This window comes from Pseudonocardia ailaonensis, from assembly GCF_039531635.1.
Lineage (GTDB): Bacteria > Actinomycetota > Actinomycetes > Mycobacteriales > Pseudonocardiaceae > Pseudonocardia > Pseudonocardia ailaonensis.
In genome coordinates this window covers 389,061-596,928 of record NZ_BAAAQK010000005.1, presented here as the reverse complement: position 1 = coordinate 596,928, position 207,868 = coordinate 389,061, and the positions used below count along the sequence as shown (strand labels likewise).

Annotated in this window: 210 protein-coding genes and 1 tRNA gene (1 of these 211 running past the window's edge); 90 read left to right on the top strand and 121 right to left on the bottom strand. The window is 73.7% G+C overall.

What is annotated here, in order from left to right; all coding sequences use genetic code 11:
- Positions 1 to 23 precede the first annotated feature (23 nt).
- The 6 genes from ABD324_RS11565 to ABD324_RS11540 all read left to right on the top strand — a co-directional run bounded on the left by ABD324_RS11565 (position 24) and on the right by ABD324_RS11540 (position 6,408).
- Positions 24 to 1,094, top strand: coding sequence for a sensor histidine kinase (locus ABD324_RS11565; RefSeq protein ID WP_344415410.1), 1,071 nt, complete (start codon positions 24 to 26; stop codon positions 1,092 to 1,094).
- Positions 1,091 to 1,855 (top strand): LytR/AlgR family response regulator transcription factor, encoded by a 765-nt coding sequence (locus ABD324_RS11560; protein ID WP_344415407.1) that lies wholly within the window; start codon positions 1,091 to 1,093, stop codon positions 1,853 to 1,855. Before ABD324_RS11565 ends, ABD324_RS11560 begins: the two co-directional genes overlap by 4 nt.
- A 190-nt stretch (positions 1,856 to 2,045) precedes the next feature.
- Positions 2,046 to 2,537 carry a hypothetical protein gene (locus ABD324_RS11555; RefSeq protein WP_344415405.1) on the top strand — a complete coding sequence of 164 codons (492 nt, stop codon included), beginning with the start codon at positions 2,046 to 2,048 and terminating at the stop codon, positions 2,535 to 2,537.
- Positions 2,534 to 4,201, top strand: a complete 1,668-nt coding sequence (locus tag ABD324_RS11550; RefSeq protein ID WP_344415403.1) for a sodium/solute symporter — start codon at positions 2,534 to 2,536, stop codon at positions 4,199 to 4,201. The genes ABD324_RS11555 and ABD324_RS11550 overlap by 4 nt, the downstream gene beginning before the upstream one ends.
- 201 nt (positions 4,202 to 4,402) lie before the next feature.
- Positions 4,403 to 4,762 carry a DUF485 domain-containing protein gene (locus tag ABD324_RS11545; RefSeq protein WP_344415401.1) on the top strand — a complete coding sequence of 120 codons (360 nt, stop codon included), beginning with the start codon at positions 4,403 to 4,405 and terminating at the stop codon, positions 4,760 to 4,762.
- Complete coding sequence (locus ABD324_RS11540) at positions 4,759 to 6,408, top strand: solute symporter family protein (protein ID WP_425565809.1); 1,650 nt, start codon at positions 4,759 to 4,761, stop codon at positions 6,406 to 6,408. Before ABD324_RS11545 ends, ABD324_RS11540 begins: the two co-directional genes overlap by 4 nt.
- Positions 6,409 to 6,473: 65 nt before the next feature.
- On the opposite strand, the gene ABD324_RS11535 is transcribed toward ABD324_RS11540, so the two are convergent.
- The 3 genes from ABD324_RS11535 to ABD324_RS11525 all read right to left on the bottom strand — a co-directional run bounded on the left by ABD324_RS11535 (position 6,474) and on the right by ABD324_RS11525 (position 14,762).
- Positions 6,474 to 9,791, bottom strand: coding sequence for an ATP-dependent helicase (locus ABD324_RS11535; RefSeq protein ID WP_344415399.1), 3,318 nt, complete (start codon positions 9,789 to 9,791; stop codon positions 6,474 to 6,476).
- 10 nt (positions 9,792 to 9,801) lie between these two features.
- Positions 9,802 to 10,746, bottom strand: a complete 945-nt coding sequence (locus tag ABD324_RS11530) for a glycoside hydrolase family 16 protein (protein ID WP_344415396.1) — start codon at positions 10,744 to 10,746, stop codon at positions 9,802 to 9,804.
- A 200-nt stretch (positions 10,747 to 10,946) separates the two neighbouring features.
- Positions 10,947 to 14,762, bottom strand: a complete 3,816-nt coding sequence (locus ABD324_RS11525; protein WP_344415394.1) for an ATP-dependent helicase — start codon at positions 14,760 to 14,762, stop codon at positions 10,947 to 10,949.
- A 515-nt stretch (positions 14,763 to 15,277) separates the two neighbouring features.
- Here ABD324_RS11525 and ABD324_RS11520 point away from each other — a divergent pair.
- Positions 15,278 to 16,048, top strand: coding sequence for an alpha/beta fold hydrolase (locus ABD324_RS11520; protein ID WP_344415392.1), 771 nt, complete (start codon positions 15,278 to 15,280; stop codon positions 16,046 to 16,048).
- Between the two features lie 27 nt (positions 16,049 to 16,075).
- Positions 16,076 to 16,357: an MGMT family protein gene (locus tag ABD324_RS11515; RefSeq protein ID WP_344415390.1), complete on the top strand. Its 282-nt coding sequence runs from the start codon at positions 16,076 to 16,078 to the stop codon at positions 16,355 to 16,357.
- Positions 16,358 to 16,460: 103 nt separating this feature from the next.
- Here the strand turns inward: ABD324_RS11515 and ABD324_RS11510 are convergent, their stop codons facing one another.
- From ABD324_RS11510 to ABD324_RS11470, 9 genes are all read right to left on the bottom strand, one after another.
- On the bottom strand, positions 16,461 to 17,351 hold the full coding sequence (locus ABD324_RS11510) for a sirohydrochlorin chelatase (protein WP_344415388.1): 891 nt from the start codon (positions 17,349 to 17,351) through the stop codon (positions 16,461 to 16,463).
- A gap of 157 nt (positions 17,352 to 17,508) precedes the next feature.
- Positions 17,509 to 18,687 (bottom strand): uroporphyrinogen-III synthase, encoded by a 1,179-nt coding sequence (locus ABD324_RS11505; protein WP_344415386.1) that lies wholly within the window; start codon positions 18,685 to 18,687, stop codon positions 17,509 to 17,511.
- Between the two features lie 47 nt (positions 18,688 to 18,734).
- Complete coding sequence (gene nirD / locus ABD324_RS11500; protein ID WP_344415384.1) at positions 18,735 to 19,082, bottom strand: nitrite reductase small subunit NirD; 348 nt, start codon at positions 19,080 to 19,082, stop codon at positions 18,735 to 18,737.
- Positions 19,079 to 21,622 carry a nitrite reductase large subunit NirB gene (gene nirB / locus ABD324_RS11495; RefSeq protein WP_344415382.1) on the bottom strand — a complete coding sequence of 848 codons (2,544 nt, stop codon included), beginning with the start codon at positions 21,620 to 21,622 and terminating at the stop codon, positions 19,079 to 19,081. Before nirB ends, nirD begins: the two co-directional genes overlap by 4 nt.
- 10 nt (positions 21,623 to 21,632) lie before the next feature.
- A complete protein-coding gene (locus ABD324_RS11490; protein ID WP_344416361.1) occupies positions 21,633 to 22,961 on the bottom strand; it encodes a nitrate/nitrite transporter in 1,329 nt (442 codons plus the stop codon).
- 352 nt (positions 22,962 to 23,313) lie between these two features.
- A complete protein-coding gene (locus ABD324_RS11485) occupies positions 23,314 to 24,132 on the bottom strand; it encodes a TIGR02569 family protein (protein WP_344415380.1) in 819 nt (272 codons plus the stop codon).
- A 331-nt stretch (positions 24,133 to 24,463) separates the two neighbouring features.
- Positions 24,464 to 26,689 carry a hypothetical protein gene (locus ABD324_RS11480; protein ID WP_344415378.1) on the bottom strand — a complete coding sequence of 742 codons (2,226 nt, stop codon included), beginning with the start codon at positions 26,687 to 26,689 and terminating at the stop codon, positions 24,464 to 24,466.
- A gap of 257 nt (positions 26,690 to 26,946) precedes the next feature.
- The gene (gene moeZ / locus ABD324_RS11475; protein WP_344415376.1) at positions 26,947 to 28,119 is read right to left on the bottom strand and encodes an adenylyltransferase/sulfurtransferase MoeZ; all 1,173 of its coding nucleotides are present in this window, start codon (positions 28,117 to 28,119) and stop codon (positions 26,947 to 26,949) included.
- 30 nt (positions 28,120 to 28,149) lie between these two features.
- A complete protein-coding gene (locus ABD324_RS11470) occupies positions 28,150 to 29,169 on the bottom strand; it encodes an alpha/beta fold hydrolase (protein ID WP_344415374.1) in 1,020 nt (339 codons plus the stop codon).
- 119 nt (positions 29,170 to 29,288) lie between these two features.
- Here ABD324_RS11470 and ABD324_RS11465 point away from each other — a divergent pair, with 119 nt between their 5' ends.
- The 3 genes from ABD324_RS11465 (at position 29,289) to ABD324_RS11455 (ending at position 33,265) form a co-directional block, all read left to right on the top strand.
- Positions 29,289 to 30,191, top strand: a complete 903-nt coding sequence (locus tag ABD324_RS11465; RefSeq protein ID WP_344415372.1) for a hypothetical protein — start codon at positions 29,289 to 29,291, stop codon at positions 30,189 to 30,191.
- Complete coding sequence (locus tag ABD324_RS11460; protein WP_344415370.1) at positions 30,188 to 32,563, top strand: heavy metal translocating P-type ATPase; 2,376 nt, start codon at positions 30,188 to 30,190, stop codon at positions 32,561 to 32,563. The genes ABD324_RS11465 and ABD324_RS11460 overlap by 4 nt, the downstream gene beginning before the upstream one ends.
- Before the next feature lie 72 nt (positions 32,564 to 32,635).
- Entirely contained in the window at positions 32,636 to 33,265 is a 630-nt protein-coding gene (locus ABD324_RS11455; RefSeq protein WP_344415368.1) for a TetR/AcrR family transcriptional regulator, read from the top strand.
- Positions 33,266 to 33,382: 117 nt separating this feature from the next.
- Here the strand turns inward: ABD324_RS11455 and ABD324_RS11450 are convergent, their stop codons facing one another.
- From ABD324_RS11450 to ABD324_RS11440, 3 genes are read right to left on the bottom strand one after another with little or no spacing between them, the layout of a single operon-like run.
- Complete coding sequence (locus ABD324_RS11450) at positions 33,383 to 34,252, bottom strand: alpha/beta fold hydrolase (RefSeq protein WP_344415366.1); 870 nt, start codon at positions 34,250 to 34,252, stop codon at positions 33,383 to 33,385.
- Positions 34,249 to 35,139 carry an AurF N-oxygenase family protein gene (locus tag ABD324_RS11445; RefSeq protein WP_344415364.1) on the bottom strand — a complete coding sequence of 297 codons (891 nt, stop codon included), beginning with the start codon at positions 35,137 to 35,139 and terminating at the stop codon, positions 34,249 to 34,251. Before ABD324_RS11445 ends, ABD324_RS11450 begins: the two co-directional genes overlap by 4 nt.
- A complete protein-coding gene (locus tag ABD324_RS11440) occupies positions 35,136 to 35,972 on the bottom strand; it encodes an SDR family NAD(P)-dependent oxidoreductase (protein WP_344415362.1) in 837 nt (278 codons plus the stop codon). Before ABD324_RS11440 ends, ABD324_RS11445 begins: the two co-directional genes overlap by 4 nt.
- Positions 35,973 to 36,035: 63 nt before the next feature.
- Between ABD324_RS11440 and ABD324_RS11435 the strand changes: the two genes are divergently transcribed.
- Positions 36,036 to 36,713, top strand: a complete 678-nt coding sequence (locus ABD324_RS11435) for a TetR family transcriptional regulator (protein WP_344415360.1) — start codon at positions 36,036 to 36,038, stop codon at positions 36,711 to 36,713.
- Positions 36,706 to 36,987, top strand: a complete 282-nt coding sequence (locus ABD324_RS11430) for a DUF4873 domain-containing protein (RefSeq protein WP_344415358.1) — start codon at positions 36,706 to 36,708, stop codon at positions 36,985 to 36,987. The genes ABD324_RS11435 and ABD324_RS11430 overlap by 8 nt, the downstream gene beginning before the upstream one ends.
- Here the strand turns inward: ABD324_RS11430 and ABD324_RS11425 are convergent.
- Positions 36,927 to 40,151, bottom strand: a complete 3,225-nt coding sequence (locus ABD324_RS11425) for an ATP-binding protein (RefSeq protein WP_344415355.1) — start codon at positions 40,149 to 40,151, stop codon at positions 36,927 to 36,929. The genes ABD324_RS11430 and ABD324_RS11425 overlap by 61 nt on opposite strands.
- A gap of 117 nt (positions 40,152 to 40,268) precedes the next feature.
- On the opposite strand from ABD324_RS11425, the gene ABD324_RS11420 reads away from it, so the two are divergent.
- Positions 40,269 to 40,631: a cupin domain-containing protein gene (locus ABD324_RS11420; RefSeq protein WP_344415353.1), complete on the top strand. Its 363-nt coding sequence runs from the start codon at positions 40,269 to 40,271 to the stop codon at positions 40,629 to 40,631.
- Positions 40,628 to 40,963, top strand: a complete 336-nt coding sequence (locus tag ABD324_RS11415) for a nuclear transport factor 2 family protein (RefSeq protein ID WP_344415351.1) — start codon at positions 40,628 to 40,630, stop codon at positions 40,961 to 40,963. The genes ABD324_RS11420 and ABD324_RS11415 overlap by 4 nt, the downstream gene beginning before the upstream one ends.
- A gap of 77 nt (positions 40,964 to 41,040) precedes the next feature.
- Here the strand turns inward: ABD324_RS11415 and ABD324_RS11410 are convergent, their stop codons facing one another.
- Together ABD324_RS11410 and ABD324_RS11405 are read right to left on the bottom strand one after the other, a co-directional pair.
- A complete protein-coding gene (locus ABD324_RS11410) occupies positions 41,041 to 41,265 on the bottom strand; it encodes a DUF3107 domain-containing protein (protein ID WP_344415349.1) in 225 nt (74 codons plus the stop codon).
- 104 nt (positions 41,266 to 41,369) lie between these two features.
- Positions 41,370 to 42,044: a ferritin-like fold-containing protein gene (locus ABD324_RS11405; protein ID WP_344415347.1), complete on the bottom strand. Its 675-nt coding sequence runs from the start codon at positions 42,042 to 42,044 to the stop codon at positions 41,370 to 41,372.
- 304 nt (positions 42,045 to 42,348) lie between these two features.
- Between ABD324_RS11405 and ABD324_RS11400 the strand changes: the two genes are divergently transcribed.
- Both ABD324_RS11400 and ABD324_RS11395 read left to right on the top strand, forming a co-directional pair.
- Complete coding sequence (locus ABD324_RS11400) at positions 42,349 to 44,097, top strand: DEAD/DEAH box helicase (RefSeq protein ID WP_425565804.1); 1,749 nt, start codon at positions 42,349 to 42,351, stop codon at positions 44,095 to 44,097.
- A 183-nt stretch (positions 44,098 to 44,280) separates the two neighbouring features.
- On the top strand, positions 44,281 to 45,519 hold the full coding sequence (locus tag ABD324_RS11395) for an Rv3212 family protein (protein ID WP_344415345.1): 1,239 nt from the start codon (positions 44,281 to 44,283) through the stop codon (positions 45,517 to 45,519).
- A 26-nt stretch (positions 45,520 to 45,545) separates the two neighbouring features.
- Here the strand turns inward: ABD324_RS11395 and ABD324_RS11390 are convergent, their stop codons facing one another.
- The 5 genes from ABD324_RS11390 to ABD324_RS11370 form a co-directional block, all read right to left on the bottom strand.
- Complete coding sequence (locus ABD324_RS11390; RefSeq protein WP_344415343.1) at positions 45,546 to 45,845, bottom strand: hypothetical protein; 300 nt, start codon at positions 45,843 to 45,845, stop codon at positions 45,546 to 45,548.
- A 123-nt stretch (positions 45,846 to 45,968) separates the two neighbouring features.
- Positions 45,969 to 46,820, bottom strand: a complete 852-nt coding sequence (locus ABD324_RS11385; RefSeq protein WP_344415341.1) for a RecB family exonuclease — start codon at positions 46,818 to 46,820, stop codon at positions 45,969 to 45,971.
- Positions 46,821 to 46,848: 28 nt separating this feature from the next.
- Positions 46,849 to 47,730, bottom strand: coding sequence for a PHP domain-containing protein (locus tag ABD324_RS11380; protein WP_344415339.1), 882 nt, complete (start codon positions 47,728 to 47,730; stop codon positions 46,849 to 46,851).
- A gap of 46 nt (positions 47,731 to 47,776) precedes the next feature.
- On the bottom strand, positions 47,777 to 48,340 hold the full coding sequence (locus ABD324_RS11375) for a PH domain-containing protein (RefSeq protein ID WP_344415337.1): 564 nt from the start codon (positions 48,338 to 48,340) through the stop codon (positions 47,777 to 47,779).
- Positions 48,340 to 48,504, bottom strand: a complete 165-nt coding sequence (locus tag ABD324_RS11370) for a hypothetical protein (protein WP_344415335.1) — start codon at positions 48,502 to 48,504, stop codon at positions 48,340 to 48,342. The genes ABD324_RS11375 and ABD324_RS11370 overlap by 1 nt, the downstream gene beginning before the upstream one ends.
- A 112-nt stretch (positions 48,505 to 48,616) precedes the next feature.
- Here ABD324_RS11370 and ABD324_RS11365 point away from each other — a divergent pair, with 112 nt between their 5' ends.
- A complete protein-coding gene (locus tag ABD324_RS11365; protein WP_344415333.1) occupies positions 48,617 to 49,021 on the top strand; it encodes an NUDIX domain-containing protein in 405 nt (134 codons plus the stop codon).
- Between the two features lie 72 nt (positions 49,022 to 49,093).
- Here the strand turns inward: ABD324_RS11365 and ABD324_RS11360 are convergent, their stop codons facing one another.
- Positions 49,094 to 49,597 (bottom strand): MaoC family dehydratase, encoded by a 504-nt coding sequence (locus tag ABD324_RS11360; RefSeq protein ID WP_344416356.1) that lies wholly within the window; start codon positions 49,595 to 49,597, stop codon positions 49,094 to 49,096.
- A 326-nt stretch (positions 49,598 to 49,923) separates the two neighbouring features.
- Here ABD324_RS11360 and corA point away from each other — a divergent pair, with 326 nt between their 5' ends.
- Both corA and ABD324_RS11350 read left to right on the top strand, forming a co-directional pair.
- Entirely contained in the window at positions 49,924 to 50,946 is a 1,023-nt protein-coding gene (corA, locus tag ABD324_RS11355) for a magnesium/cobalt transporter CorA (protein ID WP_344416354.1), read from the top strand.
- 99 nt (positions 50,947 to 51,045) lie between these two features.
- The gene (locus ABD324_RS11350; RefSeq protein ID WP_344415331.1) at positions 51,046 to 52,038 is read left to right on the top strand and encodes a DUF5914 domain-containing protein; all 993 of its coding nucleotides are present in this window, start codon (positions 51,046 to 51,048) and stop codon (positions 52,036 to 52,038) included.
- 1 nt (position 52,039) lies between these two features.
- Here ABD324_RS11350 and ABD324_RS11345 read toward each other — a convergent pair whose 3' ends face one another.
- Positions 52,040 to 53,353 (bottom strand): class I SAM-dependent methyltransferase, encoded by a 1,314-nt coding sequence (locus tag ABD324_RS11345; protein ID WP_344415329.1) that lies wholly within the window; start codon positions 53,351 to 53,353, stop codon positions 52,040 to 52,042.
- A 69-nt stretch (positions 53,354 to 53,422) separates the two neighbouring features.
- Here ABD324_RS11345 and ABD324_RS11340 point away from each other — a divergent pair, with 69 nt between their 5' ends.
- From ABD324_RS11340 to ABD324_RS11325, 4 genes are all read left to right on the top strand, one after another.
- Positions 53,423 to 54,070 (top strand): metallophosphoesterase family protein, encoded by a 648-nt coding sequence (locus tag ABD324_RS11340; protein ID WP_425565802.1) that lies wholly within the window; start codon positions 53,423 to 53,425, stop codon positions 54,068 to 54,070.
- Positions 54,070 to 54,906, top strand: a complete 837-nt coding sequence (locus tag ABD324_RS11335; protein WP_344415327.1) for a ParB N-terminal domain-containing protein — start codon at positions 54,070 to 54,072, stop codon at positions 54,904 to 54,906. Before ABD324_RS11340 ends, ABD324_RS11335 begins: the two co-directional genes overlap by 1 nt.
- A gap of 125 nt (positions 54,907 to 55,031) precedes the next feature.
- Positions 55,032 to 55,619 carry a PadR family transcriptional regulator gene (locus tag ABD324_RS11330; protein ID WP_344415325.1) on the top strand — a complete coding sequence of 196 codons (588 nt, stop codon included), beginning with the start codon at positions 55,032 to 55,034 and terminating at the stop codon, positions 55,617 to 55,619.
- A 125-nt stretch (positions 55,620 to 55,744) separates the two neighbouring features.
- Entirely contained in the window at positions 55,745 to 56,161 is a 417-nt protein-coding gene (locus ABD324_RS11325; protein ID WP_344415323.1) for an SgcJ/EcaC family oxidoreductase, read from the top strand.
- Between the two features lie 78 nt (positions 56,162 to 56,239).
- Here ABD324_RS11325 and ABD324_RS11320 read toward each other — a convergent pair whose 3' ends face one another.
- The 8 genes from ABD324_RS11320 to ABD324_RS11285 all read right to left on the bottom strand — a co-directional run bounded on the left by ABD324_RS11320 (position 56,240) and on the right by ABD324_RS11285 (position 64,838).
- On the bottom strand, positions 56,240 to 57,439 hold the full coding sequence (locus tag ABD324_RS11320) for an ABC transporter ATP-binding protein (protein ID WP_344415321.1): 1,200 nt from the start codon (positions 57,437 to 57,439) through the stop codon (positions 56,240 to 56,242).
- Positions 57,440 to 57,452: 13 nt separating this feature from the next.
- Positions 57,453 to 58,280, bottom strand: coding sequence for a carbohydrate ABC transporter permease (locus ABD324_RS11315; RefSeq protein ID WP_344416350.1), 828 nt, complete (start codon positions 58,278 to 58,280; stop codon positions 57,453 to 57,455).
- Between the two features lie 62 nt (positions 58,281 to 58,342).
- The gene (locus tag ABD324_RS11310) at positions 58,343 to 59,287 is read right to left on the bottom strand and encodes a carbohydrate ABC transporter permease (protein ID WP_344415319.1); all 945 of its coding nucleotides are present in this window, start codon (positions 59,285 to 59,287) and stop codon (positions 58,343 to 58,345) included.
- On the bottom strand, positions 59,284 to 60,585 hold the full coding sequence (locus ABD324_RS11305; protein ID WP_344415317.1) for an ABC transporter substrate-binding protein: 1,302 nt from the start codon (positions 60,583 to 60,585) through the stop codon (positions 59,284 to 59,286). The genes ABD324_RS11310 and ABD324_RS11305 overlap by 4 nt, the downstream gene beginning before the upstream one ends.
- 330 nt (positions 60,586 to 60,915) lie before the next feature.
- Positions 60,916 to 61,434 carry a YflT domain-containing protein gene (locus ABD324_RS11300; protein WP_344415315.1) on the bottom strand — a complete coding sequence of 173 codons (519 nt, stop codon included), beginning with the start codon at positions 61,432 to 61,434 and terminating at the stop codon, positions 60,916 to 60,918.
- A 226-nt stretch (positions 61,435 to 61,660) separates the two neighbouring features.
- Positions 61,661 to 62,854, bottom strand: coding sequence for an acyl-CoA dehydrogenase family protein (locus tag ABD324_RS11295; RefSeq protein WP_344415313.1), 1,194 nt, complete (start codon positions 62,852 to 62,854; stop codon positions 61,661 to 61,663).
- 23 nt (positions 62,855 to 62,877) lie between these two features.
- On the bottom strand, positions 62,878 to 63,837 hold the full coding sequence (locus ABD324_RS11290) for an HpcH/HpaI aldolase/citrate lyase family protein (protein ID WP_344415311.1): 960 nt from the start codon (positions 63,835 to 63,837) through the stop codon (positions 62,878 to 62,880).
- A 131-nt stretch (positions 63,838 to 63,968) separates the two neighbouring features.
- The gene (locus ABD324_RS11285) at positions 63,969 to 64,838 is read right to left on the bottom strand and encodes a PhzF family phenazine biosynthesis protein (RefSeq protein WP_344415309.1); all 870 of its coding nucleotides are present in this window, start codon (positions 64,836 to 64,838) and stop codon (positions 63,969 to 63,971) included.
- A gap of 143 nt (positions 64,839 to 64,981) precedes the next feature.
- Between ABD324_RS11285 and ABD324_RS11280 the strand changes: the two genes are divergently transcribed.
- Genes ABD324_RS11280 through ABD324_RS11270 form a run of 3 tightly spaced genes read left to right on the top strand, consistent with a single transcriptional unit; the run spans position 64,982 to position 67,182 of the window.
- Positions 64,982 to 65,320 carry a hypothetical protein gene (locus ABD324_RS11280; protein ID WP_344415307.1) on the top strand — a complete coding sequence of 113 codons (339 nt, stop codon included), beginning with the start codon at positions 64,982 to 64,984 and terminating at the stop codon, positions 65,318 to 65,320.
- A 37-nt stretch (positions 65,321 to 65,357) separates the two neighbouring features.
- Complete coding sequence (locus ABD324_RS11275; RefSeq protein ID WP_344415305.1) at positions 65,358 to 66,692, top strand: magnesium transporter MgtE N-terminal domain-containing protein; 1,335 nt, start codon at positions 65,358 to 65,360, stop codon at positions 66,690 to 66,692.
- Complete coding sequence (locus ABD324_RS11270; RefSeq protein ID WP_344415303.1) at positions 66,685 to 67,182, top strand: DUF1003 domain-containing protein; 498 nt, start codon at positions 66,685 to 66,687, stop codon at positions 67,180 to 67,182. Before ABD324_RS11275 ends, ABD324_RS11270 begins: the two co-directional genes overlap by 8 nt.
- A gap of 60 nt (positions 67,183 to 67,242) precedes the next feature.
- Here the strand turns inward: ABD324_RS11270 and ABD324_RS11265 are convergent, their stop codons facing one another.
- Positions 67,243 to 67,656 carry a MarR family winged helix-turn-helix transcriptional regulator gene (locus ABD324_RS11265; RefSeq protein ID WP_344416348.1) on the bottom strand — a complete coding sequence of 138 codons (414 nt, stop codon included), beginning with the start codon at positions 67,654 to 67,656 and terminating at the stop codon, positions 67,243 to 67,245.
- Between the two features lie 197 nt (positions 67,657 to 67,853).
- On the opposite strand from ABD324_RS11265, the gene ABD324_RS11260 reads away from it, so the two are divergent.
- A complete protein-coding gene (locus tag ABD324_RS11260; protein ID WP_425565801.1) occupies positions 67,854 to 69,008 on the top strand; it encodes an Mrp/NBP35 family ATP-binding protein in 1,155 nt (384 codons plus the stop codon).
- A 91-nt stretch (positions 69,009 to 69,099) separates the two neighbouring features.
- Here ABD324_RS11260 and ABD324_RS11255 read toward each other — a convergent pair whose 3' ends face one another.
- The 6 genes from ABD324_RS11255 to ABD324_RS11230 all read right to left on the bottom strand — a co-directional run bounded on the left by ABD324_RS11255 (position 69,100) and on the right by ABD324_RS11230 (position 74,202).
- On the bottom strand, positions 69,100 to 70,347 hold the full coding sequence (locus ABD324_RS11255) for an aspartate aminotransferase family protein (protein WP_344415301.1): 1,248 nt from the start codon (positions 70,345 to 70,347) through the stop codon (positions 69,100 to 69,102).
- Positions 70,348 to 70,418: 71 nt separating this feature from the next.
- Positions 70,419 to 71,345, bottom strand: coding sequence for an AEC family transporter (locus ABD324_RS11250; protein WP_344415299.1), 927 nt, complete (start codon positions 71,343 to 71,345; stop codon positions 70,419 to 70,421).
- A gap of 66 nt (positions 71,346 to 71,411) precedes the next feature.
- On the bottom strand, positions 71,412 to 72,128 hold the full coding sequence (locus ABD324_RS11245; RefSeq protein ID WP_344415297.1) for a GntR family transcriptional regulator: 717 nt from the start codon (positions 72,126 to 72,128) through the stop codon (positions 71,412 to 71,414).
- On the bottom strand, positions 72,125 to 72,850 hold the full coding sequence (locus tag ABD324_RS11240; RefSeq protein ID WP_344415295.1) for a maleate cis-trans isomerase family protein: 726 nt from the start codon (positions 72,848 to 72,850) through the stop codon (positions 72,125 to 72,127). The genes ABD324_RS11245 and ABD324_RS11240 overlap by 4 nt, the downstream gene beginning before the upstream one ends.
- Entirely contained in the window at positions 72,847 to 73,662 is an 816-nt protein-coding gene (locus tag ABD324_RS11235) for a maleate cis-trans isomerase family protein (protein WP_344415293.1), read from the bottom strand. Before ABD324_RS11235 ends, ABD324_RS11240 begins: the two co-directional genes overlap by 4 nt.
- A gap of 45 nt (positions 73,663 to 73,707) precedes the next feature.
- On the bottom strand, positions 73,708 to 74,202 hold the full coding sequence (locus ABD324_RS11230) for a DUF3830 family protein (RefSeq protein ID WP_344415291.1): 495 nt from the start codon (positions 74,200 to 74,202) through the stop codon (positions 73,708 to 73,710).
- 97 nt (positions 74,203 to 74,299) lie between these two features.
- On the opposite strand from ABD324_RS11230, the gene ABD324_RS11225 reads away from it, so the two are divergent.
- Positions 74,300 to 75,259 carry a D-2-hydroxyacid dehydrogenase gene (locus ABD324_RS11225; protein WP_344415289.1) on the top strand — a complete coding sequence of 320 codons (960 nt, stop codon included), beginning with the start codon at positions 74,300 to 74,302 and terminating at the stop codon, positions 75,257 to 75,259.
- Entirely contained in the window at positions 75,256 to 76,650 is a 1,395-nt protein-coding gene (locus ABD324_RS11220; RefSeq protein WP_344415287.1) for an amidase, read from the top strand. Before ABD324_RS11225 ends, ABD324_RS11220 begins: the two co-directional genes overlap by 4 nt.
- 88 nt (positions 76,651 to 76,738) lie before the next feature.
- Here the strand turns inward: ABD324_RS11220 and tatB are convergent, their stop codons facing one another.
- From tatB to sigE, 4 genes are all read right to left on the bottom strand, one after another.
- Positions 76,739 to 77,170: a Sec-independent protein translocase protein TatB gene (gene tatB / locus ABD324_RS11215; protein ID WP_344415285.1), complete on the bottom strand. Its 432-nt coding sequence runs from the start codon at positions 77,168 to 77,170 to the stop codon at positions 76,739 to 76,741.
- 20 nt (positions 77,171 to 77,190) lie between these two features.
- Positions 77,191 to 78,783 carry a S1C family serine protease gene (locus tag ABD324_RS11210; RefSeq protein WP_344415283.1) on the bottom strand — a complete coding sequence of 531 codons (1,593 nt, stop codon included), beginning with the start codon at positions 78,781 to 78,783 and terminating at the stop codon, positions 77,191 to 77,193.
- Positions 78,784 to 78,973: 190 nt separating this feature from the next.
- A complete protein-coding gene (locus ABD324_RS11205; RefSeq protein ID WP_344415281.1) occupies positions 78,974 to 79,726 on the bottom strand; it encodes an anti-sigma factor family protein in 753 nt (250 codons plus the stop codon).
- Positions 79,701 to 80,321: an RNA polymerase sigma factor SigE gene (sigE, locus tag ABD324_RS11200; RefSeq protein ID WP_344415279.1), complete on the bottom strand. Its 621-nt coding sequence runs from the start codon at positions 80,319 to 80,321 to the stop codon at positions 79,701 to 79,703. Before sigE ends, ABD324_RS11205 begins: the two co-directional genes overlap by 26 nt.
- Positions 80,322 to 80,522: 201 nt before the next feature.
- Between sigE and ABD324_RS11195 the strand changes: the two genes are divergently transcribed.
- Positions 80,523 to 81,002 (top strand): O-methyltransferase, encoded by a 480-nt coding sequence (locus tag ABD324_RS11195; RefSeq protein WP_344415278.1) that lies wholly within the window; start codon positions 80,523 to 80,525, stop codon positions 81,000 to 81,002.
- 23 nt (positions 81,003 to 81,025) lie between these two features.
- Here the strand turns inward: ABD324_RS11195 and glgC are convergent, their stop codons facing one another.
- Complete coding sequence (gene glgC / locus ABD324_RS11190; RefSeq protein WP_344415276.1) at positions 81,026 to 82,270, bottom strand: glucose-1-phosphate adenylyltransferase; 1,245 nt, start codon at positions 82,268 to 82,270, stop codon at positions 81,026 to 81,028.
- A gap of 183 nt (positions 82,271 to 82,453) precedes the next feature.
- On the opposite strand from glgC, the gene glgA reads away from it, so the two are divergent.
- Positions 82,454 to 83,602, top strand: coding sequence for a glycogen synthase (gene glgA / locus ABD324_RS11185; RefSeq protein WP_344415274.1), 1,149 nt, complete (start codon positions 82,454 to 82,456; stop codon positions 83,600 to 83,602).
- A 114-nt stretch (positions 83,603 to 83,716) separates the two neighbouring features.
- Here the strand turns inward: glgA and ABD324_RS11180 are convergent, their stop codons facing one another.
- A complete protein-coding gene (locus ABD324_RS11180; protein WP_344415272.1) occupies positions 83,717 to 84,268 on the bottom strand; it encodes a CGNR zinc finger domain-containing protein in 552 nt (183 codons plus the stop codon).
- 101 nt (positions 84,269 to 84,369) lie between these two features.
- Between ABD324_RS11180 and ABD324_RS11175 the strand changes: the two genes are divergently transcribed.
- Positions 84,370 to 84,552, top strand: coding sequence for a hypothetical protein (locus ABD324_RS11175; RefSeq protein ID WP_344415270.1), 183 nt, complete (start codon positions 84,370 to 84,372; stop codon positions 84,550 to 84,552).
- A 74-nt stretch (positions 84,553 to 84,626) separates the two neighbouring features.
- On the opposite strand, the gene ABD324_RS11170 is transcribed toward ABD324_RS11175, so the two are convergent.
- The 11 genes from ABD324_RS11170 to ABD324_RS11120 form a co-directional block, all read right to left on the bottom strand.
- Positions 84,627 to 84,794 carry a DUF3117 domain-containing protein gene (locus ABD324_RS11170; RefSeq protein ID WP_344415268.1) on the bottom strand — a complete coding sequence of 56 codons (168 nt, stop codon included), beginning with the start codon at positions 84,792 to 84,794 and terminating at the stop codon, positions 84,627 to 84,629.
- 182 nt (positions 84,795 to 84,976) lie between these two features.
- Positions 84,977 to 85,561: a DNA-3-methyladenine glycosylase I gene (locus ABD324_RS11165; RefSeq protein WP_344415266.1), complete on the bottom strand. Its 585-nt coding sequence runs from the start codon at positions 85,559 to 85,561 to the stop codon at positions 84,977 to 84,979.
- A 39-nt stretch (positions 85,562 to 85,600) separates the two neighbouring features.
- Positions 85,601 to 86,059 carry an SRPBCC family protein gene (locus ABD324_RS11160; RefSeq protein WP_344415264.1) on the bottom strand — a complete coding sequence of 153 codons (459 nt, stop codon included), beginning with the start codon at positions 86,057 to 86,059 and terminating at the stop codon, positions 85,601 to 85,603.
- Positions 86,056 to 86,382 carry a DivIVA domain-containing protein gene (locus ABD324_RS11155; protein WP_344415262.1) on the bottom strand — a complete coding sequence of 109 codons (327 nt, stop codon included), beginning with the start codon at positions 86,380 to 86,382 and terminating at the stop codon, positions 86,056 to 86,058. The genes ABD324_RS11160 and ABD324_RS11155 overlap by 4 nt, the downstream gene beginning before the upstream one ends.
- Before the next feature lie 57 nt (positions 86,383 to 86,439).
- A complete protein-coding gene (locus ABD324_RS11150; RefSeq protein ID WP_344416343.1) occupies positions 86,440 to 87,396 on the bottom strand; it encodes a glucosyl-3-phosphoglycerate synthase in 957 nt (318 codons plus the stop codon).
- Positions 87,397 to 87,577: 181 nt separating this feature from the next.
- A complete protein-coding gene (folP, locus tag ABD324_RS11145; protein WP_344416341.1) occupies positions 87,578 to 88,390 on the bottom strand; it encodes a dihydropteroate synthase in 813 nt (270 codons plus the stop codon).
- 47 nt (positions 88,391 to 88,437) lie between these two features.
- The gene (locus ABD324_RS11140) at positions 88,438 to 88,989 is read right to left on the bottom strand and encodes an LOG family protein (RefSeq protein WP_344415260.1); all 552 of its coding nucleotides are present in this window, start codon (positions 88,987 to 88,989) and stop codon (positions 88,438 to 88,440) included.
- On the bottom strand, positions 88,989 to 89,750 hold the full coding sequence (locus ABD324_RS11135; protein WP_344415257.1) for an LOG family protein: 762 nt from the start codon (positions 89,748 to 89,750) through the stop codon (positions 88,989 to 88,991). Before ABD324_RS11135 ends, ABD324_RS11140 begins: the two co-directional genes overlap by 1 nt.
- A 25-nt stretch (positions 89,751 to 89,775) precedes the next feature.
- Positions 89,776 to 90,825 (bottom strand): succinyl-diaminopimelate desuccinylase, encoded by a 1,050-nt coding sequence (gene dapE, locus ABD324_RS11130; protein ID WP_344415255.1) that lies wholly within the window; start codon positions 90,823 to 90,825, stop codon positions 89,776 to 89,778.
- A 4-nt stretch (positions 90,826 to 90,829) separates the two neighbouring features.
- Positions 90,830 to 91,240 (bottom strand): SRPBCC family protein, encoded by a 411-nt coding sequence (locus ABD324_RS11125; protein ID WP_344415253.1) that lies wholly within the window; start codon positions 91,238 to 91,240, stop codon positions 90,830 to 90,832.
- Entirely contained in the window at positions 91,237 to 91,560 is a 324-nt protein-coding gene (locus ABD324_RS11120) for an ArsR/SmtB family transcription factor (RefSeq protein ID WP_344415251.1), read from the bottom strand. Before ABD324_RS11120 ends, ABD324_RS11125 begins: the two co-directional genes overlap by 4 nt.
- A 103-nt stretch (positions 91,561 to 91,663) precedes the next feature.
- On the opposite strand from ABD324_RS11120, the gene dapD reads away from it, so the two are divergent.
- Both dapD and ABD324_RS11110 read left to right on the top strand, forming a co-directional pair.
- Positions 91,664 to 92,599: a 2,3,4,5-tetrahydropyridine-2,6-dicarboxylate N-succinyltransferase gene (gene dapD / locus ABD324_RS11115; protein WP_344415248.1), complete on the top strand. Its 936-nt coding sequence runs from the start codon at positions 91,664 to 91,666 to the stop codon at positions 92,597 to 92,599.
- A gap of 36 nt (positions 92,600 to 92,635) precedes the next feature.
- Positions 92,636 to 93,580: a CHAD domain-containing protein gene (locus ABD324_RS11110; RefSeq protein ID WP_344415246.1), complete on the top strand. Its 945-nt coding sequence runs from the start codon at positions 92,636 to 92,638 to the stop codon at positions 93,578 to 93,580.
- Here ABD324_RS11110 and dapC read toward each other — a convergent pair whose 3' ends face one another.
- Positions 93,581 to 94,663 (bottom strand): succinyldiaminopimelate transaminase, encoded by a 1,083-nt coding sequence (gene dapC / locus ABD324_RS11105; RefSeq protein ID WP_344415244.1) that lies wholly within the window; start codon positions 94,661 to 94,663, stop codon positions 93,581 to 93,583.
- Positions 94,664 to 94,676: 13 nt separating this feature from the next.
- The gene (gene fdxA / locus ABD324_RS11100; protein WP_344415242.1) at positions 94,677 to 95,003 is read right to left on the bottom strand and encodes a ferredoxin; all 327 of its coding nucleotides are present in this window, start codon (positions 95,001 to 95,003) and stop codon (positions 94,677 to 94,679) included.
- Between the two features lie 104 nt (positions 95,004 to 95,107).
- Here fdxA and ABD324_RS11095 point away from each other — a divergent pair, with 104 nt between their 5' ends.
- Complete coding sequence (locus ABD324_RS11095; RefSeq protein ID WP_344415239.1) at positions 95,108 to 96,091, top strand: GNAT family N-acetyltransferase; 984 nt, start codon at positions 95,108 to 95,110, stop codon at positions 96,089 to 96,091.
- 24 nt (positions 96,092 to 96,115) lie between these two features.
- Here ABD324_RS11095 and ABD324_RS11090 read toward each other — a convergent pair whose 3' ends face one another.
- From ABD324_RS11090 to typA, 11 genes are all read right to left on the bottom strand, one after another.
- Positions 96,116 to 97,153 (bottom strand): LacI family DNA-binding transcriptional regulator, encoded by a 1,038-nt coding sequence (locus ABD324_RS11090; RefSeq protein WP_344415236.1) that lies wholly within the window; start codon positions 97,151 to 97,153, stop codon positions 96,116 to 96,118.
- An 83-nt stretch (positions 97,154 to 97,236) separates the two neighbouring features.
- Complete coding sequence (locus tag ABD324_RS11085; RefSeq protein ID WP_344415234.1) at positions 97,237 to 98,031, bottom strand: hypothetical protein; 795 nt, start codon at positions 98,029 to 98,031, stop codon at positions 97,237 to 97,239.
- 155 nt (positions 98,032 to 98,186) lie between these two features.
- Entirely contained in the window at positions 98,187 to 98,591 is a 405-nt protein-coding gene (locus tag ABD324_RS11080; protein WP_344415232.1) for a hypothetical protein, read from the bottom strand.
- Entirely contained in the window at positions 98,588 to 99,430 is an 843-nt protein-coding gene (mshB, locus tag ABD324_RS11075; RefSeq protein ID WP_425565843.1) for an N-acetyl-1-D-myo-inositol-2-amino-2-deoxy-alpha-D-glucopyranoside deacetylase, read from the bottom strand. The genes ABD324_RS11080 and mshB overlap by 4 nt, the downstream gene beginning before the upstream one ends.
- A gap of 75 nt (positions 99,431 to 99,505) precedes the next feature.
- A complete protein-coding gene (locus tag ABD324_RS11070; RefSeq protein WP_344415228.1) occupies positions 99,506 to 100,534 on the bottom strand; it encodes an ABC transporter ATP-binding protein in 1,029 nt (342 codons plus the stop codon).
- On the bottom strand, positions 100,531 to 101,574 hold the full coding sequence (locus ABD324_RS11065; protein ID WP_344416338.1) for an ABC transporter ATP-binding protein: 1,044 nt from the start codon (positions 101,572 to 101,574) through the stop codon (positions 100,531 to 100,533). Before ABD324_RS11065 ends, ABD324_RS11070 begins: the two co-directional genes overlap by 4 nt.
- A 74-nt stretch (positions 101,575 to 101,648) precedes the next feature.
- Positions 101,649 to 102,569 (bottom strand): ABC transporter permease, encoded by a 921-nt coding sequence (locus tag ABD324_RS11060; RefSeq protein ID WP_344415225.1) that lies wholly within the window; start codon positions 102,567 to 102,569, stop codon positions 101,649 to 101,651.
- Positions 102,562 to 103,542 carry an ABC transporter permease gene (locus ABD324_RS11055; RefSeq protein ID WP_344415222.1) on the bottom strand — a complete coding sequence of 327 codons (981 nt, stop codon included), beginning with the start codon at positions 103,540 to 103,542 and terminating at the stop codon, positions 102,562 to 102,564. Before ABD324_RS11055 ends, ABD324_RS11060 begins: the two co-directional genes overlap by 8 nt.
- A gap of 137 nt (positions 103,543 to 103,679) precedes the next feature.
- Entirely contained in the window at positions 103,680 to 105,416 is a 1,737-nt protein-coding gene (locus ABD324_RS11050; protein WP_344415220.1) for an ABC transporter family substrate-binding protein, read from the bottom strand.
- Positions 105,417 to 105,658: 242 nt separating this feature from the next.
- Positions 105,659 to 107,494, bottom strand: a complete 1,836-nt coding sequence (locus tag ABD324_RS11045) for an ABC transporter family substrate-binding protein (RefSeq protein WP_344415217.1) — start codon at positions 107,492 to 107,494, stop codon at positions 105,659 to 105,661.
- Positions 107,495 to 107,588: 94 nt separating this feature from the next.
- A complete protein-coding gene (gene typA, locus ABD324_RS11040; RefSeq protein WP_344415215.1) occupies positions 107,589 to 109,535 on the bottom strand; it encodes a translational GTPase TypA in 1,947 nt (648 codons plus the stop codon).
- A gap of 72 nt (positions 109,536 to 109,607) precedes the next feature.
- On the opposite strand from typA, the gene ABD324_RS11035 reads away from it, so the two are divergent.
- Positions 109,608 to 109,748 (top strand): hypothetical protein, encoded by a 141-nt coding sequence (locus ABD324_RS11035; RefSeq protein WP_344416400.1) that lies wholly within the window; start codon positions 109,608 to 109,610, stop codon positions 109,746 to 109,748.
- Positions 109,749 to 110,000: 252 nt separating this feature from the next.
- Here the strand turns inward: ABD324_RS11035 and ABD324_RS11030 are convergent, their stop codons facing one another.
- The 4 genes from ABD324_RS11030 to ABD324_RS11015 all read right to left on the bottom strand — a co-directional run bounded on the left by ABD324_RS11030 (position 110,001) and on the right by ABD324_RS11015 (position 114,102).
- Entirely contained in the window at positions 110,001 to 110,993 is a 993-nt protein-coding gene (locus ABD324_RS11030) for a hypothetical protein (protein WP_344415213.1), read from the bottom strand.
- 61 nt (positions 110,994 to 111,054) lie between these two features.
- Positions 111,055 to 111,900, bottom strand: coding sequence for an NUDIX domain-containing protein (locus ABD324_RS11025; RefSeq protein WP_344415211.1), 846 nt, complete (start codon positions 111,898 to 111,900; stop codon positions 111,055 to 111,057).
- A 127-nt stretch (positions 111,901 to 112,027) separates the two neighbouring features.
- Positions 112,028 to 113,335: a sensor histidine kinase gene (locus ABD324_RS11020; RefSeq protein ID WP_344415209.1), complete on the bottom strand. Its 1,308-nt coding sequence runs from the start codon at positions 113,333 to 113,335 to the stop codon at positions 112,028 to 112,030.
- An 83-nt stretch (positions 113,336 to 113,418) separates the two neighbouring features.
- Positions 113,419 to 114,102, bottom strand: coding sequence for a response regulator transcription factor (locus ABD324_RS11015; protein WP_344415207.1), 684 nt, complete (start codon positions 114,100 to 114,102; stop codon positions 113,419 to 113,421).
- A gap of 75 nt (positions 114,103 to 114,177) precedes the next feature.
- On the opposite strand from ABD324_RS11015, the gene ABD324_RS11010 reads away from it, so the two are divergent.
- From ABD324_RS11010 to ABD324_RS10985, 6 genes are all read left to right on the top strand, one after another.
- Positions 114,178 to 115,215 carry a LolA family protein gene (locus ABD324_RS11010; RefSeq protein WP_344415205.1) on the top strand — a complete coding sequence of 346 codons (1,038 nt, stop codon included), beginning with the start codon at positions 114,178 to 114,180 and terminating at the stop codon, positions 115,213 to 115,215.
- A complete protein-coding gene (locus ABD324_RS11005) occupies positions 115,212 to 116,186 on the top strand; it encodes an ABC transporter ATP-binding protein (RefSeq protein ID WP_344415202.1) in 975 nt (324 codons plus the stop codon). The genes ABD324_RS11010 and ABD324_RS11005 overlap by 4 nt, the downstream gene beginning before the upstream one ends.
- A 49-nt stretch (positions 116,187 to 116,235) precedes the next feature.
- Entirely contained in the window at positions 116,236 to 117,066 is an 831-nt protein-coding gene (locus ABD324_RS11000; protein ID WP_344415199.1) for an ABC transporter permease, read from the top strand.
- A gap of 137 nt (positions 117,067 to 117,203) precedes the next feature.
- Positions 117,204 to 117,494: a 4a-hydroxytetrahydrobiopterin dehydratase gene (locus tag ABD324_RS10995; RefSeq protein ID WP_344415197.1), complete on the top strand. Its 291-nt coding sequence runs from the start codon at positions 117,204 to 117,206 to the stop codon at positions 117,492 to 117,494.
- 73 nt (positions 117,495 to 117,567) lie between these two features.
- A complete protein-coding gene (locus tag ABD324_RS10990) occupies positions 117,568 to 118,041 on the top strand; it encodes a TspO/MBR family protein (RefSeq protein WP_344415195.1) in 474 nt (157 codons plus the stop codon).
- A gap of 153 nt (positions 118,042 to 118,194) precedes the next feature.
- Entirely contained in the window at positions 118,195 to 119,256 is a 1,062-nt protein-coding gene (locus tag ABD324_RS10985) for a 3-deoxy-7-phosphoheptulonate synthase (RefSeq protein ID WP_344415193.1), read from the top strand.
- Between the two features lie 196 nt (positions 119,257 to 119,452).
- Here the strand turns inward: ABD324_RS10985 and ABD324_RS10980 are convergent, their stop codons facing one another.
- Positions 119,453 to 120,016, bottom strand: a complete 564-nt coding sequence (locus ABD324_RS10980; protein WP_344415191.1) for a DUF4234 domain-containing protein — start codon at positions 120,014 to 120,016, stop codon at positions 119,453 to 119,455.
- A gap of 209 nt (positions 120,017 to 120,225) precedes the next feature.
- Between ABD324_RS10980 and ABD324_RS10975 the strand changes: the two genes are divergently transcribed.
- The gene (locus ABD324_RS10975) at positions 120,226 to 120,954 is read left to right on the top strand and encodes a hypothetical protein (RefSeq protein WP_344415189.1); all 729 of its coding nucleotides are present in this window, start codon (positions 120,226 to 120,228) and stop codon (positions 120,952 to 120,954) included.
- Here the strand turns inward: ABD324_RS10975 and ABD324_RS10970 are convergent.
- Complete coding sequence (locus ABD324_RS10970; protein WP_344415187.1) at positions 120,919 to 121,539, bottom strand: TetR/AcrR family transcriptional regulator; 621 nt, start codon at positions 121,537 to 121,539, stop codon at positions 120,919 to 120,921. The genes ABD324_RS10975 and ABD324_RS10970 overlap by 36 nt on opposite strands.
- Before the next feature lie 85 nt (positions 121,540 to 121,624).
- On the opposite strand from ABD324_RS10970, the gene ABD324_RS10965 reads away from it, so the two are divergent.
- The 3 genes from ABD324_RS10965 to ABD324_RS10955 all read left to right on the top strand — a co-directional run bounded on the left by ABD324_RS10965 (position 121,625) and on the right by ABD324_RS10955 (position 126,003).
- Positions 121,625 to 122,512 (top strand): SDR family oxidoreductase, encoded by an 888-nt coding sequence (locus ABD324_RS10965; RefSeq protein WP_344415185.1) that lies wholly within the window; start codon positions 121,625 to 121,627, stop codon positions 122,510 to 122,512.
- Positions 122,513 to 122,662: 150 nt separating this feature from the next.
- Complete coding sequence (locus ABD324_RS10960) at positions 122,663 to 124,888, top strand: UvrD-helicase domain-containing protein (RefSeq protein WP_344415183.1); 2,226 nt, start codon at positions 122,663 to 122,665, stop codon at positions 124,886 to 124,888.
- Between the two features lie 95 nt (positions 124,889 to 124,983).
- Positions 124,984 to 126,003 (top strand): LLM class flavin-dependent oxidoreductase, encoded by a 1,020-nt coding sequence (locus tag ABD324_RS10955; RefSeq protein ID WP_344415181.1) that lies wholly within the window; start codon positions 124,984 to 124,986, stop codon positions 126,001 to 126,003.
- Positions 126,004 to 126,353: 350 nt separating this feature from the next.
- On the opposite strand, the gene ychF is transcribed toward ABD324_RS10955, so the two are convergent.
- Both ychF and ABD324_RS10945 read right to left on the bottom strand, forming a co-directional pair.
- A complete protein-coding gene (gene ychF, locus ABD324_RS10950) occupies positions 126,354 to 127,427 on the bottom strand; it encodes a redox-regulated ATPase YchF (protein ID WP_344415179.1) in 1,074 nt (357 codons plus the stop codon).
- A 164-nt stretch (positions 127,428 to 127,591) separates the two neighbouring features.
- Entirely contained in the window at positions 127,592 to 128,215 is a 624-nt protein-coding gene (locus ABD324_RS10945; RefSeq protein WP_344415177.1) for a sigma-70 family RNA polymerase sigma factor, read from the bottom strand.
- 352 nt (positions 128,216 to 128,567) lie between these two features.
- Between ABD324_RS10945 and ABD324_RS10940 the strand changes: the two genes are divergently transcribed.
- The 5 genes from ABD324_RS10940 to ABD324_RS10920 all read left to right on the top strand — a co-directional run bounded on the left by ABD324_RS10940 (position 128,568) and on the right by ABD324_RS10920 (position 133,756).
- Positions 128,568 to 130,046, top strand: a complete 1,479-nt coding sequence (locus tag ABD324_RS10940) for a DNA-3-methyladenine glycosylase 2 family protein (protein ID WP_344415175.1) — start codon at positions 128,568 to 128,570, stop codon at positions 130,044 to 130,046.
- Positions 130,043 to 130,534 carry a methylated-DNA--[protein]-cysteine S-methyltransferase gene (locus ABD324_RS10935; protein ID WP_344415173.1) on the top strand — a complete coding sequence of 164 codons (492 nt, stop codon included), beginning with the start codon at positions 130,043 to 130,045 and terminating at the stop codon, positions 130,532 to 130,534. The genes ABD324_RS10940 and ABD324_RS10935 overlap by 4 nt, the downstream gene beginning before the upstream one ends.
- 74 nt (positions 130,535 to 130,608) lie before the next feature.
- A complete protein-coding gene (locus tag ABD324_RS10930; RefSeq protein ID WP_344415171.1) occupies positions 130,609 to 131,556 on the top strand; it encodes a ketopantoate reductase family protein in 948 nt (315 codons plus the stop codon).
- Positions 131,557 to 131,603: 47 nt separating this feature from the next.
- Positions 131,604 to 133,169, top strand: coding sequence for a DNA recombination protein RmuC (locus ABD324_RS10925; protein ID WP_344415169.1), 1,566 nt, complete (start codon positions 131,604 to 131,606; stop codon positions 133,167 to 133,169).
- Positions 133,166 to 133,756, top strand: a complete 591-nt coding sequence (locus ABD324_RS10920) for a DUF6542 domain-containing protein (RefSeq protein WP_344415167.1) — start codon at positions 133,166 to 133,168, stop codon at positions 133,754 to 133,756. Before ABD324_RS10925 ends, ABD324_RS10920 begins: the two co-directional genes overlap by 4 nt.
- Here the strand turns inward: ABD324_RS10920 and ABD324_RS10915 are convergent.
- A complete protein-coding gene (locus ABD324_RS10915; RefSeq protein ID WP_344415165.1) occupies positions 133,686 to 134,654 on the bottom strand; it encodes a 4-hydroxy-3-methylbut-2-enyl diphosphate reductase in 969 nt (322 codons plus the stop codon). The two genes, ABD324_RS10920 and ABD324_RS10915, sit on opposite strands and share 71 nt — an antisense overlap.
- 101 nt (positions 134,655 to 134,755) lie before the next feature.
- Here ABD324_RS10915 and ABD324_RS10910 point away from each other — a divergent pair, with 101 nt between their 5' ends.
- Genes ABD324_RS10910 through ABD324_RS10900 form a run of 3 tightly spaced genes read left to right on the top strand, consistent with a single transcriptional unit; the run spans position 134,756 to position 136,800 of the window.
- A complete protein-coding gene (locus ABD324_RS10910) occupies positions 134,756 to 135,358 on the top strand; it encodes a lipid droplet-associated protein (RefSeq protein WP_344415163.1) in 603 nt (200 codons plus the stop codon).
- Between the two features lie 7 nt (positions 135,359 to 135,365).
- Entirely contained in the window at positions 135,366 to 136,598 is a 1,233-nt protein-coding gene (gene xseA, locus ABD324_RS10905; protein ID WP_344415161.1) for an exodeoxyribonuclease VII large subunit, read from the top strand.
- On the top strand, positions 136,591 to 136,800 hold the full coding sequence (locus ABD324_RS10900) for an exodeoxyribonuclease VII small subunit (RefSeq protein ID WP_344415159.1): 210 nt from the start codon (positions 136,591 to 136,593) through the stop codon (positions 136,798 to 136,800). The genes xseA and ABD324_RS10900 overlap by 8 nt, the downstream gene beginning before the upstream one ends.
- A 30-nt stretch (positions 136,801 to 136,830) precedes the next feature.
- Here ABD324_RS10900 and ABD324_RS10895 read toward each other — a convergent pair whose 3' ends face one another.
- Positions 136,831 to 137,556 (bottom strand): DUF4245 domain-containing protein, encoded by a 726-nt coding sequence (locus tag ABD324_RS10895; protein ID WP_344415157.1) that lies wholly within the window; start codon positions 137,554 to 137,556, stop codon positions 136,831 to 136,833.
- Positions 137,557 to 137,701: 145 nt separating this feature from the next.
- Between ABD324_RS10895 and glpX the strand changes: the two genes are divergently transcribed.
- Together glpX and ABD324_RS10885 are read left to right on the top strand one after the other, a co-directional pair.
- On the top strand, positions 137,702 to 138,754 hold the full coding sequence (glpX, locus tag ABD324_RS10890; RefSeq protein ID WP_344415155.1) for a class II fructose-bisphosphatase: 1,053 nt from the start codon (positions 137,702 to 137,704) through the stop codon (positions 138,752 to 138,754).
- Positions 138,755 to 138,914: 160 nt separating this feature from the next.
- On the top strand, positions 138,915 to 139,496 hold the full coding sequence (locus ABD324_RS10885) for a L,D-transpeptidase (protein WP_344415153.1): 582 nt from the start codon (positions 138,915 to 138,917) through the stop codon (positions 139,494 to 139,496).
- A 208-nt stretch (positions 139,497 to 139,704) separates the two neighbouring features.
- On the opposite strand, the gene ABD324_RS10880 is transcribed toward ABD324_RS10885, so the two are convergent.
- Positions 139,705 to 140,322, bottom strand: coding sequence for a helix-turn-helix transcriptional regulator (locus ABD324_RS10880; protein WP_344415151.1), 618 nt, complete (start codon positions 140,320 to 140,322; stop codon positions 139,705 to 139,707).
- A gap of 173 nt (positions 140,323 to 140,495) precedes the next feature.
- On the opposite strand from ABD324_RS10880, the gene ABD324_RS10875 reads away from it, so the two are divergent.
- Positions 140,496 to 141,902 carry a class II fumarate hydratase gene (locus ABD324_RS10875; RefSeq protein ID WP_344415148.1) on the top strand — a complete coding sequence of 469 codons (1,407 nt, stop codon included), beginning with the start codon at positions 140,496 to 140,498 and terminating at the stop codon, positions 141,900 to 141,902.
- A gap of 4 nt (positions 141,903 to 141,906) precedes the next feature.
- Here the strand turns inward: ABD324_RS10875 and ABD324_RS10870 are convergent, their stop codons facing one another.
- From ABD324_RS10870 to ABD324_RS10860, 3 genes are all read right to left on the bottom strand, one after another.
- Complete coding sequence (locus tag ABD324_RS10870) at positions 141,907 to 142,653, bottom strand: helix-turn-helix transcriptional regulator (RefSeq protein WP_344415146.1); 747 nt, start codon at positions 142,651 to 142,653, stop codon at positions 141,907 to 141,909.
- Positions 142,654 to 142,789: 136 nt separating this feature from the next.
- Positions 142,790 to 143,740: a helix-turn-helix transcriptional regulator gene (locus tag ABD324_RS10865; protein WP_344415144.1), complete on the bottom strand. Its 951-nt coding sequence runs from the start codon at positions 143,738 to 143,740 to the stop codon at positions 142,790 to 142,792.
- Positions 143,741 to 143,756: 16 nt separating this feature from the next.
- Complete coding sequence (locus tag ABD324_RS10860; protein ID WP_344415142.1) at positions 143,757 to 144,290, bottom strand: hypothetical protein; 534 nt, start codon at positions 144,288 to 144,290, stop codon at positions 143,757 to 143,759.
- 108 nt (positions 144,291 to 144,398) lie between these two features.
- Here ABD324_RS10860 and ABD324_RS10855 point away from each other — a divergent pair, with 108 nt between their 5' ends.
- Together ABD324_RS10855 and ABD324_RS10850 are read left to right on the top strand one after the other, a co-directional pair.
- Positions 144,399 to 145,496, top strand: a complete 1,098-nt coding sequence (locus ABD324_RS10855; protein WP_344415140.1) for a sensor histidine kinase — start codon at positions 144,399 to 144,401, stop codon at positions 145,494 to 145,496.
- The gene (locus ABD324_RS10850) at positions 145,493 to 146,137 is read left to right on the top strand and encodes a response regulator (RefSeq protein WP_344415138.1); all 645 of its coding nucleotides are present in this window, start codon (positions 145,493 to 145,495) and stop codon (positions 146,135 to 146,137) included. The genes ABD324_RS10855 and ABD324_RS10850 overlap by 4 nt, the downstream gene beginning before the upstream one ends.
- On the opposite strand, the gene ABD324_RS10845 is transcribed toward ABD324_RS10850, so the two are convergent.
- Positions 146,124 to 147,089 carry an NADPH:quinone oxidoreductase family protein gene (locus ABD324_RS10845; protein WP_344415136.1) on the bottom strand — a complete coding sequence of 322 codons (966 nt, stop codon included), beginning with the start codon at positions 147,087 to 147,089 and terminating at the stop codon, positions 146,124 to 146,126. The two genes, ABD324_RS10850 and ABD324_RS10845, sit on opposite strands and share 14 nt — an antisense overlap.
- Positions 147,090 to 147,307: 218 nt before the next feature.
- Between ABD324_RS10845 and ABD324_RS10840 the strand changes: the two genes are divergently transcribed.
- The 3 genes from ABD324_RS10840 to ABD324_RS10830 all read left to right on the top strand — a co-directional run bounded on the left by ABD324_RS10840 (position 147,308) and on the right by ABD324_RS10830 (position 150,923).
- Positions 147,308 to 147,814, top strand: coding sequence for a DinB family protein (locus ABD324_RS10840; RefSeq protein WP_344415134.1), 507 nt, complete (start codon positions 147,308 to 147,310; stop codon positions 147,812 to 147,814).
- A 46-nt stretch (positions 147,815 to 147,860) separates the two neighbouring features.
- Positions 147,861 to 149,381: an ATP-dependent DNA ligase gene (locus ABD324_RS10835; protein WP_344415132.1), complete on the top strand. Its 1,521-nt coding sequence runs from the start codon at positions 147,861 to 147,863 to the stop codon at positions 149,379 to 149,381.
- Positions 149,382 to 149,483: 102 nt separating this feature from the next.
- Complete coding sequence (locus ABD324_RS10830) at positions 149,484 to 150,923, top strand: GuaB1 family IMP dehydrogenase-related protein (protein ID WP_344415130.1); 1,440 nt, start codon at positions 149,484 to 149,486, stop codon at positions 150,921 to 150,923.
- A gap of 159 nt (positions 150,924 to 151,082) precedes the next feature.
- Here ABD324_RS10830 and ABD324_RS10825 read toward each other — a convergent pair whose 3' ends face one another.
- The 3 genes from ABD324_RS10825 to ABD324_RS10815 all read right to left on the bottom strand — a co-directional run bounded on the left by ABD324_RS10825 (position 151,083) and on the right by ABD324_RS10815 (position 155,151).
- The gene (locus ABD324_RS10825) at positions 151,083 to 152,045 is read right to left on the bottom strand and encodes a hypothetical protein (protein ID WP_344415128.1); all 963 of its coding nucleotides are present in this window, start codon (positions 152,043 to 152,045) and stop codon (positions 151,083 to 151,085) included.
- Between the two features lie 236 nt (positions 152,046 to 152,281).
- Entirely contained in the window at positions 152,282 to 153,625 is a 1,344-nt protein-coding gene (phoH2, locus tag ABD324_RS10820; protein ID WP_344415126.1) for an RNA 5'-3' helicase PhoH2, read from the bottom strand.
- A 263-nt stretch (positions 153,626 to 153,888) separates the two neighbouring features.
- Positions 153,889 to 155,151, bottom strand: coding sequence for a DUF885 domain-containing protein (locus tag ABD324_RS10815; RefSeq protein WP_344415124.1), 1,263 nt, complete (start codon positions 155,149 to 155,151; stop codon positions 153,889 to 153,891).
- Between the two features lie 312 nt (positions 155,152 to 155,463).
- Here ABD324_RS10815 and ABD324_RS10810 point away from each other — a divergent pair, with 312 nt between their 5' ends.
- From ABD324_RS10810 to ABD324_RS10800, 3 genes are all read left to right on the top strand, one after another.
- Complete coding sequence (locus ABD324_RS10810) at positions 155,464 to 155,823, top strand: hypothetical protein (protein WP_344415122.1); 360 nt, start codon at positions 155,464 to 155,466, stop codon at positions 155,821 to 155,823.
- A 282-nt stretch (positions 155,824 to 156,105) separates the two neighbouring features.
- Positions 156,106 to 156,441, top strand: coding sequence for a hypothetical protein (locus ABD324_RS10805; RefSeq protein WP_344415120.1), 336 nt, complete (start codon positions 156,106 to 156,108; stop codon positions 156,439 to 156,441).
- A 458-nt stretch (positions 156,442 to 156,899) separates the two neighbouring features.
- Entirely contained in the window at positions 156,900 to 157,235 is a 336-nt protein-coding gene (locus tag ABD324_RS10800; RefSeq protein WP_344415118.1) for a hypothetical protein, read from the top strand.
- Between the two features lie 91 nt (positions 157,236 to 157,326).
- Here the strand turns inward: ABD324_RS10800 and ABD324_RS10795 are convergent, their stop codons facing one another.
- On the bottom strand, positions 157,327 to 158,094 hold the full coding sequence (locus tag ABD324_RS10795) for an isoprenyl transferase (protein ID WP_344415116.1): 768 nt from the start codon (positions 158,092 to 158,094) through the stop codon (positions 157,327 to 157,329).
- 166 nt (positions 158,095 to 158,260) lie between these two features.
- Here ABD324_RS10795 and trhA point away from each other — a divergent pair, with 166 nt between their 5' ends.
- Positions 158,261 to 158,890, top strand: a complete 630-nt coding sequence (gene trhA, locus ABD324_RS10790) for a PAQR family membrane homeostasis protein TrhA (protein WP_344416335.1) — start codon at positions 158,261 to 158,263, stop codon at positions 158,888 to 158,890.
- A gap of 7 nt (positions 158,891 to 158,897) precedes the next feature.
- Here the strand turns inward: trhA and ABD324_RS10785 are convergent, their stop codons facing one another.
- The 3 genes from ABD324_RS10785 to mca form a co-directional block, all read right to left on the bottom strand.
- Positions 158,898 to 159,500 (bottom strand): hypothetical protein, encoded by a 603-nt coding sequence (locus tag ABD324_RS10785; RefSeq protein WP_425565800.1) that lies wholly within the window; start codon positions 159,498 to 159,500, stop codon positions 158,898 to 158,900.
- A 118-nt stretch (positions 159,501 to 159,618) separates the two neighbouring features.
- Positions 159,619 to 159,885 carry a hypothetical protein gene (locus ABD324_RS10780; protein ID WP_344415114.1) on the bottom strand — a complete coding sequence of 89 codons (267 nt, stop codon included), beginning with the start codon at positions 159,883 to 159,885 and terminating at the stop codon, positions 159,619 to 159,621.
- A gap of 32 nt (positions 159,886 to 159,917) precedes the next feature.
- Positions 159,918 to 160,838 carry a mycothiol conjugate amidase Mca gene (mca, locus tag ABD324_RS10775; RefSeq protein ID WP_344415111.1) on the bottom strand — a complete coding sequence of 307 codons (921 nt, stop codon included), beginning with the start codon at positions 160,836 to 160,838 and terminating at the stop codon, positions 159,918 to 159,920.
- 392 nt (positions 160,839 to 161,230) lie between these two features.
- On the opposite strand from mca, the gene greA reads away from it, so the two are divergent.
- Positions 161,231 to 161,719, top strand: a complete 489-nt coding sequence (gene greA / locus ABD324_RS10770) for a transcription elongation factor GreA (protein ID WP_344415109.1) — start codon at positions 161,231 to 161,233, stop codon at positions 161,717 to 161,719.
- On the opposite strand, the gene ilvA is transcribed toward greA, so the two are convergent.
- Complete coding sequence (gene ilvA, locus ABD324_RS10765) at positions 161,709 to 162,974, bottom strand: threonine ammonia-lyase (protein WP_344415107.1); 1,266 nt, start codon at positions 162,972 to 162,974, stop codon at positions 161,709 to 161,711. The genes greA and ilvA overlap by 11 nt on opposite strands.
- 88 nt (positions 162,975 to 163,062) lie before the next feature.
- Here ilvA and ABD324_RS10760 point away from each other — a divergent pair, with 88 nt between their 5' ends.
- Positions 163,063 to 163,308: a hypothetical protein gene (locus ABD324_RS10760; protein WP_344415105.1), complete on the top strand. Its 246-nt coding sequence runs from the start codon at positions 163,063 to 163,065 to the stop codon at positions 163,306 to 163,308.
- Here ABD324_RS10760 and ABD324_RS10755 read toward each other — a convergent pair whose 3' ends face one another.
- From ABD324_RS10755 to ABD324_RS10745, 3 genes are all read right to left on the bottom strand, one after another.
- Complete coding sequence (locus tag ABD324_RS10755; protein ID WP_344415103.1) at positions 163,309 to 164,448, bottom strand: cystathionine gamma-synthase; 1,140 nt, start codon at positions 164,446 to 164,448, stop codon at positions 163,309 to 163,311.
- Positions 164,449 to 164,463: 15 nt separating this feature from the next.
- Positions 164,464 to 165,825, bottom strand: a complete 1,362-nt coding sequence (locus ABD324_RS10750; RefSeq protein WP_344415101.1) for a cystathionine beta-synthase — start codon at positions 165,823 to 165,825, stop codon at positions 164,464 to 164,466.
- 68 nt (positions 165,826 to 165,893) lie between these two features.
- Positions 165,894 to 167,498: an nSTAND1 domain-containing NTPase gene (locus tag ABD324_RS10745; RefSeq protein WP_344415099.1), complete on the bottom strand. Its 1,605-nt coding sequence runs from the start codon at positions 167,496 to 167,498 to the stop codon at positions 165,894 to 165,896.
- A gap of 345 nt (positions 167,499 to 167,843) precedes the next feature.
- Between ABD324_RS10745 and shbA the strand changes: the two genes are divergently transcribed.
- A complete protein-coding gene (gene shbA, locus ABD324_RS10740) occupies positions 167,844 to 168,533 on the top strand; it encodes an RNA polymerase sigma factor ShbA (protein WP_344415097.1) in 690 nt (229 codons plus the stop codon).
- Here the strand turns inward: shbA and ABD324_RS10735 are convergent.
- The 3 genes from ABD324_RS10735 to ABD324_RS10725 all read right to left on the bottom strand — a co-directional run bounded on the left by ABD324_RS10735 (position 168,530) and on the right by ABD324_RS10725 (position 170,386).
- Positions 168,530 to 168,985: a pyridoxamine 5'-phosphate oxidase family protein gene (locus tag ABD324_RS10735; protein ID WP_344415095.1), complete on the bottom strand. Its 456-nt coding sequence runs from the start codon at positions 168,983 to 168,985 to the stop codon at positions 168,530 to 168,532. The two genes, shbA and ABD324_RS10735, sit on opposite strands and share 4 nt — an antisense overlap.
- 35 nt (positions 168,986 to 169,020) lie before the next feature.
- Positions 169,021 to 169,836 carry a Bax inhibitor-1/YccA family protein gene (locus ABD324_RS10730; RefSeq protein ID WP_344415093.1) on the bottom strand — a complete coding sequence of 272 codons (816 nt, stop codon included), beginning with the start codon at positions 169,834 to 169,836 and terminating at the stop codon, positions 169,021 to 169,023.
- Between the two features lie 97 nt (positions 169,837 to 169,933).
- On the bottom strand, positions 169,934 to 170,386 hold the full coding sequence (locus tag ABD324_RS10725; RefSeq protein ID WP_344415091.1) for a hypothetical protein: 453 nt from the start codon (positions 170,384 to 170,386) through the stop codon (positions 169,934 to 169,936).
- A gap of 77 nt (positions 170,387 to 170,463) precedes the next feature.
- Here ABD324_RS10725 and ABD324_RS10720 point away from each other — a divergent pair, with 77 nt between their 5' ends.
- The gene (locus tag ABD324_RS10720) at positions 170,464 to 170,925 is read left to right on the top strand and encodes an NUDIX hydrolase (protein ID WP_344415089.1); all 462 of its coding nucleotides are present in this window, start codon (positions 170,464 to 170,466) and stop codon (positions 170,923 to 170,925) included.
- Between the two features lie 124 nt (positions 170,926 to 171,049).
- Positions 171,050 to 171,271 carry a hypothetical protein gene (locus tag ABD324_RS10715; protein ID WP_344415087.1) on the top strand — a complete coding sequence of 74 codons (222 nt, stop codon included), beginning with the start codon at positions 171,050 to 171,052 and terminating at the stop codon, positions 171,269 to 171,271.
- Between the two features lie 179 nt (positions 171,272 to 171,450).
- Here the strand turns inward: ABD324_RS10715 and ABD324_RS10710 are convergent, their stop codons facing one another.
- Complete coding sequence (locus ABD324_RS10710; protein ID WP_344415086.1) at positions 171,451 to 172,149, bottom strand: DUF899 domain-containing protein; 699 nt, start codon at positions 172,147 to 172,149, stop codon at positions 171,451 to 171,453.
- A gap of 115 nt (positions 172,150 to 172,264) precedes the next feature.
- On the opposite strand from ABD324_RS10710, the gene ABD324_RS10705 reads away from it, so the two are divergent.
- Entirely contained in the window at positions 172,265 to 173,935 is a 1,671-nt protein-coding gene (locus ABD324_RS10705; RefSeq protein WP_344415085.1) for an FAD-binding dehydrogenase, read from the top strand.
- Between the two features lie 225 nt (positions 173,936 to 174,160).
- Here ABD324_RS10705 and ABD324_RS10700 read toward each other — a convergent pair whose 3' ends face one another.
- Positions 174,161 to 174,574, bottom strand: a complete 414-nt coding sequence (locus tag ABD324_RS10700) for an ATP-binding protein (RefSeq protein ID WP_344415084.1) — start codon at positions 174,572 to 174,574, stop codon at positions 174,161 to 174,163.
- A 78-nt stretch (positions 174,575 to 174,652) separates the two neighbouring features.
- Here ABD324_RS10700 and ABD324_RS10695 point away from each other — a divergent pair, with 78 nt between their 5' ends.
- The 3 genes from ABD324_RS10695 to ABD324_RS10685 are packed head-to-tail and all read left to right on the top strand — an operon-like array spanning position 174,653 to position 175,969.
- Complete coding sequence (locus ABD324_RS10695) at positions 174,653 to 175,153, top strand: GNAT family N-acetyltransferase (protein WP_344415082.1); 501 nt, start codon at positions 174,653 to 174,655, stop codon at positions 175,151 to 175,153.
- Between the two features lie 23 nt (positions 175,154 to 175,176).
- Entirely contained in the window at positions 175,177 to 175,737 is a 561-nt protein-coding gene (locus ABD324_RS10690; protein ID WP_344415080.1) for an arsinothricin resistance N-acetyltransferase ArsN1 family B, read from the top strand.
- Positions 175,738 to 175,747: 10 nt separating this feature from the next.
- The gene (locus ABD324_RS10685; protein WP_344415078.1) at positions 175,748 to 175,969 is read left to right on the top strand and encodes a hypothetical protein; all 222 of its coding nucleotides are present in this window, start codon (positions 175,748 to 175,750) and stop codon (positions 175,967 to 175,969) included.
- Between the two features lie 40 nt (positions 175,970 to 176,009).
- On the opposite strand, the gene ABD324_RS10680 is transcribed toward ABD324_RS10685, so the two are convergent.
- Both ABD324_RS10680 and ABD324_RS10675 read right to left on the bottom strand, forming a co-directional pair.
- Positions 176,010 to 176,432, bottom strand: a complete 423-nt coding sequence (locus tag ABD324_RS10680; RefSeq protein WP_344415076.1) for a hypothetical protein — start codon at positions 176,430 to 176,432, stop codon at positions 176,010 to 176,012.
- A gap of 58 nt (positions 176,433 to 176,490) precedes the next feature.
- Positions 176,491 to 177,261 (bottom strand): methylenetetrahydrofolate reductase, encoded by a 771-nt coding sequence (locus tag ABD324_RS10675; RefSeq protein WP_344415074.1) that lies wholly within the window; start codon positions 177,259 to 177,261, stop codon positions 176,491 to 176,493.
- A gap of 191 nt (positions 177,262 to 177,452) precedes the next feature.
- Here ABD324_RS10675 and ABD324_RS10670 point away from each other — a divergent pair, with 191 nt between their 5' ends.
- From ABD324_RS10670 to ABD324_RS10650, 5 genes are all read left to right on the top strand, one after another.
- On the top strand, positions 177,453 to 178,232 hold the full coding sequence (locus ABD324_RS10670; protein ID WP_344415072.1) for a dienelactone hydrolase family protein: 780 nt from the start codon (positions 177,453 to 177,455) through the stop codon (positions 178,230 to 178,232).
- Positions 178,233 to 178,317: 85 nt separating this feature from the next.
- Positions 178,318 to 179,403, top strand: coding sequence for an HNH endonuclease (locus ABD324_RS10665; RefSeq protein ID WP_344415070.1), 1,086 nt, complete (start codon positions 178,318 to 178,320; stop codon positions 179,401 to 179,403).
- Between the two features lie 40 nt (positions 179,404 to 179,443).
- Positions 179,444 to 179,857: a cupin domain-containing protein gene (locus tag ABD324_RS10660; RefSeq protein ID WP_344415068.1), complete on the top strand. Its 414-nt coding sequence runs from the start codon at positions 179,444 to 179,446 to the stop codon at positions 179,855 to 179,857.
- 34 nt (positions 179,858 to 179,891) lie between these two features.
- Entirely contained in the window at positions 179,892 to 180,245 is a 354-nt protein-coding gene (locus ABD324_RS10655; protein ID WP_344415066.1) for a VOC family protein, read from the top strand.
- Between the two features lie 306 nt (positions 180,246 to 180,551).
- Complete coding sequence (locus ABD324_RS10650; RefSeq protein WP_344415064.1) at positions 180,552 to 181,133, top strand: dihydrofolate reductase family protein; 582 nt, start codon at positions 180,552 to 180,554, stop codon at positions 181,131 to 181,133.
- A 42-nt stretch (positions 181,134 to 181,175) separates the two neighbouring features.
- Here ABD324_RS10650 and ABD324_RS10645 read toward each other — a convergent pair.
- Positions 181,176 to 181,249 (bottom strand) — tRNA-Leu (locus ABD324_RS10645).
- A gap of 107 nt (positions 181,250 to 181,356) precedes the next feature.
- Here ABD324_RS10645 and ABD324_RS10640 point away from each other — a divergent pair.
- Both ABD324_RS10640 and ABD324_RS10635 read left to right on the top strand, forming a co-directional pair.
- On the top strand, positions 181,357 to 181,698 hold the full coding sequence (locus ABD324_RS10640; RefSeq protein WP_344416330.1) for a YciI family protein: 342 nt from the start codon (positions 181,357 to 181,359) through the stop codon (positions 181,696 to 181,698).
- Positions 181,695 to 182,873, top strand: coding sequence for an RNA polymerase sigma factor (locus ABD324_RS10635; RefSeq protein WP_344415062.1), 1,179 nt, complete (start codon positions 181,695 to 181,697; stop codon positions 182,871 to 182,873). Before ABD324_RS10640 ends, ABD324_RS10635 begins: the two co-directional genes overlap by 4 nt.
- Before the next feature lie 96 nt (positions 182,874 to 182,969).
- On the opposite strand, the gene ABD324_RS10630 is transcribed toward ABD324_RS10635, so the two are convergent.
- Genes ABD324_RS10630 through ABD324_RS10615 form a run of 4 tightly spaced genes read right to left on the bottom strand, consistent with a single transcriptional unit; the run spans position 182,970 to position 186,365 of the window.
- On the bottom strand, positions 182,970 to 184,325 hold the full coding sequence (locus ABD324_RS10630; protein ID WP_344415060.1) for an NAD(P)/FAD-dependent oxidoreductase: 1,356 nt from the start codon (positions 184,323 to 184,325) through the stop codon (positions 182,970 to 182,972).
- Between the two features lie 48 nt (positions 184,326 to 184,373).
- Positions 184,374 to 185,087 (bottom strand): uracil-DNA glycosylase, encoded by a 714-nt coding sequence (locus ABD324_RS10625; protein WP_344416328.1) that lies wholly within the window; start codon positions 185,085 to 185,087, stop codon positions 184,374 to 184,376.
- On the bottom strand, positions 185,084 to 186,028 hold the full coding sequence (locus ABD324_RS10620) for a Ppx/GppA phosphatase family protein (RefSeq protein WP_344415058.1): 945 nt from the start codon (positions 186,026 to 186,028) through the stop codon (positions 185,084 to 185,086). Before ABD324_RS10620 ends, ABD324_RS10625 begins: the two co-directional genes overlap by 4 nt.
- Positions 186,029 to 186,038: 10 nt before the next feature.
- The gene (locus tag ABD324_RS10615) at positions 186,039 to 186,365 is read right to left on the bottom strand and encodes a cupin domain-containing protein (RefSeq protein ID WP_344415056.1); all 327 of its coding nucleotides are present in this window, start codon (positions 186,363 to 186,365) and stop codon (positions 186,039 to 186,041) included.
- 30 nt (positions 186,366 to 186,395) lie between these two features.
- Here ABD324_RS10615 and ABD324_RS10610 point away from each other — a divergent pair, with 30 nt between their 5' ends.
- A complete protein-coding gene (locus ABD324_RS10610; RefSeq protein ID WP_344415054.1) occupies positions 186,396 to 187,976 on the top strand; it encodes an acyl-CoA dehydrogenase family protein in 1,581 nt (526 codons plus the stop codon).
- Between the two features lie 48 nt (positions 187,977 to 188,024).
- Here the strand turns inward: ABD324_RS10610 and ABD324_RS10605 are convergent, their stop codons facing one another.
- Genes ABD324_RS10605 through eno form a run of 3 tightly spaced genes read right to left on the bottom strand, consistent with a single transcriptional unit; the run spans position 188,025 to position 190,318 of the window.
- On the bottom strand, positions 188,025 to 188,504 hold the full coding sequence (locus ABD324_RS10605; RefSeq protein ID WP_344415052.1) for a DUF501 domain-containing protein: 480 nt from the start codon (positions 188,502 to 188,504) through the stop codon (positions 188,025 to 188,027).
- The gene (locus ABD324_RS10600; protein ID WP_344415050.1) at positions 188,501 to 189,010 is read right to left on the bottom strand and encodes an FtsB family cell division protein; all 510 of its coding nucleotides are present in this window, start codon (positions 189,008 to 189,010) and stop codon (positions 188,501 to 188,503) included. The genes ABD324_RS10605 and ABD324_RS10600 overlap by 4 nt, the downstream gene beginning before the upstream one ends.
- A gap of 18 nt (positions 189,011 to 189,028) precedes the next feature.
- Positions 189,029 to 190,318 carry a phosphopyruvate hydratase gene (gene eno, locus ABD324_RS10595; protein WP_344415048.1) on the bottom strand — a complete coding sequence of 430 codons (1,290 nt, stop codon included), beginning with the start codon at positions 190,316 to 190,318 and terminating at the stop codon, positions 189,029 to 189,031.
- 186 nt (positions 190,319 to 190,504) lie between these two features.
- Between eno and ABD324_RS10590 the strand changes: the two genes are divergently transcribed.
- A complete protein-coding gene (locus tag ABD324_RS10590) occupies positions 190,505 to 190,912 on the top strand; it encodes a tetratricopeptide repeat protein (protein WP_344415046.1) in 408 nt (135 codons plus the stop codon).
- Between the two features lie 11 nt (positions 190,913 to 190,923).
- Here ABD324_RS10590 and efeB (ABD324_RS10585) read toward each other — a convergent pair whose 3' ends face one another.
- From efeB (ABD324_RS10585) to efeU (ABD324_RS10575), 3 genes are read right to left on the bottom strand one after another with little or no spacing between them, the layout of a single operon-like run.
- Positions 190,924 to 192,129, bottom strand: a complete 1,206-nt coding sequence (efeB, locus tag ABD324_RS10585; RefSeq protein ID WP_344415043.1) for an iron uptake transporter deferrochelatase/peroxidase subunit — start codon at positions 192,127 to 192,129, stop codon at positions 190,924 to 190,926.
- Between the two features lie 6 nt (positions 192,130 to 192,135).
- Positions 192,136 to 193,266, bottom strand: coding sequence for an iron uptake system protein EfeO (efeO, locus tag ABD324_RS10580; protein ID WP_344415041.1), 1,131 nt, complete (start codon positions 193,264 to 193,266; stop codon positions 192,136 to 192,138).
- Entirely contained in the window at positions 193,263 to 194,114 is an 852-nt protein-coding gene (gene efeU / locus ABD324_RS10575) for an iron uptake transporter permease EfeU (RefSeq protein ID WP_344415039.1), read from the bottom strand. Before efeU (ABD324_RS10575) ends, efeO (ABD324_RS10580) begins: the two co-directional genes overlap by 4 nt.
- Positions 194,115 to 194,489: 375 nt before the next feature.
- Here efeU (ABD324_RS10575) and efeU (ABD324_RS10570) point away from each other — a divergent pair, with 375 nt between their 5' ends.
- The 3 genes from efeU (ABD324_RS10570) (at position 194,490) to efeB (ABD324_RS10560) (ending at position 197,743) form a co-directional block, all read left to right on the top strand.
- The gene (gene efeU / locus ABD324_RS10570) at positions 194,490 to 195,323 is read left to right on the top strand and encodes an iron uptake transporter permease EfeU (RefSeq protein WP_344415037.1); all 834 of its coding nucleotides are present in this window, start codon (positions 194,490 to 194,492) and stop codon (positions 195,321 to 195,323) included.
- Positions 195,324 to 195,326: 3 nt separating this feature from the next.
- A complete protein-coding gene (gene efeO / locus ABD324_RS10565; RefSeq protein WP_344415035.1) occupies positions 195,327 to 196,475 on the top strand; it encodes an iron uptake system protein EfeO in 1,149 nt (382 codons plus the stop codon).
- Between the two features lie 80 nt (positions 196,476 to 196,555).
- Complete coding sequence (gene efeB, locus ABD324_RS10560) at positions 196,556 to 197,743, top strand: iron uptake transporter deferrochelatase/peroxidase subunit (RefSeq protein WP_344416326.1); 1,188 nt, start codon at positions 196,556 to 196,558, stop codon at positions 197,741 to 197,743.
- Between the two features lie 68 nt (positions 197,744 to 197,811).
- Here efeB (ABD324_RS10560) and ABD324_RS10555 read toward each other — a convergent pair whose 3' ends face one another.
- The 3 genes from ABD324_RS10555 to ABD324_RS10545 form a co-directional block, all read right to left on the bottom strand.
- Positions 197,812 to 198,510: a lysozyme family protein gene (locus ABD324_RS10555; RefSeq protein WP_344415034.1), complete on the bottom strand. Its 699-nt coding sequence runs from the start codon at positions 198,508 to 198,510 to the stop codon at positions 197,812 to 197,814.
- A gap of 101 nt (positions 198,511 to 198,611) precedes the next feature.
- Positions 198,612 to 199,523, bottom strand: coding sequence for a nucleoside triphosphate pyrophosphohydrolase (locus ABD324_RS10550; protein WP_344416323.1), 912 nt, complete (start codon positions 199,521 to 199,523; stop codon positions 198,612 to 198,614).
- Between the two features lie 22 nt (positions 199,524 to 199,545).
- On the bottom strand, positions 199,546 to 200,457 hold the full coding sequence (locus tag ABD324_RS10545) for a SurA N-terminal domain-containing protein (RefSeq protein WP_344415032.1): 912 nt from the start codon (positions 200,455 to 200,457) through the stop codon (positions 199,546 to 199,548).
- Positions 200,458 to 200,613: 156 nt separating this feature from the next.
- Between ABD324_RS10545 and ABD324_RS10540 the strand changes: the two genes are divergently transcribed.
- Positions 200,614 to 201,654: an HPP family protein gene (locus tag ABD324_RS10540; protein WP_344415030.1), complete on the top strand. Its 1,041-nt coding sequence runs from the start codon at positions 200,614 to 200,616 to the stop codon at positions 201,652 to 201,654.
- Between the two features lie 134 nt (positions 201,655 to 201,788).
- Positions 201,789 to 202,511, top strand: coding sequence for a VOC family protein (locus ABD324_RS10535; RefSeq protein WP_344415028.1), 723 nt, complete (start codon positions 201,789 to 201,791; stop codon positions 202,509 to 202,511).
- 3 nt (positions 202,512 to 202,514) lie between these two features.
- Here the strand turns inward: ABD324_RS10535 and ABD324_RS10530 are convergent, their stop codons facing one another.
- The 4 genes from ABD324_RS10530 to mfd all read right to left on the bottom strand — a co-directional run.
- A complete protein-coding gene (locus ABD324_RS10530) occupies positions 202,515 to 203,162 on the bottom strand; it encodes a response regulator (protein WP_344415026.1) in 648 nt (215 codons plus the stop codon).
- Positions 203,150 to 204,253 (bottom strand): hypothetical protein, encoded by a 1,104-nt coding sequence (locus ABD324_RS10525; protein WP_344415024.1) that lies wholly within the window; start codon positions 204,251 to 204,253, stop codon positions 203,150 to 203,152. Before ABD324_RS10525 ends, ABD324_RS10530 begins: the two co-directional genes overlap by 13 nt.
- On the bottom strand, positions 204,250 to 205,359 hold the full coding sequence (locus ABD324_RS10520; protein ID WP_344415022.1) for a sensor histidine kinase: 1,110 nt from the start codon (positions 205,357 to 205,359) through the stop codon (positions 204,250 to 204,252). The genes ABD324_RS10525 and ABD324_RS10520 overlap by 4 nt, the downstream gene beginning before the upstream one ends.
- A gap of 62 nt (positions 205,360 to 205,421) precedes the next feature.
- Positions 205,422 to 207,868, bottom strand: partial view of a transcription-repair coupling factor gene (gene mfd, locus ABD324_RS10515; RefSeq protein ID WP_344415020.1) — the 3' portion only. Its footprint extends 1,111 nt past the window's final position; only the last 2,447 of its 3,558 coding nucleotides appear in the window; the start codon falls outside the window, past its right edge — the gene reads right to left on this strand; the stop codon is at positions 205,422 to 205,424.

The following is a 207,868-nucleotide window of genomic DNA, read 5'->3' as shown; positions in this document are numbered from 1 at the left end:
CCCGGAATGCCTACGATGCCCGGATGACCGCCACCGACGCCGGCCGACGGCGGCTCTTCCGGCGGTCGGGCGCGGATCCCACCGAGGTGCTCGCGGCGGGTGCCGCGATCGCCGCGGACCTGCGCGGAGGGCTCGGGGCGGCCGCCGACCTCGGGCCCGATCCGGTCGCGCGCGCGGCCCGGCGGCTGCGCTCGCTGCTGGGCGCCCGGGCCGTCGGGCTCGCCCAGCTGCACGGCGAGCCTGCGTGGGCGGGGCGGCCCGGCAGTGCCGCCGACCTCGTGGAGCAGGTGCGCAAGGACGGGCACCGGGCGACTGCGAAGGAGGCGGTCGCGCTGCCGCTCGTGGTGCGCGGCGAGCCCGCCGGGGTGCTCGTGGTGGTCGGCGAGGTCGGGCGCGGAGCCGCGCGCCGGGCGGCGGACTGGGTCGTGGAAGCGTTGGAGCGCAGCAGGTTGGAGGCCTCGGCGGCTGCCGCGGCGGAGGCCGAGCTGAAGGCACTGCGCGCGGAGATCTCGCCGCACTTCGTATACAACGCGCTCACCACGATCGGCTCCTACGTCGACAGCGACCCGGAGCGCACCCGCGACCTGATCCTGGACTTCGCCGAGTACATCCGGCACTCGGTGGCCCGTCGCGGCGAGTACACGACCCTCGCCGGCGAGTTCCGCGCCGTCGAGGCCTATCTCGCGCTCGCGCGGGCCGTGCTGGGCGACCGGCTGCGGGTGCAGGTGCGGATCGCGCCCGAGGTGCTGCCCGTCGCGCTGCCCTTCCTCGCCCTGCAGCCGCTGGTGGAGAACGCGGTTCAGCACGGCGTCGAACGGCGGGGCGAGGGCGGGTCGGTGCAGGTCAGCGGCGAGGCACAGGGGTCGGACTGCGTGATCGCGATCGAGGACGACGGACCGGGCATGGATCCCGAGCACGCCCGCGCGGTGCTCGCCGGGGCCGGCACGGGCGGGCTCGCGCTGGTGAACGTCGACCGTCGGCTGCGCGCGGTCTACGGCCCCCAGTACGGCCTGGTGATCGAGACCGCGCTCGGTTCCGGCACGCGCGTCGTGATGCGGGTTCCGCGGTTCCATCCCGGGGTGGTGGCCTCGTGACCAGGCTGCGAGTGCTGGCGGTGGACGACGTGGCGCCGGCGCTGGCCGAGCTGACCCGGCTGCTGCGGGCGTCGCCGTGCGTGGCCGAGGCGGTGCCCGCGGGGGACGCGCTGACGGCGCTGAAGACGTTGCAGTCCGGCACGTTCGACGCGGTGTTCCTCGACATCTCCATGCCGGGCATGGACGGGCTGGAGCTGGCGAAGCTGCTCGCGCGGATGGCCGACCCGCCGGAGGTCGTGTTCGTGACGGCGTTCGAGGAGCACGCCGTGTCGGCCTACGGCGTGGGAGCGCTCGACTATCTCCTGAAACCCGTTGCGGCGGAACGGCTCAACGCCACGCTGACCCGGGTGCTGCGGGTCGCCGGGCGAGAGCCGGTCGCGCCTCCGCCCGCCGCGGTCGACGAGCTCGCCGCCGTCTCCGTGGAGCTGGGCGGGCGGACGCGGTACGTGCGGCGGGCGGACGTCCGGTACGCGGAGGCGCAGGGCGACTACGTCCGCCTGCACACCCGGGGCGGCTCGCACCTGGTGCGGATGCCGATCTCACGGCTCGAGGAGCACTGGGGCGGGGTGGGCTACGTGCGGGTGCACCGCAGCTTCCTGCTCGCGGTCTCCGCGGTGCAGGAGCTGCGCTCGGACTCCACGGGCGGACTGCTCGCGCACACGGACGCAGGCGACGTCCCGGTGAGCCGGAGGCACGCTCGCGAGCTGCGAGACCGCCTCCTCGAAGCGGCGACGCGGGGCGACTTCGGAGCGGGCCGGTGAGCGCCGTGTGCGGAGGGCGGCGCGGGGTGGGTGGGCGGCCGGGCCCACCGACGCGTGGGGTCCACCACCCAGCGGCGCTTGGGGTCCCCGAGCGGCAGCGCGGGTTCGGCAGGCAGCCGGGCCCACCGCCGCGTGGGGTCCCCGAGCACCACTCAGCGACGCGTGGGGTCCCCGAGCGGCGGTGGGGGGCGTGAGCCGGGCCCGGCGGGTGGCGGTGACCAGCCCCCAGACCCGCGTGGCGCTCGCGCGCCGCGGGGCGGCGGGGGCGGTGCGGTCGCTCACCGCCGAGGAGCTGGCGACCGCAGCGCGGGTGCGGCGGCGGCAGCTGCAGATCGCGGCGGGGACCCTGGTCGGGGCGGCGGTTCTGCTGGTCGGGCTCCCCGCGCTCCTCGACGCGTGGACCGGGCTTCGGGGCGTGCGGCTCGTCGATCTCCCGATCGCCTGGCTCGCGGTCGCGGTGCTGCCCTATCCCGCGCTGGCCCTGCTGGCGTGGCGGCAGCTCCGCCGGGCCGAGGGCGCCGAGCGACCGGGTACCGACGCGGCGGCCGAACCCCTCGCACCGCCCACCTCCGAGTCCACCACCGAACGCACTGCCGAACGCAATGCCGACTCGGCTGCCGACTCCGCTGCCGAGCCTCCCGCCGCCCCCGATCGCTCGGACTCGCCGGCGCCCCGCCCGTGACCCCCTACGCCCTCCTCCCCGTCCTGCTGGTCGTGGGTGCGACCCTGCTGATCGGCGCCCGCGGGGTCGCGGCGCTGCGGTCCACATCGGACTTCCTCGTCGCCTCCCGCCGGGTCTCCCCCACGCTCAACGCGGCCGCGGTGTCCGGCGAGTACCTGTCCGCGGCGTCGTTCCTGGGGATCGCCGGGCTCGTCGTCAAGAACGGGGTGGGGGCGCTCTGGTACCCGGTCGGGTTCACCGCGGGCTACCTGCTGATGCTCGTGCTGGTCGCCGCGCCCATGCGCCGCACCGGCGCCCTCACCGTCCCGGACTTCGCCGAGGCCCGGCTCGGCTCGCCGGGGCTGCGGAAGTTCAGCGCCGTCGTCGTGCTCGTGATCGCCGGGCTGTACCTCGTCCCCCAGTTCACCGCCGCCGGCCAGGTGCTCACGCTGGTCGCGGGCACCCCGCACTGGGTCGGCATCGTGCTCGCGGGGGCGGCCGTCAGCATCACGCTGGCCCTGGGCGGCATGCGCGCGGCGACCTACGTGCAGGCGTTCCAGTTCGTCCTCAAGCTGGTGCTGTTCATCGTCCCGGCGCTCTGGCTGCTGATCGCGGTCGGGCCCGCGACCCGCGCCGAGGCCCTGCACCCCGCCGAGTACTCGACCTTCCCGCGCACCACCGAGGTCACCTTCCGGCTCGACACCCGACTGCAGGTCCGCGAGCCGCTCACCGTGATCGCCGACGGCCGGCCGCTGTGCCTCGGCCCCGGCGAGCACGTCGCGCCCGGCGACGCCACCTGGGTCTTCCCCGAGGGCGCGGCCGTACCGGAGATCGCGGGGGCGGCCCTGCCGGGCAGCGCGACCTGGCAGCACCCCCTGCTCGACGGCGGCAACGGCCATCCCCTGCTCGCCACGTTCTCCCTGCTCGTGGCCACCGCGCTGGGCACGATGGGGCTGCCGCACGTGATCGTCCGGTTCCACACCAGCCCGGACGGGCGGGCGGCCCGCCGGACCGCGGCGATCACCGTGGCGCTGCTCGGCTCGTTCTACGTCTTCACCGTGGTCTACGGCCTCCTCGGCGGGGTGCTGGTACCGGAGCTCTACCTGTCCGGCGCCACGGACACCGCGGTCGTCGCCCTGCCCGGCCGGGTCGACGGCGGCAGCGTCGGGGCCCTCTTCACCGCTCTGCTGACGGCGGGGGCGTTCGCCGCGTTCCTGGCCACGTCGCTCGGGCTGCTGCTGGCCCTGGCCGGTGCGCTCGCCCACGACCTCCTGCCGGGCTCGCTGCGGCGGCTGCGGCTGACCGCGCTGCTGGCGGCCGGGGTGATCGTGCTGCTCGCGCTGCCGGCCGTGCGGATCGACGTCGGAGCCGTGGTGACCTCGGCGTTCGCCGTCGCCGCGTCGACGTTCTGCCCGCTGCTGGTGCTCGGGATCTGGTGGAAGGGGCTCACGCCGCGCGGGGCGTTCGCCGGTATGGCGGTGGGGCTGGTGGCCTCGGCCGGGGTGATGGCGTCGGGGCTGGTGCTGCGGCCGCCGCCGGGCCTGGGGGCCCTGCTGCTGGGGCAGCCGGCGCTGTTCTCGGTGCCGCTGGCCTTCCTGACGATGGTGCTGGTGTCGCTGCGGGACCGGCCGCCGGCGGGCGCGGAGGCGACGATGCTGCGGCTGCACCTGGACGAGACGGCCTGACCGTTCGTCGCAGATCCCGACCGTTCGTCGGCCGTTGGTCGTCCCTGCCCGGAGTGTGTCGTGGGTTACTTCCCCGTCGCTCCCGGTGCCCGTTTCCTGTCGGCACACACGACTGCGAGGAGGCACCGTGAGCGAGCTCGCGAGCGAACCATGGGCACAGCGTGGGGGCGAAGCCCCGACCGAGCGAAGCGAGGTCGCGGGATGAGTACCGAGTCACCGCCGCCCGGCGACGTCACCACGGACCATCCCGACTGGGAAACGGTCCAGCGCAGCCCGGAGTTCCAGGCGTTGCGAACCCGGTTGCGCCGCTTCGTCTTCCCGCTCACCGGCGCGTTCCTGGTGTGGTACCTGCTCTACGTCGTCCTCGCCAGCTACGCGCCCGGCTTCATGGCGATCAAGATCGGCGGGAGCAACATCACCGTCGGCCTGATCTTCGGACTGCTGCAGTTCGTCTCCACGTTCGCGATCACCACCTGGTACGTGAAGTTCGCGGACAGGAAGTTCGACCCGCACGCCGAGGCCATCCGCCGCGAGATCGAGACGGGAGAGATCGAGCGATGATCCTCGCCCAGGCCACGGGGGTGGAGGGCTCGAGCCCCATCCTCAACATCAGCATCTTCGCGATCTTCGTGATCATCACGCTCGCGATCGTGATCCGGGTGAGCCGCAAGGCCAGCAGCGGCGCCAAGGACTTCTACACCGCGGGCGGCGGCTTCTCCGGCCCGCAGAACGGCATCGCGATCTCCGGCGACTACCTGTCGGCGGCGAGCTTCCTCGGCATCGCGGGCGCCATCGCGCTCTACGGCTACGACGGCTTCCTCTACTCGATCGGCTTCCTGGTCGCGTGGCTGGTCGCGCTGCTGCTCGTCGCGGAGCTGTTGCGCAACACGGGCAAGTACACGATGGGCGACGTCCTGGCCTTCCGGATGCGCCAGCGTCCGGTCCGCGCCGCGGCGGCCACCTCGACGCTCGCCGTCAGCTTCTTCTACCTGCTCGCGCAGATGGCCGGCGCCGGCGGGCTGGTGGCGCTGCTGCTGGACATCAAGTCGAAGACCGGGCAGTCGATCGTCATCGCCGTCGTGGGCGCGCTGATGATCGCGTACGTGCTGATCGGCGGCATGCGCGGCACCACCTGGGTGCAGATCATCAAGGCGGTGCTGCTGATCGTCGGCGCCGGCGTGATGACGCTGTGGGTGCTCTCGCTGGTCGGGTTCAACCTGTCCGGCCTGATGGGCGACGCCGTGTCGCACGTCGGGTCCGTCGGGGAGAAGCTGCTCAGCCCCGGCGCGCAGTACGGCAAGAACGGCACCACGCGGCTCGACTTCATCTCCCTCGGCCTCGCGCTGGTGCTCGGGACGGCGGGCCTGCCGCACATCCTGATGCGCTTCTACACGGTGCCGACGGCGAAGGAGGCGCGCCGCTCGGTGGTCTGGGCGATCTGGCTGATCGGCATCTTCTACCTGTTCACGCTGGTCCTGGGCTACGGCGCGGGCGCGCTCGTCGGTCCCGACACGATCAAGAAGGCCCCCGGCGGCGCCAACTCCGCGGCCCCGCTGCTGGCCTACGAGCTGGGTGGCACGGTGCTGCTCGGGCTGATCGCGGCCGTCGCGTTCGCCACGATCCTCGCGGTCGTCGCGGGCCTGACGATCACGGCGTCGGCGTCGTTCGCACACGACATCTACGTCAACGTGATCAAGCGCGGCCAGGTGCAGGACGAGAAGAACACCGAGGTCAAGGTGGCCCGGCGGACCGCCGTGGTGATCGGGATCGTCGCCATCCTCGGCGGCATCCTGGCCAACGGGCAGAACATCGCGTTCCTCGTGGCGCTCGCCTTCGCCGTCGCCGCCTCCGCGAACCTGCCGACGATCCTCTACTCGCTCTTCTGGAAGCGCTTCACCACCCAGGGTGCACTGTGGAGCATCTACGGCGGCCTGGCGATCACGCTGGTGCTCATCGTGTTCTCGCCCGTCGTCTCGGGCAAGCCGGTCGACGCAGCGACGGGCAAGAGCCCGTCGATGCTGCAGGGCGTGGACTTCCACTGGTTCCCGCTCGACAACCCGGGCCTGGTCAGCATCCCGGCCAGCTTCCTCCTCGGCTTCCTCGGCACGGTCCTGAGCAAGGACAAGGCCGACAAGAAGAAGTACGCCGAGATGGAGGTCCGCTCCTTGACCGGCGCCGGAGCGGAGAAGTCGGTGCTCGACCACTAGTGCGTCATGGAGCCACAACTGTCGTTTCCGGGGTCGGATTCGACAGTTGTGGCTCCATAACGCGGTCAGGGGGGCGGGAGGGTGCGGAGGAGGTCGGCCAGTTCGGCCACCGACTGGAGGTCGGCGGGGCGCAGCGTCTCGCCCTCGCGCACGTAGTGGAACGCGGCGCGGACCTTCTCCGGGGGTACGCCGGCCAGGGCGGCCCAGGCCAGGCGGTACACGGCCAGCTGGACGCCGACGGCGTGGCGGCGGGACTCCTCGGGCACCGCGCCCGTCTTCCAGTCGACGACGGTGTAGCCGCCGTCCGGGTCGAGGAACACGGCGTCCATGCGGCCGCGGACCGCGACGCCCGCCAGCACCGTCTCGAACGACACCTCGGCCTCGACCGGCACCCGGTCCGCCCACGCCGAGGCCAGGAACGCCTCCTGCAGCTCGACCAGGGCGGCGTCGGACTGTTCGGTGGCGCCCTCGTCCGCCGCGCCGGGGAGCTCGTCGACGTCGAGCAGGCGCTCTGCGCCGAACCGCTGCTCGAGCCAGGCGTGGAACGCGGTGCCGCGACGGGTGTGGGGGTTGGGCGGCAACGGGAGCGGGCGGCGCAGGCCGGAGGCGAAGGCGTCGGAGTCCGCCGCCAGCTCGACCAGCTGGGACACCGAGACCTGCCCGGGCAGGGCGACACTCGGCCGGGCCATTCCCGCCGCACGCTCGGCGAGCAGGACGTCGACGTCCGCCGCCCAGCCCTCGGGATCGGGTTCCTCGAGAGGTTCGTGCTCGATGTCGAAGCTGAGCTGGTCCGTCTCCTTCTCGCGGCGGCGCTCCGCGCGGCGGTTGCGCTCCAGGGCGCGCACCGCCTCCCGGACCAGGTCGGCGCCCTCGTGCACCACCCCGGAGCGGGCGCCGAGCGCGTCCGGCGGCCACTCGGCGGTGACCTGCTCGGCGAGCACGGGGTTCTCGGCGCCCTCCTCCGGCGGATCCGCCCACACCTCGGGTTCGGCGATCGCGCGTAGCTCGTCGAGGAACACCGACGGCCCCCGCGGCTTCGAACCCGTTGCGCCCCAGTGGTGTCCGGAGCAGAACAGCACGCGCTCGGAGCGGGTGAGCGCGACGTAGAACAGCCGCCGCTCCTCGGTCCGGCGGCGCTCCTCGAGCCCCTCGTCGTGCTCGGCGAGCGCCTCCTCCACCTGCTTGCGGTCCGGCCCGGGCGGGATCACGAGGCCGGGCAGGTCGTCCGCGTCCCCTCGCAGAGGGACGGGCAGCTCGGCGACGCCGGTGAGCCAGCTCCCGGACATCCGCCGGCCGGGGAACACCTGCGCGACCAGGTGCGGGACGGCCACGACCTCCCACTCGAGGCCCTTCGCGGCGTGCACGGTGAGGATCTGCACGCGGTCCGGCGCGACCTCGACCTCGCCGGGGCTGAACCCGTCCTCCGCCTTCTCGGCGGTCTCGAGGTAGTCCAGCAGGGCGGGCAGGCTCGAGACCTGGGCGCCGGCGGCGAAGTCCGCGACGACCTCGGCGAAGGCGTCGAGATGGGCGCGGCCGGCGGGGCCGGGACGGGCGGCGGTCTCGACGTCGAGCAGCAGGACGCGTTCGACGTCCGCCACCAGGTCCGTGAGCGGCGCGGACGCGCGCGACCGCAGCCAGGACAGCTCGCGCGCGAGCCGGCGGATCCGCTCGTAGCCGGCGGCCGAATAACGTTCCGGCACACCGGGATCGTCCAGCGCGTCGACGAGGCCGGCCTGCTCGGCCTGCTCCCCGGGCAGCGCTCCGAGCGCGAGCTCGTCGGCGCGCAGCGGCCCGCGGCGGGAGGGCAGGGGCGGCACCAGCTCGCGGGCCCGCGCCCACAGCGCGGCCAGGTCGCCGACGCCGAGCCGCCATCGCGCGCCCGTCAGCAGACGGACGGCGGCGGGGCCGGCGAGCGGGTCCGCCACGATCCGCAGGGCGCTGACCAGGTCGCGGACCTCTGGGGTGTCGAGCAGCCCGCCCAGCCCGACGACCTCGACGGGCAGTCCGCGCACGCGCAGGGCGGCGGCGAGCGCGTCCATGTCGCCGCGGCGGCGGACCAGCACCGCGGACGTCGGCGGCGGCTCACCCTCGGCGACCCGCGCGTGCCAGATCGCCGCCATCCCGTCGGCGACCCAGGTGACCTCGTGGAGGACGTCGGGGTGCAGCGCCACCCGGACGTCGCCGGTCGCCGCGGTCGGCCCCGGGCGGAGCTCCCCGACCGTCACCGAGTCGGGCGCGGTACGCAGCGGCTCGGACACCGCGTTGGCCAGGTCGAGGACCTCGGCGGGATTGCGGAAGCTCGTGAGCAGGCCGTACTCGAGCGCGGGATCGCCGGTGGGGCGGGGGAAATCCGTGCGGAAACGGGTGAGGTTGCCGGCGCTGGCGCCGCGCCAGCCGTAGATCGACTGGCACGGGTCGCCGACCGCGGTGACGCTCAGCGGATCGCCGTGGAGCGGCTCGCCCGGGATCCGGCCGAACAGCGAACGCAGCAGCACCCGCTGGGCGTGCCCGGTGTCCTGGTACTCGTCGAGCAGCACCGCGCGGTACTGCGCGCGCTCGATCCGCCCGACCTCGGGCCGCGCCTCGGCGACCCGCGCCGCGATGGCCAGCTGGTCGGAGAAGTCCATGGCCCGCTCGGCCGCCTTGCGCCGCGCGTACTCCTCCACCAGCGGCAGCAGCTCGGTCCGCAGCCGCTGCGCGGCCATCTTCGCGCGGTAGGCCTGCGAGGGATCGGCCCGCTGCCGCTTCGCCGGTGGCGCGTTCTCCATGATCGCGAGCAGCTCGGAGGTGAAGCGGCGCAACCGCTCCGGCTCGACGAGGTGCTCCCCCAGCTCGCCGGCCAGCGCGAGCAGGTACCCGGTCACGGTGGCCGGGACCCGGTCGACCTCCAGGTCCGCGGCCCAGGAGGAGACCACCCGGTGCGCGAGCTGCCAGGCCGCCGTCTGCCCCAGGAGCCGGGACGCGGGCTCGGCCGGCAACCGCAGGGCGTGCTCGGACACCAGCCGGCCCGCGTAGGCGTGATAGGTCGCCACCGTCGGCTCGCCCGCCATCAGCGCGGCGCGGCGGCCGCCCGCGGGATCCAGCTCGTCGAGCAGCGGGGAGCCGGCGAGGCGTCGCAGCCGCGAGCGCACCCGGGTGCCGAGCTGCTGCGCCGCCTTGCGGGTGAAGGTGAGACCGAGGACCTGCTCGGGCAGGACCTGGCCGGTCGCGACGAGCCAGACGACGCGGGCCGCCATCGTCTCCGTCTTGCCCGCGCCCGCACCGGCCACGACCAGGGCGGACTCCGGCGGCGCGGCGATCACCGCGGCCTGTTCCGGGGTGGGCGGCGGGAGGCCCAGGGCGCGCGCCAGCACCGCGGGGGCGAGCAGGGTCGTCGTGGTCATCCCGCTCTGTCTACCCCGCCGCTGCGGCCCCGGGATACGTCGACACCCGCATGTAGTCGACCTGCAGCGTCGTCTCCGCCGGGGTGCTGTCGCCCGGCGCCGGGAGCCAGCCCGCGGACGGGCCCTGGTCGAGCTGGATCGTGGCGTGCATCGGCACCGTCGGGATCAGGTCCTTGTCGGTGGTCTCGAAGACCTTCTTGCCGTCGATGTAGCTGGTCATGCGGTCCGGCAGCCACTCGAACGCGAACGTGTGCCACTGCGAGAAGTCCCCGGGGGTCGCCGTGCCGAACGTCTTGTTGGCCGCACCGCCGTAATGGATGATCGTGTGCGCCTCCGTCCGGTCGGCGGTGGGCACCTCCATGATGTCCAGCTCGCCGTCGTCCGGCCACTTGTCCGAGTCCGGCCAGAGCAGGATCGCCGAGCCGAAACCGGAGCCCTTGTCCGTCCGGGCCCGGAACTCCCAGCGCCCGTAGAGCTGGCCCTTCGTCATGCCGAGCCCGCCGGACGTGCCGCCGTCATCCGGGCGGGCGGTGATCGTGAGCAGCCCGCCCGCCTGGGTCACCGCGTCCGGCGTGCGCCTGCCGTTGCCGAACGCGCCGACCGAGTCGTAGACGTTCCACCGGCTGCGGTCGACCGCGGCGCCGGAGAACTCCTCCGCGGCGGCGGGCGTCCAGGCCACCGCGGGTCCCGCCTGGTGGGCGGCCTGGTGGGCCGCCTGCGGCGTCGCTCGGGTGGCGGTGGCGGCCGGCTTCCTCGACGTGGTCGGGGTGGGCGGGGCGGTGCTGGTCGGCGTGGGAGTCGGGGCCGCGGTCGTCGTCGGCAGGGCGAGAACCGCACCCTGCGAGTCCGGCGTCGTCGCCAGCTCCGGCCCGGTGGCCGATCCGCACGCGCTCAGCAGCACGGCGAGCACACCGGCCGCGGCGACGCCCGTGGCACGGGCACGGAAGCGGGACAACGCGGATCCTCCTCGGGTGCACCTGCGGCACGAGACGACGGTCGGGGCAACGCGCCGCGGACGCGGGGAGCGACGGCACAGGGAAAACGCCTGGAACCTACCCCCTCACGCCGGTGACCAGGTAAAGGCGCGGCCGAGTGGACAGCCGCGCGCGCCGCGCGGTCGCCGGAAGGGCCGAACGACCCACTGGGCCGTCCGGCTCAGTCCTCGACCACCGACCGACCGGACTCGACGGCGGGGCAACTCGTCCGGACGGGGCACCGCTCGCAGTCCGCACTGACCCGTGCGGCGTAGGCCGGACCGGCGGTCTCGCCCGCCGCCGTCCGGACCACGTTCTTCCACTCCTCGGCCTCCGCCGGATCCAGCGGGGGCTGCGAGGGTTCCTTCGGCGACCCCTTCGCCGAACGGTCCGCCACGAACACCAGCCGCGCGCCGCCGGGCTGCGCACCCGCCCCGACCAGGTCCGCGAAGGCTCCGAGGGACGCGGCGAGCTGGTACACCGCGAGCTGGGCGTGCCCAGCGGCGGCCGCGGCGCTCACCGCCGTGCGCCCGGTCTTGACGTCGACGACCACGGGCCGGCCCTCGTCGTCGACCTCCAGGCGGTCCACCCGGCCACGCAGCCGTACGGTCGGGCGCGGCTCGCCGACCTCGACGGCATCCGGGTCGTCCCCCTCGATGTCGAGCTGGACGGGATGCTCGACGGCGACGAGCGTGAGCCCCTGCGCGCGGCTCTCGCGGAGCCACTGGTCGAAGCCGGCGAGCATGCCGCGGACCCGTTCGAGCTCGCGGCGGCCGTACCAGGGGGCTCCTGCGTCGAGGCGGGCCCAGGCGGTGCGCAGCGCGGCGTCGAGCTCCGAGGGATCCGCCCCCGCGGCACCGGCCTGGACCAGGGCGTGGACCAGGGACCCGGTGACCGCCGAGAGCGCCCCGGCCTCGGCGCCGCCATGACGCTCGAGGACCCAGCGCAGGGGGCAGGCGACGATCCGTTCCACATCGGACGGCGAGACCGGGACGATCTCGCCAGGTGCCCGCAGCGGCTCGTCCGAGGAGGGCTCGGCGAGGCCGTGCCAGTCGTCCGGATGGGCGCCCGGGACGCCCTCGGCGGCGAGCCGGGCGAGCTGCAGGGCGGCCCGGCGGCGGCGCGCCGCACGCTCCGCGCTGCCCCGGTCCGGCTCGGTGACGGCGCGGCGCAGCTCCCCCACGAGCTCGGCGAGGACGAGCGCGCGACCCGGGCGGAAGGTCGGGCGGCCCTCGGTGGCGTCGGCGGGGAGGGGATCGAGCTCGTCGAGGAAGCGGGAGGGCTGCTCGTCCTCGGCGTGCACGGCGCTGACCAGCAACGCCCGCCGCGCCCGAGTGCACGCGACGTAGAACAGGCGGCGCTCCTCGGCCAGCAGCGGCGCGGTGCGGGAGACCCCGGCGTCCGGCTCGGCGATGCCGGCGACGACGTCGACCAGCTTCTCGTTGCCGAGCAGGCTGCCGCGCAGGCGGAGGTCCGGCCAGCTGCCCTCCTGCACGCCGGGGACGGCCACGACCTCCCACTCCCGGCCGCGGGCGGCGTGCGCGGTGAGCAGCGCGACCGACTCCTCGCCGGGGGCGGTGGGGGGCCGGTCGTCGCCGGGGAGGTGCTGGTCGCCGAGGTAGTCCGCGAAGCCGGCGACGTCCGCGCCGGGCAGCCGGTCCGTGTAGCGGGCGGCCGCGTCGAACAGGGCGAGGACGGCGTCGAGGTCGCGGTCCGCGGCGGCGCCGACCGGTCCTCCGCGGGCGCTCGCGGCGGCCCAGCGACGGGAGAGGCCGCTGCGCAGCCAGACCCGCCACAGCACCTCCTCCACGCTCTGTCCCTCGGCCGCGGCCTTCGCCGCCACGCCGAGCAGCGCGGAGACGTCCCGCAGCGGGGCGGTGTCGCCGGGAGGCAGCGCGGACAGCGGATCGGGCCGCCCCGCCGCCGCGGCCCGCAGGGCCTCGACCAGCAGGGGATCGCTGCCCGCCCGCTCGGCATCCTCGGCCGAGAGGTCCGGTGGCTCGCCCGCAGTTCGGGTGGTGCCCCCGGGCGCCTGGTCGGTGTGCCTCGGGCTCTCGTGGTCGAGGGGTCGGGGGGGCTCGGCTGAGCCGGACTCAGCGTCGCTGCGGGTCGGGCGCTCGGCGGCCGAGCCACGGGCGGGCCCTGCGGTGCCCGGCTCGGGATCGGCGTGGACCGGGCCTCCGCCGTCCCGGGGCGCGGGGGCGGGCCCCGGCGGGTCGAGGGGCGAGGGCGCCGCGCCGGGGCCAGAACCCTGGTCGGGGTGCGGCTCGTTCGTCGCCGGCCGTGCCCCGCCGTCGTCCGCGGGTCGGCGCGGATCGGAAGCCGGGACGCGGACAGCCGCGTGCTCATCGATCGTCCGTACGTCCGGTGCGGAGTCGCCTACGCCCGGCGGCTCCGCCCCGAGATCGCGGCGGCGGTCCGGCTGTCCGGCCGCATGGAGGCGGAGCAGGCCCCGGCGCAGGCGCCGCATCCGCATCGGGTCTCCCGCGCCCAGGGCCGAGGTGAGCAGAGCGGTGGCCGCATCGGCGTCGATCGACCCGGGGCGGGTCGCGGCCCGCAGGACCAACAGCAACGGGAGCACCGCGGGCTGGCGGGCCAGCGGGAGCTCCTCGGGCGGCGCCGCGATCGGGACGCCCGCCGCGACCAGGGCGCGGCGCAGGGCGGGCAGGGTGCGGCGCGCCGATCGCGAGAGCACCGCCATCTCCGACCAGGGGATGCCGTCCACCAGGTGGGCACGGCGCAACCGGTCGGCGATCCAGGCGGCTTCCGCGGCGGCCGAGGCGAACGTCCGGACCAGGACCTCCCCGCCGTCCGGCACCTCGCCGACCGGGACGGCCGGTGTGGGTGGGGCGATGCGCAGCCGTCCCTCCCCCGCGCCCGCGAGCCGGCTCGCGAGCCGCGCGCCCGCCGCCCGGACCGCGTCCCGCTGGCGGTGGTCGACCGTCAGCACCACGGTCGGGGCCTCGATGGCCCGCAGGCCGTCCGGATCGGCGCCGCGGAAGCTGAGGACGGCCTGGTCGGGATCGCCCGCGAGCAACGCGCTCGACGCGGTGCGGGCGAGCACCCGGACCAGCTCGAGCTGCTGGGGATCGAGGTCCTGCGCATCGTCGACGTAGAGGTACCGGACGCGCTGCCGCTCGTCCGCCAGCAGCTCGGGATCGAAGGCCAGCGCGTCGAGGGCCGCGGCGACCAGCTCCGCGGAGTCGACCGCCGGGGCGGTGGCCTGCGGCGCCGCCCGGCCCGCCGCGCCCCGGAGCAGGATGACCTGCTCATACGTGCGGAAGAACCGGCCCGCCGCCTGCCACTCGCCGACGCCGTGGCGCTCGCCGAGCTCCTGCAGGTCGTCCGGCCCCAGGCCGCGCTCCTCCGCACGCAGCAGCAGCTCGCGCAGCTCCCCCGCGAACGCCGGCACCGCCAGCGCGGGGCGCAGCCGATCGGGCCAGCCGGAGCCGGGGACGCTGCCGTTCCAGTTCGCGAGCTCGCCGGCCAGCAGATCGCGGACCACGGCGTCCTGCTCCGCCCCCGCGAGCAGCCGGGGCGGTGGATCACCGGCGCGGGCCGCGGCCAGCCGCATGATCCCGAACGCGTACGAGTGCACGGTGCGGACGAGCATCTCCCGCGAGGTGCGCGCGGCGAGGCCCGGCGCGCTGGGATCGTCCGGGTGGATCAGGCGGACGAGCCGTTCCCGCAGGTCCGCGGCGGCGCGGCGGCTCCCGACGAGCAGCAGGATCCGTCCCGGGTCGATGCCCGCGCGGACCCGGCGCGCGATGCTCCCCAGCAGGACCGTGGTCTTCCCCGTGCCGGGCCCGCCGATGACCCGGAGCTTCCCGGACGAGTGTTCGACGGCTCGCCGCGCGGCGACGTCCCACTCGGGTTCGACGACCTCGGGGGCGGGAACGCGGACGAGGAGCGGGCCCTCGGCCGTCTGTGCGCGACCGCCGCCGACGGGCATGCCGTCGGCCGCGGCGCGGCGGGCGGGATCGGCGGGAGGGGGCATGCCGGAGATTCGACCACGCCCCACCGACAGTTCTCGCGGCGACCGCACCCGGCCGCCCGATCCTCGACCCGCCGGACCGCGACGCCCGAGCAGACGGTCGGGCCGAGCCGCCGGTGCCGGTCGGCGGTGCCAGGTCGGCAGTGCCAGGTCGGCAGTGCCAGGTCGGCAGTGCCAGGTCGGCAGTGCCAGACCACCGGGGCCGGACCACCGGGGCCGCCTCCCGGTGCTGGGCTGCCGGGTGCCGGGCCACCGGGTGCCGGGCCGGCAGTGCCGGGTCGCGGTGTCGGGCCGCCGGTGCCGGGCTGCCGGGTGCCGGCTCCCGGTGCTGGGCCGCCGGTGCTGGACCACCGGTGTCGGACCGCGGCGACGTCGTGGATGTGTGTTTCGGTCTACCGGCTCCGCTCGATGGCGGGCTCCGCCCGACGGGCCGACTCGCGGGCGTGGGGGTGGACAACTCGGGCTTCGCAGGTGGTCGGGGGCGGTCTGCTCGGGGCGGGACTGGCACGATCGGGGGCATGGTGTCACCGCTCCACGTCCATCACGCCGGTAGTCCCGACGGGGCGCCGGTGCTCGCGCTGCACGGGGTCACCGGGCACGGGCTGCGGTTCCGGCCGCTCACCGAGGCGCTGCCGCACCGGCGGTGGCTCGGGGTGGACCTGCGGGGGCACGGGCGCTCGCCGTGGGTGCCGCCGTGGAACCTGGAGCAGCATGTCGCCGATGCCCTCGGGGTGCTCGACGATCTCGGGCTCGACCGGGTCGACGTGGTCGGACACTCCTTCGGCGGGGCGATCGCCGTGCACCTGGCGCGCGCGGCGCCGGAGCGGGTGCGGCGGCTGGTGCTGCTGGACCCGGCGCTCGGGCTCGACGCGCAGGACATGCTGGAGACCGCCGAGGAGACCCGGGAGGACGAGTCGTTCCCGGACCGGGAGAGCGCCCGGGTGGCGAAGGCCGAGGGCTGGGCCGCGGTGCCCGCCGAGCTGGTCGAGGCCGAGGTCGAGGCGCACCTCGAACAGCGCGACGGGGCGTGGCGCTGGCGGTACTCGCGGGCGTCGATCGTGGCGGCGTGGGGCGAGATGGCGCGGCCCGCCGCCGTCCCGCCCGCCGGGCTGCGGACGGTGATCGTGCCCGCGACCAAGGCGGACTTCGTGACCGAGGCGTGGCTCGCCGACTGCCGCGCGGTGCTGGGCGACGAGCTCACCGTGGTGCCGATCGACGCGGGCCACATGCTCTACCTGGAGCAGCCCGCCGAGGCCGCCGCGATCGTCGAGCGGTTCCTGGACGCCTGATGGACCCCGTCTGATGGGCCCCGCCTGATGGATGAGGAGAGCCACGAACGGATCCGCGCGGTCGTCGCGTCGATCCCGCCCGGCCACACCAGCACCTACGGCCAGGTCGCCGCCGACGCCGGGCTCCCGGGGCGCGCCCGCCTCGTCGGCAAGATCCTCTCCGAGGACGGCCACGACCTCCCCTGGCACCGGGTCCTACGGGCCAACGGCACCGCCGCCCCGCACATCGCGCAGGAGCAGGCCGCGCGCCTGCGGGAGGAGGGCGTCTTCCTCGTCGACGGCCGGCTCCCCCGAGGCCAACGCCCCTGACCCGATGATCGCCGAGAGTGCGGATTCTCGGCCGCCCATGGCCGAACATCGGCACTCTCGGCGATCATGCGGCCGCGATCATGGTCGGGCAACGGCGGGCGGGTCAGGCCGCGGCGGGGACCGCGCGCACGGCTGCGCGGTAGCGCTGCAGCACCGCGGCGACGACATGGGGGTGGGCGCCGAGGGGGGCGCCCACGACGTCTGCTCCGGACTCGGTGATCCGGGTGTGGAAGACGCCGGGGGCGAGGAGCCAGGGCACCACCGAGATCCGGCGGGCGCCCTCGTGGCGGAGGGCGTCGACGAGGGTGTCGATGCGGGGGCCTGCGGTCGCGGCGAAGCCGACGCGGACCGGGCGGCCGAGGGCCTGGCCGAGCATCCGGCCGGCGGCGCGTACCTCCGCGAGGGCGGCCGGGTCCGAGGAGCCCGCGGCCGCGAGGACGACCATGTCGCCGATCCGGTGCCCGGCGTCGGCGAGGCGGGCGAGTGCGGCTCGGACCAGCAGGGGGTCCGGGCCCAGCGCGGACGTCACCACGAAGCCCGCGCGGTCCCGCCTCGACGAGGCCGGAAGGTCGCGCACGAGCGCCGGCGGAGCGGAGCGCTCCTGCCGCGCCGGCGACGCCGGGACGTCGCGCACGACCGCCGGCAGGCCGGTGCGCTCCTGCAGCGCCGGCGACGCGGGAAGGTCGCGCGCGCCTGCCGGGCCGGCGGCTCCGACCAGGGCAGGGCGGCCCGCCGGGCTCCCGATCGCCGCGGCGAGCTGGGCGGGGAGGTCGGTGCGGACGTGGTAGCCCGAGGCGAGGAAGGCCGGGAGCACCACCGCGGCGTCCAGACCCGCGACCGCGTCGGCGACCGAGGGGCGGCGGACGTCGACGTACCCGACCCGGACCTCGACGCCCGGGAGTGCGGCGCCCGCCTGCTCGGCGATCGTGCGGATCACGGCGTCCGCCGCGTCGGAGCGGCTGCCGTGCGCGATCAGGACCAGCGGGACCGTCATCGCTCGGCTCCGCGCGGACCGGTCGAGCCCAGCGGGCCCGGGGCTGGCAGGTTCGGGGCGACCGGGCCGTACGCACCCGGGGCGGCCGGGCGGTACACACCCGGAGGGGGCAACGCCGGGACAGCCGGGATCGGGGCGCGACGAGTGCGGACGACCCTCACCGCTCCTCCCCCGACACGCAGTGCCCGCCCAGCGGCTGGGGGCCCGGGGTGGGGTCCAGGGCGAGGCGGTAGCCCCGCTTCACGACGGTCTGGATGATCTTCGGGGCGCCCAGGGCCGCGCGGAGGCGGGTCATCGCCGTCTCCACCGCGTGTTCGTCGTCCCCGCCGCCCGGCAGGGCGCGCAGGAGCTCGGCGCGGGAGACGACCCGGCCGGCCCGCCGCGCCAGGACCCGCAGCATCGCCATGCCGGCGGGCGGGATCGCGTGGAGCTCGCCGTCGACCAGGACCGCGTGTCCGCGCAGCTCCAGCCAGTGCCCCGCGACCGGGAGCCGGCGGGCGCGAGTGGGCGCCTCCGCCTCCAGGGTGCGGACCATCGCGCCGAGCCGGGAACGGGCGGGTTGCAGGGTCTCGATGTCGACCGACTCGAGCGGCGCCGCCGTCACCGGGCCCACGCAGACCGCCAGGACCGGACCGCGCAGGGCCGCGATCAGCTCCTCCCGGAGCCCCCGGGCGGCTGCCCGGGCGAGCAGGCTCGCGGCGGCCGGGGCGCTGGTGAAGGTGAGGATGTCGATGCCGCCGACCAGCACGGCGTCCGTCAGGCGGTCCATCGGTCCGAGGTCGGCGGGCGGCACCCACCGGTAGACCGGCACCTGGACGACCTCGGCGCCGGCCATCTCCAGCGCGTCGACCACGTCCGGCAGGGGTTCGCCGTGCAGCTGCACCGCGATCCGCCGGCCGTCGACGCCCTGGTCGAGCAGGTGGTCGAGCACCTCGGCCGAGGACTCCGAGGGCGGCGACCAGACCTCCGTCAGCCCGGACGCGCGGATCTGACCCCGGGCCTTCGGGCCCCGGGCCAGCAGCTCGCCCTTGCCCAGGGCCGCGAGCAGCGCCTCGCCCAGCCCCCACCCGTCGGCCGCCTCGACCCAGCCGCGGAAGCCGATTCCGGTGGTGGCGACGGTGATGTCCGGCGGGCGCGCGATGACGTCCCGGGTGCGGGCCTCGAGCTCCGCGTCGTCCGCCAGGGGGATGATGCGCAGCGCGGGGCCGTGCTGCACGCAGGCACCGCGCCGTTCCAACATGGTGCCGAGCTCCTCGGCCCGGCGGGCCGCCGTGACGCCGACGGTGAAGCCGGCCAGCGGGGGAACCGGCGCCTCTGTGGTGGTGGGGGCGCTCATCAGGGCATTCTCCGCCATGTCGGGGGACATCCGGACGGCGAGAACCGTCACGTTAACCCGATCTGTACACGTCCGTCGCAGATCCGGACCGCGTAGACCGGGACCGAGGCGCCCTCGACGTCGAGGCACCGGCCGTCGGCCAGGCCGAACGCCTCCTTGTAGACGGGCGACGCGACGACCGGCACGCCGCCGCGATCCCCGACGATCCCGCGGGACAGCACGGCCGCCCCGGAGCGCGGGTCGACGTTGCCGATCGCGTACAGCGTGTCGTCGAAGGTCCGGAAGATGGCCACCTGGACCTCGCCGAACAGCGCGGCCACCCCGCGTTCGGGCTGGATCCGGTCCAGCGCGCAGACGTCCGTCCAGCGCAGCGTGCGCACCAACTCGGCGGTCACGACGCCACCACCCCGTGCCGGGTCACCGTCGGGAGCCCGATCAGCACCGGGTCCCCGGCCCGCGGCATCGGCACCGGCTGCCCCCGTTCGGTGACGAAGGCGACCGTCGGATCGGGTGCCTCCGGCGCGTTGACGAAGGACACGAACCGCTCCAGCTTCCGCGGGTCCTCGAGCACGCCGCGCCACTCGTCCGCATAGGTGCCGACGTGGCGGGCCATGGCCTCGTCGAGGTCGGCGCAGATCCCGAGGGAGTCGTCGACCACGACGGCGCGCAGGTGGTCGAGCCCGCCCTCGAGCGACTCCAGCCACGGCGCGGTGCGCTGCAGCCGGTCCGCGGTGCGGATGTAGAACATGAGGTAGCGGTCGATCGTGCGGATCAGGGTCTCCTGGTCGACGTCCTGCACGAGCAGCTGCGCGTGCTTCGGCGTCGCGCCGCCGTTGCCGCCGACGTAGAGGTTCCAGCCGTTCTCGGTGGCGATGATGCCGAAGTCCTTGGAGCGGGCCTCGGCGCACTCGCGCGCGCATCCCGAGACACCGGACTTGAGCTTGTGCGGGCTGCGCAGCCCGCGGTAGCGCAGCTCCAGCAGCACGGCCATGCCGACGGAGTCCTGCACGCCGTAGCGGCACCACGTCGACCCGACGCACGACTTCACCGTGCGCAGCGACTTCCCGTAGGCGTGCCCGGACTCGAACCCGGCGTCGACCAGGCGCCGCCAGATCGCCGGCAGCTGCTCGACGCGGGCGCCGAACAGGTCGATCCGCTGGCCGCCGGTGATCTTCGTGTAGAGCCCGAAGTCCCGGGCGACCTCGCCGATCACGATCAGCCCCTCCGGCGTGATCTCGCCGCCGGGGATCCGCGGCACGACCGAGTAGGTGCCGTTGCGCTGCATGTTCGCGAGGAAGTGGTCGTTGGTGTCCTGCAGGGTGGCCTGCTCGCCCTCGTGGACGTGCCCGTTCCCGAGCGACGCCAGGATCGAGGCGATCGCGGGCTTGCAGAGGTCGCAGCCGCGGCCCGTCCCGTGCGAGGAGACGACCTCGGTGAAGGTCCGCATCCCGGTCGCGGCGATGATCTCGAACAGCTCGGCGCGCGAGTACGCGAAGTGCTCGCAGATCGCCTTCGAGACCTCGACACCCTCGTCGACCAGCAGCTTCTTCAGCAGCGGGACGCAGGAGCCGCAGCTCGTCCCGGCCCTGGTGCAGGCCTTGAGATCGGCGACCGTGCAGGCGCCGTCGTGGATCGCGCCCTTGAGCGCGCCCTGGGTCACGGCGTTGCAGGAGCAGATCTGGGCGGTGTCCGGGAGCTCCAGCTCGACGCCGCCGGGCGCGATCATCGCCACCGGATCGGCCGGCAGCGGGGACCCGACGAGCGGGCGCAGCGTGGCGTAGCGCGACGCGTCGCCGACCAGCACGCCGCCGAGCAGGGTGCGCGCGTCGTCGGAGACCACCAGCTTGGAGTAGGTGCCCGCGACCGGGTCGTTGACCACGACCTCGAGCGCGCCCTCGGTGACCGCGTGCGCGTCCCCGAAGCTGGCGACGTCCACTCCCAGCAGCTTGAGCTGCGTGGACATGTCCAGCTCCTCGGGCGTCATCCGGCCCTGGCCGCCGAGCAGCCGGTCCGCGACGACCTCGGCCATCGCGTACCCGGGAGCGACCAGCCCGTAGGTCCGGCCCTCCAGCGCGGCGACCTCGCCGATGGCCCAGACGTGCTCGTCGGAGGTCCGGCAGGTCGCGTCGACCCACACGCCGCCGCGTTCGCCGAGCTTCAGCCCCGACTCCCGGGCCAGCGTGTCGGCCGGGCGGATGCCGGCGGAGAAGACGACCAGGTCGGCGTCGAGCTCCACGTCGTCGGACAGGGTCGCGACCAGGCGGTCCCGCTCCTCCCGGATCGCCGACACCGCGACGCCGGTCCGCACGGCGATGTCCTGGCCCGTGACCAGGGACTTCAGCAGGGCGCCACCGCCCTCGTCGATCTGGACGGGCATCAGCCGCGGCGCGATCTCCACGACCTGCGGCGACAGCCCGAGCAGCCGCATCGCCCGCGCGGCCTCCAGCCCGAGCAGACCACCGCCGACCACGACCGCGGACCGGCGCCCCGGACCCGGCTTCGCGATGGCGGCCGCGGCGGCCCCGGTGATCGCGTCGAGATCGTCGAGGGTGCGGTAGACGAAGCAGTTCGGCAGGTCCCGGCCGGGGACCGGCGGCACGAAGGGCACCGAGCCCGTCGCGAGCACCAGGGCGTCGTAGGTGAGCTCGGCACCCGACGCGGTGACCACCCGCCGGGCGTCCCGGTCGACGCGCGCGACCGGGTCGCCGAGGCGCAGGTCCACGCCCGTCAGCACGGTCAGATCCGCGAGCCGCAGCTCCTCCTCGCTCTTCCCGTCCACGTAGGACGAAAGCGCGACGCGGTCGTACGCCTGCCGGGTCTCCTCGCCGAGGACGGTGATCCGCCACGCGCCCTCGGTGTCGCGGTCCCGCAACGCGGAGACCAGCCGGTGACCCACCATCCCGTTGCCGACGACGACCAGGTGCCTGCCGCTCATGTCCCGCTCCTCAGATCCGCACGCCGGCGGCGCGGCGCTGGTAGACGGCGAACGTGATGGCCGCGCAGAGCAGGTAGAAGGCGAGGAAGGCCCAGAAGGCCGGGGTCCCGGTCTTGGTGGCGGCGAACGACGAGCGGAACGCCAGGTTGATCAACAGGCCGCCCAGCGCGCCGACCGCGGAGATCAGGCCGATCGCGCCGCCCGAGATCCGGCGGGCGTGCTGCAGCGCGGCGGACTCGTCGGCACCGGCGGCGACCCGTTCGAGGGCCTGCCGGCGGAAGATCGCCGGGATCATCTTGTACGTCGAGCCGTTGCCGATCCCGGAGAACACGAACAGCAGGATGAAGCCGGTCGTGAAGAGCCCCAACGAGTTCAGCGCGGTGGCGCCGATGCAGATCAGGGCCGAGACGGCCATCAGCAGGAAGTTGACCGAGCTGACCCGGGCGCCGCCGAGCCGGTCGGCCAGCATCCCGCCGAGCGGACGGATGAACGACCCGATCAGCGGGCCGATGAAGGTGACCGCGGTGGCCTGCAGCGGCGTGCGGCCGAACTGCGTCTGCAGCACGAGGCCGAAGGCGAAGGCGTAGCCGATGAACGAGCCGAAGGTGCCGATGTAGAGCACCGACATGATGCCGGTGTGGCGCTCCTTGAGGGCGAGGAAGAACGCGCCCTTGTCGCCTGTGACGGACGAGATGTTGTCCATCCAGATCGCCGCGACGACGGCGGAGATCACGATCAGCGGGATGTAGACGGCGAGGAGCAGCTTGGGGTGGCCCGCGCCGGCCGTGGCGATGATCAGGAGCGCGATCAGCTGGATGAGCGCGACGCCGAGGTTCCCGCCGCCGGCGTTGAGGCCCAGCGCGGCACCCTTGCGACCCTCGGGGAAGAAGGCGTTGATGTTCGTCATCGACGAGGCGAAGTTGCCGCCACCGAAGCCGGCGAGCGCCGCCAGGACCACGAACGTCGCGTACGACGTGCCGGGCTGGACCAGGAAGGCCGCCGCGACCGTCGGGATCAGGAGCAGCAGCGCGCTGACGATCGTCCAGTTGCGGCCGCCGAAGCGGGCCACGGCGAAGGTGTAGGGCACCCGCAGGATCGCGCCGACGAGGGTGGCGGTGGCGCCGAGGAAGAACTTCCCGGCCGCGTCGACGCCGTACTCCGGGCCCATGAACAGCACGAACACGGCCCAGAGGGTCCAGACCGAGAATCCGATGTGCTCGACGAAGATCGACGCCCACAGGTTGCGGTTCGCGATCGCCCTGCCGGTGCGCGCCCAGAAGCCCGGGTCCTCCGGCTCCCAGTGGCCGATCCACCTGCCGCCCACGACACCTCGGGACACGGTCTGCGTGTCGTGGACGGTGTCGGTCTCGGGGGGTCCTTCAGCGGTGGCAGTCACGCCGCTCCTCTGGGTCGCATCGATCGGGATGCGCAGGACCGTAGGAGCAGCGGATTACCCGGGAGTGGCCCCGTGTGACGCGGGCGCAAAGGCCCGCTCACGCGCGGTGGGCGGCGGTGTGAGGTCACATCGCCCAGGTCAGCACTGTGAGGGGGCACGCGGCGGGAACTGTGAGAGGTGCCTCAGCGCTCCCGGGCGGAGCGGGCTCGGCTGCGGTGAGCGGGCTCGGCGCTGTCGGCCGAGCGCGGCCGGCCGCGGTCGACCGGGCCGGCTCCGCGGCGCCGACGGGACGGGCTCAGAGGCGCGCGGCGACCAGTCCGGCGACACGCTCGAGGCCCGCGATGCTGCGCGTCGACGCGTCCGGGTGCTGGGCGTGCAGGGCGAGCCGGTAGAGCGCGGCGCGCAGCAGGGCCTGCGGCCACTCGTCGAGGTGGGCCCAGCGGTCGATCAGCCCCTCGTCCGCCCCGCCCCAGGCGATGGCGTCGACCGCGACGACCGCGGCCGCCCACTCCGCCGGCCGCCAGAACGGCACCAGATCGAGGACGACCGGCACGCCGTCCCCGTCGAACAGCACGGCACCGAACAGCTCACCGTGGACCACCTGGGGCGCGGACTTCATGGGACGGCGGTGGGCCGCGAGCTCGGTGAACAGGCGGCCGCCGGTGGCCTCGTCGAGGGCGAAGCGGCGCTCGCCGAACGCGGCGGCGGCGGAACGGGCCAGCAGGTCGTCCCGGTTGTCGAGCAGGCGGGGGCGCTGGACGTTCGCGGTGGCGGCGTGCAGCCGCAGGCTGGCGGAGACGACGTCGTCGTGGCGGGGCTCGGAGGCACCGGCGAGGAAGCGGGAGGCGGCCCAGCCGGCCACGACCCAGCGGCCGTCCGACGCGCGGACGGGGCGGGCGAGGCGCACGGCCTCGACGTCCAACCCCTCGAGGACCCCGGCCGACCAGGCGGCCACTGCGTTGTCCGCGACGGGGCGCAGCAGCACCTCCGCGCAGTGCCACGCCCGCTGCCCCGCCCACACCACGGGCCGGGGCTCGGCGTCCTTCACCCCGAACGCGACCCGGACGTGTTCGGGGAGCGTCCCGGCCTGCGGGACCACTGGTGCTGCCGTCACGAGGCCACGGTACCTGCGGCCACCGACGGATCCGGGGCGCCACGCGGGGCGGGCGGGCACGGGTCCGACTTCCTTCCGGGCGCGGGGATGCGTGCCGGAAGGCTCGTCACCGAGCAGGGGCGTGCTTCCGGCCGGTCCGCACCGACCGACCGGACGCGCCGGGCCGGCCCCGCCGGGCAGCCAGCGGGCCGGGGGCGGGGCGAGCGGTGGGACCGAGCTCGTCCCGGCTGTCCCGCGCCCGACCCGGACCGGAGCGAAGCGCTCGCTGAGGGGGCGTTTCACTCCGGTCCGGGTGATCTCGTCCGCGCTGCGGCCGCTCGCCGGCAGGGCCTCAGGTGTCGCTCGACGAGCCTCCGCCGGTGGAGCCGCCGTTCGAGGTGCCGCCGGTGCTCGAGCCGCTGCCGGTGGAGCCGCCCGTCGCGCCGCTGTCGCTCTGGCGGGCGGCGATCTGGCGGCTCGCCTCCTGCATCCCCGCCTCCACGAAGGGCGCGGCCATCCCGCCGGAGGCGGTCCGGGCGAAGGGGGTCATCGCGGCGGCCATCTCCGTGGCCGGGTTCGCCGGCACCGGGGACGGGGCCGCGAAGGGCGACGAAACGGCGGGAGCGGGAGCCGCGGAGCGGGCCGCAGGGGCGGACGAGCTGCCCGAAGCCGCAGCACCGCCCGAACCAGCACCGCCCGAACCAGCACCGCCGCCTGAACCAGCTGAGCCCGAACCGGTCGCGCGACTCGAGCCGGCAGCACCACCCGAGCCTCCGGAACCGCCCGAGCCCGCCGCACCACCCGAACCCGACGCGCCACCCGAACCGGCAGCCGAGCCACCGGAGCCTGCGGCTCCGCCAGCACCACCCGAACCTCCGGAACCACCCGACCCTGCCGAGCCGCCCGAGCCTGCGGTGCCCGAGCCGCCCGGGGTCGAGGCACCCGCCTTGCCTGCGCCGCCGCCACCGCCTCCGCTTCCGCCCGAGCCCGCGGCCTTCGCCTTCTGCCCGCCGCCGGCGGCCCTGCCCGCCGGCGCGGCCGAGCCGGACCCGGAGCCCGAGCCGCCGGACGAGCCCTTCGCCCCGCCGAGGGTCTCCCCGGCCGCCTCGCCGACCCCCTGGACCGCGCCACCGACGCCCTCGCCGGTCTTCTCCACGGCCCCACCGACACCCTCGCCGGCCTTGCCGACGGCGCCGCCGGCCGCCTTGCCCGTGTCCCCGACCGCACCACCGGCGGCCTTGCCGGCGCCACCCACCGCACCGCCCGCCGCCTTGCCGGTGTCCTCGACAGCGCCACCCGCCGCCCTGCCGGTCCCGGCGACGGCGCCACCCGCGGCCTTCCCGGTGTCCTTCGCGGCATCTCCGGCCGCGGCACCCGCCCCCGAGCCCGCACCGGCTCCCGCGCCCGATCCGGATCCGGATCCGGATCCGGGGGCCTTGCCGCGGTCCTTCTCCGACGCCTCGTCGAGCGGGCCCCGCGGATCCGGTGGGCCGCTCGTGCCCACGGTGGATGCGGGGTTGTGCTCCTCCTCCTCGCGCCCGTGCGCGAGCGGCGGGCGGGAGGCGCCCGTGGTCGGCGACGGCGTCCGGGAGGGATCGCCCTTGCCCAGCGCGACGACGTCCGCGGCCACCTGGTCCGTGCGGTCCGACTCGGCCCGCTCGTCCGGCAGGGGCCCGCGGGTCGCGGCGTCGACACCCTCGCGCAGGGTCGCGACCTGCGTCTTCACCGCCTCCCGGTGCTTCGCGCGGACCTCGCGCTGCTCGGTGAGCGCGGTCGACCAGGCCGGGTCGGCCTGCTGCGGCGGATCGGCCAGGAGCTGCTCGATCGCGGCGAGCTGGGCGTCCGCCTTGCGGAGCTCGTCGGCGCTGCGCTCCAGCTCGCGGTAGCTCTCCAGCTGTGACTGCAGCGTGGCCCGCTGCTGCTGGAGGACCTGCTTGCGCTCCTGCAGCCTGCGCACCGCGACCGGCGCGTCCCCGCTCGCGCGGCCGCGCTCGCTGCGCCGCCACTCGTCCTGGGCCTGGTCGATCGTGTCGAGCTGGCCGGAGATCGCGGTCAGGGCGATCTCGGCACGGCCGGCCCACTGCTCGTCCGTCGTGGGCCCGGCGGAGATGGGCGCCACGGGCGCCTGGCCGGGCACGGCGACGGTCATGACGTACCCGCCCACCAGCACCGCGGTCGCCCCGAGCACGGCCACGGCCCGCTTGCGGCGCACCAGCGCACGGGCCCAGCCGGACGCGCCGGCGAGCACCTGCTGCGTCCGACCGGGGGCGTCGGCGGCGCCCACGGGCGGCCCTCCGGGCGCTCCGGGCCGACCGCCCGGCCCTGCCTCGCCGACCAGGGCCACGCGCGCCGGCATCGGCTCACGCAACCACGGGAGCGTCTCGGCGACACGGGGATCCGCGGCGGTCTGGGCCGCCGTCCGCCGCAGCCGGCGCATCGCCATCCGGTGCGCGGCGCTGCAGTAGAGCCGCGCCGGACGCCCGTCCACCGACCCGACGGGCACCCCGCAGCCGGGCAGCGCACACCGTGCGATCCCCGCCGCGTCGGTCCCGCCGCCCTCGTCACCGTGCTCGCCCAATCCGGCCTCCTCGTCCTCGACGACTGGATCGCCGCGCGAACGCGGGACGCTACGCAGCCGAATGCCGCGATCACGCTCCGGAGAACGGTCTAGTCAGGACTCATCTGACGGGGAACGCCCGTTTCGGCACGTACCGTGCATGCCGACCGGTTCCGGTGCCACCGAGCGCGAAGGCCGAGGTTGCTCGCCGGTGAGGGAGAACACACGAAACGCCCGCCCTCCCCGAGGGGAGAGCGGGCGTCCTCTGTGGAGCGGACTCAGTAGCTGGGCAGCGAGGGGTCGACCTGCTTGACCCAGGCCAGCACCCCTCCGCCGACGTGCACGGCGTCGGCGAAGCCGGCCTTGTGCAGCACCGAGAGTGCCTCGGCCGAGCGGGCGCCCGACTTGCAGTGCAGGACGATCGGCTTGTCCTGCGGCAGCTCCGAGAGCACCTCGCCGGAGAGGATGCGGTCCTTCGGGATCAGGGTCGCGCCGGGGATGTTGACGATGTCCCACTCGTTCTGCTCGCGGACGTCGATCAGCGCGAAGTCCTTGCCCGCGTCGATCATCTCCTTGAGCTCGAGCGCGGTGATCGTGCTGCCTGCGGCGGCCTGCTGGGCGTCCTCGGACACCGTCCCGCAGAAGGCCTCGTAGTCGATCAGCTCGGTGATCTTCGGGCTCTCCGGGTCCTTGCGGACCTTGACCTGGCGGTAGGTCATCTCCAGCGCGTCGTAGATCATCAGGCGGCCGAGCAGCGGCTCGCCGATGCCCGTGATCAGCTTGATCGCCTCGTTGACCATGATCGAGCCGATGGCCGCGCACAGCACGCCCAGCACGCCGCCCTCGGCGCAGGAGGGGACCATGCCGGGGGGCGGCGGCTCGGGGTAGAGGTCGCGGTAGTTCAGGCCGAGCCCGTTCGGGGCGTCCTCCCAGAACACCGAGGCCTGGCCCTCGAAGCGGAAGATCGAGCCCCAGACGTACGGCTTGCCCGAGAGCACCGCGGCGTCGTTCACCAGGTAGCGGGTGGCGAAGTTGTCCGTGCCGTCGAGGATCAGGTCGTAGTCGGCGAAGATCTCCATCACGTTGGAGGAGTCCAGCCGCGTCTGGTGCAGGCGCACCTCGACGTACGGGTTGACCTCCTTGATCGAGTCCCGCGCGGACTCGGCCTTCGGGCGCCCCACGTCCGACTGGCCGTGGATGATCTGGCGCTGCAGGTTGGACGAGTCGACCTCGTCGAACTCGACGATCCCGAGCGTGCCCACCCCGGCCGCGGCCAGGTACAGCAGCGCGGGCGAGCCGAGGCCGCCGGCGCCGACGACCAGGACCTTCGCGTTCTTCAGCCGCTTCTGCCCGGCCATCCCCACGTCCGGGATGATGAGGTGGCGGCTGTAGCGCTCGACCTCGTCCTTGGTCAGTTCGGCGGCCGGCTCCACGAGCGGCGGTAGCGCCATGTCAACAGCTCCCTGGGTCTTCATGCGTGTCTAGAGAGCGGCAACGCGCTCGTCCGCCTGCATCTTCCCATCCGCGACGGACTCCCAGAACGCGCCGACCGCGGCGGCCACCCGGTCCGGCACCTCGATCTGCGCGATGTGCCCGACGCCGGGCAGCACCAGCAGCCGCCCGTCCGGCAGGGTCCGGGTGGTCCGCTCGGCCAGCCGCGGGTTCACCAGCCGGTCCCGGTCGCCCCAGATCACCAGCGTGGGCACGGGCACGCGGGCGGCGGCCCGCCACAGCCCCGGCCCCATCCAGCTGCGGAACATCCCCATGGCGGAGCGGTCGATGGCCTGACCTGCCCAGGGCTGGTCGAACCGGGCCCGGATCTCGGCGGCGGTCTCGTCGAGCCGGACGTCCGTGGCCCGGGTCGGATCGCCGAAGCACAGCTCCATCACGGACTCGGCGCGCTGGCGCGGGGTGGCCGCGGCGAGGCTCGCCCGGGCGCGGGCGCCGACCGGGCCCGGCAGCCAGGCGAGCGCCATCCGGGGATCGGACATCCGGCGCGGGTCCGGGCGGCGGTCCGGCATCGCCGGGGAGATCAGTGTGAGACTGCGCACCAGCTCCGGGCGCCGGGCCGCGACCAGCAGCGACACGATCCCGCCCAGCGAGTTGCCCAGCAGGTGGACCGGCTTCCCGCGGCCGGCGAGCCAGCAGAGCAGCGCGTCGGCGTGGCCGGCGGGCGTGTAGTCGCAGGACGGGACGGGCCGCGTGTAGCCGAACCCGGGCAGGTCCACCGCGATGCCCGACGCGCGGGGCGCGAGCTGGCCCGCGACGTCCGTCCAGTTGGTCGACGAGCCGGACAGACCGTGGACGTAGACGGCCTCCGTGGCGCTGTCCCCCGGCGTCTCGCGCACGTGCAGCGTGACGCCGCCGGCCGTGATCTCGCGGGCCGGCCAGGCCGGCTGGTGCTCCGGCATCGGGGGCAGGGACGCGAGATCGCCCGCGAGCGCCGGGCGGGGCGCCGGGATGGACCGCGGGTGAACGAGCGGCAGCGAGAGGAAGGCCACCCGTCGAGGATGACAAGAACCGGGCCGTCCCGGCCACCCCGGGTCGCGAGAACCACTCCCCGGCCCTCGCCGGATACCCCCCGATGGTATGTTCGGGCGGGCAGCGAGGAGGAGACACGATGCTCACGGCGGTACGGCTCGGCAGCTACGCCGGCGTGCTCGGCCTGGTCTTCGGCGCCGCATGGGGCGCCGGTTCGCTCGTCGGACCCACCGGGCCCGCCGCGCCGCCCGCCGTCACCGCGGCCCCGACGCCGGGAATGGCCGGGATGTCGGCGGATCACGCGATGACCGAGCCGGACCGGCCGGTCGCGCCCGGCACGAACGGGCTCTCCAGCACCGCCGCGAACTACACGCTGCGCCCGGCCGCCACCGTGCTGCCGGCCGGCACCACCACCCGTCTCGACCTGGTGATCGTGGCCCCGGACGGGCAGCCGGCCACCGCGTTCACCGGCGCGCCGATGCAGCTGCTGGTCGTCCGGCGGGACGGAGCGGGCCTGCAGGTCCTGCGGCCCACGATGGCGCCGGACGGCACCTGGAGCACCCCGCTGAGGCTGCCCACCGCGGGCGCCTGGCGGGTCATCGCGTCGTTCACCGCCGAGGGCGAGGATCCCGCGGTCCTGGGTGCGGACGTCTTCGCCCCCGGCCCCTTCACCCCGCTCACCTTCCCGCCGGCCCGCGCCGCGGAGGTCGACGGCTACCAGGTCCGGCTCGACGGCGACCTCGAGGCCGGGATGGCATCGGCGCTCTACGCCACGATCAGCAAGGGCGGGCGGGCCGTCACCGACCTGGAGCCCGAGGGTGGCGCGTTCGGGCAGCTCGTCGCGCTGCGGGCCGGGGACCTCGCGTACACGCCGATCACCGCCCAGACCCGCGGCGCCGCACCCGCGGACCGCTCCGGGCCGGCCATCGCCTTCACCGCGGACCTCCCCACGGACGGGACCTACCGGGTCTTCCTGCTGTTCCGGCACGCCGGGGAGATCCACACCGCGGACTTCACGGTCACGACCACGGCGGCCCGATGACGACCACGGACCCCGACCCCGCCACCGACGCCCCCGCCGACCTGCGGATCGAGCTGCGGATCGGGGGGATGACCTGCGCGTCCTGCGCGAACCGGGTCGAGCGCAAGCTGAACAAGATGGCGGGCGTCGTGGCCTCGGTGAACTACGCGACCGAGAAGGCGAAGGTCAGCTACCCGGCGGGGGTCTCGCCGGAGGAGCTGGTCGCCACGGTCGAGGCCGCGGGGTACACGGCGATCCTGCCGACGCCGGATCCGGAACCCGGCTCCGACGCCGCCGGGGAGCCGGACCCGGCCCGCCCGCTGCGGGACCGGCTGCTGGTCAGCACCGTGCTGGCGGTGCCGGTGGTCGTGCTGTCCATGGTCCCGGCGCTGCAGTTCACCAACTGGCAGTGGATCTCGCTGGCGCTGGCCGCGCCCGTCGTGGTGTGGGGCGCGCTCCCGTTCCACCGGGCGGCCTGGACGAACCTGCGCCACGGCGCCGCGACGATGGACACGCTCGTCTCGCTCGGCACGATCGCCGCGCTGGCCTGGTCGCTCTACGCGCTGCTGTGGGGCGGCGCGGGGATGCCCGGCATGACCCATCCCTTCGAGCTGACCATCTCCCGCGGCGGCGGCACGGACGCGATCTACCTCGAGGTGGCCGCGGGCGTCACCGTGTTCATCCTGGCCGGGCGGTGGTTCGAGGCCCGCTCCAAGCGGACGGCCGGGGCGGCGCTGCGGGCGCTGCTCTCGCTGGGCGCGAAGGACGTCGCCGTGCTGCGCGACGGGTCCGAGGTCCGCGTCCCGATCGACGACCTGGCCGTCGGGGACCGGTTCCTCGTGCGGCCCGGCGAGAAGGTCGCCACGGACGGCACGGTCGTCGAGGGCCAGTCCGCCGTGGACGTCTCGATGATCACCGGCGAGTCCGTGCCCGCCGAGGTCTCCCCCGGCTCCGCCGTGATCGGCGGGTGCGTGAACGAGGGCGGGCGGCTCGTCGTCGAGGCCACCCGGGTCGGGGCGGACACCCAGCTCGCGCGGATGGCGCAGCTCGTGGAGGACGCGCAGAGCGGCAAGGCGGCGGTGCAGCGGCTGGCGGACCGCATCTCCGGGGTGTTCGTGCCCGTCGTGATCGCGCTCGCCGTCGGGACCCTCGGGTTCTGGCTGGGCAGCGGGTCCGGGGCGGCCGCCGCGTTCACCGCCGCGGTGGCCGTGCTGATCATCGCCTGCCCGTGCGCGCTGGGCCTGGCCACGCCCACCGCCCTGCTGGTGGGGACGGGCCGGGGCGCGCAGCTCGGCGTCCTCATCAAGGGGCCGGAGGTCCTGGAGTCGACGCGCAGGGTCGACACGGTCGTCCTCGACAAGACGGGGACGATCACCAGCGGCGCGATGACGCTGGTGGACGTGCACGTCGCCGGCCGCGAGTCGCGCGAGCAGGTGCTGCGCCTGGCCGCCGCGGTCGAGGACGGCTCGGAGCACCCGGTGGCGCGGGCGGTCGTCGCGGCGGCGCGCTCTCGGTTCGGCTCGCTGCCCGGTGTGTCGGACTTCGAGAACCGGCCCGGCCTGGGTGTGCAGGGCGTGGTCGCGGAGCTGGCCGAGCTGCCCGGCCTCCCCGAGCCCGTCCGCACGGCCACCGGTACCGCGCCGATCACCCCGGCCGGCGGCACCGGGCGGATCATCGCGCACGCGATCCTCGTCGGCCGCCCGTCGCTGCTGGAGGAGTACGGGATCCTGCTGCCCCGCGAGCTCGTCGAGGCCAAGGAGCGCGCGGAGGCCGCCGGCCGGACCGCGGTGTGCGTGAGCTGGGACGGATGGGCCCGCGGCATCCTGGTCGTGGCGGACGCGCTCAAGCCGACCAGCGCGGACGCGATCGCGCGGCTGCGCCGCCTCGGCCTCACCCCGATCCTGCTGACCGGCGACAACCGGGCCGCGGCGCGGGCCGTCGCCGAGGAGGCCGGGATCGACCCGGCGAACGTGATCGCCGAGGTGCTGCCCGAGGACAAGGTCGGCGCGGTGAAGAAGCTGCAGGCCGAGGGCAGGACCGTTGCCATGGTCGGGGACGGCGTCAACGATGCCGCGGCGCTCGCCACCGCCGACCTGGGGCTGGCCATGGGCACCGGGACGGACGCCGCGATCGAGGCGAGCGACCTCACCTTGGTGCGCGGGGACCTGCTCGCCGCAGTGGACGCGATCCGGCTCGCCCGGCGGACCCTGCGGACCATCCGCGGCAACCTGTTCTGGGCCTTCGCCTACAACGTCGCGGCGCTGCCGCTGGCCGCGCTCGGCCTGCTCAACCCCATGATCGCGGGGGCGGCGATGGCCTTCAGCTCGGTGTTCGTGGTGGCCAACAGCCTGCGGCTGCGGGGCTTCCGGAGCGCGGTTCCCACACAGCGTTGAACGCGACATCCCACGATCGTGGCTACCGGCCGGTAAAGTGACCGGGCACGACGCGGCACGAAGGGATCGAGCATGAGCGAGCCGGGGACCACCCAGGCGCCCCCACGGGGGGCCCGCCTCTCGCGGAGCGCCCGCCGCGCCCAGCTCCTGGTGGCGGCCCGCGACGTGTTCGCCGCGCAGGGCTACCACGCCGCGGCGATGGACGACATCGCCGAGAAGGCGGGCGTGAGCAAGCCCGTGCTCTACCAGCACTTCCCCGGGAAGCTGGAGCTCTATCGGGCGCTGCTCGCCACCTATGCGGACGAGCTGGTGGAGCGGGTCCGGGACGCGATCGGCCGCACCCAGGACAACCGGGAACGGGTGCACGCCGCCGTCGCCGCGTACTTCGACTTCGTGGCCGGCGAGGGGCACGCCTACCGGCTGGTCTTCGAGTCGGACCTGCGCGGGGAGCCCGAGGCCGCCGCCCTGGTCGACGGCGCGCTCACCCGCTGCATCGACGCCGTGGCCGCCGTGGTCACCGAGGACGCCGGCCTGGACGATCGCCGCGCCCGGCTCATCGCCGTCGGGCTGGTGGGCCTGAGCCAGGTCACCGCGCAGTACTGGCTGGACTCGGACCAGACCGTGCCGCGGGACGAGGCGGTCGCGCTGATGTCCTCGCTGGCGTGGAAGGGCATCGCGGGCTTCCCGCTGGTCCACGAGTAGCAGGGTCCGCCCGGCCGCCCCGAGAGCCCTGGGGCGGCCGGGCGAGTTCACCGGCACCCGGGTGGCCCGAGTGCCGGTGAAGGGCACGTGGGCAGCCCGGGTGGCGGCGGTCCGGAGTCAGGCCGCGCGGGTCGCGGCGGCGGTGCGGGCGAGGGCCTCGATGCGGGCCGCCACTCCGGCGGTGCGTTCCAGCGGGAGCATGTGGCCCGCGTCCGGGAAGATCGTCAGCTCGGCGTCCGGGAGGCCCTCGCGGATCCTCCTCGCGAAGCGCGGCGGCGTCAGGCGGTCCTTCGTCCCGGCCATGATGTGCACCGGGACCCGCGCGTAGGCGGCCAGGGCGGCGTCGCGCTCGTGGGCCGAGAGGGTCGGGCGGAAGCCGGAGACCGTCTGCGGGCGGCAGTGCGCGATCACGTCCGTGGTGGTCCGCAGCGCCTCCCGGTCCGGGTGCGGGCCGAGCAGCAGCCAGCGGATCCCCGGGGTGAGCAGCCGCGGATGGGTGCTCAGCGCCTCGCGGGCGGCCCAGCCCTTCGAGCCGTAGAGCCGCTGCTCCCCCGCCCCCACCAGGGCGGACAGGCGCGGCGGCAGGCCGAGGGTCAGGTCGCCGAGCCCACCGCTCGCCGTCGCCACCAGGGCCAGGCCGGCCACGCGGTCGGCGACCAGGTCGGGGTGCCGCTCGGCCAGCGCCATCGCCGTCATGCCGCCCATGGAGTGCCCGGCGATCACCAGCGGCCCGCTCGGTGCGGCCTGCGTGATCACCGCGGCCATGTCGTCCGCGAGCTGCTCGAGGGTCATCGTCGACGGGTCGACGGCACCGGAGCGGCCGTGCCCGCGGTGGTCGAAGCGCACCACCCGGTGGCCGCGCAGGATCTCGGCGACGGGCGCCCAGCACGTCTCGTCGAGGGTCCAGCCGTGCGCGAGCAGGATCGTGACCTGCGAGGCCGGCCCGGTCGCGACCACGTGCAACGGGGTCCCGTCGGCCGCCTTCATACGAGGTAGGCCTTGCGCCACAACAGCTCCGTCGGCCCGCCGATCAGGTCCTGCTCGCGCAGGAACTCCACGCACTTGGCCGCCGCCCAGCGCAGGGTCTCCTGCCAGTGCGGGTTGGCCAGCGCGGCCTTGCGCCCCACGGCGGGGTCGATGCCCACGCTCGCGTAGACGTCCGGGTGGATCAGGTTCCGGGCGACCACGAAGGCGATGCGCGCCAACAGGTACCGGCCCACCGCCCGCTGCGCCCGGTTGGTCCTCGGCATGATCCGCGCCAGCTCCTCGCGGGCGTAGCGGACGTGCCGGGCCTCCTCGGTCACGTGGATCCTGTTGACCATCCGGGTGAGCGGCTGGACCGTCTCGTCCCGCATGGACTCGCGCTGCAGCCGGTCCAGGATCTCCTCGACGAACAGGGTGCCGCCGAACATCGCCGGCCCGGAGCCGATCGTCTTGAACAGCCGGCCGAGCTCGTGGGTCAGGCCGGACGGCGCGTAGTCCGGCACGCCGTACCGCTCGGTCATCTTCGCGAACATGATCGAGTGCCGGCACTCGTCCGCGATCTCGGTGAGCGCGTACTGGATGTGGGCGCGGCGCGGGTCCCGGTCGTAGGCGTAGCGCAGCAGCATCTGCATCAGGATGATCTCGAACCACAGCCCGATGCGGGCCACGCTGCACACCTCGTGGACGGTCAGCGTGCGGCGCTGCTCCTCGGTGAGGCCGGCCCACAGCTCTGTGCCGTAGAGCGAGCTGCGGTGCTCCGGGATCCCCCACAGGCCGTCGACGAGCGGGGCGTCCCAGTCGATGTCGAGGTTCGGCTCGTAGGACTTCTCGACCGACGAGCGCAGCAGCCGCTGGGCTGTCGTCTCGCGGTCGTTCAGGGTGCGGGTCATGCCGCGCTCCTCTCGCTGGTCAGGGAACTGCGGCCGGTCAGCCGGCGGACGAGCCCGGCGGCGAGCGGCGACGGGTCGAAGTGCCCGGAGGCGGCCTGTGCGCGCATCCGGCGGACGACGCCGCGGCTCACGATCCCCGGCAGGTGCCGGCCCGCCCACAGCTCGACCTGGCCGGCGAGCGTGCCGGCGGTGTCCCGCGGCGGCCGCGCGGCCGCGAGCGCCCGGACCACGGTGCCGACGATGTCGTCGACCGTCTCGGCCCGGACCTGCCCCTCCAGGGCCAGCCCGACCGCCTTGCCGGCCTCGTGGATCGGGGTCCGCACGTAGCCGGGATAGACGGTCGTGACGTGCAGGTCCGTGCCGTACTCGACGCGCAGCGCGTCCGCGTAGGCGGCCATCCCCCGCTTGGCGACGCTGTACGCCGACACGAACGGCAGCGTGACGTAGGCGAGCTCCGAGGACACGAAGACCACCCGGCCCTTCCCGCCCCCGTCCAGGAGCGCGGGCAGCGCGGCGGCGGTGACCCGCCAGGCGCCGAGCAGGTTGGTGTCGATCACCCTCAGCGCGTCCGGGTCCAGGGGGCCGCCGGCGTCGTTCGGGGTGCCGATCCCCGCGTAGTGGACGACGGCGTCGAGGCCACCGAGGGTGCGAACCGCCTCCGCCACGGCTCGCTCCACGGAGGCGGTGTCGGTGACGTCGCACTCCACGATCCCGTCCCCGGCCACCCGGTCCAGCCCGACCACCTGTGCGCCCTCCGCCCGCAGCCGGGCGACGGTGGGGGCACCGAACCCGCCCGCGGCACCGGTCACGAGGATCCTGTGGGGCTGGGACACGACTCGATCCTCTCCGTCGGGAAAAGCTTGATGTTACCGCCGGTAACTGTTACCACTGGTAACGTGCCGCAGGACGAAGGATCTGTCAAGCCCGGGGGAGCCCGCGCCGCGCGCCGGGCCGAGCGCCGCGCCGAGATGGTGGAGGCGGCCATGGCCGCGGTCCGCGAACACGGCCCCGGCGTGTCCGTCGCGGAGATGGCGGCGAGCGCCGGGATCACGAAGCCGGTGCTCTACCGGCACTTCACCGACCGCGCGGACCTCCAGCTCGCCGTCGGCCGGCGCGCCGCCGAGGACCTGATGGCCAAGATGGCGCCCGCCCTGATGGAGGACCTCGCGCCCGTCGACCAGATCGCCGGGGTCGTCGACGCCTTCCTCGCCGGGATCGAGGAGGAGCCCCAGCTCTGGCGCTTCGTGGTGCACAACACCGTGGAGCGCGAGGCCGGCGGCGAGGTCGTCGAGGACGTGCGGGCGCAGATCGCCCAGCTGCTCGCCCAGCTCATCGGGGCCCGGCTGCGCAGCGCCGGGAAGGACTCCGGTGCGGCCGAGGCATGGGCGTACGGGCTGGTCGGGATGGTGCAGAGCGCCGGGGACTGGTGGCTGGAGCGGCAGACGATGAGCCGCGCCGACCTGACCCGCTACCTCACCGCACTGATCTGGAACGGCGCCGCGGGAGTCCTGGGCGAGGAGGGTGCACCGGGCAAGGTGCTGCAGCTGATCCCGAAGGAGGGCACCGGTGGATGACGAGGACTACGCCGGGCCGGCGACGCTCACCGTGGGCGCCCGGACGGTCGAGGTGCGGGTCCGCCTGATCGCGCGGACCGAGCCGCAGGACGGCCGGGTGCACTGGTTCGGCCGGACCGAGGCGACCACCGCACTGGAGGCCGGGGACGTGATCGTCACCACACCCGTGGGGAGCGCGGCGGGCCGGATCGGCGACGTCGACCTGTGGGGCCGCTATCGGCTGGCCGGCGTCGGGACCCCGCCGTTCCCCTGCCCGGAACCGCCCTCCGACTGACCGAGGGCCTGCCCGGGAACCTGACCGGAGTCCTCGGCGGCCGCGAGCTCCGCCAGCCGGGCCGCGTGCAGCCCGTGGCCGCCCGCGCGGGCGAGCTCCAGCGCCCGGGCGGCGAGCGCCGGCGCGCCCGGGTCGCCCGTGGCCGCCGCCAGCTCCGCCTCCGCCAGCCGGGCCTCGAAGTGCCCCAGCCCCGGCCCGGTCGCCAGCGCGCGCTCGACCAGGGGGCGGGCGGCGGCCGGGGCGCAGGACGCGATTGCGACCAGGGCGGACCGCGCCGCGGCCCAGCTCGCGAAGAGCGTCAGCGATTCCCCCGCGATCTCCGCGGACCGGGCGAACTCGTGCGCCGCCGCGTCGAGGTCCCCCGCGGCCTGCAGGGCGATCCCGGCCGCCCGGTGCGCGGTCGCCGTCCAGCCGCGGTGCCCGGCGGCGGTCGCCAGGTCCAGCGCCTCCCGGGCGTCGGCCAGGCCGCCGGCCGCGTCGCCCGCCTCCGCACGGGACTCGCCGCGGTGCCACAGCGCGTACGCGAGGCCCTCGACGGCCCCGAGCTCGCGGGCCAGCGCCACCGCCCGGTCCGCCTCCGCAGCGCCCTCGGCGGGCCGCCCGGCCATGGTGATCCCGTGCCCGCGGGTCGAGCGGGGCGTGATCACCCGGAACAGCTCGCCGGAGTCCTCGAACAGCTGCGCGACCCGCTCGAACAGCGCGATCCCGTCCCCGACGCGACCCTCGAGGAAGGTGGCCATCGCGCGGCCGTCGAGGATCCGAGCCACCCCACCCGCGTCGCCGAGTCGGCGGTACAGCGCGAGCGCCTCGGCCGCCCGGTCCGCGGCACGGTCGGCCCGGTCGAGGTTCATGTCGAGGATGGCCGCCGTCTCCAGCGCGAACGCCCGCTCGGCCCGGTGCGTCCCCGCCTCGACGACGGCCAGCTCCGCCAGCTCGGCGGCCCGGCGGAGGTCCCGGGCCCCCGAGGTGAGCATGGCGAGGCGGGCCAGCCGGCGCGAGCGGCGCCCGCCCGCGCGCAGCGCCGCGCCGAGGTCCTCGGCGGCGCCCTCGGTGTCCCCGCGCAGTGCGCGGGCCTCGGCCCGCAGGTCCAGCAGCGCGGCCCGCTCGACGACGAGATCGGCGCCGGGCCCGGAGTCCAGGGCAGCCAGCCCGGTGCCGGCCAGCCCCTCGGCCTCCCCGGCGGCGTGCTGGCCCAGCGCCCGGGCCGCTGCGCGGGCCGACGCCCGGGCCGCCGACCGGGCGTCCCCGGCCGCGCGGTGGTGGCGGGCGGTCTCGGCCGGGTCGGGGCCGCCGCTCTCCAGCGCGGCGGCGAGCAGCCCGTGCAGCCGGGTCCGCTCGGCGGCGGACAGGGCCCCCGACACCGTCTCCCCGACGAGGTCGTGCGCCGGTGCCCAGCCCTGCTCCCCGCAGCGCACGAGCCCGGACGCGCCGAGTGCGGACAACCCCGCGAGCACGGCGCGCGGATCCCGCCCGCTCGCGGCGGCCAGCAACGCGGCCCCCGCCTCACGGGCGAGCAGCGTGCGCAGCCCCAGCACTTCGGCCTCGGCCAGCGGCACCTGCGCCACCCGCCGCGTGAGCGCCCGGCTGCGGCCCGCGCGGCCGAGCTCGGCGGCCAGCGCGACGGCCTCCGGACCCACCCGCCAGGCCCCGGCCCGGCCGTCGACCGCGCCCCGCCGGGCCAGCTCCCGCACCACCTCGGCGACCGCGAAGGGGCTGCCGTCGGTGGCCGCGACCAGCGTCCCGGCGAGCTCCGGCGCGGCGGTCGCCGCGGTGAGCTCCGCGGCCGTGAGGGGCCCGGGCACGAGCCGCCGGACCGTCCGGCCGGCGGTGACGCCGTCGAGCACGGCCGGGTCCGTCTCGTCGGGCCGGCAGGCCAGCACCACCGCGAGGGCGGGCACACGGGCGAGCACGGACCCCAGGAGCACGACGCTGCTCGGGTCCGCCCACTGCAGGTCGTCCACGACCAGGACCGCGCCTTCGCCGGTCACCCGCCCGACCACCCGGACCGCCCCGGCCAGCAACAGCGCCCGGCGGCTCTCGGCGTCGAGGCCGACGCCGGGCACGGCCAGCTCGGGCAGCACCGTGGCCAGGCCCTCGCGGATCCGCTCCGGCAGCGCCTCGGCCGCGCCGCCGTCGAGCGCGACGGCCTCCTCCAGCACAGTGCGCGCGAGCGACCAGGTCTCGGCCCGTTCGGCCGCGAACGCCCTGGCCTGCAGGACCGGCACGCCGATGCCCCGCAGCGCCTCCCCGACCAGCCGGCTCTTGCCGATCCCGGCCGGACCGGCGACCACGACCACCTCCCGGCGATGGACCGCCCGGCGCAGCCCGGCCAGCTCGGCCTCCCGCCCGGTGAAGGGCAGGGTCGCGGGGTGGCGGGAGGACTGCAGTGCGGGAGGCGGCGCGGCGGGACGCGGCGCGGCGGGCACGGCCGGGCCACCGGCGCGGAGCAGCTCCAGGTGCAGCGCCGCGGCCTCGGGACCGGGCTCGACGCCCAGCTCGTCGGCCAGCCTCGCCCGCAGCGCGGCCACCTCGGCGAGAGCACCGGAGCGGTCGCCGGTCGCCGCCCTGGCCCGGGCCAGCAGCACCGCGGCCACCTCGTGCAGCGGATCGAGGGCGACCGCCTCGGCGGCCGCCCGGACGGCCTCGGCGGGTTCCCCGGCCCGCAACGCCGACCGGGCGGCGAGGTCGAGCAGCTCGGTGCGGGTGCGGTGCAGCCGGCCCCGGCAGGCCATCGCCCAGTCGGCGTCCCGGTCCTCGGGGAGCGGGTCGCCCCACAGCGCGAGGCCCGCCGACGCCGCGCGCAGGGCCTCGGCCGGCTCCGCCGCGGACCGGGCCCGGCGCAGCGCCGCGTCGAGCTCGGCGATGTCGGTGTCGACCTCGCCCAGCACGTACCCACCCGATCCCGTCCGGACCAGATCGTCGCCCGCGGCGCGGCGGGCCCGGTTCACGAGCACGGTGAGGTTCGCGACCGGATCGGCGGGGGCCCGCACCGGCCACAGCGCCCCCACGGCCGTGTCGTGCGTGACCAGCGTGCCGCTGTGCACCGCGAGCAGCCGGACCAGCGCTCGCACCTTCCGTCCGCCGAAGGCAGCGGGCGGGATCTCGGCCTCGGCCCGCACCGCCGCGAACCGGCCGAGCAGCTGGAGTCGGACCTGGGCCGGCACGGGGGAATCATCCCGTTCGACGGCCCTCGTGACCAGGGCCGATCGGGACCGCAGGGAACGCTAGGACCCCGTCCTACCGTCGCTCCGGCAGCGAGCGAGCGAGGTCAGGAGGACCCGATGAGCGAGCACGAACAGCAGGACTTCGCCACCCCGGACGAGGTGCGCGAGTTCCCCCACGGCCGGATGGACCTGGTCCGGATCGGCGGGGCGGAGATCGGCCGGCTCACCCTGCAGCCGGGCTGGCGGTGGTCCGCCGACGTCCGCCCGATCGCGGGCACCGACCTGTGCGAGGCGCCGCACTTCCAGTACCACGTGTCGGGCGTACTGCGGGTGCGGACCGCGGACGGCACCGAGTTCGACGCGCTACCCGGGCAGGTCACCGCCCTGCCCTCCGGCCACGACGCGTGGGTCGTCGGCGACGAGCCGGTGGTCGTCGTCGACTGGTGGGGTGTGTCGACCTACGCGCAGGCCTCGTCATGAGCGACGCGCTGGACGCCGTCCGCCGCTTCCAGGAGGCCTTCGACGCCCACGACGTCGACGCCGTCATGGCCGCGATGACGGAGGACTGCGTGTTCGAGGACACCGCGCCACCGGACGGGCGCCGCCACGTCGGGCAGGCGGCGGTCCGCGCCGCGTGGGAGGCGCTGTTCACCGGAAGACCCGCCTTCCGGGCCGAGGAGACCATGGCCTGCGGGGAGCACGTGGTGGTCCGCTGGCACTACGGGTTCGACGGCGGGCACGTCCGCGGCGTCGACCTGTTCCGGGTCCGCGACGGGCTGGTCGCGGAGAAGCTGGCGTACGTCAAGGGCTGAGCCCGTGGGGACCGGCCACACGAACGGCACTCTCGCGCGGGCCGCACGAGAGTGCCGTTCGTGCAGAAGGGCCGGGATCAGCTGCCGAAACCGACCTTGGACGCCGACGACGGCGCGATCTCGATGTAGGAGATGCGGCTCGACGGGACCAGGTAGCGGCGGCCCTTCTCGTCCGTGAGCGTGAGCGTGGCGTCGGCGGACTTCAGCGCCTCGTTGACCAGCGCCTCGACCTCGTCGGACGTCTGTGCGCTGGACACCACGAGCTCCCGAGGGCTCTCCGCGATGCCGATCTTGACCTCCACCGGAGACCTCCTGGTGACGTACGGGGTGGATGAACCGGCGCCCAGGCTAGTCGAGCCGAGCCGATCTTCCCGGTGGGATCCTCTCCCAGCGAAAAACCCGGGGGCTACGAGAGCCCCAGTGCCGACATCCGCTTGCCGTGGTTGCTCTGCAGCCGCTTGATCAGGGCCGCGATCCCGGCGATGTCGCCGGAGCCGCGCACGATGAAGTCCGCCAGCTCGTCCCGCTCGGCCACGATGTGCTGGGCCTGGGTGACCGCCTCGCCGAGCAGCCGCCGTCCCCACAGTGCGAGCCGGTCCCTGACCTGCTGGTTCTCCGCGCAGGCCTGGTGGACCTCGCGCTCGGCGAAGGCGCTGTGCCCGGTGTCCGCGAGGACGGTGCGCACGAGCTCGCCGGTCGGTCCGTCGACCCAGCCGGCGACCTCGCGGTAGAAGTCCGCGGCCAGCCCGTCGCCGACGTAGGCCTTGACCAGCGACTCCAGCCAGGTCCGCGGGCGGGTGGTGGCGTGGTAGGCGTCGACGCCCGCGACGAACGGCCCCATCGCCTGCTCGACGGCGACGTCCAGGCCCTGCAGGTGCTCCTCCAGCAGCCGGAAGTGGCCCATCTCGGCGGCGGCCATCTTCGCCAGCGCCGCCCGCCCGGCCAGGGTGGGGGCGCTGTGCGCGTCCTCCGCCAGCCGGTCGAACGCCGACAGCTCGCCGTACGCCAGCGCACCGAGGAGATCGACGATCGCCCGCCGGGAGGTCTCGTCCGCAGCCGCGTCCCCGGCCTCGCCCACCATGCCCGGGAGCCTAGTCATCCGACCGGCCCCGGACCGACCCGGCGGCGCACGTCATATGACCCCGGCCGGCGGCGCGCGGTATGATGCCCGTGCGCGCAGCGTCCGGCCAGTGTCCGGGAGGCCGCGCAGAGACTGCTTTTCCTGCACGACCCGCCGGGTAACGGGTTGCGGCGCCACCGGGCGCCCGACTCACCGGCGTGGATGACCTGGTGCGTACAGCGCCTCGGACGGTTCTCCCACCCGGGCTTCCCCAGCCGGTGGTCGACGAGCCGGTGCCTGGCTCCTGTACGCGGAGAGAGGCGACTTGTCCGTCCAGAACGACACCCCCGACATCCCTGACATCACCGACACCTCCGACGACGCGGAGACCCCCGATCCCGCGGTGACCGTGGACCCCGAGGCCACCGAGGACGCACACCCGCTCCAGGCGGGTGCCCCGGTGAAGCCCGAGGCCCCCACCTTCGCCGAGCTGGGCGTCCGCCCCGAGATCGTGCGCGCGCTGGCCGAGGCCGGCATCGAGCGCACCTTCGCGATCCAGGAGCTCACGCTGCCCCTGGCTCTCGCCGGCGAGGACGTGATCGGCCAGGCCCGCACCGGCATGGGCAAGACGCTCGGTTTCGGCGTCCCCCTGCTGCAGCGGGTCACCCCGCCGTCCGAGCAGCCCGCGGCCACGGCCGAGGGCGAGACCGCCGACCGCGAGCGGGACGTCCCGCAGGCGCTGGTCGTGGTCCCCACCCGTGAGCTGTGCGTCCAGGTCGCCCAGGACCTCGCCGACGCCGGCAAGCACCTCGGCATCCGGGTCACCGCCATCTACGGCGGCCGGGCCTACGAGCCGCAGCTCGCCGCGCTGCACAAGGGCGTCGACGTGGTCGTCGGCACCCCGGGCCGGCTGCTCGACCTCGCCGAGCAGCGCCACCTCGTGCTGGGCCGGGTCAAGGCCCTGGTCCTCGACGAGGCGGACGAGATGCTCGACCTCGGCTTCCTGCCGGACGTCGAGCGGATCATGCGGATGCTGCCCGAGCAGCGCCACACGATGCTGTTCTCGGCCACCATGCCGGGGCCGATCATCGCGCTCTCCCGCGCCTTCCTCAGCCGCCCCACGCACATCCGCGCGGAGGAGGCCGACCAGGGCTCCGTCCACGAGCGCACCACGCAGCTCGTCTACCGCGCCCACGCGATGGACAAGGTCGAGCTGGTCACGCGCGTGCTGCAGGCCCGCGAGCGCGGCCTGACCATGGTCTTCGCCCGCACCAAGCGCACCGTGCAGCGGGTGGCGGACGATCTCGCCGAGCGCGGGTTCGCCGCCGCCGCCGTGCACGGCGACCTGGGCCAGGGCGCCCGCGAGCAGGCCCTGCGCGCGTTCCGCTCCGGCAAGGTGGACGTGCTGGTGGCCACCGACGTCGCGGCCCGCGGCATCGACGTCACGGATGTGACGCACGTCATCAACTACCAGTGCCCCGAGGACTCCAAGACCTACGTCCACCGGATCGGCCGCACCGGCCGCGCCGGGAAGACCGGCGTCGCGGTCACGCTCGTGGACTGGGACGAGATGCCGCGCTGGAAGATGGTGTCCGACGACCTGGGCCTCGGCATCGACGAGCCCGTCGAGACCTACTCGACCAGCGACCACCTCTACACCGACCTGGACGTCCCGACGACCGCCAGCGGCCGGCTCCCGCTCGCGAAGCGGACCCGCGCCGGCCTCGATGCCGAGTACGTCGACACCGAGGGCGACCACGGCGGCCGCAAGCGCAAGGGCCGCGAGGAGCGCCCCGAGCGGGGGCGCGAGCGCAAGGACCGCCAGCGCACCCGCCGCCGCGCGGGCGTGCCCGTCGCGGGTCCCGCGGGCGCCCGCCCGGCCTCGGCGGACGACGCCGGCACCGTCGGCGACCCCGCGCCCGAGACCGGCCCCGAGACCGTGTCGGGCGAGGGCACCGAGGGCGCGGGCAAGCCGCGCCGTCGCCGCCGCCGCGGGGGTCGCGGCCGCTCCGGTGCCGGCGACAACGCCGCCGACGCCGGGCAGGACTCGGGGCAGGACGCCGCCGCGAGCTGACCCCTCGAACGAACGACCGGCCCCGTACCGCTCCGCGCGGTGCGGGGCCGGTGTCGTTCCCGGGCCGTGCTCCTGTCCAGCCCCCCGGCCGTGCTCTTGTCGCGCCCTCCGGCCGTGCTCTTGTCGCGCCCTCCGGGCCGTGCTCTTGTCGCGCCCTCCGGGCCGTGCTCTAGCGTGACCGGCGTGCTGCGCGCCCGTCGGGAGCCTCCGATCCGCCGCCGCCGTGGCGATCTCGTGGCGGCGGCGATCCTCGTGGTGGTGCTGGTCGTCGTGGGCGTCGTCTACGCCGTGCACAGCCCCGCGGCGGACACCACGTCCGTGCCCGCGACCTCGCCCGGCACGGCCCCCGCGGCGGCGAGCGAGGTCCCGGCCGGGTTCGTCGAGGCCTGGCGGGCACGCAGCGGCGCCGCCCCCGTCCCCGTCACCGTCGGACCGGGGGTCGTGACCGCGGACGGGAGCACCGTGGTCGGGCGGGACGCCACCACCGGCGCCGAGCGCTGGCACTTCACCCGGGACCGTCCGCTGTGCACCCTCGGCGAGGGCTTCGGGGACGCGCTCGCCGTGTACGCCAGCGGCGACGGCCGGTGGTGCAGCGAGCTGAGCGCCCTGGACCCGGACCTGGGCACCCGCGGCCCGGCGTCGAGCCTCGACGTGCGCACCCCTGCCCGCATGATCGGGTCGGGCAGCACCGTGGCCGCGACCAGCGCGGACTACCTCGAGGCCATGCGCTCCGACCTCGTCACCACCCTCCAGTACGGCGCCGTGGTCGCCCCCGCACAGCCCGGCCGCCAGCCCCGCGTCGGCTGCCGGTACACGTCCTTCGCCGTGACCGCCGGCCGCCTCGGCGTGGTCGAGAACTGCCCCGGGGACGCCGCGGACCGGCTCACGGTCCTGCGCCCGGACGGCAACGGCGACGCCGACACCCCCACCGTCGAGTTCTCGACGGTGCTGGCGACCCGCGGCGTCCAGCTGATCGCGATGTCCACGGACCGCGAGGCCGTGCTGCTGCCCGGGCCGCCCGAGCTGCAGGTCCTCGACCGGGCCGGCAACCAGGTCGCGCTGGTCGGCGTCGACGTCCCGGAGTCCGAGGTCGCCCCGCCCGCCGGTGGCGTCGGCGCGACCGCCTCGGACGCGAGCCGGGTGTACTGGTGGAGCGGCTCCCGGACGATCGCGCTGGACCGCGCGGACCTGGCGCCGCTGTGGACCGTCCCCGGCACGCTGGGCCCGGGCGCCGCCTACGCGGGGCGTTGGCTCGTCCCCACCGCGGCGGGCATCGCGGTGGTCGACCCGGCCCGCGGCGTCGTCCAGCGGACGATCCCGGTCGACCGCGGCGGCTACTCGGGCCCCGTCGCGCTCGCGACCAAGGGGGGCATGCTGCTCGAGCAGCGCGGCACGGAGCTGGTCGCGCTGTCCCCGGGGTGAGTGCTCCCCTCCCGGAGGGGTGCCCTTCAGAACAGCCAGTACACCGCCAGCACCACCGCGGCGACGGCGACGACCAGCCACGCCGCGACGGCCCCCACGAGGCCCTCCCGGCGGTCCGCGACCACCTGGGCGGCCACCGCGACGGCCGCGGCGATCCCGTGCCCCACCAGCAGGCCGGTGCCCGGGCCGGCCGTCCCGGTGCGGGTGGTGAGCGCCCACCCGACCACGATCAGCACGACGACCAACCCCACCAGGCCGGCCGCGAGGATGCCGGAGAAGCCGCGCAGAACCCGTCCGGCACGGGTCCGCCCGGGGTTGGTCCTCACAGCGCAGTCCTCACAGCGCAGTCCTCACAGCGCAGTCCTCACAGCGCGGCCCTCACGGCGCGGCCTTCACGGCGCGGCCCTCACAGCGCAGTCCCCACAGCGCGGCCCATCACGGCACGACCCTCACGGCGCCAGGCCCTCCCAGGCGGGCGCCTGCGGCCCCACCGCCTGACCCTCGGGGCAGTTGCGGCGCATGTCGCACGCGGGGCACTGGCGGCCGGGACGGGGCGGGAAGGCGGTCTCCGAGCCCGACTCCGCGGCCTCAGCGGCCTGCAGGGCGCCCTTCTCGGCGCGGGCCACGTGCCCGGCCAGGGACTCCTCGTCGTGCTCCCACGCCGCGACGGTCCCCGTCGGCAGGTGGTGCAGCTCCACCCGCCGCGACGGGCGGTGCAGCGTCCGGGCGGTCGCCACGGCGTAGAGCGCGAGCGCCGCGGAGTCCCGGGCGTCCTCGGGGGTGGGCACCCGCCGTCCCGTCTTGTAGTCGACGATCACCGCGTCGCCCGACGGGCCGGCGTCGATCCGGTCCACCCGGCCCTCCGCGACGATCCCGCCGGCCTGCGCGGACACCCAGCGCTCCAGCGCCAGCGGCTCGGGGCCCGGCTCGGCTCCCCGGTCGGAGCAGTAGTCGGCCATCCAGCCGCGGGCGCGGAGCCGGTACTCGTGCTCCTGCGCGGAGTCCCGGAAGCCCTCGCCGGACCAGTTGCGGTCGACCAGCGCGGCGGCGGCCTCGGGCGTCCGGTCCGCCGCCGGTCTCGTGAACAGGGCCCGCAGCGCCAGGTGGACGACCGCGCCGAGGGTGCTGGCGGCCCGCGGACCGCCCCGCGGCGGCGCCGGCCGCACCAGGTAGGTCAGCCGGTAGCGGCGCGGGCAGCTCTCCCAGGTTCCCAGCCGCGCGGGCGTGACCCGGATCAGCGGCCGGGCCCACGTCTGCTCGCCGAGGAGGTCGAATCCCAGCTGCTCCCCCGCCCCGGCCATGCGCGCCACCGTACCGACCCGGGCCGGGTCAGCCGCCGAGCACCTCGACACCGCTCGCCTTCGCCACGAGCTCCTCGAACGCGGCCGGGTCCGTGGTCTCGGCGGCGATCGGCGTGGACTTGTTCGTGCCGTGGAAGTCGCTGGACCCGGTGCCCACGAGCCCGATCTCGGCCGCCACACCGCGCAGCAGCGCCCGGTCCTCGGGGCTGTGGTCCGGGTGGTCCACCTCGACGCCGCCCAGGCCGAGCGCGGCGAGATCGGCGAGCACCGACGTCTCGATCACGCGGCCGCGCCTGCGGGCCAGCGGGTGCGCGAACACCGCGACCCCGCCCGCCTCGACGATCATCGCGACGGCCTGCTCGACCGGCGTGTCCCGCTTGGGGACGTAGTACTTGCTCCCGTTGCGCAGGATGCTCGCGAACGCCTCGTTCACCGACGACACCACGCCGGCCCGCATCAGCGCCTGGCCGAGGTGCGGGCGTCCGGGCGTGGTGCCCTCCGGGACCAGGTCGAACACGCGGTCGGCGTCGAGCTGCGGGTAGTCCGCGGCGACGTTGCGGGCCATCGCGCGCAGCCGCTCGATGCGCTCGTCCACGATCCGCCGCTGCTCGGCGACGATCGCGGGGTGCTCCGGGTCGAACAGGTACCCGAGCAGGTGCACGGACACGGTGGCCCGGTCGCCGGGCGTCTCCGGGCGGCCCGTGGGGCTCACGCAGGAGAACTCCGCCCCCCGCACCAGCCGCACACCGGCGGGCAGGGCGGCGGCGGCGCGCGCCCAGCCGCCCGTCGTGTCGTGGTCGGTGAGCGCGAGCGTGGTGATCCCGGCCGCGGCCGCCGTGGCGACCAGCTCCTCGGGCGTCTCGGTGCCGTCCGAGACGGTGGAGTGGGTGTGCAGGTCGATCCGGGTCACGGAGCGAGGCTAGTCGTGTCCCGCCGGTCGACGGGACAGGACTCGGTCAGCGCCGCCAGCGGGACCGCGCGAGCATGCCCGTCGCCCGCGTCTTGCCCTTCTCCCCGAAGACCAGCTCGGAGAGGGCCTCGTAGATCTCCTCGGGCCGCGGCATGTAGTCGATCTTGTTCAGGGCCTGGATCTGGCCGGCGGACTCGACGATGAGCGTGCCGTAGCCGAGCATCCGTCCGCCGAAGCTGCGCTGGAAGGTGAGGTCCGTGACCTTGCCCAGCGGCATCATGCCGACCTTGTGCGTGATGATGCCCTCGGCCAGCATGACGCGCTTGTCCGTGATGACGATGCGCTCGATCCACCACAGGATGCAGTTGATCGTGAAGCGCAGGACGGCGACGAGCGCCAGGTAGAACGTCAGGTTGTCGACGATCGCCTCGCCCGCGCCGCCCGACGCCCCCACCCGGCCCTGCAGCAGCCGGTCGATCAGGATCATGATGACGAGGAACAGGGCCGTCTGGAAGATGTGCGGGATCATGACGGCCCAGTGCTGACGCACCCGGATGACCCGCCGCTCCGTCGGCAGCAGGTACTCGTCGATCTCCCGCGGGGCGAGCATCAGCCCGGGGCGATGTTGGAGAAGAAGCTGGTGATGCTCTGCCCCACCCCGTACAGCCAGCCGCCGATGCCGCTCACCGCGTTCGACGCGCCGCCCGGGTTGGTCACGATGAAGAACACCACCAAAGCCACGACCAGCAGACCGACCAGCTTCTTGACGTTCACACGACCACCGTTCCGGCCCGGGTTGATGTTGCACGATTCAGCAAGATCAGAAATTACCGACATCCCCGGCCCCAGGGACATCGGCCACGTGGGCAGCGTACCGTCTCGAACGATGACCGAGGGTAGCCGACACGTCCCCTGTGTGGGGGGAATCCTGCATCGCGGGGACGGCCGGTTACTGCTGATCGAACGGGGGACGAACCCCGGGCGAGGCCTCTGGTCGCTGCCCGGCGGGCGCCTCGAACCGGGTGAGACGGACGCCACGGGCCTCGTGCGCGAGATGGCCGAGGAGACCGGCCTCGTCGTGGAGGTCGGGGCGCTCGCCGGCACGGTGGTGATCGGCCCGTACCGGATCGCGGACTACTTCTGCACCGCCGTCGGCGGCACCCTGGCCGCGGGCGACGACGCCGCGGCGGCCCGCTGGGTCGACGCCGCGGGGTTCGCGACCCTCCCCCTCGTCGAGAACCTGGAGTCGACCCTGCGCGGCTGGGACGCCTTGCCTCGTGGGTGGCGATAGTCGCTCCGGCGACCCCGCCGACCCACCCCGCCGGCTCAGCGGGCCGTCGGCCCCCGGCCGCCGCTCACGGGTTCAGGAGGTCGGCGTGGGACGGCCCGGCTGCTCGCCGCCACGGCTGTCGCCGTAGCTGCGCTTGGGGACCATGACCTTGCGGCGGAAGGTGCAGACGACGGTGCCGTCCTGCTTGTAGCCCTTCGTCTCCACGTAGACGACGCCGCGGTCGTCCTTCGACTTCGACTCGGTCTTGTCCAGCACCGTGGTCTCGCCGTAGATGGTGTCGCCGTGGAACGTGGGCCTGGTGTGCTTGAGCGACTCGACCTCGAGGTTCGCGATCGCCTTGCCGCTCACGTCCGCCACCGACATGCCGAGCAGCAGCGAGTAGATGTAGTTGCCCACCACGACGTTCTTGCCGAAGTCGGTGGTCTCCTCCGCGTAGTGCGCGTCCATGTGGAGGGGATGGTGGTTCATCGTGATCAGGCAGAACAGGTGGTCGTCGTACTCCGTGACCGTCTTACCGGGCCAGTGCTTGTAGACCGCGCCGACCTCGAACTCCTCGTAGTACCGACCGAACTGCAACGTCTTCGCCTCCATCGCCGACATTCCCTACGGCCGGGTAATCTAGCCGGTGGCCCGTGACGCGGGCAGAGATCACGGTCACGCATGACCGGAGAGCGGAGAGGAGGTGACGCGCCCGATGGACCCGGCGCCTGGCAGTAGTACCGAGCGCGTCGCCACCGAGGTGTCCGTCGCGGGCTGAGTCCCGTGCGGCGAGGGGGCGACGTGCGCTGCTCGTCCCCCACCCGTTCCTCGTCGCAGGAGGTGCTGTCGTGCCGCCCCTGTCCTCCCTCCGCCCCGCCATCTCGCGTGCCAGGCTGACCGGTCGCAACGGCCAGGCCACCGTCATGCCGCGGTTGCGCGTCCCCATGTCCGCGTACGTCGTGGACTGCGGCGTCTACATCGACGGCAGGCGCCTGCCCGGCCGCTGGACCCACGACGCCGCCATCGACGAGGTGCGCGAGCGCGGCGAGGGCTTCGTCTGGATCGGCCTGCACGAGCCGACCGAGGAGCAGATCACCGGCATCGCCGAGACGTTCGGGCTCCACGAGCTCGCCGTCGAGGACGCGGTGCACGCGCACAACCGCCCCAAGCTCGAGCGCTACGACGACACGCTGTTCATGGTGCTCAAGACCGTCTGTTACGTCGGACACGCCGAGCCCACCACGACGAACGAGATCGTGGAGACGGGCGAGGTGCAGGCCTTCGTCGGCCGGGACTTCGTGGTCACGGTCCGGCACGGCAAGCACTCCGGCCTGCACGACGTGCGCCGCCGGCTGGAGGACGATCCGGAGCAGCTCGCGCTGGGCCCGGCCGCGGTCCTGCACGCCATCGCGGACCACGTCGTGGACTCCTACCTCGAGGTCGTCGAGGCCATCGAGGACGACATCGACGTGATCGAGGCCGAGGTCTTCGCCCCGCGCACCACCATGGACCCCGAGCAGATCTACGTGATGAAGCGCGAGATCCTCGAGCTCCGCCGCGCGGTGATGCCGCTGCTCAAGCCGCTGCGCAAGATCACCGAGGGCTACAGCTCGCTCATCCCCCACGAGGTCCGCTCCTACTTCCGGGACGTCGAGGACCACCTCTCGAGCGTCGCCGAGCGCGTCGCGGGCTTCAACGAGCTCCTCACGACGCTGGTCGACGCGGTGCTGGCCAAGGTCTCCATGCGGCAGAACACGGACATGCGCAAGATCACCGCCTACGCGGCGCTGATCACGGTGCCGACCATGTTCGCGGGCATCTACGGCATGAACTTCGACTTCATGCCGGAGCTGCACTGGAAGTTCGGCTATCCGCTGCTGATCGTGGTGATCCTGCTGCTCTGCGGCCTGCTCGCCCGCAACTTCCGCAAGAACGGCTGGCTCTGACCCGCGAGTCGGCACTTTCGGTAGGCCGAGTCGCACGTTCACGACGTCCTTGTATGGGTTGGCGCGCTCCGGCGCGCCGATCGGCCTAGCCTCGGCGGCGTGCCGAAGCGCCCCGCCAACCCGCTGCGCCGTCTCGACGTGCCCCGCTGGGCCGAGCAGGAACCGTCGTGGCGGGAGGCGAGCCCCGCCCTGATCCGGGCCGCGACGGAGCGGGCGCTGGCCCGCCCGTCCGGCGGCTGGGTGGTGCTGGGGGCCGCCACCGAGGTCCGGCGCGGTCGCGGGTTCGGCCGCACGGTCACCGGCCGCGAGATCGTGGCCTGGCGGGACGCCGCGGGCGCGCTCCACGCGGGCCCCGGCGCCTGCCCCCACCTCGGCGCGTCCCTGTGCGACGCCCCGGTGCACGGCGACGCGCTCGTGTGTCGCTGGCACGGCCTGTCGCTGGGCCCCGGGGGCCGCCCGAACTGGAGCCCGGTCCCCGCGTTCGACGACGGCGTCCTCGCCTGGGTCCGCCTCGACGAGCTGCTCGCGCCCGGCGAGGCCCCGACGGAGCGCCCGGTCCTGGGCCCGCGCCCGCCGGAGCCCGGCGTGGCCGCCGTGGCGACGGTGATCGGCCGCTGCGAACCCGAGGACGTGCTGGCGAACCGGCTCGATCCCTGGCACGGCTCCTGGTTCCACCCCTACTCGTTCGCGCTGCTGAAGGTCCTCACCACGCCCACCCCGGCGGACGACCGCTTCCTCGTCGAGGTGTCGTTCCGGGTCGCGGGCCCCTTCGGCGTACCGGTGCACGCGGCCTTCAGCTGCCCCGACCCCCGCACGGTGACCATGGAGATCGTCGACGGCGAGGGGGCAGGCTCCGTCGTGGAGACGCACGCGACCCCGCTGGGCGCCGGATCCGACGGCGCGCCCCGGACCGCGGTGATCGAGGCCGTGGTCGCCCACTCCGACCGGCCCGGGTTCACGCAGGTCCGGAAGGTGCAGGCGGTGATGCGCCCGCTCATGCGGGCCGCCGCGGCCCGGTTGTGGCGCGACGACATCGCCTACGCCGAACGCCGCTACGCGCTGCGCAGCGGCCGCGCGGAGATCGTCGGGTAGCTCAGCGGTCCCCCCGGGGCCGCGGGCTGGGGCGCCTCCGGCCGCGGGGCTCGTCCGGGTCCTCCGCGTCGCGGGCCGCCCGCTCCCGCTCCGCGCGGGAGGGCCAGCTCCGCGGACGGCTGGACGCCGGCGGGTCCGCGGGAGCGGTCCGGGGCGGCTCCGCCGGCGCGGGACCGGGCCGGGCGGGCCCCGATGGCGCGGGCTCCGCAGAGACGTCCCCGGAGACGTCCCCCGCCGGATCCCACTCCTCGTGGTCCCAGTCGTCCTCGATCCCGTCGTCGATCCCGTCGTCCCAGTCGGGTTCCTCCGTGGCAGGGGCCGCGGAACCCGCGGACCTACCCGGCACGAGCCGCAGCGACGGCCGCTCCCCGACGACCGGGAGCCCGTCCACCGGTGTCTCCGCCTCCGCGGTCGGATCGTGGGTGAACTGCTCCTCGCCGTCGGAGAAGCTGTCGTCCGAGTCCTCGTCGAGGTCCGTGGAGCCGTACACCGACGGCGGGTCGAACTCCTCCTCCGGGTCCGGCTCGGCGCGCTCCGGTGCCCGGCCCAGGAACGTGTAGGTCAGGTGCTGCTGCCAGCCCGACATCGTCTGCTTCCGGACGTCCTCGAACCCGGCCGCCCGCATCCGTTCCTTGAACTCGTCCGCGCTCTCGAACTCCATCACCGAGCGCCACAGGTGCCGGGTCAGGCCCTTCGCCCGCGCCTGGATCCGCCCGAGTGGGATCAGGTACAGGAAGCACGCCAGCGTCCAGAGCAGCCGCAGGCGCAGGCTGCCGCGCACCGCCATCTCCTGGATCGCCACGGGGGCGCCCGGCTTGAGCCGGGCCAGGATCGCCTGCAGCTCCGCGTCTCGCTGCGGCGGTGTCAGCATCCGGAAGTGGTCCGCGACCAGGGCGCCGTCGAACGGCCCGGTGATCGGCTCGCGCTGGCGCTTCTCCCGCTGCCGGCGGGCGACCTCGGCCAGGTTGGCGTCGAGGTCGACCATGCCGGAGCGGATCAGCCAGAAGTCCGGCGGCCAGGTCTTCTGCTCCCCGCGCGCGGCGTTGAGCATGTCCTGCGAGGTGTCGATCCCGAGGACCTTCACCTTCTCGGTGACCTCGATCAGGGCCTGCAGGGACGCCCCGGTGCACCGGACGTTGAGCACCTCGAGGGCGCCGCCGGACAGGCCCATGCGGGTCGCCGTCGTCACCAGCTGGTCCCGGTAGGCCTGCCTGCCCGAGAGCAGCTTCTCGTAGGCACGCGCGCCCCGGTCGCGGGGCGCGGCGTCCGGCGGCGGGCCCGGGCGCTCCACCGTGCTGGTCTCGGTTCCGCTCACCGATGGATCCTCGCGCATTTCCTCCATCGTTCCCAAGGGGGCGCGCGGAGAGAATAGGCTGGTCGGGCGATGGTCCGGACCCTGGCGGTGAGCGACGAGGAGGTCGCCGGGATGCGCGTGGGCGCCGCCCGGCGCTACGAGCCCGCCCTGGTCCTGGCCGCCGGTGACCTGCCGTTCGACTACCTGGCGGCCATCGCGGACCAGCTCGACCGCCCCGCCGTGATGGTCCCCGGCAACCACGACCGGGACCTGTCGGGCTACCGCCAGCACCGCGGGCTCTGGACGCGGGCGGGTCGCCCGTGCGAGTGGCCCGGCCCGGCCGGTTTCGAGAACGCCGACGGCCGGGTGGTCGACGCCGCCGGCCTGCGGATCGCCGGCCTCGGGGGCTGCCTGCGCTACCGCGAGGGCCCCAACCAGTGGACCGAGGCCCAGCAGTCCCGGCGGGCGAAACGCCTGGTCAGAGCGGCCAGACGGGCGCAGCGACGGGACGGGCGCGGGATCGACGTCCTGCTCACCCACGCCCCGCCACGGCACTGCGGGGACCGGGAGGACGGCCCCCACCGCGGATTCGAGTGCCTGCACGGCGTCGTGGCCGCTCTCGCCCCCCGCTACCTGGTGCACGGGCACATCCACCCCTACGGTGAGCCCGTCCCGGACCGGATCCTGGGCACCACCCGTGTCGTCAACGTCGTCGGCAAGAAGGTCCTGGAGGTCTGATGGAGACGGGCTTCCCCCAGGCCGACGCCGAGAACGACTTCCTGCGGCTGCGGCGGCGCCAGGTGCTGTCCCGGCTGGCCGCGTGGCTGCGCCGGGAGCCGGACGACGTGTCCGAGATCCTCCCGTTCGACGAGGTGGTCGACGCGCTGGGCCGCACCGGCGAGCGGCGGCTGCCGGGCATCCAGATCGTCGACCTGGAGTCGATCGTGGGCAGCGTGGACCGCACCACGGACTTCGACCGCTGGTTCCGGCCCCGCTCCCAGCACACCCGGGAGCGCTGGGAGCGGCTGGCGCGGGCGCAGCGGCGCGGCGAGACCATCCCGCCCGTCGACCTCTACCGCGTCGGCGGCCTGTACTTCGTGCGCGACGGCCACCACCGGGTCTCCGTCGCCCACGCCCTGGGCCTGCGCACCATCGACGCCATGGTCACCGAGGTCACCACGCGGATCGACCCGAACGGCATCGTGCACCGCGGCGACCTGATCACGAAGGACCTGCGCCGCGTCTTCCTGGACCGGGTCCCGCTGGGCCCCACCCAGCTGGCGTCCGTCGAGGTCCGGGACCCGTGGAGCTACGCCGAGCTGTCCGAGACCGTCGAGGCCTGGGGCTTCCGGCTGATGCAGAGCGAGAACCGCTACCTCGACCGCGAGACGGTGGCACGCCGGTGGTGGGCCGAGGAGTTCAAGCCGGTGGTGCGGATGCTGCGCCAGGCCGAGCTGATCGGCACCCGCTCGGACACCGACGCCTACCTCCAGCTCGCCTGCCAGCGCTACCGCCTCCTGCGCACCCACCGCTGGGACGACGAGGTCGTCGAACGCCTCCGCACCGCCCCCTGAGCACCGCCCCCGACCCCGAAACCCGCGAGTCGGCACTTTCCGTAGGCCGAAACACACGCTGACGACGTGTGATCCGGGCTCGGGCTTGTCGACATAGTGCATTGTGCACTAATGTGCGACGCACTATGAGCGAGCTACGGCGCGAGGACCGGGACCTGCCCGGCCTCACCGTGCTCGCCCTGCTGCTCACCGGGCCGCGGCACACGTACGAGATGCAGCGACTCATGGTCGTCACCCACAAGGACTTCGTCACCGGGTTGCCGCGGTCGATGTACCACGCCGTCGGGAAGCTCGAGAAGGCCGCGCTGATCGAGGTGTCGGACGTCGAGCGCGAGGCGGGGCGGCCCGAACGCACCCTCTACGCCCTGACGGACGCCGGCCGGGTCGTTCTCCGGGAACGAGTCGCGCGGCTGCTGTCGGTACCCGACCCGGACGCGACCCTGTTCACCGCGGCGCTCTCCTTCATGGGCGTGCTGCCGGTCGCCGACGCCACTGCCGCGCTGGCGGCGCGCTCCGCCGAGCTGGGCCGTCGCGCCGAGGCACTGCGGGACCTGCCCGCGCTGCCCCGGATCCTGTTGGTGGAGAACGAGTTCGAGCTCGCCCGCCTGGCGGCCGAGCAGACCTTCGTCGACGGCCTGCGGGCCGACCTGGACTCCGGCGCGCTGGCCTGGCCCGCCGACCTCCGTGAGCTGGAGGTGCCCCCTGTGATGTGACGCCCGGGCGGCGGCGCGCCAACGCCACCGCCCGGGCTGGATCCGACCACCCGCGGGCAGCCGATCCGGAACCGCATCCGAAGTCTAGGTGCCCGCGGTCCCTCTTCCCACGAAGGAGAACCGCCATGTCCGCCCCCACCGAGGTCCGGGACGTCCTGGACTCGATCACCGCCGCCTGGGACGCGGGCGACGCCGCCGCGTTCGCCGCGCCCTTCACCGACGACTGCACCTACGTCGTGTTCGACGGGACCGTCCTGCACGGCCGCCAGGCCGTCGAGGAGGTGCACCGCTTCCTGTTCGACGGCCCACTGAAGGGCTCCACCCTCACCCCGCCGCCGGGCACGCCGGAACCCGAGGTGACGCTCCGGGAGATCGCCCCGGGCGTCGTCCACGTGGTGAACGCGACCGGGGGCGTCCTGCCCGCCGGCGCCGCCGACGTCCCCGCCGAGCGGGTGTCCGTGGTGTCGTACCTGCTGGTCAGGGCCGATTCCGGGTGGCAGGTCGCGGCGTTCCAGAACACCCGCCGGGCGCCGCGGTCCTGAACCTGCACGCACGAAACACACGCTGACGACGTCGTCAGCGTGTGTTTCGGCCTACCGAAAGTGCCGACTCGCGGGGGTTTAGACGGTGGCGGAGGCCGGGGTGGCCGCGGTCAGGTTCTTGCCCGTCCTCGGGTCGAAGACCTTCAGCTTCGACGTGTCGACCCAGACCTCGGACGAGTGGCCCTCCGTCGCGGTGGAGGCCGCGGAGAGGCGGGTGACCAGCTGGCCCGCGTCGCCGCCCGGGACGTCCGAGGTGCCGGCGTCCGCCGCCAGCTCCGCGAGCTCGTCGGAGGTCGCCTGCTCGTCGATCGTGAAGTAGGCGAACTTGTCCGAGCCCATGGACTCCAGCACGTCGACCTGCGCGGTGAACGTCGAGCCGTGGGCGCGCAGCCCGTCCTCGACCAGTGCCGCGTCCTCGAAGTGCTCCGGCCGGATGCCGACGATCACCTCGCGGCCCGCGTCCGCCGCCTCCAGCGTGCGCCGGAGCTCGTCGGACAGGGCGAGGTCTCCCAGGCCCGTGCGCAGCGTGCTCTGCTCCACCGTGGCCGGCAGGAAGTTCATCGCGGGCGAGCCGATGAACCCGGCGACGAACAGGTTGGCCGGGTTGTCGTAGAGGTTCTGCGGCGACCCGATCTGCTGGATGAAGCCCGACCGCATGACGACGATCCGGTCCCCGAGCGTCATGGCCTCGGTCTGGTCGTGGGTGACGTAGACCGTGGTCGTCTCCAGCCGCTGCTGCAGCTTGGACACCATGGTGCGCATCTGCACGCGCAGCTTGGCGTCCAGGTTGGACAGCGGCTCGTCCATGAGGAACGCCTTGGGGCTCCGGACGATCGCGCGCCCCATCGCCACGCGCTGGCGCTGGCCGCCGGACATGTTGGCGGGCTTGCGGTCCAGGTGCTGGGTGAGGTCCAGGATCTGGGCGGCGTCCTCCACCTTGCGCGCGATCTCGGCCTTGTCCACCTTGGCCAGCTTCAGCGGGAAGGCCATGTTCTCCCGCACCGTCATGTGCGGGTAGAGGGCGTAGGACTGGAACACCATCGCGATGTCGCGGTCCTTGGGCGCGCGCTCGTTCATGCGCGCCCCGCCGATGCGCAGCTCCCCGGAGGAGATGTCCTCCAGGCCGGCGATCATGTTCAGGGTCGTGGACTTCCCGCAGCCCGAGGGCCCGACGAGGATGATGAACTCGCCGTCCGCGATCTCGAGATTGGCGTCGTCGACGCCCACGGTGCCGTCCGGGTACCGCTTGTACACATGGTCCAGAACTATTTCAGACATGAGTCGGACTCCCTTAACCCTTCACTGCGCCGGAGGTCAGGCCGGCCACGATCCGGCGCTGGAAGAACAGCACGAAGACGATGATCGGGATGGTGAGCAGCACCGCGGCGGCTGCGATGGAGCCCGTGGGCTCGGCGAACTGCGAGGCACCCGTGAAGTTCGCGATCGCCACCGTCGCCGTCTGCGAGCGGCTGGTGGAGGTCAGGGAGATCGCGAACAGGAAGTCGTTCCAGCAGAAGATGAACACCAGGATGGCCGTGGTGAACACGCCCGGCGCCGCCAGCGGCACGATGACGCTGCGGAAGGCCTGCAGCGGCGTCGCACCGTCCATCTTGGCCGCCTTCTCCAGCTCCCACGGGATCTCCCGGAAGAAGGCGGAGAGGGTGTAGATCGCCAGCGGCAGGGCGAAGGTGATGTACGGCAGGATCAGGCCCAGCCAGGTGTCGAAGATGCCGATCGAGCGGAAGATGTCGAACAGCGGGCTCACCAGCGAGACCTGCGGGAACATCGCGATCAGCAGCGAGACGCCCACGAGGATCTTCTTGCCCGGGAAGTCCAGCCGGGCGATCGCGTAGGCCGCCATGGTGCCGACGACGACGGCCAGCACCGTGGAGATGAGCGCGATGCCGATGGAGTTGACCAGCGCCGAGGTGAAGAGCCCGATCTGGAAGATCTGCCCGTAGTTGGCCAGCGTCCAGCTCTTCGGGATGAAGCTGCCGTCCGTGATCGTGTCCGTGGTCTTGAACGACAGCGACAGGATCCACAGCACCGGGACCAGGGCGTAGATCAGCACGACCAGGTTGGCCACCGACCACCAGGCCTTCTTCTGGCCCTCCGACATCCCGGCGCCCTTGGCGTTCGCGGCGGTGGGCCGGGACGCCGGTGCCTCGACTGCGGTGGCCATCAGCGCTTCCCCTCGTCGGACCCGGGTGCGGCGGCCCCGAATATCTTGATGAACAGGAACGCGATCAGGGCCACCGCGAGGAAGATCAGCACGCTGATGGCAGAGCCGATGCCCAGGTTGAAGGCCTTGAAGAGGTTGTCGTAGCCCAACATCGAGACCGACCCGGTGCCGTTGGACCCCTGCGTGAGGATGTAGATGTTGTCGAACACGCGGAAGGCGTCGAGCGTCCGGAACAACAGCGCCACCAGGATGGCGGGCTTCATCATCGGCAGGATGATCTGCGTGAGCCGCTGCCAGGGTCCGGCGCCGTCGACCTGGGCCGCCTTGAGCAGGTCGTCCGGCACCAGGGCGAGGCCCGCCATGAGCAGCAGGGCCATGAACGGCGTCGTCTTCCACACCTCGGCGAGGATGATCAGCAGGATCGCCGACACCTGCCCGGTGAGCGGCGCCGCGCCCTCCGGCAACAGGGCCGCCAGATACCCCTTGTCCGGGGTCCAGGCGAACTGCCAGCTGAACGCCGCGACGACCGTGACGATCCCGTACGGGATGAGCACGACGGTCCGGGTCAGCCCGCGCCCGACGATGGTGCGGTGCATGACCAGGGCCAGCGCGAGGCCGAGCACGAACTCGATGGCCACCGAGACCACGGTGATGATCACCGTGATGAGGAAGGCCCGCCACCAGTAGCTCGAGCTGAGCACGGCGGCGTAGTTCGCGAACCCGGCGAACGCCCGGTCCGCGGGGAACCGCAGGTCGTAGCGCTGGAAGGAGAGCCAGATCGCGTAGATGATCGGGTAGGCGGTGACGGCGAGCATGATGATCGCCGCCGGGGCGCAGAGCAGCAGCCCGAGCCGCCGCTCCGCCTTCTTGCCCTCGGAGAGCTCCGGCTTGCGGTGCGACGCGGGCACCGCGGCTTCGGTCTCCGGGACGGTCGGCGCGCTCATGGCACCAGTCCTTCCGAGTTCTCGGCACGGGTGACCTGGTCGGCCAGCTCGGCCGGGACGGCCTGCGGGTCGATGTCCGCGGGCGGGTTGAGCAGGTCCGAGATCACGATCGAGATGCTCTGGTAGGCGGGGGTCTTCGGTCGGACGCTCGCGTTGTCGAGCGAGGTCTTGATCGCCTGCCAGGCCGGGTACTTCTGCTGGAACGACGGGTCCGAGTACAGCGACTCGAGCGTCGGCGGGACACCGCCGTCGACGGCGTTGCGCAGCTGGTTCGCCTGGTTGCGGATGCACTGCACGGCCTGGAACGCCAGGTCCTTGTGCAGCGACGTGCTGCTCACTCCCAGGTTCAGGCCACCGAGGGTGACCTTGGCCGGGGCGCCCGGGTTGACCGACGGGTAGGGCGCCCACGCGAACTCGTTGACGACCTGGCGGCCGGTGTTCTGGCTGGTCGCCTTGCCCTGCTGGTCGATGAACGTGCCGCCACCGCCGCCGTCCGGGGGCGGGGTGTTGATGGAGGCGTAGACGAACGGGTAGTTGATCTGGAACGCGGCGGTGCCGGCCTCCATGGCGAGGCGGCCGTCGTTCTCCTTGGCCACGGACAGCGACGGGTCCGAACCCGGGGCCGTCGCGACGTCCTTCATGATCGTCGCGGCCTTGACCGCGGCGGCCTTGCCGGCGCCGTCGGCGATGAGGACCTTGCCGTTCTCGTCGACGATCCCGCTGCCGGCCGAGTTGATCAGGGTGTTGAACCAGACCGTGAGGCCCTCGTACTGGGCGCCCTGGACCTCGATGTAGGACGGCAGGCCCTTGCCCGCCAGGTCCTTCGACATCTGGATCATCTGGTCCCAGGTCTGCGGCGGGTTCGGCGCGAGATCCTTGCGGTACCAGAGGATCTGGGTGTTGGTGTTGAGCGGCGCGGCCCACAGGTCGCCCTGGTAGGTGCCGGTGTCGAGCGGTCCGGCGAGGGTGCCCTGCTTGATCTGGGCGGCGACGTCGGCCGGGAACTTGGTGAGCCAGCCCGCCTTCGCGAACTCCGCCGTCCAGGTCACGTCGATGCCGACGATGTCGACCGCGGTGTCGCCGGCGACGAGCCGCCGGGCGAGCTGCAGGCGCTGGTCGTCGGCGCTCTTCGGCAGGGTCTGCGCGGCGATCGTGTACTTCCCCCCGGCCGCGGCCGTGCAGTCCTTCGCTGCCTGCGCGTACTGGGTGGCACCGTCGGCAGGGGTGTAGAAGTTCAGCACCGGTGCCCCGGTGCCGGCCTGCGCCCCGCACCCGGCGAGCACCGCGGCAGCCAGCACCGCGCCACCGGCGGCGGCCCACCTGCCTCGACCCCTCCTACGCCTCCTCCGGGCCCCTCGTGCGCCTGCCGTTCCCGGCGGCTGCCCCATCCCGGCCTCCCGTTCGGCGCCGGGCGACCGCACGGGGCGGTGGCGCGACGGCGCGCAGTCGTGTGACCCCGGTCACCCATCGCGACCGGTCACCGAAACGTAGATCCAGGACGGACGGGCCGCAATTCGAGATCGACGGAGATACCGGACCGAGACCCCGGACGGACGAACGGGGCCGCCGCGGAAGGAGTGCGGGCAGCCGGACGGCCCGCCCGGTCTCACCCGGACGGACGCGGAGGTTCAGCCCGCGGAGCTGCCCATGGCGAGCTTCGCGAGGAGCTCGCGCGCCTTCTCCGCGTTGCGCGGCTGGCAGAGCACGTCGTACCGGCCCGCCACCATCTGGCTGGACGAGGTGAAGTCCCGGCGCCCGCGGGTGCCCCAGTAGCCGGCCGCGGCGAACGCGATCCCGAACACGATGCCGCCCGCGAGCGCGACGACGATCCGCACGACCGAGCCCCCGCCCGTGGTGAACAGGGAGAGCAGCAGGCCCACGAACAGGCCGAACCAGGCGCCCGACGCAGCCCCGGACGCGAGCACGCGCCCCCAGGTCAGCCGGCCGACGATCCGCTCCACGAGCATCAGGTCGACGCCGACGATGGTCACGTCCCGGACCGGGAAGTCGCTGTCGGCGAGATGGTCGACCGCCCGCTGCGCCTCCTCGTATTTGGCGTACGAGCCGACCGGCCAGCCGGTGGGCGGGGTGGGCAGGTTGGGCAGCCCCGGCGCGGGCCGCCCGCTGCCGCCGAACGGGGTGGTCACGAACTTCACTCCTCGAGTACATCGGACACCAGAGGCGAATCCCCCGGCACCGTCCCGTCAACGACCGGGACCGCGCCGAAGTGCCTCTGTCCTGGTCACGATAGGGCCAAGGGGTCCGGAGCACGACCGCGGCGCGATCACGAACCGGCGGCGAAGCCCACGACGGCCCCGGAACGCAGGGACGGCGCCCCCGCGTGCGGGGGCGCCGTCCGGCGACGAACCGGGATCAGCGGCTCTTGTACTCCTTGAGCAGGCCGCGGGAGATGATCGTCTTCTGGATCTCGCTCGTGCCCTCGCCGATGAGCAGGAACGGGGCCTCGCGCATGAGGCGCTCGATCTCGTACTCCTTGGAGTAGCCGTAGCCGCCGTGGATGCGGAAGGCCTCCTGGGTGACCTCGGCGCAGTACTCCGAGGCGATCAGCTTGGCCATGCCGGCCTCGACGTCGTTGCGCTCGCCACGGTCCTTCAGGCGGGCGGCGTTGACCATCATGAGGTGGGCGGCCTCGACCTTGGTGCCCATCTCGGCCAGCTTGAACGCGATGGCCTGGTGCTCGGCGATCGGCTTGCCGAAGGTGCTGCGCTGCTGGGCGTACTCGACCGCGAGCTCGAAGGCCCGGATCGAGATGCCGCAGGCGCGCGACGCCACGTTGACCCGGCCGACCTCGACGCCGTCCATCATGTGCGAGAAGCCCTTGCCGGGCTCCCCGCCGAGGATCTGCGCGCCCGGGATCCGGAAGCCGTCGAACACCGCCTCGGTGGTGTCGACGCCCTTGTAGCCCATCTTGTCGATCTTGCCGGGGATGGTGAGGCCCGGCAGGACCTCGCCGAAGCCCGACGGCTTCTCGACCAGGAACGTGGTGAGGTTCTGGTAGGGCTTCGGGTTGCCCAGATCCGTCTTGACCAGCAGCGCGATCAGGTTCGACGAGCCGCCGTTCGTCAGCCACATCTTGGCGCCGTCGATGACGTAGTCGTCGCCGTCCTGCTTGGCGCGCGTCTTGATCGCCGCGACGTCGCTGCCCAGGTCCGGCTCGGACATGGAGAACGCGCCACGGGTCTCCCCGAGCGCCATCTGCGGCAGGTACTTCTGCTTCTGCTCCGGCGTGCCGTGGTGCATGAGCATGTACGCCACGATGAAGTGCGTGTTGATCACACCGGAGACGCTCATCCAGCCGCGCGCGATCTGCTCGACGACGAGGGCGTAGGTCAGCAGGGACTCGCCCAGGCCGCCGTACTCCTCGGGGATGGTGAGGCCGAAGAGCCCCATCTCCTTCATGCCGTCGACGATGTCCTGCGGGTACGCGTCCGCGTGCTCGAGGGCCGTCGCGTGCGGGATGATCTCCTTGTCCACGAACGTGCGGACGGTGGAGATGATCTCCTCCTGCACGTCCGTGAGACCGGCGGTCTGGGCCAGGCGGGCCATGGTGTTCAGTCCTTTCAGGCAGGTCAGCTCGCGGGCGGGGTCCACTTGTCGGTGCGGGACATCCCCGCGGCCCGCCCCTTGCCCGAGATCACGAGGGCCATCTTGCGGGAGGCCTCGTCGATCATCTCGTCGCCGATCATGGCCGCACCGCGCTTCCCGCCCGCCTCCGAGGTGAAGTACTCGTAGGCGTCGAGGATGTTCTCGGCGTGGTCGTAGTCGCTCTGCGCCGGCGAGAAGGTCTCGTTGGCGGCGTCGATCTGGCCGGGGTGCAGGACCCACTTGCCGTCGTAGCCGAGCGCGGCCGAGCGGCCGGCGACGCGGCGGAACCCGTCGACGTCCTTGATCTGCAGGTACGGGCCGTCGATGGCCTGCTTGTCGTGCGCGCGGGCCGCCATCAGGATCGACATGAGGATGTGGTGGTAGGCGTCGCCCACGTCGTAGCCCGGCGGCTGCTCCCCCACGACCAGGGACTTCATGTTGATCGACGCCATGAAGTCGGCCGGGCCGAAGATGATCGTCTCGACGCGGGGGCTGGCCTGCGCGATGGCACTGACGTTGAGCAGGCCCAGGGCGTTCTCGATCTGCGCCTCGATGCCGATCCTGCCGACCTCGTAGCCGAGGGTCTTCTCGATCTGGGTGAGCAGCAGGTCCAGGGCGACGACCTGCTCGGCCGTCTGCACCTTGGGGAGCATGATCGCGTCGAGGTTCGCGCCGGCGCCCTCGACGACCTCGGTGACGTCCCGGTAGGTCCACTCGGTGGTCCAGTCGTTGACCCGGACCACGCGCGCCTTGTCGCCCCAGCCGCCCTCGTTCAGCGCGGCGACGATCGTCTTGCGGGCACCGGGCTTGGCCAGCGGCGCGCACGCGTCCTCGAGGTCCAGGAAGACCTGGTCGGAGTTCAGCGTCCGGGCCTTGTCGATGAACTTCTGGCTCGAGCCCGGGACCGCCAGGCAGGACCGGCGGGGACGGAGCGGGCGGCTCACGGCGGACGACGCGGACGACACTGTCGGAACTCCTCTGATCGGCTGGATGGATGCTGACACGTCCGCGGGCCCGGCGCGCCGTCGAGGTGATTGGTTTCTCACCCAGCCAAGGTGAGGGGTGGTGCGGCGGATCAGGGCAGGGCGGTGAGCTCGCCGCGGGACACCGCGGCCACCCCTCCGCGCACCGTGGTCCGCACCACCCGGCCGCCCTCGGCCCGCACCTCGACGTCCAGCCGGGAGGGGCGGCCGATCTCCGCGCCCTGCGCCACGGTGAACGCCGAGTCCCCGTCCGGCGGGAGCAGCCCGCGGTCGGTGAGGTAGACGCCCAGCGCGACGGCCGCCGAGCCCGTCGCGGGGTCCTCGTCGACGCCGACGCCGGCGCCGAACATCCGCAGGTGGACGCGGGTGGCGTCGCCGGACACGGACGCGACGACCAGCCCGGTGAGGCCCAGCGCCGAGATCGTCTCCGGCTCGGGCACGGCACGGGCCACCGCGTCCGGGTTGACCAGCAGGAACCCGAACGGCACGCCCGCGGCGGCGATCCCGGGCAGGGCGGCGCCGTCGAGGTCGTCCTCGGCGGAGAGCCCGGTCGCGGCGGCCAGCAGGGCGACGTCGAGGTCGTCCCCGATCTCGGGCCGGCCGCCGGTGACCCGCGCGCCCTCGGCGTCGACGGTCACCGGCAGCAGCCCCGCCCCGCACTCCTGCACGACGTCGCCGTGGCGGATCGCGCCGGCGCGGGCGAGGACCCAGGCCGCGCCGACGCTCGGGTGCCCGGCGAAGGGCAGCTCGACGGCCGGGGTGAAGATCCGCACCCGGTAGTCCGCCTCCGGGGTGGTCGGGGGCAGCGTGAACACGGTCTCGGAGAGGTGGAACTCGCCGGCGATGGCCTGCATCGCGGCACCCGTCAGCTCCGCCTCCTCATTTCTGACGACGGCGAGCGGGTTACCGGCGTACGGCCGATCGGTGAAGACGTCGACGACCTCGAAGCGCAACGAAGGCACGAACGGACCCTAGGGCCCCCGGGGCGTGCGGCCGACCGGATAACACCCGTTGGGCCGACAGCGCACGATCCGTGAACGGGGGGTGTCTCGCCCGCCGAGAGACCTAGTCTCGAACGCTCGACCGGGACGAGGAGGGCCGGAGGGTGTCGCTGGCGCTGCTCCGTGAGGTCACCGGCTACGTCGCGCACGGCGTGCTGCTGGCCTGGTGGCTGTGGATCGTGCTCTCCACGGCGCCGCAGCTGCGGCGCGGCATCCGCGACCGCCGGGTCCGCCTCCGGGTCCTGGTGATCAAGTCGCTGGCCCTGGTGCTCACCGCACTCGTCGTCGGGGTGATCCACTTCTGGGCCACGGACTGGTGGCAGGTCGTCGCGGCCGTGGTGCTCGCCGCGGGCGCCGGGTACGTGCTGCACCGGGCCTACCGCAGGCTGGTCACCCCGCCGCGGCACCGGCTCACCCTGGCGCGTCGCATCCGCCACGTCTGAGGGGCCCCACCAGCGGACACCGCACTAGTCTCCCCCCATGGGGCAGGCGCGGATCTTCGTGGCCCGGATGGCCGGTCTGGCCGTCTTCGGGCCGGACGGCGAACGGATCGGCAAGGTCCGCGACGTCGTCGCCATGCTGCGGGTGGACGCCACCCCGCCGCGGGTGCTCGGCCTGGTCGTGGAGCTGGGCAACCGGCGGCGGATCTTCGTCCCGATGCTCCGGGTGGCGGACGTCGATCCGGCCGCGGTCACGCTCGCGAGCGGCTCGGTGAGCCTCTCGGGCTTCCACCAGCGCCCCAACGAGACCCTCGTGCTCGGCCAGATGCTCGATGCGCCGGTCACCCTGCGGGACTCCGGCGAGGACGCGGTGGTGGTCGACGCGGCGATCGAGCCCACCCGCAGCCGGGACTGGGTGGTCGGCCGGCTCGCCGTGCGGCCCCGGCGGCGGCTGCGGCGCTCGTCGGTGGACGTGCTGGCGTGGAGCGCGGTGCAGGGCCTCACGCTGTCGGACCGCCAGGGCATCGAGGGGCTGCTGTCGGTCTTCGAGACCATGCGGCCCGCGGACATCGCCGCCGCGCTGACCGAGCTGCCCCGCAAGCGGCAGCTCGAGGTGGTCGACGGGCTCGACGACGAGCGGCTCGCGGACGTCTTCGAGGAGATGTCGGAGAGCGAGCAGCGCTCCCTGCTGGCCCACCTGGACGTCGAACGCGCGGCGGACGTGCTCGAGGCGATGTCCCCGGACGACGCGGCGGACCTGCTCGGCGAGCTCCCGGACGACGAGGCCGTGCAGCTGCTCGCCCTGATGGAGCCCGAGGAGTCGGAGCCGGTGCGCCGGCTGCTGACCTACTCGTCGCGCACCGCGGGCGGCCTGATGACCCCCGAACCGGTGGTGCTGCGGCCGGACTCGACGGTCGCCGAGGCGCTCGCCCACATCCGCAACCCGGACCTGCCGCCGGCGCTGGCCAGCATGGTGTTCGTGTGCCGGCCACCCAGCGCCACGCCGACCGGCCGCTACCTCGGCTGCGTGCACGGTCAGCGGCTGCTGCGCGAGGCCCCGTTCGAGCTGGTGGCGGGGCTGGTGGACTCGGAGCTCGCCCGGCTGGCCCCGGACGCGACGATCGAGGAGATCACCCGCTACTTCGCGACGTACAACCTGGTCGCCGGGCCCGTCGTCGACGCCGCGGACCACCTGCTCGGCGCCGTCACCGTCGACGACCTGCTGGACCATCTGCTGCCGGACGGCTGGCGGGACGCCCCGCACCCGGCCGAGGGCGGGACCGTGTACGGCGGGGAGGCCGCCGGGCACGCCTCGGGGATCGAGGGCCCGGCCACGGTGCCGGCCCGGAACGGAGCGGGAACCACCGATGCCTGAGCTGCACGGCGGACGCCGGCTCGACCAGCCGCTGCTCGGGCGGCGCCGGATCGAGTTCGACCCGGACGGGTTCGCCAACGGCGCCGAGAAGCTCGCCCGCTACCTCGGCACCGGCCGCTACCTGGGCATCCAGACCGTCATCGTGGTGGCCTGGATCGGGCTCAACATCGTCAGCTGGCGGCTGCAGTGGGACCCCTACCCGTTCATCCTGCTCAACCTGGCCTTCTCCACCCAGGCCGCCTACGCCGCCCCGCTGATCCTGCTCGCGCAGAACCGGCAGGACGACCGGGACCGCATCGCCCTGGACGAGGACCGCCGCCGCGCCGAACGCACGAAGGCGGACACCGAGTACCTCGCCCGCGAGCTGGCCGCGCTGCGGATCGCCGTGGGCGAGGTCGCCACCCGGGACTACCTGCGCGGGGAGCTCGAGAAGATCTCCGCCCAGCTCGACGAGGCCCTCGGCACGAAGAAACCGAGCCGCCGCCGCTGATCCCGTGAGCGGCCCCGGGGACGGTCGGCGGCGGAGCCGACGGGGTGAGTGGCAACGACGTCAGGTGATGATCAGTCGGCCGCAGATCCGTTCGAGGGCGGCGAGCTCGTCGCGGTCGAGGCGACGCGCGAAGTGGCTCGTCACCCCGCGCAGATGGGTGCGGGCGGCGGTGCGCAGCCGGTCGAGACCCGCGGGCGTGAGACCGGCCGTGACCCCCCGGCCGTCGGTCTCCACCCGCGCGCGGCGCACCAGGCCGGCCTTCTCCAGCCGGTCGACCAGCCGGGTCACCCCCGAGCGGGACAGCAGCACGGCGTCGGCCAGCTCCGTCATCCGCAGCCGTCGTCCGGGGGCCTCGGCGAGCTGTACCAGCACGTCGTAGGCCGCCAACGACAGTTCCTGCTCCTCGAGGAGCTCGGTCTCCAGCGCCCGGGTGATCGTGGCGTGCGCGCGCAGGAAAGCCCGCCACGACGCCATCTCCTCCGGCTTGGGCACCGTGTGTGCCGGCCGGTCGTTCCCCCCGTGCGCGGACCGCTTGTGTTCAGCGATGTCCGTCACGCCCTCAGATGCTACGGAGCCGCGAGGCGCGGCGCCCCCGCACGTAGCATGGTGTCGCCACGCCACGTCCACGTACGCGGCACACGTCGGAAGAGGAAGGTTCAGCGGAGACCCTGATGTCCGTCATGGGAAACACCGGCACCGACACCGTCGAGCAGGCCGTCCGGGCCGCTCTGGCCACGGTCGAGGACCCCGAGATCCGCAAACCGATCACCGAGGTCGGCATGGTCAAGGGCGTGGCCGTGTCCCCGGACGGCATCGCCCAGATCGGGATCTACCTCACCGTCGCGGGCTGCCCGATGCGGGAGACGATCACCAACCGGGTCACCGCGGCCGCCGGCGCCGTGCCCGGGGTGCGCGAGGTCCGCGTGGAGCTCGACGTGATGAACGACGAGCAGCGCGGCGAGCTGCGCCGGAAGCTGCGCGGGGACTCCGCCGAGCCCGAGATCCCGTTCGCCCAGCCCGGCTCGCTCACCCGCGTGTACTGCGTGGCGTCGGGCAAGGGCGGGGTCGGCAAGTCGTCGGTCACCGTGAACCTGGCCGCGGCGATGGCCGCGAAGGGCCTGCACGTCGGCGTGGTCGACGCGGACATCTACGGGCACTCGATCCCGCGGATGCTCGGCGCGGCGGACCGGCCCACCAAGGTCGACGACATGATCATGCCGCCGCAGAGCCACGGCGTGAAGGTCATCTCGATCGGCATGTTCGTGCAGGACAACACCCCGGTCGTCTGGCGTGGGCCGATGCTGCACCGCGCGCTGCAGCAGTTCCTCGCGGACGTCTTCTGGGGCGACCTCGACGTGCTGCTCCTCGACCTGCCCCCGGGCACCGGCGACATCGCGATCTCCACCTCGCAGCTCGTCCCGAACGCCGAGCTGCTGGTCGTCACCACGCCGCAGCAGGCGGCCGCCGAGGTGGCCGAGCGGGCGGGCTCGATCGCGGTGCAGACGCGGCAGCGGATCGCCGGGGTCATCGAGAACATGTCGTGGCTGGACATGCCCGACGGTTCGCGGATGGAGGTCTTCGGCTCCGGGGGCGGCCGGACCGTCGTCGACCGGCTGACGCAGACCCTCGGCGCCCCGGTCCCGCTGCTCGGCCAGATCCCGATGGAGGCCGGCGTGCGGGAGTGCGGGGACTCGGGCACCCCGATCGTCCTGCGCAGCCCGGACTCGCCGGCGGCGCAGGTCCTGCAGGGCATCGCGGACAAGCTGACGGTCCGCGCGAGAGGCCTGGCAGGCATGTCCCTGGGCCTCAGTCCCGTCCGCAAGTAACCCCACCCCGGACCTCGCATTATGGTTCCATAACGCGATTTCGGGGCCGGTCCGAGCGCGTTATGGTTCCATAACGCGCTCGGGGCGGGCGTCAGACTGTTGCGAGGGCCTTCTGCCAGAGGGCCACGCCCTCGTCCACCTGGTCCGCGGTCGTGATCAGGGGCGGGATGAAGCGGACCACGTTGTTGAACGGGCCGCAGGTGAGCAGGAGCAGGCCGTGCTCCGCGGCGGCCTTGTGCGCCTTCACCGTGGTGTCGGTGTCCGGGCTGCCGTCCGGGTTCGTGAACTCGACGGCGACCATGAAGCCCAGGCCCCGGACGTCACCCACGTTCTTCACGTCCGCCGACGCGGTGCGCAGGCCCTCGAGCAGCCGCGCACCGTTGACCCGGGCGTTCTCGACCAGGCCCTCCTCCTGCACCACGTCGAGCGTGGCGAGGGCGGCGGCGCAGGCCACCGCATTGCCGCCGTAGGTGCCGCCCTGCGAGCCCGGCCGCGCCTTGCTCATCAGCGCGGTCGACGCGGCGATGCCCGAGAGCGGGAACCCGCTGGCCAGGCCCTTGGCGGTGATCAGGATGTCCGGGGTGATCGCGGAGTGCTGGTGGCCCCAGAACTTCCCGGTGCGGCCGTAGCCGGTCTGCACCTCGTCGGCGATCAGCAGGATGCCGTGGCGGTCCGCGCGCTCGCGCAGGCCCTCCAGGAACCGGGCCGGGGTGGGCACGTACCCGCCCTCGCCGAGGACGGGCTCGATGAGGAACGCGGCGACGTCGACGGCCGGGGCCGTGGTGACGAGCTGCCGGTCGAGCTCGGAGAGGGCGAAGTCGATCGCCTGGTCCTCGCTCCAGCCGTAGCGGTAGGCGTAGGGGAACGGCGCGAACACCGTGCCGCCCATCATCGGGTTGTTGCCGGACCGGATCTTGGCGCCGGAGGTGGTGAGCGCCGCCGCGCCCATCGTGCGGCCGTGGAAGCCGCCGTCGAAGGCCAGGATCAGCGGGCGGCCGGTGGCGTGCCGGGCGAGCCGGACCGACGCCTCGACGGCCTCCGAGCCGGAGTTCAGGAAGAACACGCTGTCCAGCGCGGGCGGCAGCACGTCGCCCAGGCGCGCGGCGAGCCGCAGCAGCGGCTGGTGCATGACCGTCGTGTACTGGCCGTGGATCAGGGTCGCGACCTGCTCCTGCGCGGCGGCGACGACCTTCGGGTGGCAGTGCCCGGTGCTCGTGACGCCGATGCCGGCGGTGAAGTCCAGGTAGCGGCGGTCCTCGGTGTCGTACAGGTAGACCCCTTCGCCCCGCGCGACCTGCACGGGGGTCGCCTGGGTGAGGACCGGGGACAGCTGTGCCATGAAGTGCTCCGAGGGTTGTCTTGTTGTCGACAATCCTCAGGGAACCACGGCCGGTGCACCCACGGCAAGGGTCAGGTGCCGAGCAGCGCCACGACGCCGATCAGCACCGGGACCGACACGATCGTCGACGTCAGCGCCGCGTCCCGGGCGAGCCGCACCCCCTGGTCGAAGCGCACGGCGTAGCCGAACACGTTCTGCGCGGTCGGCAGGGCCGCGCACACCACCGCGGCCATCAGCGGCAGCCCGGACAGCCCCAGGACGAACCCGCCGAACACGAACGCCATCAGCGGATGCAGCAGGTTCTTCACGGCCACCACCCACCACAGCAGCGGCCCGATGTCGCCCTTCCCCGGCCGGGCCGCGCCGCGCAGCGAGATCCCGAAGGCCAGCAGCATGCCCGGCACCGCGAGGTTGGCGATCAGCTGCAGCGGGGACATCAGCAGCTCCGGCGGCTGCCATCCGGAGAGGTTGACGACGAGCCCGGCGACGGTCGCGATCGCCAACGGGTTGCGCAGCGGCGCGGTGAACGTCCGGATCCGCGAGGACCGCTCGGCCGGGCTCGACACCACGTCCAGCACGGTGCTGAACAGCGGAGTGAGGATCGCGAGCTGGAACAGCAGGATCGGCGCGATCTGCGCGATGTCCCCGAGGGCGTAGGTGGCGATCGGGAAGCCCAGGTTGCCGGCGTTGACGTACCCGCCGGCCATGGCCCCGATCGTCGTCTCCCCCGCCGGACGGCGGCGCAGGACGCCCATCGGCACGTACAGCAGGCAGGCCAGCGAGCTGGTCACCGCCGTCACCACCAGGCCCGCCGAGAAGACCGTCCGGACGTCCGCGTGGGCGAGGGTGACGAACAGCAACGAGGGGCTGGCCACGAAGAACGAGGCGCGCGAGAGCACCTGCACGGCGGAGGGGCCGAGCACCCCCGACCAGCCCACCCCGTACCCGACGGCGATCACCACGCCGATCACGAGGAAGCCCTCGAGGATGCCGCTCACGTGTCGCCACGTTACGTCGGAGCCGTTCCCGCAGGTCGTGCCGGGTCGTGAGGGGTAACGCGAGCCCTAAGGAGCGTTACCGGCCACGGGGAGGATCCGGGAGACGGCGTCGTCCATGTGTGCCTTCAGGAGGGAGATCATCAGGGCGGCCTCGCCGGCGGAGAGGGCATCGCGCAGGGCGCGGTGCTCCGCGAGCAGGCCCTCGGCGGGCGGGGCGGTCTGCTGCAGGGCGGTGAGGCACATCCGGGTCTCCACCAGCAGCGTCCGGGACATCCGGTGCAGGCGCGGACTGCCGGAGGCGGCGACGAGCTCGGCGTGGAAGTCGTGGTCCGCGTCGGCCAGGGCGACGGCGTCCCCGACGGCCGCGGCGGCCTCCATCGCGGCGATCGAGGTGGTCAGCCTGGCGACGGCCGGGGCGCGGTCGGGCGCGGCCAGCAGCAGCTCGGCGGCGGCCCGCTCGATCGCGGTACGGGCGGTGTAAACATCCCGGACGTCGGCGGCGTCGAGATCGCGGACGAACAGCCCGCGGTGCCGCTCGGAGCGCAGCAGCCCCTCCGCGACCAGGCGCTGCATGGCCTCCCGCAGCGGTCCGCGGCTCACGCCGAGCCGCTGGGCCAGGTCGACCTCGCCCAGCTGGGTGCCGGGCGGGAAGGTGCCGCGCATGATCGCCGAACGGATCCGGTCCGCGACGATCGCCGCCGTCGACCGGCGACTGATGGGTTCGAGCCCGTCCCCGGTGGAGCCGACCGGCCGGGCGGGCTCCGCCGCGTCGAGGACGCTCATGCCGCGAACAGTCTGCCGAGGCCGGACCGCCGGCGCTCGTCGCCGGCCAGCCGCAGACCCTGCCACACGCTGACCTGGTTGGCCGTGAGCACCGGCCGGTCCGCGCGCTCGTCGAGCCGGTCGAGCAGCTCGATCGTGTGCAGCGCGGTGTCCGGCAGGAGGACCGCGTCCGCCCCCGGGGCGTCCGCGGCGACGGCCGCGGCGAAGTCGAGCACGACGTCCTCGGTCAGGGTCCCGACCTCGGCCGCGGTGACGATCCCGCGCGGGGTCATGGTGAGCACCCGGATCCCGGCCTTGCCGAGGAACTCGACGAACCGCTCCGCGACGTCCGCGGGATAGGTGGCCCCGATCGCGACGCTCTCGACGCCCAGCGCCCGGCAGGCGTCGACGAACGCGAACGAGGTGCTCGACGCGGGCACCCGCGCGACCTCCTGCAGGGCCGCGACCTGCGCCTGCGCCCCGTCCCAGCCGAAGACGAAGGAGCCCGACGTGCAGGCCCAGACGATCGAGTCCAGGGGCCCGCCGGATGCGGCGACCGCCTTCGCCCCGTCGGCGAGGATGTCCTCGGAGCCGACGTCGAGCAGCGCGTCGACCCGGTGGGCGTCCTCGCGCATGAGCGTGTGCACCAGGGGCAACCGGCTTCCGTCCCCGAGCAGGCGCTCGGCGCGCGGGTAGTCGTCCTCGGCGGAGAAGCCGGGGTACAGGATTCCGACGGTCGTCACGAGCGATCCCTCTTCAGAACTCCGGGGCTGTTTGTCGACAATCCTACAACCGAGTCCGCGGGGAGCGACAGGTCCAGCAGCCGGCCACCGCCCACCGCCCGCCGGCCGATCGCCCGCAGCGAGGCCCACATCGTCACCTGGTTCGCCGTGATCACCGGCTTGCCCAGGGCCTGCTCGAGCGGCTCGACGATGTCGTAGGTCGGCAGGTTGGTGCAGCTGATGAACAGCGCCTCGGCGTCCGGCCGGTCCGCCGCCCGCACGATGTCGACGACCTGGTCGTAGCCCACCCGCCAGATGTTGCCGAGCAGGCCGAGACCCTCGCTCGCCACCGTCGCCACGCCGTTGTCGGCCAGGAAGTCGACCAGCCGGCCGGTGACCGCGGCGATGTAGGGGGTGGCGATCGCCAGCTTCTCGACGCCGAGCAGGTGCAGCGCGTCGACCAGCGCACCGCTGGTGGTGGTCGCCACGGGGGCGCCCGCCTCCAGCATCGTCTGCCGGAGCACGAGCTCGCCCGCCACCCCGGACACGAAGCTCCCCGAGGTGCACGCGAAGGTCACGACGCCGGGCCGCGGGGTCAGCACGTCCCGGGTGGCGCGGCGCACCGAACGCCGGTCCGCCACCGCGACCGCCATCTCGACAGTGACCGGTGTGGTGAAGAACGGCAGCCGGGTCAGGTAGAGCGAGACGTCCTCGGGCGCCCAGCGCCACAGCTCGCGGTCCAGCGCGAAGTCGAAGGGGGCGACGACCCCGACCCCCGGCGCGTCCGCGCCGTCCTCCGCCTCCGCGAGCCCGACCGACAGTTCAGCAGGCACCGTCCACCTTCTTACGGAACGCGCGCAGCGCGCATGCTCGTTTCGCTAGCTTCTCTCGTAGACGAGCCGCTCGCCCACACTCCCGGACCGCCACACGTCGTGGCACGCCTCGGCCATCGCCGGCAGATCCTGCACGATCGTGGCGTAGACGTTCCCGGGCACCCAGCCGACGTCGCCGTTGAGCAGCAGGTTGTTACGCCCGTAGAAGATCGCGAGATCGATGCCGCCCGCGGCCTGGTCGATGTCCTGGTCCTCCTTGAAGGAGGCGTCGAGCATGCCGCCGTGGAAGTCGAAGTAGCAGACGTCGCCGGGGATGGGCGTGACCGTCGGGTTCTCCTGGCCGATCGTGGCGCCGAACCGCGGGACGATCGAGTAGACCTCGTTGCGCGCGTACTTGGCGTGCTGCGCCGGACCGCCGAGCGGGCCGTCCGCGAGCGCCTCCCACACCGCGGCACTGGTCCGCGGCGCCTCCTTCTCCAGCAGCTCGGCGACACAGGACACGCCGCGGCGCTCGAGGGTGATCCGGATGAGCTTCGACACTGCCTACCTCGCGGGTCGGGGACGCGGATTGTTGACAATCATACGAGCGCTTCCTAGCGTGTCAATCGCCTCCCACCTCCGCGAAAGGATCTTCGGCGTGCCCGTTCCCGCAGGTCAGCCCGTGATCGCCGTGCTGGCCGGAGACGACCGGCCCGACGGGCTCGCCGAACACGCCGAGGTGCGTCTGGCGGGCGCCGACGACCTCCCGGCCGCCCTCGACGGCGCCGACGTCCTGCTGGTGTGGGACTTCCTCTCCCCCGCCGTGCCGGCGGCGTGGCGGGCCGCGGACACCTCCGCCGTCCGCTGGGTGCACACGGCGTCGGCCGGGGTGGACAAGGTGACCTTCCCCGAGCTCCAGGCCCATCCCGCGGAGATCACCAACGCGCGCGGCGTCTTCGACCGGCCGATCGCCGAGTACGTCGCGGGCGTGGTGCTGGCCTTCGCCAAGGACCTCCCCGGGACGTTGCGGCTGCAGGCGCGGGGCGAGTGGCGGCACCGGGAGACCTCGACCGTGCGGGGCCGGCACGCCGTCGTGGTCGGCAGCGGGCCGATCGGGCGGGCGATCGCGGACCTGCTCGGCGCGATCGGGCTCCGGACCTCGCTGGTCGGGCGGCGGGCGGCCGACGGGGTGCACGCGTTCTCGTCGCTCCCGGAGCTGTTGCCGTCCGCCGATGTCCTCGTGCTCGCCGCGCCGCTCACGGACGCCACCCGCGGCATGCTCGACCGGGTTTCGCTGGGGCTGCTCCCGGGGAATGCCCTGGTCGTGAACGTCGGTCGCGGAGGGCTCGTGGTCGAGCCCGATCTCGTCGCGGCCCTGCGGGAGGGCCGGATCGCGGGGGCGGCGCTCGACGTCTTCGAGATCGAGCCGCTGCCGGCCGCGTCGCCGTTGTGGGGCATGGACAACGTGATCGTCTCGCCGCACATGTCCGGCGACGTCGCGGGCTGGCGGGGCATGCTGCGGGACCAGTTCCTGGAGAACCTGGCCCGCTACCGCGCCGGCGAACCGCTGCACAACGTCGTCGACAAGACGCTGGGCTATGTGAAGGGCACCTCGTGAGCACCGCTGATCTCTCCGCCACCGACCTCCTCGCCGGGTACGAGAAGGGAGAGATCTCGCCGGTCCGCGCCACCCAGGACGCGCTCGACCGGATCGAGGAGCACGACGGCGCGGTCAACGCCTACACTCTGGTCGACGCGGACTCGGCGCTCGAGTCGGCTCGTGCCTCCGAGGCCCGCTGGAAGGCCGGCACGCCGGTCGGCCCGCTCGACGGCGTCCCGACCTCGATCAAGGACATCCTCCTGACGAAGGGCTGGCCGACCACCCGCGGATCCTGGGTGGCGGAGCAGCCCGAGCCCCACGACGTCGACGGCCCACCGGTCGCGCGGGTGCGCGCGGCCGGGGCCGTGCTGCTCGGCAAGGTCACCACGCCGGAGTACGCGTGGAAGGGCGTCACGGACTCGCCGCGCTGGGGAGTGACGACCAACCCCTGGGACAGCCGGCTCACGGCGGGCGGCTCGTCCGGCGGATCGGCCGCGGCCGTCGGGCTCGGGATGGGTGCGCTCTCCCTCGGCACGGACGCCGGCGGCTCGGTCCGGATCCCCGCGGCGTTCACCGGGACGGTCGCGCACAAGTCGACCTACGGCCGCGTCGCCCACTACCCGGGCAGCCCCTTCGGCACGCTCGCGCACGTCGGGCCGATGACCCGCACCGCCCTGGACTCCGCCCTGCTGCTCGACGTGATAGCCGGTTTCGATGCCCGCGACCCCTGGCTGCTCGACGCGCCCCCGCGCTCGTTCGCCGAGCAGGCCGTCGAGGGGATCGCGGGGCTGCGGATCGCCGTCAGCCCCACGCTCGGGTACGTCGACGTGCACCCGGACGTGCTCGCCGCGTTCGAGGCGGCCGTCGCGGTGTTCTCGGCGCTCGGGGCGACGGTCGAGCGGGTCGACCCCGGGTTCGCGGACTGCCTGGAGCCCTTCGAGCTGCTGTGGTTCGCCGGGGCGGCCAAGTGTCTGGAGCCGTACTCGGCGGAGCAACGCGCGAGGATGGACCCGGGTCTGGTCGAGGTCGCCGAGCAAGGTGCGGAGTTCTCGGCCGTCGACTACCTGGGCGCGATGGCGGTGCGGAACGACATGGGCGCGCTGATGGGCGCCTTCCACCAGGACTTCGACCTGCTGCTCACCCCGACGCTCCCGATCCCCGCCTTCGAGGGCGGCCGGGAGGCCCCGTCGGGCTCCTCTCGGTGGACCACCTGGACCCCGTTCACCTACCCGTTCAACATGACCCAGCAGCCCGCCGCGAGCGTCCCCTGCGGCTTCACGTCCGAAGGTCTGCCGGTGGGCCTGCAGATCATCGGCCCCCGCCACGCGGACGGCCGGGTCCTCGCCGCGGCCCACGCCTACGAGCAGGCCACGGACCACCACCAGCAGATCCCCACCCTGCTCCGGTAACCCGCGCCCTCTTTCGCATTATGGTTCCATAACGCGAATTTCGGCCCGCCTTTTTCGCATTATGGTTCCATAATGCGGGGGGTCAGGGTCAGGTGGCGTCGGGGTCGATCGGGGGGCGCTCGTTCGGGGCGAGGCGTTCGACCGGCTTCGCCGACGGTGGGGCGGCGGGGCCCGTCTCGCTGAGGTTGCCGGCGCCGTTGCCGTTCCCGTTGGTGCCCCGGCCGCGGAGGGCCTGCATGCCGAACGGGTCCGGGTCGTCCTCGAACAGGGTGCGGCGGACCGCGGTACGCGGGTTGAAGTTCCGCAGGCCCCGCAGGTCCTCGAGGGGCTTGCGGAGCTCGTCGAACTCGGGGCCCAGCTCGTCCCGCAGCTTGGTCTGCGCGCCGGTGGCGTACTCGCGGACCTGCTTGATCGTGCGCCCGAGCCATGCGGCGGCACCAGGGAGCCGCTCGGGACCGAGGATGAACAACCCCGCCACCACGAGGACGAGGATCTCTCCCCAGCCGACGCTGTCGAACACGACGCCAGCCTACGCGGCGCTCAGTCCGAGGCCAGTGTGGCGGTGACGGTCAGGGGGCGACCGTCGCGCACCAGCTGGATCGGGACGACGTCGCCGGGGTTCTTCTCGCGCACGGCGACGATCATCTCGTCCGCCCCGGCGATCTCCCGGTCCCCGACCTTGACGATCACGTCGCCCTCCAGGATGCCCGCGGCCGCGGCGGCGCCCCCGGCCACGACGTTCTGCACCTGGGCCCCGTCGGCCGAGCCGTCGGTGACCGAGCGGACGTTCACGCCGAGGTCCGCGTGGGTGACCTTGCCGGTGCGGATCAGCTCCTCGCCGATCGTGCGGGCCGTGTCGATCGGGATGGCGAAGCCGAGGCCGATGGATCCGCCCTGGTCCTGGCTGCCCTGGCCGCCGAGGCTGCGGATCGCCGTGTTGATGCCGACGACGGCGCCGGTCGAGTCCACGAGCGCGCCGCCGGAGTTGCCGGGGTTGATCGCGGCGTCCGTCTGCACGGCGTCGATGACGGCGACGTCGTTGCCCTCGCCGTCGAGCCGCACCGGCCGGTCCAGCGCGCTCACGATGCCGGTCGTCACGGTCCCGACCAGGCCCAGCGGCGAGCCGATCGCGATCACGGCGTCGCCGACCGCGAGGTCCTTCGTGGACCCGATCCGCGCCACCGTCGGGTTCCGGACGGCCACCTTGACCACCGCGAGGTCCGTCTTCGGGTCGCGCCCGACGATGCTGGCCGCGGCCCGGCTGCCGTCGTTGAACACGGCCTGGATCGTGGAGCCCTGCGCGGCCGCCGCGGGCGCGACGACGTGGTTGTTCGTGAGGATGTAGCCCGCCGGGTCGATGACGACGCCGGAGCCGGTGCCGCCCTGGTCGCCGACCTTGATGTCCAGGGACACCACGGCGGGCAGCACCCGGGACGCGATGTCCGCGACCGAGCCGGGCGGGCGCTCCTTGGCGTCGGTGGTGCTGGTGAGGGTGGCGCCGGGGTCGGTGAGGGAGTTCGCGCCCTCGACGGTGTAGCGGCCCACGAGCCCGCCGACCGCCCCGATGAGCAGCGCGATCACGCCGAGGACCGCCAGCGCCCTCGGCTCGACGCGGCGGCCGAACAGCACCTCGCGCACGGACAGCCGGGGGCCGGGGGTGGGTTCGGGGGCCGGGGCGGCGTCGTCCTCGGGCGGGGGGCCGAGCTCGACGGCGGTCTCCGGGCGGCGCCAGGGGTCCTCGTGGCCCTTGCCGTTGCCGTCCCAGAAGGCGTCGTCGTCCGGGAGGCGTTCGCGGGCGCCGGCGGGCGGGCGTTGCAGGTCCGGCGCCGCGGCACCGGGGCGTCCGAACGCGCCGGCGAGGGCCGCGGTCGGTGGCGCCGCGGAGGGGCTGCGACGGCCGTTGGAGCCGCCGCGGGCGGAGAACGTCCCGTCGACACCACCCGGGCGGCCGAACACGGCCGCCTCGGCGGGATCGGCGGCGGGGCGGTCCAGGCCGCGGGCCGCGAGCCGGGGCGGCTCCTCCCGCGCGGGCTCACCGGTCGCGGAGTCGGGAGCCTCGGAACCGGACGCAGCAGGGCCCTCGGGTTTGTCGGGCTGCGCCGCACCGCCGGCGGGATCCTGCTCGTCGCTCATGGTGCGGTCCAGCGTGCCGCACGCGGGGTGAAGTCCGCGTAGCCGCTCAGCGCCGAATCCGCGGGTCCGCTCAGCGCCGAATCCGCGGGTCCGCTCAGCGCCGAATCCGCGGGTCCGCTCAGCGCCGAATCCGCGGGTCCGCTCAGCGCCGAATCCGCGTGAGCGCCCAGCGCCGAATCCGCGGGTCCGCTCAGCGCTGCTCGCGGTCCTCCGGGCGGGTGGCCGGTGCGGGTGTGGAGGTCGGCGCGGGGGTGCTGGTCGCGGCGGGGGTCGCCGGCGTGCGGATCGCGGCGGGCTGGAAGGCCGGGCCGGTGCCCAGCCGGGCGCCCGCGTCGGCGGTCCCACCGAGGACCGATCCGCCGAGCACTCCCCGGTCCTGCGCCGGGGCTCCGGGCGCGATGCCCGCGGAGGGCAGCGCGCCGAAGGCCAGGGCGCCGAGCGCGAGCCCGGACACGGCCGTGGCGCCGACCCGCAGCCGTCGGCCACGGTTCTGGCTGGGCACGTGGGCGGGCGCGTCGCCGAGGCCTGCGGGCGCGATGCACGCCCGATCGGACGGCATCTGCTCCGGCCGCAGCACGGAGACCAGCTGGCCCTCCGCCGTGACCGCCAGGCCGGGGGGCGGAGGCGGCAGCTCGGCCTCCATCGGGATGGAGCGGAGCAGCGACATCAGGGACGCCGGCGCCTGCGGCTCGTCCGCCCCGCGCAGGGCCGAACGGACCTGGCGCTGCGAGACCACCTCGGCCGCGCACTCGCCGCAGCCGGCGACGTGACCCGCCGCCCGCTCGTGCGCGCCGGCCGAGAGCTCGTCGTCGACGAACGCGACCACCGCGTCCTGCGACAGGTGGTCGGTGCCCCAGTTCGGGGCACCACCGAATCCGAACCTGCGAGAGGGGCGCAGTGCGTCCGCCATCTCGTTCCTACCTCCCAGCTCCTGCCAGTTCACGACGCTCCGTGCCCGCCGCGCCACTCTCGAGCGCACGCTGACGCTCGATCGCCTGACGCAGTGCGGCCCGGCCGCGGTGGATCCTGCTCCTCACCGTACCCAGCTTCACCCCGAGGGTGGCGCCGATCTCCTCGTACGAGAGGCCTTCCACGTCACACAGCACGACCGCGGCACGGAACTCCGGGGCCAGCTCGTCGAGTGCGGCCTGCAGCGTCGGGTCCAGGTGGGTGGCGGAGAAGACGTCCTCGGGCTCGGGGCCACCACCGGGGAGCCGGTCGGTGTCCTCGGGCAGGCCCTCCATGCGCAGGCGGGCGCGGCGGCGGACCATGTCCAGGAAGAGGTTGGTGGTGATGCGGTGCAGCCAGCCCTCGAACGTGCCGGGGCGGTAGTTGGCGAGCGAACGGAAGACCCGGATGAAAGTCTCCTGGGTGAGGTCCTCCGCGTCGTGCGGGTTGCCGGTGAGCCGGTAGGCGAGTCGGTAGACCCGGTCCGCGTGCTCCCGGACGACCTCGTCCCAGCTCGGCGGGGTCCAGTCGGACCCGTCGGACGAACCCGACACGTCGTCGAATCCCACGGTGGCCGGTCTGTCGGTCATGGCGGGGAGCGCACCTCCTGCGGCGGGTCGTGCCGTTCGATGAACGACGGGCCGGCGGAGATGGTTCCCGGCCCCGGGAGGGACCGACGACCCCGGTCCCACGCCACAAACGATGACGGACGCCCGTGACAGGAGGGTGATAACCGTCTGAGAAGAACCTGTGAACCCTGGCGGGGCCCCGCAGTCGGTAGGTTCTCGACCATGACGGCAGGTGAGCGGACCGCGACGAGCCCGCTGCTCGCGTTCCTGGCCGCGACGACCGGGGCGCGGGCGGTCGTGGAGGTCGGCACGGGATCCGGGCGGACCGGGCTCGCGCTGCTCGGCGGCATGCGCGCGGACGGCGCCCTCACCACGATCGACGTCGATCCGGAGCTGCAGCGGGCGGCCCGCCGCACCTTCCTCGACGCGGGGCACGCGCCGGGCCGGCTGCGCCTGATCAACGGCCTGGCCCTCGAGGTGCTCCCCCGGCTCACCGACGGCGGCTACGACCTCGTCGTGGTCCACGCGCACGAGGGCGACCCCGCGGCCTATCTCGCCGAGGCGCTGCGGCTGCTGCGTCCGGGCGGGGTCGTCGTGCTCGCCGATCCCGGCCAGGTGGTTCCCGACGAGGAGGAGCAGCTCGTCTCCGCCGTCGTCGAGGGAGTCCTGGTGGCGACCAGGGTCCGTGACCGGAGTGCGTGACCAGTAGCCCGTGACGAGCGTGACTAGAGGGCCGTCACACCCTTGCCGAGGACGACGACGCCGCCCGGGCTGACCGTGTAGCGCGCCCGGTCCAGGGCCAGGTCGACGCCGATCAACGCGCCGTCGGGCACCACGACGTTCTTGTCCAGGATCGCGCGGCGCACGACCGCGCCCCGGCCGATCCGGGCGCCGGGCAGCACCACGGAGTCCGACACCTCGGCCCCGGCCTGCACGCTGACCCCGGGCGAGAGCGTGGACCGGCGCACGATGGCCCCGGACACGATCGTCCCCGCACCCACGATGGAGTCCTGCGCGATCCCGCCCTCCACGAACTTCGCGGGCGGCAGCGGCGGCATCGCGGTGCGGATCGGCCAGCGCGAGTTGTAGAGGTTGAAGATCGGGTGCACCGACACGAGGTCGGTGTGCGAGTCGTAGTAGGCGTCGATGGTCCCGACGTCGCGCCAGTAGCCCGAGTCCCGGTCCGTGGCGCCGGGGACCACGTTGTCCGCGAAGTCGTAGACGTGCGCGTCTCCCTCGGACACCATCCGCGGGATGATGTCGCCGCCCATGTCGTGCTCGGAGTCGCCGTCCTCGGCGTCCGCGCGCAGGGCGTCCACCAGGGCCTCGGTGGTGAACACGTAGTTGCCCATCGAGGCGAAGGTGACGTCGGGATCGTCCGGCACGTGCGGCGGCTCGGAGGGCTTCTCCAGGAAGCCGACGATCTTGCCGGACTCGTCGGAGTCGATGCAGCCGAAGGCCTTCGCCTCCACCCGCGGCACCCGGATGCCGGCCACGGTCACGCCGGCGCCGGTCGCGATGTGCTGGGCGATCATCTGGCTCGGGTCCATGCGGTACACGTGGTCCGCGCCGAAGACGGCGATGTAGTCCGGCCGCTCGTCGTACACGAGGTTGAGGCTCTGGAAGATCGCGTCCGCCGAGCCGGTGTACCAGCGCCGGCCGAGGCGCTGCTGCGCCGGCACGGTGGTGATGTACTGGCCGAGCACGCTCGAGAGCCGCCACGTGGTGGAGATGTGCCGGTCCAGGCTGTGGGACTTGTACTGGGTGAGCACGCAGATCTGGTGCACCCCGGCATTGACCAGGTTGGACAGCACGAAGTCGATCAGGCGGTAGTTGCCGCCGAACGGGACGGCCGGTTTGGCCCGGTCCGCCGTGAGCGGCCACAGCCGCTTCCCCTCGCCGCCGGCGAGCACGATGCCGAGCACGTTGGCGGGCATCCCGCCCGGGGCGAGCATGCGTGGCGTCGTCATCGCGGCCCCCCGTCGGTCGTCGAGCTGGTGCGTGGCGCACCGGAACCCTTGAACCCGCGGAGCAGGCGCTGCCCCACCAGGCGTCGTGCCGTCACTCCGACGACCCTAGTGCGCCACGGGTGTGTGCGGCCAGACGGAGGGAGACCTCACGCGGCGGACGAACTACGGATAGCGTGTGCACGCGTGCGGATCGGACTGCTCACCCGCGAGTACCCCCCGGAGGTCTACGGCGGGGCCGGCGTGCACGTCGCCCACCTCGTCCCGGCGCTGCGCGCGCTGGTGGAGGTCGACGTCCACTGCTTCGGCGCCCCCCGTGAGGGGGTGCGCGCCTACCCCACGCCGGGCGGCCTGGCCGCGGCGAACCCCGCGCTGCAGACGCTCGGCACGGACCTGACCATGGTCGCCGGCATCGAGGGCGCGGACATCGCGCACTCCCACACCTGGTACGCCAACATGGCCGGGCACCTGGCGAAGATCCTCCACGGGATCCCGCACGTCGCCACGGCGCACTCGCTGGAGCCGAGACGACCGTGGAAGGCCGAGCAGCTCGGCGGCGGGTACCGGCTCTCCTCCTGGGTCGAGAAGACCGCGTACGAGGCCGCGGACGGCGTGATCGCGGTCAGCGAGGGCATGCGCCGGGACGTGCTGGAGACCTATCCGGCGCTCGACCCGGCCCGGGTGCACGTGGTGCACAACGGGATCGACACGGACTTCTACCATCCGGACCCGGCCCGGAACGCGCTCCTGGAGAACAACGTCGACCCGGACCGGCCCAGCGTGGTGTTCGTCGGCCGGATCACCCGGCAGAAGGGGCTGTCGCACCTGGTCGCGGCCGCCCACGCGATCTCCTCGGACGCCCAGGTCGTGCTGTGCGCGGGCGCCCCGGACACCCCGGAGATCGCCGCGGAGACCGAGCAGGCGGTCGCCGAGCTCGCCGCGAGCCGGCCCGGCGTGATCTGGGTGCGCCGGATGCTGGGCACCGCGGAGGTCCGCCAGCTGCTGTCGGCGGCGACGGTCTTCGTGTGCCCCTCGGTCTACGAGCCGCTGGGCATCGTGAACCTGGAGGCGATGGCCTGCGGCACGGCGGTCGTGGCCTCGGACGTCGGCGGGATCCCCGAGGTGGTCGACGACGGCGTCACCGGCACCCTGGTGCACTGGGACGAGGCGGACGTCGAGGGCTTCCGCCGCGACCTCGCCGCCGCGATCGACGCCGTGCTGGCCGATCCCGCCCGCGCCGCCGCGATGGGCGAGGCGGGCCGGCAGCGCGCGATCCGGGAGTTCACGTGGCAGGCGGCCGCCGAGAAGACCGTCGACATCTACCGCACCCTCTGACACCCGCGAGTCGGCACATTCCGTAGGCCGAATGTGACGCCGGCGACGCGTCGTCAGCGTATGTTTCGGCCTCCCGAAAGTGCCGACTCGCGGGGTGGGGGCGGGCGGGGCGGATCAGCGGGAGCGCTGGCGGGCGCGGTGGGCCGCGACCGCGGAGCGGTTGGCGCAGGCCGGGGAGCAGTAGCGGCGGGCCGCGTTGCGGGAGGTGTCCGCGAAGACCCGCTCGCAGCCCTCGGCGGCGCAGCGCCCGTGCCGGTCCAGCCCGTACTCGCTGACCAGCATCGCCAGCGCGAAGGCCGTGGTGGAGCGCACCCGGTCGAGCACCGGGGCCTCCGGCGGGGCGTAGTGCAGGTGCCAGCCCTGACCGTCGTGCCGGGCGAGGTGCGGTCCGATGCGGACGTCCGCGAGCACCGCGTTCACCGCGGCCGCCGCCTCGTCGAGATCCTCGACGTCGAACACCGTGCGCAGCCGCTTCGCCCAGCCGCGCAGCGCGGGCTCGACGGACGCCGGCGCCCGCCCGGCCACGTACCCGTGGTCGACGAGCAGTCGCCGCAGCTGGTCCGGCGGGGGTAGTTCGTCCGATCCGCCCCGCGTCGGCGCCGTCACGACGTTGACGAGCGCGACCGCTGCACCGAGTGCGTCACTTCGGTAACCGATGAAGTCCACTGGCCTCTTACACCTGCTACCCTCGAGCCGTAAGCCGTCAACAACGAATGCATATTACCGAAGCGAGGGGCAACATGCGCTGCGCGCACTGCGGACGACCGGTGGCCGACACCGTCCCGCTCTCCACCCATCACACGTCGGAGGGGTGGGTGCGCTACCGGCGCTGCGGCTGCGGTTCGGTCTCCGTGGAGCTGGTGACCCTGGAGCCGCGGGACGCGGCCGTCGCACAGGGCCTGCACCGGCTCGACCTGCACAGCCTCGATCTGCACACTTCCCGGGCCTGAACCCGGTCCGATCGACGGCCGGTGCCGCGGCCCCTCGGGGCGACCGCGGCGACCGGCCGGGAGTCCGGGGTCGCTCAGCCCGTGGCGGTCCGGAGTGCCTCGCCGAGGTTCTCGGCCTCCTCGGGGGTCATCTCGACGACGAGACGGCCACCGCCCTCCAGCGGAACCCGCATCACGATGCCCCGGCCCTCCTTGGTCACTTCCAGGGGTCCGTCGCCGGTCCGGGGCTTCATCGCCGCCATGTCCTGCTCCCTCCGTCTGTCGTCTCGTGCAGGGCGCCGATGCGCTGGGGAGCGCGCACAGGCGGGATGGTGCGTGTCATTCTTCCTCATCACGGATCGCCGCACACAACCGAGCCGATCAATCGGGTGGCGTTCACGCAGCGCAGCCGCCTGAATGCGCGCTGTCCGGGGCCCGCGCGGGGTCAGTCCGGGATGGACCCGACCGGCGTAGGCGAGCCCGTCCGCCCGGCCCGGAAACAGTCCGCCACATGGTCGTCGACGAGGCCGGCGGCCTGCATCAGGGCGTAGCAGGTCGTGGGCCCGACGAACCGGAACCCGCGCCGCTTGAGCTCCTTGGCCATCGCCTTCGACTCCGGTGTGGTCGCCGGGACCTCGGCCAGGGTCGCCGGGCGGGCGTGCTGCGCGGGCGCGAAGCTCCACAGCAGCTCGTCGAGCGGGCGGTCCAGCTCCAGCACGGCCCGGGCGTTGGCGATCGCGGCCTCGATCTTCAGGCGGTTGCGCACGATCCCGGCGTCGCCGAGCAGCCGCGCGACGTCCGCGTCGCCGAACGCCGCGACGGCCGCCGGGTCGAACCCCGCGAACGCCGCCCGGAAGTTCGGCCGCTTGCGCAGGATGATCAGCCAGGACAGTCCGGACTGGAATGCCTCGAGGCTCAGCCGCTCGAAGAGCTCCTGCTCCCCGCGCAGCGGGACGCCCCACTCCTCGTCGTGGTACGCGACGTAGTCCGGGGCCGAGGTGGCCCAGCCGCAACGGCTCAGCTCGTTCACGCGGCGGACGCTACCGCCGGCCACCGACAGTTCCGGGGATCAGACCCTCTCGGAGAGGCGCGCCAGCCGCCGCAGCGCCAGGGTGAACCCCGCCGTCGCCACCGGCTTCACCAGCGGCCAGCCCAGGGCGCCGAGGCGCCCGAACGGCAGCTCCAGCCCCTCGGTCCACACGAACCGGCAGCGCTCGGGGCCCAGCGCCTCCACGTCGAACGTGCTGTCGCCGCGCACGAGCACCCCGGTGTGCCGCACGAGGACCCGCCCGCCGCCGTCGGCGCCCGGCGCGAACTCCCGGACCTCCATGGTGTCGACGGCCCCGACGTCACCGATCCCGGTCACCGCGACCACGACCGTCCCCGGCGAGCGGCCGTCGCCCGCGACGACCCGGACCCGGGTGGCCGGGATCCACTCCCGCTGGCGCTCCCAGTCCGTCACCAGGTCCCAGACCCGCGCCGCGGGCGCCGCGATCCCGGTCTCGACGACGAGGTCCCTGCGGATCATCGGCCCTCCTCGGCCTGGGCGTCCTCGAGCTCGGCGACCCGCCCGGCCAGCCGGTCCCGCTCCTCGGCGACCCGGTCCAGTTCCTCCGCGAGCCGGTCGAGCACCCAGTCCACCTCACCCATCCGGTAGCCGCGCACGACCTGCTGGAAGCGCAGGGCGCGGACGTCCGTGCCGGCGACCTCGCCCGCCGGGAGCCGGGTCGGCGTGGCCCCGGGCGCGAGCGGGGCGAGCTCCTCGCCACGCCCGAAGACCAGGCTGGCCAGGAGGAACACCACCGCCGCCACGACCGCGACGACGATCAGGTAGATGAGCGCGGTCCCCACCCCCGAATCACACCACGGGAGCGGGAACCGCGCGACGAAGACCCGGCCGAGCCGGCGTCAGGCGACCCGGTCGTGCTTCGCCAGCAGCTCGCGCAGCAGCTGCCCCATGGGCGGGCGCTCGGTCGGGTCGAGCTCGCGGCTGTTCGGCACCCACTCGCCGCCGACCTGCACGAACTGGGTGAGCGGGGCGCCGGTGTCCGGCAGCCCGCAGCGGCGCAGCGCCGTGGCGGTGATCTGCCGCGACATCACGCCCAGGTCCATCAGGTTGCGGTTGCGGTGCTTGCGCACACCCAGGTTGACCTGCGCGATCGCGTCGAGCCCCCGGGTGGCGACGGTGTCGAGCAGCAGCCCGATCTCGACCCCGTAGCTGGTCGCGAACGGCACGGACTCGAGCAGCTCCCGGGTGCCGGCGTACTCGCCGCCGAGCGGCTGCACGATCCCCGCCAGCTCCGGGCGCAGCGCCGAGAGCAGCGGGCGGGCGACCAGCTCGGTCACCCTGCCGCCGCCGTGCTCCAGGGCGCTCGCGTCGCTCACCTCCAGCCGCAGCGGACGCCGGTAGAAGCCCTTGACGAGGTGCACCCCGTCGGCCAGCAGCAGCGGGCCGAGCAGCGAGGGCACGAACGCGGGATCGAAGTCGACGAGATCGGAGTCGATGAAGCAGACGACGTCCCCGTCGGTCGCGGCGAGCGAGCGCCACAGCACCTCGCCCTTGCCCGGCACGGGCTCCAGGTGCGGGACGACGTCCGTGCGCAGCGCGACCCGCGCGCCGTTCTCCCTGGCTATCGCGATCGTGCGGTCGGTGGACCCGGAGTCCATGACCAGCAGATCGTCGACCAGGGGCCTTTCACCTTCCGTGAAAGGACGGATACCGGCGACGATCGCACCGATCGTCGCCTCCTCGTTCAGGGCCGGGAGGACGACCGACACCCGTCGGCCACGTTTGGCGGCGACCAGGTCGTCGACGGTCCAGTCCGGGGTCTGCCAGGTACGACGGGTGAACCAGTCCTCGGTGATGGGCTGCACGGTTCTCCTCGGGTCGGTTTCGGGCACGGTCATCAACTCGACGGAGCGGAAACACGAATACTCCGCCCACCCATGACGTCCGCGGTATCAGCCGGTAACACCGGCGTTAATTGCCTCCCGATTCGACTTCGCACTCGTCCCAAACCATTCTTCCGGGTGATTCCTCTCCTTTTTACGCGAGCGCCCGCACCGCTCGGGCCGGTTCGCGGGCCCCTGTGATGGACGCCACCATGTCCAGCACCCGCCGCGTCTGCGCGACCTCGTGCACGCGGAACACCTTGGCACCCGCCGCGGCGGCCAGCGCGGTGGCCGCGAGCGTGCCCTCGAGCCGCTCCTCGAGCGCCGCGCCGAGGGCCTCGCCCACGAAGTCCTTGTTCGACAGCGCCATGAGCACCGGCCAGCCCGTGGCGACCAGCTCGTCGCAGCGGCGCAGCAGCTCCAGGCCGTGCCAGGTGTTCTTGCCGAAGTCGTGGGTGGGGTCCACGAGGATGCCCTCCCGCGGCACGCCCAGGGTCAGGAGTCGCTCGGCCTGACTCGTGACCTCGGCGATCACGTCCGCGACGATGTCCGCGTAGCGCACCCGGTGGGGCCGCAGCCGGGGCACCGCGCCGCCCGTGTGCGAGCAGACGATCCCGACGCCGAACTCCGCCGCGACCTCGGCGAGCCCCGGATCGGCACCCTGCCAGGTGTCGTTGAGCAGGTCCGCGCCCTCGGCGACGGCACGCCGGCCCACCTCGGCGCGCCAGGTGTCCACGCTGATCACCACGTCCGGGTGCCGCGCGCGCACGGCCGCGACGAACGGGACGACGCGCCGGATCTCCTCCGCCGCGTCGACCACCGCGCCCGGCCCGGCCTTCACCCCGCCGATGTCGACGATGTCCGCGCCCTCGGCGACCACGGCGTCCACCCGGGCCAGGGCGGCGTCGTCGCTGAACGTCGCGCCCCGGTCGTAGAACGAGTCCGGCGTGCGGTTGACGATCGCCATCACGAGGGCGCGATCGGCGGCAGGCACGCGGCTGCCGAAACGGAGGCTCACACGGTCGATCGTGACACGTGGCAGGCGTCCAGCGCCTCCTCCACCGTCGTGGCGACCGTCAACCGGGTCAGCGGCGAGTGCTGGCTGGCGAAGCCGCGCTCGACCAGACCGGAGACCCAGTCCAGCAGGCCGGTGTAGTGGCCGTCGGGATCGAGGACGACGACGGGCTTGTCGTGCAGGTCCAGCGATCCCGCCGTCCACACCTCGAACAGCTCCTCGCAGGTCCCGATCCCGCCGGGGAGGGCGAGGAACGCGTCCGCATGGGCCTCCATCAGCGCCTTGCGCTCGCGCATGGTCTCGGTGACCAGCAGCTCGTCCGAGTCGTGGTCCGCCCACTCGCGCTCGACCATCGACCGCGGGATGACGCCGACGGTCCGCGCCCCGCCCTTGCGCGCGGCCACCGCGACGGCGCCCATCATCGACTTCCGCCCGCCCCCGGAGACCAGGCCCCAGCCGCGGCCGGCGATGGCGGTGCCGACCTCCGCGGCCAGCTCGAGGTAGCGCCCGGGCACCCCGTCGGAGGACCCGCAGTAGACACACACCTTCATCAGTGCGCGTCCTCCCAGGCCTTGTACGCGGCCTGGACGACGTCCACCGCCTCGTCGACGTCGTCGGTGACGTGGAGCAGCCCGAGGTCCTTCTCGCCGATCTTGCCGCTCTCCAGCACCGGCCCGGCGATCCAGTCGTAGAGCCCCTGCCAGTAGTGCGAGCCCAGCAGCACGACGGGGAACTTGGTGACCTTCTTCGTCTGCACCAGGCAGAGCGCCTCGAACAGCTCGTCGAGCGTGCCAAACCCGCCCGGCAGGCAGACGAAGGCCTGCGAGTACTTGACGAACATCGTCTTGCGCACGAAGAAGTAGCGGAAGTTGATACCGAGGTCGACCCAGTCGTTGAGGCCCTGCTCGAAGGGCAGCTCGATGCCGAGCCCGACCGACATCCCGCCGGCCTCCTGGGCGCCGCGGTTGACCGCCTCCATCGCGCCCGGCCCGCCGCCGGTGATCACCGCGTACCCGGCCTCGGCCAGCGCCGTGCCCAGCGCCCGGCCCTGCGCGTACTCGAGGTGGTCGCGCGGGGTGCGCGCGGACCCGAACACCGTGACGGCGCGGGGCAGCTCGGCCAGCATGCCGAAGCCCTCGACGAACTCCGCCTGGATCCGCATGACCCGCCACGGGTCGGTGTGCACCCAGTCGTGCGGCCCCCGGTCGTCCAGCAGCCGCTGGTCGGTGGTGGTGGGCTCGATCATGCGCTCGCGCCGCAGCACGACCGGACCGCGCAGCTTCTCGTCCGGCCGGCCCCCGTTGACACTCATGGCGTCAGGGTACGGAGATCGGGTGTCAGGACAGGAACGCGGTGAGAACCTCGGTGCAACGGGTGATGGCGCGCGTGTCGACGTGCTCGTCCCGGGTGTGCGCGAGGTTCGGGTCCCCGGGCCCGTAGTTGATCGCGGGGATGCCGAGCGCGGCGAACCGCGAGACGTCCGTCCAGCCGTACTTCGCCCGGGCGGTGGTGCCGGTGGCCTCCAGGAACTGCCGCGCGGCGGGCTGGGAGAGCCCCGGCAGGGCACCCGCGGACCGATCGGTGAGGGTCACGTCGAACCCCTCGAGGACCTCGCGGACGTGCTGCTCGGCCTGCTCCGGGCTCCGGTCCGGGGCGAACCGGAAGTTGATCGTGACCACGGCCTCGTCCGGGACGACGTTGCCCGCGACGCCACCGCTGATCCGCACGGCCTGCAGGCCCTCGCGGTAGACGCAGCCGTCGATGTCCACGTCCCGCGGCGTGTACTCCGCCAGCCGGCGCAGGATCTCGCCGGCGCGGTGGATCGCGTTGTCGCCGAGCCAGGAGCGGGCCGAGTGCGCCCGGCGGCCCGCGGTGCGGACCTCGACGCGCAGCGTGCCCTGGCAGCCGGCCTCGACCTCGCCGTCCGTCGGCTCGCCGAGGATCGCGAGGTCCGCCGCCAGCCAGTCCGGGTGGTTGCGCTCGATCCGGCCGAGGCCGTTGCGGACCGCCTCGACCTCCTCGCAGTCGTAGAACACCAGCGTGAGGTCGTGGCGCGGTTCGGTGATCGTGGCGGCGAGGTGCAGGAACACCGCGTCCCCGGCCTTCATGTCGCTCGTGCCGCAGCCGTACAGGAGCTCGCCCTCGCGCCGGCCGGGCACGTTGTCCGCGATCGGGACGGTGTCGAGATGGCCCGCCAGCAGCACCCGCGTGGGCCTACCCAGGTTCGTGCGGGCCAGCACCGCCTGCCCGTCCCGGAGCACCTCGAGGTGCGGCAGCGCCCGCAGGGCCGCCTCCACGGCGTCCGCCAGCTTCTCCTCGTCCCCCGACACGCTCGGGACGTCGACGAGGGCGGCGGTGAGGTCGATCGGGTCGGCGGTCAGGTCCACCGCCCTACTGTTCCACGCCTTCCTCGACGACCCGGGCCAGCCTCGGCAGCACGTGGTCCCGCCAGCCCGGCCCCATGTTCTCGAACGCGTGCCGCCCCTGCGGGTCGTCGAGGTCGAACCCGCTGTGCTCCAGGACCAGCCGGGTCCCGCGCCCCTCGGGCACCAGGGTCCAGGTGAGCGTCCAGGCGCCGTTGAAGGTGTAGACGAACCGCTCCGGCTCGACCACCTCGGTGACCACGCAGGCGATCGCGCCCCACTTCGGCATCTGCAGGGTGAACTCGTGCCCGACGACGGCCTTCACGTCCCCGGGCGCCCACCAGCGCCCGATCCGGTCGGGATCGGTCAGGGCCTGCCACACCTTCTCCGGCGGCCCCGCCACGAACTGGTCCACCGTCACGGCGGCACTGAGAGTCACTGCTCCTCCTCCACGAACTCCGCAAGGTCACGCAGGGTGCGCCGCCAGTACGCCTCGAACGGCGCCAGCCACTCCCCGATCTCCTCCAGCGGCTCGGCCCGCAGCGCGTAGAACCGCTGCCGCCCCCGCGCCTCGTCGACCACGAGCGCCGCCTTCCGAAGGACGGCGAGGTGCTCGGCCACAGCGGGCCGGCTCAGGGTCCGGCTCCCCCCGGTGAACTCCCCGGCCAGTTCTCCGGCACTGCGCGGCCCGTCCACCAGCAGCTCCAGCAGCCTGCGGCGCACGGGATGGGCGAGCGCCAGGAACACCTCGTCCGCCATGACCCCATGATGCGTCGGGAGTTCCCGACATGTCAACTCTTCCCGACACGTCTGCGGCGACCGCCCCCGGCGCCGCGCGGGCGCCGATTTAGACTCGCGTCCCGTGAGCACCGACTTCCGCACCGAGCCCGCGTCCGGCACCGGCCTGGCCACCGTCACGTCCGACGGGACCGTTCTCGACGTCTGGTACCCCGCCCCCGCGCTCGGCACCGATGCTCCGGACACCTCCGCCGACCTGAAGGCGCTGGCCGGCGTGGACGCGGACCGGGGCGTGGAGCAGAAGGTCGTCCGCACCGAGATCGGGTCGCTCGCCGACAAGCCCGTCGACGCGGCGGACGTCTACCTGCGTCTGCACCTGCTCTCCGGGCGGCACGTCCGGCCGCACGAGGTCAGCCTCGAGGGCCAGTTCGGGCTGCTCGCCAACGTCGCCTGGACGAACTTCGGCCCGTGCGCCGTGGCCGGGTTCGAGCTCACCCGGGCGAAGCTGCGGGCGCGCGGCCCGGTCACCGTGTTCGGCGTGGACAAGTTCCCGCGGATGGTCGACTACGTGCTGCCCACCGGTGTCCGGATCGCGGACGCGGACCGGGTCCGCCTGGGCGCGCACCTCGCCGAGGGCACCACCGTCATGCACGAGGGCTTCGTGAACTTCAACGCCGGCACGCTCGGCTCCTCCATGGTCGAGGGCCGGATCTCCGCGGGCGTCGTGGTCGGCGACGGTTCGGACGTCGGCGGCGGCGCGTCCATCATGGGCACGCTCTCGGGCGGCGGCACCCAGGTGATCTCGATCGGCGAGCGCTGCCTGCTGGGCGCGAACGCCGGCATCGGCATCTCACTGGGCGACGACTGCGTGGTCGAGGCCGGCCTGTACGTCACCGCGGGCACCAAGGTGACCCTGCCGGACGGCACGACCGCCGCCGCGCGCGAGCTCTCCGGGCAGGACGGCCTGCTGCTGCGCCGCAACAGCGTCTCCGGTGCCGTCGAGGCGCTGCCCCGCACCGGCCACGGCATCGCGCTCAACAGCGAGCTCCACAAGAACTGAGCCCGCGTTCATCTTCGTGAGCTACGGTCTCCGGCCGTGTCCGCCCCCACCCTCCCCTCGAACGGCCCTGCCCTGATCACCGTCGACGATCTGCCCTCCCCGCTCACGGCCGAGGTGTCCGACTCCCCCGCGCACCACGTGCGGGCGGCGCTGGACCTGCGCCTGCGGGCCCTGCTCGCGCACGACCCGGGCACCCGGGACGGCACCGACCCGGAGCACCTGCACCAGATGCGCGTGTCCGTGCGCCGGATGCGGGCCGCACTGAAGGCCGCGCGCCCGCTGCTCGACGCGGCGTGGTCGGACGGCCTGCGGGCCGAGCTGGGCTGGCTCGGGCGGGCCCTCGGGCCGGTGCGGGACCTCGACGTCCTGCTGCTGCGCCTGCGCGGTGAGATCGCCGAGCTGCCCGCCCGTGAGCAGGAGGCGGGCGAGCAGCTCGTCGCGGCGCTCGACGGCGAGCGGGACCAGGCGCGCGCCGAGATGCTGGCCGTGCTCACCTCGGGCCGCTACCAGGGGCTCCTCGAACGGATCGCCGATGCCATCCGGCTGCCGCTGCCGACCCCGTCGGCCACCCAGGCGCAGCCCGAGCTCGTCGATCTCGTGCGGGCGGAGGTCCGCAAGCTCACCAAGGCCGTGCGCCGCGCGGGCGACGACCCGCCGGACGCGGTCCTGCACGAGCTGCGGATCCACGGCAAGCGCGTGCGCTACACCGGCGAGCTGGTCGAGCCGATGCTCGGCGCGCCCGTGAAGCGCCTGCTCAAGGCCACCGCCGGCCTCCAGGAGGTGCTCGGCGACCACCAGGACGCGTGCGTGGCCGAGGAGCGCATCCGGCGGCTCCTCGACGAGCTGGGCGAGTACCCCGAGGCCCACGTCGTGTTCGTGGCCGGGCGGCTCGTCGAGCGCGAGCGCGCCCGGGCCACCCGGCTCCGGGGCGAGTGGTGGGCGGCGTGGGAGCACGTCGCGGCACGCGCCGCGGAGGTCTAGCTAGCCGGCCAGCCGCCGCACGGCCTCGTCGATCCGCTCGTCCGTGGCCGTGACGGCGATCCGGACGTGCGAGGCGCCCGCGGGGCCGTAGAACTCGCCGGGCGCCGCGAGGATCCCCTTCTCCGCGAGCGCGTGGACCGTCTCGCGGCACGGGCGGCCCGCGGTCGTCCATAGGTAGAGGCCGGCCTCGGAGTGGTCGACCCGGTAGCCGGCGCCCTCCAGCGCGGCCCGCAGCCGCCCGCGGCGCTTGTCGTAGAGCGTGACCTGCTCGGCCACGTGCGCGTCGTCCGACGCGGCGGCCTCCATCGCGGCCTGCACCGGGAACGGCACGATCATGCCGGCGTGCTTGCGGATCTCGAGCAGCTCGGCGACCAGGCGCGCGTCCCCGGCGAGGAACGCCGCCCGGTACCCCGCGAGGTTCGACGACTTGGAGAACGAGTGCACGGCCAGCAGGCCCGCGTGGTCGCCGTCGGACACCGCCGGGGCCAGCACGGACGCCGCGGGCGAGCCGAAGGAGAGCGAGAGATAGCACTCGTCCGAGGCCACGACCGCGCCCACCGCGCGCGCCGCGGCCACCGCGGCCCGCAGCGCCTCCGCGGGGAGCACCCGTCCGGTGGGGTTCGACGGCGAGTTCAGCCAGACGAGCCTGGTGCCCGCGGGCGGGGCCTCACCGTCGGCCAGCCGCACCACGGTGGCGCCGGCGATCAGGGCACCGACCTCGTAGGTCGGGTAGGCGGTGTCCGGGACCGCGACCAGGTCCCCCGGCCCGACCCCCAGCAGCGTCGGCAGCCACGCCACGAGCTCCTTGGAGCCGATGGTGGGCAGCACGGCGGCCGGGTCGACGGGGGCGCCGAACCGGCGGTCCAGCGCCCCGGCCAGGGCCTCGCGCAGGGAGGGGAGCCCGTAGGTCGTCGGGTACCCGGGCACGTCCGCGGCCGGCCCGGCGAGCGCCGCACGGACGACGGCGGGCACCGGGTCGACGGGCGTGCCGACCGAGAGGTCGACGATCCCGCCCGGGTGCGAGGCCGCGAGGGCCTTGTCCCCGGCGAGCGAGTCCCACGGGAAGTCGGGCAGCGCCCTCATGCCGAGAGGGCCCTCACTCGTCGTGCTCGACGGGCGCCAGGCTCTTGATGGGCTCCGGGTCGGACTCGGTCAGCCCGACCTTCGACGCACCGCCCGGGGAGCCGAGCTCCTCGAAGAAGTCCGCGTTGGCCTTGGTGTACGTGCCCCACTGCTCCGGCACGTCGTCCTCGTAGTAGATGGCCTCGACCGGGCACACCGGCTCACAGGCGCCGCAGTCCACGCACTCGTCGGGGTGGATGTAGAGCATCCGGCCACCCTCGTAGATGCAGTCGACCGGACATTCCTCGATACACGCCTTGTCCTTGAGATCCACACAGGGCTCGGCGATCACGTACGTCACGGACTGTCCTCCACTAACGGGCCGCACACATGGTGCGCTGGGGGTACCGGGTGGCAGGTTAACCCGGACGTACCGCCTCGGGCAGCAAAGGGGAGCCTCACCAGATGCCACGCCAGGACGGCGTCCCGAACTGCGGGACGCAGGACCGGATCGACGCCGCGCTCGGCCACCGGGTCTCGCTGCGCCACCGGATCGGCGAACGCGAGGGTCGGCCGCTCTACACCGACGCCGTCGGCACCCTCTCGTCCGACGGCGACGGCACCCTCGTGGTGGACACGAGGCGCGGCGAGGTCCGCGTCGAGCGCGCCGCGGTGGCCGCGCTGCGGGTCGTCCCGCCGGCCCCGGCCCGGCGGGCGTCCTGGAGCGCCGTCGCCCACCTGGAGAATCTCTGCGCGGACGGCTGGCCCGCGCTCGTCGACGAGCCGCTGGGAGCCTGGCGGCTGCGCGCGGCGGACGGTTTCTCGGGCCGCGCGAACTCCGCGCTGGCGATCGGCGATCCGGGCGTGCCACCGCCCGCCGCCCTCGACCGGGTGCGCACCTTCGCCGCCGCGCACGGCATCCCCGCGCGGCTCCAGACCCCCGTCGGCTCCCCCTGGTCGGCGGGCGCGCAGCGCGCGGGCTGGACGCTCGACACCGGGCACGAGGCCGGTGCGGAGGTCGCCGTCCTGGTGATGGAACTCACCGCCCTCGCCGGGCCGGCGAGCGGCGTCACGATCGGGCAGGAGCCCGGCGACGACTGGTGGTCGGTCACTGGCGCTCCCACGGGCCCGGCCGAGCGGCACGTCCTCACCGCCGCGGCCGCCCCCGGCTACGGCACGGCCCACACGGCCGGCCGCCCGGTCGGCGCGGTCCGCGCCGCCGTCGTCGAGGACCACCTGTACCTGTCCCGGCTCGCCGTGCTCCCGGACGCACGCCGCGGCGGGACCGGCACGGCGCTCACCCGCGCGGCCGCGGGCTGGGGTCTCGAGCGCGGTGCCCGGTGGGCGGTACTGCAGGTGGCGCTCGCCAACACCGGCGCCCGCGCGTTCTACGAGCGGCTCGGCGCCACCGAGCACCACCGCTACCACTACCTGGTGCCCGCGACCTGAGCCCCGGACCGGGCCGTCGCCGCGTCAGTCCGGCGCCGGCCCGGTCGAACCGGCCGGGACCAACCGCGGGACGACGAGATGCGGGCCCGGTTCGGGCCCGGGCATGCCCGAGTGGTGGGCGTCGAGCGCCTCGAGCAGCAGCCGCGCGGCACAGCGGGCCAGCTCGGCGTACTCGACCCGGATCAGGGTCGGCGGCGGGTCGGCGAGTGAGAACCAGGCCGGGTCGCCGTAGACGACCAGCGAAAGCTCCGCGGGTACCCGCCGCCCGCTCGCCCGCACCGCCTCGGCCACTCCGACGGACAGCGACCCACCACCGACCAGCACCGCCGTGACGTCGGACCGGGCCAGCAGGTCCTCGGTGGCCGAGCGCCCCAGCTCGCGGGTGGGCTCGACGAGCCGCATCGCGAGCGTGTCCGGGTCCAGGCCGGCGTCCGCCATGCCGTGGCGCACCCCGCGCAGCCGGATCGCGCCGTTGGACAGCGCCTCCGGCGTGCCGACGTACCCGATCCGGGTGTGCCCCAGCCCCGCGAGGTGTCGCACGCTCTCGGTCATCGCCCGCTCGTCGTCGGAGAACACGCCGGGCGCGGCGATCCCGGAGGCGCGGTGCAGCTCCACGACCGGCTGGCGCTCCAGCAGCCTGCGGGTGTCGTCGAGGACGTGGGTGCTCGGCGAGATGACCAGCCCGGCGATCCGGCTGGCGGTGAGCTCGCGCAGCGCCTGCAGCTCGCGCTCCGGGTCGTTCTCGGTGATCGTGAGGATCATCTGGGTGCCGTCCGCGGAGAGCAGCCGCGCGCACTCGGCGGCGACCGCGGAGTAGGCCGGGGTGTCGACGTACGGGATCACGAACCCGACGAAGGCGCGGCTGGTGGTGGCCGAGAGCGCGCGGGCCAGCCGGTTCGGCACGTACCCGCGCTCGTCGGCGTGCTTCCGGATCCGCTCGGCGACCTCGGGACGGACCGCCGGGCTGCCGTTGAGCGCCCGGGACACCGTGGCGGTCGAGACTCCCAGCTCACGGGCCAGGTCCACGACTCCGACGGAGGCGCGCCGGGTCCGACCGGACATCCCCTCCCCCTCGTGTAATCCTTTACAGCAAGCGGTTCCCAGTCGAGCACATCGCGTCCGCCGAGGTCAACGACGCCCCCGGATCATCCCGCTCGGCCCGCGGGCCCCACGCGGTGCCCGTGCTCGTCGAGCCAGCGCTGCGCCTCCTTGGCCGCGCGCTTGAGCCCGGACCACTCGCCGAAGTACTTCCCGACCACGCCGACGACCGGCAGCAGGCCGATCGCCTCGTGGTAGAAGCGGCCGTGGGGGCGCTTGTCCAGCTCGTCCTCCACGGCGAGCAGCGCCCGGCCCAGCCGCCACACCGCCCCCGCGACCTTCGCCGCGCCGGGCCTGCGGTCCGCGGCCCGCAGGTCGCCCTCGATCTCCTCGGCCGAGCGCCGGGCGGCGGCGTCCTCCGCCGCGGACGGCCCCTGCAGCGTCACCCGCCGCCGGAACAGCACCCACGCCAGCAGCGCGACGAGCTCGTCCTCCTCCGACACACCCCGCTCGCCGGCCACCGCGACCAGCAGCATCCCCTGCCCGGCCGCGCCGACCACGGACGACACCGGCAGCGACCGGGCGAGCGCACCGCCCAGGCCCGGGATCGCCGCGACCGCCGTGGTGAACCGCCCGACCCGGCGGATCCACCAGCGCTCGCGGGCCGCCACGTCCATCCCGGCCCACGCCGACGTCCCCGGCACCTCGACCGACGCCAGCGCGTCGAGCACCGTGTCCCGGGCGCTGCGCTCCGCGGAGTCGGAGGCGGAGCCGGAAGGGGCGCGACCGCGCAGGCCGAAGGGATCCGACTCGCGCAGCGCACGCAGGATCGGCCTGGTCGCCCGGACGAAGGGCCGCAGCACCGTGACGATGGCGGACTCCGGGATGGGGCCGTCGCTCATCGCCCTCCCTCGCTGCGCTCGGTCGGCGCTGCGCGAAGGCGCTGTGCCCATGGTTCGCTCGCACGCTCGCTCATCGCCCTCCCTCGCTGCGCTCGGTCGGCGCTGCGCGAAGGCGCCCTGCCCATGGTTCGCTCGCACGCTCGCTCACGCACGAATCATCCCGTTCGCGTGGGTGTCCCGCCCGGCGAGGCGGCGTTGCGGGCCGCGCGCTCCCGATCGCCGCGGTCGACGATCCGGCGGAGCGGGATCAGCCCGCACAGCACCGCGGCGAGGACCAGCAGCAGCGTCTGCCAGGTGGCCGGCAGCAGCGTGTCCCCGCCCGGCCCGGCCAGCCCCAGCACCCCGGTGACCAGCACCCAGATCCACAGCGGACCGCCCGCCACCAGCGGCGACGGCGAGACCTCCCCGGCGGCGAAGACCATCCACGGCATCGTCGCGAGCACCAGGAACATGCCGAGCGGCACCGGTATAGCCCCGATGTAGGAGGGTTGCACCAGCAGCTCGAGCGCCGCGAGCACGGCCGAGAGCACGAGCAGTGCGACGAGCGTGGCGGTCCTCACGGCGCGAGGCCCCCGAGGAGGTCGTCCGGCGCCGGGCCTTCCCCGGTGGCGAGCGCGAACTCCTCCACGTCGGAGAACGGCTGGGCGACGTCGTTGCTCATCGCGTACACGATCTCGTCCCCCCGCTCCCACACCGCGATCTGGGTGGCGTGGGCGCGCATCGCGGCGACCCGGGCCGCGCGGTGGGCGGCGACGTCCACCCGCGTGGTGACGACGTCGTCCGGCGCGCTGGGCAGCTCGTCCGGCCCGGGGCGGGTGAAGGGCTGGTCGGCGGGCATCCCCGCGATCCCGGCGTCGAGCGCGGCACGGGACCGCACCGCGTGGAACACCCGCGCGACGATCTCGGGCCGGGCGGCCGCGACTGCGGTGGCCAGCTCGTGGGCGCGGACGTGGTCGGGATGGCCGTACCCACCGTCGTCGGCGTAGGAGACGAGGACCTGCGGGCGCACCTCGTCGACGATCGCGAGCAGCTGCGCAACCTGCTCCTCGGGTCCGGAGGCGGTGAGCGCGCGCGGGTGCAGCGACTCGAGCGCGACCGCCCGGGTGCCCTCGCCGTGCCCCATCCCGCTGTCGCGCCAGCGGGCGGCCCCGCCGAGGAAGTGGTGCTCCGGGGAGCCGAGCGCCTCGAGCGCGCCCGCGAGCTCCCCGATCCGGTAGCCGCCCAGCTGGTCCGCGCGGTCCGGGGCGAGCTCCCGCAGCGCCGGCGGGATCACCTCGCCCTCCTCGCCGAGCGTGCAGGTGACCACCACGCACCGGGTGTCCGGGTCCGCCGCGTACCGGGCGATCGCCCCGCCCGTCGTCAGGGTCTCGTCGTCCGGATGGGCATGGACGAACAGCACGCAGCGCACCACCGGACTCTACGACCCCTCGTGAGTGGCGATAGTCGCCATGGCGACTATCGCCACTCACGAGGATCAGAGCAGGGCGCGGGTCTCGGCGTAGTGGCAGGCGGCCGGGTGGCCCTGGCCGCGATCCACCAGCTCCGGGGGCTGCTCCACGCACTGCGTCCGCTGCGCATCCGTCAGCTCGTTGGCGAACTTCGGGCACCTCGTGCGGAAGCGGCAGCCGCTGGGCGGGTTGGCCGGGCTCGGCAGGTCCCCGACGACCGTGATCCGCTCCCGGGCCCGCTCCTTGCGGGGGTCCGGCAGCGGGATCGCCGAGATCAGGGCCTGCGTGTACGGGTGCGCCGGGCCCGTGAACAGCTGCTCCGACGTGCCCGTCTCCACGATCTGCCCCAGGTACATCACGGCGATCCGGTCCGCGATGTGCCGCACCACCGACAGGTCGTGGCTCACGAACAGGTACGACAGGCCCAGCTCGGACTGCAGCTCGTCGAGCAGGTTGAGCACGCCCGCCTGGATGGAGACGTCGAGCGCGGACACCGGCTCGTCGAGCACCAGCAGTCTGGGCCGCAGCGCGAGCGCCCGCGCGATGCCGATGCGCTGGCGCTGCCCGCCGGAGAACTCGTGGGCGTACCGGTTGCCGTGCTCGGGCTTGAGCCCGACCGTCTGCATCAGCTGGCGGACCTGGTCGCGGCCCCCGTCGGCGAAGAGCCCGTGGATCCGCAGCGGCTCGGCGATGATCTCGTTCACCGGCAGCCGCGGGTCCAGCGACGCGTACGGGTCCTGGAACACGATCTGCAGCTCCCGCCGCAGCTCCCGCATGTCGCCGCGGGCCATCCGGGTGAGGTCCCGGTCCTTGTAGAGCACCTCGCCCGACGTGGCCGGGATCAGGTTGAGGACCACGCGGGCGGTCGTCGACTTCCCGCAGCCGGACTCCCCGACCAGGCCCAGGGTCTCGCCCTCGGCCAGGTCGAACGACACCCCGGACACGGCCTGCACCGCCCCGATCTGCCGCCGGATCAGGCCCTTCGACCGGATCGGGAAGTGCTTGACGACGTTGCGCACCGACAGCAGCGTCGGCGCCTGGGCGGGGGCACTCACTGGGACTCCTTCGCGAGCGCGGCCAGCGCGTCGGGATCGGCGACCTCGGTGTCGAACACGTCCCCGGCCTCCGCGCCGGCCAGCGAGTCCGCGAAATGGCAGGCGGCGAGGTGCTCCGAGCTGGTGGTGGGCCGCAGCTCCGGCTCCGTCTCGTCGCAGATCCCGGCGTGCTTGGGGCATCGGGGGCCGAACGGGCAGCCCGGCGGCATGTTGACCACCGACGGCGGCGACCCCGGGATCGGCGTGAGCCGCTCGCTGGGCCGGTCCATCCGCGGCAGGCTGCCGAGCAGGCCGAGCGTGTAGGGCATGCGCGGGGTGTAGAAGATGTCCTCCGCGGTGCCGGCCTCGACCAGCTTGCCCGCGTACATCACCATCACCCGGTCCGCCTGGCCCGCGATCACGCCCAGGTCGTGCGTGATCAGCACCATCGCCGCACCCGTCACGTCCTGGGCCGCGGAGAGCGCCTCCATGATCTGGGCCTGCACCGTGACGTCGAGCGCCGTGGTCGGCTCGTCCGCGATGATCACGTCCGGGTCGTTGGCCATCGCGATCGCGATGACCACGCGCTGGCGCATGCCGCCCGAGAGCTCGTGCGGGAAGGAGTGCGCCCGCTCGGCGGCGTTGGGGATGCGGACCTTGTCGAGCAGCTCCACGGCCCGGTCCATCGCCGCCGCCTTGCTGACGTCGTGGTGGGCGCGGACGGCCTCGGCGATCTGCGCCCCGACGGAGTAGACGGGGTTCAGCGAGGTCATCGGGTCCTGGAAGATCATCGCGACCCGGGAGCCCCGGACTCGCGTCATCTCCGCCTCGGACAGGGTCAGCAGATCGCGGCCGTCGAACAGCACCTCGCCGCTGACCTTCGCGCTGTTCGGCAGCAGCCGCATCACGGCCATCGAGGTCACGGACTTGCCCGAGCCGGACTCGCCGACGATGCCGAGCACCTCGCCGCGGCGCAGCGCGTAGTTCACGCCGCGCACGGCGCGCACCGGCCCGTCGTCCGACGGGAAGGAGACGTCGAGGTCGCGGACCTCGAGCACCACGTCGCCCTTCGCGGGAGCACTGCCGGCGGCGGGCCGGGACCCGTTGGGCGACAGATCGATCTCTTCCGGGGAGGTCACTGGCGCACCTTGGTCTGCTGGGGGTCGAACGCGTCACGCAGGCCGTCGCCGATGAAGTTGATCGTGAGCGCGATGATGATGATGAACAGGCCGGGGAAGTAGAACAGCCACGGCCGGGTGGTGAGCGCTGTCTGCGCCTCGCTGACCAGCAGGCCGAGCGAGGTGTCCGGCGAGGTCACGCCGAAGCCCAGGTAGGACAGCGAGGTCTCGATGAGGATCGCCAGCGCCACCAGGATGGTGAGGTTGACGAGGATCGAGCCCAGGGCGTTGGGCACCAGGTGCCGCAGGATGATCCGGGAGTCGCTCGCGCCGAGCGCCTTGGCGGCCTCCACGAACTCCTTCTCCCGCAACGACAGCACCACGCCGCGCGCGACCCGGGACACATATGCCCAGTACAGCGCCGCAATGACCAGCGCGATCAGGTACCAGGTACCGCCGAAGTTGTGCGCCAGCATGGCCGCGACGGCGATCAGCGGCAGCGTCAGCACCAGGTCCGAGATGCGCATCATGACCGTGTCGACCCAGCCGCCGAAGTACCCGGCGATGGAGCCCCACAGCGTGCCCACGGCCGTCGCCAGGATCGCGACGGACACCGAGACCTGCAGCGAGATCCGGGTGCCGCGCAGCACCTGCGCGAACTGGTCGCGCCCGGCCGAGTCCGTGCCGAACGGGTGGTCCCACGAGGGCGGGACGGAGTTGTCCGGCGTGTACTGCCCCGGGTCGTACTTCCAGAGCGCGCCGCCGACGTAGGCCAGCAGGACCAGCGCGATCAGCACGCCGAGGCTGATCACGGCCGCCCGGTGCTGCAGGAACCGCCGGAACACGAGCTGGGCCTGGCTGCGCTCGCCGACGGTGAACTCGCGGTCCGTCCCCGTGGTGACCTGGGGATCGCGGGTCTGGGTGGTGATCTCAGGCATAGCGGATCCTGGGGTCGAGGACGCCGTAGAGCAGGTCGGCGATCAGGTTGAAGACGATCACCACGGTCGCCGCGAGCAGCAGCCACGACGCCGTCGCGTACACGTCGTTCATGCGGATCGACTGGACCAGGTAGTCGCCCATGCCCTTCCACTGGAAGACGTTCTCGGTGACGACGGCGCCACCGATGATGGAGGCGATGTCGAGCGCCGTCACGGTGGTCAGCGGGATGAGCGCCGTGCGCAGCGCGTGCTTGACCATGACCTGGCTGCGCGAGAGGCCCTTGGCCCGGGCCAGCCGCACGTAGTCCGAGTTCATCACCTCGAGCATCGAGGCCCGGGTGAAGCGGCTCCAGGCGGCGTAGGAGATCAGTGCCAGCGAGATCGTCGGCAGGATCATGTGCCCGATGATGTCCAGGATGTAGGCGCCGGTGCCCTGGGGCGGTGGCACCGAGGCCTGCCCGATCGTGGAGATCGCCTGCGAACCGACCGCCAGGTTGAAGCTGACGCCGGCCTGCTTGAGCAGGATCGCGAACCAGAACGCCGGCATCGCGAGGAACAGGAACCCGACGAACGTCGCGGCGTAGTCGAACTTCGAGTACTGCCGCACGGCGGTCAGGACGCCGAGCAGCACGGCCAGGACCAGCGCGATGACCATCGCGACGGCGATGAGCCGGATCGTGACGAGGAACCGGTCACCGAGGTCGTGGCCGATGCTGGCGGTCGACACGACCGACGGGCCGAAGTTCCCGGTGAAGATGCCGCCGAGCCACGAGAAGTACCGCGGGATGAGCGACTGGTCGAGGTGCAGGCGGACCGTCTCGGCGTCGATGACGTTCTGGGGCGCCGGCGGGTTCTTCTCCCGCAGCGGCGCGAGGGGGTCGGCCGACGCCGAGCCCAACCAGAAGATGATGAACGACGCGACGATCAGGACCGGTACGGAGTACACGATCCTGCGCACGGCGAAGGCGAGCATGCGGGTGTGCTTCTTCCGACTCGTGGTGGGAGAGGCGCCCCGCTCCGCTTGTGGCGGAGCCGGCCGCCGGTGGGAGGAGAGTAGCCCCGCGAGCGGGCCCGGGCACGGTGGCGCCGGGCCCGCTCACGGGCGGAAGATCACGAACCGTTGCGGATGCCCCACTGCGACGAGTTGTACGTGATCCCGTCGAGCGACGCGTTGTTGCGGACGTTCGCGATGCTGTTCTGCACCGCGGCCAGGGTCGGCTTCTGGTACAGCGGCAGCACGTAGGCGTCGTCGGCCATGATCTTGTCGGCCTGGTTGAGCTGGGCCGTGGCCGCCTTGACGTCCGTGGACGAGGCCGCCTCGTTGATCAGGGTGTCGACCTGCGGGTTGACGTACTTGCCGTAGTTCGAGCCCGACGTGGACAGCCAGAGCTGCTGCGCTCCGCCGAACGGCGCCGGCGACATGATCCAGCCGAACACGATGACGTCGTAGTCACCGCTGCTCAGGGTGGTGCCGAGGCTGTCGGTCGGCGTGACCGTGACGTTCACGCCGAGCTGCTTGGCGTAGCCCTGGAAGAGCTCGCACTCGGTCTGCCGCACCGCGTTGCCCACCGTGTAGCGGATGCGCAGCGCGGGCACGGCCTGACCCTGCGGGTCGACGAGCGCCGTCCCGACCCCGGTGTAGCCGGCGTCGGTCAGGATCTTCTTGGCCTTGTCGATGTCACCCGTGCCCTGGCCGGTCGCGGACAGGTTGTCCTGGTAGCCGTCCTGCTGCGGGACGAACATCTTGTTCTGCAGCGGCTTGATGTCCTTGTTGAACTGCCCGACGGTCTTGGCGATGATGTCGTTCGTGTTCACCGCCGTGAACAGGGCCTGACGCAGGGGCTTCTGGGCCAGCGCCGCGTTCTTCAGGTTGAAGTCGTAGTGCTCCCACGACAGCCCGGCCGCCTGGTAGCTCGACACGTTCGGGATGTTGTTGAGCTGGTTGACGATGTCGACCTGCGGCTGCGGGAACAGCGCCTGGACCTCGTTGTTCTGCAGGGCCAGCGGCTCCTGCGTCGCGTCGGTGATGACGCGGATGACGAGCCGGTCGAGCTTGGTCTTGGTCGCGCCGTACCACTTCGGGTTCGGGACGAGCGTCAGCGCGACGTTGTTCTGCCAGTTGTCGACCTTGAACGGGCCCGCGGAGTAGTTCGGCACGGTCTTGCCGAAGTAGTCGAACGCGGCGGCCAGTCCGGCCGGGGTGTTCAGGTCACCCTGCTTGGCCCCGATGTGCGCGGGGTAGAGCGGGGCGGCGGAGTTGAACAGGCTCTGCCAGTCGGTGTACGGCTTCGCCAGCGTGACCGTGACGGTCTTGCCGTTGTCCGAGCCGGTCACCGCGGTGACCTGGTCGTAGCCGCCGTTGCCGGCGGTCTCGCAGTCCGGGCAGTCCTTGCCGTTCTGCCACTTCCAGCTCATCACGAAGTCGTCCGCGCCGACCGGGGTGCCGTCGTCCCAGGTCGCCTCGGGCTTGATCTTGTACGTGACCGTGGTCGGGTTCGTCAGGTCGGCCGACGCGAAGACGTCCGTGTTGAGCGTGTTCTTCAGGTCCGGCGACGTGTAGTACACGTACGGCAGCAACGGCTTCGTCGACATACCGGTCCAGTCCGTGTTGCCCTCGGACGAGATCACGTTCCAGTTGTCGATGTTCTTCTCGGACGCGAGCGTGATCTGCCCACCCTGCTGCAGCTGACCCGCCGAGGCGTTGTTGCAGGTGTTGGGACTGCTGGCGCAGTCGCCGTAGACCCCGCCCGAGCTACCGCCGGTGCCACCGCCGCCACCGCAGGCCGCCAGGACGAGCGCCGCCGCCGCGGCGATCGCAGCGGCCGCGGCCGCCCTCGTTTTCCTCATCCGAATGTCCTCGATCTCTCGCACGTCCGGGCCCCGGTCGGGCCTTTCCTCGGGCCGTCCGACCCGGGGCCAGAACGGTCGCGCCCATGTGCCGGACGGCCGCCCCGATCCTTGGGCAACTTAGGAAGCTCACAGGATCGACGCCAATCGAGTCGCCGATCGTGACCAAAGGGTGACGTGAAGTGGACATCGCGACACCTCGTGATTACCCTGGAGTAACTTGGCCCGAACCGAGGTAAGCCTCAGCTGACCGGAGCGTTCCAGCGTTGCGCACCGGTGAGCGGTCCGGTCGCGAGCGGTCCCGGGCCGAAACCGGTGGCGGTGTTCCCGGGTCCGGTGCTCATCAGCTGCGACACCGGCTGGAAGAGCGGGAGGACCGGCAGCTGCGCCCAGAGCACCCGCTCGACGGTGGCCAGCTGGTCGGCGTTCGGGGTGGCGGCGGAAGCCAGGGACTCGAGAACGGGCTGCAGGGCGGCGGAGCAGAAGCCGCTCGGCAGCGCCGGCGGGTCGGGCAGGGCGGGCGTCGGGTCGGGGCACCCGTAGTCCGACGCGAGCTGGGGCCCGAGCGGTCCGCCCACGGCTCGCGGCTCCACGATCAGGTCCGCCCGCACGGCCGAGCTCGGGGCCGGGCTCGCGGACGCGCTCGCGCTGGGCGGCGGGGTCGTGGTCGGTGTCGTCGTGGTGGTCGCGGGACCCCCGCTGGTCACCGGGGCCGCCGCCGTCGTGGGGGTCGCGCTCGTGGCGGGCGGCGCGGTCGTGGGCGGCGGGGTGGCCGCCACGGTGCGCTGGGTGAAGAGGTCCGCGGCGGGCGGCGCGACCACCTGGGTGGCGATGCCCGCGGCCTGCAGCTGTGCCGCGACCGCCTTCGCGACCTCGACGTCCGCCGGCCGTTCCGCGCCGGCGGCGATCACCAGCCGCAGCGGGGACCCCCCGAGCGTCCAGGCCCCGTTGCCCTGGCGCGTGTAGCCGGCCTCGACGAGCAGCTGGGCGGCCGCGACCGGATCGGGGCGGGCGGGGGCGGCGGCCGGGGCGGTCGAGGCGTAGCCGGGCTGCGACGGGGCGAGCCCGAACGCGTCCGCGGCCAGGGCGTCCGGGGCGACGGCCGCGCGCAGCTTCTCCCGGTCGAGCAGCGCCCCGACGGCGTGCCGCACGCGGACGTCCGCGAGCGGCCCGAAGTCCGAGCGCAGGGCCAGGTCGGTGACCGTCGGCTGGGGCGCGGCCTGCAGGTGCAGGCTCGGCGCCAGCGCGGCGAGGGCCTGGGTGAGCTGCGGGGTCGCGGTCGGCAGGGCGACGTCGACGTCCCCCACCCGCAGGCCCTCGGCGAGGGTCTGTGGGCCCAGCCGGCGCAGCACGATCTGGTCGAGGGTGGCGGGGGTGGCCCAGTAGAGGTCGTTGCGGGCGAGGATGACCTCGCCGCGCGCCCGGTCGACCGTGACCACCCGGAACGGGCCGCCGGAGGTCGGCAGCCCGCCCTGCAGCGCCCCGGTCCACGAGCCGGGGGCGTCCTTGAGGATCTGGGCGGGCAGCAGCCCCGAGAACAGGTGCTGCCACTGCGGGTAGGCCTCGTCGAACACCACGTCGACGGCCTTGCCGCCGGCCCGCGACCGCACGTCCGTGACGTGCCGGTAGCCCTCGGAGTCGATCGTGCCCGGCTGGCTGCGCATCTGCTGCCAGAGGTAGACGAAGTCCTCTGCCGCGATCGGCGAGTTCGACGCCCACGAGGCCTGCACGTTCAGCTCGTAGGTCACCGTGAACGGCGCCGTGGAGACGACCTCGGCGCTGGTCGCGATCGTGCGGTCCAGCTGGAGGTTCCCGTCGGCGTCCGGGCGGAACACCGAGGGCAGGACCAGCGTGGACAGCGCCGTGGTGACCGGGGACCGGTCCGCGATGAGGTGCGGGTTGAAGCCCGCACCGAGATCGTCCACCCCGACGACGACCTCCGTCGCCTTGGCGACGGGCGGCGGCGCGGGCGGCTGCGGGTCGGGCCGGGTGACCGGGGAGTTCGAGCACGCGGCCACCAGGGTCACGAGCGCGGCGCAGAGCAGCGCCAGCAGGGCCCGCCCCGTTGCGCCGATCACGACCCCTCCCCGGCGGGAGCCCGGGTGCGCCCGCGCGGCCATCGTCGCATCGCGGGCGTCACGCGGGCGTTCGGGGTTCCTCCGCTCCGGTGGGCTACTGCCCGGCCCCGGCGTTCGCCGCCTTGGCGCGCGCCCGGGCGCGGCCACGCGCGTGGCTGTCCAGCTCCACCTTGCGGATCCGGACGTTCTGCGGCGTGACCTCGACGCACTCGTCGTTCGCGCAGAACTCGAGGCTCTGCTCGAGGGTGAGGATCGTCGGCGGGGTGAGCTTGATCAGCTCGTCCCCGGTCGACTTGCGCATGTTGGTGAGCTTCTTCTCCCGCACGATGTTGACCTCGAGGTCCTCGTTGCGGGTGTACTCGCCGATCACCATGCCGTTGTAGACCTGGGTGCCGGGGCCGACGAACAGCACGCCGCGGTCGGCGAGCGCGTCGACCGCGTAGCCCGTCACCGGGCCCGAGCGGTCCGCGATCAGCGAGCCGCGCAGGCGGTTCGTGATCTCCCCGACCCAGGGGCCGTAGCCGTCGAACACGTGGCTGGCGATGCCCGCGCCGCGGGTGATCGTCAGGAACTCGGTGCGGAAGCCGATCAGGCCGCGCGAGGGCACCCGGAAGTCCAGCCGGACGCGGGTGTCGCCGTGGACCATCTGGCTCATCTCGCCCTTGCGGGCGGCCAGGAGCTGGGTGACGGGCCCGAGCGAGTCGGTGGGGACGTCGATGCTCAGCTGCTCGAAGGGCTCGTGCACCTTGCCGTCGACCACGCGGGTGACGACCTCGGGCTTGCCGACGGTCAGCTCGAAGCCCTCGCGGCGCATGGTCTCGACGAGGATCGCCAGGGCGAGCTCGCCGCGGCCCTGGACCTCCCAGGTGTCCGGGCGCTCGGTGGGCAGCACGCGCAGCGACACGTTGCCGACGAGCTCCGAGTCCAGCCGGCTCTTCACCTGGCGGGCGGTGAGCTTCGCGCCCGGGTGCGGGTCCCGCCCCACCAGCGGGCTCGTGTTGATGCCGATGGTCATCGAGATGGCCGGCTCGTCGACGTGGATGCGCTCGAGCGGGACCGGGTTCTCCGGGTCCGCGAGCGTGTCGCCGATCATGACCTCCGAGATGCCCGCGACGGCGACGATGTCACCGGCGACCGCCTCGTCCGCCTGCACCCGGGTCAGGCCCTCGGTGCGCAGCAGCTCGGTGATCTTGACGCGGGAGACGGTGCCGTCCTCCTTGCACCAGCCGACCTGCTGGCCGCGGCGGATGACGCCCGCGCGGACCCGGCAGAGCGCGATGCGGCCGAGGAAGGTCGACGCGTCGAGGTTGGTGACGTGCGCCTGCAGCGGCGCGCTCGGGTCGTCCGTGGGCGCGGGGACGACGTCGAACAGCACGTCGAACAGGGGCTGGAGGTCCTCGGAGTCCGGCAGCTCGCCGTCCCCGGGGCGGTTGCGGCTGGCGCGGCCCGCGCGGCCGGAGGCGTAGACGACCGGGAGGTCCAGCAGGTGGGCGGTCTGGTCCTCGTCGAGGCCCAGCTCGTCGGCCAGCTCGAGCAGCAGCTCGAGCGACTCGTCGACGACCTCCTCGATCCGCGCGTCCGCCCGGTCCGTCTTGTTGACGACGAGCATCACGGGCAGGCCGGCGGAGAGGGTCTTGCGCAGGACGAAGCGGGTCTGCGGGAGCGGGCCCTCGGATGCGTCGACCAGCAGCACGACGCCGTCGACCATCGACAGCCCGCGTTCCACCTCGCCACCGAAGTCGGCGTGGCCGGGGGTGTCGATCACGTTGATCGTCACGCCCTGCCAGTTCACCGTGGTGTTCTTCGCGAGAATGGTGATGCCCTTCTCGCGTTCGAGGTCGCCGGAGTCCATCACGCGGTCGACGGGCTCGGCCCGCTCGCCGAAGGCGCCCGAGGCGCGCAGCATGGCGTCGACCAGGGTCGTCTTTCCGTGGTCGACGTGCGCGACGATCGCGACGTTGCGCAGCTCGCGCGTGCCGTCCGGCAGGCCGCGGTCGGCGGTCTGCGGGGCGTCGGCGAGTGTGGATCCGGCTGTGCTCACAATTCACGGTATCTCGTGCGGAGTATGGACCTTGCCGGGAGGTCAGCATAGGCTCGCCTCACGATGGCCAAGGTGAAGAAGAAGTGCTGCCGCTCGAAGCCCAAACGGTGCAAGAGCTGCCCGGTCGTGGCGCTGCGTCTGTCGAAGATCGACAAGGACGGAATGTCGTCGAAGCAGTACACCCGCGCCGTCAAGATCGCCCGCGTCTACTGAGGTAGAGGCCCTGCCGGAGGGTCCGACCCTCCGATGTGGACGAACCCGCGCCGCTCCCGCCGAACCCCCTGCCGCACCCCCCGGGGAGCCGGCCGGACCCGGCGAGGCGCCCGATCGCCCGAAATGACCAAGCTCACACGGTGATCCGGGCCGCCCGACACCGCCGAACCCGCGAGTCGGCACTTCGGGTAGGCCGAGACACACATCGGCGACGACCTGTCGGGCCCGACCCGTGCGAGCCGGCATCCGGGCTCAGCCGGCTGCGCCCGCCGGTCGGGCGCGGGGCGCCGTGGCGGCCCGCGCCGCGTCCCCCGCTCGCCCGGCCGCGTCCCCCGATCGCGCCGCCGCGACCCCGTGCCGCCCCGCAGCGGCGACCGTGCCCACCAGCGCCCTGATCGTCCCGGCCCGGTCCGCCACCAGCTCGTGCCGGCCGACCCGCGCGATCGTCCAGCCCGCCCGGCGCAGCACGTGCTCCTGCCAGAGCTCCCGGCGGATCCGCGCGGGATCGACCGGCCGCGCCCACCCCTCCACCTGCACCGCCACCCGCGAGCGCGGGAAGGCCAGCGGCAGCACCATCCCGAGCGCCGGATGGTGCACCCGCCAGCCGATCACCCGCGCGTCGCGGACGGCCCGGACCAGCAGGTCCAGGGTGACCGCCTCGGACCGGACCGCGGCGCCGTCGAGCAGGATCGCCGCGCTCGCCGCCCCGGCCGCGCCCCGGTTGCGGGCGAGCGCCGCCGCCACCTCGGCGAACCCGACCCGGGTCCGCAGCGCGCGGTCCAGGAACCCCGGACCGGCCGCGCCCAGCTCGACCGCGGCCTCCAGCACGGTCAGCGGCGCGGCCGTGACCGGGACGGCCCTGAGCACACCTCGGTCCACCGGGTCGAGATCCCGGCGGCGCACCGTGACGCCGGCCCGCGACCGCGGACCCCGCCGCCGCGGCACGATCACCACGACCTCGCCCGCCGGCGCCGGCGCGAGCCCGTGCCACCAGGCCGCGGCCAGGCCGGACAGCACCGCGCCCTCCCCCGCCCAGAGGACCGCGGCCCGGATCCGGACCTCGTCGGTGAGCCGGTGCCCGCTGTCGCGGTAGACGCGGGGGTGCAGCGGGACCCAGTGCCGCGCGGCGAGCCGGCGGTCGATCGCCTCCCCGGTCAGCCCGGCGCCCCGGGCCTGCTCCCGGGTGAGCACGCCGGCCTGCCGCCGCAGCAGCGTCGCGAGGGACCGGGTCGAGAGGATCTCCATGCTCCCCTTCGACGGATCCCGCGCTCCCCCGGTTCCGTCGCACCCGTCGTGCGTACGTCGCTCAGAGCAGGGTGAGGAGGTCCGGGACCACGGCCCGGTCCGCGTCGACCCAGCCGACGGTCGGGACGTCGCCCGGGCCCAGCCAGCGGATCGCCTTGTGCTCCAACGCTTTCGGCTCGGACGAGCCCGGCAGCAGGCAGGCGGCGTACATCCGCAGGACGAGTGCGTTGCCGTCCGCGGCGGTGAGGGGGAGGTCGGTCCCGAACCGCGCCCCCACCTCGATCTCGGCCCCGAGCTCCTCGCGCAGCTCCCGGGCCAGCGCCTCCGGCTCCGCCTCACCGCGTTCGACGCGGCCGCCGGGCAGCTCCCAGCGCCCGGCGAGGGCCGGTGGCCGGGCGCGCTGCGCCGCGAGGACCAGACCGTCCCGGACCACCCCGGCGCCGACGACCACCGGCGCCGCGGCGAGGATCTCCGCCCGCTCCCGGTAGACGACGGCGCGGGCGGCGAGCATGTCGCGCATCAGCGTGCGGACCCGGAGGAGGTCGGCCACCCGCCCGAGCGGCCCGAGCGGCGAACGCCAGCGGATCTCGTCCCGCATCACGGTGCCGTCGGGGTGGTCGGTCAGGGTCGTGGTGTGCACGAGAGCGGAGGCGAGGCCGCTCGCCAGCTCGGACACCATCCCGTCCTCGGACACGCTGCGGATCCGCGAGCGGTAGGTCAGGCGCACCCCGGGCATCAGCCGGGCCTCGAGGACCACCTCGTCGCCGGGGACCAGCAGCCGGACGCTCGCTGTGTACCGGTGCCGGGCCCGGGCCAGCGACTCGGTCGCCGCGTCGCCGTCGCGCACCACGCCCGCGACGAGCCGTCGGGGCGCCGCGATCACGGTGGAGAGACTCTGCACCGGCACCCGGGAATCCTGTCAGCCCCCCGATCCCCCGGCGCGCCCGCACCCGCCTTGCCGGTGCCGGCTGCCCGCATGTCGCAGATGTGCGTTTCGGGCCCGGCGAGGGCGCCGACTCGCGGGGCGGCGAGGGTCAGGGGGCGGGCCAGCGGGCTTCGAGGCGGGCGCCGCCCCAGGCCGAGGCGCCCGCCGTGACCTCTCCGCCCCGACCGCGGACCAGGGCCTGGACCAGCGCCAGGCCGAGGCCCGCGTGGCCGCCACCCGCTTCCTGGGAGAGCCGCGTGAAGCGGTCGAACACCCGCACCCGGTCCGCGGCGGGGATGCCCGGGCCGTCGTCGGACACGACCAGGCGGGTCACCCGGCCGGCCGGCAGCACCTCGATCCGCACCCGGGTCGGGGCGTAGCGGGAGGCGTTGCCCAGCAGGTTGTCGAGCACCAGCGCGACCTCTCCGGGGGTCGCCGCCACCAGCGCGTTCCCCGGGGCGAGCAGCTCGGGCACCGGGCCGTCGGTACACCGGCCGATCGCCGCCTTCGCCGCCGCCACCAGGTCCACCGGCTCGGCCTCGGCCCGCTGCCCGGCGTCCGCGCGGGCGAGCGCGAGCAGGTCGGAGAGCAGCCCGGACAGCCGCTGGGCCTCGCCCGCGATGTCGCGCAGCGTCTCGTCGGCCAGGGCGGGATCCGGGTGCGCGACGGCCACCTCGGCCTGCGCCCGGATCGCCGCGACCGGCGAGCGCAGCTCGTGCGCCGCGTCGCCGGTGAACCGCTCGAGGCGGGAGACGGCGTCGTCGCGCCGGGCGAGCAGCGAGTTCAGCTCCTCGGCCAGTGCCCGCAGCTCGTCGTGCGCGCCCGGGACGGGCAGTCGGCGGCCGGGCGGGAGGGCGGCGGCGGCCGAGCGCATGCGGTCGACGGGCCGCAGGGCCGCCCGCGTCGCGATCCACGCGGCCAGCGCCACCACCACCGCCACGACCAGGGCCGCCAGGAGGAACCCGACGGCGGCCCGGGCCAGCAGCGTCGAGCCACCGACCAGGTCTCCCGAGGCCATGACCAGCCGCGTCGTCCCGTCCGGGAGCACCACCGGATCGGCGACCCAGCGCGTCGCCGAGCCGTCCCGGTAGACGTTCTCGGCCTTGCCGGCGGCGAGGTTCCGCACGTCGCCGGAGCCCATCGGCAGCGGACCGCGACCGTCGACCGGGGTGCCGGCGGTGTCGGTGACCCGGACCGAGGGTGAGATCCCCCGGTCGTCCGGCGGAACCCCGTCCCGTAGCCGCGTGACGACGATCCCGGCCTGCGTGTGCAGCTCGTTGTCCGCCGCGCCGAGCAGGGTGTTGTAGAGCAGCGCACCGCCCAGCCGGCTCAGCGCGAGCAGCGCCACCAGCGCCACACCCCCGACCACCAGCGTGATCCGCAGCCGCAGCGTCCGCCCGCGCCACCAGACCGCCATCCGCCCGGCCGACCCCACCGGCCGGGCCGGACCCGAGGGTCGGGCCGAACCGGAGGGCCGGGCCGAACCGGGGGGCTCGCCCGTCACCCGGACCCGACGAGATAGCCGTGCCCGCGGACCGTCCGCAGCACGTGCCCCGCGCCGACGGCGTCGAGCTTGCGCCGCAGGTACCCCACGTAGACCTCGACGACGTTGCGGCTCGCGGCCTGCTCGTCGCCCCACACCAGGCGCAGCAGCTCGTCCTTGGCCACCGCGGTGTCCGGCCGGCGGGCGAGCGCGTACAGCAGCTCGAACTCCCGCGGCGACAGCTCGACCGGGGTGTCCTCCCAGGTCACCGAGCGGGACGGCGGATCGACGACGAGCCCGCCGAGCCGCACCCGCTGCCCCGAGCGACCCAGCGCGGCGTCCCGGCGGCGCAGCATCGCGCGCAGCTGGGCGACCAGCACCACGAACGAGAACGGCTTGACGAGGTACCCGTCGGCCCCGAGGTCCAGCCCGTCCGCCTGGTCGACCTCGCCGTCCTTGGCCGAGACCAGCAGCACCGGCGTGTCCACGCCCGCGGCGCGCATCCGTTCCAGCACGCGGTAGCCGGACAGGCCGGGGATGATGATGTCGAGCACCACGGCGTCGAACCCGCCGGTCAGCGCCGCGCGCAGGGCGGAGTCGCCGTCCCCGACCGCGACGATCTCCATGCCCTCGGCTGTGAGCCCGCGGGTGAGCGCGGTGCGCACCCCGGGTTCGTCGTCCACCACCAACACCCTGGCCATCGACGCCGAACCTACTCGCGGCACCCGTCACCCGGCTCAGACGTTTCTCAGCCGCGATACGTCACGCTATGTCCCATGTCGCAGTCGTGGTGGGCACGGATCGGGACCGGGGTCGCGGTCGCCGGAGTCGTCGGGTTGGGCCTGTTGGCCGTGCCCGCGGGGGCCGGGGCGGCGCCCGAGCTGCCTCCGGTGTCCCCGGAGGACCTGGTGACGTCGGTCCAGCAGGCGAAGCCGGGGCCCTTCAACGGCACCGTGGAGCTGGACAACCAGCTCGGCCTCCCGGCGATCCCGGACGTGCCGCAGCTCGCCAACGGCACGAGCACCGCACGCGTCTGGTCCGGTGGGGACGGCAAGGGCCGGGTGTCGCTGCCCAGCGCGCAGGGCGAGAAGACCCTGGTCTCCGACGGCACCACGTCGTGGGCGTACGACTCCGCGGACCGCACGGCCGTGAAGTCCGCCGCCGGCGCCCACCCGGACGCCGACATGACCGACCCCACCAGGAGCGCGGCCGAGGCGATCACCCAGCTCCGGCAGACCAGCGACGTCCGGGTCGACGGGACCGCCGAGGTCGCGGGCCGCCCCGCCTACGAGCTGGTGCTCACCCCGAAGCCGACCGAGCGCACGCTGCTGCGCGAGGTCCGGATCGCCGTCGACGCCGAGAAGCGGATCCCGCTGCGGCTCACGGTGCTGGCCAACGGCTCCACCGATCCGGCCTTCGAGCTGGGCTTCTCCGCGATCTCCTACGGCCCGCAGGACGCCTCGCTGTTCGCCTTCACCCCGCCGCCCGGCACCACGGTGAAGGACGGCGCCGGTCGCCCGCAGACCGGCGCCGCGAAGCCCGAGGGCGCCGCGCCCACCGTGGTCGGCGACGGCTGGGACACCGTGATCGTCGCCCGGATGCCCGCCGGGCAGGCGGCGCCGGACGCCGCACAGGGCCGGGCGCGCCCCGAGGGCACCCCGAACCTCGCCCAGCTCGGCACGCCCGTGAGCGGCAGCTGGGGCAGCGGCCGGCTGATCACCACCGCGGTCGCCGCCGCCATCGTCACCGACGACGGCCGGGTCGCCGTGGGCGCCGTCCCGCAGCAGGTGCTCACGGAGGCCCTGGCCAAGTGACCACCACCGGCGTGCGGGAGGCTGTCGCCGTGACCGCCCCCGCCGCCCGCGCCGCCGGCCTGCGCAAGGTCTTCGGCCGGACGGTCGCGGTCGACGGCATCGACCTCGAGGTACCGACGGGCGCGGTGCTGGGCATGCTCGGGCCGAACGGCTCGGGCAAGACCACCCTGATCCGGATGCTCCTCGGCCTCACCCGCCCGACCGCGGGGACCACCGAGCTGCTCGGCTCGCCCGTGCCGGATCCGGTCCTGCCGCACGTCGGAGCCCTGGTCGAGGGTCCGGGATTCCATCCCTTCCTGTCCGGGCGGGAGAACCTGCGGCGGGCGGCCGCGGCCGAGCCCCTGCTGGCGTCGGCGGCCATCCCGTCCGCGGTGGGAGACGCGCTGGAGCGGGTGGGCCTCGCGCACGCCGCGGACCGCCGCTTCCGCGGCTACTCGCTCGGCATGAAGCAGCGGCTCGGGCTGGCGGCGGCGCTGCTGGTGCCGCGCCGGCTGGTGGTCCTCGACGAGCCGACGAACGGCCTGGACCCGGCCGGCACCCGGGACGTCCGGACGATCATCGGCGAGCTGCACGCCGCCGGTTCCACCGTGATCGTCTCCTCGCACCTGCTGGCCGAGGTCGAGGCGACCTGCACCCACGTCGCCGTCCTGCAGTCCGGGTCGCTGGTCACCGCCGGTGAGCTCGGCGGGCTGCTCGACGCCGGCGCGGCGGGCCTGGTGATCACCACGCCGGACGTCGAACCCGCCCTGGCCGCCCTGCGCCGCGCGGGCGCCACCGCCGTTCGCGACCCGGGCCCGGAGCCCGGGGTGGTCGTCACCGGTGGCCCGGAGGCGCCCGAGATCATCGCGCTGCTCGTCCGGGCCGGCGTGCCGGTCCACGAGGCGAGGCGCCGCCGCCCCCGCCTGGAGGAGCTCTTCGCGCAGCTCACCGAGGGCGAAGCCCCGAGCATCCGCGCCGAGGGGTCCCGATGAGCGAACGGCGCGTTCGTTCACACCTACTGAGCCAGAGGGCCGCTCGCTCATGACCGTGCTCGAACAGCGCACCGCCGCACCGCTCGGCCGGCTGCTGGCCGCCGAGGTGCGCTGGGTGTTCCGCCGCCCCCGCACCCTGATCACGTTGGGGCTCTTCGCCCTCATCCCGATCCTGATCGCGGTCGGCGTCGTCGTGGCGGACCGTAACGGCCCCGGCCTGATCGGGACGATCGCGGGCAACGGCCTGGTCCTGCCCATCGCCGCCCTGACCGTGGCCCTGACGTTGCTGCTCCCGCTCGCCGTCGCGATGGCGGCGGCGGACGCGTTGGCCGGCGAGGCCTCCCACGGCACCCTGCGCGGGCTGCTGCTCGCGCCGGTCTCGCGGCTGCGGCTGGTGGGGGTCAAGGCGTTCGGCGTGCTGGTCGTGGCGTGCGCCGCGGTGCTGGTCATCGCGGTGATCGGAGTGCTGGCCGGCATGGTCGTCGTCGGGGATGCCGACGGGCAGATGGTCACCCTGTCCGGCACCTCGCTGAGCCTCGGCGCGGGCCTGGCCCGGGTCGCTCTCGTCGGGATCTGGGTGGTCGGGCAGCTCGCGGCGGTCGGCGCGGTGGCGCTGGCGGTGTCGTCGCTGACCGAGCATCCGCTGGTGGTGCTGGCCTGCGTGCTCGGCGGCCTGATCGCCTTCGGCGTGCTGGGCGCGATCCCCGCGCTCGACTGGCTGGGGCCCTGGTTGCTGACGTCCGGGTGGTCGGCCGCTACGGACGCCCTGCGGGACCCGATCGACCTCTCCGCCATGGGTTCCTCCACCCTGCGGGCCCTCTGCTACGCCGCGATCGGCGTGGGCCTCACCGTCTGGCGCATGCAACGCCGCGACGCGTGAGCGGCGCGCATCCGGCCGACCGACGTGTGAGCGGCGCGCAGAAGCGGACCGACGCGTGAGCGACGTGCAGCGACGTGCAGTCGGTGGGCGACGCGTGGGCTGATGCGGTCGAGGCCGGGAAGGGCCACGATGGGCGGATGGCCGAACTCCTGAGCGCGGACGCCGTCACGAAAGCCCTGGCCGACCTGGTCGGTTGGGAACGCGACGGGGACTCCATCGTGCGCACCGCCGAGCTCCCGAGCTTCCCTGCGGCGATCGCGGTGGTCTCCCGGGTGGGTGAGGACGCCGAGGAGCGCGATCACCATCCGGACATCGACATCCGCTGGCGCACCCTGACCTTCCGCCTGTCCACCCACTCCGAGGGTGGCCTCACGCAGAAGGACATCGACCTCGCACGCGAGATCAACTCCCGCATCTCCGCCGCCTGACCGCCCCCATCTGCGCGTGGAGGGTGAGGCTTTCGACGCGCGGAATTCCTCTCGACCATCGAGACTGTCCGGTATGACCGTTCCACTCACGCGCCGTCCCGTCCCCGTCCTGCTCTGCTTCGTCGTGGCCGTGGTGATCGTCGCGGTGGTCGGCGGGCTCGCCTCGGCGAACGCCGCGTCCCAGTACGCGACCTTCGACCGCCCCTCCTGGGCCCCACCCTCGTGGCTCTTCGGTCCGGCGTGGACGGTCCTCTACACGCTGATCGCGATCTCGGGCTGGCTCGTCTGGCGCGCCGCCGGCGGGTTCACGAGGCCCGCGCACGTCGTCTACGCCGTGCAACTCGTGCTCAACATGCTGTGGACCCCGCTGTTCTTCGGGGCCGGGCTGCAGTGGGCCGCGTTCGCCGAGATCGTCCTGCTGTGGCTGTCGATCGTGGCGACGATCGTGCTGTTCGCCCGGCACAGCCGCCCCGCCGCGTGGCTGCTCGCGCCCTATCTGGGCTGGGTGACCTTCGCTGCGGCCCTGAATTTCGCGATCGCCGCCTGATACGGTGGCGTCGTGGCGCGCCGATACTGGTTTAGCGAGCCGGCCCGGGATGGGTCGGCACGCGGCGTACCGCTGCGCTGACCACACCATCCCCTCTGAGCCGGAACCCCCTGGGCCGGCTCCATCGGGTCGGTCCGTGAAAGGACCCACCCCATGTCCCCGCTGGACACCCGCCAGACCCTCGATCAGCACCGCACCGCGCGGATCAGTCCGCTGATCTCACCCGCGCTGCTGCGCGACGAACTGCCCGTCGACGACCGCACCGCCGATGTCGTCACCCGTGGCCGGGCCGCCGTCGTCGACATCCTCGACGGCCGCGACGACCGGCTACTGGTCGTCGTCGGCCCCTGCTCGATCCACGACCCGGAGGCGGCGCTCGACTACGCGAATCGTCTTGCGGCCCAGGCGGAGCGGCTCTCCGGGGACCTGTGTGTCGTGATGCGGGCGTACTTCGAGAAGCCGCGCTCGACGGTCGGCTGGAAGGGCCTCATCAACGACCCGGGGCTCGACGGCAGCTTCGACGTCAACCGCGGCCTGCGCACCGCGCGCCGGCTGCTGCTCGACATCAACGCCCTCGGCCTGCCCGTGGGCTGCGAGTTCCTCGACCCGATCACCCCGCAGTTCATCGCCGACACCGTGACCTGGGGCTCCATCGGCGCGCGCACCGCGGCCTCGCAGGTGCACCGGCAGCTGGTCAGCGCCCTGTCCATGCCGGTCGGGATCAAGAACGGCACGGACGGGGACGTCCAGGTGGCGGTCGACGGCATCCGCGCCTCCGGCGCCCCGCACGTCTTCATGGGGATCAACGCGGACGGTCTCGCCGCGCTCGTCCGCACCACCGGCAACCCCGACGCACACGTGATCCTGCGCGGCGGCACGCCCGGACCGAATTACTCGGCATCTGATGTGGACGACGCCAGGGCCCGGCTCGCGAAGGCCGGTCTGCCCGGGCGCGTGGTCGTCGACGCCAGCCACGGCAACTCGGACAAGGACCACGTCCGCCAGGCGCAGGTCGTCCGGGAGATCGGGGCGCGGATCGCCGGCGGGGACACCGGCGTCACGGGCCTGATGATGGAGAGCTTCCTGGTCGAGGGCAGCCAGCCCGTCGACGGCGAGCGGGTCTACGGGAAGTCGGTCACCGACAAGTGCCTGTCCTGGGACACCACCACCGAACTGCTCGACGAGCTCGCAGCTGCGGTCCGCGCGCGCCGCTGAGGACGGTCCCGGGGCTGCCGCCGCGCGGCCCGGCAGCCCCGGGGTCGAGCCTCAGCTCTCGGTGAGCTCCGCCCCGGACGGCACCGGCGGATCCGAGATCACGGTCACCCTGCACACCGAGCGGGCGGACGGCGACGGCATCGCGCCGGCCTCGCCCACACCCTGGAGGAGATCAAGAAGGCCGCGGAGCGTTGAGCTACCCCGCCAGGGCGACGGTGCTGCCGGCCGGGACCCCGTACGCGTCGATCACCTTGTTGAGCTCGACCTGGTAGTAGAGGGTCTGCAGGCCGAAGAAGAAGCAGAGCACCAGCCCGATCCACGGGTTGCAGGTCGGCTGCTGTCCGGCGGAGCGCTGCGCGTCCGCGATCCGGTTGCCGGTGTTGAAGTAGGACACCAGTGGCGCGACGACCGTCCAGAACAGCAGGAGCAGCACGAGCACGGGGCCCGCGACCGGGATCTCGCGGCGGCGGTCGAACTCCGACATCTCCCGGTGGATCTTGTAGTACCAGACGAAGTGGTAGATCCCGAGCGTGATCAGCGGCAGCCCGATCCAGGCGGCGAGCGGGTTGCGGCGCTTCATCGCCAGGCCCGTGGGCGCGAACGCGGGGACGGGGGCGGGCACACCGGCCTGGAAGGGCGCCGCGTACTGCTGCTGCGGGTAGGGCAGGCCCGGGAGCTGCTGGGCATCGCCGTAGTGCTGGGCATCGCCGTACTGCTGAGGACCACCCGGCTGCGGGCCGGACTGCGGGGGCGTGGACACGGGCGTCCTCCGGGTCTGGGATCCGGCGCTTCCGGAACCCACCCGGAGGTCGGAGCGTGCGGGGCGCCCGTTAGCCCCCGTCCGGGTGACACCGGGCCGGCGCCCGTGCCCGATCGACCGTCCGGCTTGGACGGAGCGGGTGCGGCGAGCCTGGGCACTGGACGCCTGGGCACTGGACAGCCGCACCCGCTCCCGCCACGCTTCGCGACGTGACCGGCTCACCGAAGCGACCGAACGTCGGCCAGATCGTGTGCGGTGTCCTCGGCCTGCTCACCCTCGCCACCGGCATCACGGCGACGTTCGTGTTGGGCAGCAACGCCGCGATCGTCGTGGTCCTCGTGGTCGGGACCGCGCTGCTGCTCGTGGCCGCGCTCGGGCCGTCGCTGTCCGAGCTGAGCGTCGGCAGCAGCGGGGTGACCCTCAAGCTCACGCAGGACGCCACGAACGCGGGCGCGCCGAGGGCCGCGAGCGAGTTCGACGACAGCGGGCTGTCCGAGTTCGCCGAGGCCTACACGCTCGTCAACTCCGAGCTGCGCGACTCCGCGTTCACCCCGGCCCGGCTGCATCTCCAGGATTCTCTCGTCGAGCGGGCCCGGGTGGTCGGCCTGCGCGGGACGATCCCGACCGCCGAGGTGCGCCGCCTGTTCCTCAACGGCTCGCCGGTGCTGCGCACGCTGAGCATCGGGCTGATGAAGGGCGATCCCGCCGCGGCCGATCCGCAGCTGCTCTCCTCCGCGGTGGCGGAACCGCTGTCCGCCAACGAGCAGTACCACGCGCTGCGCCTGATCGCGGCGCTGTGGACGCGCTGGCAACCGACCGACCGGGAGCGCCTCAAGCAGGTGGTGGCGGCGACCTACTACTCCGATGTGGACCGTCAGGCGGCGGCACGCGCAATCCTGGCGCTACCGACGACCACGACCCTCACCGCCGAGAGCTGACGCCTCCTCCGCCTCGGCGGACCAGTCCCGGAGCATGGCGACGATCTCCGCCTGCGCCGCGCGGACCTGGTCGACCAGGTCGGACGGCCCCGGCGCCTCCAGCCAGCGGGCGAAGGCCACCCGGAAGACGGAGATGGCGTGCTCCGCGGCCAGGCTCGCCGCGGGCTCGCCGGCCCCTCGCCCCCGCAGCGCGGCGGCCAGCGCGGCGGCGAGCGAGGCCATCTTGATCAGCTCGCGCTCCTGCAGCGCCGGGTGGGCATCGATCACACCCTGACGGAGCCGGGCGAACTCCAGCCGGTCCGCGAAGAACGGGCCCGCGGCCTCCAGCGCACCGACCGCGACGGCGAGCGGCTCGACCCCCAGGTCGGCGGCCTCGACCGCATCGAGGAACGCCGCCTGCAGCTGTTCCTGCCCGGAGAACAGCACCTCGCGCTTGTCGGCGAAGTGCCGGAAGAAGGTCCGCTCCGTCAGCCCGGCGCGTTCGGCGATGCCGGCGACGGTCGTCTCGTCGTAGCCGCGCTCGCGGAAGAGCTCCATGGCGGCGGCCTGCAGCCGTCCTCGCGCATCGGGTGCCCATCGGCTCACCCCTCGACGATAGCCGATGGCAGGGACTGACATGACGCGCTACAGTCGATGTCAGAAGCTGACATCAATCCTGAGGGAGCACCCCATGCGCGTCTTCATCACCGGCGCGAGCGGCCACATCGGATCGCTCGTCACCGCGGAACTGCAGGCCGCCGGCCACCAGGTCGTCGGGCTCGCGCGGTCCGACTCCTCCGCGGCGGCGCTCGCCGCACGAAACGTCGAGGTGTTCCGCGGCGACCTCGACGAGCCGGACAGCCTGCGGCCCGCGGCCGAGGCGGCCGACGGCGTGATCCACCTGGCCTTCGACCACTCGTTCACCGACATGGCGGCCGCCGCCGGCAAGGACCTCCGCGCGATCGAGGTCCTCGGCGGCGCCCTGGCGGGATCGGACCGCCCCCTCGTCGTGACGTCGGGGACGGCCGGGCTCGCGTTCGGCCGCGCGGCCACCGAGGAGGACCCCGGCAGCCCGCAGTCCCCGCGGACGGCGTCCGAGCAGCTCACCCTCGACCTGGCCGGACGCGGGGTGCGGAGCTCGGTCGTCCGGCTCGCCCCGTCCGTGCACGGCCCGGCGGACGCGCACGGCTTCGTCCCGCGGCTCGTCGCGGTCGCCCGGGAGAAGGGCTACGCCGGGTATGTCGGCGACGGGTCGCAGCGCTGGTCGACCGTCCACGGCCTGGACGCCGCCCCGCTCTACCGCCTCGCCCTCGAGTCCGCGCCCGCCGGGAGCCGGCTGCACGGCGTCGGCGAGGAGGGGGTGACGCTGGGCGAGATCGCCGCGGCGATCGGTCGCGGCGTCGGCGTGCCGACGAGGAGCGTGACCCCCGAGGAGGCCCTCGCCGACGCCGGGTTCATCGGCGCGATCGCCGCGATGGACGTCCCGGCGTCGAGCACCGCGACGCAGGAGCTGCTGGGCTGGAAGCCGAGCCACCCGGGCCTGCTGGCCGACCTCGAGGAGGGCTTCTACTTCGCCTGAACCCGCTCCGCGGCGTTGCCGCCAGGACCAGCTCGTCGACACGAGAGACCACGGGGGAAATTTGCGAACGAGTCTGCAGAAAAGTTAACCTGAAGGGTGCCTTCAGAGAGCGAACTCGTACCTCTGCAATTTGACTCTATCACGTCCGATGTGTCCTCGGAAAGTCCCACCCTCGCCGACGAGCTGGTCTCGGAGACCGGTCGGATCCGCCGGTTGCACGAGCTGCTGCTGGCCGAGCTCTCCGACGCCACGGCGCGGGCCCGCGGCCAGCTCGGCGCGGCGGTCGGCGAGGAGCTCAGCGCCCGCTACGAGCGCGACGTGTCGGTCCATCGCTGGTCGGAGCGGGTGTACGCGCTCACGGCGGCGCGGGCCGGCCTGTGCTTCGGGCGCCTCGACCACACCGACGGCAGCACCGGGTACGTCGGCCGGATCGGGCTCACCGACCCGGCGGACGGCGAGAGCGCGCTCACGGACTGGCGGGCCCCGGCGGCCCAGCCGTTCTACTGCGCGACCCTCGCGACCCCCCTCGGGGTGACCCGGAGGCGCCATTTCGAGATCGCCGGAACGGCACCGGAGGAACGCGTCCTCGCCTTTCACGACGACGTCCTGAACCAGGAGACGGATTCCGGTTCGGCCTCTGATCCCGCACTGCTGGCCGCGCTGAAGGCACCGCGCGGCTCGATGATGCGGGACATCGTCACGACCATCCAGGCGGAGCAGGACGCGATCATCCGGCTGCCGTTGCAGGGCGCGGTCGTGATCGAGGGCGGGCCCGGCACCGGCAAGACCGCGGTGGCGCTGCACCGGATCGCCTACCTGCTCTACACCCACCGCGAGCGGCTGGCGCGCAGCGGCGTGCTGGTCGTGGGCCCGAGCGCGGCCTTCATCGGCTACGTCGGCGGGGTGCTGCCCGCGCTGGGCGAGTCGGCGGTGGTCTTCACCACGCCCGGGCGCCTCGCGCAGGGCGTCGTGGCCACGGCCGTGGATTCCGACGAGGTCGCCCGCACCAAGGGTGACCTGGCGATGCTCGCCGTGCTGCGCCGGGCCGTCGAGAACCGGCAGGCGCTGCCGGCGGCGCCGATCGTGATCGAGCTGGAGGACGTCACCGTCGAGATCGACCGGGCCGTCGCCACCGAGGCCCGGCGCCGGGCCCGCGCCACCGGCCTGCCCCACAACGCCGCCCGCACCACGTTCCGGGACGTGCTCGGCGGCCTGCTGCTCGACCAGGGCCTGGAGAAGCTGGGCGAGAGCCTGGAGGACCCGCCCGAGCTCGCCGAGATGCTCAGGGGCCTCGACATCCCCGAGATCGAGCCCGCGGGCGCCGCCGAGGTCACCGCGGAGATGCGGGCCGAGCTGCGCGACGACCTGCGCGCCGAGCGGGCCTTCCACGCCGCCGTCGAGGAGCTCTGGCCGCTCCTGACCCCCGAGCGTGCCCTCGAGGAGCTCTTCGCGTCGCCGGAGCTGCTCGCGGCCGCGGGTGCCCCGGAGTCGTTGCGCCGCAACGAGGGTTCGGCATGGACGGTGGCGGACGCACCGCTGCTCGACGAGCTGGCCGAGCTGCTCGGCGAGCCCCCGGAGCGGACGCCGGTCGAACCGGAGTCCGACAGCCGCTACGCCGCGGAGGTGCTGAGCATCCTGGAGGTGGCGGACCGGCAGATCGCCGGCGAGGACCCGGACGAGGCGCGGCCCACGGACTTCGTCACCGCGGACATGCTCGCGGCCAGGCAGGTGCCCGCCCACCTCGCGAGCGTCGCGGAGCGGGCGGCGTCGGACCGGGAGTGGCGCTACGGGCACCTCGTCGTCGACGAGGCGCAGGAACTGTCCGCCATGGACTGGCACGTCCTGCTGCGCCGCTGCCCCTCCCGCTCGGTCACGGCGGTGGGCGACCTCGCCCAGCGCAGCGCCCCGGCCGGGGCGCAGGCCTGGACGGACGTCCTCGGCCCCCCTCTCGGCGACCGCTGGACCTACCGGACGCTGACGGTGAACTACCGCACGCCGTCGGAGATCATGGATCTCGCCGCCGAGGTGCTCGCGGACTATGCGCCGGACCGGCACCCGCCGCGGTCCGTGCGCTCCACCGGGGAGCAGCCCTGGAGCAGGACGGTGCGATCGGACGGGCTCCGGGCCGTCGTCGAGGCGGAGGCCGCCCGGCTGGAGAAGGGGACGATCGCGGTGATCGCCGCGGACGTCACCGGCCTGGCCGGCCTGCCCGCCGAACTGCACACCCCGGCGTCCGCCAAGGGGCTCGAGTTCGACGTGGTGGTGATCGTCGACCCGGAGCGGATCCGGGCGGTCAACCCGGCCGACCTCTACGTCTCGATCACCCGGGCCACGCAGCGGCTCGGGCTGGTCACCGTCGACCCGGATGTCCGATGACGTGATCCTCCGGTGCGGGTGGGGCTCTCGCCGGGCCCCGCCCGCACCCGCCACGAGGAGGGAATGGCCCACACCGGATGGTTGTTCGTTCAATCATGAAGAACATCGGGTTCCTCTCGTTCGGGCACTGGGCGGACTCCCCGCACTCGCGGGTGAGGTCCGCGAAGGACGCCCTGCTGCAGTCGATCGACCTCGCCGTGGCCGCCGAGGAGGTGGGCGCGAACGGCGCCTACTACCGCGTGCACCACTTCGCACAGCAGCTCGCCTCGCCGTTCCCGCTGCTCGCGGCGGCCGGCGCGCGCACCAGCACGATCGAGCTGGGCACGGCCGTGATCGACATGCGGTACGAGAACCCGCTCTACATGGCGGAGGACGCGGGCGCGGCGGACCTGATCTCCGGCGGCAGGCTCCAGCTCGGCATCAGCCGGGGCAGCCCCGAGCAGGTCATCGACGGCTACCGCTACTTCGGCCACGAGCCGCCGGAGGGGTCCACGGACGCCGACATGGCCCGCGACCACACCCGCGCGTTCCTGGACGTGCTCCGGGGCGAGGGCTTCGCCGAGCCCAACCCGCGCCCGATGTTCCCGAACCCGCCCGGCCTGCTGCGCGTCGAACCGCACTCCGCCGGCCTGCGGGACCGCATCTGGTGGGGCGCCTCCACCCGCGCGACGGCGGAGTGGGCGGCCCGGCAGGGCATGAACCTGCAGAGCTCCACGCTGCTCCTCGAGGACACGGGTGTGCCGTTCCACCAGATCCAGGCCGAGCAGATCCAGAAGTACCGCGACGCGTGGAAGGCGGCCGGGCACGAGCGGGAGCCGCGGGTCTCGGTGAGCCGCAGCATCTTCCCGATCGTCACCGACCTCGACAAGGAGCTGTTCTGGCGGGAGCGTCACAGCACCGACCAGGTCGGCCACCTCGACGGCGGCAACGCCCGCTTCGGGAAGACCTACGCCGGCGAGCCCGACAAGCTGATCGCGGAGCTGGCGGAGGACGAGGCCATCGCCGCCGCCGACACCCTGCTCCTGACCGTCCCCAACCAGCTGGGCGTGGACTACAACGCCCACGTGATCGAGAGCGTGATCACCCACCTGGCCCCGGAGCTGGGCTGGCGCTGATCCGCGATCCGGTGCGCTGAGGCAGGCGCGACCTGCCTCAGCGCACCGAGACACCGATCGTGGGGCTGCCCGTTCGGTGTTCGGTCGGTACCCAACACCGGACGCGTCCTGCGGCGGCCCCGGTGATCGCCGTTCGAGTGCACACCCGCCCCGACGGGCCGCACCCGCGTCGCCCGGCTCATGAGTGAGCTGGACACCGCACTCCGGGACTGATCGCGCGCGGTGAAATCAGCACCAGCGCTGTCCGATCATGGTTCGAGAGCGCTGGTGCTCATTCGACGAGGCGCCGCGAACAACGGCGATGCGAGCGGCCGTACCGGGCCGATACGACGAGCATCGTCGTCACAGGGTCAGACGTTGAAGCGGAACTCCACCACGTCCCCGTCCGCCATCACGTAGTCCTTGCCCTCCATGCGGACCTTGCCCGCGGCCTTGGCGGCGGCCATGGTGCCCGCTTCGACGAGGTCGTCGTAGGACACGATCTCGGCCTTGATGAAGCCCCGCTCGAAGTCCGTGTGGATCACCCCGGCGGCCTGGGGGGCGGTGTCGCCCCGGTGGATCGTCCAGGCCCGGGCCTCCTTGGGGCCGGCGGTGAGGTAGGTCTGCAGGCCCAGGGTGCGGAAGCCCGCGCGGGCGAGGGAGTAGAGGCCCGGCTCGGGCTGGCCGATCGACTCCAGCAGCTCGCGGGCGGACTCCTCGTCCAGCTCCAGCAGCTCCGACTCGACCTTGGCGTCGAGGAAGACCGCCTCGGCGGGCGCGACCAGGTCCGCGAGCTCCTTGCGCTTCACGGAGTCCGTCAGCACGCCCTCGTCCGCGTTGAACACGTAGAGGAAGGGCTTGGTGGTCAGCAGGGTGAGCTCGCGGAGCGGCTCGGGGTCGACCTTCGCCGCGAACAGCGTCTTTCCGGAGTTCAGGATCTCGACCGCGGCCTCGGCGGCCTCCAGGACAACGCGGCGGTCCTTCTGCATCCGCGCCTCCTTGGTGAGGCGCGGCACCGCCTTCTCCAGCGTCTGGAGGTCGGCGAGGATCAGTTCCGTCGAGATCGTCTCGATGTCCGAGGCCGGGTCGACGCGCCCGTCGACGTGCACCACGTCGTCGTCGGTGAACACGCGGACGACCTGGCAGATCGCGTCCGACTCCCGGATGTTGGCGAGGAACTTGTTGCCCAGGCCCGCGCCCTCGGAGGCGCCCTTCACGATCCCGGCGATGTCGACGAACGACACCACGGCCGGCACGATCTTGGCCGACGAGTGGATCTCGGCCAGCGTGTCCAGGCGCGCGTCCGGCAGCGGCACCACACCGACGTTGGGCTCGATCGTGGCGAACGGGTAGTTCGCGGCGAGCACGTCGTTGCGCGTCAGGGCGTTGAACAGGGTCGACTTGCCGACGTTGGGCAGCCCGACGATGCCGAGGGTGAGGGACACGAAAGACCAGGGTAGGGGACGGCAGCCGCGGAGCCCGCGGGGTGGTCAGCACAGTCGCCTGCCTGCGCCGGCTCCGGACCCCTCGTCCCGGAGCCGGCGCAGAGTCCGGAGACCGCGCCCCGACGCACCGCCCGCTCCCCAGCGGCGGTGCGTCGGAGCAGCGGTCAGCCCACGCCGACGGCCGTCCGCTCCCCAGCGACGGCACGTTCGGCGAGGTAGCGCCGCAGCGCCGCGAGAGCGCGGTGCTGCGTCACCCTGACGCTGCCGGGCGTCGACCCCAGCAGCCGGGCGGTCTCGATGGCGGAGAACCCCTCGATCAGGCGCAGGCGCAGCACGTCGCGGTGCCGCTCGGGCAGCCGGCCGAGCAGGCGCGCCAGCATGACCGTCTGCTCCGCGCGGACGGTCAGCTCGTCCGGTGCCGCGGAGCGCGACACCGAGTCCGGGACCCGGTCGGTGAGGTCGATGCGGCTGGCGCGGCTGCGCCGGACCGTGTCGACGATCTTGTTCCGGGCGATGGTGAAGGCCAGGGCGAGGAACGGGCCGGACTCGAGGTTCGCGGTCGGCAGCGCCTTGAGCAGCGCGACCAGCGTGTCCTGGGCGATGTCGTCCGCCGCGGTGGCGTCGCCGGCGCCGGTCGAGAGCCGGTGCCGGCAGTAGCGCAGCACGGGCGGCCGCAGGGCGACCATCAGCCCTTCCAGCGCCCGCTGGTCACCGGCGACGGCGGCGCGCGCGAGCCGGTCGATCCGGGAACTCAGGTTCTCGGCCTCGGTCGTGGCGTGCGCGCCCATGGTCGTCCCCTTCTGACGCCGGTTCGTCCGGCCGTCACGGGAGAAGACTCCCGTGTGGGGGTCCGCGGATACATCAGGCGAGCCACCGGATCGATCGACGTGCTGGTGCGCGGGAGAAAGGCATGGTGGCACCACCCCCTCGCAGGGCCGTTCGGCCCAGCGTCACGACCGAACGGCGCACCTCCTTCTGCCGCTCATCGGACCCAGGGGACGTCGATAGGCCAGGTGAGAGCCGGGACCGCGAAGATCACCGCTGTGGGTGGCACGGGTCACACGCGGCGCCCGGGAGCCACGGACGCCCGTGTCCGAATCCCGCTAGTACAGGTCGGGCCGGGATGGCAGAGTCGCTTCCGTGCTGGACACCGAACGCTGCTACCGCGCCGTGACGAGCCGCGACTCGCGGTTCGACGGCGTCTTCATCACGGCGGTGCGCACGACCGGCATCTACTGCCGACCGTCCTGCCCCGCGACCACTCCGCACCGCCGCAACGTCGAGTTCTTCCCGACCGCGGGCGCCGCGCAACAGCACGGCTACCGCGCCTGCCGCCGGTGCCTGCCCGACGCGGTCCCGGGCTCACCGGAGTGGAACAGCCGCTCCGACCTGGCCGCCCGCGCGATGCGGCTGATCGCCGACGGCGTGGTCGAGCGCACCGGGGTGACCGGCCTCGCGGCGCGGCTCGGCTACTCCGAGCGGCACCTGACCCGGATCGTGACGGCCGAGCTGGGCGCGGGTCCGCTCGCGCTCGCCAGGGCGCACCGGGCCCACACCGCCCGGCTGCTGATCGAGACGACGCCGATGTCCATGGCGGACATCGCCTTCGCCGCCGGTTTCGCGAGCGTGCGGCAGTTCAACGACACCGTCCGCGAGGTCTACGCGGTCACCCCGAGCGTGCTCCGCACGGAGAGCGCGCGGCGCGGCCCGGGACCGGTGGCCGGCACGCTCTCGCTCCGGCTGCCGCACCGCGAGCCGTTCGACGCGGCGGGCCTGCTCGCCCACTTCGCCGGGCGCGCCCTCGACGGCGCGGAGTCGATCACCGACGGCGTGTACTCGCGGACCCTGCGGCTCCCGCACGGTCCGGCGGCGGTGGCCCTGCACCTCGACGGGGCGTCGGCCGGGCACGTGCACGCCGAGCTGCGGCTCACCCAGCCCCGCGATCTCGGGCCCGCCGTCGCCCGGCTGCGCCGGCTGCTGGACCTCGACGCCGACCCGCTCGCCGTGGACGAGGTCCTCGGCGAGGACCCGGCGCTGGCCGCGTCGGTCGCGGCGATCCCGGGGATCCGGCTCCCCGGGGCCGCGGACGGGCTGGAGATCGCCGCCAAGGCTCTGCTGGGCCAGCAGGTCTCCGTGCAGGCGGCGCGCACGACCGGGGCCCGGCTCGTCGCCGAGCTCGGCGAGCCGCTGCCCAAGAACCTCGCCGCCCCGGCCGGGGACGGCCCGGCCCTGCTCTTCCCCACCGCCGAACGGCTGGCGGGAGCCACGATCCCGGGACCGGCCCGGCGGGCCGCGGCCCTGACCGGCCTGGCCGCCGCCGTGGCCGCGGGCGATCTCGTGCTCGACGCCGGGCGCGATCCGGCCGAGCTGCGCGCCGAGCTCGAAGCCCTGCCCGGGGTCGGCCCCTGGACGGCCGGCTACGTGGCGATGCGCCTGCTCGGCGACCCCGACGAACCTCTGGTGTCCGATCTCGCCGTCCGCCGTGGGGCCGCCGCGCTGGGCCTGCCGTCCGATGCGGACGGTCTGGCGCAGCACGCGGGCCGCTGGCGGCCCTGGCGCTCGTACGCCGCGACCCATCTCTGGCGGGCGAGCGCCCCCACCCTCAGGAGCACGCCATGAGCAGCTACACGACCCTGGACACCGCCGACGGCCCCTTCACCCTCGTTCGCGACAGCGACGGAGCGGTGCTCGCATCGGGCTGGACCACCGACCTCGGTGACCTGGTTCCCCTGGTGCACAGCTCGATCCGGCCGTCCACCGTGGAGGAGGGCGACGGCGGGGCGGCGGCGGAGGCCGTGCGCGCCTACTACGGAGGCGACCTCGGCGCGATCGACGCGGTGCCCGTGCGGCAGCGCTCCGGGGAGTTCCTGGAGCACGCCTGGGAGGTGCTGCGCGCCGTCCCCGCCGGTGTCCCGGTGACCTACACCGAGTACGCGACGAAGGCGGGCCGGCCGGTGGCCGTGCGGGCGGCGGCCTCGGCCTGCGCCCGCAACGCGGCGGCGCTGTTCGTCCCGTGCCACCGGGTCCTGCGCCTCGACGGGAGCCTCGGCGGCTTCCGCTGGGGGCTGCCCGTCAAGAAGTCCTTGCTGGCCAGGGAGTCCGCCTGAGGTCGTGAGTGCGGATGGTCGCCATGGCGACCATCCGCACTCACGGCTACGGAGGCCGGGGTACGGTCCCGATCGTGAGGTACGTCGTGTACGGGGCCGGGGCTGTCGGAGGCTCGATCGGCGGGAGGCTGGCCCGAGCGGGCCACGACGTCACGCTCGTCGCCCGCGGCGACCACCTGGCCCGCATCCGGGAGGTCGGGCTGACGCTCGACACCGCCGACGGTGTCCACACCATCCCCACCCCGGCTGTGGACGGAGCGGCCGCCGTGGACTGGAGCGGCGATCCCGTCGTCCTGCTCGCCGTGAAGTCCCAGCAGACCGAGGCGGCGCTGGAGGATCTCGTCGCCCACGCTCCCGGGGTGCCGGTCGTCTGCGCCCAGAACGGCGTGGCCAACGAGCGGGCGGCGTTGCGCCGGTTCCCGCACGTCCACGGGCTGAACGTGCTCCTCCCGGCCTCGTTCCTCGAGCCGGGGCGGATCGTGGAACGCTGCGGCCCGCTCCCCGGCGTGCTCGACCTGGGCCGCTACCCGGCCGGCACCGACGACGTGGACAACGCGGTGGCCGCCGACCTGCGCTCCTCCGGGTACGAGGCGGCCGCCCAGCCGGACATCATGGCCCGTAAGTACCGCAAGCTGCTGATGAACATGCACAACGCCGTGGACGCGTTGTGCGGCGTGGGCAGCCCGGAGGCCGCCGAGCTGACCGCCCGGGCCCGGGCCGAGGGCGGGGCGGTGCTGGCCGCCGCGGGTGTCGCGGTGGCAGGGCCGGACGCCCGCGACGGCCTGATCCACATGCGCGAGGGCACGCCCTCCGGGGGCTCGACCTGGCAGAGCCTCGTCCGGGGCCAGAGCTCCGAGATCGACTATTTGGCCGGCGAGATCGTCCTGACCGCCCGGCTGCACGGCGTCCCGGCCCCGGTGAACACCCTGCTGCAGCGGCGGGTGCACGCGCTGGCGGCGTCCGGTGCGGGCCCGCGGAGCGTGGCGGCGGCCGAGCTGCTGGCCGAACTGGACACTCCCTAGAAGCGTCGGTTCCCGAAATTGTCGGTGCCCCGGTGCACCCTGGGCGCGTGGATCTCTCGAACGCGTTTCCGCTCCTGCTCGCGGGCCTGCTCCTCGGGCTGGCGATCGGCGCCGGCCTGGCGTGGTTGCTGGCCGGGGCGCGGCAGCGGGTGGCGGCCGCGGAGGCCGCCCGCGCCACGGCCCAGGCCTCGGCGGGCGGGCGCGCGGAGGCCGCCGGGCTGCGGGCCGAGCGCACGGGCCTGCTGGAGCGCATCGAGGAGCTGCACGACGAGGTACGCGAGGCCACCGAGCGGCTGCGCCGGGCCGACTCCGAGGTGGCCGCCACCCGCGCCGCGCTGCACAGCGAGCGCGAGGGCGCGCTCGACCGGGAACGGATGCTCGCGGCCCGGGACTCCGAGCTCCGCGAGAGCTTCAAGGCGCTGTCGGCGGAGGCCCTGTCCCGCAACAACGAGCAGTTCGTCAGCCTCGCCGAGGGCCGGATCCGCGAGGCCGCCGCGGCGCTGCACGCCAAGGCCGAGACGGACGAGACGGCGCGGGCCACCGCGATCGGCAAGCTGCTGGACCCGATGGCCGCCACGCTGCAGCGGGTCGAGGGCCAGCTGCGCACCGTCGAGCGCGAGCGGGAGTCCGCCTACGCGGGGCTGGTCGAGCAGGTCAAGGCCATGGCGCAGAACTCCGACCGGCTGCGCAACGAGACCCGCCAGCTCGTCACCGCACTGCGGGCGCCGCAGGTGCGCGGGCGCTGGGGCGAGCTGCAGCTCGAGCGGATCGTGCAGCTCGCGGGCATGGTCGAGCACTGCGACTTCTCCACCCAGGTGGTGGGTGAGGGCACCGCCGAGGGCCAGGGCGGGGTGCGGCCGGACATGGTCGTGCACCTCTCGGGCGGCAAGCAGGTCGTGGTCGACGCGAAGGTCCCGTTCGCGGCGTACCTCGAGGCCGTCGAGACCGAGGACGCGACGATCCACACCGAACGCCTCGCGGCCCACGCCCGGCAGCTCCGCACCCATGTGGACCAGCTGTCGGGCAAGGCGTACTGGCAGTCGTTCGAGCCGACGCCGGAGTTCGTCGTGCTGTTCGTCCCGGGGGACCCGTTCCTCGAGGCGGCGCTGCGGGCGGACCCGGCGCTGCTGGAACACGCCTTCGCCAAGAACATCGTGATCGCCACGCCCACCACCCTGATCGCGCTGCTGCGCACCGTCGCCTACGGCTGGCGGCAGGAGGCGTTGGCGCGCAACGCCGCACAGGTCCACCAGCTCGGCCGGGAGCTGCACGGGCGGCTCGCGACGATGGGCACGCACGTCGCCAAGCTCGGCCGCAGCCTCGACGGGGCGGTGGAGAGCTACAACCGCGCGGTGTCCTCCCTGGAGGCCCGGGTGCTCGTCACGGCGCGCCGGCTCACCGAGCTGCGGGTGAGCGACGAGGAGCTGGAGGCGCCGAGCCCGGTGGAGCGCACGCCGCGGGCGGTGTCGGCGCCCGAGCTGGTGGCGTCGGCGGGCGAGTCGCTGATCGCCCTGCACGAGCTGGTCCCGCACGACCAGCGGACCGGGTCCCACGACGGTGGCGGCGACGGCGAACACGGAGGTGACGGGCCGCGGGCTACCGTGAACGGGTGACGTCTGACAGCCGGGGATCGAACGGGTGGCCGGTGGCCGAGCGCTCGGCGATCGCGAGTGTGCTCGGCATCCCGCCGCTGGCGGCGATCGGGATCGCGGTGGTGCTCACCGCCCTGGGCACGTTCGTCGACGTGCTGCGGATCGGCACGCTCGGCGTGGTCTTCGGGATCGCCTATCTCGTCGGCTGCCTGCTCGCGGTCGGCTGGGTGCGCCGGCGGAACCTGTTCGGGCCCGTGGTCCAGCCGCCGCTGCTGGTCGTGGTGCTGGTGCCGCTGATCGTGGTGCTCGTGGGCAAGCCGGGCCCGGGGCTCACCGAGACCGTGCTGCTCGTGGGCGCGCCGCTGGTCAACGGCTTCCCCCTGATGGCCGCGGCCACCGGGCTCACCCTGCTCGTCGGGCTGCTGCGGATGATCCTGCAGCGCACCGGCCCGCACGACGCCGTCAGCCGGCTCGGCCGGATCGGCGTCCGCGGCGAGGACGACCTCGACGAGGACGAGCCGGAGGACGAGCCGCCGGTCAGCGGGCGGCGCGGCTCGGGCGCAGCTCGCGGGGCAGGGAGAACGTCAACGTCTCCTCGGCGGTCGTGACCTCCTCGACGGACTCCCAGCCGCGCTCGGCCAGGTAGTCGAGCACGCCGCGGACCAGCACCTCGGGCACCGAGGCACCGCTCGTCACGCCGACCGTGCGCACGCCGTCGAGCCAGCGTTCGTCGATCTCGCGGGCGTAGTCGATGAGATACGAGGCGCCGGCACCGGCGGTGAGGGCGACCTCGACGAGGCGCACCGAGTTCGAGGAGTTCGGCGAGCCCACGACCAGCACGAGATCGCACTGCGGGGCCATCGCCTTGACCGCGACCTGACGGTTCTGCGTGGCGTAGCAGATGTCGTCCGAGGGCGGGTTCTGCAGCGTGGGGACCTGCTCCCGCAGCGCGGTCACCGTCTCCATGGTCTCGTCGACCGACAACGTGGTCTGCGACAGCCACACCACCTTCGACGGGTCCCGCACGGTGACGTTCGCCGCGTCGGCGGCGCTCTCCACCAGCTGGACCCGCGACGGCGCCTCGCCTGCGGTGCCCTCGACCTCCTCGTGCCCCGCGTGCCCGACGAGCAGGATGTCGTAGTCCTCGCGGGCGAACCGCTTGACCTCCTGGTGGACCTTGGTGACCAGCGGGCAGGTGGCGTCGATCGTCGTCAGGGACCGGGCCTTCGCCTCGTCCCGCACGGCCGGGGACACGCCGTGCGCGGAGAACACGACGATGGCGCCCTCGGGCACCTCGTCCGTCTCGTCGACGAACACCGCGCCGCGCTCGCTCAGCGTCTCCACCACGTGCTTGTTGTGGACGATCTGCTTGCGCACGTACACGGGCGCGCCGTGCTGGGACAACGCCTGCTCCACCGCCTCCACCGCGCGGTCCACGCCCGCGCAGTAGCCGCGGGGCTTCGCGACGAGGACGCGCTTGCCTTCCGATCCGGCGGTACAACTCATGCGGCCCAGCGTACGGGCGCCGGATCTCCGGCGCCGTGGGATGTGGGTGAGTCGACCCCGGCGGGTGGGCGGGTGGCGCGCCGGTGGGGGATGATGCGGCCATGAGCCCGCTTCCGCTGCCCGTGCGCATCGCCGCCGGCCTGGCCGCGACCGCCGTCGAGCAGGCCCGCGAGCTGCCGCGGCTGGTCGCCGAGTTCCCCGTCACCGCCGTGAGCCAGGCGCTGCAGGCGTCGATGCGCGTCCAGCAGAAGGTCACCGAGCTGGCCATCAAGGGGGACAAGGCGCTCGGCTCACTCGGCACCCCGCCGGAGAACCCGCCCTGGGCCACCTTCGACGACGACCTGGAGGACGACCTCGGGGGCGGCCCGGTCGACGACGCGGGGAGCGACACGGCGCCGTCCACCAACGGCCATGCCTCCGTCACCTCGATCACGCCGACCACCACCGTCGAGCCGGAGCGGCCGGTGGGCCCCGCCGAGGGGATCGCGGAGGTCGCCGAGCAGACCCTCGGCGCCGAGGCCGACACGCCGCCCGCCGTGCTGCCCGAGTACCCGGGGATGAACCTGCACCAGCTGCGCGGCCGCCTGCGCCGCCTCGACCTGCCCGCCCTGCAGGCGCTGCTGATCTGGGAGACCTCCCACGAGAACCGCCCGCCGTTCGTGACCATGCTGTCGAACCGGATCACCACGGTCTCCGAAGCGTGACAGCGGCGTGAGCGCACCCTCCACGGAGGAGGAGCCGTGGCCGGTCCGCACGGTCACCCGCAAGATCACCGAGTGGATCGACCGGCTGGGCACGGTGTGGATCGAGGGGCAGCTCGCGCAGGTCACCGCCCGGGCCGGCACGGGCACGGCGTTCCTCACCCTGCGCGATCCCGTGGCGAACGTGTCGCTGCAGCTCACCGCCCCGATGGGGCTGGTCGCCGCGCAGCGGGACGTGGTCGCCGAGGGCAACCGGGTGATCGTCCACGGCAAGCCGTCGTTCTTCCCGGGGCGGGGCTCGCTGTCCATCCGGGTGGACCGGATCCGCGCGGTCGGGCTCGGTGAGCTGCTGGCCCGGATCGAGCGGCTGCGCACGCTGCTGGCGGCCGAGGGCCTGTTCGACCGGGCCCGCAAGCGGCGGCTGCCGTTCCTGCCGAACCGGATCGGCCTGGTGACGGGCCGGGCGTCCGCCGCCGAGCACGACGTCGTCAGCAACGCACAGGCCCGCTGGCCCGCGGTGGCGTTCCGGATCGAGAACGTGGCGACGCAGGGCGGCCTGGCCGTGGAACAGATCGTGTCCGCGCTCGAGGTGCTCGACCGCGATCCCGAGGTGGACGTGATCGTGGTGGCCCGGGGCGGTGGCAGCGTCGAGGACCTGCTGCCGTTCTCGGACGAGACGCTGTGCCGGGCCGTCGCGGCCTGTCGCACCCCGGTCGTCTCGGCGATCGGGCACGAGCCGGACACCCCGCTCCTCGACCACGTGGCGGACCTGCGCTGCTCGACGCCGACCGAGGCCGGCCGCCGGATCGTCCCGGACCTGGCCGAGGAGATCGGCCGGATCGGCGGGCTGCGGGACCGGGCCCGCCGCGCCCTGCACGGCTGGGTGGACCGCGAGGCGCGGGCACTCGCCGCGCTGCGGGCCCGCCCGGTGCTCGCGGACCCGTTGCGGGACATGGCGCGCCGCCACGAGGAGCTGGAGCGGCTGCGGGCGTCGACCCGCGCGGCGGTGGACCGCCGGATCGACCGGGAGACCCGCGAGATCGGGCACCTCCGGGCCCGGCTCACCGCACTGGGGCCGCAGGCCACCCTGGACCGCGGCTACGCGATCGTGCAGCGGGTGACCGGCGACCCGGTGCTCCCGGTGCTGCGGGCCGCGGGCGACGTCGGGCCCGGTGACCGCGTGCGGATCCGGGTCGCCGAGGGCGTCGTGACCGCGGCGGTGGAGGATGCTCGCGATGAGTGAGACGCCGGTGGACGGTCTGGGGTACGAGCAGGCCCGCGACGAGCTGGTCGAGGTCGTGCGCGCCCTGGAGGCCGGCGGCCTCGGGCTGGACGAGTCCGTGGCGCTGTGGGAACGCGGCGAGGCTCTCGCCAAGCGCTGCGAGCAGGCCCTGGCCGGGGCCCGCGAGCGAGTCGAGAAGGCCCTGGCCGACGCGGACGAGTGACCCCGCCGACGGTGGCCCCTCAGACGCTCTCTAGTTCTGTCCACCGCCGGCGGGGAGCAGGCGGCCGTTCACCGTCGCCTGTGCCAGCGCCGTGAAGTCCGCGTCGCTCCCGCTGCCCGTGATCAGCCAGCGCTGCCCCTCCGGGGACGTGGTCACGCGGAAGGGCTCGCCGCCGGGCGCCTGGTAGGTCACCCACTGCAGCCCGGCCGCCGCGATCACGCCCGTGCCGGCGAGCTGCCCGCCGTTCTCCGTGGCGACGACGTTCTCCTCGGTGGCATCGCTCTGCACGAGCCGCAGGTAGCGGCCCTGCGGGGTGAGGTAGCCGACCCGCACCGCCGTGCCGCCGCCCGCCACCGGGCCACGGTCGGTGGAGTTGCTCTTCCACCCCTCGGGCACCGCCGGGACCCGCAGCGGGAACCGGGACGCCTGCGCGAACTCGGCGAGCCTGGCCGGGGCGTCGACGGTCGGGGCGGACGAGACGTCGACCGAGGGGCCGCCCGGGGAGAACGAGCAGGACTTCATCCCCCCGGCCACCGCGACGATCAGCAGCAGCACGACCATCGCGCCGATCATGTCCCGTGCGCGGAACGCCAGCCGGTTCGGCCGCGGCGGGGGCGGCGCGGGATCGAAGGGACGCGGGGCGGACCGGGCCTCCTGCTCCGCTCCGGACCCGGGCCCGGGCGGCGTCCCCCCGGCCGGCTCGGCCTCCGGCGGGCGGGGGTCTGCCTGCGTCGGGCGTTCGGGCGTGCTGCTCACCCCGCCATCGTCCCCCACACATGGCGTCCGTCGCTTGTCACCCCGTAGGGGCGCCGGTTCTGCGAGGATCGAGGTCAAAGCCCCTGCCCCGGTGTGCGGTGGGGCCGCGAACTCGTGACAGGACGCGACGAGCCGAGGAGGCCCAATGCCCGGACCCACCCCAGAGCGACGCCGAGAGGCCCCCGACCGCAACCTCGCCATGGAGCTGGTGCGGGTCACCGAGGCGGCCGCGATGGCGGCCGGGCGCTGGGTCGGGCGCGGTGACAAGAACGGCGGTGACGGCGCGGCGGTCGACGCGATGCGCCAGCTCATCGGCACCGTGTCCATGCGCGGCGTGGTCGTGATCGGCGAGGGCGAGAAGGACGAGGCGCCCATGCTGTTCAACGGCGAGCAGGTGGGCAACGGCGAGGGCCCCTGGTGCGACGTGGCCGTGGACCCGATCGACGGCACCACGCTGATGGCCAAGGGCATGCCGAACGCGCTGGCCGTGCTGGCGGTGGCCGAGCGGGACGCGATGTTCGACCCGTCGGCCGTGTTCTACATGGAGAAGATCGCCGTCGGGCCGGACGCCGCCGGCTCGATCGACATCACCAAGCCCGTGGGCGAGAACGTCCGCGCGGTGGCGAAGGCCAAGGAGATCGACGTCCGGGACGTCACCGTCACGATCCTCGACCGGCCGCGCCACGAGCAGATCATCGCGGACGTGCGCGCCACCGGCGCCCGGATCCGCTTCATCTCCGACGGCGACGTGGCCGGCGCCATCGCCGCCGCCCGCCCGGCCACCGGGGTCGACATGCTCATCGGGATCGGCGGCACCCCGGAGGGGATCATCGCGGCCGCCGCGCTCAAGTGCGCGGGCGGCGAGATCCAGGGCCGGCTGTGGCCGAAGGACGACGAGGAGCGCGCCAGGGCGATCGCCGCGGGACACGACCTCGACCACGTGCTCACCACGAACGAGCTGGTCAAGGGCGAGAACGTGTTCTTCTGCGCCACCGGCGTGACGGACGGGGACCTGCTGCGCGGCGTGCACTACCGCGCCGGCGGGTGTACCACCCAGTCCATCGTGATGCGCTCGAAGTCCGGCACGGTCCGGCTGATCGACGGGTACCACCGGCTCACCAAGCTGCGCGAGTACGCGTCCATCGACTTCGACCCGCCGGTCGCGGAGGGCGGCGACGAGGCTTTCCCGCTCCCCTGACAGACGCCTCCCCGACAGCGGGGAGTAAGCGTTCGTGATCGGATCGTGAGCACGGCGGTCTGGTCAGCCGCGCCGGCGAACCGGATGATCGTCGGATCCGGATCCTTTCCGGACGGGGCGACAGCCGGGGGGCGACGTGCGGGGCTCACGGACGGCGACGGTGGCCGCGGCGGTCGCGGTGGTCGCGGCGCTGATCGGCGGCGGGGTCGCCGTGGCGGCCACCCGGGGCGCCGCCCCTGTGGTGGTGGCTCCCGCAGCACAGCCCGCGATCGTCCCGGCCGCGGCCGGCACCCGCGCGGTCCCGGCCCTGACCGGGGTGAACCCGGTGCTGGCCGGCCTCGGCGGGTCCGTCGCGGTGGCGGCGCGCGCGGCCCAGAACGCGCCGGTCACGGGTACGCCGTGCCGGCGGACCGCCCGCGCGTGCATCGACCTGTCGGCCAACCAGGCCTGGCTGATCCGCGGCGGCGTCGTCGAGTACGGGCCGGTCCCGATCACCCACGGCCGCCCGGGCCACCTCACCCCGCCCGGCACGTTCCGCGTGACGTTCAAGGACATCGACCACCTGAGCCGCGAGTTCGATCTCGCGCCGATGCCCTACTCGGTGTTCTTCAACGGCGGCATCGCCTTCCACCAGGGGAGCCTGAGCGTGCTCTCGCACGGCTGCATCCACCTGTCGACGGCGGCGGCCAGGACGTTCTTCGCGGGGCTCTCGCCGGGCGACGTGGTGCAGGTCGCGCCCTGAACGGGGTCCCGGTGCGGGGCCGTGCCCTGCCCCGCACCGGACGAGACACCCAGAGGGTGTCACCCTGATTGCCGCCCCTCCGCGGCTCACCTGACATCGTGCTCCACCGGGCGTGGCGCGGCATCGACAACTTTGCGTATCCGACGTTCGGCCGAACGGGTCCCCCTGATCGGCACAGCTCACCCGATCAGGTGGCCGCACCGGATTCTCAGGCGGCGACCAGCCCCAGTCGCTGGGCGGCCAGCACCGCGGTCAGCCGGTCCGTGACGCCGAGCTTGGCGTAGCAGCGCTCGAGGTGCTTGTGCACCGTCCGCTCGGCGATCCCGAGCCGGCGGGCGATCGCACCGGCGGTGTGGCCCTCGGCCAGCAGCCCGAGCACCCCCCGTTCCCGTGGGGTGAGCTCGGCGGACGTGGCCACCCGCTCGGCGTCGCGGCTGCCGCCCCGCCGGGCCGCCGCGTAGGCACGGCACTGGCGGTCGAGCCCGTCGAGCAGCCGCCAGATCCGTCCGGCCAGCGCCATCTCCGCGGCGCCGTACACCTCCCGCCGCGCCACGACGACGGTCCGCGGCGTGGGGCCCGGTCCGATCGGGAAGGCCAGCTGCTGCCCGGTCGCGTTCTCCCGCAGCAGGGCGGCGCCGTCGTACCGGCGCAGGGCGTGGACGGTGGCGGAACCGGAGGGCGGGGCAGCCGGCAGGGTCGTCACGCGCGGGCCGTCGAACGTGCGGCGGAGCATTTCCGACACCCGCTCGACCGGCAGTTCCGTGATCGGCTCGCGCAGGATGTCCGCGACGAACTCCAGCCAGTCCCCGTCCTCGTTCCCGGTCATCGCTCGCGCACCCTCCTCGTCGCGTGACTGCTCGACTGCGAGAGGCGGCCGTGGACACTCTGCGTACATCGACGGGGGAAACCCACCTTGCGGCCCAATCCGAGTCGCTCGGAGGGTGTAATCCGACTCATCGGGACGAGCGGTTAGGACACCCTCAGTAGGAGGATGGGGTCATGGTCGACGACACCGCGCAGTTCCGCATCGAGCACGACACCATGGGCGAGGTCCGCGTCCCCGCGGACGCCCTCTACCGCGCGCAGACCCAGCGGGCCGTGGAGAACTTCCCGATCTCCGGCCGCGGCCTCGAGCGCGCCCAGATCCGCGCGCTCGGCCTGGTCAAGGGCGCCGCCGCCCGCGTCAACGGCCGGATCGGCGTGCTCGACGAGAAGCTCGCCGGCGCGATCGCCGAGGCCGCGGACGAGGTGGCCGCCGGGCGGCACGACGCCCACTTCCCCGTCGACGTGTTCCAGACCGGCTCGGGCACCTCGTCGAACATGAACGCCAACGAGGTCATCGCCACCCTGGCCACCCGCGCGTCCGGCACCGAGGTGCACCCGAACGACCACGTCAACGCCTCGCAGAGCTCCAACGACGTCTTCCCCACGACCATCCACCTGGCCGCCACCGAGGCGCTGGCCACGGACGTCGTGCCCGCGCTGCAGCATCTCGCGCGTGGGCTGCGGGCACGGGCCGCGGACTGGGCGGACGTCGTCAAGGCCGGCCGCACCCACCTGATGGACGCCGTGCCGATCACCCTGGGCCAGGAGGCCGGTGGCTGGGCGACCCAGGTCGAGTACGGCGCCGCCCGCGTCACGGACGTGCTGCCCCGCCTCGGTCAGCTGCCCATCGGCGGCACCGCCGTCGGCACCGGGCTCAACGCCCCTTCCGGGTTCGGCGCTGCGGTCGTCGACGAGCTGCGGACGGCCACCGGGCTCGACGCGCTCTCCGAGGCCGCGGACCACATCGAGGCCCAGGGCGCGCGGGACGGGCTGGTGGAGGCCTCGGGCGCGCTGCGCACCGTCGCCGTGTCCCTCTACAAGATCGCCAACGACCTGCGCTGGCTCTCCTCCGGCCCGCGCACCGGCCTGGCCGAGATCCACCTGCCCGACCTGCAGCCCGGCTCGTCGATCATGCCGGGCAAGGTCAACCCGGTGATCTGCGAGGCCACCATGATGGTCGCGGCGCAGGTCATCGGCAACGACGCGACGGTCGCGTTCTCGGGCTCGCAGGGCAACCTCGAGCTCAACGTGATGATGCCGGTCATGGCGCGCAACGTCCTGGAGTCCGCGCGGCTGCTCGCGAACGTGGCGCGGCTGCTGGCGGACAAGGTCGTCGCGGGCGCCGAGGCGGACCTGGACCGCACCCGCGAGTACGCCGAGTCCTCGCCGAGCATCGTGACGCCGCTCAACTCCTACCTCGGCTACGAGGAGGCCGCCTCGATCGCCAAGCAGGCGCTCAAGGAGCGCCGCACGATCCGCGAGGTCGTGCTGGAGCGCGGGCACGTCGAGAACGGCAGGCTGACGCTCGATCAGCTCGACACCGCGCTCGACGTGCTCCGCATGGCGCGCGGCGGGCGGTAGCCCCTCAGACCAGGCCCGACGCCTGCGCGCGCAGGACCGCCGACAGCCGGTCGGTGACGCCGAGCTTGAGGTAGCAGCGCTCCAGGTGCTTCTGCACCGTCCGCGGCGAGATCCCGAGGCGGCGCGCGATCGTGGTCGCCGTGAGCCCCTGGGCGAGCAGCCCGAGCACGGCCCGCTCGCGCGGGGTCAACGCGATCTCCCCGGTGCGCGGCCCCGGCTCGCCGCTCACCGCCGCGAGCGCCTCGACCTGACGTTCCAGCCCGGCGAGGAGCTGCCAGAGGCGCCGGGCGAAGGCCAGCTCGGCCGGCGACCACCGCTCGGGGCGGCCGATCACGAAGGAGCGGCTGAGCCCGGGCGTGGCGCGCAGCGGCAGCGCGAGCTGGTCGGGGGCCGAGCAGGCCTCGGCGAGCTCGCGACCGCCGTCGGCCTCCCAGCGGTCGAGCAGCTCCGCGGGTGCGTCGGCGATCTGCCGCGGCACCCACAGCCCGCTCGCGAGGTACCAGCGCAGCAGCGGATGCTCCTCCGCCGCCTTGTGCCGGCTCCACCGGTCCAGCAGGTCGGCGTGCTCACCCAGACCCTCGTCCACCCAGGTGTGGCGCAGGGGCTCGCCCGGCACGACCTCGCTGTAGCTCACCCCGGCGGCCTCGAAGGTACGGGCGAGCGCCTCGCCGAGGACGTCGATCGGCAGTTCGACCAGCGGCTCGGCCATCAGGGCAGCCACCAGCTCCAGCCACTCCCGCTCAGCGCGCACCCCGTCGCCCCCCTCAGAGCGCGTCCGTCCCTCGTCTCGTGCACCGCCGAAGAAGGACTCGTTCCGGGACCCTCCGGAGTTAGTCGCCCCCCCGCACCCCGTGAGTGGCGATGGTCGCCATGGCGACCATCGCCACTCACGACCGGGAGAAGCGGGCCGCCCAGTCGTGGAGGAGGACGACCAGCTCCGGGGGCGAGCGGACCTCGAACTCGACGCCGCAGCTGCCCAGGGCGAAGGCCGCCCAGTTCAGGTCGTCGGTCGTCAGCCGCATCGCGCAGCGGTCCGGGCCCAGCGGGGTGACGGTGGCCCACCGGTCCATCCAGGACATGCTCCCGGCCGGGGCGTGGATCACGGCGTCGACCTCGTGGGTGGACTGCCAGTGCCGCAGCCCCGCCTTCACGAAGTCCGCGGCGTCGGCCGTCGGGAGCTCCCGCGGCCGGAACCGGGCCCCGGTGCGGTGCGGCGCCGAGAGCCGGTCGAACCGGAAGCTGCGCCAGTCGTGCCGGTCCAGGTCGTAGGCCACCAGGTACCAGCGGCGCCCGAGCGGCACGAGCCGGTGCGGCTCCACGTGCCGTTCCGTGGGCTCGGCGTCCCGCGCCGTGTAGGCGAACTCGAGGCGCTCGGTGTCCCGGCAGGCCTGCGCCACGACGATCAGCGACTCGGGATCCAGCGGCGGGGTTCGCGAGGAGCTCCACCCGGCCGGTTCGGTGACGCTCTGCAGGGCGTCGACGCGCTTGCGCAGCCGCGGCGGCATGACCTGCACGACCTTGGTCAGCGCCCGCAGCGCCGGTTCCTCGATGCCCGCGACCGCGCCCTGGGTCGCCGCCCGCATGCCGACGGCGAGTGCGACGGCCTCCTCGTCGTCGACCACCAGCGGGGGCAGCGCGGCGCCGGCGGCGAGCTGGTAGCCGCCGTCGACGCCCCGGCTCGCCTCGACCGGGTAGCCCAGCTCGCGGAGCCGGTCGACGTCGCGGCGCAGGGTCCGCGGCGACACCTCGAGCCGCTCCGCGAGCTCCGGACCGGGCCAGTAGCGGTGGGTCTGGAGCAGCGACAGCAGCCGCAGGGTGCGCGAGCTGGTGTTGGCCATGGCCCCAGTATCGCGGCTAATGCGGCCGGTTCCTGACCGCAAGGCCGAGGGCGTTGAACCCGACCACCCACACCAGCACGACGACGAGCACCGGCGGGCCCGCCTCACCCGTCAGCACCCGGGTGGCGGCCGCGTAGGGCGTGATCCACTCGCGCACGCCGGACGGCAGGACCGCCCACAGACCGAGCGGGACCACGACATCGGCCACCATCGCCGTCCACACCCGGCGGCAGACCAGCCCGAACGCGGTACCGACGTACTGGCTGACCAGCTGCACGAGCAGCCCGCCGGCGAGCACGTCGAGCCGCCACTGTCCCGCGACCAGCGCACAGGCCAGGCCCGTGACCAGGCCCGCGACCAGCGCGATCACCCCGGCCGCGAGCAACCGCGGCCGCTCCTGCACGAGCAGGATGCCGGTGAAGGGCACCAGGACCGACACGAGGCCGTGCACCGGGAGGGCGAGCTCGGGCAGGGGCGCCGGGCCGACCAGCACGGCGGCCAGCGGGCCGGTCAGCAGGGTGGCGGCGAGCAGGATCCGGAGAGCGACCATGGGAGCGAGCGTCGCCGGACGGGGCACCGCGCACCGCGGCCGCACGGCCACCGGATCCGTCGACTTTCGGCCACTCCGCCCCGCGGGCTCGGCCCGTACCGTGACCGCATGCGGAGCAGGCTGGTGGACGCCGGGGCGCTGGCCGTCGCGGTCGCGTTCGGCCTGACCGCGCAGCAGCTGGTGATCTTCGGCGGATTCGCGCACCTGCGCACCGTCCCGGTCCTCGATCTCGCCGTCGGGGCCGTCGCGCTGTCCGCCGTGCTGTGGCTGCGCAGGCCCGCGCCGGTGGCGTTCACCGTGCTCGGGGTGGCAGCCAGCCTGGTGTCCACCGTGGCCGGTGCGGTCCCGCTGATCGGCGCGTTCTCCGTTGCGGCACACCGACGGTGGCCCGTCGCCCTCGCGACGAGCCTGCTGGTCGTGCTCAACGCGGGGATCCTGCAGATCGTGCGGTACCCGGTGCCGGACCCGCCGTCGGCGGCGCTCGGCGGGGTGCTGTGCGCCGTCGCGGCGACCGGATGGGGCATGTTCGCCCGCGCCCGGCGCCGCGTCGTCGCGTTGCTGGAGGAGCAGGTGGCGCAGGAGCGCCGGGCCGCCGGGGAGCGGGCCGAGCGGGCGCGCCGCGACGAGCGCAGCCGGATCGCCCGCGAGATGCACGACGCCCTCGGCCACCGCCTCTCCCTGCTCGCGGTGCACGGCGGCGCCCTCGCCTTCCGCACCGACCTGCCCGCGGACGAGGTCACCCGGGTCGCCGGGATCGTCCGCGACCAGTCCCGTCTCGCGCTCACCGACCTGCGGACCGCCGTCTCCGCGCTGCGCGAGGGCCCCCAGGACCCGCCGCCCCGCCTCGCGGACCTCCCCCGCCTCGTCGACGAGGCCTGCTCGGCGGGGCTCGACGTCACCCTCCGGTCGGACGACGGGCCGGAGCCGCCGCCGTCGCTGGGCCGGGCCGCGTACCGGATCGTGCAGGAGGCGCTGACCAACAGCCGCCGCCACGGCGCCGGGCTGCCGGTCGACGTCCGGGTCGAGCACGGCGACGGGGCGCTCCACGTGGCCGTCGAGGAGCGAGGTCCCCGCGCGGTTGCGCCGGCGGGGACCGGCGCCGGGCTGACCGGGCTGCGCGAGCGCGTCGCGCTACTGGGCGGAACCCTCGACGCCGGCCCGGGGCCCGAGGGCGGCTACCGCGTCCGCGCGACGCTGCCGCTGTGACCCGGGTCCTGCTCGTCGACGACGATCCGCTGGTCCGCAGCGGTCTGCGGGTGCTGCTGGGCGGTTCCCCGGAGATCGAGATCGTCGGCGAGGCCGAGGACGGCGACGAGGTGGTGGCCGCCGTCGCCCGGTTGCGGCCCGCGGTCGTGCTGATGGACCTGCGCATGCGCCGGACCGGCGGGGTCCGGGCCACGGAGCTGGTCCGGGCGCTCCCCGCGCCACCGGCCGTCCTCGTGCTCACCACCTTCGACACCGACGAGGACGTGCTCGGCGCGCTGCACGCCGGCGCGGCGGGCTACCTGCTCAAGGACACCCCGCCGGAGGACCTGCTGCGCGCCGTGCGGACGGTGGCCGCCGGGGACGCGATCCTGTCCCCGGCGGTCACCCGCACCGTGCTCGCGCAGCTCGGCGACCGGGCCCGGCCGGAGGTGGCCGCGCAGCTGGAGCGGCTTTCCGCCGGCGAGCTCCGGGTGGCCCGCGCGGTGGCCCGCGGGCTCTCCAACGCCGAGATCGCCGCCGAGCTGCACCTGAGCCCGGCCACGGTGAAGGCCTACGTCTCGCGGGCGCTGACCGCCCTCGACCTCACCAACCGGGTCCAGCTCGCGCTGCTCGTCGTCGAGGCGGGCCTCACGGCTCGATGACGTTCTTCCCGAGCACCGCCCGTCCGGCCAGCCCGGCGAGGGCATCGGCGGCCTTCTCCAGCGGGAACCGGCCGCCGACGGGCGGATCGACGAACTCCGAGTCGAGGAAGGGCAGCAGCCGGCCCCACTCCTCGCGGAAGTACCCCGGCCGGGCCATCGCGTAGGCGCCCCAGCCGACGCCGCGGACGTCGATGTTGTTGAGCAGCAGGCGATTGACCTTGACGGTGGGGATGTCGCCCGCGGTGAACCCGATGACCAGGAGCCGCCCGTGCGCCGCGAGGCTGCGCAGCGAGTCCGTGAAGCGGTCGCCGCCGACCGGGTCGACCACGATGTCCACGCCCCGGCCGCCGGTCAGCTCCTTGACGGCGTCCTTGAACCCGTCGGCCAGCACGGCCTCGTCGGATCCGACGGTCTTCACGAAGTCCGCCTTCTCCTGGCTGGAGACGACCGAGATCACGTGCGCGCCCATGGCCTTCGCGAGCTGGATGGTCGCCGTGCCGATGCCGCCCGCGGCGCCCTGCACGAGGACGGTCTCGCCCTCGCGGAGCTGCCCGCGCAGCTGCAGCGCGAACGTCATCGTCAGGTAGTTCATCGGCAGGCAGGCGCCCTTGTCGAACGCGACGGAGTCCGGCAGCGGGTAGACGTCGGCCGCGTTCGTGGCCACGAGCTCGGCGAACGCGCCCGTCAGCGTCGTCGCCGCGACCCGGTCCCCCGGCGAGAACTCCGATCCCGCCGGCGCCTCCCGGACCACGCCGGCGAGCTCCCCGCCCAGGGTGAACGGCACGTCGGGCCGGTACTGGTACTTCCCCTCGCTCAGCAGCAGGTCGGGGAAGTTGACGCCCGCGGCCTTCACCTCGATCAGGACCTCGCCGGGGCCGGCGACCGGCTCCGGGACGTCGGCCACCTCGACGGCCGACGGCCCGTCCGTGCGGGTCACCCGTGCTGCGCGCATCCGTCCACTCCTCATCGTCGAGCTGTCACGACCGGTATCCCGGGTCGGCCACCGCCACCCGCGCCGTCTCCGACTCTCGCACGGCGGCGATCACCTCGGGAGGGTGCGGGGCGAGCTCGCCGGTCCTTTTCCGGGTTCCTCCGATAGCGGTCAGGAACTGACCGGTATGCCTCCTAGAGTTGTCCTCGACAGCACGGACGAGAGCACCGGGAGACACCATGAACGCCACCCTCACCAGCGAGAAGTCGGACCTGCTGGCAGCCCTCGCGAAGCACCGCTTCCTCTTCCGCTACACCGCCCAGGGACTCACGGACGAGCAGGCCGCGGCCACCCCGACCGTCAGCGAGCTGTCCGTCGGCGGGCTGATCAAGCACGTCGCGTTCACGGAGTCGGGCTGGGTCGACTTCATCGAGCGCGGCGCGGCCGCGATGTCCTTCGACGAGTCGTCCTACGAGACGCACACCAACAGCTTCCGGATGCTGCCGGGCGAGACCCTCGAGGGGATCCTCGCCGAGTACGAGAAGGTCGCGGCGCGCACCGAGGAGGTCGTGGCGGGGCTGGAGACCCTCGACCTCACCCACGACCTGCCGGACGCGCCGTGGTTCACGGACAGGTCCTGGTCGGCGCGGCGCGTGCTGGTGCACCTGGTGGCCGAGACCTCGCAGCACGCGGGGCACGCCGACATCATCCGGGAGACGATCGACGGCCAGAAGAGCATGGGCTGACCGCCGCTGCACTGATTCCGTCGGTGGTCTCTGCTCTACTGCCTCCGTGCTGCTGAACCACGTCGTCGAGACCTCGGCCGCGGTCGGCGCCACCCGCTCCCGCAAGGAGAAGTCGGCGGCGCTGGCCGCGCTGCTGCGGCTCGCCGGACCGGAGGAGGTCGAGGCGACCACGGCGTGGCTCGCCGGGGAGCCCCGGCAGGGGCGGATCGGGACGGGCTGGCGGACGTTGTCCGCGGCGGCCGGGGACCCCGCCTCCTCCCCCACGTTGACCGTCGCCCAGGTGGACGCCACGTTCACCGAGCTCGCAGGCCTTTCGGGGGCCGGATCCGCGCGCCGGCGGACCGAGCTCCTGGGCTCGCTCCTGGGTGCGGCGACCGCCGACGAGCAGCGGTTCCTCGTCCGCCTGCTCGGTGGCGAGCTGCGGCAGGGCGCGCTCGAGGGCGTGATGCTCGAGGCGGTCGCCGAGGCGTCCGCCGTTGCGGCTGTCATCGTCCGGCGGGCGTTCATGCTCTCCGGTTCGTTGCCGTCCACGGCGGCGCTCGCGCTCTCCGGCGGAGCGCCCGCCCTCGACGCGGTGCGGCTCGAGGTGGGCCGGCCGGTGCGGCCGATGCTCGCCTCCCCCGGGTCCTCGCTCGACGCGGCGCTCGAGTCGCTCGGCGAGGAGGTCACCGTGGAGTACAAGCTCGACGGGGCGCGGATCCAGGTGCACCGCCGCGGGGACGACGTCCGGGTCTGGACCAGGACGCTGCGCGAGATCACCGGGGCCGTGCCCGAACTGGTGGAGCACGTGCTGGCCCTGCCCTGCACCGAGGCCGTCCTCGACGGGGAGACCCTCGCGCTCGACGACGACGGGCGCCCCCGCAAGTTCCAGGACACCATGTCCCGCTTCGGGTCCGACGGCGCCGGGGACGAAGGGGCGGAGGTGCTCCTGTCGCCGTTCTTCTTCGACCTCCTGCACCTCGACGGGCGGGACCTGCTCGACGCGCCGTTGTCCGAGCGCCTCGACGCACTCGCGGGCCTGCTACCCCCGGCCCTGACGATGCCCGGGAGGCGGCACCCGTCCGCGGAGGAGGCCGCCGAGGTGCTCGACGGGGCGCTCACGGCCGGGCACGAGGGCGTGGTCGTCAAGGCGCTCGACGCCCCGTACGCCGCCGGCCGGCGCGGGAAGTCCTGGCAGAAGGTCAAACCGGTGCACACCCTGGACCTGGTGGTGATCGGCGCGGAGTGGGGCTACGGCCGCCGCACCGGCTTCCTCTCGAACATCCACCTCGGCGCCCGGGACCCGGACGGCGGCCCGCCGATCATGGTCGGCAAGACCTTCAAGGGCATGACGGACGAGCTGCTGGCCTGGCAGACGGCGGAGTTCCCCGCCCACGCCGTCGAGGACGACGGGCACGTGGTGGCGATGCGCCCCGAGCTCGTCGTGGAGATCGCCCTCGACGGCGCCCAGCGCTCGGTCCGCTACCCCGGCGGCGTCGCGCTGCGCTTCGCCCGCGTCCTGCGCTACCGCCCCGACAAGACCCCCGCCGAGGCCGACACCCTCGACGCCGTCCAGAACCTCCTGTGAGTGGCGATCCTCGCCGGAGCGACTATCGCCACTCACGACCGCTGACCTGCGGCGATCGGTGATCGTGCACTCCGGGCGCCCGGCCGCTACCCTTGGCTCCCCGTGCGCTTCATCGATGGTCACCAGCCCCGCACGGACCTCACCTACGACGACGTCTTCCTCGTCCCCGGCAGGTCCGCCGTCGCCTCCCGCTTCGACGTCGACCTGACGACGGCCGACGGGACCGGCGCGACGGTCCCGGTCGTCGCCGCCAACATGACGGCGGTCGCGGGGCGACGGATGGCCGAGACGCTCGCCCGCCGCGGCGCCCTCACCGTGCTGCCGCAGGATGTGGCGCCGTCCGCGGTCGCGGAGATCGTCGGCTGGATCAAGTCCCGGCATCCCGTGTGGGAGACCCCGCTCGTCCTGCGGACCGGCGACGCCGTGGCGGACGCGCTGAACCTGCTGCCGAAGCGCGCCCACGACACCGTCGTGGTGGTCGACGACGGGGCCCGCCCGGTCGGCACCGTCAACGAGGCCGCCTGCCAGGGCGTCGACCGGTTCACCCGGCTGTCCGAGGTCCTCGACCCCGCACCCGTGCTGCTCCCGGTGGGCACCGCGCCCCGTGAGGTGTTCGACGCGCTCGGCGGGCACGGCGTCGCCCTCGGTGTCGACGACGAGGGCCGCCTCGCCGGGCTGCTCACCGCGCTCGGCGCCATCCGGGCCGGGATCTACACCCCGACGCTCGACGCGCGCGGCCGGCTGCGGACGGCGGCGGCGATCGGGATCAACGGCGACGTCCCGACCAAGGCGAAGGCGCTGCTCGACGCCGGCGTGGACGTCCTCGTCGTGGACACCGCGCACGGGCACCAGGAGAAGATGATCGAGGCGCTGCGCGCGGTGCGGGCTGTCGTGGACGACTCGGGCCTGCCGGTCCCGATCGCGGCGGGCAACGTCGTGACCGCGGCCGGGGTACGCGACCTCGCGCTCGCGGGCGCCGATGTGATCAAGGTCGGCGTCGGGCCGGGGGCGATGTGCACCACCCGGATGATGACGGGCGTCGGGCGGCCTCAGTTCTCCGCCGTGCTGGAGTGCGCGGCGGCGGGCCGGGATCACGGCGTGTCGATCTGGGCGGACGGCGGGGTGCGCTTCCCCCGGGACGTCGCGCTGGCATTGGCCGCCGGGGCCGCGTCGGTGATGATCGGCTCCTGGCTCGCGGGCACCTACGAGTCCCCCGGCGACCTGCTGCGCGACGAGGCGGGCCGGGCGTACAAGGAGTCCTTCGGCATGGCGTCGAAACGGGCGGTGAGTGCCCGCACCCGCGGCGACAACGGTTTCGACCGCGCCCGTAAGGGCCTGTTCGAGGAGGGCATCTCCAGCAGCCGCCAGCTCCTGGACCCGAACCGCCCCGGCGTGGAGGACGTCCTCGACGGCATCGCCTCCGGAGTCCGCTCCGCCTGCACCTACGCCGGCGCCACGACCCTGAACGACCTCCACGAGAAGGCGGTCGTAGGTATCCAGACCCAAGCCGGCTTCACCGAAGGCACCCCCCACGGCCTGTGACCTGAGCGAACGGCACCCTCGCTCATACCTAGTGACCGAGAGTGCCGTTCGCTCATCGGGCAGCGTGCCGGACCCGTCGGCGCCGGCGACGGTGGCGGCGCCGTTCGAATGAGCGAGCGGCACTCTCGCTCATACCTAGTGAGCGACGGCGCCGCTCGCTCATCGTGCGGGGAGTGCGATGACGGGTGGGCGCGGGCGGCGGGCCGCGTGGGCATAGGCCTGCCGTAGCTCCTCGACCACCTCGGCTCCGCGCCGGCGAAGTGTCTGCGGGAGCGAATGGACGACGATGATCCCCGCCGCGGTCATCCGGGTGTGTCGCTCGACGGTCCGCTCGTAGTCCGCGGCGTCGAAATGAAACTCGCGGGAGTCGATCTCCCAGGCCAGACCGACCTCGTCGAACCAGGCGTCGGGCGTTGCGACGTGGGTTCCGCGCTCGTCGACGAGCTGCGGGTTCCACAGCGGGTCGGGGAGCCGGCACCGGCCGAGCAGCTCGCGCGCCTTCGCCTCCGCCACGGAACGGACGCCGTCCGCGATCTCCCGGAGGACGGTGCGAGGCAATGCGGAGCCGCGGCCGCTCCCGGCATCGAGTTCGGAGCGGAGCTCGGCCGGTGTCGCCCGGCCGCTCTGCACGACCTCCGCGAGGATCGCCCGCACCGTGTCGCGTTCCCGGCACCGCCGGCAGAAGTCCAGCGCCGCCCGCGCCACCGGCGCGACGGGCAGCAGGCGCGAGCCTCGGGCGTCAGGAAGCCGCTCGGTCCTTTCCGCAAGGACACGGCCCGCACCGAGCCGCCGCCGGTCGCTGGGAATCAGCAGGTGAACCGGACCCGCGACGGTCGGGATCCGACGCAGGCCGGCGAGCTCCAGCGCGTCCAGTCCGGTGAGCAGGGCGGTGTCGCCCGCGTAGAGGAGTGCAGCCCGACGGTGGTCGTCACGGGTCGGCGGTCCGTTGCGGAGCAGCAGCACGCCCGGCAACAGGGCACGCCAGGGACCGCCGGGGCGACATCGTTGGTGGATCGTGCGACGTGGAACGCCCATGTCCTGGAGATCCGTCGCGCGGACGACGAAGGTGTCGGCCCGGAAGGCGATCTCGTCGAGGGTCAGGGAGCAGACGCGTAGTGGCATGCTCCGATGGTGACGCCTCGCTGCCTTCGCCGGGTTCGTCCATCCACAGGTGCCTCAAACTGTGGACAACTCGCGTCATGAGCGAGAGTGCCGCTCACTCACTAGGTATGAGCGAAAGTGCCGTTCGCTCCAACAGGGTTCGGGACGGCGCTTCGCGGCAGTCGGGGCGTCTGCATGAGTGAACGGCGCTCTCGCTCACTAGATGTGAACGAGAGCGCCGTTCGCTCATCCGCGGGTTAGTTGCCGGGGCCCTCCAGCATCTCCGTCACCAGGGCGGCGATCGGGGATCGCTCGCTTCGGGTGAGGGTGACGTGGGCGAAGAGGGGGTGGCCCTTCAGCTTCTCGATGACCGCCGCGATGCCGTCGTGGCGGCCGACCCGGAGGTTGTCCCGCTGGGCGACGTCGTGGGTCAGGACGACGCGGCTCGCGGTGCCCAGCCTCGACAGCACCGTCAGCAGGACGTTGCGTTCCAGGGACTGCGCCTCGTCCACGATCACGAAGGTGTCGTGCAGGGAGCGGCCTCGGATGTGGGTCAGCGGCAGGACCTCCAGCATGCCGCGGGCGATGATCTCGTCGAGGACGTTCTGCGTGACCAGGGCGCCGAGGGTGTCGAAGACGGCCTGGGCCCAGGGGCCCATCTTCTCCGCCTCGCTGCCCGGCAGGTACCCGAGCTCCTGGCCGCCGACGGCGTAGAGCGGCCGGAACACCACGATCTTGCGGTGCTGCTGGCGTTCCATCACCGCCTCGAGGCCCGCCAGGAGCGCGAGGGCCGACTTCCCGGTGCCGGCCCGGCCACCGAGGGAGACGATCCCGATCTCCGGGTCGAGCAGCAGGTCGAGCGCGACGCGCTGCTCGGCGGAGCGGCCGTGCAGGCCGAACGCCTCGCGGTCGCCGCGGACCAGCTTGATCTGCTTGTCCGGCGTGACCCGGCCCAGTGCCGACGACGTGCCGCCGATGAGCCGGACGCCGGTGTTGCAGGGGAGCTCGGCGGCCTCGCCGTGGTGCAGCGTGCCGTCGCGGAAGAGCGTGTCGATCTCCTCGGGAGCGACCTCGATGTCCACCATCCCCGTCCAGCCCGAGGGGACGACGTCCTGGCCGTGGTACTCGTCGGCCGGCAACCCGACCGCGGAGGCCTTGACCCGCAGCGGCATGTCCTTGGTGACCAGCACGACCTGGCGACCGGCGCCGTACTCGGCCTGCAGGTTGAGCGCGCAGGCGAGGATCCGGCTGTCGTTGCTGTCCGTGCGGAAGCCGCTCGGCAGCACCGACTGGTCGCTGTGGTTGAGCTCGACGTGGAGCGTGCCGCCGGCGTCCCCCACGGGAACGGGCGCGTCGAGCCGGCCGTACTTGATCCGCATGTCGTCGAGCAGCCGCAGGGCCGCTCGGGCGAACCACCCGAGCTCCGGGTGGTGCCGCTTGCCCTCGAGTTCGGAGATCACCACGAGCGGGAGGACGACCTGGTGCTCGTCGAACCTGGTCAGGGACCAGGGGTCCGACAGGAGTACCGAGGTGTCGAGCACGTAGCAGCGGGGCGTCTCCACACCGCTCTGGTGAACCGGGGCCGTACGACGTTCGGTCACGGGTGCTCCCTCGCGAGCGCGGCACCGCGCCCACTCTTTCGCTGGGCCGGCCGGCCCCTGTGCGGGTGCACGAGCGGTATCGACGCCACCGCTCGCACGCCCGCGAGGGCCGGGTGCCGGCCCTCTCGGGTGCTTCGCAACACCACGGTCAGGGCCTCCCCGGGCGGTGCGATCGGGACGCACCGCCGGGCATGACGCTACTAGCGGTCACCTGCATGCGGTCAAGGGCAACATTCGGTTACAAGCCTCACCGAAGCCGAGAATTAACAGAACGGCCGACCGCTCATCGCGTGATCGACACCGTCCGTCGTCGACACATCTCGTCCGGACGGCACCCGGTCGGCCCAGTTCCGGACGTCCGAAGAGCCCAGCGAGCCGGGGACGAGGGGCCTGTCGAGCAGCGCGCGGAAGCACTCGGGGCGTCCGGCCCACCACGCGCGGACCATCGGGTACCCGACGACGTAGGTGGCCGAGTAGGCCCGCCAGTGCGGGTCCGCGACGAAGGTGAGGACGCGGCGGGCGCGGGCCTCGTCGAGCAGCAGCCAGCGCCGCAGGTGCTCCAGGGCGACGTCCGGACCCTCCGTCGCGACCAGCAGCGCGGCGTCGAGCCGGGCGTGCTGCAGCGGCAGCATCGCCTCGTCCAGCCGCTCGGCCAGCGCGCCGTCGGTCCGCACCCCGACCCTGGCCAGCAGGTTCGCGGCCCAGGGACCCCAGCCCGGCCCGACCGCGGCGTCCAGACCGAGGTCCGCGGCCCCCTCCACGACGAGCGCGCGCGGGCTCCGGGTCAGGCTCAGCGCCCGCTCCGGCGCGGTCCGGGCGGCCGCGACGCGGCGCAGGTGCTCGACGTGGTGACCAGGGTAGGTCTCGTGCGCCACCAGCCGGGCGAGCTGCCCGGCGCGCTGCGGGCCGTCGACGGAGAACCGGGCCACCGACCGGTGCCCACCGAGATGGCGGGTGAGGCCGCTCCACGGCCGTCCCTCCACGAACTCGAGGGTGAGCTCCTCGTCCGCCGGCAGGTCGACGAGCGAGCGGCTCCGCTCGCGCAGCGCCGTGACCAGCGCGGACACTGCTGCTCGACGACGGGTGGCCGGCAGCTCGTCCGCGCTGCGGTGGGCCGCCAGCCGGGCCCCGACGTCGCCCCGGCCCGGCAGCAGCGCGTCGAGGGAGCGGTGCGCCTCGCGGTAGCGGTCCGGATCACCGAGCGCGACGTCGACGCCGTAGGTCTCACGGATCTCCACCGGCAGCGGGACCCGCAGGCCCGCGAGCCGGCGCGCCGCGGACCCGAGCGCGGAGAGCTCGCCGTCGAGGAACGCCGCGCGCTCCCGCGCGAGGTCCTCGCCGGGAAGACGTCTGCGCAGCTCGTCGGCCTGTGTGGCCAGGTCCGAGGCCCGCGCGAGCGGCTCGGAGGCCACGCCACGGCGCAGGGCCGGATCGCCGTGCCAGGCCTCGACGAGGCCCGGCTCCAGGCGGTCCAGCCGCAGTGCGAGGCGCACCATCTCGGCCGGAAACGACCGATCCACGCTCACCCGAGCCTCATCCGCCGGACGCTACCCCCCGAACGGCCCGTCCACGATCGTGGCGACCCCCTCCCCGGTCGAGTGAAGACGATCACCGACGGTCCATCGGGACCACCACCGAGGCAAGTGAATTGCGCTTTCATTTCACCTGATCAAGGGAATAACCGAACACACAGTTCGTGCTTCACACGATGGTGTTATCGGATTTGTAGTAAGGAGCTCGAACGGATAACTTTCTCGGCAGTCAGCGCGGGCTCCCCGGTCGGACGCTGACGTGAACGGTGCCGGCTCGCCGGTTCCCACACAAACAGGAGAAAAACTGTGCTGAAGAAGGCTGGAATCGTCGTGGCCGGCGTTGCCGCTACGCTCGTCGCCGTCTCCCCGCTCGCCTTCGCCGGCGACAAGGGGCACCACGCGTCGCACGTCACCGGCATCGACAAGTCGAGCCAGGGCCTCATCAACGTCTCGGGCAACGACGTCAACGTCCCGATCCAGGCGTGCAACAACGACGTTCCGGTCGCCGCGGGCGCCGGCGTCGTGCAGGGCAACCTGAAGGACATCACGGGCGCCCTCACCGGTGCGGCCGCGCTGTTCGGCCAGGCCTCGGCCGACACCCACGTCAAGACCGACTCGTCGCGCGCCTGCGCGCAGGAGTCGGCCGCGGGCGACTCGGTCAGCTGATCTCGGTCATCTGACTCCAGGAGCGCCGGACCTTCGGGTCCGGCGCTTCTGTCGTGTCCGGGGCCGTTTCCGATGATCACTCTGAGTGGTCCGAGATCTCCTCGAAATACACCCCATCGATGGAGTAACTCGTCGCCGAAACTGCTCCAGACACGATAGTGGTACGGAGTTGTCTTTTCGCCCCCGCAATTCGCTAAATTGTCCTCAGTCGATGCGGGCTCCCCGGTCTCAGCGTCGACAGGTCAGGTCCGGTCTCGGGCCGCACGACTCACAGGAGAAACAGTGCTGAAGAAGGTTGCCCTCATCGCCGCCGCGTCGGCTGCGTCCGTCGTCGCCCTCTCCCCGCTCGCGTTCGCCAGCGAGACCGGCATCAACAAGGCCAGCGAGGGCCTGTTCAACGCGTCGGCCAACGACGTCAACGTCCCGATCCAGGCCTGCAACAACGACGTCCCGGTCGCCGCCGGCGCGCTCGTGGGCCAGGTCAACGCCAAGGACATCACCGGTGCGGCCACCGGCGCCCTGGGCATCCTGGGTTCCTCGAAGGCCAAGACCGACGTGCACACCGACTCGGACCGCTCCTGCGGCCAGGTCTCGGGCGCGGGCGACTCCGTCAACTGACGTAGTCCTCTCGCACCACCGAATGGCGTCGGTCCCCTCGGGGACCGGCGCCGTTCGGCGTTTCCGGGCAGAAGTGACAACGGCCCGAGGATTCGGTCGCGGTGCCGGCCGGCCCGGACTCGTCAGCACCGCTGGGAAATCGACCGGACGAACTCCGGCGAGCCGGCCCCGCCGCGAGGGGACCCGAATGAGCTGTGCCGCCGCAGACGGGGCCAGGTGGGCTCCTTGCGAGGTAGGCGGTCCGCGCCCCGTCGTGGCCGCGAGCGTCCGAGACCTTTCCGAAATACACCCCATCGGTTGAGTAACCCCGGTCAAAATGTGCTCCAGACACGATAGTGGTACGGAGTTTGGGGAAGCGCCCGCAATTCGCTAAATTGATCTCAGTCGCCACGGGCTCCCCGTCACTAGTGGCGACAGTCAGGCCCGAACGCGGGCCGTACGACAACAGGAGAAAAACTGTGCTGAAGAAGGTTGCCCTCGTCGCCGCCGCGTCGGCTGCGTCCGTCGTCGCCCTCTCCCCGCTCGCGTTCGCCAGCGAGACCGGCATCAACAAGGCCAGCGAGGGCCTGTTCAACGCGTCGGCCAACGACGTGAACACCCCGCTCCAGGCCTGCAACAACGACGTCCCCGTCGCGGCCGGTCTGGGTGTCGCCCAGGCCAACGTCAAGGACATCACCGGTGCGGCCACCGGCGCCCTGGGCCTGTTCGGCAAGGCCAAGGCCGACACGCACGTGTCGACCGACTCGGACCGCTCCTGCGGCCAGGTCTCGGGCGCGGGCGACTCCGTCAACTGACGTAGTCCTCACACCACCGACGGCGTCGGTCCCCTCGGGGGCCGGCGCCGTTCGGCGTCTCGGGGGTCGGCCGCCGGAGCGGTCCCGGGGATCAGCCGCCGAAGCGGCGGTGGCGGGCGGCGTAGTCGCGCAGCGCCCGCAGGAAGTCGACCCGGCGGAACTCGGGCCAGTAGGCCTCGCAGAAGTAGAACTCCGAGTGCGCCGACTGCCACAGCAGGAAGCCGGAGAGCCGCTGCTCCCCCGACGTCCGGATGACGAGATCCGGGTCCGGCTGGCCGGACGTGTAGAGGTGGGCGGCGATGTGGTCGACGTCGAGCACCTCGGCCAGCTCCTCGATGGAGGTGCCGGACTCGGCGTGCTGCAGCAGCAGCTTGCGCACGGCGTCGGCGATCTCCTGCCGGCCCCCGTACCCGATCGCCACGTTGACGTGCAGGCCCGGGCGCTCGGTGGTGCGGGCGGCCGCCGCCGCGAGCCGCTCGGCGAACGGCGCCGGGAGCAGCTCCATCGCCCCGACCACCCGCAGCCTCCACGGCCGCGCCGGGCCGCTCAGCTCGTCGACGACGTCGCCGATGATGTCCAGCAGCGGATCGAGCTCGTCCGCGGGCCGGGTCAGGTTGTCCGTGGACAGCAGGAAGATCGTGACGACCTCGACCCCCGCGTCCCCGCACCAGCCCAGCAGGTCGGAGATCTTCGCGGCACCGGCGCGATGCCCGTCGTTGACGTCGTCGAGACCCGCGTCGCGGGCCCACCGCCGGTTGCCGTCGAGGATCAGCGCGACGTGCCGCGGGCGCTCCGACCCGGCGAGCCGCCGGGCGAGCCTCGCCTCGTACGTCGAATAGAGCAGGTCACGGACGCCCACGCGAGGGAGCCTACGCCCGGCGGTCGCCCGACCGGGTCACCGTCACCGGGCTTCACCGCCCGGCCATCGAGAAGCAACCGGACCGGGGGCCCCGTGCCGTATTCTCGGCCGGGTGACGACCGGGACCCTCGCCCCGCCTCCGGACCTGCCCTTCGTCAAGCCGCGCATGCGCGGCTGGCTCCACGTCTGGTCCTTCATCGTGTCCGTGGCCGCGTGCGCGGTGCTGATCGCGATCTCGGCGAGCCTGGTCGGCGGCGTCGCCGCCGCCGCGACCTCGATCTACAGCGTGACGATCCTCGGCCTTTTCGGCACGAGCGCGCTCTACCACCGCCGCACGTGGTCGACGCCGCGCAGCCGGCTGGTCATGCGCCGGCTCGACCACTCGATGATCTTCGTGTTCATCGCCGGCACGTACACGCCGGTCGCGCTCCTGGCCATGGATCCCGTGACCGGACGCTGGGTGCTCGCCACGGTGTGGGGCGGCGCGCTGGCCGGGGTGGTCCTGAAGACCTGCTGGCCGAAGGCACCGAAGTGGGTCGGTGTGCCGATCTACCTGGCGCTGGGCTGGGTTGCGGTGTTCGTCCTGCCGGACCTGCTGCACAACGCCGGCGTCGCCGCGCTCGTCCTGCTGCTGGTCGGCGGGGGCCTCTACACCGCCGGCGCGGTGTTCTACGCCGTGCACTGGCCCAACCCGTGGCCGCGCACCTTCGGCTACCACGAGTTCTTCCACGCGGCCACGGTGCTGGCCGCGATCTGCCACCAGATCGCGATCTGGTTCGCGCTCTTCCCCGGCTGAGCCGGGGCTACTCGGGGCCCTGGGTGCGGAGCTCGTCGACCTTCGCCATGGCCTCGCGCAGGTCCGCGAGCCAGGTGTCGGTGTTGCGGCCGACCAGGCGCACGGCCCAGGCCAGGGCGTCGGAGCGGGAGCGGGCCACGCCGGAGTCGACCAGCGTGTCCAGCACCATGCGCTCCGGCTGCCGCAGCCGCGTCATGACCGGCACCGACGCCGTCGTGAACAGCTCCTCGACCTCGCCGATCCGGGCACCCCACGCCACCTTGCGCTGGTAGCGGTGCTCGGCCTGGCGAGCGATGTCGATCCGCTCGTCGCGCGTCTGCTCGCGGAAGCGGGAGATCCGCCCCGCGGCCGCGGCGGCCTGCTCGGCCCGCCCGGCGTCGCTGTCCTCGAAATCGCCCTCGACCGCCGGCAGCTCGCCGACGATGACGATCTCCTCGCGGTCGATCGTGACCTCGGGGGCGCCGGTGAACCAGCCGTCCGGCAGCCGGCCGGACAGCCAGGCCGCGGCATCACCGGTGTCCGGCAGGTCCGCCTGCTGCCAGCCGCCCCGCGGGCCGCGACCCTGCCCGCGCCCGCCGCCGTGCCAGCCCTTGTGCATCCGTCCGGTCATCGCACACCTCCTGTTGCGTGCTTACGAGATTACACAGCAACAGAGGCAACGGCGGTGTGTTCACCCGAAGCGAAGTGAGCCCCCCGGCGAAGTGCCGGGGGGCTCGCGACGGTGGCCGTCAGTTCTTGGGCTGCTCCTGGTCGACGGGAGCCTCACCGTCGGCCGACTCCTCGTCGAACGACTTCGGCAGCCGCCTGATCCGCCGGCTCATCGACACGACCAGCGCGATGGTGGCGGCGGCCAGGCAGAGGATCACCACGAGCGCCACGGGCGACGCGCTGCCGAACTCCTCGCCCTTGCCCGCGGGCGGCGCGGGGTCCTGGGCGAGCACGGCGGTCCCCGCCGGCGCAGCTCCGGGCAGCCCGACCAGCACGATCTCGCTCACCCGCCCAGGCTACGCGGGGCGGGCGGAGCGCCTCACCCCGCCCGCAGCGCAGGCTCGCGGACGTCCTCGATGCCGGCGAACAGGTCGTCCTCCGGGGTGGAGGTGGGGACCTCGGAGCGCACCAGCTCGTACTCCTCCCAGGGCCAGATCTCCCGTTGCAGGTCGAGCGGGGAGAAGAACCAGCGGCTCGTCGGGTCGATCTGGGTGGCGTGGGCGCGCAGCGCGTCGTCCCGGCGCTCGAACCACTTCCCGCACTCGACCCGCGTGGTCACCCGGTCGCCCGGGTCCGGGCGCTCGTTGAACCGCTCGATCCACTCCACCCACGGCGACTCCTCGCCGCGGGCCATGATCGCCTCGTGGAACTTCAGGATGCGGGCCTTCGAGAAGCCGTGGGAGTAGTAGACCTTCAGCACCTGCCACGGCTCGCCGGCATCCGGATACTGCTCCGGATCCGCCGCCGCGTCGAGCGCCGCCATCGAGACCTCGTGGGTCCTGATGTGGTCCGGGTGCGGGTAGCCGCCGTTCTCGTCGTAGGTGACGACGACGTGCGGGCGGAACTCGCGGATCAGGCGGACGAGCGCCTCGGTGGGCACCTCGAGCGGCTGCAGCGCGAAGCAGCCCTCCGGCAGCGGGGGCTTCGGGTCGCCCTCGGGCAGCCCGGAGTCGACGAACCCGAGCCAGCGGTGCTCGACGCCGAGGATCTCGGCCGCGCGGGCCATCTCCTCCCGCCGGATCTCCGACATGTTCTCGAGCACCTCGGGCCTGTTCATCGCCGGGTTGAGGATGCTGCCCGCCTCGCCGCCGGTACAGGTCACGACCATCACGTCGTGCCCCTCGTCGACGTACCGCGCGGTGGTGGCCGCACCCTTGCTGGACTCGTCGTCCGGATGGGCGTGCACGCTCATCAACCGCAGGCCGCTGCTCGGCGTGCTGCTCCCGTGGCGAGAGGTCATGATCGACCGCGGTCCTTCCCGTCCGTCCGCGCGCGGTTGCGCGCGCCTGTTCCCGACCGGCACGTCGTGGGGCCGGATCCGAGTCGATCCTCCCAGACTGCACCGACACTTCCGTGCGGGTAGGGCAACGCCCGCGCTCGCCGACCTCTTCCCCGATGCTTCCCACCAGCGAAAACGAGGGGTCCGGGAACTCTCGCGGCGGCCCGTCCGTTCGCCGAAGTACCGCGACGAGCGGTGCGTCCCGTGTTAGGATTTCCGGCACACGGCCCGCAGGCGGGTCGTGTTTTTCCTTACTCGGGGCTGCTGCACCACGTCGAGAGCCCCTGCCCGTGAGACCCCGGGCGAACCGGCCCGCACAGTGCGGAGCCCGGACTGTTGGAGGAGTGATGACCGTGACGGAGACTCAGGTGACCTGGCTCACCCAGGATGCCTTCGACCGGCTCAAGACGGAGCTGGACGACCTGATCGCGAACCGTCCGGTCATCGCCGCCGAGATCAACGCCCGCCGCGAGGAGGGCGACCTCAAGGAGAACGGCGGCTACCACGCCGCCCGCGAGGAGCAGGGCCAGCAGGAGGCCCGCATCCGCCAGCTCCAGGAGCTCCTCCGCACCGCCCAGGTCGGCACCTCGCCCAGCAGCGCGGACCAGGCCGCCCCCGGCACCGTCCTCACCGTGAAGTACGAGGACGACGAGGACACCGAGAAGATGCTGCTCGGCTCCCGCGAGGAGGGCAGCGCCAACGGGCTGCAGGTCATCTCGCCGAACTCGCCGCTGGGTGCGGCGCTGATCGGCGCGAAGAAGGGCGAGGAGCGCTCCTACTCCCTGCCCGACGGCGGCTCCATGAAGGTCACGCTCGTCGCGATCGAGCCCTTCACCGGCTGACGCGCGGGTCCCCGTCCGGCACCCCGGTCACCACCACGCGGTGACCGGCGGACCGCAGTGCCGCGACCAGCTCGCGGCAGTGCTCCGGTCCCCGCATCTCCAGGCTCAGCGCCACGTCGACCTCACCCATGGGGACCGTGGCGCTGATCCGGCTGTGCTCGACGTCGATCACGTTGGCGCCGAGCCCGCCCACGCCGGTGAGCAGCGCCGCCAGCGCGCCGGGCCGGTCCCCCACCCTGACCTGCAGGGACAGGTAGCGGGCGGCCGAGGCCATGCCGTTCTGGATCACGTGCAGGAGCACCAGCGGATCCACGTTGCCACCGGAGAGCACGGCGACGGCGGGGGCGGCGAAGCGGCCGGGATCGCCGAGCAGCGCGGCCACGGTCGCGGCGCCCGCGGGCTCGACCAGCAGTTTCGCCCGTTCCAGGCAGAACAGCAGGGCCCGGGAGATCGAGTCCTCCCCGACCGTCACGAACTCGTCGACGGTGGCCTCGACCTGCCGGAACGTGAGGTCCCCGGGGCGGCCGACCGCGATGCCGTCCGCGATCGTGCGCATCTCCCCGAGGGCCACCGGCCCGCCCGCGGCCAGGGAACCGGGCCACGCCGCCGCACCCGCGGCCTGCACCCCGACCACCCGGACGTCCGGTCGCTGGGCCTTGATCGCGGCCGCCACCCCGCCGAGGAGCCCGCCGCCACCCGCCGCGACCAGCACGGTGGCCACGTCCGGCACCTGTTCGAGCAGCTCGAGGCCCACCGTGCCCTGCCCGGCGACGACGTCCGGATGGTCGAAGGGGTGGATGAGCTCGGCCCCGGTCCGCTCGGCGTGGGCGATCGCGGCGACCAGGGCGTCGTCGACCGTCTCGCCACCCAGGAGCACCTCCGCGCCGTAGCCGCGCGTGGCGTCGACCTTCGGGATCGCGGCGCCCGCCGGCATGAACACGGTCGCGCGGATCCCCAGCAGCTGGGCCGCCAGCGCCACGCCCTGCGCGTGGTTGCCGGCGCTCGCCGCCACCACCCCGCGGGCCCGTTCGGACTCGGGCAGCCGGGCCAGCCGGGTGTACGCGCCGCGGATCTTGAACGACCCGGTGCGCTGCAGGTTCTCGCACTTGAACCACACCGGCCCGCCGATCGCGTCGGACAGCGCGCGGCTGAGCGCGACCGGCGTCGCCCTCGTGACCCCGGCCAGCAGCTCGCGAGCCGCGCGGATCTCCGCGAGGCCGACGGGCGGCCCCGTCGTCACGTCGGGCGTTGTCACGTCGGTCACAGCGTTCCCCGGTCCACGGCGGCATCGTGCCACCGGCACCGGTAGCCTCGCAGAGGGGCACGACACCGGAGGGGGCAGGATGCGCGCACGGGGGCTGGCAGGTCCGCGCGCCGTCGTCGTCCCGTTGCTGGCCGCTGCCGTGCTGGGCACGGTCGCGGTGGTCGCCGTCCAGGAGGCCGGCTGCTCCGACCCGGGGCACTACGTCGCCGTCTCCGGTGGGTACGAGCTGGTCGGGGGCTGTTTCTCCCCGCAAGACCTGATGGTCCCGGCCACGCCGGAACCGGCGCCCGCGCTCCCCGCGGCGCCGGTCCCCACGAGGTCGTAGCTAGCGCACGGCGTCCAGCGCGCGGGTCAGGTCCTCGACCAGGTCCTCGACGTCCTCGATCCCCACGGACAGCCGCACCAACGAGTCCGGGACCTCGAGCACCGAGCCCGCGACCGACGCGTGTGTCATCTGGCCGGGGTGCTCGATCAGCGACTCGACGCCGCCGAGGGACTCCGCGAGGGTGAACAGCTCGGTGCCCGCGCAGACCTTCAGCGCCGCCTCCTTACCGCCCGCGACCAGGAACGACACCATCCCGCCGAAGCGGAGCATCTGCTTGGCGGCGATCTCGTGGCCGGGGTGCTCCGGGCGGCCCGGGTAGAGGACACCCGAGACGGCCGGGTGCGCGGCGAGGGCCTCGGCGACCCGCTCGGCGTTGTCGCAGTGCCGCTCCATGCGCACCGCGAGGGTCTTCACCCCGCGCAGCGTGAGCCACGCGTCGAAGGGACCCGGGACCGAGCCGACCGAGTTCTGGGTGAACGCGATCTGCGCGGCCAGCTCGTCGTCGTCGCAGACCAGGGCGCCGCCGACGACGTCGGAGTGGCCACCGACGTACTTGGTCGTGGAGTGGAGCACCACGTCCGCGCCGAGCGCGAGCGGCTGCTGCAGGTAGGGCGAGGCGAACGTGTTGTCGACGACGAGCGTCGCCGCCCCCTTGGCCCCGGCCAGCGCGGCGATGTCCGCGATCCCGAGCAGCGGGTTCGTGGGCGTCTCGCACCAGACGACCTTGGTGGTGGGGCGGATCGCCGCCCGCAGCGCGTCGACGTCCGCGAGGTCGACGGTGGAGTACTCGATGCCGAAGCCCGAGAGCACCTTGTCGACGAGCCGGAACGTGCCGCCGTACGCGTCGTGCGGGATGACGAGATGGTCCCCCGGGCGGAGCAGGACGCGCAGCAGCACGTCCGACGCACCCATGCCGGAGCCGAACGCGAAGCCGTGCCGCCCGCCCTCCAACGCAGCCAGACACTCCTGCAGCGCCGTCCGGGTGGGGTTGGCGGAGCGGGAGTACTCGTAGCCGTTGCGCAGGCCGCCGACGCCGTCCTGCGCGAACGTGGAGCTCGCGTGGATCGGCACGATGACGGCGCCGGTGGTCGGGTCGGGATCCTGGCCGGCGTGGATGGCCCGGGTGGAGAAACCTCGCATGGCGCGAGGCTAGCCTCAGCCCAGGAACGCCAGGACGTCGGAGCGGGTCACGACGCCGGCGGGCTTGCCGTCGACCAGCACCATGGCCGCGTCGGCGGCGGAGAAGGCCTGCATCGCGGTGGCCAGCGGCTCGTTCGCACCCAGCGTCGGCAGCGGCGGGGACATGTGCCCCTCGAGCCGGTCCGAGAGCTTCGCGCGGTCCGTGAACAGGGCGTCGAGGAGGTCGCGCTCCACCACCGAGCCGACGACCTCGGCCGCCATCACCGGCGGCTCGGCGCGGACCACGGGCATCTGCGAGACGTGGAACTCCCGCAGGTAGTGCACCGCGTCCGCGACGGTCTCGTTCGGGTGCGCGTGCACCAGGTCGGGCAGCGTGCCGTCCTTGCGGCGCAGCACGTCGCCCACGGTCGCGCCCTCGGTCGGGGGCAGGAAGCCGTAGCTGGCCATCCACCCGTCGTTGAAGACCTTGCCCAGGTAGCCACGGCCGCCGTCGGGCAGCAGGACGACGATCACCGAGTCCGCGGGCGCCGTCTCCGCGACGCGCAGCGCCGCCACTGCCGCCATCCCGCACGAGCCGCCCACCAGCAGCGCCTCCTCGCGGGCGAGCCGGCGGGTCATGTGGAAGGAGTCCGCGTCGGACACCGCGACGATGTCGTCGCAGACGGTCTTGTCGTAGGCGTCCGGCCAGAAGTCCTCGCCGACGCCCTCGACCAGGTAGGGCCGCCCGGTGCCGCCCGAGTACACGGAGCCCTCCGGGTCCGCGCCGATGATCTTCACCCGGCCGCCGGAGACCTCCTTGAGGTAGTTGCCCGTGCCCGAGATGGTGCCGCCGGTGCCGATCCCCGCCACGAAGTGCGTGATCCGCCCTGAAGTCTGCTCCCAGATCTCCGGCCCGGTGGTGGCGTAGTGCGACGCCGGGCCCTCGGGGTTGGCGTACTGGTTCGGCTTCCAGGCGCCCTCGGTCTCGCGGACGAGCCGGTCGGAGGTCTTGTAGTAGGAGTCCGGGTGGTCCGGGTCCACCGCCGTGGGGCACACGACGACCTCGGCGCCGTAGGCCTTGAGCACGTTGCGCTTGTCCTCGCCCACCTTGTCCGGGCACACGAACACGCACTTGTAGCCGCGCCGCTGCGCGATCATCGCCAGCCCGATGCCGGTGTTGCCCGAGGTCGGCTCCACGATCGTGCCGCCGGGCCGCAGCTCGCCCGAGGCCTCGGCCGCGTCGATCATCCGCAGCGCGATCCGGTCCTTCACGCTGCCGCCGGGGTTCAGGTACTCGACCTTGGCCAGGACCAGCGGGGACAGGCCCTCGGCGACCCGCCCGAGGCGGACCAGCGGGGTGTTGCCGACCAGGTCGGAGATGTGCTCGGCGTAGCGCATGCGCCCATCGTCGCAGCCAGGAGGGCCCTCACGAACCCCGGCCCACCGCTCGCTCCGGCCGCGGCGCGTCAGCGCCCCCCTCCCACCACCACGACCACCAGGGCGGTGACCACGGCGAGCAGCAGCACCGCCAGCACGACGACCGTGGCCTGCAGCCGGCGGATGTCGCGGCGGCGGTCCGTTCGGGTGTCCGCGCGGCGGGCCTGGCTGATCGCGAGCAGCTCCCGTTCCAGCGGGAACAGCTCGGCCAGGGCGGCGGGCTCGGCGGCGAACGCGGTGACGACGTCGAGGCGCCGCCCACGCAGGAGGGCGCCGTCGTCGCGGTCCGCGTCGAACCACATCCGGGTGGCCTCGGTGAGCAGTGCGCGGGCCGGGCGCTGCTCCCGGTCCTCGGCGATCCAGCCGGCCAGCCGCGGCCACCCCGTGACGACGGCGTCGTGCGCGATCTCGACCGTCCGTTCCCGTTCGGTGAGGATCCGGGCGGCCACCAGCGCGTCCACCACCGCGTCGAGGTCCTCGCGCTGGGCCCGGCGCAGGCCGTACCCGTAGCCCGCGCGCAGCACCCGGCGGCGCACGGTCGTCACGTCGCCGGTCGTGCCCTGGCTGCGGACCATCCGCAGCAGCACGATCCGGGCGAGCTCGCGACGTTCCGCGGACAGCACCGCCCACGCCGCCTCGGCCGCCTCCGCGACGGCGCCGTGCAGCCCGCCCGAGTCCCGGTAGTGGGCCAGGGTGAGGCCGGATCCCCCGTCGTCGAGGGTCTTCTCCCAGGTCGCGGCCAGTGCCAGGGCCAGCAGGGGCAGCGCGCCGGGTGGCGACGCCGGCGCGTCCGGGGCGATGTCCAGCTCGCCGAGCACGACGTCGGCCAGGCCGTCCGCCGGCGGGAACCCGGCCTCCCGGGCAGGACCCTCGATCACCTCGCGCAGGTCCGCCGCCGACATGCCGCCGACCCGGACCGGGAGGGGCCCGTCGACGCCTGCGAGCTCGGCGTACCGGTGCTCGCGCAGCCCGAGCAGCACCACACGGTCCGTCACGCGGGCGGCCAGCAGCGCGCGGACGGCGTCGTCGAGCCACTCGCGGGCAGGGCCCTCGGGGGCGAGTGTGTCCAGGTCGTCGACCAGCAGGAACGGGGTGTGGTGGAGCGCGGCGGCCGGGTCCGGGCCGGGTTCGAGCACCTCGACGGGCCCGGGCAGCGCGGGCAGCACCGCGGCGCGCAGCAGCGAGGTCACCCCGACCCCGGACGGCCCCACGACCGGCACGACCCCGCCGGCCCGGACCCGCTGCAGCACGTGGGCCACCAGCGCGTCCCGCCCGCGCAGGCCGTCTCCCACGGGCTCGGGGCCCGGATAGGGGCGCAGGTCCGCGGGCGGCCGGGCCGGGGCCGCGGCGGCCCGGCGCAACGCCGCCCGCCACTCGTCCCGGCCCTGCGCGGGGACGCCGAACGCGTCGAGGATCCCGTCGAGCCGCTCGGGAGGCGGCAGCGAGCGGCCCTGCACGTAGTCGCGGAGGGTGGTGAAGGGCAGCCCGAGGGGTGTCCGCGGGCCGCGGGTGCGGCGGGCCAGCTCGCGGAAGCTCAGCCCGGTGGACTCCTTCAAGCCGGCCAGCTGCGCGGCGAAACCCGCCCGGTCCGCGACGCCGACCGGAGCGTCCGCACCCGGCCGGCGTGACGGCATCCTCGCTCCCCCCGAAGCTGTCCGGCCGAAGGATAGGGCCCCCGGAGCCCGCCGGCTCGCTGCAGGTCAGCCCCCGGACCGGGTGTACGAGGTTGTACGAACCGGTCGCTCTGCGCCTTTTCGGAGCACGTGACACGCCCGTTCGGGCTACCGTTCCTCCCGGGACGACACCGGGTGGGGTCGGAGGGGCACGCCGCCGTCGCTCGGTGTCACCGCGCTGCCCGGCACGTCCCACAGCCGGTGCGGCCGTCCCGCTCCCCGCCGGGCGACCCGTTGGCGTCCTTCCGGCCTCGAGCACCCGCGGCGTCCACCACCGCCGGACGCCGCGGGCCCACACCGCACGACGTGCCCGCAGAACGGGGGACGCACGTGCACGCGGGGGGCGAGGGGCCACCGGTCGCCGACGGCACCGAGGACACCGCGGGCACCGTGGGCGACGGGACACCGGCGCGACCGGCGGCCGCCGACCTCGACGCCGAGCTCACCGCCCTCGCCCGCGCCGCCGCCGAGGGCGACCGCCGCGCCCTGGACGCCCTGCTGCGCCGCGTCGGGCCGGTGTTGCTGCGCTACTGCCGCGGCCGGCTCGGGGCGCGCGCCACGGGCGTCGCGACGGCCGAGGACGTTGCCCAGGAGGTCGTCCTGGCCGTGTGCACCTCGCTGCCGCGCTACCGCGACTCGGCCGCCCGCGACACCCCGTTCATGGCCTTCGCCTACGGGATCGCCCGCAACAAGGTGGCGGACGCCTACCGCTCGGCAGCCCGGGACCGCTCCGACCCCTCCGACGACCTCCCCGAGCCCACCGACACCCACGCCGGGCCGGAGCAGGCCGCCGTGGGCACCTCGGAGATGGCCCGGCTGATGGTCCTCGTCGACCGGCTGCCGGCCCAGCAGCGGGAGATCGTGGTGCTGCGGGTGCTCGGCGAGATGACCGCCGAGGAGGCCGCCCGGGCGGTCGGCTCGACGCCGGGCGCGGTGCGGGTGGCCCAGCACCGCGCCCTGCAGAAGCTGCGCGGCTGGCTCGCCGCCCAGACCTAGGTCCGTTCCACCCGGCGCAGGCCCGCGCCCTCCCGCCAGAACTCGACGACGAGCCTGTCCCCCGCCTCGTTCAGGCCGGTCACCACCACCTCGGTGACGTCGACGCGGAAGCCCTCCGACCCGTCGTCGCCCGGGGAGCCGGTGGGCACCGCACGGCCGGAGACCTTCGCGTCCCCCGCCCAGGTCGACGCGTTCGGCGTCTCCGGCGGATCGTCCGAGCCGCTGTGCAGCGCGAACCGGGGATCGCGGCGCAGGTCGGCGAGCTTGCGGGCGCCCGCCATGGACCCGAACGTCAGCTCGCCACCCGCGAACTCGCACTCGATCCCGGAGATCCGGGGCGAGCCGTCGGCACGGAGGGTGGCGAGCGTCTTGTGCTTGTGCGCGTCGAGGATCAGGCGGGCCCGACCGGCCAGCTCGGGTGCCTGTTCCTCGACGTCCTTCCAGGAGGCCATGGCGACATCCTGGCGGGGAACCCTGACAGTTCCCGTCAGTCTTGGCGCAGGTAGCTCAGCAGCCGCAGGATCTCGATGTACAGCCAGACCAGGGTCGTCATGAGGCCGAAGGCGATGTACCAGGCGAACGTCGCCGGGGCGCCACCCTTGACCGCGCGGTCGGCCATGTCGAAGTCCAGCAGCAGGCTGAACGCGGCGATGCCGATGCAGACGATCGAGAACAGGTAGGCGAGCGGCGAGCCGTCCCGCAGGCTGAGCCCGCCGGTGAGGAAGAAGCCGGCGATGAGGTTGACGACCATCAGCACGGCGACGCCGATCGAGGCGCCGATCAGCCACTTGGTGAACTTCGGCGTGACCTTCACGGCGCCGGTCTTGTAGACGACCAGCATGCCGACGAACACGCCCGCGGTGCCGACGATCGCCTGGAAGCCGATGCCCTGGAAGTTCGTGCCGGAGAACTCGAGCGCCCCGGTGATCGCGCCGAGCGCGACCCCCATGCAGGCCGAGTAGATCAGGACGAGAGCGGGGTTGCTGCTCTGCTTGAAGATGACGATCAGCGAGACCACGAAGCCCACGATGAACGCCGGCAGGGCCAGCCAGTAGAGGCCGGAGATGGCCGTGAGGATGCCCGCGACCAGCGCGACACCGGCGGTGATCGCGGTCTTGATCACCACGTCGTCGACGGTCAGCGGCCGCTCACCGGCACCGGCGCGGCCGAACTCGGCGCCCTGGGCCTGGGTGTCGGCATAGGCGGCGCCGCCGCCCATCATGCCGCCGCCCTGGCGGTCGAAGGTGGCGTACCCCTGCCCGCTGGGCAGGTTGCGGAACGCCGGGTTGCTGCTGGTGCGCACGGGTCCTCCTCATCGCGTCTGTCTCCGCGCTACTGGTGGAACGCGGTCCGACCCGGGTTGGTTCCCGCTCCGGTAAAGACGACTTTACCCATGGAGATCACGCGGCGGCGGGTCCGGCCTTCGGCGGTTCGAGCAGGACCCCGGCCTCCTCCAGCGCGGCCTCGATCTGGAGCCGGGCGAAGGGCCGCTCCCGCTCCGGGACCTGGGACAGCGGCCCGCGGTCCACGCCGACGGCGCGGCACATGTCGTGCAGCACGTCGTCGTACGCTGCGAGGAGGGCGACCCGGCGCACCCGGGTGGTCGGCTGGCGGCCCACGACCTCGCGGCGCAGCCGGTGCAGGTCCCGGACGAGCGACTCGAACGTCTGACCCACTGGCAGCAGGGTCGGGGGCGCGGGAGGGCGGACGAGCCGGCCCAGCCTGCCGATCAGCGCGGGCAGGTCGAGCAGGGCAGGCAGGTACCGCACCGAGGCCCAGAGCAGGACGGTCGGCGCGACGGCGATCCCGACGTACAGCAGCACGCCGAGCAGGACCGGACGGTCACCCGACACGAGGGCAGGATAGCGAAGATCCGCAGGTCAGAGGGGATCTTGAGGGCGCCGTCACGTCAGGAGGATAGGTTCGGTCGGTGACCGTGCCGCGCGTCGTCCGCCCCGCCGCCTATGTCGTCTGCGTCGAGGATGGGCAGGTGCTCCTCGCCCGCTGGAACGGGCCGAAGGTCCCCCGCTGGACGCTCCCCGGCGGCGGGCTCGACCACGGGGAGGACCCGCGGCGCGGCGCGATCCGCGAGGTCGAGGAGGAGACCGGCTACACGGTCGCCCTCGACCGGCTGCTGGACGTGGACTCGATGCACCTGCCGGAGGCGACCACGTACGCGGGCGACCCGATGGACATGTGGGGCGTGCGGATCCTCTACTCGGGCCGGGTCACGGGCGGGGAGCTGCGCCACGAGGTCGGCGGCTCCACCGACATGGCAGGCTGGTTCGCCCTCGACGAGGTCGCGGGCCTGACCCGGGTCCCGCTCGTCGACAAGGGACTCACCGCCTGGCGCGAGGACGACCCCGCCACCGCCGCGGCCCGCCTCCCGTGAGTGGCGATCACCGCCCCGGCGACGATCGCCACTCACGAGCGGTCCGGATCGCCGACCAGGCCGCCGCACCCTAGGCTCGCCGCACCCGCCGACCGGCGGGAGGCGACGGAGGTGTGGCGGAGCGATGTGGGCCTTCCTGTCCAAGCGGCTGCGGATGTGGCTGGTCCTGGCGGTCGCGGTGCCGCTGGGCGGCTGGCTGATGGGCAAGGCCGCGGACCTGATCGAACAGCGCCGCGGCCCGAACACCGTCAGCCGGACCCTGCACCAGGCCAATGGCTGGCTGACCCGGCGCGGGAAGGGCCCGCTGGCCGCCCGCACCCGGGAACAGGACCGTCCGGCCCGCTGACGCAGAAGGCGCCGGGTGGGCGCCGCGACCCGCCCCGATGGTGATCGGATCGCGGCACCCGGCAGCGCGTGCTCGCTCCCCAGCAGCACGCGGTGTGTCTTTACCTCGCGGGACGAGGGACCGACGTTACTCAGACGTCATAGTTGATCGCCCGATGTCATCAATACTGGTCAGAGGCATCAGGCGTCGAAGATCGGTACGGCACCCCGCCCAACGTCCGATCGCCCCTTCGGCTCTTCCCATTCCTCCTGCCGTCCCAACGCCGTGAGGTCGAGGAACGCGTACGAACCGCCGGTCCACTCGGCTCCGCGGGCGTACTGCGAGTAGGTGTGGAACAGGCGCTCACCGTCGCGCACGAAACAGGAGAGCCCGGGCGCCTCGCCGGTCAGGTCCTCCGCCCGGAAGTTGTACTCGACGGGCGCGACCGCCGGATCGAGCGTGACGTGGAAGTCGTAGTTGAAGTCGCTCCCGTGCGAGGAGTACCAGGGGAAGGTCCAGCCCCTGGCCGCCTTGTACCGCTCGATCTTCGCCAGCGGTGCCCGCGAGACGTACGCGAGCGTGACGTCCCGGCTCGCGAGGTGCAGGCGCAGGCCGTCGCTCACCTCGTCCGCCCCGGCCGTGCAGCTCGGGCAGCCCTCGTCCCACTCCGGGTCGAACATGAAGTGCCCGACGATCAGCTGGCGGCGGCCCTCGAACAGGTCGAGCAGCCCGGCCCGGCCGTCGTCGAACCGGTAGTCCTTCCCGATCTCGACCATCGGCAGCCGCCGGCGGTCCGCGCTCAGCGCGTCCCTCGCCCGGGTGAGCTCCTTCTCCCGCTCCAGCAGCGCCGTCCGTGCGGCGGTCCACTCCTCGCGGCTCACGATCTCCGGCAGAGTCATGTGCTCCTCCTCGAATCGGTTCCTCGGGTGTCGACCCCGCACGACCCCGGAACTCATCGGTGCGCCGGATATACCCGGATTGCCGACGGCCACGCGGAGGGCCAGGGTGGGGACCGTGACGGACGCCGACGTGATCGTCGTGGGAGCCGGCCTCGCCGGGCTCGTGGCCACCGCCGAGCTCGCGGCGGCGGGCCGCCGGGTGCTGCTCCTGGACCAGGAGCCGGAGGCGAACCTCGGCGGCCAGGCGTTCTGGTCCTTCGGCGGGCTCTTCCTGGTCGACTCCCCCGAGCAGCGCCGGATGGGCGTGCGGGACTCCGCCGAGCTCGCCCTGCAGGACTGGCTGGGCAGCGCCGGCTTCGACCGCGGCGTCGACGACCCGGCGGGCGAGGACTTCTGGGCGCGGCAGTGGGCCACGGCGTACGTCGACTTCGCGTCGGGTGAGAAGCGCGCCTGGCTGCACGGGCTGGGCGTGCGCTGGTTCCCGCTGGTCGGCTGGGCCGAGCGCGGCGGTTACCTGGCCGACGGCCACGGCAACTCCGTCCCCCGCTTCCACGTCACCTGGGGCACCGGTCCCGGCCTCGTCGAGCCCTTCGCGAACGCGGTGCGCGACGCCGAGCGGGCCGGCCTCGTACAGTTCCGTGCCCGGCACAGGGTCGACGCCCTGACCAGCACGGACGGCGCGATCACCGGGGTGTCCGGCGCGATCCTGGAGCCCAGCACCGCGGCCCGCGGGGTGGCGAGCTCGCGCGCGGAGACCGGGCAGTTCTCGCTCACCGCCGGCGCCGTGATCGTGACGTCCGGGGGCATCGGCGCGAACCACGACCTCGTCCGGGCGAACTGGCCGCAGCGCCTCGGCACCCCGCCCGAGCACATGATCACCGGCGTCCCGGCCCATGTCGACGGCCGGATGCTCGGCATCACCGAGGCCGCGGGCGGGCGGCTGGTGAACCGCGACCGGATGTGGCACTACACCGAGGGCATCCGCAACCACTCGCCGATCTGGGCCGGCCACGGCATCCGGATCCTGCCCGGCCCGTCGTCGATCTGGCTCGACGCGACCGGCCGCCGGCTCCCGGCGCCCTACTTCCCCGGCTTCGACACCCTGGGCACGCTCGCGGCGCTGCGCGCGACCGGCCACGACCACTCGTGGTTCGTGCTCACCCAGAAGATCATCGAGAAGGAGTTCGCCCTGTCGGGCTCCGAGCAGAATCCGGACCTGACCGGCAAGGACGTCCGGGCCACGCTCGGCCGGATCCGGCCCGGCGCCCCGGCGCCCGTCGAGGCGTTCAAGGAGCGCGGGGAGGACTTCGTGGTCGCCGGCACCCTCGCTGAGCTGGTCGACGGCATGAACAAGCTGACCCCCTCGCCGCTGCTCGACGCGGCCGCGATCGAGAAGCAGATCGTCGCCCGGGACCGCGAGCTGGCCAACCCGTTCACGAAGGATCTGCAGGTCAGCGCCATCCACAATGCACGCCGCTACCGCGGTGACCGGCTCGGCCGCACGGCCGCGCCGCACCGGATCCTGGACCCGAAGGCCGGACCGCTGATCGGCGTCAAGCTGCACGTGCTCACCCGCAAGACCCTCGGCGGCCTGCAGACCGACCTCACCGGCCGGGTGCTCGACGCCGGGGGCACACCTGTTCCCGGCCTGTACGCGGCCGGCGAGGTGGCCGGCTTCGGCGGCGGCGGCGTGCACGGCTACCGCTCGCTGGAGGGCACCTTCCTCGGCGGCTGCCTCTTCGGGGGCCGGCAGGTGGGCCGGGCCGCGGCCCGCGAGGTGAGCTGAGGGGCCCGATCCCGGCCCACACCGTTTCCGTTCCGGCGCGAGGGGGTAGCCGAAACGTGATCGAACGGGCGCACACTGACCCCTGGTACCGACGGGGACGGGGGTTCGGTACCGACCGTCTCGACACGGGGACCGCCTCGCGCGCGGAACTGGGGAGCGACGCGCGCACCCCCGGGGGCACAGCGGCCCGGCCGACCTCGACGGCGGCCGGGCCGCGTCCGTCTCTCAGGTTCCCAGCGTCGCCCAGACCGTCTTGCCGGTGCGCCGGCGGCGCACGCCCCAGCGGCTGACCGTGTCGACCAGCATCAGCCCGCGACCTCGGACGGACCCGAACCGCGACCGGCCGAGCGTGGGCCGCGCACCCGGCTCACCGTCGTCCACCTCGATGCGCAGGCGCAGGGGGTCGAGCATCGTGATCCGCACGGAGCGGGGTCCGTGCGCGTGCTCGACGGCGTTGGTCACCAGCTCGGTGCACACGAGCTCGGCGTCGCACCGTGCGTCGGAGTCCTCCGCGAGATGCTCGCGCAGCCAGCGCCGCAACGCGGGTAGGCAGGTCGCGTCGCGGAAGCTCGCGACGAGCGATGCGGGCTGCGGGCCGTCGACGGCCGGCTCCGCGAGGGCCATCCCGGAAGAGGACATGCCGGAGTCGTACCCCGTCCGGAACCGGTTCACGCAACCCTCTCGACAGCGGCCCGGCGGGGCGGCACGATCCGCGCCGTGATCGTCCGCCGCGAACGCCTCGCCGACCACGAGCTCGTCGACGCGGTCCAGCGCGCCGCCTTCGCCACCGGCCCCGGCGAACCCGTCGAGGTCCCGCTGCTGCAGGCCCTGCGGGTGGGCCCGTGGTTCCTGCCGCAGTTCTCCCTGGTCGCCCTGGGCCCGGACGGGATCGCGGGGCACGTCATCGCGACCCGCGGCTACGTCGGCGACCATCCGGCACTCGGCGTCGGCCCGCTCGGGGTGGCGCCGGACCAGCAGGGCACCGGGGTCGGCAGCGCCCTGATGCACGCCCTGCTGGGCGCCGCCGAGGCGACCGGCGAGACGGTCGTCGCCCTCCTGGGCGACCCGACCTACTACTCCCGCTTCGGTTTCCGGGCCGCCGGCCACATGTCCCCGAACCCGGAATGGGGCCCGTACTTCCAGGTCCGCCTGCTGACGGTCCTGGGCTCCCCGTTCCGCGGCACGTTCCGCTACGCCCCACCCTTCGACAACCTCTGACGGGCTGCGGGCACGATCACCACGTGCGCATCCGCCTCGCGACCCCCGACGACGCGGCGGCCGTCGCCGCGGTCTACGCCCCCTACGTCCGCGACACCGCGATCTCCTTCGAGAGCGAACCGCCGCCCGAGGCCGAGATGCGGGAGCGGATCGCGGGAACCCTCCCCGCCCATCCCTGGCTGGTCGCCGACCTCGACGGGGTGCGCGGCTACGCCTACGCCGGCCCCCACCGGAGCCGGGCCGCGTACCGCTGGAGCGTCGACGTCAGCGTCTACACAGGACCGGACGTCCATCGCTGCGGTGTCGGACGCGCTCTCTACACCGCGCTGCTCGCCCTGCTGACCGAACAGGGCTACGCGCACGCGTTCGCCGGCGTCACGCTGCCGAACCCGCCCAGCGTCGGCTTCCACGAGGCGCTCGGGTTCGAGGCGGTCGGGGTGTTCCGGGCCGTCGGGTACAAGTTCGACCGCTGGCGCGACGTCGGCTGGTGGCAGCGACCGCTCGTCGGCCCGCAGGCGTCGCCCGCAGAGCCGGTGCCGCTCGCCCGGCTCGATCCGGCCGTCGTCGCCCGCTGCCTCGGCTAACCTGCCCCGCATGTCGACGGCCGTGGGAATCCTGGTGATCGTCGGTCTGTTCGCGGTCGTGCTCGGCGGGCTCGCCTGGGCCGCCCGCCGGCTGCGGACCCGGGACGCCGGCGCCGTGATGAACCCGTTCGACGAGCTCTGGCACCCCGTCGCGCTGCAGGCCCGACGGGACACCGAGGTCCAGCAGGAACAGCCCGCCCCCGCGCCCCACCCCGGCGACCGCCTCGTCTGAGCCCGCGGGCCGGACCGACGCCGATCGAGACCGTCCGCCTTCAGTCCTTGCGGTAGTCCAGGTCGAAGTCGAGCTCCCAGGTCGCCCCGCCGTCCTGCGAGGTCTCCCAGCGGCCCGTGATCGTCCGGCCGTCCTCGCCGATCGCGCCGACGTACCGCTGCGCGAAGTCGAGCGGGCTGAAGTCCGGCTGGTCGCGCAGCAGCGTCCACTCGTTGTCGCGCAGCGTCATCCGGTAGACGCGCACCACCCCGCGCGAGTCGAAGTAGTGCTGCACGTAGGCCTCCCCGTCCGGCGCGATCACGGCGAGGCAGTCCGGCGCGTCCGGATGCTCGGCGGTGGAACGCTGCACCAGGAACGCCCCGCCGACGTCCCACGCGACCGACATCCGCCCGCTCACCGGTTCCGGTGTGAACGAGAACCGCGCCTCCGCCGTCCACTCGCCCACCAGCACGTCCAGATCCATGAGTCCTCCCTCGTCGCAGTGGGGACCGGACGGCGGGCCGGTTCTCATCGGTCGAGCGTCACAGCACCTGTTCGAGCCGCACCGCCACGTCCCGGTACCTGCTGACCGGCACGAGATGGACCCCGTCGCAGGCACCGCTCTCCCGCAGCGCGAGCACCTGCGCGCAGGCCGCCTCCACGCCCGCCTGCCGGTCCGCCGCGACCCTGCTCACCAGCTCGTCCGGGATCTCGATGTCCGGCACGCTCGCCCGCAGCCGGTGGGCCATCCCCGCGCTCGCCAGCACCATCACCCCGGCGTAGACGGGCTGGTCGGTGGGGTTCTCCTCGCGCCAGCGCACGAACTCCTCGACCGAGAAGCCGACCTGCACGAACACGAAGTCCGCCTCGCGCTTCCACGGGACCAGCCGCCGTCGGGACCCTGCGGTCACCCCGATCCCGAAGGGCGCGACGCCCGCGAACTCGGGCCGCTCCGTCACCGCGCGGGCCTCCTCGATCATGGTGCGCACGGTCAGCCCGCCGGCCCGGTCCCCGGCCGTCGGCTTGTCGCCGGCCACGAACAGGAACCGGTCCACCCCGTACGCCGCGGCGGTGAGGAGGTCGCGCTGGAAGCCGAGCAGGTTGCGGTCCCGCGAGTTGAGGCAGGCGATGCTGCGCCGGCCCATCGCGTGCACCTCGTTCGCCACCGCGATGCTGGACACCGTGGCGCGCCCGATGTGGTTGTCGGGGATGAGGAAATCGTCGACGACCGGGGCGAGCACCCCGATCTGGTGCCGGGCCCGGGTCAGGTCCGGGCGGGTGGGCGGCTCGATCTCGCAGACGACGGAGAACACCCGGTCACGGTAGCCCCGCGTAAACCCCTTGGACGACGGCGGCGGGCCCGCTACCGTCGCACCCGTCCGTGATCGACGCGAGGAGGTGAGTCCCGTGACCGCAGTACCGCACCGGGTGCTCCCGCTCTCCGCACGGGCCGGCGACTGACGTTGCCGGGAGCGCCCCCAGGCACTCCCGAGAGGCAACGATCATGAACTTCACCTCGGACGCGACCGTGAACGGCGTCCGCACACGCGACTTCACCGTCGGGGACGTCCCCGGCGTCCTCTGGTCCGGCCCCGAGCCGGGACCGCTCGTCCTGCTCGGCCACGGCGGCGGCAACGACCGCCACTCGCCCGCCATGTCCGGGCGTGCACAGCGGCTGGTCGACGGCGGGTTCCGCGCCGTGAGCATCGACGCGCCGGGCCACGGCGGCCGTCCGCTCACCCCGGTCGACGAGCGGGACCGCGCGATCATGGCGCGCGCCATGGCGGCCGGGGAGCCGCTCGGAGACATCGTCGGGCGCTACAACGCCGACATCGCCCGCCGTGCGGTCCCGGAGTGGCGCGCCGTGCTCGACGCGCTGGACCCCGGCCCCGTCGGCTACTTCGGACTGAACATGGGCACCGCGATCGGCATCCCGCTGATCGCCGCCGAGCCGCGCATCGCCGCGGCCGTCCTCGGCATGTTCTGGCCGGAGACCGTGGCCGCCACGGCTCGCACGATCACCGTGCCGATCGAGTTCGACCTCCAGTGGGACGATGAGAACATCCCGCGGGAGGAGGGCCTGGCCCTGTTCGACGCGTTCGGGTCGGCCGAGAAGTCGCTGCACGCCAACTCCGGCCGGCACAAGGAGGTGCCGCGCTTCGAGGCGGACAGCGCGGTGCGGTTCTTCGCCCGGCACCTGCCGGTTCGGCCGCTCTCCTCCGCCGGCCCGGCCACGGTGCCGCAGGGCTCGCCCACTCGGGGAAGCCGAGCGATTCCACAGTGAACAAATGTTCGATATCTGGCCTCTGACCAGGTCGTCTAGAGGCATGTCCACCGCGACCCTCGCTCTCCCGCGATCGGCTTCCGCCGTGTCGCGCGGAGAGCGGGTGGCGCGGCTGGAGCAGCTCGTCGCGCTGCGGAACTCGATCTCCGCGGAGATCACCGACGAGGTCCGCGCGCTCGCCCGCGAGGAGGTCGAGGCGCGGGCCGGGCAGCTCGACGCCGGGCTGGTCGGGCCCGAGCAGATCGAGTCCGCCGTGGTCGGCCAGGTCGCCGCGGCGCTCGGGATGTCGCCCACCCGGGGCCGTGAGCAGCTGCGGATCGCGCGCGACCTGCACGCCGGGCTCGACCGGGTGCGGGAGCTGTACTCGGCCGGCGAGCTCGACGAGCGCAAGGTCGCGGCCATCGTCACCGCGGCGTCCTGGTTGGACGGTCCGGAGCGCGCCCGGCTCGACGCGGAGCTGACCACGCACCGGATCAGCCGGCTCGGGCTGCGCCGGGTGGGCGATCTGGCCCGCTCGATCGCCGCCCGGATCTCCCCGGAGAAGTTCGCCGAGCGTGCCACCGCCGCCCGTCGCGGCCGGTACGTGTCGGTCACCCCGGCCGGCGACGGGATGGCCTGGCTCCGCGCCCTGCTGCCCGCCGAGCAGGCGATCCGTTGCTTCGGTGCCCTGCACAAGGCGGTGCAGGCGGAGTTCGTCGGTCCCGGCCCGGTCACCCGCGGCCGGTCGCAGATCCTGGCGGACACGCTCGTCGAACGGCTCACCGGCGCCCCCGCGACCACCACGGACGTCGAGGTCCAGGTCCTCGTTCCCCTCGAGGCGCTGGTCGACGACGACGGGCCGCTCCCCGCGGAGATCCCCGGCTTCGGTCCGGTCCCCGCCGGCCTCCTCACCGGAGACGGTCGGCGCACCTGGCGACGACTCGTCACCAAGGAGGGCCTGGTCATCGGTGGGGACTCCCGCCGGCGCACCTTCCGCGGACCCCTCGCGCACATGATCCGCATCCGGGACGGCGGCCGCTGCACCGCGCCCCATTGCGACGCCCCGATCCGCCATCTCGACCACGTCCACCGGTGGGCGGACGGCGGCGCCACCCGCTTCGACAACGGCCGCGGGTTGTGCGAGTTCCACAACCTCGTCCGCGAGATCCCGGACCCCGATCCGCCCGGCTGACCTCTGTTCTCGTCACTCGGCCGGGAGTACCGTGCCGCGGATGGACGGCAGGGCGACCGTCGGATCGGTGGTGCGGGCCGGGACCGCCTACCAGGGCAAGCAGGGTCCGGAGTACGTCCCGGGGGTGAGCGCCGAGACCGTCGGTGCCCGCGCGCTGTGGCTCGGTTCGGTCACGCTGCCCGCTGGCGGTGGCCGCACGAAGGCGCACGTCCACGACCACCACGAGTCGGCGTTCTACCTCGTCAGCGGCGACGAGGTCGAGCTGTGGACCGGCGACCACCTGCAGCATCGCGAGCTCGCCCACGCCGGCGACTACCTCTACATCCCGGCGGGCGTGCCGCACGTGGCGGTGAACCGCACCGACACCCCCGCCGTCTTCGTCGGCGCCCGCACGGACGCGAACGAGCAGGAGAGCGTGGTCATGCGGCCGGACCTGGAGAACCGAGTGCCGTAGCGAGCTGGGCCCCGTCGCCTGACACCATTGCGACATGGAACGCGTTCTCGGGATCGGCGGCCACTTCCTGCGCGCGAACGACCCGGCCGCCCTGAGCGCCTGGTACCGCGACAGCCTGGGCCTCGACGCCGACGAGCACGGCCAGTGGCAGCAACAACCCGGCCCGACCGTCTTCGCGACCTTCGAGTCCGACACCGACTACTTCGGCTCCCCGACCCAACGGGTCATGCTGAACTTCCGGGTCCGCGACCTCGACGCAATGCTCGCCCAGCTCCGCGCCGCGGGCGCCGACGTGGCGGAGGAGACCCAGGAGATGGAGGGCGTCGGCCGCTTCGGATGGGTCACCGATCCGGAAGGAAACCGGATCGAGCTCTGGCAGGCGGACTGAGATACCCGAGGTGGGCCCGCGACAGCAGGCCGAGCACAGAATCGCCGATCAGGCCGGACGCCATTGGGGCAGACGGTGGGAACGGTCGTCGAGAAGCCTGCTCGCCGAATCGCACCGTTTCACGCTGAGCCTGAGGTCCGACCGGCTCGACGCCGTGGAGATCGCCCGGATGGTGCACCTCGCGGCGCAGTCGAACCCCTCTTGCGAGCGAACGGCTGCCGCACGTCGCGGTCGCGACACGAGCGAGCTCTGAACCAGCGGGCCCGCCGCCGATGAGTTCGCGGGCCGCGCCCGGTCTACAGCGACATGAGCACTGCGGACTCCGGCCTGGGCAAGGTCGTCGTGAACAGGTCGATGTCGCTGGACGGCTTCATCGCCGGCCCCGACCACGCCATGGACTGGATCTTCGACCACCTCGACAACGACGCGTTCCCCGACGTCATGCAGGCCACCGGCGCCATGCTGATCGGCCGGGGCACCCACGAGGTGAGCATGCGGATGGCCGTCGAGGACATCGACTACGACGGCGGACCGGTGTTCGTCCTGACCCACCGCCCGCCCGACGAGCCGCAGCGCGGGGTCACCTTCCTCACCTGCGGCCTCGAAGAGGCCGTGGCCACGGCCCGTGCCGCAGCGGGCGGCAAGGACCTGGAGATCCTCGGCGCCGACCTCGCCAGCCAGTGTCTGCGTCAGGGGCTCGTCGACGAGGTGCTGGTGTACGTCGTGCCCGTGCTCCTCGGCAACGGCGTGCGCTTCTCGACCCCCGGGCTCGGCAGGATCGATCTCGAACCGTTCGAGAACAGGCAGTCGGGGTCGGTGACCATGCTCCGCTTCCGCGTGCAAGACAGGGAGCCCGCTCGCGGCGGAGCGTCGGCGGCGGCGAGCTGACGTTCTCGCCCGCGGGGCCATGATCGGGCCGGTCCGCGACGGTGCCCCCGGTGGGATTCGAACCCACACTGTGACCCTTTTAAGGGGCCTGCCTCTGCCGGTTGGGCTACGGGGGCGGCAGGGCCGAGCCTAGCGATGTCGAGATCCCGGTCGCGGCTCCGACCACCGGTGCGAGAGGGTCGCACCAGCGGCCCGCCGATCCGAGGAGCAGCTCGTGAAGTTCATGCTGATGATCTACGACAACCCCGACACCCGCGCCGTCTTCTTCGGCGAGGAGGGGAAGCCGCTGATGGCCGAGATGGAGGCGATCATGGCGGAGCTCAAGGAGTCGGGTGAGCTCGTGGACACCGCTGCCCTGGGCGATCCGGCGGCCACGAAGGTCGTGCGGGGGTCCGGGGTGGTCACGGACGGGCCGCTCGCGGAGGCCAAGGAGCACTTCGGCGGCTACCTGATCGTCGACGTCGAGTCCGAGGCGCGGGCCGTCGAGATCGCGGCGCGCTGGCCCAAGGTGGACACCGCGATGGAGGTGCGCCCCCTGCTGGGCGACGGCGGCGAGGAGATGTGAGCGCGCGCGTCGACGACCTGCTGCGGGAATGCGCGCCGCAGGTCCTCGGCGCGCTCGTGCGCCGGCACCGGCAGTTCGACCTCTGCGAGGACGCCGTGCAGGAGGCCCTGCTCGCGGCGGCACAGCAGTGGCCGGGCGAGGGGGTGCCGCAGAACCCGCACGGCTGGCTGGTCGCCGTCGCCCACCGCCGGGTGATCGACGCGATCCGCAGCGAGAGCGCGAGCCGGGCCCGCGAGGAGCGCCTCGCCCTGCTCGAACCGCCGCCGGCCGACACCCCGGACACGGACGACACGCTGCAGCTCCTCGCGCTCTGCTGCCATCCCGCGCTGTCCCCGCCGAGCCAGCTCGCGCTGACCCTGCGCGCGGTCGGCGGCCTCACCACCGCGGAGATCGCGAGCGCCTTCCTCGTGCCCGGGGCGACGATGGCACAGCGGATCAGCCGGGCGAAGAAGACGCTGCGGGACAAGGACTTCGACACCCCCGGCGACCTGACCGTGGTCCGGCACGTGCTCTACCTGATCTTCAACGAGGGGTACACGGCCTCCTCGGGCAGCGACCTCGCCCGCCCGGACCTCACCGCGGAGGCGATCCGGCTGACGCGGCTGCTGCACCGCCTGCGCCCGGACGACGACGAGACCGTCGCGCTGCTCGCCCTGATGCTGCTCACCGACTCCCGCCGTCCCGCCCGGACGGACGCCGGCGGCGAGCTGGTCCCGCTCGTCGAGCAGGATCGGACCCGGTGGGACGCCGTACAGATCGCCGAGGGGACGGCGCTGGCGGAGCGGGCGATCGCGCGGGGCCCGCTCGGGCCGTACGAGCTGCAGGCGGCGATCGCCGCGGTGCACGCCGACGCGAAGACGGCGGCGGACACCGACTGGCGGCAGATCGTGGGGCTCTACGAGCTGCTCGACAAGATCGCGCCGAGCCCCGTCGTCACCCTGAACCGGGCGGTGGCGGTGGCCGAGCTGCGGGGGCCGGAGGCCGGCCTGGAGCTCCTCGACGGCCTGGAGCTCGACGGCCATCGCCTGGCCGCGGTCCGCGCCCACCTGCTGGAACGGGCGGACCGGACCGCCGAGGCCCGCGCGGCCTATCTCGACGCCGCCGCCCGCACGGGGAGCCTCCCCGAGCGCCGCTATCTCGAGCGCCGCGCCGCGGTGATCACCCCGAGCGCCTGATCGCCGCCTCGGACCGCACGTCGATCACCGGCGGTCCGGCCCTCGTGAGTGGCGATAGTCGCCATGGCGACTATCGCCACTCACGGAGGGCGCGGGTCAGCTGGCCTTCGTGGTCGGCTGCGGGGCGACCGGGAGCGGGGTGACCGTGGCGCCGGAGATCCGGGCGAACTCGGCCTTGGGCTCGTGGAGCTGGCCCAGGGCGACGACCTCGCGGCCCATCAGCAGCGCCGTGGTCCAGTCCATGAGGATCCGGAAGCGGCGGTTCCAGGTGGGCATCCGGCTGACGTGGTACGTCCGGTGCATGAACCACGCCGGGAAGCCGCGGAGCTTCACGCCGTAGATCTGCGCGACGCCCTTGTACAGGCCCAGGCTCGCCACCGACCCGGCGTAGCTGTGCTTGTACTGCGTCATCTCGTAGCCGCGCAGGTAGGCCTTGATGTTGTCCGCCAGCACCTTCGCCTGCCGCACCGCGTGCTGGGCGGACGGGCTGGTGCGCGCGTTCGGGTCGTCCTTCGACAGGTCCGGCACCGAGGCGCAGTCGCCGGCCGAGAACACGCCGTCGAGACCCTCGACCGTGAGCGAGGCGGTGCACTCGATGTGTCCGCGCGGGCCGAGCGGCAGGTCCGTCTGCTCCAGCATCGGGTTGGGCTTGACCCCGGCGGTCCAGACGATGGTGTCGGCGTCGAACTCCTGGCCGTCCGAGAGGACGACGTGGCCGTCCACCATGGACTCGACGCGCGTCTCGAGGAGGACCTCGATGCCGGCGTCGAGCAGCCGGCCGACGGTGTAGACGCCCATCTTGGGGCCGACCTCGGGCATGATCCGGTCCATCGCCTCGACGAGGACCCAGCGCATCTCCTCGGCCTCGATGCCCGAGTAGTACTTCGTGGCGTAGCGGGCCATGTCGGCCAGCTCGGCGAGCGCCTCGACGCCCGCGTACCCGCCGCCGACCACGACGAAGGTCAGCAACCGGCTGCGCAGCTCGGGATCGTCCGTGGTCGCGGCGGTGTCGAGCCGCGAGAGGACGTGGTTGCGCAGGTAGATGGCCTCGCCGACGGTCTTGAAGGCGATGCCCTGCTCCGGCAGGCCGGGGACCGGCAGGGTCCGCGCGACCGAGCCCGGGGCGACGACCAGCACGTCGTACCCCAGCAGTTCGGTGCTGCCCGCGGCGGTGACCACGGTGACCTGCTTGTCGGCGTCGGAGATCGCGGTGACGCGCCCGTTCAGGACCCGGCAGCCCTGCAGCACCTTGTGCAGCGGGACCACGACGTGGCGCGGCTCGATGGAGCCGGCGGCCGCCTCGGGGAGGAACGGCTGGTACGTCATGTGGGACTGGGGATCGATGACCGTGATCTCGGCCTCCCCGCGACGCAGCTTCTTCTGCAGCCGCAGGGCGGTGTACATGCCGACGTAGCCTCCGCCGACCACCACGATCCGTTTCGCGTGCGCCATACCCATATTCGTACTCGGAAGACGTAAGGGCCGGGAACGAGTTGTGAGTTACGTGACCGGGAGACCTGCGGCACGTCCCGCGTCGGCGAGCACGGACTCGATCATGGCCGGGGTGAGCCGGCCGGTGAAGGTGTTCTGCTGGCTCACGTGGTAGCTGCCGAACAGGTGCAGATCGCCCAGGAGGGCGTGCGCGCCGTGGCCGAAGCGCGGCCGCGGGCGGGGCACCGGCCAGCCGTGGTCCGCGAGCACCGGCAGCAGGGCCTGCCAGCCGAACGCCCCGAGCACGACGACGGCGCGCAACGTGGGCCGGAGCAGCTCGATCTCGTCGTCGAGCCAGTGGCGGCACTCGTCGCGCTCGGCGGGGGTCGGCTTGTTGGCCGGCGGCGCGCAGTGGACGGGCGCGGTGATCCGCACGCCGTGCAGCTCCAGCCCGTCGTCGCGGTCGACGGACGTGGGCTGGTTCGCCAGCCCGACCGCATGCAGGGCGGCGTAGAGGACGTCGCCGGAGCGGTCGCCGGTGAACATCCGCCCGGTGCGGTTCGCGCCGTGCGCGGCCGGGGCCAGACCGACGATCAGCAGCCGGGCGTCCGACGGCCCGAAGCCGGGCACCGGACGTCCCCAGTAGGTCTGGTCCCGGTAGGCGGCGCGCTTCTCGCGCGCCACCTGCTCCCGCCACTCGACGAGCCGCGGGCAGGCCCGGCACTCGGAGACCCGGGCGTCCAGGGGCGCCAGCGCCGACCTGCCGCTCGCCGGCTCGCTCAGGCGATCGATCGCGCGATCCCGTCGAGGATGTCGTGCTCGCTGACCACGATCCGGTCGATCCCGGCGCGGCTGTGCAGCTCGTCCGCCAGCGCCTCGACGACCAGCGCACCCGCGGCGATGACGTCGATCCGGCCCGGGTGCAGCGACCCCAGCTTCTCCTTCTCCGCCCGCGAGCTGGTGACGAGCATCTGCGCGAGATCGTGCAGCTGGTCACCCGAGAGCCGGGAGAGGTGGACGCGCTCGGGATCGTACTGCGGGAGGTCCTGCGCGATCGCCGACAACGAGGTGATGGTGCCGGCCACGCCGACCCACGTCCGGACACCCTCGACGGGCACGGCCGCGAACGCCTCGGCCAGGATCCCGCGGGCCACCTCGCGGGCCTTCTCGACGTCCGACGCCGCCGGCGGGTCGCCCGGCAGGCAGCGCTCGGTGAGCCGCACGGAGCCGACGTCGACCGACTTCGCCGCCGTCACCCCGCCTTCGACGGTGCCGACGACGAGCTCGGTGGAGCCGCCGCCGACGTCGACCACCACGAACGGGCCGTCCGCCGGGTCGAGGTCTCCCACGGCGCCGGTGAAGGAGAGCCGCGCCTCCTCGTCCCCGCTGATCACCTCGGCGTCGACGCCCAGGGTCTCCCGGACCATGCCGAAGAAGTCCTCGCGGTTCTCCGCGTCCCGGGTGGCCGACGTCGCGACCATCCGGATCCGCTCGACGCCCTTGCGGCGCAACGCGACCGTGTAGTCCGCCAGCGCGACGCGGGTGCGCTCGACGGCCTCGGGATCGAGCCGGCGGGTGGCGTCGACGCCCTTGCCGAGCCGCACGATCCGCGTCTCGCGGTGCAGGTCCCGCAGGTCCTTCGTACCGTCGAAGCTCTCCGTGACGTCCGCGATCAGCAGCCTGATCGAGTTCGTGCCGCAGTCGATCGCGCCCACCCGTGCCATGCCCGCCAGGCTACGGGGTGCGGACCTCGAGCATCGTGGCGCCGCCGTCCGTCCGGTAGGGACCGTGCGGCATGCCCGGCCGGCGCGACGCGTACTCCCCCGGCCCGAACGTGCGGCCGAGCGTGAGGTCGGTGAGGTCGCCCTCGAGCAGGTAGACCTCCTCGTGGAAGTCGTGCCGGATCACGCCCGCCGCCGAGGTGTCCAGGCCGGGGGCCCAACGGCTGATCCGCGTGAGCGTGACGCCCTCGCCCCGGGAGAGCACCCGCTCCTCGACGCCCGGCGCCGCCTGCTGCCACTCGACCCCGTCGACCGGGAAGAACTCGAACTGTTCGCGCACGGCCCCATCCTGCGGCGTTACTCTCGGGTAATGGACGCCACGCACGAGGTGACCAACCAGGCCCCGCCCCTCGACGGGTTCGATCCCCTGGCGTGCGACCCCGGCCTCACGGACGCGCTGCGCCGCGAGGGCGGCACCCCTGACCTGGGAGAACTCGCCACGGCGGTCGGTTCGGCGGAGTACCGCGAGCACGCCCGGCTGGCCAACGAGCACGAGCCCGTGCTGCGCACCCACGACCGCTACGGCACCCGGATCGACGAGGTGGAGTTCCACCCGTCCTGGCACGCGTTGATGCAACTGTCGGTGGGGCAGGGCCTGCACGCCTTCGTCGAGGAGGACCACCTCGCCCGGGCGGCGGGGTTCTACCTGGTCAGCACCCTGGAGCAGGGGCACTGCTGCCCGATCTCGATGACCTACGCGTCCGTCCCGGCGCTGCGCCACGGCGAGCTCGAGTTCGAACGGCTGCTCACCTCGCGCGTGTACGAGCCGGGGCTGGTACCGCCCCACACCAAGGCGGGCCTGCTCGCCGGCATGTCCATGACCGAGAAGCAGGGCGGTTCGGACGTCCGCAGCGGCACCACCCGCGCCACGCCGGACGTGCACGGGACGTACTCGCTGGTCGGGCACAAGTGGTTCACCAGCGCCCCGATGAACGACCTGTTCCTCACGCTGGCGCAGGCGCCGGGCGGGCTGACCTGCTTCGTGCTGCCACGGGTGCTGCCGGACGGCCGGCTCAACGCGCTGCACATCCAGCGGCTGAAGGACAAGCTCGGCAACCGCTCCAACGCCTCGGCCGAGCTGGAGTACACCGGCGCCACCGGATGGCGGGTCGGCGAGGAGGGCCGGGGCGTCGCGACGATCATCGAGATGGTGTCGATGACCCGGCTCGACTGCGTGCTCGGCTCGGCCGGCACGGTGCGGGCGGCGCTGTCCGAGGCCGCGCACCACGTGGCGCACCGATCGGCCTTCGGCGCGCGGCTGGCCGATCAGCCGCTGATGCAGGCGGTCGTGGGCGAGCTGGCGGTCGAGTCCGAGGCGGCCACGACGCTGGCGATCCGGCTCGCGGGCGCGGTCCAGCGGGGCGAGACGGCGTTCCTTCGGCTGGCGCTGCCGGCCGCGAAGTACCTCGTGTGCAAGCGGACGCCCGCAGTGGTCGGCGAGGCCCTGGAATGCCTGGGCGGCAACGGGTACGTCGAGGAGTCCGGCCTGCCGCGGCTGTTCCGGGAGAGCCCGCTGAACTCGATCTGGGAGGGCTCGGGCAACGTCACCGCGCTCGACCTGCTGCGCGCGCTGGCCCGCTCCCCGGAGTCCGTCGACGCCGTGCTCGACGAGATCGCCCTCGCCCAGGGCGCGGACAAGCGCTTCGACCGCGCCGTCTCGACCCTGCGCACGGAGCTCACCCGCGCGGAGCCGCGAACCGCCCGCCGGGTCGCCGAACTGATGGCGCTGTGCCTGCAGGGCTCGCTCCTGCTGCGCACCGCCCCCGCCGAGGTGGCGGACGTCTTCCTCGCCGGCCGTCTGCAACCCGACGGCCCCTGGCGCACCGCCGGCACCCTCCCCGACGGCATCCCCGCGAAACCCCTGGTCGAGCGGGTCACCCCGGCCTCGTGAGTGGCGATAGTCGCTCCGGCGACCATCGCCACTCACGGGTGGTTCTGCTCAGGCGCAGTCGGTGCCGGTCCACCAGTCGCCGAGGAGGGCCAGGGCCTCGTCCCCGAAGGGGTTGACGCCGGGCCCGACGGCCAGGGAGTGGCCGACGTGGACGTGGAGGCACTTGACGCGGCCGGGCATCCCGCCGGCGCTGACCTCGGTGCCGAGGGACTCGATCGCGTTCCGCTCGGCGAGGTAGGACTCGTGGGCGCGCAGGTAGCGCGCGGCCAGCTCCTCGTCCTGCTCCAGCCGCTCGGTCATCTCGCGCATCAGGCCGGAGGCCTCGAGCGTGCCGATCCGCGACGCCAGGCGCGGGCAGGTGAGGTAGTAGAGCGTGGGGAACGGGGTGCCGTCCGGCAGCCGCGGCGAGGTCTGCACGACGTTCGGATGGCCGGACGGGCAGCGCGAGGCGACCTCGCGCATGCCGCGCGGCGCGCGGCCGAGCTGGGCGGTGACCGCCTCGATGTCGGTGGCGGTGATGGTGGTCATTTCGGGGCTCCCTGGGTGACGTCGCTCCACAGGGTCCGGTACCAGGGCGTCGCCTTGCGCGCCGCCTCCATGTCCGCCGCCGAGGGCGTGTTCGGCAGCTCGACCACGTAGGGCACCTCGCCGGGACGCACGTACCCGAGCCGGGAGCGGGCCTCGGCCGCGACCTCGTCCGGGTTCTGCAGCCGGGCCTTCTGCTCGTCGAGCCGGGCGACGTCCGCCGCGAGGGACTGCTGCTGCGCCGTGACCGCCGAGAGCTCCTGCCGCTGCGCCACGTAGTTGCGCAACGGCACCGCCACGGTCAGGGCGAGCGCGCAGACCACGATCGCGAGGATCGCGGCCCGGCGGGTGGACGAGAGGCCGAGCCGGGCGGTGGTGGCCGCGACCACCCCGCCGGCCCGGCTCCGCGAGCGGGTCAGCCGCGGCTCACGCGCACGGGTACCGGACGACGGACGCGCTCGTCCGCCGGACCGGGTCCCGCTGCGGGCCCGCGCCCGCTCCTCACCCATCGCTGCGCTCGCTCCTGCTCAGGAACCCGGGTTGTACCGCGGGAACGCCAGCTCGCCGTTGTAGCGGGCCGCGTCGCCGAGGCCCTCCTCGATCCGGAGCAGCTGGTTGTACTTGGCGACCCGCTCGGACCGGGCCGGGGCGCCGGTCTTGATCTGGCCGCAGCCCGTGGCCACGGCGAGGTCGGCGATGGTGACGTCCTCGGTCTCGCCGGAGCGGTGGCTCATCATGCAGCGGTAGCCGGCGTTGTGCGCCAGGGTGACCGCGTCGAGCGTCTCGGACAGCGTGCCGATCTGGTTGACCTTCACCAGCAGCGCGTTCGCGGCACCGCGCTCGATGCCGTCCTCGAGGCGCTCCGGGTTGGTGACGAACAGGTCGTCCCCCACCAGCTGCACCTTGTCGCCGATCTCGGACGTCAGGGCGACCCAGCCCTCCCAGTCGTCCTCGGCCAGCGGGTCCTCGATGGACACGAGCGGGAACTCGCCCACCAGCTCGGCCCAGACCTTGATGAGGTCCGCCGACGACAGGTCCTTGCCCTCGTAGCGGTACACGCCCTTGTCGAAGAACTCCGTCGACGCGACGTCGAGTGCGAGGACCACGTCCGTGCCGAGGGAGAACCCGGCCTTCTGGATGGCGCCGGAGATCAGCTCGAGCGCGCCCCTGGTGCCGCCCTTGACGTCCGGGGCGAAGCCGCCCTCGTCGCCCAGGCCGGTGGACAGGCCCTTCTCCTTCAGCACCGCCTTGAGCGTGTGGTAGATCTCCGCGCCCCAGCGCAGCGACTCGCGGAAGGTCTCCGCGCCGATCGGCGCGATCATGAACTCCTGCACGTCGACCGAGGTGTCCGCGTGGGCCCCGCCGTTGAGGATGTTCATCATCGGCACCGGCAGCACGTGGGCGTTCGGGCCGCCGACGTAGCGGTACAGCTCGAGTCCCGACGACTCGGCGGCGGCCTTGGCCACCGCGAGCGACACGCCCAGCAGCGCGTTCGCGCCCAGGCGGGACTTGTCCGGCGTGCCGTCCAGGTCCACCAGGCGCTGGTCGACCAGCCGCTGGTCCACCGCGTCCATCCCGATCAGCTCGGGACCGATCTCGTCCAGCACCGCCGTGACGGCCTTCTCGACGCCCTTGCCCAGGTACCGCTTGGGGTCCCCGTCCCGGAGCTCGACGGCCTCGTGCTCGCCCGTCGACGCCCCGGAGGGCACCGCTGCGCGCTCCAGCGTCCCGTCGTCCAGCGCGACCTCGACCTCGACCGTGGGGTTACCCCGCGAGTCGAGGATCTCGCGCGCGCCGACCTGCTCGATGACAGCCACCCAATAGCTCCTGTTCTCGGTACTCGCCGGGGTTCGCCGGAACTCGCGGGCCAGGGTAACCACCGGGCCGCCCGATCAGGGCCGGGAACCGCCGACGTCACGCCAGTTGTCCACAGCCGGCCCGCGCGGTGGCCGGAATGTCAACCCTCGCGGATCGCCCGCCGGGGCCCTACCGTGGGAGTGACCATGACGAGTCAGCCTGCGAATCCGGTCCCCAGGTCGTCACGCAACCAGGCCTTCGAGGGCTTCCGCCGCGCCGAGCGGCTCCTGGCCGACAAGCGCCCGCTCGACGCGCTGCAGGCCATCGCCCCGTGCCTGGAGAGCCAGCCGAACGACGCGTCCGTGCATCTGCTGGCCGGGCGCGCCTACCTCGACTCCGCGCAGCTGCAGAAGGCCGAGGCGGCCTTCCTCCGGGTGCTGGAGCTCGATCCGGCCGACCACTACGCCCGCTTCGCGCTCGGCAAGGCGCTGCAGCGGCAGGGCCGGCTCGGCGAGGCCAAGGGGCAGCTCCAGATGGCCACGGTGATGGACCCGCGCCCGGAGTACCAGGAAGCCCTGGGCGAGGTCCGGGCCCGGATCGCCACCGGTCTGTAGAGCCTGGGCCGCTAGAACAGCCCGTCCCCCCACTGCGCGGTGCCCTGCAGGCCCGCGGGTACGGCGAACAGCCCGGACCCGACGTGGCGGATGTACTCGTTCAGCGCGTCGCTGCGGCCGAGCTTGCGCTGCAGCGTGACGAAGCGCGCCGGGTCGTTCTGGTAGCTCACGAAGAACAGCCCGGCGTCGAGGTCCCCGGTCTGCGGGTCCGTGCCGTCGGTGAAGGAGTAGCCGCGGCGCAGGATGCGCAGGCCGCCGTTGTTCTCCGGCGCGGCCAGCCGCATGTGCGCGTCGTCCGGGATGATCGTGCCGGTGGGTCCGGCGGCGGTGAAGTCCGGCGCGTCGAACTCGGCCTTCCCCGTGAGCGGCGCCCCGCTGCCCTTGACCCGGCCGAACACGTTCTGCTGGTCGTCGAGCCGGTCCCGGTCCCACGTCTCCAGGAACATCCGGATGCGCCGCGCCACGAGGTAGGAGCCGCCGCGCATCCAGGCCTGGGGCTCCTCACCCCCGACCCAGACGTGCTGGTCGAAGCCCGCGCCGTCGTCGCTGCGCAGGTTGCGGGTGCCGTCCTTGAACCCCATCAGGTTGCGCGGGGTCTCCTGCCCGGCCCCGGTCGACGACGTGCGGCCGAAGCCGAGCTGCGTCCAGCGCGTCACCACGGTCCCCCGGCCCAGCCGCGCCAGGTTGCGCACGACGTGGAAGGCGACCACCGGATCGTCCGAACACGCCTGGATGCACAGGTCACCGCCGGTGCGCGCGGGATCGAGGATCTCCCCGGGCAGCGCCGGTAGCGGGTCGAGCGCCGCCGGCCTGCGCGAGGCGAGCCCGAACCGGCCGTCGAACAGCGAGGGGCCGTAGCCGATCGTCACGGTCAGCCGGGCGGGTCCCAGGCCCGCGGCCTCGCCGGTGTCCGCGGGCGGGGTCTGCAGGCCGGTCGAGTCCCCCGGGACCGGCGCGCCGGCCGTCATCGCCTCGGCCGCCGCGGACCAGGTCCGGAGCATCGCGGCGAGCTGGGCGCGGTCCGTGGTGGTGACGTCGTAGGCGGCGAACGCGAGCCGGTCCTGGGCGTCGGTGGCGATCCCCGCCTGGTGCGGGCCGCGGAAGGGGACGGTGGCCGCGGGCGGCGCCGCGGCCGGCGCGCCGCACGCGCCGGCCACCAGCGCCGCCCCACCGGCGAGGCCGAGACCGCCGAACAACCGGCGGCGGGAGAGCTCCACGACGGGTCAGACCACCTTCCCGGCGACCTGCGACAGCGGCTCGGCCAGAGCGTTCACCGAGTTCGCGAGGGTGCGGCGGTCGGCGTCGCCGACCGTCGAGTAGTCGACGTAGCCGTCGCCCTGCTTGAAGCGGGCGAGCTGCTGGGTGACGTCGACGAACCGGGCCTCGGTCTGCTGCGCGAGATCGGCGTCCTTGGCCTGCAGGGCCGGCATGAGCAGCTCGAACGCGGTGCGGGCGCCGGCGATGTTGGCCGCGAAGTCCCACAGGTCCGTGTGCGAGTAGCGGTCCTCCTCACCCGTGACCTTGCTGGTGGAGACCTCGGTGAGCAGGTCGGACGCGCCGTTGGCGAGCTGGGCGGGCTGGTAGGTCGCGGTCGCGACGTTGGCCTTCAGGGTCGCGATGTCCGCGTCGAGCTTGTCGGCGATCGGCGCCATGCCGGCGAGCGACCTGTCCTGCCAGAGCGCCTTCTCGATGCGGTGGAAGCCGGTCCACTTCGCCGGGTCGTCGACGTCGTCGGCGCGGGCGTCGATGTCCGGGTCCAGGTCGCCGAAGCTCTCGGCCACCGGCTCGATGCTCTCGTAGTGCTCGCGCGCGGCGCCGAACGCGGCCTCCGCCTTCGCCATGTCCCCGGCACGGACCGCGTCGGTGAAGGTCTTCGTGGCCGGCTGCAGCAGGTTCACCTCGGAGACCACGTAGTCGTGGTACTTCGTGGTGGCGTCCGCGACGTTGGTGTCGGGCGCGGCGGTCGGCGCGGCCGGGCCGGTGCCGGTCACCGTGAAGGTCCAGGTGTCCTTCTGTCCGCCGGGGCAGTAGACGCTGTACGTTCCGGGCTCCAGCCGCAGCGCGAACGTCCCGTTCAGGCCCTGGGTGATGTTCTCCTTCTCCCCCAGGATCTTGCCCGCGGCCTGCAGCTCGGCCTCGGTCACCGCGGCGCTGCCGGAGTTGGTCACGGCGAAGGTGACCGGCCCGCTCGGCACGGTGGCGGGGGTCGGCGAGCATCCGGCGTCGGACAGCGCCACGTTCACGGTGGCGGCCTGCTCGGCCGGCGCGGCCTGCTGGGAGGGCGAGGAACAGCCCACGGCGAGCAGGCCCGCGCAGGCCAGGGTGGCGCCCACGGCGAGACGGGGACGGTTCATGCGGCTTCTCCAGAAGGGACGGACCGGACGGTCGCCGGACGGGACCTGCGGCGGCGCGGCCACAGGCAGATCAGGAGCATCGGGACGGCGTAGACGAGCCAGACCACGACCTCGAGCACGGTGGGGAAAGGCTGGATCCCCAGCACCCCGGTGAGCAGCGACGACACCGGAGTCCCCGGCAGCACGACGTGGGAGAGGTCGAGCGCGCGCTGCTGGCCGACGTTCACCCAGCCGGCCTCGTGGGCGGTGTGCGCGGCCGTCATCAGCAGACCCGCGGCGACGATCACCAGGACCACGCCGGTGACGCGGAAGAAGCGCGCCATGTCCAGCCGCACCCCGCCGCGGTAGATCCCCCACCCGATCCCGACGGCGACCAGCACACCGAGCAGCGCACCGCCGCCCGCGAGGAGCGGCGAGGTGCTGGCCTGGAACGCGGCGAGCAGGAAGACCGCCGTCTCGAAGCCCTCGCGGAGCACGGCCAGGAAGGCCATGACCACCAGCGCGCGGGCCGAGCCGCGGGCGAGTGCCTCCGACGCGGCCCCCTCCAGCTCCGCCTTCATCCCCCGGGCGTGCCGGTGCATCCAGAGGATCATGTAGGTGACCATCGCGACCGCGAACAACCCGATGACGGTCTCCAGGCCCTCCTGCCCGGCCTGGGGCAGCTCCGCGGTGACGATCTCGAGCACGACGCCGACCACGACGCAGATGACGACGGCGGCGGCGACACCGATCCAGACCTGCCGGAGCGCGTCGCGGCGGCCCTGGGCGACGAGGAACGCCGCCACGATCCCGACGATGAGTGCGGCCTCGAGCCCTTCGCGCAGTCCGATGACGAAGGTCGGCAGCATGGGCGCTCCCGGGCTCGGGTCCACGGCCCTCGGGCCGGCCGGGGCAGGTTTGCCTTGGCTTCGTGGAAATTAGGTTCGGCGACATTGTGTGGTCAAGAGGCTTCACATCACCCGGGAATCGGATCTAACGACTTCTCCGGACCTATTTCCGGACCCTCCGCCCGCCCGGATCATGAATGACCCGGAAGGCTTTTTTCGGTCCTTTTCGGCAGATCCGGGCGTATCGCCGCGACAGATCTCCCACCAGTCACGATCCACATCAATCAGACATTTGGGATGTCACGGTTCGGCGTCGCCCTTCCGCCGCGCACGGGACAGCGGTTAGCCTTCCGCCCATCAAGTACAGCCTTGCCTAAAACCCCGGTGGAGTGACCCTTGCTCGGCAACGCGCTGATCGGCCTGCGCGAGGGCCTCGAGGCCTCGCTGGTCGTCAGCATTCTCGTGGCCTTCCTGATCCGCACCGACCGGCGCCGTGAGCTGCCGAAGGTGTGGGCGGGGGTCGCGTTCGCGATCCTCGTCAGCGTCGGGGTCACCCTCGGGCTGACGCTCGCCGAGCAGGCCCTCACCTTCGAGGCGTCCGAGGCGCTCGGCGGGTCGCTCTCGATCATCGCGGTCGCCTTCGTCACGTGGATGATCTTCTGGATGCGGTCCAACGCGCGGGCGCTGCGGGCCGAGCTCGAGGGCAGGCTCGAGAAGGCGATCTCCATGGGGCCGGTGGCCGTCGTGGTGATGGCCACACTCGCCGTCGGCCGCGAGGGGCTCGAAACGGCCGTGTTCTTCTTCTCCGCCGCGCAGGCCGCGGGTGAGACCGTGCAGCCGCTGATCGGTTTCCTCATCGGTATCGCGGTGTCGGTGCTGCTCGCGTACCTGATCTATCGCGGCGCAATGCGCATCAACCTCGCGAGGTTCTTCACCGTCACCGGGTTCTTCCTGATCTTCGTGGCGGCCGGGATCCTCGCCTACGGCGTGCACGACCTGCAGGAGGCCGGGATCCTGCCCGGCCTCACCACCATCGCGTTCGACGTGAGCGCCGCGATCCCGCCGGACTCCTGGTACGGGACGCTCCTCAAGGGTGTCCTGAACTTCTCCCCCCGCACCACGGTCCTGGAGGCCGTCGTCTGGTGCGTGTACGTCGCCGTCGTCCTGACGCTGTTCCTGTTGCCCCAACGCTCGCGGTCCGCCACCCGCGTGACATCCCCGAGGAGTTAAGCCATGTCCCGCAGGACCGCAGCTGCCGTCCTGGCAGCCGGAACCGCACTCGTGCTCGCCGGCTGCACGAGCACGGCCCCGCCGCCCGCCGACCAGATCGGGGCCAAGGGCGGGCCGATCGCCGTCACCGCCGGCGACACCACCTGCCAGGTCTCGGCCACCGAGGCCCCCGCCGGCAACATCTCCTTCACCGTGCGCAACAGTGGCACGAAGGTCACCGAGTTCTACCTCTACGGCACCGGTGACCGGATCATGGGCGAGGTCGAGAACATCGGGCCCGGCCTGTCCCGCAGCCTGATCGTCGAGGTGCCGGACGGCGGCGCCTACACCACCGCCTGCAAGCCCGGCATGGTCGGCGACGGCATCCGCGGCGCCTTCACCGTCACCGGCTCGGCCACCCGCGCGGTGGACCAGAACGCCAAGCTCGCCGAGGCCACCGCCGGGTACAAGCGGTACGTCACCTCCCAGATCGAGGCGCTCGTCGCGAAGAACAAGGAGTTCACCGCCGCGATCAAGGCGAAGAACGTGGACCAGGCCAAGGCCCTGTTCCCGGTCTCGCGCACGTACTGGGAGCGGATCGAGCCCGTCGCGGAGAGCTTCGGCGACCTCGACCCGAAGATGGACGGCCGGGAGGACGACGAGCGCGACCCGGGTGTCGAGTTCACCGGCTACCACCGCCTCGAGAAGGACCTGTGGGTCGACGGGCTCAAGGCCGACTCGCCCGCGATCGCGGACAAGCTCGACGCGGACATCGCGGACCTGCAGAACCGGGTGAAGACCGTCGAGCTGACCCCGGTCCAGCTCGCCAACGGCGCCAAGGAGCTGCTCGACGAGGTCGCCACCGGCAAGATCACCGGCGAGGAGGACCGCTACTCGCACACGGACCTCTGGGACTTCAAGGCCAACGTCGAGGGCAGCCAGGCTGCCGTCGCCGCGCTGCGCCCGGTGATCGACGAGAAGGACAAGAACCTCGGCGCGACCCTGGACGCGCGCTTCGCTGCCGTCGAGAAGCTGCTCGAGGGCTACCGGACGCCGGACGGCGGGTTCACGCTGTACACGGACCTCACCCCGGACGACACCAAGAAGATGACGGACGCCGTCGACGCGCTCGCCGAGCCGATCTCGCAGGTCGCGGGGGTCGTCACCTCGTGAGTTCGCCCCGGTCCCCGCAGGTCACCTCCCCGCCGCCCACCGAACCGCCCGACCCGGAGCAGTCCGGGTCCGGGGGCGGGATGTCGCGGCGGCGGATGTTCGGCTACGCGGGGGCCGGGATCGCGCTCGCCGGCGCGGGGGCGGCGGTGGGGTACGCCGCCCGCGGGGGCGGCGATCCGGGCCGCCCGGGCGTCGTCCCGTTCCGGGACGTGCACCAGGCCGGGATCATCACCCCGGCCCAGGACCGGCTGCACTTCGTCTCCATGGACCTGACCAGCACGGACCGGGCCGAGATCCAGCGCCTGCTCCAGCGCTGGACCGCCGCCGCGGACCGGATGACCCGAGGCCTCGAGACCAGCGAGAACGGCGCGGTGGGGCTCAACAAGTACGCACCGCCGACGGACACCGGGGAGGCGCTCGGGCTCCCGGCGGCGTCGCTCACCCTGACCGTCGGGTTCGGGCCCGGGTTCTTCCAGAAGCTGGGGATCCCGGCGCCGCCCGGGCTCGCCCCGCTCCCGATCTTCACCGGGGACAAGCTCGAACCCGCCCGCTCCGGCGGGGACGTCTGCCTGCAGGCCTGCGCGGACGATCCCCAGGTCGCGGTGCACGCGATCCGCAACCTCGTGCGCATCGGTTTCGGCACGGCGTCGGTGCGCTGGTCGCAGCTCGGCTTCGGCCGCACCTCGTCGACGTCGACGTCCCAGCAGACCCCGCGGAACCTCTTCGGCTTCAAGGACGGCACCAACAACCTCAAGGCCGAGGAGCCGGACCTGCTCGACCAGCACGTCTGGGTGCGCGACGGGAGCTGGCTCGACGGCGGGACGTACCTGGTCGCGCGCCGGATCCGGATGCACATCGAGATCTGGGACCGCACGTCGCTCGACGAGCAGGAGAAGATCGTCGGCCGGACGAAGGGCGAGGGCGGCCCGCTGTCGGGCGGCGCGGAGTTCGAAGCGGCGAACTTCGCGACGAGCACCATCCCGGCCGACGCGCACATCCGGCTCGCGTCGTCGGAGTCGCTGAACGGGGTCAAGATCCTGCGACGGGGCTACAACTTCGTCGACGGCTCGGACGGCTCCGGCCATCTCGACGCGGGCCTGTTCTTCCTGGCCTTCATGAACAACCCGCAGACCCACTTCGTGCCGATGCAGAGCGCCCTGGCCCGCAACGACACGATGATGGAGTACCTGGAGCACAACGGCTCCGCCGTCTTCGCCGTCCCCCCGGGCGTCCGCGACGGCGAGTACTGGGGCCAAGCCGCCTTCTGACCCGCGAGTCGCGCCCTCACGACCCGCGAGTCGGCACTTCCCGTAGGCCGAGACACACGCTGACGACGTCAGGCGCCCGCGCCCGCCGCGTACCCGTCCGCGGCCGCCCAGACCTTCCGGGCGTAGTCGACGGAGCGGTTGTAGGCGAGCACTCCCTCCCACCAGCCGTCCCCCTCGGCGACGACCCGGTCGGCGGAGCAGAGGTAGGCAGCTGCGGCGCGGGCGGCGTCGTCGACGTCCTGCGGGTCCCCCTCGCCGAAGCGGGCCCAGGTCTGCGGGAGGAACTGCATCGGCCCGACGGCGCGGTCGAACTCGGTGTCGCCGTCGAGCCGACCGCCCTCGGAGTCGGGGATCACCCGCGTGCCGCTCGACCCGTCCAGCGGGATGCCGACGATCGGGGGTGAGGCCACGCCGTCGACAAGGGTGGAGCCGTGGATCCGGCCGTGGTTCGACTCGATCTGCCCGATGCCGGCGAGGGTGGCCCAGGAGAGCCCGCAGGCCGGGGTGCGTTCGCGCTGGGTGAGCTCGGCGGCCGCGTAGGCCTGCAGTGCGCGGGCGGGGATGCCGGTACCGCGCGCCCGCTCCCCCGCCCAGGCGGCGGGATCCGCGCCGGTCGGGACGGCGGGTGCGGGGGTGGCGGGGGTGCCCCGGGCGACGGACGTCGTGCTCCGGCCACGGCCCTCCTGCCCCTGGCCGAGCGCCGCGACACCGAGCACGAGGAGCCCGACGACGGCGACCACACCGAGCAGGATCGCGAAGGGGCGCATGCCCTCGACGCTACGGGCGGGAGCTGAGAGCGGTCTGAGCGGAACGTCGCCGATGTGTGTTTCGGGCTCCCGAATGTGCCGACTCGCGGGGTCGGGGTCGGTCAGCTCGGCCAGGCGGCGCGCCAGGCCTCCCCGGTGAGGGCGTGGGGGTCCGTGCCGGCCGCCTTCTCGGCCGCGCGGACCGTGTCGGCGAACTCCCTCGCCGTGGTGCGCAGGGCGGACTCCGGTTCCTCGCCCGCGCGCTTCGCGGCGGCGATCTCGCGGAAGAGGCGTGCTCCGACGTCGTCGCCGGTCGGGAGCAGGTCGGCGGGGAGGCCCGCGCGGGCGGTGCGGGACACCAGCTTCGCGGCCAGGGCCACGGCGGGCTGGCCGAGCGGGACACCGTCGACGGCCGACCCGCGCTGCTTCTCCGCCCGCTTCAGCTCCTCCCAGCGGCCCTCCTGGGCCACCGCCGTGTCGATCCGCTCGGTGCCCGCGAAGACGTGGGGATGGCGGCCGACCAGCTTGGCGACCAGGTCCGCGGCCACGTCGTCGATCGTGAAGGGGGCTCCGTCCCCCGCCGGGTCCTCGGCGGCGACGCGGGCGTGGAACAGGACCTGGAGCAGGACGTCGCCGAGCTCCTCGCGGATGTCGGCGCGCTCGCCGTCCTCGATCGCCTGGTACAGCTCGTAGGTCTCCTCGACCAGGTACTGCAGCAGCGACTCGTGGGTCTGCTCGGCGTCCCAGGGGCAGCCGCCGGGCGACCGCAGCCGGTCCATGACGGCCACGGCGTCGAGCAGGGCGGCGCCCGCCGGTTCGGGAGCGGTGGGTGTGCCCTCGCAGGTCAGCAGCACCGCGCCCGCCGGCAGGGAGCCCGTCAGCCGCTGCGCGCCGGCCGCCACCGCGAGGGAGTCCGGCACGGAGTCGTCCGCGTACACGGCGCTCGCCGCGCGCAGGACGGGCAGCGCGGAGGCGGGCAGGACCGGCCCCAGCCGGCGGGACAGGACGATCACCGAGGAGCTCACGGCGACCAGTCTGCCCCGGGCACGGGTCGGCTCAGCCGGCGGACGCCCCCAGGATCGTCCCCGCGGCCTTGCCCGCCGGGACGACCTGCTGGGCGATCGGGTCCCACTCGCCGAAACGCGGGTTGACCTTCACCGACGCCGAGTCCGGCTGCGTGAGCCGCTCGCCGATCGCGGCGAGGGTGTCCTGGTCGACGGTGCCGGCGGCCGGGGGCCCGTCGAGCGGGGCGGTGGTCGAACGCTCGACGACGTGCAGCACCAGCCACACGCCCTGGCCCGGCGAGGGCTGGAACGCGACGGTCTGACCCGCCGGCGTGCCGAACAGGACGGTCGTGGCCGACTCGGGGTCCTGGCCCGCCCGGTAGCGCATGCCCGCCTGCGCGGTCGCGGCGTCCGAGAGGATCTTCTGCGCCGCGGGACCGCCGGCGGCGATCGTGCGGGCCTTCGCCTCGGCGTCCTGCTGCGAGGTGGCGCTCGCGAGGTCGACGGTGACGGCCAGGTGGTCGATGTACTTGCCGGCCAGCGCGATCGCGATCAGCCGGTCCCGCACGCGGTCGCGGAGCGCGGCCCCCTCGTAGAGGCTCCGGTCGAGCTGCAGGCTCTGGGTGCCCTGGTCCGCGAGCGCCGCGTCGACGGCCTGGTCGGGGATCGCGATGCCCTCGCGGGTCGCGGCGGCGGTGAGCAGCTCGTGCATCACCTCGCGGCCGACGACGTAGCGCGACACGTCCGCGTCCGCGATGTCCTGGCTGCTCTGCGCCGCGAGCTGGGCCTTGTGCCCGAGGGCGGTGTCGATGCGGGACTGCATGTCGCCGATCGCGACCGACCGGTCCCCGACGATCATCGCGGAGCCCACCTGGCTCGGCCCGCTCCCGCACCCCGCGGCGACAGCACCGACGGCGACGACCGCCGCCAGGACCTGGGCCGCCCGCCTCACGCTGCTTCGCACCTGGTCAGCCTCTCACGCCGCCGCGTGGGCTGGATCACCCACCCGTCGGGCCGGTCGGGCAGGCCCGACCGGACGGGGCGAACCGCCCGTTCCGCCGGTGAGCTGCGGCGTCGTCCACTCCTACGATCACCGGACCGGACGGGCAGGGAGGCGCGGATGGGGCGAGCCGCGCGTTTCCGCCCGATCCTCGCCGGCGCCACGCCGTCGGGACGCCTCCTCGCCTGCGCCGGCGCGCTCGCGGCACTGTGCCTCACCGCCGTGCTCGGCCTGCTTGTCGCCGGGTCGGAGCAGCTCCCCTACCTGGTCGCCCCGGTGGGCGCGTCGGCCGTGCTGGTGTTCGCGGTGCCGTCGAGCCCGCTCGCCCAGCCGTGGCCGGTCGTCGGCGGCAACGTCCTCTCGACGCTGGTCGGGCTCGGCGTGGTCGCGCTCGTCCACGATCCGCGGGTCGGGTGCGGGCTCGCGGTGGGCGGCGCGATCGCGGCCATGTCGGTGTGCCGCTGTCTGCACCCGCCGGGCGGTGCCGCGGCCCTGACCACGGTGATCGGCGGCGGCGTGATCGCGCACGCCGGGCCTCTGTTCGCCTTCGTCCCGGTAGGCCTGAACTCGGCCGTGCTCGTCGCGGCGGGGTGGCTGTTCCACCGGTTCAGCGGACACTCCTACCCACACCGGCCCGTGCGGACCCGGCCGTCGGAGCGCCGGAGCCGGTTCCGGGCCGAGGACGTCGACCGGGCACTGGCCGAGGTCGGCGAGGCCTACGACATCAGCCGCGAGGACCTCGGGCTGCTGCTGCGAGAGGTCGAGACCCAGGCGCTGCTGCGCCGGCACGGCGTCCCGACCGCGGGCGACGTGATGTCGCGCGAGGTCGTGTCGGTGGCGGAGCGGGATTCCCCGGAGACGGCGCGGGCCCTCCTGCTCGCCCACGACGTCCGGGCGCTGCCGGTCCTCGGCGCCGGCCGGAGGGTCGTCGGCATGATCGGCCTGCGCGAGCTCGAACGCCCCGGCAGCCGCGTCGGCGCGCTCGCCTCGCCACCCGTGACGGCTGTCGCGGACCTGCCGGCGCTCGCACTCGCCCGCACGCTGACGGACGGCCGCGCGCATGCCGCCGTGGTCGTCGACGCCGCGGGCCGGCTGCTCGGCATGGTGAGCCAGACCGACCTGATGGTCGCGTTGTGCCGGGTGCTCACCGACCCGGTCTGACCCCGTGTCGGGTGTTCGCCGGACGGACTGCGCTCCCGCCGGTCCCTACCGTCGGGATCGCCCGGTGCCCGCGGTCCACCGCCCCGCGGGTGCCGGGCCCAGCACGCTCGCCGAACCGGCCGTACGCTGCGCGGATGGCGAACCGGCTGGCCAATGTCAACGTCGACTGCCGGGATCCCGCGGCCGTGGCCCGCTTCTGGTCCGCGCTGCTCGGCTGGCCGATCGCCCACGAGGAGCCCGGCGAGACCGACGTCCGGTCGCCGAGCGCGCCGTGGACGTTCGACCTGGTCTTCGCGCCGGTGCCCGAGGAGAAGACGGGCAAGAACCGGGTGCACCTGGACCTGGCCAGCGACAGCCCCACCCACCAGCTCGAGCTGGTCGAGCGGGCCGTCGCGCTCGGGGCCACGCCCGCGGACGTCGGCCAGCGGGGGTCGCCGTGGGTGGTGCTCGCGGACCCCGAGGGCAACGAGTTCTGCGTGCTCGAGCCGCGCGCGGAGTACGCGGCCTGCGGGGCGATCGCGGCCGTCGTCACGGACACCGCGGACCCGGCCGCGGCCGCGGTGTTCTGGGCCGAGGCCTCCGGGATGGCGGTGGCGCACACCGGGACCCACGCCGGGCTGCGGCCGCCACCGGGACTGCCGTGGCTGGAGTTCCTGCCGACCGGCGAGCCGAAGACGGTCAAGCACCGGGTGCACGTCGACGTCGCGCCGGAGCCGGGCGGTGACCCGGCCGCCGTCGTCGCGGACCTGCGGGCGCGGGGTGCCACGGTGCTCGACGAGGACCATCCGTGGACCGTGCTCGCCGACCCCCAGGGCAACGAGTTCTGCGTGCTCAGCGCAGCGGCGACCGGGCCGTGACGGTCACAGCCCCGCCAGGTCGATCAGCCCGTCCTGCAGCGCCCGCGCCACCAGCGCCGCCTTCGTGGTGGCCGGGCGGCCCGCGTCCGCGTACTTGATCCGGACCCGCGCGATGTAGGTGTCGACCGTCTTCACCGAGAGGTGGAAGCGTTGCGCCACAAGCTGTTTCGAGTCGCTCTCGAACCAGGCCAGCAGCACCTCCCGCTCCCGCTCGGAGAGCACCGGGCGGTCCGGGCGATGATCCGCGGCCATCGCGCCGCTGAGCACCGGCGGCGTGTACGGCCGGTCCTCGACGACGGCGAGCACGGCCGGGATCAGGTGCTCCGGCCCCTCCGCCTTGGTCAGGTAGGTCGCCGCGCCCAGCTCCAGGCAGCGCAGCGCGGTGTCGCTGTCCGCGTGCTGCGAGTAGACGACGACGCGGCGTCCGGCGTCCGTGAGCAGCGTCAGGTCGCGGTAGGCCGGGGCCCCCTCCAGCTGCAGGTCGAACACCACGACGCCGGCGCCGGCGCCGGGGCCGGTGACCGCCACCCCCACCCGTGGCCCGGCGTCGAGCACCTCGATCCCGGCCGCCGCGCACCAGGCGCGCACGCCGTCGAGGATCGCGGGATGGTCGTCGACGATCACCACGGACGGTGCGTTCACGGCGTCCATCTCACCTCCACCCATGTCACTCCGTCCCCCTCCACCCGCGAGCCCCTCACCTCGGTGAGCCGCTCCTCGGCCGGTGTCCCGTCCGTCACCACACCCAGCACCACGTCCTCCCCGACGCCGGTGAGGGTGACCCGCGCGGCGACCCGGGACGCGTGCAGCGCCCCGCCCGCCGCCGCGAGCATCTCCCGCACTGCCCCCGGCGGCGGCACCTGCCGCGGCCCGCGCTCCGAGTACCGCACGACGACCCCGCGCCGCTCGGCGATGTCCACCAGCCCGCCGAGCTCGGCGGCCAGCGCGTCGGCGGCGTCGCCCTCCTCGTCGAACATCCGCCGCAGCCGCGCCGCCGCCGCGGCGGCCGCCCGCTGCACCTCGGGGTCCGACGGCGGGGAGGTACCCGCCCCGATGCCGCTGAGCAGCGGCAACGCCACCGAGCGCAGCGCCGCGTAGCGCGCCTCGCGGTCGGAGTGCACGGCCGTGGCGATCTCCTCCGCGGTGCGCGCCCGCGCCTCCGCCAGGGCCGACTCGGTCGCCCCGCGGGCCACCGCGCGCAAGGCCGACCCGGCCATGCCGACCGCCAGCTGGAAGCTCGAGACCGCCACCGCCGTCGTCGCGAAGGACACGAGGGTGACCTGGTCCGTCCGCCCGGCGGCGAGCAGCAGGCCCAGCACGACCAGCAGGTGCACGACGATCAGCGCGACCAGGTCCCGCAGCCTGCCGTCGGCGAACAGCAGCACCCAGAACCAGCCGGCCACCCCGAGGGTGATGTGCGCCGGCCCGCTCAGCTCGGCCGGCCGCAGGTCGAGGGCCATCGCCACCGCGAGCGCCAGCACGCCGATCGCGACGGGCCAGCGGGCCCGGCCCCAGAACCGGTGCCGCGCGACCAGCAGGCCGTCCACCAGCGCGAGCGCGACCATCACCGCCCACCCGGCGAGGCCGATCCACTCCGGGCGGTAGGCGGCGGCGCCGGCCAGGACGTTCGGCAGGTTCAGGCCGAGGAGGATCACCAGCACGATCACGCACTGCGCCACCCGCACGCCGCGCAGCAGCCGCGCCGAGAGATCGGTCTCGAGGAGCCCGGTCGCCACCGTCATCGGGGCCACTCCAGCCGCACGACGGTCCCCAGCCCGGGCGTGGACTCGACGACCGCGCGCCCGTCGACCCCGTCCATCCGCTCGTGCACGGACCGGGCCAGGCCGAACCGCTGCGCGGGCACGGCGGCGGGATCGAAGCCGCGGCCGTGGTCCCGCACGGTCACCCGCACGCGCGCGTCCTCGACCTCCAGCAGCACCTCGGCGCGGCCGGTGCCGGCGTGGCGGTGGACGTTCTCGAGCGTCTCGGTGAGCGCACCACCCAACGCGCCGGCGGCCGGCCCCGGCAGCACCAGATCGGCGTCGCCGCGGAGCTCGACGGGGATCAGGGCACCCAGGACCACGCGGCGCACGGTCTCCTGCAGCCCGCTGTCCGAGGTCGGGATCCCCTGCAGCGCAGCGACATCACGTTCGATCTGCCCGGGCAGCCACGCCTCGGTGCCGCGGACCCCGCCGAGGCCCACCATCAGCAGGGTGCTCGCGGCGGTGTCGTGCACGGTCGCCCAGTGCGCCCGCTGCCCGGCCCGGCGCGCCCGCGCCAGCTCGGCCCAGCGCTGCGCGGCCAGCTGCTGGGCCATCCGCTCGTCGGCCAGCCTCCCGCCGCGGCGGACCAGCCCCCACAGCAGACGGGACAGCCCGGCCTCGACCGCCGTCCACGCACCCCCGGCCGCCAGCGCCTGCAGCACCGTGATCTCGGGCGCCGCCGCCGCCCCGACCACGAACGCCACGCACACCGCGACGACCGCGCCCGCGCCCGGCAGCGGCCGGGTGTGCCACTGCAGCGCCACGACGGCCAGCGAGGCGATCGGCGAGACCCAGCCGAGGAACCGCACGAGCAGAGCGGGATCGACCAGCCACCGCTGCGCCAGGCACAGCGCGCACATCACCGCCATGTCCACGACCCAGACCCAGGTCGCGGGCCGCGTCCGCATCAGCCACAGGTAAGCGGCGCTCCACCCCGCCAGCACCACGGCGACGGTCCCGCACAGCAGCATTCCGGCCGGCGGGGCGGCGAAAGGGGCCGCCGCGGCCATCAGGATCCCGACGACCGCCCGCGCCCCCGCCGCGTACCGGAGGCCGAACCGATCCAGGTAAGCCGCTGTGGACATGTCGGGGTCCGGTTCGCGCCCCGCGCACGGTCCGTTACTTGCCGCAGCTCACCGGGCGGTGGCTACCGGGCGGGTTGAGCTGCGGGAACGGGCGCGGCGAGCTCCTCGACCAGCACCGTCAGCCAGGCGAGGAGCTCCAGGTCGCGCAGCGGGGCGCCGCCGATCCGGTTGCCCTCCGCGGGCTTCGGGACGGTGACGAGCTGCGCGGCAGGCTTGTACTGCCCCTTCGGGTGCAGCCGCTTGAACCGCATCTGCCGCGAGTCCGGCAGCTCGACCGGGCCGATCCGGATCAGCGTGCCCGCCACCGCGACCTCGCCGATGCCCAGCGAGCGGCACAGCTGCCGGAACCGCGCCACGGCCAGCAGGTTCAGCACCGGCGTGGGCGGCTCGCCGTAGCGGTCCTTCAGCTCGTCGACGATCGCGGTGAGCATCTCCTCGTCCGCCGCCTCGGCGATCTTGCGGTAGACCTCCAGGCGCAGCCGCTCGCCGTCGACGTAGTCGTGGGGCACGTGGGCGTCGATCGGCAGGTCGACCCGCACCTCGGCGAGCGGCTCCGGCCCGCCGTCGCCCCCGCCGTCACCACCCGCCTGCTGGCGGAAGGCCGCCACGGCCTCGCCGACGAGCCGGATGTAGAGGTCGAACCCGACGCCGGCGATGTGCCCGCTCTGCTCCGCGCCCAGGATGTTGCCCGCGCCACGGATCTCCAGGTCCTTCATGGCGACGGCCGCACCCGAGCCCAGCTCGGAGTGCTGCGCGATGGTGGCGAGCCGGTCGTGCGCGGTCTCGGTGAGCGGGTGCTCCGGCGGGAACAGGAAGTACGCGTACCCGCGCTCGCGACCACGCCCGACGCGCCCGCGGAGCTGGTGGAGCTGGGAGAGGCCGAGCGTGTCGCTGCGCTCGACGATCAGGGTGTTGGCGTTGGAGATGTCGAGGCCGTTCTCGACGATCGTGGTGCAGACGAGGACGTCGAACTCCCGGTGCCAGAAGCCGTTCACCGTCTGCTCGAGCAGGTCCTCGTTCATCTGCCCGTGCGCGACGGCGATCCGCGCCTCCGGCACGAGGTCCTGGATCGTCTTCGCCGCCCGGTCGATGCTCGAGACCCGGTTGTGCACGAAGAACACCTGGCCGTCGCGCAGCAGCTCGCGGCGGATGGCGGCGGCGACCTGCTTGGTGTCGTAGGCGCCGACGTAGGTGAGCGTGGGGTGCCGGTCCTCGGGCGGGGTGGTGATGGTCGACATCTCGCGGATCCCGGCGAGGCTCATCTCCAGGGTCCGCGGGATCGGCGTGGCCGACAGGGTCAGCACGTCCACGTGGGTGCGGAGCGCGGTGATGTGCTCCTTGTGCTCCACCCCGAAGCGCTGCTCCTCGTCGACGATCACCAGGCCGAGGTCCTTCCAGCGGATCCCGGTCTGCAGCAGGCGGTGCGTGCCCACCACAACGTCGACGGCGCCGGTCAGCAGCCCCTCGATCGTCTCCTTGCCCTCGGCGGCGTCCGTGAAGCGGGAGAGCCCGCGCACGGTCACCGGGAAGGCGCGCATGCGGTCGGCGAACGTGGCGAGATGCTGCGTCGCGAGGAGGGTCGTGGGCACGAGCACGGCGACCTGCTTGCCGTCCTGCACCGCCTTGAACGCCGCGCGCACCGCGATCTCGGTCTTGCCGAAGCCGACGTCGCCGGAGATCACCCGGTCCATCGGCACCGGGCGCTCCATGTCCCGCTTGACCTCGTCGATCGCGGAGAGCTGGTCCGGGGTCTCGGTGTAGGGGAAGGCGTCCTCGAGCTCGCGCTGCCACGGGGTGTCCGCGCCGAAGGCGTGCCCCGGCGCGGCCTGGCGCGCGGCGTAGAGCTGCACGAGCCCGGCCGCGATGTCCCGGACGGCCTTGCGCGCGCGGGACTTGGTCTTCGACCAGTCCGCCCCACCGAGCTTGTTCAACGTCGGCTGCTCGCCACCGACGTAGCGGCTGATCTCGTCGAGGGCGTCGGTCGGCACGAACAGCCGGTCCGCGGGCTGACCCCGCTTGCTCGACGCGTACTCCAGCACCAGGTACTCGCGGGTCGCGCCCTGGACGGTGCGCTCCTTCATCTCCACGAACTTCCCGATGCCGTGCTGGTTGTGCACCACGAAGTCGCCGGGCTGCAGCGCGGCCAGGTCGACGGCGTTCTTCCGGCGCGCGGGCATCTTGCGGGTGGTCGTGTCCAGGCCCGCTCGGGTGCCGGTCAGGTCCGACTCGGACAGCAGCACCAGCCCGATCCCCGGCGCGGTGAACCCGTCGGAGATCCGCCCGCACGTGACCGTGACCACGCCCTTCTCCGGGGCGTCGACGACCTGCTCGACCAGCGTCGCGGGCACCTCGGCCTCGCCGAGCTGCTCCAGGCTGCGCTGCGCGGTGCCCTGACCGGCCACGACGAGCACGGCCGAGCCGCCGGCGGCCGTGTGCGCACGGAGGTCGACGAGCGCGCGGTCCGTGTCCCCGCGGTAGGACTCGATCTCGTGCACCTCGGGGACGATCG

Coding starts and splice junctions, on each gene's coding strand:
- ABD324_RS11295 (WP_344415313.1), bottom strand. CDS start 62,854: ATGGCCCGCCTGGCCCAGACCGCCGGTCTCACGGACGTGCAGGAGGAG.
- ABD324_RS10855 (WP_344415140.1), top strand. CDS start 144,399: ATGCGGAGCAGGCTGGTGGACGCCGGGGCGCTGGCCGTCGCGGTCGCG.
- ABD324_RS11325 (WP_344415323.1), top strand. CDS start 55,745: ATGTCCGCCCCCACCGAGGTCCGGGACGTCCTGGACTCGATCACCGCC.
- ABD324_RS11095 (WP_344415239.1), top strand. CDS start 95,108: ATGCCACGCCAGGACGGCGTCCCGAACTGCGGGACGCAGGACCGGATC.
- ABD324_RS10555 (WP_344415034.1), bottom strand. CDS start 198,510: ATGCGCCCCTTCGCGATCCTGCTCGGTGTGGTCGCCGTCGTCGGGCTC.
- ABD324_RS11510 (WP_344415388.1), bottom strand. CDS start 17,351: ATGACGGTCCCGCTGGTCCTGATCGCGCACGGCAGCCGCTCCGACGCG.
- ABD324_RS11545 (WP_344415401.1), top strand. CDS start 4,403: ATGAGTACCGAGTCACCGCCGCCCGGCGACGTCACCACGGACCATCCC.
- dapC (WP_344415244.1), bottom strand. CDS start 94,663: ATGAGGGCGCTGCCCGACTTCCCGTGGGACTCGCTCGCCGGGGACAAG.
- ABD324_RS11120 (WP_344415251.1), bottom strand. CDS start 91,560: ATGGCGGACGAGGTGTTCCTGGCGCTCGCCCATCCCGTGCGCCGCAGG.
- ABD324_RS11270 (WP_344415303.1), top strand. CDS start 66,685: ATGCCTGAGCTGCACGGCGGACGCCGGCTCGACCAGCCGCTGCTCGGG.
- ABD324_RS11340 (WP_425565802.1), top strand. CDS start 53,423: ATGGTCCGGACCCTGGCGGTGAGCGACGAGGAGGTCGCCGGGATGCGC.
- ABD324_RS11415 (WP_344415351.1), top strand. CDS start 40,628: ATGAGCGACGCGCTGGACGCCGTCCGCCGCTTCCAGGAGGCCTTCGAC.
- nirB (WP_344415382.1), bottom strand. CDS start 21,622: ATGAGCGGCAGGCACCTGGTCGTCGTCGGCAACGGGATGGTGGGTCAC.
- ABD324_RS11515 (WP_344415390.1), top strand. CDS start 16,076: ATGGATGAGGAGAGCCACGAACGGATCCGCGCGGTCGTCGCGTCGATC.
- moeZ (WP_344415376.1), bottom strand. CDS start 28,119: ATGGCGCTACCGCCGCTCGTGGAGCCGGCCGCCGAACTGACCAAGGAC.
- folP (WP_344416341.1), bottom strand. CDS start 88,390: ATGGCGATCGTCAACCGCACGCCGGACTCGTTCTACGACCGGGGCGCG.
- ABD324_RS10865 (WP_344415144.1), bottom strand. CDS start 143,740: ATGGCCAACACCAGCTCGCGCACCCTGCGGCTGCTGTCGCTGCTCCAG.
- ABD324_RS11335 (WP_344415327.1), top strand. CDS start 54,070: ATGGAGACGGGCTTCCCCCAGGCCGACGCCGAGAACGACTTCCTGCGG.
- ABD324_RS11255 (WP_344415301.1), bottom strand. CDS start 70,347: ATGGCACAGCTGTCCCCGGTCCTCACCCAGGCGACCCCCGTGCAGGTC.
- ABD324_RS11195 (WP_344415278.1), top strand. CDS start 80,523: ATGACGGCAGGTGAGCGGACCGCGACGAGCCCGCTGCTCGCGTTCCTG.
- ABD324_RS10825 (WP_344415128.1), bottom strand. CDS start 152,045: ATGCCACTACGCGTCTGCTCCCTGACCCTCGACGAGATCGCCTTCCGG.
- ABD324_RS10600 (WP_344415050.1), bottom strand. CDS start 189,010: ATGGGTGAGGAGCGGGCGCGGGCCCGCAGCGGGACCCGGTCCGGCGGA.
- ABD324_RS10745 (WP_344415099.1), bottom strand. CDS start 167,498: ATGCCGTCACGCCGGCCGGGTGCGGACGCTCCGGTCGGCGTCGCGGAC.
- ABD324_RS11260 (WP_425565801.1), top strand. CDS start 67,854: ATGTCCGTCATGGGAAACACCGGCACCGACACCGTCGAGCAGGCCGTC.
- ABD324_RS11505 (WP_344415386.1), bottom strand. CDS start 18,687: ATGAGCGCCCCCACCACCACAGAGGCGCCGGTTCCCCCGCTGGCCGGC.
- ABD324_RS11030 (WP_344415213.1), bottom strand. CDS start 110,993: ATGGAGATCCTCTCGACCCGGTCCCTCGCGACGCTGCTGCGGCGGCAG.
- ABD324_RS10915 (WP_344415165.1), bottom strand. CDS start 134,654: ATGAGTTGTACCGCCGGATCGGAAGGCAAGCGCGTCCTCGTCGCGAAG.
- ABD324_RS11170 (WP_344415268.1), bottom strand. CDS start 84,794: ATGGCGGCGATGAAGCCCCGGACCGGCGACGGACCCCTGGAAGTGACC.
- glgC (WP_344415276.1), bottom strand. CDS start 82,270: ATGACGACGCCACGCATGCTCGCCCCGGGCGGGATGCCCGCCAACGTG.
- ABD324_RS11090 (WP_344415236.1), bottom strand. CDS start 97,153: ATGTCCGGTCGGACCCGGCGCGCCTCCGTCGGAGTCGTGGACCTGGCC.
- ABD324_RS11000 (WP_344415199.1), top strand. CDS start 116,236: ATGACCGTGCTCGAACAGCGCACCGCCGCACCGCTCGGCCGGCTGCTG.
- ABD324_RS11455 (WP_344415368.1), top strand. CDS start 32,636: ATGAGCGAGCCGGGGACCACCCAGGCGCCCCCACGGGGGGCCCGCCTC.
- ABD324_RS10880 (WP_344415151.1), bottom strand. CDS start 140,322: ATGACCGGGAACGAGGACGGGGACTGGCTGGAGTTCGTCGCGGACATC.
- ABD324_RS10715 (WP_344415087.1), top strand. CDS start 171,050: ATGTGGGCCTTCCTGTCCAAGCGGCTGCGGATGTGGCTGGTCCTGGCG.
- ABD324_RS10785 (WP_425565800.1), bottom strand. CDS start 159,500: ATGACCGGACGGATGCACAAGGGCTGGCACGGCGGCGGGCGCGGGCAG.
- sigE (WP_344415279.1), bottom strand. CDS start 80,321: ATGACCGACAGACCGGCCACCGTGGGATTCGACGACGTGTCGGGTTCG.
- ABD324_RS11565 (WP_344415410.1), top strand. CDS start 24: ATGACCGCCACCGACGCCGGCCGACGGCGGCTCTTCCGGCGGTCGGGC.
- ABD324_RS10985 (WP_344415193.1), top strand. CDS start 118,195: ATGTCCCCGCTGGACACCCGCCAGACCCTCGATCAGCACCGCACCGCG.
- ABD324_RS11315 (WP_344416350.1), bottom strand. CDS start 58,280: ATGTCGGAGGGCCAGAAGAAGGCCTGGTGGTCGGTGGCCAACCTGGTC.
- ABD324_RS10900 (WP_344415159.1), top strand. CDS start 136,591: ATGAGTGAGACGCCGGTGGACGGTCTGGGGTACGAGCAGGCCCGCGAC.
- ABD324_RS10650 (WP_344415064.1), top strand. CDS start 180,552: ATGAGCACTGCGGACTCCGGCCTGGGCAAGGTCGTCGTGAACAGGTCG.
- ABD324_RS11330 (WP_344415325.1), top strand. CDS start 55,032: ATGAGCGAGCTACGGCGCGAGGACCGGGACCTGCCCGGCCTCACCGTG.
- ABD324_RS10660 (WP_344415068.1), top strand. CDS start 179,444: ATGGACGGCAGGGCGACCGTCGGATCGGTGGTGCGGGCCGGGACCGCC.
- ABD324_RS11050 (WP_344415220.1), bottom strand. CDS start 105,416: ATGAGGAAAACGAGGGCGGCCGCGGCCGCTGCGATCGCCGCGGCGGCG.
- ABD324_RS11320 (WP_344415321.1), bottom strand. CDS start 57,439: ATGTCTGAAATAGTTCTGGACCATGTGTACAAGCGGTACCCGGACGGC.
- ABD324_RS10525 (WP_344415024.1), bottom strand. CDS start 204,253: ATGACGGTGGCGACCGGGCTCCTCGAGACCGATCTCTCGGCGCGGCTG.
- ABD324_RS11460 (WP_344415370.1), top strand. CDS start 30,188: ATGACGACCACGGACCCCGACCCCGCCACCGACGCCCCCGCCGACCTG.
- ABD324_RS11265 (WP_344416348.1), bottom strand. CDS start 67,656: ATGGCGTCGTGGCGGGCTTTCCTGCGCGCGCACGCCACGATCACCCGG.
- ABD324_RS11020 (WP_344415209.1), bottom strand. CDS start 113,335: ATGGCGGTCTGGTGGCGCGGGCGGACGCTGCGGCTGCGGATCACGCTG.
- ABD324_RS10910 (WP_344415163.1), top strand. CDS start 134,756: ATGAGCCCGCTTCCGCTGCCCGTGCGCATCGCCGCCGGCCTGGCCGCG.
- ABD324_RS11535 (WP_344415399.1), bottom strand. CDS start 9,791: ATGACCACGACGACCCTGCTCGCCCCCGCGGTGCTGGCGCGCGCCCTG.
- ABD324_RS10610 (WP_344415054.1), top strand. CDS start 186,396: ATGGACGCCACGCACGAGGTGACCAACCAGGCCCCGCCCCTCGACGGG.
- ABD324_RS11210 (WP_344415283.1), bottom strand. CDS start 78,783: ATGAGCGACGAGCAGGATCCCGCCGGCGGTGCGGCGCAGCCCGACAAA.
- ABD324_RS10935 (WP_344415173.1), top strand. CDS start 130,043: ATGAGCAGCTACACGACCCTGGACACCGCCGACGGCCCCTTCACCCTC.
- efeB (WP_344416326.1), top strand. CDS start 196,556: ATGTCGCGGCGGCGGATGTTCGGCTACGCGGGGGCCGGGATCGCGCTC.
- ABD324_RS10680 (WP_344415076.1), bottom strand. CDS start 176,432: ATGGATCTGGACGTGCTGGTGGGCGAGTGGACGGCGGAGGCGCGGTTC.
- ABD324_RS10860 (WP_344415142.1), bottom strand. CDS start 144,290: ATGGTCGCTCTCCGGATCCTGCTCGCCGCCACCCTGCTGACCGGCCCG.
- ABD324_RS10535 (WP_344415028.1), top strand. CDS start 201,789: ATGGCGAACCGGCTGGCCAATGTCAACGTCGACTGCCGGGATCCCGCG.
- ABD324_RS11525 (WP_344415394.1), bottom strand. CDS start 14,762: ATGCCCCCTCCCGCCGATCCCGCCCGCCGCGCCGCGGCCGACGGCATG.
- ABD324_RS11365 (WP_344415333.1), top strand. CDS start 48,617: ATGACCGAGGGTAGCCGACACGTCCCCTGTGTGGGGGGAATCCTGCAT.
- trhA (WP_344416335.1), top strand. CDS start 158,261: ATGCGCGGCTGGCTCCACGTCTGGTCCTTCATCGTGTCCGTGGCCGCG.
- ABD324_RS11010 (WP_344415205.1), top strand. CDS start 114,178: ATGTCGCAGTCGTGGTGGGCACGGATCGGGACCGGGGTCGCGGTCGCC.
- ABD324_RS11055 (WP_344415222.1), bottom strand. CDS start 103,542: ATGCTCGCCTTCGCCGTGCGCAGGATCGTGTACTCCGTACCGGTCCTG.
- ABD324_RS10710 (WP_344415086.1), bottom strand. CDS start 172,149: ATGACTCTGCCGGAGATCGTGAGCCGCGAGGAGTGGACCGCCGCACGG.
- ABD324_RS10735 (WP_344415095.1), bottom strand. CDS start 168,985: ATGGCCTCCTGGAAGGACGTCGAGGAACAGGCACCCGAGCTGGCCGGT.
- ABD324_RS11310 (WP_344415319.1), bottom strand. CDS start 59,287: ATGAGCGCGCCGACCGTCCCGGAGACCGAAGCCGCGGTGCCCGCGTCG.
- ABD324_RS11245 (WP_344415297.1), bottom strand. CDS start 72,128: ATGAGCGTCCTCGACGCGGCGGAGCCCGCCCGGCCGGTCGGCTCCACC.
- ABD324_RS10685 (WP_344415078.1), top strand. CDS start 175,748: ATGTCGACGGCCGTGGGAATCCTGGTGATCGTCGGTCTGTTCGCGGTC.
- ABD324_RS10630 (WP_344415060.1), bottom strand. CDS start 184,325: ATGGCGCACGCGAAACGGATCGTGGTGGTCGGCGGAGGCTACGTCGGC.
- efeO (WP_344415035.1), top strand. CDS start 195,327: ATGTCCCGCAGGACCGCAGCTGCCGTCCTGGCAGCCGGAACCGCACTC.
- ABD324_RS11465 (WP_344415372.1), top strand. CDS start 29,289: ATGCTCACGGCGGTACGGCTCGGCAGCTACGCCGGCGTGCTCGGCCTG.
- ABD324_RS11445 (WP_344415364.1), bottom strand. CDS start 35,139: ATGACCCGCACCCTGAACGACCGCGAGACGACAGCCCAGCGGCTGCTG.
- ABD324_RS11160 (WP_344415264.1), bottom strand. CDS start 86,059: ATGATCCGCAGGGACCTCGTCGTCGAGACCGGGATCGCGGCGCCCGCG.
- ABD324_RS10755 (WP_344415103.1), bottom strand. CDS start 164,448: ATGCGAGGTTTCTCCACCCGGGCCATCCACGCCGGCCAGGATCCCGAC.
- ABD324_RS10655 (WP_344415066.1), top strand. CDS start 179,892: ATGGAACGCGTTCTCGGGATCGGCGGCCACTTCCTGCGCGCGAACGAC.
- ABD324_RS10840 (WP_344415134.1), top strand. CDS start 147,308: ATGAACGCCACCCTCACCAGCGAGAAGTCGGACCTGCTGGCAGCCCTC.
- ABD324_RS11060 (WP_344415225.1), bottom strand. CDS start 102,569: ATGCCTGAGATCACCACCCAGACCCGCGATCCCCAGGTCACCACGGGG.
- ABD324_RS11085 (WP_344415234.1), bottom strand. CDS start 98,031: ATGAGCGACGGCCCCATCCCGGAGTCCGCCATCGTCACGGTGCTGCGG.
- ABD324_RS11135 (WP_344415257.1), bottom strand. CDS start 89,750: ATGAGTGTCAACGGGGGCCGGCCGGACGAGAAGCTGCGCGGTCCGGTC.
- ABD324_RS10750 (WP_344415101.1), bottom strand. CDS start 165,825: ATGCGCTACGCCGAGCACATCTCCGACCTGGTCGGCAACACCCCGCTG.
- ABD324_RS11520 (WP_344415392.1), top strand. CDS start 15,278: ATGGTGTCACCGCTCCACGTCCATCACGCCGGTAGTCCCGACGGGGCG.
- ABD324_RS10670 (WP_344415072.1), top strand. CDS start 177,453: ATGAACTTCACCTCGGACGCGACCGTGAACGGCGTCCGCACACGCGAC.
- ABD324_RS10700 (WP_344415084.1), bottom strand. CDS start 174,574: ATGTCCTCTTCCGGGATGGCCCTCGCGGAGCCGGCCGTCGACGGCCCG.
- ABD324_RS10995 (WP_344415197.1), top strand. CDS start 117,204: ATGGCCGAACTCCTGAGCGCGGACGCCGTCACGAAAGCCCTGGCCGAC.
- glpX (WP_344415155.1), top strand. CDS start 137,702: ATGCCCGGACCCACCCCAGAGCGACGCCGAGAGGCCCCCGACCGCAAC.
- ABD324_RS10520 (WP_344415022.1), bottom strand. CDS start 205,359: ATGTCCACAGCGGCTTACCTGGATCGGTTCGGCCTCCGGTACGCGGCG.
- efeU (WP_344415039.1), bottom strand. CDS start 194,114: ATGCTGCCGACCTTCGTCATCGGACTGCGCGAAGGGCTCGAGGCCGCA.
- ABD324_RS10590 (WP_344415046.1), top strand. CDS start 190,505: ATGACGAGTCAGCCTGCGAATCCGGTCCCCAGGTCGTCACGCAACCAG.
- ABD324_RS11385 (WP_344415341.1), bottom strand. CDS start 46,820: ATGGCCGGGGCGGGGGAGCAGCTGGGATTCGACCTCCTCGGCGAGCAG.
- ABD324_RS10620 (WP_344415058.1), bottom strand. CDS start 186,028: ATGGCACGGGTGGGCGCGATCGACTGCGGCACGAACTCGATCAGGCTG.
- ABD324_RS11540 (WP_425565809.1), top strand. CDS start 4,759: ATGATCCTCGCCCAGGCCACGGGGGTGGAGGGCTCGAGCCCCATCCTC.
- ABD324_RS10640 (WP_344416330.1), top strand. CDS start 181,357: ATGCTGATGATCTACGACAACCCCGACACCCGCGCCGTCTTCTTCGGC.
- ABD324_RS10760 (WP_344415105.1), top strand. CDS start 163,063: ATGCGCGCACGGGGGCTGGCAGGTCCGCGCGCCGTCGTCGTCCCGTTG.
- ABD324_RS11450 (WP_344415366.1), bottom strand. CDS start 34,252: ATGAAGGCGGCCGACGGGACCCCGTTGCACGTGGTCGCGACCGGGCCG.
- efeO (WP_344415041.1), bottom strand. CDS start 193,266: ATGAACCGTCCCCGTCTCGCCGTGGGCGCCACCCTGGCCTGCGCGGGC.
- ABD324_RS11405 (WP_344415347.1), bottom strand. CDS start 42,044: ATGGTGGGCGAGGCCGGGGACGCGGCTGCGGACGAGACCTCCCGGCGG.
- ABD324_RS10990 (WP_344415195.1), top strand. CDS start 117,568: ATGACCGTTCCACTCACGCGCCGTCCCGTCCCCGTCCTGCTCTGCTTC.
- ABD324_RS11275 (WP_344415305.1), top strand. CDS start 65,358: ATGGGGCAGGCGCGGATCTTCGTGGCCCGGATGGCCGGTCTGGCCGTC.
- mca (WP_344415111.1), bottom strand. CDS start 160,838: ATGACCTCTCGCCACGGGAGCAGCACGCCGAGCAGCGGCCTGCGGTTG.
- ABD324_RS10845 (WP_344415136.1), bottom strand. CDS start 147,089: ATGCGCGCAGCACGGGTGACCCGCACGGACGGGCCGTCGGCCGTCGAG.
- ABD324_RS10965 (WP_344415185.1), top strand. CDS start 121,625: ATGCGCGTCTTCATCACCGGCGCGAGCGGCCACATCGGATCGCTCGTC.
- ABD324_RS10955 (WP_344415181.1), top strand. CDS start 124,984: ATGAAGAACATCGGGTTCCTCTCGTTCGGGCACTGGGCGGACTCCCCG.
- ABD324_RS11015 (WP_344415207.1), bottom strand. CDS start 114,102: ATGGCCAGGGTGTTGGTGGTGGACGACGAACCCGGGGTGCGCACCGCG.
- corA (WP_344416354.1), top strand. CDS start 49,924: ATGCCGCGGTTGCGCGTCCCCATGTCCGCGTACGTCGTGGACTGCGGC.
- ABD324_RS11140 (WP_344415260.1), bottom strand. CDS start 88,989: ATGAAGGTGTGTGTCTACTGCGGGTCCTCCGACGGGGTGCCCGGGCGC.
- ABD324_RS10540 (WP_344415030.1), top strand. CDS start 200,614: ATGGGGCGAGCCGCGCGTTTCCGCCCGATCCTCGCCGGCGCCACGCCG.
- ABD324_RS10875 (WP_344415148.1), top strand. CDS start 140,496: ATGGTCGACGACACCGCGCAGTTCCGCATCGAGCACGACACCATGGGC.
- ABD324_RS10530 (WP_344415026.1), bottom strand. CDS start 203,162: ATGGACGCCGTGAACGCACCGTCCGTGGTGATCGTCGACGACCATCCC.
- ABD324_RS10945 (WP_344415177.1), bottom strand. CDS start 128,215: ATGGGCGCGCACGCCACGACCGAGGCCGAGAACCTGAGTTCCCGGATC.
- ABD324_RS10605 (WP_344415052.1), bottom strand. CDS start 188,504: ATGACCACCATCACCGCCACCGACATCGAGGCGGTCACCGCCCAGCTC.
- ABD324_RS11375 (WP_344415337.1), bottom strand. CDS start 48,340: ATGCTCGCCCCGCGGGAGATCGACGAGTACCTGCTGCCGACGGAGCGG.
- ABD324_RS11420 (WP_344415353.1), top strand. CDS start 40,269: ATGAGCGAGCACGAACAGCAGGACTTCGCCACCCCGGACGAGGTGCGC.